General features: G+C 47.0%; 184 protein-coding genes, 1 tRNA gene and 1 riboswitch (2 of these 186 only partly in view). Of the genes, 82 read left to right on the forward strand and 103 right to left on the reverse strand.

Features of this window, described 5'->3' with window-relative positions; translation table 11 throughout:
• On the reverse strand, positions 1 to 2,267 hold the 5' end (the start) of the coding sequence (locus P2W83_RS05140) for a LamG-like jellyroll fold domain-containing protein (protein WP_276132626.1). It extends 4,483 nt beyond the left edge of the window; 2,267 of the gene's 6,750 nt are visible here — the first part of the coding sequence; it begins with the start codon at positions 2,265 to 2,267; the stop codon falls past the left edge of the window.
• A 432-nt stretch (positions 2,268 to 2,699) separates the two neighbouring features.
• The gene (locus tag P2W83_RS05145) at positions 2,700 to 3,122 is read right to left on the reverse strand and encodes a YybH family protein (protein ID WP_276132627.1); all 423 of its coding nucleotides are present in this window, start codon (positions 3,120 to 3,122) and stop codon (positions 2,700 to 2,702) included.
• A 229-nt stretch (positions 3,123 to 3,351) separates the two neighbouring features.
• Between P2W83_RS05145 and P2W83_RS05150 the strand changes: the two genes are divergently transcribed.
• The 3 genes from P2W83_RS05150 (at position 3,352) to P2W83_RS05160 (ending at position 6,302) form a co-directional block, all read left to right on the forward strand.
• Entirely contained in the window at positions 3,352 to 4,809 is a 1,458-nt protein-coding gene (locus tag P2W83_RS05150) for a glycine--tRNA ligase (RefSeq protein ID WP_276132628.1), read from the forward strand.
• A 62-nt stretch (positions 4,810 to 4,871) separates the two neighbouring features.
• Positions 4,872 to 5,171 (forward strand): hypothetical protein, encoded by a 300-nt coding sequence (locus P2W83_RS05155; RefSeq protein WP_276132629.1) that lies wholly within the window; start codon positions 4,872 to 4,874, stop codon positions 5,169 to 5,171.
• An 84-nt stretch (positions 5,172 to 5,255) separates the two neighbouring features.
• Entirely contained in the window at positions 5,256 to 6,302 is a 1,047-nt protein-coding gene (locus tag P2W83_RS05160) for a cytochrome-c peroxidase (protein ID WP_276132630.1), read from the forward strand.
• 14 nt (positions 6,303 to 6,316) lie between these two features.
• Here the strand turns inward: P2W83_RS05160 and P2W83_RS05165 are convergent, their stop codons facing one another.
• Entirely contained in the window at positions 6,317 to 6,628 is a 312-nt protein-coding gene (locus tag P2W83_RS05165; protein WP_276132631.1) for a hypothetical protein, read from the reverse strand.
• A 61-nt stretch (positions 6,629 to 6,689) separates the two neighbouring features.
• A complete protein-coding gene (locus tag P2W83_RS05170) occupies positions 6,690 to 7,400 on the reverse strand; it encodes a response regulator transcription factor (protein WP_276132632.1) in 711 nt (236 codons plus the stop codon).
• Positions 7,401 to 7,586: 186 nt separating this feature from the next.
• Between P2W83_RS05170 and P2W83_RS05175 the strand changes: the two genes are divergently transcribed.
• Together P2W83_RS05175 and P2W83_RS05180 are read left to right on the forward strand one after the other, a co-directional pair.
• Positions 7,587 to 7,671 (forward strand) — tRNA-Leu (locus P2W83_RS05175).
• A 60-nt stretch (positions 7,672 to 7,731) separates the two neighbouring features.
• Positions 7,732 to 9,117 (forward strand): trigger factor, encoded by a 1,386-nt coding sequence (locus P2W83_RS05180; protein ID WP_276132633.1) that lies wholly within the window; start codon positions 7,732 to 7,734, stop codon positions 9,115 to 9,117.
• A 49-nt stretch (positions 9,118 to 9,166) separates the two neighbouring features.
• Here the strand turns inward: P2W83_RS05180 and P2W83_RS05185 are convergent, their stop codons facing one another.
• Positions 9,167 to 9,679 carry a DUF6265 family protein gene (locus P2W83_RS05185; protein WP_276132634.1) on the reverse strand — a complete coding sequence of 171 codons (513 nt, stop codon included), beginning with the start codon at positions 9,677 to 9,679 and terminating at the stop codon, positions 9,167 to 9,169.
• Between the two features lie 118 nt (positions 9,680 to 9,797).
• On the opposite strand from P2W83_RS05185, the gene P2W83_RS05190 reads away from it, so the two are divergent.
• Positions 9,798 to 10,061 carry a GlsB/YeaQ/YmgE family stress response membrane protein gene (locus P2W83_RS05190; protein ID WP_276132635.1) on the forward strand — a complete coding sequence of 88 codons (264 nt, stop codon included), beginning with the start codon at positions 9,798 to 9,800 and terminating at the stop codon, positions 10,059 to 10,061.
• Positions 10,062 to 10,167: 106 nt separating this feature from the next.
• Positions 10,168 to 10,434 carry a hypothetical protein gene (locus P2W83_RS05195; protein ID WP_276132636.1) on the forward strand — a complete coding sequence of 89 codons (267 nt, stop codon included), beginning with the start codon at positions 10,168 to 10,170 and terminating at the stop codon, positions 10,432 to 10,434.
• Here P2W83_RS05195 and P2W83_RS05200 read toward each other — a convergent pair whose 3' ends face one another.
• Together P2W83_RS05200 and P2W83_RS05205 are read right to left on the reverse strand one after the other, a co-directional pair.
• Positions 10,435 to 10,995: a cob(I)yrinic acid a,c-diamide adenosyltransferase gene (locus tag P2W83_RS05200; protein WP_276132637.1), complete on the reverse strand. Its 561-nt coding sequence runs from the start codon at positions 10,993 to 10,995 to the stop codon at positions 10,435 to 10,437. It abuts the gene before it with no gap.
• A gap of 10 nt (positions 10,996 to 11,005) precedes the next feature.
• Entirely contained in the window at positions 11,006 to 11,713 is a 708-nt protein-coding gene (locus P2W83_RS05205) for an ABC transporter ATP-binding protein (protein WP_276132638.1), read from the reverse strand.
• 68 nt (positions 11,714 to 11,781) lie between these two features.
• Here P2W83_RS05205 and ispE point away from each other — a divergent pair, with 68 nt between their 5' ends.
• Both ispE and P2W83_RS05215 read left to right on the forward strand, forming a co-directional pair.
• On the forward strand, positions 11,782 to 12,597 hold the full coding sequence (ispE, locus tag P2W83_RS05210) for a 4-(cytidine 5'-diphospho)-2-C-methyl-D-erythritol kinase (RefSeq protein WP_276132639.1): 816 nt from the start codon (positions 11,782 to 11,784) through the stop codon (positions 12,595 to 12,597).
• A 13-nt stretch (positions 12,598 to 12,610) separates the two neighbouring features.
• Entirely contained in the window at positions 12,611 to 13,015 is a 405-nt protein-coding gene (locus P2W83_RS05215; protein ID WP_276132640.1) for a hypothetical protein, read from the forward strand.
• A 55-nt stretch (positions 13,016 to 13,070) separates the two neighbouring features.
• Here the strand turns inward: P2W83_RS05215 and P2W83_RS05220 are convergent, their stop codons facing one another.
• From P2W83_RS05220 to rpmI, 3 genes are all read right to left on the reverse strand, one after another.
• Entirely contained in the window at positions 13,071 to 14,450 is a 1,380-nt protein-coding gene (locus tag P2W83_RS05220) for a T9SS type A sorting domain-containing protein (RefSeq protein WP_276132641.1), read from the reverse strand.
• Positions 14,451 to 14,703: 253 nt separating this feature from the next.
• Complete coding sequence (gene rplT, locus P2W83_RS05225) at positions 14,704 to 15,048, reverse strand: 50S ribosomal protein L20 (protein WP_276132642.1); 345 nt, start codon at positions 15,046 to 15,048, stop codon at positions 14,704 to 14,706.
• Positions 15,049 to 15,178: 130 nt separating this feature from the next.
• A complete protein-coding gene (rpmI, locus tag P2W83_RS05230; protein WP_276132643.1) occupies positions 15,179 to 15,379 on the reverse strand; it encodes a 50S ribosomal protein L35 in 201 nt (66 codons plus the stop codon).
• A 265-nt stretch (positions 15,380 to 15,644) separates the two neighbouring features.
• On the opposite strand from rpmI, the gene P2W83_RS05235 reads away from it, so the two are divergent.
• Positions 15,645 to 16,217 carry an IS1096 element passenger TnpR family protein gene (locus tag P2W83_RS05235; RefSeq protein ID WP_276132644.1) on the forward strand — a complete coding sequence of 191 codons (573 nt, stop codon included), beginning with the start codon at positions 15,645 to 15,647 and terminating at the stop codon, positions 16,215 to 16,217.
• Complete coding sequence (gene miaA, locus P2W83_RS05240; RefSeq protein ID WP_276132645.1) at positions 16,120 to 17,127, forward strand: tRNA (adenosine(37)-N6)-dimethylallyltransferase MiaA; 1,008 nt, start codon at positions 16,120 to 16,122, stop codon at positions 17,125 to 17,127. Before P2W83_RS05235 ends, miaA begins: the two co-directional genes overlap by 98 nt.
• 43 nt (positions 17,128 to 17,170) lie before the next feature.
• Here miaA and P2W83_RS05245 read toward each other — a convergent pair whose 3' ends face one another.
• The 4 genes from P2W83_RS05245 to P2W83_RS05260 form a co-directional block, all read right to left on the reverse strand.
• Positions 17,171 to 17,350: a hypothetical protein gene (locus P2W83_RS05245; RefSeq protein WP_276132646.1), complete on the reverse strand. Its 180-nt coding sequence runs from the start codon at positions 17,348 to 17,350 to the stop codon at positions 17,171 to 17,173.
• A gap of 82 nt (positions 17,351 to 17,432) precedes the next feature.
• Positions 17,433 to 18,086 (reverse strand): phosphatidylserine decarboxylase family protein, encoded by a 654-nt coding sequence (locus P2W83_RS05250; protein ID WP_276132647.1) that lies wholly within the window; start codon positions 18,084 to 18,086, stop codon positions 17,433 to 17,435.
• Positions 18,087 to 18,206: 120 nt separating this feature from the next.
• Entirely contained in the window at positions 18,207 to 19,031 is an 825-nt protein-coding gene (locus P2W83_RS05255; protein WP_276132648.1) for a phosphatidate cytidylyltransferase, read from the reverse strand.
• Between the two features lie 16 nt (positions 19,032 to 19,047).
• Positions 19,048 to 20,037 (reverse strand): CPBP family intramembrane glutamic endopeptidase, encoded by a 990-nt coding sequence (locus P2W83_RS05260; RefSeq protein ID WP_276132649.1) that lies wholly within the window; start codon positions 20,035 to 20,037, stop codon positions 19,048 to 19,050.
• Between the two features lie 196 nt (positions 20,038 to 20,233).
• Here P2W83_RS05260 and dxs point away from each other — a divergent pair, with 196 nt between their 5' ends.
• Positions 20,234 to 22,165, forward strand: coding sequence for a 1-deoxy-D-xylulose-5-phosphate synthase (dxs, locus tag P2W83_RS05265; protein WP_276132650.1), 1,932 nt, complete (start codon positions 20,234 to 20,236; stop codon positions 22,163 to 22,165).
• Positions 22,166 to 22,213: 48 nt separating this feature from the next.
• On the opposite strand, the gene P2W83_RS05270 is transcribed toward dxs, so the two are convergent.
• From P2W83_RS05270 to P2W83_RS05295, 6 genes are all read right to left on the reverse strand, one after another.
• Positions 22,214 to 22,852: a hypothetical protein gene (locus P2W83_RS05270; RefSeq protein WP_276132651.1), complete on the reverse strand. Its 639-nt coding sequence runs from the start codon at positions 22,850 to 22,852 to the stop codon at positions 22,214 to 22,216.
• Positions 22,853 to 23,518: a hypothetical protein gene (locus tag P2W83_RS05275; protein WP_276132652.1), complete on the reverse strand. Its 666-nt coding sequence runs from the start codon at positions 23,516 to 23,518 to the stop codon at positions 22,853 to 22,855.
• A gap of 50 nt (positions 23,519 to 23,568) precedes the next feature.
• Complete coding sequence (locus P2W83_RS05280) at positions 23,569 to 24,828, reverse strand: hypothetical protein (protein WP_276132653.1); 1,260 nt, start codon at positions 24,826 to 24,828, stop codon at positions 23,569 to 23,571.
• Positions 24,829 to 25,031: 203 nt separating this feature from the next.
• Entirely contained in the window at positions 25,032 to 25,637 is a 606-nt protein-coding gene (locus P2W83_RS05285) for a hypothetical protein (protein WP_276132654.1), read from the reverse strand.
• A gap of 214 nt (positions 25,638 to 25,851) precedes the next feature.
• Positions 25,852 to 26,526 carry a porin family protein gene (locus P2W83_RS05290; RefSeq protein ID WP_276132655.1) on the reverse strand — a complete coding sequence of 225 codons (675 nt, stop codon included), beginning with the start codon at positions 26,524 to 26,526 and terminating at the stop codon, positions 25,852 to 25,854.
• A 70-nt stretch (positions 26,527 to 26,596) separates the two neighbouring features.
• Entirely contained in the window at positions 26,597 to 27,559 is a 963-nt protein-coding gene (locus P2W83_RS05295) for a pirin family protein (RefSeq protein ID WP_276132656.1), read from the reverse strand.
• A gap of 141 nt (positions 27,560 to 27,700) precedes the next feature.
• Here P2W83_RS05295 and P2W83_RS05300 point away from each other — a divergent pair, with 141 nt between their 5' ends.
• Genes P2W83_RS05300 through porQ form a run of 3 tightly spaced genes read left to right on the forward strand, consistent with a single transcriptional unit; the run spans position 27,701 to position 31,087 of the window.
• Positions 27,701 to 29,002 carry a hypothetical protein gene (locus P2W83_RS05300; RefSeq protein ID WP_276132657.1) on the forward strand — a complete coding sequence of 434 codons (1,302 nt, stop codon included), beginning with the start codon at positions 27,701 to 27,703 and terminating at the stop codon, positions 29,000 to 29,002.
• Positions 29,003 to 29,051: 49 nt separating this feature from the next.
• Complete coding sequence (locus P2W83_RS05305) at positions 29,052 to 29,891, forward strand: enoyl-ACP reductase FabI (RefSeq protein ID WP_276132658.1); 840 nt, start codon at positions 29,052 to 29,054, stop codon at positions 29,889 to 29,891.
• A 47-nt stretch (positions 29,892 to 29,938) separates the two neighbouring features.
• Complete coding sequence (gene porQ / locus P2W83_RS05310; protein ID WP_276132659.1) at positions 29,939 to 31,087, forward strand: type IX secretion system protein PorQ; 1,149 nt, start codon at positions 29,939 to 29,941, stop codon at positions 31,085 to 31,087.
• 10 nt (positions 31,088 to 31,097) lie between these two features.
• Here the strand turns inward: porQ and P2W83_RS05315 are convergent, their stop codons facing one another.
• From P2W83_RS05315 to P2W83_RS05325, 3 genes are all read right to left on the reverse strand, one after another.
• The gene (locus P2W83_RS05315; RefSeq protein WP_276132660.1) at positions 31,098 to 31,973 is read right to left on the reverse strand and encodes a TerC family protein; all 876 of its coding nucleotides are present in this window, start codon (positions 31,971 to 31,973) and stop codon (positions 31,098 to 31,100) included.
• Positions 31,974 to 32,002: 29 nt separating this feature from the next.
• Positions 32,003 to 33,958, reverse strand: a complete 1,956-nt coding sequence (locus P2W83_RS05320) for a M1 family metallopeptidase (RefSeq protein ID WP_276132661.1) — start codon at positions 33,956 to 33,958, stop codon at positions 32,003 to 32,005.
• 92 nt (positions 33,959 to 34,050) lie between these two features.
• The gene (locus P2W83_RS05325) at positions 34,051 to 34,380 is read right to left on the reverse strand and encodes a helix-turn-helix domain-containing protein (RefSeq protein WP_276132662.1); all 330 of its coding nucleotides are present in this window, start codon (positions 34,378 to 34,380) and stop codon (positions 34,051 to 34,053) included.
• A gap of 174 nt (positions 34,381 to 34,554) precedes the next feature.
• On the opposite strand from P2W83_RS05325, the gene P2W83_RS05330 reads away from it, so the two are divergent.
• Positions 34,555 to 34,794, forward strand: coding sequence for a hypothetical protein (locus tag P2W83_RS05330; protein WP_276132663.1), 240 nt, complete (start codon positions 34,555 to 34,557; stop codon positions 34,792 to 34,794).
• A gap of 61 nt (positions 34,795 to 34,855) precedes the next feature.
• Here P2W83_RS05330 and gcvP read toward each other — a convergent pair whose 3' ends face one another.
• The 4 genes from gcvP to porX form a co-directional block, all read right to left on the reverse strand.
• Entirely contained in the window at positions 34,856 to 37,738 is a 2,883-nt protein-coding gene (gcvP, locus tag P2W83_RS05335) for an aminomethyl-transferring glycine dehydrogenase (RefSeq protein ID WP_276132664.1), read from the reverse strand.
• Between the two features lie 128 nt (positions 37,739 to 37,866).
• Entirely contained in the window at positions 37,867 to 39,840 is a 1,974-nt protein-coding gene (locus P2W83_RS05340) for a tetratricopeptide repeat protein (RefSeq protein ID WP_276132665.1), read from the reverse strand.
• Positions 39,841 to 39,905: 65 nt separating this feature from the next.
• Entirely contained in the window at positions 39,906 to 40,895 is a 990-nt protein-coding gene (locus P2W83_RS05345; RefSeq protein WP_276132666.1) for an AAA family ATPase, read from the reverse strand.
• 69 nt (positions 40,896 to 40,964) lie between these two features.
• Positions 40,965 to 42,521, reverse strand: a complete 1,557-nt coding sequence (gene porX / locus P2W83_RS05350) for a T9SS response regulator signal transducer PorX (RefSeq protein ID WP_276132667.1) — start codon at positions 42,519 to 42,521, stop codon at positions 40,965 to 40,967.
• Positions 42,522 to 42,673: 152 nt separating this feature from the next.
• Here porX and P2W83_RS05355 point away from each other — a divergent pair, with 152 nt between their 5' ends.
• Positions 42,674 to 43,138: a GNAT family N-acetyltransferase gene (locus P2W83_RS05355; RefSeq protein WP_276132668.1), complete on the forward strand. Its 465-nt coding sequence runs from the start codon at positions 42,674 to 42,676 to the stop codon at positions 43,136 to 43,138.
• On the opposite strand, the gene porG is transcribed toward P2W83_RS05355, so the two are convergent.
• The 3 genes from porG to P2W83_RS05370 are packed head-to-tail and all read right to left on the reverse strand — an operon-like array spanning position 43,139 to position 46,383.
• Positions 43,139 to 43,996, reverse strand: a complete 858-nt coding sequence (gene porG / locus P2W83_RS05360; protein ID WP_276132669.1) for a type IX secretion system protein PorG — start codon at positions 43,994 to 43,996, stop codon at positions 43,139 to 43,141.
• Between the two features lie 48 nt (positions 43,997 to 44,044).
• Positions 44,045 to 44,923 (reverse strand): NAD kinase, encoded by an 879-nt coding sequence (locus tag P2W83_RS05365; RefSeq protein WP_276132670.1) that lies wholly within the window; start codon positions 44,921 to 44,923, stop codon positions 44,045 to 44,047.
• 47 nt (positions 44,924 to 44,970) lie between these two features.
• A complete protein-coding gene (locus tag P2W83_RS05370; RefSeq protein ID WP_276132671.1) occupies positions 44,971 to 46,383 on the reverse strand; it encodes a BamA/TamA family outer membrane protein in 1,413 nt (470 codons plus the stop codon).
• A 152-nt stretch (positions 46,384 to 46,535) separates the two neighbouring features.
• On the opposite strand from P2W83_RS05370, the gene P2W83_RS05375 reads away from it, so the two are divergent.
• From P2W83_RS05375 to P2W83_RS05385, 3 genes are read left to right on the forward strand one after another with little or no spacing between them, the layout of a single operon-like run.
• The gene (locus P2W83_RS05375; protein ID WP_276132672.1) at positions 46,536 to 48,020 is read left to right on the forward strand and encodes a c-type cytochrome domain-containing protein; all 1,485 of its coding nucleotides are present in this window, start codon (positions 46,536 to 46,538) and stop codon (positions 48,018 to 48,020) included.
• 20 nt (positions 48,021 to 48,040) lie between these two features.
• The gene (locus P2W83_RS05380) at positions 48,041 to 48,379 is read left to right on the forward strand and encodes a dihydroneopterin aldolase (RefSeq protein WP_276132673.1); all 339 of its coding nucleotides are present in this window, start codon (positions 48,041 to 48,043) and stop codon (positions 48,377 to 48,379) included.
• A 3-nt stretch (positions 48,380 to 48,382) separates the two neighbouring features.
• A complete protein-coding gene (locus tag P2W83_RS05385) occupies positions 48,383 to 49,846 on the forward strand; it encodes a c-type cytochrome domain-containing protein (protein ID WP_276132674.1) in 1,464 nt (487 codons plus the stop codon).
• Positions 49,847 to 49,856: 10 nt separating this feature from the next.
• Here P2W83_RS05385 and purL read toward each other — a convergent pair whose 3' ends face one another.
• The gene (gene purL / locus P2W83_RS05390) at positions 49,857 to 52,061 is read right to left on the reverse strand and encodes a phosphoribosylformylglycinamidine synthase subunit PurL (protein ID WP_276132675.1); all 2,205 of its coding nucleotides are present in this window, start codon (positions 52,059 to 52,061) and stop codon (positions 49,857 to 49,859) included.
• A 507-nt stretch (positions 52,062 to 52,568) separates the two neighbouring features.
• Between purL and P2W83_RS05395 the strand changes: the two genes are divergently transcribed.
• Positions 52,569 to 57,659 carry a LamG-like jellyroll fold domain-containing protein gene (locus P2W83_RS05395; RefSeq protein WP_276132676.1) on the forward strand — a complete coding sequence of 1,697 codons (5,091 nt, stop codon included), beginning with the start codon at positions 52,569 to 52,571 and terminating at the stop codon, positions 57,657 to 57,659.
• 120 nt (positions 57,660 to 57,779) lie between these two features.
• Here P2W83_RS05395 and rho read toward each other — a convergent pair whose 3' ends face one another.
• The 3 genes from rho to pheS form a co-directional block, all read right to left on the reverse strand.
• A complete protein-coding gene (gene rho, locus P2W83_RS05400) occupies positions 57,780 to 59,459 on the reverse strand; it encodes a transcription termination factor Rho (protein WP_276132677.1) in 1,680 nt (559 codons plus the stop codon).
• Positions 59,460 to 59,657: 198 nt separating this feature from the next.
• Positions 59,658 to 60,641: an NAD-dependent epimerase/dehydratase family protein gene (locus tag P2W83_RS05405; RefSeq protein ID WP_276132678.1), complete on the reverse strand. Its 984-nt coding sequence runs from the start codon at positions 60,639 to 60,641 to the stop codon at positions 59,658 to 59,660.
• A gap of 78 nt (positions 60,642 to 60,719) precedes the next feature.
• The gene (gene pheS, locus P2W83_RS05410) at positions 60,720 to 61,745 is read right to left on the reverse strand and encodes a phenylalanine--tRNA ligase subunit alpha (protein ID WP_276132679.1); all 1,026 of its coding nucleotides are present in this window, start codon (positions 61,743 to 61,745) and stop codon (positions 60,720 to 60,722) included.
• A gap of 163 nt (positions 61,746 to 61,908) precedes the next feature.
• Between pheS and P2W83_RS05415 the strand changes: the two genes are divergently transcribed.
• The 5 genes from P2W83_RS05415 (at position 61,909) to P2W83_RS05435 (ending at position 70,441) form a co-directional block, all read left to right on the forward strand.
• Positions 61,909 to 64,356 carry a 3-hydroxyacyl-CoA dehydrogenase/enoyl-CoA hydratase family protein gene (locus P2W83_RS05415; protein WP_276132680.1) on the forward strand — a complete coding sequence of 816 codons (2,448 nt, stop codon included), beginning with the start codon at positions 61,909 to 61,911 and terminating at the stop codon, positions 64,354 to 64,356.
• 4 nt (positions 64,357 to 64,360) lie between these two features.
• Entirely contained in the window at positions 64,361 to 66,217 is a 1,857-nt protein-coding gene (locus tag P2W83_RS05420; RefSeq protein ID WP_276132681.1) for a tetratricopeptide repeat protein, read from the forward strand.
• 17 nt (positions 66,218 to 66,234) lie between these two features.
• Entirely contained in the window at positions 66,235 to 68,298 is a 2,064-nt protein-coding gene (locus P2W83_RS05425) for a ComEC/Rec2 family competence protein (protein ID WP_276132682.1), read from the forward strand.
• Between the two features lie 61 nt (positions 68,299 to 68,359).
• Positions 68,360 to 69,871: a bifunctional phosphoribosylaminoimidazolecarboxamide formyltransferase/IMP cyclohydrolase gene (gene purH / locus P2W83_RS05430; RefSeq protein WP_276132683.1), complete on the forward strand. Its 1,512-nt coding sequence runs from the start codon at positions 68,360 to 68,362 to the stop codon at positions 69,869 to 69,871.
• Between the two features lie 18 nt (positions 69,872 to 69,889).
• Entirely contained in the window at positions 69,890 to 70,441 is a 552-nt protein-coding gene (locus P2W83_RS05435; RefSeq protein ID WP_276132684.1) for a GNAT family N-acetyltransferase, read from the forward strand.
• On the opposite strand, the gene P2W83_RS05440 is transcribed toward P2W83_RS05435, so the two are convergent.
• Positions 70,438 to 71,391, reverse strand: coding sequence for a UDP-3-O-(3-hydroxymyristoyl)glucosamine N-acyltransferase (locus tag P2W83_RS05440; RefSeq protein WP_276132685.1), 954 nt, complete (start codon positions 71,389 to 71,391; stop codon positions 70,438 to 70,440). The two genes, P2W83_RS05435 and P2W83_RS05440, sit on opposite strands and share 4 nt — an antisense overlap.
• A gap of 71 nt (positions 71,392 to 71,462) precedes the next feature.
• Between P2W83_RS05440 and P2W83_RS05445 the strand changes: the two genes are divergently transcribed.
• The 3 genes from P2W83_RS05445 (at position 71,463) to gltX (ending at position 74,547) form a co-directional block, all read left to right on the forward strand.
• Positions 71,463 to 72,302 (forward strand): aminotransferase class IV, encoded by an 840-nt coding sequence (locus tag P2W83_RS05445; protein ID WP_276132686.1) that lies wholly within the window; start codon positions 71,463 to 71,465, stop codon positions 72,300 to 72,302.
• 78 nt (positions 72,303 to 72,380) lie between these two features.
• Positions 72,381 to 72,971, forward strand: a complete 591-nt coding sequence (locus P2W83_RS05450) for an outer membrane beta-barrel protein (protein ID WP_276132687.1) — start codon at positions 72,381 to 72,383, stop codon at positions 72,969 to 72,971.
• A 55-nt stretch (positions 72,972 to 73,026) separates the two neighbouring features.
• Positions 73,027 to 74,547 carry a glutamate--tRNA ligase gene (gene gltX, locus P2W83_RS05455; protein ID WP_276132688.1) on the forward strand — a complete coding sequence of 507 codons (1,521 nt, stop codon included), beginning with the start codon at positions 73,027 to 73,029 and terminating at the stop codon, positions 74,545 to 74,547.
• 66 nt (positions 74,548 to 74,613) lie between these two features.
• On the opposite strand, the gene P2W83_RS05460 is transcribed toward gltX, so the two are convergent.
• Positions 74,614 to 75,777 (reverse strand): Omp28-related outer membrane protein, encoded by a 1,164-nt coding sequence (locus tag P2W83_RS05460; RefSeq protein ID WP_276132689.1) that lies wholly within the window; start codon positions 75,775 to 75,777, stop codon positions 74,614 to 74,616.
• A gap of 154 nt (positions 75,778 to 75,931) precedes the next feature.
• Here P2W83_RS05460 and P2W83_RS05465 point away from each other — a divergent pair, with 154 nt between their 5' ends.
• Positions 75,932 to 76,678, forward strand: a complete 747-nt coding sequence (locus tag P2W83_RS05465; RefSeq protein WP_276132690.1) for an MbnP family protein — start codon at positions 75,932 to 75,934, stop codon at positions 76,676 to 76,678.
• A 132-nt stretch (positions 76,679 to 76,810) separates the two neighbouring features.
• On the opposite strand, the gene P2W83_RS05470 is transcribed toward P2W83_RS05465, so the two are convergent.
• The 14 genes from P2W83_RS05470 to P2W83_RS05535 form a co-directional block, all read right to left on the reverse strand.
• Entirely contained in the window at positions 76,811 to 78,628 is a 1,818-nt protein-coding gene (locus tag P2W83_RS05470) for a cytochrome c oxidase subunit I (protein WP_276132691.1), read from the reverse strand.
• A 36-nt stretch (positions 78,629 to 78,664) separates the two neighbouring features.
• Positions 78,665 to 79,741: a cytochrome c oxidase subunit II gene (locus P2W83_RS05475; RefSeq protein WP_276132692.1), complete on the reverse strand. Its 1,077-nt coding sequence runs from the start codon at positions 79,739 to 79,741 to the stop codon at positions 78,665 to 78,667.
• An 82-nt stretch (positions 79,742 to 79,823) separates the two neighbouring features.
• On the reverse strand, positions 79,824 to 81,035 hold the full coding sequence (locus P2W83_RS05480) for a quinol:cytochrome C oxidoreductase (RefSeq protein WP_276132693.1): 1,212 nt from the start codon (positions 81,033 to 81,035) through the stop codon (positions 79,824 to 79,826).
• Between the two features lie 44 nt (positions 81,036 to 81,079).
• Positions 81,080 to 81,760, reverse strand: coding sequence for a c-type cytochrome (locus P2W83_RS05485; RefSeq protein WP_276132694.1), 681 nt, complete (start codon positions 81,758 to 81,760; stop codon positions 81,080 to 81,082).
• Positions 81,761 to 81,801: 41 nt separating this feature from the next.
• Positions 81,802 to 82,377 carry a DUF3341 domain-containing protein gene (locus P2W83_RS05490; RefSeq protein WP_276132695.1) on the reverse strand — a complete coding sequence of 192 codons (576 nt, stop codon included), beginning with the start codon at positions 82,375 to 82,377 and terminating at the stop codon, positions 81,802 to 81,804.
• Between the two features lie 40 nt (positions 82,378 to 82,417).
• Positions 82,418 to 83,857 carry an NrfD/PsrC family molybdoenzyme membrane anchor subunit gene (nrfD, locus tag P2W83_RS05495; RefSeq protein ID WP_276132696.1) on the reverse strand — a complete coding sequence of 480 codons (1,440 nt, stop codon included), beginning with the start codon at positions 83,855 to 83,857 and terminating at the stop codon, positions 82,418 to 82,420.
• A gap of 59 nt (positions 83,858 to 83,916) precedes the next feature.
• The gene (locus tag P2W83_RS05500) at positions 83,917 to 87,105 is read right to left on the reverse strand and encodes a TAT-variant-translocated molybdopterin oxidoreductase (RefSeq protein WP_276132697.1); all 3,189 of its coding nucleotides are present in this window, start codon (positions 87,103 to 87,105) and stop codon (positions 83,917 to 83,919) included.
• Between the two features lie 72 nt (positions 87,106 to 87,177).
• Positions 87,178 to 88,440, reverse strand: coding sequence for a c-type cytochrome (locus tag P2W83_RS05505; RefSeq protein WP_276132698.1), 1,263 nt, complete (start codon positions 88,438 to 88,440; stop codon positions 87,178 to 87,180).
• A 254-nt stretch (positions 88,441 to 88,694) separates the two neighbouring features.
• Positions 88,695 to 89,483 carry an SDR family oxidoreductase gene (locus tag P2W83_RS05510; RefSeq protein ID WP_276132699.1) on the reverse strand — a complete coding sequence of 263 codons (789 nt, stop codon included), beginning with the start codon at positions 89,481 to 89,483 and terminating at the stop codon, positions 88,695 to 88,697.
• Positions 89,484 to 89,527: 44 nt separating this feature from the next.
• Positions 89,528 to 90,061, reverse strand: coding sequence for a dihydrofolate reductase family protein (locus tag P2W83_RS05515; RefSeq protein WP_276132700.1), 534 nt, complete (start codon positions 90,059 to 90,061; stop codon positions 89,528 to 89,530).
• Positions 90,062 to 90,133: 72 nt separating this feature from the next.
• Positions 90,134 to 90,439, reverse strand: coding sequence for a hypothetical protein (locus P2W83_RS05520; RefSeq protein WP_276132701.1), 306 nt, complete (start codon positions 90,437 to 90,439; stop codon positions 90,134 to 90,136).
• A 114-nt stretch (positions 90,440 to 90,553) separates the two neighbouring features.
• Positions 90,554 to 90,784 carry a hypothetical protein gene (locus P2W83_RS05525; protein WP_276132702.1) on the reverse strand — a complete coding sequence of 77 codons (231 nt, stop codon included), beginning with the start codon at positions 90,782 to 90,784 and terminating at the stop codon, positions 90,554 to 90,556.
• Between the two features lie 139 nt (positions 90,785 to 90,923).
• Positions 90,924 to 91,574, reverse strand: a complete 651-nt coding sequence (locus P2W83_RS05530; RefSeq protein WP_276132703.1) for a hypothetical protein — start codon at positions 91,572 to 91,574, stop codon at positions 90,924 to 90,926.
• Between the two features lie 50 nt (positions 91,575 to 91,624).
• Complete coding sequence (locus P2W83_RS05535; RefSeq protein WP_276132704.1) at positions 91,625 to 93,808, reverse strand: TonB-dependent receptor; 2,184 nt, start codon at positions 93,806 to 93,808, stop codon at positions 91,625 to 91,627.
• A 651-nt stretch (positions 93,809 to 94,459) separates the two neighbouring features.
• Here P2W83_RS05535 and P2W83_RS05540 point away from each other — a divergent pair.
• The 4 genes from P2W83_RS05540 to P2W83_RS05555 are packed head-to-tail and all read left to right on the forward strand — an operon-like array spanning position 94,460 to position 96,886.
• On the forward strand, positions 94,460 to 94,822 hold the full coding sequence (locus P2W83_RS05540; RefSeq protein WP_276132705.1) for a hypothetical protein: 363 nt from the start codon (positions 94,460 to 94,462) through the stop codon (positions 94,820 to 94,822).
• Entirely contained in the window at positions 94,822 to 95,466 is a 645-nt protein-coding gene (locus P2W83_RS05545; protein ID WP_276132706.1) for a hypothetical protein, read from the forward strand. The genes P2W83_RS05540 and P2W83_RS05545 overlap by 1 nt, the downstream gene beginning before the upstream one ends.
• Complete coding sequence (locus tag P2W83_RS05550) at positions 95,463 to 96,245, forward strand: sensor histidine kinase (RefSeq protein WP_276132707.1); 783 nt, start codon at positions 95,463 to 95,465, stop codon at positions 96,243 to 96,245. The genes P2W83_RS05545 and P2W83_RS05550 overlap by 4 nt, the downstream gene beginning before the upstream one ends.
• The gene (locus tag P2W83_RS05555) at positions 96,242 to 96,886 is read left to right on the forward strand and encodes a response regulator transcription factor (RefSeq protein WP_276132708.1); all 645 of its coding nucleotides are present in this window, start codon (positions 96,242 to 96,244) and stop codon (positions 96,884 to 96,886) included. The genes P2W83_RS05550 and P2W83_RS05555 overlap by 4 nt, the downstream gene beginning before the upstream one ends.
• Positions 96,887 to 96,889: 3 nt before the next feature.
• Here P2W83_RS05555 and ychF read toward each other — a convergent pair whose 3' ends face one another.
• The 5 genes from ychF to P2W83_RS05580 form a co-directional block, all read right to left on the reverse strand.
• Complete coding sequence (gene ychF / locus P2W83_RS05560) at positions 96,890 to 97,987, reverse strand: redox-regulated ATPase YchF (protein WP_276132709.1); 1,098 nt, start codon at positions 97,985 to 97,987, stop codon at positions 96,890 to 96,892.
• Positions 97,988 to 98,052: 65 nt separating this feature from the next.
• Entirely contained in the window at positions 98,053 to 98,802 is a 750-nt protein-coding gene (locus tag P2W83_RS05565) for a lysophospholipid acyltransferase family protein (protein WP_276132710.1), read from the reverse strand.
• 2 nt (positions 98,803 to 98,804) lie between these two features.
• Complete coding sequence (locus P2W83_RS05570; RefSeq protein ID WP_276132711.1) at positions 98,805 to 99,269, reverse strand: hypothetical protein; 465 nt, start codon at positions 99,267 to 99,269, stop codon at positions 98,805 to 98,807.
• Between the two features lie 28 nt (positions 99,270 to 99,297).
• Positions 99,298 to 101,286, reverse strand: a complete 1,989-nt coding sequence (locus P2W83_RS05575; protein ID WP_276132712.1) for an LTA synthase family protein — start codon at positions 101,284 to 101,286, stop codon at positions 99,298 to 99,300.
• Positions 101,226 to 101,765: a YfiT family bacillithiol transferase gene (locus tag P2W83_RS05580; RefSeq protein WP_276132713.1), complete on the reverse strand. Its 540-nt coding sequence runs from the start codon at positions 101,763 to 101,765 to the stop codon at positions 101,226 to 101,228. The genes P2W83_RS05575 and P2W83_RS05580 overlap by 61 nt, the downstream gene beginning before the upstream one ends.
• 94 nt (positions 101,766 to 101,859) lie before the next feature.
• Between P2W83_RS05580 and P2W83_RS05585 the strand changes: the two genes are divergently transcribed.
• Positions 101,860 to 102,831 carry a DUF3667 domain-containing protein gene (locus P2W83_RS05585; protein WP_276132714.1) on the forward strand — a complete coding sequence of 324 codons (972 nt, stop codon included), beginning with the start codon at positions 101,860 to 101,862 and terminating at the stop codon, positions 102,829 to 102,831.
• Positions 102,832 to 102,901: 70 nt separating this feature from the next.
• On the opposite strand, the gene P2W83_RS05590 is transcribed toward P2W83_RS05585, so the two are convergent.
• Together P2W83_RS05590 and P2W83_RS05595 are read right to left on the reverse strand one after the other, a co-directional pair.
• On the reverse strand, positions 102,902 to 103,348 hold the full coding sequence (locus P2W83_RS05590; RefSeq protein WP_276132715.1) for a hypothetical protein: 447 nt from the start codon (positions 103,346 to 103,348) through the stop codon (positions 102,902 to 102,904).
• 159 nt (positions 103,349 to 103,507) lie between these two features.
• Positions 103,508 to 103,984 (reverse strand): hypothetical protein, encoded by a 477-nt coding sequence (locus P2W83_RS05595; RefSeq protein ID WP_276132716.1) that lies wholly within the window; start codon positions 103,982 to 103,984, stop codon positions 103,508 to 103,510.
• Between the two features lie 268 nt (positions 103,985 to 104,252).
• Here P2W83_RS05595 and P2W83_RS05600 point away from each other — a divergent pair, with 268 nt between their 5' ends.
• On the forward strand, positions 104,253 to 104,834 hold the full coding sequence (locus P2W83_RS05600) for an HD domain-containing protein (protein WP_276132717.1): 582 nt from the start codon (positions 104,253 to 104,255) through the stop codon (positions 104,832 to 104,834).
• 12 nt (positions 104,835 to 104,846) lie between these two features.
• Here the strand turns inward: P2W83_RS05600 and P2W83_RS05605 are convergent, their stop codons facing one another.
• Entirely contained in the window at positions 104,847 to 105,311 is a 465-nt protein-coding gene (locus P2W83_RS05605; protein ID WP_276132718.1) for a hypothetical protein, read from the reverse strand.
• 98 nt (positions 105,312 to 105,409) lie between these two features.
• Positions 105,410 to 106,459, reverse strand: a complete 1,050-nt coding sequence (locus P2W83_RS05610; RefSeq protein WP_276132719.1) for a WD40/YVTN/BNR-like repeat-containing protein — start codon at positions 106,457 to 106,459, stop codon at positions 105,410 to 105,412.
• Between the two features lie 156 nt (positions 106,460 to 106,615).
• Here P2W83_RS05610 and P2W83_RS05615 point away from each other — a divergent pair, with 156 nt between their 5' ends.
• The 3 genes from P2W83_RS05615 (at position 106,616) to P2W83_RS05625 (ending at position 111,552) form a co-directional block, all read left to right on the forward strand.
• A complete protein-coding gene (locus tag P2W83_RS05615; protein WP_276132720.1) occupies positions 106,616 to 110,287 on the forward strand; it encodes a T9SS type A sorting domain-containing protein in 3,672 nt (1,223 codons plus the stop codon).
• Between the two features lie 182 nt (positions 110,288 to 110,469).
• A complete protein-coding gene (locus P2W83_RS05620) occupies positions 110,470 to 111,045 on the forward strand; it encodes a dihydrofolate reductase family protein (protein ID WP_276132721.1) in 576 nt (191 codons plus the stop codon).
• Positions 111,046 to 111,552, forward strand: a complete 507-nt coding sequence (locus P2W83_RS05625; protein ID WP_276132722.1) for a hypothetical protein — start codon at positions 111,046 to 111,048, stop codon at positions 111,550 to 111,552.
• 26 nt (positions 111,553 to 111,578) lie between these two features.
• On the opposite strand, the gene P2W83_RS05630 is transcribed toward P2W83_RS05625, so the two are convergent.
• Positions 111,579 to 111,875: a hypothetical protein gene (locus tag P2W83_RS05630; RefSeq protein WP_276132723.1), complete on the reverse strand. Its 297-nt coding sequence runs from the start codon at positions 111,873 to 111,875 to the stop codon at positions 111,579 to 111,581.
• A 37-nt stretch (positions 111,876 to 111,912) separates the two neighbouring features.
• Here P2W83_RS05630 and P2W83_RS05635 point away from each other — a divergent pair, with 37 nt between their 5' ends.
• The 3 genes from P2W83_RS05635 to P2W83_RS05645 all read left to right on the forward strand — a co-directional run bounded on the left by P2W83_RS05635 (position 111,913) and on the right by P2W83_RS05645 (position 114,315).
• Entirely contained in the window at positions 111,913 to 112,875 is a 963-nt protein-coding gene (locus tag P2W83_RS05635) for an RDD family protein (protein WP_276132724.1), read from the forward strand.
• Positions 112,876 to 113,102: 227 nt separating this feature from the next.
• On the forward strand, positions 113,103 to 113,531 hold the full coding sequence (locus tag P2W83_RS05640) for a VOC family protein (protein ID WP_276132725.1): 429 nt from the start codon (positions 113,103 to 113,105) through the stop codon (positions 113,529 to 113,531).
• A 121-nt stretch (positions 113,532 to 113,652) separates the two neighbouring features.
• Entirely contained in the window at positions 113,653 to 114,315 is a 663-nt protein-coding gene (locus P2W83_RS05645) for a DUF6966 domain-containing protein (RefSeq protein WP_276132726.1), read from the forward strand.
• Positions 114,316 to 114,412: 97 nt separating this feature from the next.
• Here the strand turns inward: P2W83_RS05645 and P2W83_RS05650 are convergent, their stop codons facing one another.
• From P2W83_RS05650 to P2W83_RS05690, 9 genes are all read right to left on the reverse strand, one after another.
• Positions 114,413 to 116,371, reverse strand: a complete 1,959-nt coding sequence (locus tag P2W83_RS05650) for an autotransporter outer membrane beta-barrel domain-containing protein (protein ID WP_276132727.1) — start codon at positions 116,369 to 116,371, stop codon at positions 114,413 to 114,415.
• A 35-nt stretch (positions 116,372 to 116,406) separates the two neighbouring features.
• Positions 116,407 to 116,916 (reverse strand): T9SS type A sorting domain-containing protein, encoded by a 510-nt coding sequence (locus P2W83_RS05655; RefSeq protein ID WP_276132728.1) that lies wholly within the window; start codon positions 116,914 to 116,916, stop codon positions 116,407 to 116,409.
• Positions 116,917 to 117,220: 304 nt separating this feature from the next.
• Positions 117,221 to 120,550 (reverse strand): vitamin B12-dependent ribonucleotide reductase, encoded by a 3,330-nt coding sequence (locus P2W83_RS05660; protein ID WP_276132729.1) that lies wholly within the window; start codon positions 120,548 to 120,550, stop codon positions 117,221 to 117,223.
• 301 nt (positions 120,551 to 120,851) lie between these two features.
• A complete protein-coding gene (locus P2W83_RS05665; RefSeq protein ID WP_276132730.1) occupies positions 120,852 to 123,224 on the reverse strand; it encodes a T9SS type A sorting domain-containing protein in 2,373 nt (790 codons plus the stop codon).
• A 147-nt stretch (positions 123,225 to 123,371) separates the two neighbouring features.
• Positions 123,372 to 125,987: a GEVED domain-containing protein gene (locus P2W83_RS05670; RefSeq protein ID WP_276132731.1), complete on the reverse strand. Its 2,616-nt coding sequence runs from the start codon at positions 125,985 to 125,987 to the stop codon at positions 123,372 to 123,374.
• Positions 125,988 to 126,175: 188 nt separating this feature from the next.
• Positions 126,176 to 128,629, reverse strand: a complete 2,454-nt coding sequence (locus P2W83_RS05675; RefSeq protein WP_276132732.1) for a T9SS type A sorting domain-containing protein — start codon at positions 128,627 to 128,629, stop codon at positions 126,176 to 126,178.
• A gap of 179 nt (positions 128,630 to 128,808) precedes the next feature.
• On the reverse strand, positions 128,809 to 131,415 hold the full coding sequence (locus P2W83_RS05680; protein WP_276132733.1) for a T9SS type A sorting domain-containing protein: 2,607 nt from the start codon (positions 131,413 to 131,415) through the stop codon (positions 128,809 to 128,811).
• 187 nt (positions 131,416 to 131,602) lie between these two features.
• Positions 131,603 to 134,206: a T9SS type A sorting domain-containing protein gene (locus tag P2W83_RS05685; protein WP_276132734.1), complete on the reverse strand. Its 2,604-nt coding sequence runs from the start codon at positions 134,204 to 134,206 to the stop codon at positions 131,603 to 131,605.
• 222 nt (positions 134,207 to 134,428) lie between these two features.
• On the reverse strand, positions 134,429 to 137,038 hold the full coding sequence (locus tag P2W83_RS05690; protein WP_276132735.1) for a T9SS type A sorting domain-containing protein: 2,610 nt from the start codon (positions 137,036 to 137,038) through the stop codon (positions 134,429 to 134,431).
• Positions 137,039 to 137,293: 255 nt separating this feature from the next.
• Between P2W83_RS05690 and gcvH the strand changes: the two genes are divergently transcribed.
• The 8 genes from gcvH (at position 137,294) to P2W83_RS05730 (ending at position 144,336) form a co-directional block, all read left to right on the forward strand.
• On the forward strand, positions 137,294 to 137,674 hold the full coding sequence (gene gcvH / locus P2W83_RS05695; RefSeq protein WP_276132736.1) for a glycine cleavage system protein GcvH: 381 nt from the start codon (positions 137,294 to 137,296) through the stop codon (positions 137,672 to 137,674).
• 3 nt (positions 137,675 to 137,677) lie between these two features.
• Positions 137,678 to 138,070, forward strand: coding sequence for a VanZ family protein (locus P2W83_RS05700; protein WP_276132737.1), 393 nt, complete (start codon positions 137,678 to 137,680; stop codon positions 138,068 to 138,070).
• 42 nt (positions 138,071 to 138,112) lie between these two features.
• Positions 138,113 to 139,135 carry a GHMP family kinase ATP-binding protein gene (locus P2W83_RS05705; protein WP_276132738.1) on the forward strand — a complete coding sequence of 341 codons (1,023 nt, stop codon included), beginning with the start codon at positions 138,113 to 138,115 and terminating at the stop codon, positions 139,133 to 139,135.
• A 1-nt stretch (position 139,136) separates the two neighbouring features.
• Positions 139,137 to 139,835 (forward strand): nucleotidyltransferase family protein, encoded by a 699-nt coding sequence (locus P2W83_RS05710; RefSeq protein ID WP_276132739.1) that lies wholly within the window; start codon positions 139,137 to 139,139, stop codon positions 139,833 to 139,835.
• Positions 139,832 to 140,959 (forward strand): glycosyltransferase, encoded by a 1,128-nt coding sequence (locus P2W83_RS05715; protein WP_276132740.1) that lies wholly within the window; start codon positions 139,832 to 139,834, stop codon positions 140,957 to 140,959. Before P2W83_RS05710 ends, P2W83_RS05715 begins: the two co-directional genes overlap by 4 nt.
• A gap of 23 nt (positions 140,960 to 140,982) precedes the next feature.
• On the forward strand, positions 140,983 to 142,005 hold the full coding sequence (gene ruvB / locus P2W83_RS05720; RefSeq protein WP_276132741.1) for a Holliday junction branch migration DNA helicase RuvB: 1,023 nt from the start codon (positions 140,983 to 140,985) through the stop codon (positions 142,003 to 142,005).
• Between the two features lie 75 nt (positions 142,006 to 142,080).
• Positions 142,081 to 143,160: an NAD-dependent epimerase/dehydratase family protein gene (locus P2W83_RS05725; RefSeq protein ID WP_276132742.1), complete on the forward strand. Its 1,080-nt coding sequence runs from the start codon at positions 142,081 to 142,083 to the stop codon at positions 143,158 to 143,160.
• Positions 143,161 to 143,181: 21 nt separating this feature from the next.
• The gene (locus P2W83_RS05730) at positions 143,182 to 144,336 is read left to right on the forward strand and encodes a cystathionine gamma-synthase (protein WP_276132743.1); all 1,155 of its coding nucleotides are present in this window, start codon (positions 143,182 to 143,184) and stop codon (positions 144,334 to 144,336) included.
• A gap of 33 nt (positions 144,337 to 144,369) precedes the next feature.
• Here P2W83_RS05730 and P2W83_RS05735 read toward each other — a convergent pair whose 3' ends face one another.
• The 3 genes from P2W83_RS05735 to P2W83_RS05745 all read right to left on the reverse strand — a co-directional run bounded on the left by P2W83_RS05735 (position 144,370) and on the right by P2W83_RS05745 (position 151,062).
• A complete protein-coding gene (locus P2W83_RS05735; RefSeq protein WP_276132744.1) occupies positions 144,370 to 145,107 on the reverse strand; it encodes a GLPGLI family protein in 738 nt (245 codons plus the stop codon).
• Between the two features lie 9 nt (positions 145,108 to 145,116).
• Entirely contained in the window at positions 145,117 to 147,930 is a 2,814-nt protein-coding gene (locus tag P2W83_RS05740) for a TonB-dependent receptor (protein WP_276132745.1), read from the reverse strand.
• Positions 147,931 to 148,059: 129 nt separating this feature from the next.
• Entirely contained in the window at positions 148,060 to 151,062 is a 3,003-nt protein-coding gene (locus P2W83_RS05745; protein ID WP_276132746.1) for a serine hydrolase domain-containing protein, read from the reverse strand.
• A 317-nt stretch (positions 151,063 to 151,379) separates the two neighbouring features.
• On the opposite strand from P2W83_RS05745, the gene mutL reads away from it, so the two are divergent.
• Entirely contained in the window at positions 151,380 to 153,215 is a 1,836-nt protein-coding gene (gene mutL / locus P2W83_RS05750; protein WP_276132747.1) for a DNA mismatch repair endonuclease MutL, read from the forward strand.
• A 36-nt stretch (positions 153,216 to 153,251) separates the two neighbouring features.
• A complete protein-coding gene (gene paaE, locus P2W83_RS05755; RefSeq protein ID WP_276132748.1) occupies positions 153,252 to 154,340 on the forward strand; it encodes a 1,2-phenylacetyl-CoA epoxidase subunit PaaE in 1,089 nt (362 codons plus the stop codon).
• 51 nt (positions 154,341 to 154,391) lie between these two features.
• Here the strand turns inward: paaE and P2W83_RS05760 are convergent, their stop codons facing one another.
• The 5 genes from P2W83_RS05760 to P2W83_RS05780 form a co-directional block, all read right to left on the reverse strand.
• Entirely contained in the window at positions 154,392 to 155,372 is a 981-nt protein-coding gene (locus P2W83_RS05760; protein ID WP_276132749.1) for a hypothetical protein, read from the reverse strand.
• A 123-nt stretch (positions 155,373 to 155,495) separates the two neighbouring features.
• A complete protein-coding gene (locus P2W83_RS05765; protein ID WP_276132750.1) occupies positions 155,496 to 156,899 on the reverse strand; it encodes an MBL fold metallo-hydrolase in 1,404 nt (467 codons plus the stop codon).
• A 15-nt stretch (positions 156,900 to 156,914) separates the two neighbouring features.
• Positions 156,915 to 157,613, reverse strand: coding sequence for a zinc metallopeptidase (locus P2W83_RS05770; protein WP_276132751.1), 699 nt, complete (start codon positions 157,611 to 157,613; stop codon positions 156,915 to 156,917).
• A 179-nt stretch (positions 157,614 to 157,792) separates the two neighbouring features.
• Positions 157,793 to 160,012 carry a TonB-dependent receptor gene (locus P2W83_RS05775; protein ID WP_276132752.1) on the reverse strand — a complete coding sequence of 740 codons (2,220 nt, stop codon included), beginning with the start codon at positions 160,010 to 160,012 and terminating at the stop codon, positions 157,793 to 157,795.
• A gap of 120 nt (positions 160,013 to 160,132) precedes the next feature.
• A riboswitch (TPP riboswitch) is annotated at positions 160,133 to 160,227 on the reverse strand.
• Positions 160,228 to 160,413: 186 nt separating this feature from the next.
• Positions 160,414 to 161,595 carry an RsiV family protein gene (locus tag P2W83_RS05780; RefSeq protein ID WP_276132753.1) on the reverse strand — a complete coding sequence of 394 codons (1,182 nt, stop codon included), beginning with the start codon at positions 161,593 to 161,595 and terminating at the stop codon, positions 160,414 to 160,416.
• Between the two features lie 123 nt (positions 161,596 to 161,718).
• On the opposite strand from P2W83_RS05780, the gene P2W83_RS05785 reads away from it, so the two are divergent.
• Positions 161,719 to 163,644, forward strand: coding sequence for a T9SS-dependent choice-of-anchor J family protein (locus P2W83_RS05785; RefSeq protein WP_276132754.1), 1,926 nt, complete (start codon positions 161,719 to 161,721; stop codon positions 163,642 to 163,644).
• 74 nt (positions 163,645 to 163,718) lie between these two features.
• On the opposite strand, the gene P2W83_RS05790 is transcribed toward P2W83_RS05785, so the two are convergent.
• Positions 163,719 to 164,048 (reverse strand): hypothetical protein, encoded by a 330-nt coding sequence (locus P2W83_RS05790; protein WP_276132755.1) that lies wholly within the window; start codon positions 164,046 to 164,048, stop codon positions 163,719 to 163,721.
• A gap of 115 nt (positions 164,049 to 164,163) precedes the next feature.
• Here P2W83_RS05790 and P2W83_RS05795 point away from each other — a divergent pair, with 115 nt between their 5' ends.
• A complete protein-coding gene (locus P2W83_RS05795; RefSeq protein ID WP_276132756.1) occupies positions 164,164 to 165,171 on the forward strand; it encodes an AAA family ATPase in 1,008 nt (335 codons plus the stop codon).
• A gap of 358 nt (positions 165,172 to 165,529) precedes the next feature.
• Here P2W83_RS05795 and P2W83_RS05800 read toward each other — a convergent pair whose 3' ends face one another.
• Positions 165,530 to 166,324, reverse strand: coding sequence for a thymidylate synthase (locus P2W83_RS05800; protein WP_276132757.1), 795 nt, complete (start codon positions 166,322 to 166,324; stop codon positions 165,530 to 165,532).
• Between the two features lie 187 nt (positions 166,325 to 166,511).
• On the opposite strand from P2W83_RS05800, the gene P2W83_RS05805 reads away from it, so the two are divergent.
• The 7 genes from P2W83_RS05805 (at position 166,512) to P2W83_RS05835 (ending at position 180,990) form a co-directional block, all read left to right on the forward strand.
• Positions 166,512 to 167,231: a glycosyltransferase family 2 protein gene (locus tag P2W83_RS05805; protein ID WP_276132758.1), complete on the forward strand. Its 720-nt coding sequence runs from the start codon at positions 166,512 to 166,514 to the stop codon at positions 167,229 to 167,231.
• Positions 167,231 to 167,743: a gamma carbonic anhydrase family protein gene (locus tag P2W83_RS05810; protein WP_276132759.1), complete on the forward strand. Its 513-nt coding sequence runs from the start codon at positions 167,231 to 167,233 to the stop codon at positions 167,741 to 167,743. The genes P2W83_RS05805 and P2W83_RS05810 overlap by 1 nt, the downstream gene beginning before the upstream one ends.
• Positions 167,744 to 167,841: 98 nt before the next feature.
• On the forward strand, positions 167,842 to 168,585 hold the full coding sequence (locus P2W83_RS05815; RefSeq protein WP_276132760.1) for an outer membrane beta-barrel protein: 744 nt from the start codon (positions 167,842 to 167,844) through the stop codon (positions 168,583 to 168,585).
• A gap of 140 nt (positions 168,586 to 168,725) precedes the next feature.
• Complete coding sequence (locus P2W83_RS05820) at positions 168,726 to 172,127, forward strand: methylmalonyl-CoA mutase family protein (RefSeq protein ID WP_276132761.1); 3,402 nt, start codon at positions 168,726 to 168,728, stop codon at positions 172,125 to 172,127.
• A gap of 97 nt (positions 172,128 to 172,224) precedes the next feature.
• Positions 172,225 to 177,273, forward strand: a complete 5,049-nt coding sequence (locus tag P2W83_RS05825) for a translocation/assembly module TamB domain-containing protein (RefSeq protein ID WP_276132762.1) — start codon at positions 172,225 to 172,227, stop codon at positions 177,271 to 177,273.
• A gap of 2 nt (positions 177,274 to 177,275) precedes the next feature.
• Entirely contained in the window at positions 177,276 to 179,585 is a 2,310-nt protein-coding gene (gene tamL, locus P2W83_RS05830) for a translocation and assembly module lipoprotein TamL (RefSeq protein WP_276132763.1), read from the forward strand.
• A 109-nt stretch (positions 179,586 to 179,694) separates the two neighbouring features.
• Complete coding sequence (locus P2W83_RS05835) at positions 179,695 to 180,990, forward strand: aminopeptidase P N-terminal domain-containing protein (protein ID WP_276132764.1); 1,296 nt, start codon at positions 179,695 to 179,697, stop codon at positions 180,988 to 180,990.
• Positions 180,991 to 181,034: 44 nt separating this feature from the next.
• Here P2W83_RS05835 and P2W83_RS05840 read toward each other — a convergent pair whose 3' ends face one another.
• Both P2W83_RS05840 and serS read right to left on the reverse strand, forming a co-directional pair.
• Positions 181,035 to 181,475, reverse strand: coding sequence for a DUF4293 domain-containing protein (locus tag P2W83_RS05840; protein ID WP_276132765.1), 441 nt, complete (start codon positions 181,473 to 181,475; stop codon positions 181,035 to 181,037).
• Positions 181,476 to 181,498: 23 nt separating this feature from the next.
• A complete protein-coding gene (serS, locus tag P2W83_RS05845; RefSeq protein WP_276132766.1) occupies positions 181,499 to 182,770 on the reverse strand; it encodes a serine--tRNA ligase in 1,272 nt (423 codons plus the stop codon).
• Positions 182,771 to 182,952: 182 nt separating this feature from the next.
• Here serS and P2W83_RS05850 point away from each other — a divergent pair, with 182 nt between their 5' ends.
• The 4 genes from P2W83_RS05850 to P2W83_RS05865 all read left to right on the forward strand — a co-directional run bounded on the left by P2W83_RS05850 (position 182,953) and on the right by P2W83_RS05865 (position 184,780).
• Positions 182,953 to 183,348 carry a hypothetical protein gene (locus tag P2W83_RS05850; protein WP_276132767.1) on the forward strand — a complete coding sequence of 132 codons (396 nt, stop codon included), beginning with the start codon at positions 182,953 to 182,955 and terminating at the stop codon, positions 183,346 to 183,348.
• A 101-nt stretch (positions 183,349 to 183,449) separates the two neighbouring features.
• On the forward strand, positions 183,450 to 183,842 hold the full coding sequence (locus P2W83_RS05855) for a hypothetical protein (RefSeq protein WP_276132768.1): 393 nt from the start codon (positions 183,450 to 183,452) through the stop codon (positions 183,840 to 183,842).
• Positions 183,843 to 183,869: 27 nt separating this feature from the next.
• Positions 183,870 to 184,376, forward strand: a complete 507-nt coding sequence (locus tag P2W83_RS05860; protein WP_276132769.1) for a dihydrofolate reductase — start codon at positions 183,870 to 183,872, stop codon at positions 184,374 to 184,376.
• Entirely contained in the window at positions 184,373 to 184,780 is a 408-nt protein-coding gene (locus tag P2W83_RS05865; protein WP_276132770.1) for a hypothetical protein, read from the forward strand. The genes P2W83_RS05860 and P2W83_RS05865 overlap by 4 nt, the downstream gene beginning before the upstream one ends.
• A 184-nt stretch (positions 184,781 to 184,964) precedes the next feature.
• Here P2W83_RS05865 and P2W83_RS05870 read toward each other — a convergent pair whose 3' ends face one another.
• The 3 genes from P2W83_RS05870 to clpX all read right to left on the reverse strand — a co-directional run bounded on the left by P2W83_RS05870 (position 184,965) and on the right by clpX (position 187,238).
• On the reverse strand, positions 184,965 to 185,672 hold the full coding sequence (locus tag P2W83_RS05870) for a hypothetical protein (protein ID WP_276132771.1): 708 nt from the start codon (positions 185,670 to 185,672) through the stop codon (positions 184,965 to 184,967).
• A gap of 104 nt (positions 185,673 to 185,776) precedes the next feature.
• Entirely contained in the window at positions 185,777 to 185,968 is a 192-nt protein-coding gene (locus P2W83_RS05875) for a hypothetical protein (RefSeq protein WP_276132772.1), read from the reverse strand.
• A 19-nt stretch (positions 185,969 to 185,987) separates the two neighbouring features.
• Positions 185,988 to 187,238, reverse strand: a complete 1,251-nt coding sequence (gene clpX / locus P2W83_RS05880; RefSeq protein WP_276132773.1) for an ATP-dependent Clp protease ATP-binding subunit ClpX — start codon at positions 187,236 to 187,238, stop codon at positions 185,988 to 185,990.
• Positions 187,239 to 187,328: 90 nt separating this feature from the next.
• Between clpX and priA the strand changes: the two genes are divergently transcribed.
• Entirely contained in the window at positions 187,329 to 189,845 is a 2,517-nt protein-coding gene (gene priA, locus P2W83_RS05885; RefSeq protein ID WP_276132774.1) for a replication restart helicase PriA, read from the forward strand.
• A 49-nt stretch (positions 189,846 to 189,894) separates the two neighbouring features.
• On the opposite strand, the gene P2W83_RS05890 is transcribed toward priA, so the two are convergent.
• The 3 genes from P2W83_RS05890 to P2W83_RS05900 form a co-directional block, all read right to left on the reverse strand.
• Positions 189,895 to 190,719, reverse strand: coding sequence for a ferritin-like domain-containing protein (locus P2W83_RS05890; RefSeq protein WP_276132775.1), 825 nt, complete (start codon positions 190,717 to 190,719; stop codon positions 189,895 to 189,897).
• Between the two features lie 15 nt (positions 190,720 to 190,734).
• Positions 190,735 to 191,421 carry a ferritin-like domain-containing protein gene (locus tag P2W83_RS05895; RefSeq protein ID WP_276132776.1) on the reverse strand — a complete coding sequence of 229 codons (687 nt, stop codon included), beginning with the start codon at positions 191,419 to 191,421 and terminating at the stop codon, positions 190,735 to 190,737.
• 158 nt (positions 191,422 to 191,579) lie between these two features.
• Positions 191,580 to 191,825, reverse strand: coding sequence for a hypothetical protein (locus P2W83_RS05900; RefSeq protein ID WP_276132777.1), 246 nt, complete (start codon positions 191,823 to 191,825; stop codon positions 191,580 to 191,582).
• A 185-nt stretch (positions 191,826 to 192,010) separates the two neighbouring features.
• Here P2W83_RS05900 and P2W83_RS05905 point away from each other — a divergent pair, with 185 nt between their 5' ends.
• Positions 192,011 to 193,108 (forward strand): glycosyltransferase, encoded by a 1,098-nt coding sequence (locus P2W83_RS05905; protein WP_276132778.1) that lies wholly within the window; start codon positions 192,011 to 192,013, stop codon positions 193,106 to 193,108.
• A 31-nt stretch (positions 193,109 to 193,139) separates the two neighbouring features.
• Here the strand turns inward: P2W83_RS05905 and P2W83_RS05910 are convergent, their stop codons facing one another.
• From P2W83_RS05910 to P2W83_RS05920, 3 genes are all read right to left on the reverse strand, one after another.
• Complete coding sequence (locus P2W83_RS05910) at positions 193,140 to 193,589, reverse strand: hypothetical protein (RefSeq protein WP_276132779.1); 450 nt, start codon at positions 193,587 to 193,589, stop codon at positions 193,140 to 193,142.
• Positions 193,590 to 193,693: 104 nt separating this feature from the next.
• Positions 193,694 to 194,086, reverse strand: a complete 393-nt coding sequence (locus P2W83_RS05915; protein ID WP_276132780.1) for a VOC family protein — start codon at positions 194,084 to 194,086, stop codon at positions 193,694 to 193,696.
• A gap of 319 nt (positions 194,087 to 194,405) precedes the next feature.
• Positions 194,406 to 194,861: a hypothetical protein gene (locus P2W83_RS05920; RefSeq protein WP_276132781.1), complete on the reverse strand. Its 456-nt coding sequence runs from the start codon at positions 194,859 to 194,861 to the stop codon at positions 194,406 to 194,408.
• 158 nt (positions 194,862 to 195,019) lie between these two features.
• Between P2W83_RS05920 and P2W83_RS05925 the strand changes: the two genes are divergently transcribed.
• Positions 195,020 to 196,174, forward strand: a complete 1,155-nt coding sequence (locus tag P2W83_RS05925; protein ID WP_276132782.1) for a hypothetical protein — start codon at positions 195,020 to 195,022, stop codon at positions 196,172 to 196,174.
• Positions 196,175 to 196,229: 55 nt separating this feature from the next.
• Positions 196,230 to 198,935 (forward strand): alanine--tRNA ligase, encoded by a 2,706-nt coding sequence (gene alaS, locus P2W83_RS05930; protein ID WP_276132783.1) that lies wholly within the window; start codon positions 196,230 to 196,232, stop codon positions 198,933 to 198,935.
• Between the two features lie 43 nt (positions 198,936 to 198,978).
• Here alaS and P2W83_RS05935 read toward each other — a convergent pair whose 3' ends face one another.
• Positions 198,979 to 200,085 carry a trypsin-like peptidase domain-containing protein gene (locus P2W83_RS05935; protein ID WP_276132784.1) on the reverse strand — a complete coding sequence of 369 codons (1,107 nt, stop codon included), beginning with the start codon at positions 200,083 to 200,085 and terminating at the stop codon, positions 198,979 to 198,981.
• Positions 200,082 to 201,473 carry a hypothetical protein gene (locus P2W83_RS05940; RefSeq protein WP_276132785.1) on the reverse strand — a complete coding sequence of 464 codons (1,392 nt, stop codon included), beginning with the start codon at positions 201,471 to 201,473 and terminating at the stop codon, positions 200,082 to 200,084. Before P2W83_RS05940 ends, P2W83_RS05935 begins: the two co-directional genes overlap by 4 nt.
• Before the next feature lie 198 nt (positions 201,474 to 201,671).
• Between P2W83_RS05940 and dnaN the strand changes: the two genes are divergently transcribed.
• On the forward strand, positions 201,672 to 202,793 hold the full coding sequence (dnaN, locus tag P2W83_RS05945; RefSeq protein WP_276132786.1) for a DNA polymerase III subunit beta: 1,122 nt from the start codon (positions 201,672 to 201,674) through the stop codon (positions 202,791 to 202,793).
• A 45-nt stretch (positions 202,794 to 202,838) separates the two neighbouring features.
• Here the strand turns inward: dnaN and P2W83_RS05950 are convergent, their stop codons facing one another.
• Both P2W83_RS05950 and P2W83_RS05955 read right to left on the reverse strand, forming a co-directional pair.
• Complete coding sequence (locus P2W83_RS05950) at positions 202,839 to 203,999, reverse strand: sigma-54-dependent transcriptional regulator (protein ID WP_276132787.1); 1,161 nt, start codon at positions 203,997 to 203,999, stop codon at positions 202,839 to 202,841.
• 2 nt (positions 204,000 to 204,001) lie between these two features.
• Entirely contained in the window at positions 204,002 to 204,757 is a 756-nt protein-coding gene (locus P2W83_RS05955; RefSeq protein WP_276132788.1) for a toxin-antitoxin system YwqK family antitoxin, read from the reverse strand.
• A 163-nt stretch (positions 204,758 to 204,920) separates the two neighbouring features.
• On the opposite strand from P2W83_RS05955, the gene P2W83_RS05960 reads away from it, so the two are divergent.
• Complete coding sequence (locus tag P2W83_RS05960) at positions 204,921 to 205,640, forward strand: pirin family protein (RefSeq protein WP_276132789.1); 720 nt, start codon at positions 204,921 to 204,923, stop codon at positions 205,638 to 205,640.
• A gap of 21 nt (positions 205,641 to 205,661) precedes the next feature.
• Positions 205,662 to 206,303: an NUDIX hydrolase gene (locus tag P2W83_RS05965; RefSeq protein WP_276132790.1), complete on the forward strand. Its 642-nt coding sequence runs from the start codon at positions 205,662 to 205,664 to the stop codon at positions 206,301 to 206,303.
• Here P2W83_RS05965 and P2W83_RS05970 read toward each other — a convergent pair.
• The 4 genes from P2W83_RS05970 to P2W83_RS05985 all read right to left on the reverse strand — a co-directional run bounded on the left by P2W83_RS05970 (position 206,300) and on the right by P2W83_RS05985 (position 211,816).
• Positions 206,300 to 206,911: a sterol desaturase family protein gene (locus tag P2W83_RS05970; protein ID WP_276132791.1), complete on the reverse strand. Its 612-nt coding sequence runs from the start codon at positions 206,909 to 206,911 to the stop codon at positions 206,300 to 206,302. The genes P2W83_RS05965 and P2W83_RS05970 overlap by 4 nt on opposite strands.
• Before the next feature lie 51 nt (positions 206,912 to 206,962).
• Positions 206,963 to 209,317 carry an efflux RND transporter permease subunit gene (locus P2W83_RS05975; RefSeq protein WP_276132792.1) on the reverse strand — a complete coding sequence of 785 codons (2,355 nt, stop codon included), beginning with the start codon at positions 209,315 to 209,317 and terminating at the stop codon, positions 206,963 to 206,965.
• Positions 209,318 to 209,391: 74 nt separating this feature from the next.
• Positions 209,392 to 210,177, reverse strand: a complete 786-nt coding sequence (locus P2W83_RS05980) for an amidohydrolase (protein WP_276132793.1) — start codon at positions 210,175 to 210,177, stop codon at positions 209,392 to 209,394.
• 1 nt (position 210,178) lies between these two features.
• Positions 210,179 to 211,816, reverse strand: coding sequence for a glycosyltransferase family 39 protein (locus tag P2W83_RS05985; RefSeq protein WP_276132794.1), 1,638 nt, complete (start codon positions 211,814 to 211,816; stop codon positions 210,179 to 210,181).
• A 43-nt stretch (positions 211,817 to 211,859) separates the two neighbouring features.
• Here P2W83_RS05985 and P2W83_RS05990 point away from each other — a divergent pair, with 43 nt between their 5' ends.
• Together P2W83_RS05990 and murB are read left to right on the forward strand one after the other, a co-directional pair.
• Positions 211,860 to 212,894, forward strand: coding sequence for a dipeptide epimerase (locus tag P2W83_RS05990; RefSeq protein WP_276132795.1), 1,035 nt, complete (start codon positions 211,860 to 211,862; stop codon positions 212,892 to 212,894).
• 20 nt (positions 212,895 to 212,914) lie between these two features.
• Positions 212,915 to 213,928 carry a UDP-N-acetylmuramate dehydrogenase gene (gene murB / locus P2W83_RS05995; RefSeq protein ID WP_276132796.1) on the forward strand — a complete coding sequence of 338 codons (1,014 nt, stop codon included), beginning with the start codon at positions 212,915 to 212,917 and terminating at the stop codon, positions 213,926 to 213,928.
• Here murB and P2W83_RS06000 read toward each other — a convergent pair whose 3' ends face one another.
• From P2W83_RS06000 to P2W83_RS06010, 3 genes are read right to left on the reverse strand one after another with little or no spacing between them, the layout of a single operon-like run.
• Positions 213,929 to 217,633, reverse strand: a complete 3,705-nt coding sequence (locus P2W83_RS06000) for a sensor histidine kinase (RefSeq protein ID WP_276132797.1) — start codon at positions 217,631 to 217,633, stop codon at positions 213,929 to 213,931.
• A gap of 5 nt (positions 217,634 to 217,638) precedes the next feature.
• Positions 217,639 to 218,403 (reverse strand): nucleoside triphosphate pyrophosphohydrolase, encoded by a 765-nt coding sequence (gene mazG, locus P2W83_RS06005; protein WP_276132798.1) that lies wholly within the window; start codon positions 218,401 to 218,403, stop codon positions 217,639 to 217,641.
• Positions 218,404 to 218,414: 11 nt separating this feature from the next.
• Positions 218,415 to 218,975 carry a UbiX family flavin prenyltransferase gene (locus P2W83_RS06010; protein ID WP_276132799.1) on the reverse strand — a complete coding sequence of 187 codons (561 nt, stop codon included), beginning with the start codon at positions 218,973 to 218,975 and terminating at the stop codon, positions 218,415 to 218,417.
• Between the two features lie 81 nt (positions 218,976 to 219,056).
• Here P2W83_RS06010 and P2W83_RS06015 point away from each other — a divergent pair, with 81 nt between their 5' ends.
• Positions 219,057 to 219,641: a thioredoxin family protein gene (locus P2W83_RS06015; protein WP_276132800.1), complete on the forward strand. Its 585-nt coding sequence runs from the start codon at positions 219,057 to 219,059 to the stop codon at positions 219,639 to 219,641.
• Here the strand turns inward: P2W83_RS06015 and nth are convergent.
• Complete coding sequence (gene nth / locus P2W83_RS06020) at positions 219,638 to 220,297, reverse strand: endonuclease III (RefSeq protein WP_276132801.1); 660 nt, start codon at positions 220,295 to 220,297, stop codon at positions 219,638 to 219,640. The two genes, P2W83_RS06015 and nth, sit on opposite strands and share 4 nt — an antisense overlap.
• 50 nt (positions 220,298 to 220,347) lie before the next feature.
• Positions 220,348 to 220,872, reverse strand: a complete 525-nt coding sequence (msrB, locus tag P2W83_RS06025; protein WP_276132802.1) for a peptide-methionine (R)-S-oxide reductase MsrB — start codon at positions 220,870 to 220,872, stop codon at positions 220,348 to 220,350.
• 123 nt (positions 220,873 to 220,995) lie between these two features.
• On the opposite strand from msrB, the gene P2W83_RS06030 reads away from it, so the two are divergent.
• The 7 genes from P2W83_RS06030 to P2W83_RS06060 all read left to right on the forward strand — a co-directional run.
• Positions 220,996 to 222,438, forward strand: a complete 1,443-nt coding sequence (locus P2W83_RS06030; protein WP_276132803.1) for an ArnT family glycosyltransferase — start codon at positions 220,996 to 220,998, stop codon at positions 222,436 to 222,438.
• A 76-nt stretch (positions 222,439 to 222,514) separates the two neighbouring features.
• Complete coding sequence (locus tag P2W83_RS06035) at positions 222,515 to 223,663, forward strand: glycoside hydrolase family 3 protein (protein ID WP_276132804.1); 1,149 nt, start codon at positions 222,515 to 222,517, stop codon at positions 223,661 to 223,663.
• A gap of 69 nt (positions 223,664 to 223,732) precedes the next feature.
• On the forward strand, positions 223,733 to 225,772 hold the full coding sequence (locus P2W83_RS06040) for a vWA domain-containing protein (protein ID WP_276132805.1): 2,040 nt from the start codon (positions 223,733 to 223,735) through the stop codon (positions 225,770 to 225,772).
• Positions 225,773 to 225,777: 5 nt separating this feature from the next.
• Positions 225,778 to 227,040 carry a dihydroorotase gene (locus tag P2W83_RS06045; protein ID WP_276132806.1) on the forward strand — a complete coding sequence of 421 codons (1,263 nt, stop codon included), beginning with the start codon at positions 225,778 to 225,780 and terminating at the stop codon, positions 227,038 to 227,040.
• A 2-nt stretch (positions 227,041 to 227,042) separates the two neighbouring features.
• Positions 227,043 to 227,546 carry a DUF4199 domain-containing protein gene (locus P2W83_RS06050; protein WP_276132807.1) on the forward strand — a complete coding sequence of 168 codons (504 nt, stop codon included), beginning with the start codon at positions 227,043 to 227,045 and terminating at the stop codon, positions 227,544 to 227,546.
• Between the two features lie 21 nt (positions 227,547 to 227,567).
• A complete protein-coding gene (locus P2W83_RS06055; RefSeq protein ID WP_276132808.1) occupies positions 227,568 to 228,527 on the forward strand; it encodes a glycosyltransferase family 2 protein in 960 nt (319 codons plus the stop codon).
• 93 nt (positions 228,528 to 228,620) lie between these two features.
• On the forward strand, positions 228,621 to 230,686 hold the 5' portion of the coding sequence (locus P2W83_RS06060; protein ID WP_276132809.1) for a TonB-dependent receptor domain-containing protein. The gene runs 397 nt beyond the window's last position; the window shows 2,066 of its 2,463 coding nt (coding positions 1-2,066); the start codon lies at positions 228,621 to 228,623; the stop codon falls past the right edge of the window.

Here is a 230,686-nt window from a genome sequence, read left to right on the forward strand (position 1 = left end):
TACGCTGCGCATGCTCCACTTACATTGCCGGTCATCCAGTTAGAGGTTGTGCCGTTTAATGCAAAGTTTTGCAGCGTGCCATTATTATTACCTGTTTCGTCAACAAGGGTAGATACGCCGGTATTTGCAACACCAACAAAACCTTGGTTAAATTTATAATAAGCCAGCAAGCCTGTTTGACCTGCAGGTAATTCACAGTTTTTGTTGTTGCTGATCTCAGCCGCGCAAAGTGCACGGTTCCAGATACGAACTTCGTCCATATCGCCTATATACTTCAAAGATGGGTTCTGGTTGTTACACACATTGCTACCCAGTTGCAGTACGCTGGTATTTGTCAGGTTGAACAAAGACACTGTACCTGTTATGTTCAGAGCACCATCAATATATATTGACATCGTAGTTCCTTTCCTGGTAATTGCAAGGTGGTGCCATTGACCATTGTTGATCGCTATGGTGCTGTTCAGACTACCGCCTGAAACGCCATTATTGATCTCCATGCCAGGCTTACCACCACCAACGCCGATATTCCAAAAGTTGCTTGCGTCGCAGATAGCACGTTTGCCTATCAGGTAGAAGTTCGACGTTTGCGTGGTGCGCACGTTCATTTCAACAGTAAAGTCTCCTGTGCCGAAGTTGCCAAGCGTGTTATTGATGTTAACGTAATCGTCAACACCATCAAAGTTCAGCGCAGTAGCAGCAGGAGCTACAAGAACCGTGGTTGATGCAGTATTCTTACAGTTGTTGCCATCAGTTCCTTCTACCGTATACACACCGGCATTGATCGCTTGTGCATTATTGATAGAAAAACCAGAACCTGCGGCTATATAATTATTTGGACCGCTCCATGTGTAGTTGGTAGCACCTGTAGCACTTGCGGTAATTGTTCCACCTTGGTTTACCGGGCTATTGCTGGTTGCAACAACATTTGGAAGCTGGTTTACCGTTACGGTACCGGTGGCCGATGTAGAACATGCCAAAGCACCATCAGAAACCGTTACTGTATAAATAGTGGTAGAACCCGGGGAAACCGTTATAGACTGAGTGTTTGCACCACCGGGACTCCACAAGTAGGTTGGATTGTTCGCATTGGTTGCAGCAGTAAGTGTTGTCGACTGACCCACGCAGATAGTTTTGTTGGCAACGGTAGCCGTTGGAGACGACACGTTGATGATCATCGACTGCTGGGTTTGTTGACCCGTGTTATCTGTAACTGTAAAGTTGACAACAAAAGAACCTGTCTGGCTTGCCGTAGGGGTCCAGCTAAAGTTAGAGCTCAGCCCCGTGCTACCTGTAGCAGGCAGCGAAGGCGACATGCTAGCGCCTGCAGGCATACCTGCAGCTGCGAGAGTAACCGTTGCACCGGCATCAGGATCTGTGGCGGTCACGGTAAAGTTCACAGAACTATTACAAACGCTTATTGGGCTTGATTGGTTGATAGCAACTGAAGGAGCCACACCAACCACCGGAACGATCTTCATCAGGAAGTCGATCGGCGTTTTGGTTTTTACGTTGCCATTGCCATCCAGATCTTCGATCATCACCTGGACAGTCCACAGGTTGGCCTGGTTAAGCGTAGACGTATTCCACGTTACAACACCGGTATTGGCATTAATCGTCAAACCAGCCGGCGCAGGCACTCCACTTTCTGTAGACGTAGCAAGGCGGTAACGTAAGTTGTCACCGTTAGGATCTGAACCCACTACTGTAAAACTGGCTGAAGTAGATGCAGGCAGCGTTACGATGGGGGGCTGAGATGTAACCGGGGAGCTGTTTGTTCCGAAAGGTGTTACCGAGGTTTCCATCCTATACCCACCGTTGGCACCGTTATTCAGGGTAGCCACCCTGGCGCTGCCGGCTACTGCCGCTACGTAAGGGCCGTTACCTGCATATGCGTGGGGAATACCTGCATTGTTGGTATTCGGCTCCAACGCCTCACCCAGTATCCAATCTTCAGCAACACTATAAGACGTTACAACAAATCGCAGTGTGCCGGTGTTCGTGTTATCACCAAAGTTCAGGGCCGTAGCACCTGTAGTTTCGGTGATGATGTCACCAACTATGGGGCGGCTATCCGTACCAGTACCAGAATAACTGGTGCGCCGGAAGGCGGCTTTAAAGCTGAATTTCACGGTACCGTTAGTGGCCGTCTTCGACCAACTCAACGATCCGTAACGGAAGTGCGAGGCCTCCGCTCTGACGAACGAAAGCAAGAGAACGGGAAGCAGTAAAATGGCGAGACGCCATGCCCGTTGCAACTGGTGTTTCATAGATGTTGACATTTTTTTATTCGTACTGGGGTCAAAAAAATAGGGAGAACCGGCCGCCTTTATGACGCGCTAATTCTCCCTAATGCATTAACCACTTTCTAATTGATCAGTTATAAATAGCTGATCCTGAAAATGGGACACAAATATTATCAGACTAATATTTAATGTCAACAGTTACAGCGTTACATGTTCGTTACAAGTTATTTCATATTGATTATCAGTACAAAACGAATAACACTATAATACTCTATTAATTGATTGAAAACACCTTGTAACGACCTTCCAGCCACCCAAATGTTGCCCATTACGGTGCAGATCAAAGAAAAAGCTCCCGTTCCCGGGAGCGCATTGACAATATATTCCAGCAAAAGTCCTGAGTCTGTTTCGTCATGTAACAGACAAATCGACATACCATATATAATAATAGTGCTGCTACGAACTATGATCGGCAACGATGACCCATACGTCATCAATCTTCTTTAATAGTAATGTATACGACCCCTCCAGGTTGCCTACAGTTCGCTCAAGGTGCCATTTGCCTACCACGAAGTAGTATTTGTCTGACAGCTTTGACAAGCTCACAATGGTGGAAGTCAGCTTGCCCATCTTCTCAGCATCGGGGTAAGACTTTTTATAGCGGTTGAGGGTGGGCGTATAACCATAGGTTGGTCCGCTCTTGCCGATGAACAGCAGGCTGTCGTCTTCCCAGTATCCTTTCATATAGCCTTCTATATTGCCCTTGTTCCACTCGGTCACTTGTTTCATCAGCATGGTGCGGATGGCCTGTTCATCTTTATTGCCGGCAAATGCCGCCACGGACAGTGCCATGGCAAGCAAGGTTATGTATAGTTTCATTGGGTTAAAATAAAAAAAGGTAATCAAAATGGCCTCTGATTACCTAAGACATAGGATGGTTTTAAAGGGGCGGGTATACGAAAGATTTTCAGGTTAGGGTTTACAGGTGGCTTTATAGGTAGCTCAAAGGTGCTGATAATCTGCGGTTCAGCTTTGTCACGTTTTGTGAAATGGCGGTTTCATCCATCGAAACGCAGGTTTGGTTTAATGAATTAAAACTCCGGCTTTTATGGTTTTACCTATTTTTGCCACCGTTATGGCAAACGAGAATACCCTGCAGAATATAATTGCACATTGTAAAGAATACGGATTCATTTTCCAGTCGAGCGAGATATATGATGGCCTGGCGGCTGTTTACGACTACGGTCAGTACGGCTCCGAGCTGAAGAAGAACATACGCGACTACTGGTGGAAAAGCATGACCCAGATGCACGAGAACATTGTGGGTATCGATGCGGCCATCTTTATGCACCCCACAGTATGGAAGGCGAGCGGGCACGTTGACAACTTCAGCGACCCGATGATAGATAATAAGGACAGCAACAAACGCTATCGCGTAGACCACCTGATAGAAGGCTATGTGGAAACGCTGGATAAAGAAAAGGGTGACGCCCTGCTGGCCCAAATGGATCAACTGTTGGCTGCAAACGATTTCGCGGGACTGAAAACACTGATAGAAGACAATAAAATAAAATGCGCCATCAGCGGTACTGTTAACTGGACGGACATACGCCAGTTCAACCTGATGTTTGCTACCGAAATGGGTTCTGTGGCTGATGATGCTAACTTAGTTTACCTGCGTCCTGAAACGGCACAAGGTATCTTCGTCAACTTCCTGAATGTGCAGAAGACCGGCCGTATGAAAATACCTTTCGGTATCGCGCAAACAGGTAAGGCTTTCCGTAACGAGATCGTAGCACGCCAGTTCATCTTCCGCATGCGCGAATTCGAGCAGATGGAAATGCAGTTTTTCGTGCGCCCGGGCGACCAGATGAAATGGTACGAGTATTGGAAAGAAACACGCATGAAATGGCACCTGAGCCTGGGCATTCCGCAGGAACGCTACCGCTTCCACGACCACGTGAAGCTGGCCCACTATGCTGATGCAGCCTGCGATATTGAGTACGATTTCCCAATGGGCTTTAAAGAGGTAGAAGGTATCCACAGCCGCACCGATTTCGACCTGAAACAACACCAGCAGTATAGCGGTAAAAAACTTACTTATTTCGATACTGAACTGAACCAGCACTATGTGCCTTATGTTGTAGAAACATCTATAGGTCTTGACCGTTGTTTCATGATGGTGCTAAGCCAGGCTTATAAAGAAGAAGACCTAAGCGCCGATGGTAAAGAAGATAGCCGCGTAGTATTGAGCCTGCCCGCTATGCTGGCGCCCATAAAACTCGCAGTATTGCCACTGACCAAAAAAGACGGCCTACCAGAAATTGCACGTGAATTAATAGATCAGTGCAAACCATATTTCAAATGCTTCTTCGAAGAAAAAGACAGCATTGGTAAACGTTACCGCAGGCAGGATGCCATCGGTACTCCTTTCTGTGTAACGATAGACCACCAAACTAAAGAAGACCAGACAGTAACAGTGCGCCACCGCGACAGTATGACGCAGGAACGCATACCGCTGGCTTCTGTAAGAGACATGGTGATGAAAGCCATACAAGCTTTTTAGTTTAAATTGCCGGTTAATAGCCGGCAATTTTATTTATGTCAGGTCACCGCTTCCCAAACGAAATGTCCGCGGTTCTGAAAGAAGAACTGGGACTTGCACTACCCGAAACAATTTCGCAAGACGAGATCGTGCAGCACCTGGCTAAAAAGATCGCTACACTACTAAAGGGCAACCAGGAAACTCTTTTCCAGATCATGTACCGGCTGGACGTATCGGAGAAGAAGCTAAACGCTGTGATAAGGGAACCAGACGCAGCCTTCAAAATAGCCTGGCTGGTGTACGAGCGCCAGCTGGAAAAATACCGCAGCCGCCAGCAGCACAAAGCCACAAAAAAAGACCCCGACAAAGACCTGGAATGGTGATGGATAAAGGGTTTTATAGATACTTTTTAGTAATTTCGTCTACTTCTGTTTACTAATCGTTTACCCCATATTGGCATTTTTCAAATGAAGCGGATCATTATAGCAGGTTGCTCTCTATTCTTTATTACTGCAACGGCATTAACCGCCTGCAAGCCTGATCCTTCGCTCGGACCTGACCATAGTGGCGACATCGGTTTCGAAGTGCCTAAGGGCTGGCCGGCACCGGTTTACAATTTCCAGGGCAATACACTGACCAAAGAAGGTTTTGAGCTGGGTAAAAAGATATTTTTCGATCAAAGGCTTTCGCGAGATAATTCTACTGCATGCGGGAGCTGTCACCAGCCGTTTGCAGCGTTTGCGCACCTCGATCACGACCTGAGCCACGGTATTAACAACCAGCTTGGCAACCGTAACTCTCCGCCTATTTTCAACATGAACTGGCATACCAGCTTCTTTTGGGATGGCGGCGTGAACCACCTTGAAGTGCAACCCATTGGCCCTATACAGAACCCTGTGGAAATGGGTGAGCAGCTGGAACACGTAGTGGCAAAGCTGGCCGCAGATGCTGAATACAAAACAATGTTCAAGGCAGCATTTGGCGATGAGACCATCAACTCGCAGCGCATGCTGAAAGCACTGGCGCAGTTCATGGGATCAATGGTTTCCAGCAATTCAAAGTTTGATAAATACAGGCGAGGCGAAGCCGGCGGTGCTATGAACGAGAGTGAACTGAATGGCCTTGCTGTTTACCAGGATAAATGTGCGGGTTGTCATAAAGAACCGTTGTTCTCAGATTTCGAGTTCCGCAACAATGGGCTGGAGCCAAACGCACTCAACGACAGTGGCCGTGCACGTATCACGCACCTGCCGGGCGATATGCGCAAGTTCAAAACACCATCGCTGCGCAACCTGAAATACACACCGCCATATATGCACGATGGCAGATTCACGACGCTTGAGCAGGTGCTCGACCACTATGCAAGTGGCGTAAAACAATCGCCTACGCTTGACCCGATGCTGCAAAACGGCATACAGCTGACTACGCAGCAACGCACAGACTTGTTAGCGTTCCTAAATACCCTCAATGATGAGGAGTTCGTAAAAGATAAAAGATTCCAGGAACTGAAATAAAATTGAAAAAGACCTTAATCAAGGTCTTTTTCAATTTTAGCTATTTCCACCACTTCAAACGTGGTGTTCACAGGATGTGTGTGACAAATTTCTTCCTGCCCGTTAGTATTGTATTTCACCTTTACATGCATACCATTGCTCTGGAAAGCAGAAGGAATATATGCAGGACGCACCAGCTTTCCGTTCTCCAGCTTCAGCACGTACCCGCAACCATCTTGTGCGATATCGCCGGTATCTACAACCGTAGCTTTCACAAGATCTTTATCAGGATTACATGAAACCGCAAGTAACAGAATAAGCGCCGCGCCCGGTAAATATTTACGCATGATCGGATGTTGAGATAAGTAAATTCAGGAATGAAAATACTAAAAACTTTTAAAGATGCAATTATGCCGTGAACTTATATCCAATACCCCTTACCGAGTGAAAGTGCTTCGGATTGCGGCTATCGTGCTCAAAATGCTTCCGGAAGTTGAGTATGAAGTTGTCTATTGTACGCGTGGTTGGATATACGTTGTACCCCCATACCACCTGTAAAATATGCTCGCGGCTCACCACTTCCCCTTCGTGTTCTACCAGTAATTTCAGCAGGGCAGCCTCTTTTTTGCTCAACTCCTGTGTCTTTCCGTTCACATCTATGCACTCGTGGGCGGCAAAATCTATCGTGCACCCGTCAAACTTATATACGTCGGGTACCGCATGCGGGTCTTTGATCTTTTTATTCTTCACTATCAGCTTCTCTACCCGCAACAGCAGCTCTTCCAGGTTAAAAGGCTTGGTCATGTAGTCGTCGCCGCCTTTTTTCAGGCCTTCTACCCTGTCGGCGCCGGTATTGCGGGCAGAAAGGAACATAATAGGAACATCGTTGTGCTGCATCCTGATGGTCTCGCATACCGTGATTCCGTCCATGTCGGGCAGCATGATGTCGAGGATAATAAGGTCAAAGTACTCGTTCTTGACCATTTTGATGACTGATGGGCCGTTGTCTGCAGTGGTTATCTCATAACCTTCCAGTTCCAGGTTTAGTTTCAGGGCTTCACGAAGGCTTTCTTCATCTTCTACCACTAACAGTGAGGCTTTCTTAGCTTTTGTCGTCATAAGTTTCGTGTTTTGGTTTCTAAACATAAAAATAATGACAATTGATTATTGCCTCCAAGCTAGACTGTAGATATGGTTTTCGCATGACAATTAGGGCATTCCTTAATATGAATTATCACTAATGCGTAAATATTCTGCAGGCTTTTTGGTCATTGCTTAATAATACATACCTTTGCCGTCCTTTATGCGGGTGTGGTGAAATTGGTAGACACGCTAGACTTAGGATCTAGTGCCGCGAGGCTTGGGGGTTCGAGTCCCTCCACCCGCACCACAAATAACAACAACAGCCGGTCGATGATCGGCTTTTTTTAAACTTTAAAAAGCTATATAAATGGCTACGGTAACACGTGAAAATATCGGCAACCTGCACGAAAAGATCACCGTAAAACTTGCTAAGGAAGATTACCTCCCCTCTTTCGAAAAATCTCTGAAACAATACGCCAAAACTGCTAACGTACCGGGTTTCCGTAAGGGTATGGTGCCTGCAGGCATGGTAAAGAAAATGTACGGCCAGTCTATCTTCAGCGATGAAGTACTGCGTACTGCCGGCAGCAAGCTGGAAGATTACCTGAAGAACGAAAAGGTAGCCATCTTCGCTCAGCCAATGGTAATGCCTAGCGAAACGCCAATACGCCTGGATATGAATGCTCCAAGCGATGTTGACTTCACTTTCGAGATCGGTCTGAAGCCTGACTTCGAGATCGCTCCGCTGAAAGGCAAACCAGCGCTGACCAAATACAAAGTAGCTGTATCAGACAAAATGCTGGAAGATGAGATCGAGCGCGTAAAACGTCGCTACGGTAAAGCCGAAGACCAGGAGTCTGTAACAAACAAAGACAACATCATCTACTGCAAATACGAAGCTTGCGATGCTGATGGCAACGTACTGCCTGAGGCCAACATGGTAGAAGACACTGCACTGCTGGAAAAATACCCTGCTAAACTGCAAGATATGCTGATGGGCAAAAAAGCTGAGGACACCCTGGTTATCCAGCCTGCAAGCGTTTGCACTGAAGAAGAACTGGCTGGCTTCATGAAAGACCCGCTGAAACAAGGTGTAGAAGCTGCCAACAACTACTACAAACTGACGCTGACCAAAGTAGCACAGCTGATACCTGCTGAACTAGGTGAAGCACTGTACTCACAGTTGTTCCCTAACGACGAGATCAAAGACGAAGCTGCTTTCAAAGAGCGCATCCGCACTGAGCTGAGCCGCGAATACGACCGCATCAGCAACGAGCGTCTGCACAACGAAATATACGAACTGCTGGTACACCAGACTCCGCTGCAACTGCCTGTTGACTTCCTGAAACGTTGGATGCGTGAAGGTGGCGACAAGCCAAAGAGCGAAGCTGATGTAGAAAAAGAATTCGGCGGCTTTGATCACCAGCTGCGCTGGACGCTGATATCAGACAAACTGATCCAGGACAACGACATCAACGTTACCCGCGAAGAAGTACTGGAAGATCTCAAAGGTCGCGTACTGGCTTACTTCGGTATGAGCGTTGAAGATGCAGCTGATGCACCATGGCTGGACGGCTATATGCAGAAAGTGCTGAAAGACGACAAAACAATGGATGAGACTTACCGTCGTATCCTGTTCGACAGGTTGTTCAAACACCTGGAAGGACAATTCAGCCTGGCTGAGCAAGAAATATCAGAAGAAGAGTTCTTCAAACTTCCTGATGCACACGCTGCTCACCACCATCATCACTAGTAGGTTCACTCCTAAACATACAAAAGCCCCGCATTGCGGGGCTTTTCTTTTATCGGTTCTTCTTCTTAAAGTTGAATTCTTCTTTCGCGTCCTGCCCGCCCTGCTTGCCTTCTATTCGTGCATACAGCGTGCTATCCGATGTTCGTTTATAAATGATGCGTTGCGGGAAGTCGTGTTCGGGATTTTCGAAAACCGCTTCATTGTCTACGATCTTCGTTTCTTTAAACAACACCGGTTGAGCGTTGTTCTGATTAGCTACTGTTGGAATATACCACAGTTCATCACCACGTTGCTCCAGCCGAAGCTTTTCCGAAAACATCACATCCCCATTGTTAGTTGTAAACGTGCCTTCTCCTATATAGGATGTGTCTGTTTCTTCCTGCCACTTCTCAACGAAAACGCCGTTGGGCATTTCCTTTACCCATTCCCCGAGCATCCAGCGCACATTATTGATGCGGCGATCTATAACATGCTCCTCAGTTCCCGAAGCGGTTTGTGCGATCTCATCAGAACAGGCTGTAAGCAGCAATACCGGTAACAACAGGGGTAGTAGTCGTTTCATGATTTTTTGATTTCAAGGATAATAATAAACAGTCTCGGCTTTAACGCTAAAATTAACACATACCACTTACCGCTGGTATAGTTTTTACTCCCTCTCTCGCAGTGAAATTTGGATGATCATGGGCGTGTTAGCGTGGATAATTTTCGGACTTATAGCAGGACTTATTGCCAAAGCAATTCATCCAGGCAAAGATCCGGGTGGTTGGATCCTGACGATCATTATCGGTATCATAGGTGCGGTAATAGGTGGATGGATCGGTATGGCGCTGGGTTGGGGAGATGTGAATGGATTTTCTTTCCGCAGCTTTCTGCTGGCCATAGGTGGTTCTATACTCCTGCTGGTGATTCTGAGAATGATCAGAGGAAAAGACGTAGTGCATTAAGACATTGGATAGTTGACCGCTATGAATAATAGCGTTTGTTTGATGGGGCAACATGGTTAGTTGCCCCTATCGCTTTATAGCAGCACAACGATGGCATACATTTTTGATGAGTCAGCTTATGCATATCGACAGACTTATAGAACAGACGCGCGACATAGTAAAAACACAATACGAAGGCATGGAACGACTCTCGATGGAAGAAAGCGACCCTGCCATACTCAAAGACGACTTGTTTGAAAAACTACAGGCTTTTATTCCCGGCATGACCAAAGACGACATGACGATATTGTACCGCGAGCTGCAGATGAGCGGCGATATCACACTCGTCTCCAATGATACGGTTACGTTCTCAAAAAAATTTATCGGGAAATAATTACACCCTTGCGCGCCACGGCAGATCTTCCACACCATTGATGTGGGCGATATAACGTGCCAGCACAAACAGGAAATCCGACAGACGGTTCAGGTATTGTATGATCAGTTCTGGTATTACTTCCTCATCTTGCTGCATGTGGACGCAAATACGCTCTGCCCTGCGGCATATACAACGCGCCACGTGGCAAGTAGAAGCTGCAAATTGTCCACTTGGTATAATGAACGAACGCATTTCTGGCAGCACTTCATTCATCTCGTCTATACGCTGCTCCAGCCAGCTCACGTCTTCTGCATGCACATCCGGCAATTTCATCTTTACTTCCTTATCAGGATTGGTAGCCAGCACAGAACCAACAGTAAATAGCCTGTCCTGTATCTCGCGCAGCCAGCCGCTTATTTTTTCGTTGGCCGCAGTATCATTCACCATACCAAGGTAGGAGTTCAGTTCATCAACCGTACCGTATGCTTCTATGCGTATGTGACTCTTAGGCACACGCACGCCGCCTATAAGACTGGTGCTGCCCTTATCGCCTGTTTTAGTGTATATCTTGAATGCCATCGAATGTTGTTTAAGTAAGTTTTTCTTTCGTCATTTCATGCCGCTTATCACTCTCCACCACACCGTCTCTTATCCTCACTATGCGGTGGGTATAGTTCGCTATATCTTCTTCGTGCGTTACCAACACTACTGTGTTACCACTCGATTGTATCTGGCTGAACAACTCCATGATCTCTACCGATGTTTTGGTATCGAGGTTACCCGTAGGTTCATCGGCCAATATCAACGATGGATTATTGATGAGCGCTCTTGCAATGGCCACACGCTGGCTTTGTCCACCAGATAGTTCATTGGGTTTGTGGTGCGCGCGCTCTGCCAGTCCTACTTTGTTCAGCATCTCCCTCGCCCTGTCTTCACGTTCTTTCTTGCCCACTCCTGCATATATCAGTGGTAGTGCTACATTCTCCCATGCCGTCAGCCTGGGCAGCAGGTTGAACTGCTGGAACACGAAACCGATCTCATTGTTGCGGGCATCTGCCAGCTCATCGTCATCCATCCTGCTCACGTCCTTGCCATTCAGTACATATTGCCCGGCGGTTGGTGTATCCAGGCATCCTATGATGTTCATCAGGGTCGACTTGCCCGAACCCGAGGGCCCCATCAGTGCCACATATTCGTTCTGGGAGATGAGCAGGTCGATGCCTTTCAGTACCGGCAATTCCTGCCGACCGAGAAAATAACTCTTCCTGATATCGGCCAGGCGGATGATCTCTTTCATTTCGGATTTAAGGTACAATTACAGCACCGTTTTCAAAAATACAGATAATTTTACCGCCACTGTTTTATATGGTTCGCTTCCCCAATTGCAAGATCAATCTTGGCCTCTACATCACCAACCGCCATGCCGATGGTTACCACGACCTCGAAACGGTATTCTACCCTGTTCCTTTCCGCGATGCATTAGAAATAGTGCCTGCGAAGGACAAAGCATCTATCCACCTGAGTGGGCGCACGGTGGCGGGAGACAGCACAGACAATCTTGTCTGGAAAGCGTACCAGATGCTGAAGGAAAAATTTCCACAGCAGGTTGGCGAGCTGGACATCTACCTGCACAAAGCAATACCCATGGGTGCGGGACTCGGTGGCGGTTCTGCCGATGGCGCTTTCATGCTGCAACTGCTCAGCGATCATTTCAAAATCGGATTGACCGATGCTCAACTGGTGGATACCGCCCTGCAGCTTGGCAGCGATTGCCCTTTCTTCATCTACAACACACCGCAGTTTGCCAAAGGCCGTGGTGAGCAGATGACACCCATCAATTTGGATCTGTCGGGCTTTAGCTTATTGCTTATTTGCCCCTCGGTTCACGTATCAACAGGCAAGGCATTCCAGATGATCACACCTCGCCCTGCTCCTTTCGACTTACGGGAACTGGATAAGCTCCCTGTTATTGAATGGAAGGATAACATCACCAACGATTTTGAAGCGCCGATTTTTGAGCAGCACCCCGAACTGGCAGCTATCAAACAACAATTATACACGGGCGGCGCTGTTTATGCCTCTATGAGTGGCAGTGGCAGCACTATCTTTGGTCTGTTTCCTAAAGGGAGGAAGACCGGGATCATTACTTCGCTGGATTACGAAAGCTTTTATGTGGAATAGGATATACCCAAGCATGAGATATTTTCTTTTGATCGCACTCGCATTTTACTTTAATGCTGCTTCAGGGCAAGAAATAAAAGGCAGCTTTAAACTTCAGAGAATCGACTCATCGCTTTTGGATAATGATGGCTATTACCTGTTAGAGTTTAAGAAAAGGTCTGCCCGCTATTATTTCCTTTCAAAGAAAAGCAGCTCTGTGAACGGTGAGCTCATCCAAATAGGTAAGAAGTATAAACTTACAGCCGCAGAAATGATAGACTATGTTAATGCTGGAGGACTGCATGTAACTATCGCTGGAAGATGGTTTGTAATATTTGGTGAAAATAGCAGACCGATACTAGATCTAAAAGCTGGAGAGTACCTTTACTCTACGAATTGCATTAGCGGATTATATTTCGTCTGCGAAAAGAATAAATAAAATAAAGAAGCCGCTGTCAAAAGACAGCGGCTTCTTTATTCATCTCTCTAACGCATTACTGTTGTTGTATAAACACCTTCGACCGGTACACTCCTTTGCCATCCACTACCTGTATCATGTACAAGCCTTTTATCGCGTTGTCGATGTGCAGGTTCAGGAATTGTGAACCATTGGCCGGCTGACTGATAATGACCTTTCCGTTCATATCCGTCACGTTTAGTGTTGCCGAACTTGTCACCTCTTCAGGCACTGCTACCACAAAATCACCGGTGCTTGGATTAGGATAAATGTCAAGCGCTTTCCCTGACATTCCCGGGCTCATCTTTGGTCCAAGGATATCACATTCGCCCAGCGAGCATCCATGCGCCAGGTGAGCCGACACTGCATTGGTGTCTATGCAAATAGTCTTGCCTTTGTGACAGACCTTAACCTTGTGCGAACCACAGCTGATATCCAGCACATCTATGGTCACCGTGTCACTGACATAGCAGTTATTAAGCGTGTCCGTTATCGTCACCACATAAGTCGTGGTAGTATCAGGCGACACTATAATGAGCGGTGATGTTGAATCTATCAGCACAGCATCAGCAAACCAGTTGATGACATAGCCGCTGTTACTGTCCAGGTCAATAGACAGGGTGGCGCTCTGCGGACCATAGCCCGTATACAATGTCGGCACACCGTTGATAATGATCGACGCAGGGCTGACCAAAATGGTCGGATCTAGCGTGTCAACTACAAATGTGTCGGTAGCCACGCAATTGTTGGTATCTGTAACGGTCACCCAATAAGTACCAGCTGGAAGAGTATCGATGTCTTCCGTTGTATCGCCGGTGCTCCACATAATGGTAAATGGCGTGTCTACGCTGTTCAGGATGGTCAGGTTGATCATACCGCTGTCGCAGATGATCGGCGTTACTATACCCGTTACAGCCAGACTGCAGGGGTTAGGTGGAGGCGGGACAGTGGTGGTATCTCTTACCAGTATGTACAGGGTTCTGGAGTCGTTCAAAAAGCCCGGACTGTTGTCGGTAAGCGTATAGGTGATACCGTGCAAACCGGTGTCAGCTATCAGCGGTGTCCAGTTGAACGTGGACCCGATGGTGCTGCCACCGCCTGACATGTGCACTTTAAAAGGCAGGGCCGGCGTCATGGTGGATAAGCCCGGCAGCAGGGTAGACATCATAGTAACGGAGTCTCCCGGCTGGGGTTTGCTCCCGTTTGGCTGTTTCACGTCCACATCTTTTCCCAATACCTGGAAACTAAGGTGTTGGCCCACGTCCACCTTGAGGGTGTCATTAGCGGGCGGTGTAGGCCCGAGAAATTGAGGTGCGTGCTGGTTTTTGGCGGTAACGTTTTGCGTCGATAATAAGTTGACGCCCACTGCGGCGACCAGTAGTAAGGCCGCCTTGAAAATTGGTGAAAGTTCTCTCATGTTCCCTTATATTTTGGCGTTAATAATCCCTCAATTTAACCCGGAATTAATGGAGCAACCTCATTCATAACACTATATTTTATGATATAATGTATAACATTATGGATTTTCAAGGTGTAACGAACGCATTGATTTTCACCGCATACGTAAAAATACAACAGGGTGTTGTGAGACTGTCATGACAAAACAGAAATAGCCGCTGTCATCAGACAGCGGCTATTTCTGTTATTTAGAACCCTTTCGGGTGGATAACCTATTTTACTGAAGCAACCAGGGCTTTGAAAGCTGCTGGCTCGTTCATAGCCATATCAGCTAGTACTTTACGGTTCAGGTCGATGCTTTTAGCGCTCAGTTTGCCCATGAACTGTGAGTAGCTGATACCTTCTTCGCGGCATGCAGCGTTGATACGTGCGATCCACAGTGCGCGGTAGTCGCGTTTCTTGATCTTACGACCAACATATTTGTAACCAAGACCTTTCTCAAGGACGTTCTTGGCAACGGTATAGACATTTTTACGTTTTCCGTAGAAGCCTTTAGCTTGCTTCAGGATTTTCTTTCTTCTTGCGCGTGATGCAACGGCATTTACCGAACGTGGCATAGTACTCTTTGTTTTTTTGACCCCGACTCACCTTATTGGGAGTTTGAGGTGGTATAATTTACACTTTGTTTTTCCTTCCCATTCGGGACAGGATTATATCCCTTTATTAACCCAGGGACTAATGGGTATCTTAACCTCTCAGACCCAGCATGCGTTTAACCAGGTTCATGTTCGCAGTGTGTACGAACGCAGCCTGACGCAGGTGGCGCTTACGAGTTTTTGATTTCTTTGTCAGCAGGTGGCTTTTGAAAGCCTTGTACCTGCGGATCTTGCCCGTACCTGTTACTTTAAATGTTTTTTTAGCACGGGAGTGAGTCTTCACCTTTGGCATGGTCTCAATTTTGGGATGGCAAAGGTAACATTATTTTAAATTTCTCCAAAATAATATTACTGTTATATCTGCAACGAGACTGAAAACTAAGAATTTGTGTGTTGCATATAGAAAAACGCCATGATTATCAGGTCCTTTTCCCGTTCGGCAGGCAAATTTCGGCCTAAAAGCCGGATAATTGGCATAGCCTCTTATAAATCATACCTCATAAAACTCAAATTCGCCTGCTATTCTCTATTTTTACACCAACGACGACGAATACTATATGCCACTACTCAGATTCAGGGTTTATTGGGAGGAAGACGACCAGGTTTACCGCGACATTGAAGTAAAGAACGGCCAGACTTTCCTGGAATTTCATAAAGCTATTTTACAGGCCTACGAGTTCGACGGCAAGCACACGGCCTCGTTTTTCGAGAGCAATGACCGCTGGACTCGCGGACGCGAGATCAACTCTGAGGTACTGGTCAATAAAAAAGACGCCCCTGCGCTGTCCATGATGCGCACACCGGTGTCTGCACTCATAGCAAAGCCGGACCAGAAGTTCCTCTACGAATACGATCCCGCCAAAAAATGGAGTTTTCTCGTAGAGCTGATAGGTGTGGTAAAAGAGGAAGATCCCAAACGCACTTATCCCTTCGTGCTGCGCAAAGAAGGCATTGGCCCTGCGCAATATGGCATTAAAGGCGTAAACCCGGACAAGCTAACGGAAGTAGAAGAAAAATACGACCTCAGCGCCGATGAAATGGCCGAAGGCTTCGGCAACGAAGGCGAAGACGGCACTACCAGCTTCGGTTTCGATAACTCGGGCGGCGGCGGTGATAGCTACGAAGAATAATACTTTGAGCAGCTCATCCAAAACGGTTTATATCATAGCAGGCCCTACCGCAGTAGGTAAAACTGGTCTCGCTATACAGCTAGCCAAACGTCTTGACACATCCATAATCTCTGCCGACAGCCGCCAATGCTATGAAGAAATGAGCATCGGTACAGCCAAACCTACGCCTGGAGAACTTAGCGAGGTAAAGCACTATTTCATAGGCGGCTACCCGGTATCAGAGGCGCTTACTGCAGCCAATTACGAAACGATAGCGTTAGACTATCTCAACAAAATATTCGAACATCGCAACACTGCCGTAGTTGTTGGCGGTACAGGCTTATACATCAAAGCCCTTACCGAAGGACTCGACAACATGCCTGAGGTTAATCCCGAGATTGCCGCACAGGTAAACGAAGACTATACCATACAGGGCCTATCGTGGCTGCAGCAAACGGTTCGCAACGAAGACCCGGAATTCTACGCCCACGGCGAAGTGAAAAACCCGGCCCGCCTGTTGCGCGCGCTCATCTTCAAACGCTCTACCGGCGCCAGCATCATTCACTTCCGTACAGGAGAAAAGAAAGAACGCCCCTTCGAGGTGGTTAAGATAGCGCTCGAACTGCCCCGTGAGGTCTTATACGATCGCATCAACCGACGGGTAGATATCATGATGGAGGAAGGCCAGCTGGAAGAAGCAAAAGCACTGTACCCGCAACGGCATTTAAAGAACCTGCAAACGGTTGGTTACACCGAGCTGTTCGACTACTTGGACGGGAAGATGACCCTGGAAGAAGCCGTAGACAAGATCAAGCAAAATACCCGCAACTACGCCAAGCGCCAGCTCACCTGGTTCCGCAAAGACAAAGACTTTCATTGGTTCAGTACCGATGACCCAACTGCCATCGATAAGATACTGGCCATAAAATAATAAAGCCCCGTAGTACGGGGCTTTATTATGACTATCGTTGCTATTAAGCTTTCTTCGTGTTGGTAGCAGCTTTTTCTTTGCTAGCTTCTTTGCCACCTTTTTTGCAGCATTCTTTCTTTGCTTCACCTTTTTTGCAGCAAGCTTTTTTGCCTTTATCGCCATCGCAAGCAAAAGTTACACCTGCTATCAGAAGGGCGCTTAAAAGAAGAGTAAGTTTTTTCATACGGATTGTTTTAGGACACTAAAGTTAGGTATTTCCTGCTAACGAAGCTGTTACGCAGGAGGTTTTGGAACATTTTAACATTTTAGATATGCGCGATCACGCTCAGGCCACCCTGTACCACCTGACCTATCTGCACATCTACCTTGGTACCGATGGGCAGGAACAGGTCAACACGTGATCCGAAGCGGATGAAGCCAAACTCTTCGTGCTGTTTCACCTGGTCGCCTTTCTTTACATAAAAGCAAATGCGGCGGGCCAGCGCACCAGCTATCTGGCGCATCAGTATCTCCATCTTGTCGTTCCCGATAACGATAGTGGTACGTTCGTTCTCGGTAGATGATTTAGGATGCCACGCTACGAGGTATTTACCTGGGTGGTATTTCATGTAGTTGATAACGCCACTGATGGGGTTACGGTTTACGTGCACGTTGAGCGGCGACATGAAGATCGACACCTGCAGGCGCTTGTCTTTGAAATACTCCGGCTCGAAGGTCTCTTCTATCACTACTACCTTGCCGTCGGCTGGAGCATAAATGGTGTTCTCCCCGTGCACGAAATTCCTGTTAGGCAGGCGGAAGAACCAGATAACCCAGAACCACAGCAGGAAGCAAACGAACTGGATCGGCCACATCAGCCATGGCCAGTCCATCAAAAATTCGGTGCTCACATAAAAGATGATAGCCCACAGTAAAGATGCTATCAGGATGTACTTATACCCTTCGCGGTGCAATTTCATGGCGGCAAAACTAACTCTTTTTGACTATCCTAAAAATGAAGGAAATGTGACTATGACTCTCTAACTGCGACACCAATCAGCCCTAATCAGTCAAATCACGGTTGATCTGAGGTTCAGAGATCAGACCATCAAATACACCAGCAAACACGCAAACGGCGCGGCAAACAGCAGCGAGTCGAACCTATCGAGCGCGCCGCCGTGGCCCGGCATCATAGTTCCTGAGTCCTTTACATTGGCTGTGCGTTTCAGCTTCGATTCAAACAGGTCGCCGATAGTACCAAGTACAGCAGCGCACAAGGCTAGTGCCATCCATACTCCCATACCATAAGGAAGGTTGGTATAATAACCGAAAATGCCTGCACCAACAACAGTGAGCAACGCACCGCCTATGGTTCCTTCCCAGGTTTTCTTAGGCGATATTTTAGAGAAAGGTGTCTTGCCAATGAACGAACCTACGAGATAGGCCATGGTATCATTGGTCCATATCATCAATATCAGCGCTAGTGGAAATACCGGTGGCATCATATGTTTTTGTCCCAGCAGCAGCAGCGCTTCCAACGGCATTGCTATGTATAACATACCAGCCAGCGCCTGCAGCCTGCCATCGGCAGCAAACTTGTTTTTTTGCAACAGTAATGGTACAGCAGCCACCAAAGGCCAGAAACACAGCATCACCGGTGCTGCCGACATTTCATAATATACCTGCAGTAGCATCAATATTATTAGCGACATTGTCTGCACAACGGCAGGAAGCGCCTTGGGCCACTTAGCAGCTGGGTATATCTTCTGTATCAGCCGGAAATAATCGCGCAGGCACAGCGCCTGTATTAGCGCCACCAGCGCCAGGAAACCCCAGCGATGCAGCAGCAAACCCGCCATCATCACGATGCAGAAAACTACTGCGCTACCCAGACGGGTAAAGAATGTAGGCCAGTGTAAAGCCATGGATCAGTTAATTCAGTTAAAAGAGTTGTTCTGGTTCGTCGCCATCGGCGCGTTCTTCATTTCCTGCTTTATGCTCTGGTCTTTCCTCCCCTTTAAAGTCGTCCGACCAGTCATCAGGCAAGGGCGTGCTGTTTTTCCATAGCAGGTAGAACGATCCGGCAAACAAGGCGGCTCCCGCGCCTATCAGCCACAGCGGTATGCTGTCACCGTCTACAAACGCTTTTATCGCGGCGTTCTTCGTACCCAGGTACATCATCACTATCTGCAAGCCATTGTTCAGGAAGTGCGCCAGTATGCTCAGCCACAGCGAACCGGTAAGGTAATAGATACCACCCAGCAGCACGGCTGCAAAAAATATCGCAAACAGGCCAACCGGGTTATAGTGCACTACAGCAAACGTTAGCGCCGATACCGCAATAGCCACACCGGTTCTTTTATTACGGGAGTGTATAATGCGCATCACAGCCCCACGAAACAGGAATTCTTCGCTAATGGCAGGTATTATCGACATCACGATAAAACTCTTCACAAAATCGGCAGGCGAGTGCATCGTCAGCAACGCCTTCATAGCAGTATCTGTGGTGTTCTGCATTTCTTTTGCCTTGCCAGCCAGGTTTATCTCGCGCATCAGCGATTCCAACCCCAGCAGCAGGGGCATAGCACCCAGCATCACCAGCGGTACCAGCACCCAGTGTATCGCCTTTCCGGGCTTACGCAGCCCAAGGTATTCGCCCGGGCGCGGGTGCGCCAGGTAGGCAAACAATAAGGCAGGCGCCAAAAACACGCCGATAGACGAAATGCCTTGCAGCAGCAGGAAGGCATCTTTTATACGGCCGCTGCTCTGCTCGTTCAGCCCCGCGACCTCGGCAATGGGCACTCCTGTGAAAAAAGGGACCACCAGGTAGGCCACCACGGTGAAGAAGGAGGTCAACGTAAAGATCATCAACACGAACAACAGGAACTGCATCCCCCACGGATACTCTCGCCAATATCGGTTCTTGAACATTAAGATTTTTTTCGCAGGCAAAGGTAGCACCCTATCTAAATATTGGCAGAATAATTGCTTTGGATTTACAAACCGATGATAATACTAAGACAGGAACTATATATAGCCCGGGAACTCAACATTAATTCGAATTTTAATATAACTCCGTTAACCTCGTTTCTTTTATCTATTTTTGTACGTTTTTACAACCGCGTGAATGGAAGAAATAGCCGCTGGGCCACTACTTAGCAAGATCAACTCACCAGCTGATCTTAAAAAATTAAGTAAAGCCGACCTTCAACAAGCCTGCAACGAACTCAGGCAATTCATCATCGACTGTGTAAGCGTACACGGGGGCCACTTCGGCGCCAGTCTTGGCGTGGTAGAGCTTACCGTTGCCCTGCATTATGTGCTGAATACACCCGATGACCAATTGGTTTGGGACGTAGGCCACCAGGCTTATGGACATAAGATACTGACAGGTCGCAGGCAGATATTTCATACCAACCGCAAATATGGCGGACTGAGCGGTTTCCCTAAGCGCAGCGAGAGCGAGTACGATGCTTTTGGTGTCGGCCACTCTTCTACTTCTATCTCTGCGGCATTAGGCATGGCCATTGCCAGTAAATACAAAGGCGAGACCGACCGCCAGCACGTAGCCGTGATCGGCGACGGTGCTATGACCGCTGGTCTTCCTTTCGAGGCGCTGAACCACGCAGGGGTGAGCAACAGCAATGTGCTCATCATCCTCAACGATAACAACATGTCGATAGACCCGAACGTGGGTGCGCTGAAGGAATACCTGACCGACATTACTACTTCTCATACCTACAATAAGTTCCGCGACGATGTTTGGAAACTGCTGGGCAAACTGCCTTATGGCGAAATGCAGCAGGGCATGGCATCGAAGCTGGAAGCCAGCCTGAAGGGTCTTGTATCTAAATCGAGCAATATGTTCGAAGCGATGAAGATGCGCTACTTCGGCCCGATAGACGGACACAATGTGCTGAAGCTGGTAGAGATACTGGAACACCTGAAAGACATACCCGGACCAAAACTGCTGCACATAAAAACAGTAAAGGGCAAGGGCTATGACCTGGCCGAGAAAGACCAGACGTTGTGGCACGCACCGGGTACGTTCGATAAGATCACCGGTAAGATCAATAAGAAAGTAGTTGCCGTTCCCGAGCCACCTAAATACCAGGATGTATTCGGGCACACCATAATAGAGCTGGCAGAAAAGAACCCTGCTATCATGGGTATCACTCCTGCTATGCCTTCAGGCTGTTCGCTCAAGTTCATGATGGACAAGATGCCTGACCGTGCTTTTGACGTAGGCATTGCCGAGCAGCACGCCGTAACGGTGAGCGCCGGTATGGCTACTCGTGGCCTGCGTGTGTTTTGCAATATCTACAGCTCGTTCATGCAGCGTGCTTACGATATGGTGATACACGACGTAGCTATCCAGAAGCTGCCTGTCGTCTTCTGCCTCGACCGTGCCGGTCTTGTAGGCGAAGATGGACCAACGCACCACGGTGCCTACGATATTCCGTTCATGCGCTGCATACCTAACCTTATTGTCAGCGCACCGATGAACGAACAGGAACTGCGCAACCTGATGTACACATCGCAGCTGGAAGAAACCAAGCTGCCATTTGTGATACGTTACCCGCGCGGACAAGGTGTGATGCCTGAATGGCGCACTCCGTTTGAGAAAATTGAAATAGGTAAAGGCCGCATCGTTAAAGAAGGTGAAGAGATCGCGATACTCACGATCGGCCACCCGGGTAATTTTGCAGTAACGGCATGCGCAGGTTTAGCCATCGACGGATTGAACCCTGCACACTACGATATGCGTTTTGCCAAGCCGCTGGATGAAGAATTGCTGCACGAGATAGCGCAGAAGTTCCACAAGATCATCACCGTTGAAGATGGTACTGTAGTAGGTGGCTTTGGTAGTGCAGTGCTCGAGTTCATGGCAGCCAATGGTTATACACCAGAAGTAAAAATACTCGGCATACCAGACCGCATAGTAGAACACGGCAAACCAGAAGAACTGCACCGCGAATGCGGCTACGACGCCCGCGCTATAGCCGAGGCTGTGAAAGAAATGGTAGGTGATAATGTGAAAGAAGCAGTGACTGTATAAGACAACAACGAACTATAATAATAAAGGCTGCCGGATGGCAGCCTTTATTTATTTGAATTTAACTGTCATACCTGCATTATACTTCAATGAATATTCCGCAACCAAGCCCGATGTACTAATAAAGGATGGAACATTAAAAATAAGATTGGTTCCAATACCAAAATTGCTTGTGAAATACACGCCTCTAAACATTCTCGCCCGCAAACCTACGCCAACGATATTATCGAATGCCCAAAGATTGTTGAGTTCCGTGTAATCACGCCGCACTATTTCATAAAGCCCATTATTTAGTGTATCAAATACATACTCTACATGAGTGCGTTTAAAGCTGCTCGCACCACTGGTGCGAGCTGTTAGCTCATAAAATGCGTAAGTATTTACATTCTCGGATTTAAAAATTTGTAGATCGCGTTGTATGTTTCCGGTCAAACCAATATACTGATGTAATTCTCGGCCGTAAAACCGTTGGTGCAAGTACAGGTCAGGGTTTCGATCCGGCACTTTCCGATTATTAAAGTGTACAGTGACTCCTCCGTTGACCGTATATAACGGACTAATTTTCCCCCCATAAGTAATGCCGCAATACCAGCCCAAATCTGACATGTTATAAGGCAGAATACTCAAATATTTTTGACCTTTTGCTGTCAAAATGCAGACAGTGAGCAGAAATGTAGAAACTAATCTCATCTATTTGAATTTATATCGAACTCCCACTTGATAATGGCCTATGATGTGATCGAATGTATTGGAGTAAATCCGTAAAAATGGCGTTGAGTAATAATAAGAACGAGTAAATGACTCCCCAACGCCCACCCGACTCGTTAACGACAAACGGTCGGTCATTTTTATTTTTGCGCCTAATCCGAATGTCAGCTGAGCATATTTTGCAAAATAGTATGGTCCAAACCCATTTACTAACGTATACTCCAAAAGATTTCCTGCATTGTCGTATCCTGTAGGTATGTAAAAATAATTCAATAGCTTAATACTTCCGCCATTGGCATCTACAAAAAAGTACGGTTCAAAATGTTCATTCCATTTGTAGAACCGTTCGTACCCAACATTAAAATGGATATGGTCATACCAATCTCGCGCAAACCCGTTTGTTCGGTACACATCATTGGTTATCGAATAACGTTGCTTGGTAAAATTCATATGCGTCGCGATACCAACATACCATGCGTGTTTTTTTGATTGTAAATGATAGGATAACCTCATGTCGCGTCCCATTACGTAATTAGAAATAGGCGCTAGTTCAAGCCAATGGCTCATCGAACGGTTAGCAGTATCTTGTGCGGTACCTTCCGTTATTGAGGCGTATATCAAAAGGATTGTAAAAAATATTCTTTTCATGTAATGATAGCTAAAGCCGGTTTCCCGGCTCTAGCAAAATAGATAAAAGGTTACTGTTTTTTATAAAAATTCATTTCTGATTCATATTGGCCTGTCGCAAATACGTCACTGCCATTAGCATTCCATATTGCAGTCGACATACTGCCGTCCAAAAACCACGAGGAATTATCATTACAGTCGGCTGCCTTATAGAAATAAGTGTCCTCGCTTTCAAACATTCTGCCTTGTATTGTTCGGGCCTCATTATTAATCTTCGCAGATCCGATGTTACGCTTGCCTTCCAGCCAATCTCTTTCATAGGTGTTCCATAACATACACATGCGGCTATCTGAGGAGATTGCTCCGCTTATAGCTACATCCATAAAGTAGGCAAATGTAAAGTTTACGGTATGCCATGTTCCATTGGCGGAACTTTTACTGATCTCTTTAATTAGCTTAAAATCATCGCCAACAAACGCAACGCCGCCAGCGGCAGTATAAGGACTTTCCGTCAAATAGCTCCAGCCTGGTGCATTAGTGGAATATCGAATCGCCGCTGTGTAGCATACTTCTGATGTGTTATCCAAGTTCTCGTGAGCCTTATACACGTTAAAACTTTTAATGCCAATCCGGTTGCTTGCATCCCAAGTAAAATTACCTGTTATTTTTGACGCAGATCCTAGGGTCGGCGTCTGCTTGTCACTAGTAAAGTAAACACCGATATTAAGGATAAACATACCGGTCCCGGTTCCTTCAGTTTCCGAAACTTTGACGAGAGTAAAATTAGGCTCTGCTGCATCCTGCTCTATATCCCAACCTAAATATTGGTCGTGATAGCCAGTTTCATCTGGCATTTCGACACCAAACGTCAGTATGGGTTGTTCTGTGCCATCTGAATTGACTAATGTTGGTACATTCACTTCCAGATGTGCTGCATCATCTGACTTGCTCAGAGCTGTCTCTATTTTTTCGACGCTGGTAAAGTCGTATTCTACACCTGTAGGCAGATTGTTAGCCAAATAGTCATCAACATCGTCTTCAAGTCCAGAAAACTCCGAAAATACATCTGTTACAGGGATGCTTTCATAATCAGACGCACTACATGCATTGTGAATGAAGCTAGCTATTTCTGGCGTCAAAAAATGTCGGAAAGCATTTGCAAAGCAATAACGCGCGATCAATTTTTTCTCCATGTCTGCATCATTGTAATCAGAAATAATTTCCATTGGCGTCTGCGAAACGGTACGCAGGGAAATGCTTCGTGCAACCGTGTGCGGATTTGGTTGGGGTGCTTTCTCCAGTTGTGATTTCTTACAGGACAGCACTGACATAAACATTTACATATAAAAGGTTTTAGTGAAACAATGCGCAGAAATTAAGCTCTGCCGTTAAACGCCAATACCGTTAAAACACGGTATTTTTTTAGCGGTGAACGTAAGCTGTTGATTGTCAAAAAAGATTTTTCCCAAGTACGATGGTAAAGCAAAAAAATAAAGGCTGCCGGATGGCAGCCTTTTCTATTTATTTAAAGTCATTAAAAACTATACCGCACACCCACCGATACCGGGAAATAAACATCCGAATAACCCACTACTTCTGTAGTTGTGAACGTGCCAGTACCTGTGCCATTCTCATGTATAACTGTAACAGTTCCCGACATATGTTTGAACCGCACGCCAGCTTCTAGGTTAAGGCCAAAACGTTTGCCGAGATTATACACACCACCAACCTGCGCACCACTTACAAAACCATTCATGCTCGGTCCGTATAACCAGCTAGCACTTTGCTCACGCACGTAACCCGCTACACCGCCACTGTATGCATAAAACTTCCGGAACGCAACTTTGTAATTGACAACCGCCTGCGGCGACAGCCACCAGCCATCTATAGCTAGCACGCCGCCTTCTACAATAAGACCTGCCTGTACAGTTTTGAAATTGCGATAAACACTTACCGAATTTCTGCCCAAGACAAACATGTCGTCATAGAAAACCAAATTGTCATCAGTACTAAACGCAATAGAATTATTCAATCCAACTTCCCACTTCAACGGTTTCTGTGCAGCCGATGAATCCGGTGCCACCTCTTGTGCAAAAACACCAAACGGCAACAACAACAGGGGTAATAGTATCTTCTTCATTTGTTTGAGCTTATAGTTAATAAGACGGAAATTAAGGGAAAACAGTTTGTACAACAGAGTTACCCCCTATCCCCCTAAAGGGGGAACTCAATATTACCGAAGTCCGCCCATGGCGGACATGTGCAAAATGGCTTCCTCCTTTAGGGGGATAGGGGGTGTAAAAAGCCCGCGTATTTTTTAATACGCGGGCTCAACCATTCTCACCTTATCACCCTCACCTTATCATATAGCCGACGGTTATACCCATTCCGGCATGTTTCATTGTATTAGCAGTCGGGTCTACATCAACAAACCCGTACGATGCATGTACACGTGTATAGAATCCTTTCAAGAGCTCGTAGCCTGCCTGAACGCCTACACCTGCATCCAGCGGCGTAAAATCATCTCCTGGCTGATAACCAACCCAGGCCGGCAGCAATACCTGTGTGGTAGTCTGACCATTGGGTCTCGTTGTTACACGATTAAAACCTATCAAACCTCCCCAGGCCATGGCCACATACGGACCGCCACCAAAGAACCACCTGTTGGCATTAGCCGTTTGAATGTTGTATAAGATATGGATCGGCACTTCTACATAATCCAGGCGTACATATCCATCGGTTGTTTGTGTTATGAGAGCACCATTATCACCCGATGTCTTTGTATATTTTATGTTGCCGCCACGCGCACTATAAAACGCACCTGTCATGATCGAAATCTTATCGCTTAACCCTTCATCTATTACTACACCACCGCGAAAACCAACACGCAACGGAGACTCTGTATTGACGCCACTCATGGTAGCGCGCAACGTATTCAGGTTAACACCTGCTTCAAAACCTATCCCCTGCGCCAGCATCTGTATAGCCGGTAGTAGCATCACCAAAACAAAAAGTATCCGTTTCTTCATCACCCTGTCTTTACACCGATGATGAACGGATAAAACCCTTGCCCTAAAATGTTGGAATTGTGTTAAAGCACTAATTCACCTTGTCGGGGTCACCCATCTTACCCGACTGGTAATCGTTGATACACTGCATGATCTGCTGCTCGTTATTCATCACAAAAGGTCCGTATGAATACACTGGTTCGTTCATGGGCTGGCCACCCAGCAGGAACACCTCAGCGCCTTCCTCAGCGTAGAGGTTGATGTTGCTTTGTCCACGTTCGTATAGCGCGAGCTGGTTGGGCTTCAGCGCATGTTGTCCTTCTAATTCCACACCGCCGCTTACTGCATAGATAAAAGCGTTGTGCGCAGGATCGGTGGGAATGTTGAGCCTGGCTTGTTTGTTGAGCTTCAGGTAATAATAAAATGTAGGCGTGAATGTCTTGATGTTGGACTTATAACCGAACAGCTCACCTAACACTACGCGACCAGTAAAATCTTTTTTGATGATGGTGGGCATGTGGTCGTCGCGAAATACTGTAGTGGTTGGATCATCAAGTTTATAAGCAGCTGGCATGTTCAGCCATATCTGGAAGCCGTGGATCTTACCACCTTCTTCTTTCAATCGCTGCCCGCTTTCTTCCATATGTATCGCACCACGGCCTGAGCTGAACATCATGTACTCGCCAGTCTGTATCTGGAAGTCGTAGTTCAAACTGTCTTTATGATGTCCGCTACCTGAAAGAAAATAAGTGGTAGGTATCACACCTGCATGCGGATGCGCATTCACGCGCAGGGCATCGCTTCCGGGTTTGATGTCTACAGGGCCAAACTCGTCGAACAACACAAAAGGCGAAACATGATCGAGATGATCTCCGGCAAAGGCGCGCATTACAGGCAGCGTACCCACTTTGGTGTGGTCAGCATTCAGCACACGATACACCTTGCGGTTACCCTTCGACGAATACATGCCCGACTGCCCCAACAGCAGCGACGGTGCAGCCACCGATACACCCAGTATGGCAGAGCCCCTTAGAAATTTGCGCCTCGACATCATAGTGGCCTAAAGTTAGACTATTTGTAGGCAATAAATTCTTCAACTATTGTTGATACATGTATAAGCAGCAACTATAGTCAATATACAGAAACAATTAAATGATATTTTACGTATATTTGCTATAATAAAACCTATCCTATCATGAAACAACAACATGAAAAATTCGTGGAAGCCATGGCCGAACATGGCGACCCTGTCAAAGCCTACCTCGCAGCTTATCCCAATGCAAAAGAATCTTCAGCACGCTCGGCGACTTACCGCCTGCTGCAAGACCCCGAGATCGCCCAAGCAGTAACCTTTGATGCAAAGCGCATGCACAAAAAAGCAAAAGCAGCAGCTATTAAAAAAGGCACCAAACGCGTCACCCAGCAACTGGCCGACATCCAAAGTCGTCGCGAGGTGCTTGCGCAGATGATCTTCGGGACTGTAAAGCGCAAACGTTTCTTCAAAATCGATGGCGAGGTCATTTGGGTCGAAGATGATATTCCTTCACAATCGGTATTGCGAGCCATAGAGCTCGATTGTAAACTGGAAGCCGGCTTCGACTGGACAGGTCGCAGAACTACTACCGAAAAAAAGGAAAAACAGGAGCCTGCAAAACCCGGACCCGACAACCCAATAGAACCGGACCTGAAAGACATAACAGGTGTCGTCATATTAATAGGTGACACCCTTTTTGAGAAAAAGGATGCTGAATGGATAGAACGCTACACTGCCTGGAAAAACGCCAATCCTGAAAAAGTGAAAGAATGGACGGTAGAAACAAAGGAACGCTCAGACCACTATATAGCATTGGACGAGGACTATGGGGGACTGCAAAAGAACTGGAAGCATAATGGCAATCACAGCCTTATCATGATAATGCGCTTTGCCAATGGTCTGCCCCGCGGCCCATTCATCCCCGGCCAAAGCCGCTACTTCACCTCCTACGACGACCAGCACGCCGCCTACGGCACCAAACCCTACAACTACCACGAGCTAAAACAGAAGGAAAAAGCTGACAGCACCCCCAACTCCCCCTTGGAACTTAGCGACAGCGATCTCATGAGCGCAGCGAATAACTCCGGGGGACATTTTGTCGAAGGCAAAATCCCTATTTCCCCCTTGGAAGGGGGACATTTTGTCGAAGACAAAATGGGGGGATGTCCGCACAATGCCGGACAGACAACACAAGAAAACCTACAATCCAATCAACAAAATGCAACAATCCAACTACCCCCAAACCCGCCACAGTCCGCAAATATTTTAGAAAACCGGAAACTGTACCACACCAGCGATGAGCTTTGGGAAGCCTATCGCGCCGCCCTGCCCGCATGGCCCCACATGGCCGAAAAAACTAAGCGCAGTGTCGAACAAATGTTCCGGAATTCCTCTATGTCTCAGCAACGCCGGCTGTTATGGCTTAAACTGGGCGCCCGGGATGACAAAAACAGCGCGGCCTAACCCCCGCTTGGCAGTTTTTTAATACATTTACCCCCAAATTAAACAGTTCATGTCTCATCAACTACTTAAAGGAAAGAAAGGAATCATTTTCGGAGCACTCGACGAACGCTCGATCGCATGGAAAACTGCGCTGCGCGTGGTAGAAGAAGGCGGTGAGATCATCCTGTCGAACGCACCGATAGCGCTGCGCATGGGCAAGATCAACGAGCTGGCCAAAATGTGCAACAATGCACCTGTAATAGGCGCAGACGCTACCTCGATAGCCGACCTGGAAAACCTGATGCAGAAGAGCATGGAACACTTCGGTGGTAAGATGGACTTCGTCCTGCACTCAATAGGCATGTCGCCAAACGTGCGCAAGAACATTGGCTACACCGATACCAACTACGATAACTTCCTGAAAACACTGGATATATCTGCACTGTCGCTGCACAAAGTGCTGCAGACCGCTATGAAGACCGACGCCCTCAACGAGTGGTCATCGGTGGTAGCGCTGTCTTACATCGCTGCACAACGCACCTTCCCAGGCTATAATGACATGGCTGAGGCTAAAGCGCTGCTCGAAAGCATTGGCCGCAGCTTCGGTTACCACTACGGCTTTGCCCGCAAAGTGCGCGTGAATACTGTATCGCAGTCGCCAACGGTTACTACCGCAGGTTCGGGCGTATCAGGCTTCGATGTATTCTACGACTATGCTGATAAAATGTCACCACTGGGCAACGCCCCTGCAGATGACTGCGCTAATTTCTGCGTAGCCCTCTTCAGCGATATGACCAAGTACATAACCATGCAGAACCTGTTCCACGATGGCGGCTTCTCTAACACAGGTGTTAGCCAGCCAATCGTTGAAAAGATGCAGGCTACTATGCAGGCAGAGTCAGCAGGCTAAGGAACGGGAACAGCAATATTTTGAACCTATAACACGTTTTAAGCATTATGAACAGACTACAGGCACTGACATTATTGCTGTTATGTTTCTTTGCGCAGGGTGCGCAGGCACAGGTAACCGGCGGACAATTCGCTATGGAATACCTGCGATTACCCAACGCTCCGCGCATATCTGCGCTGGGTGGTATCAGCATCGCCAATCCCGATGATGATATATCGTTTGCCATGCAAAATCCGGCATTGATACGTCCCGCACTGCATACAGACCTTGGCCTGTCGTACAATAATTTCTATTCAGGCATTAGCATTGCCAACTTACAATATGCACACCATGTGTCGAACATCAATACATCGTTCGCACTTGGTGTGCAATATTTGAACTACGGCAGCTTTACTGCTACCGATCCTATCGGCAACCAGTACGGCACCTTCCGCGCCAACGATTTTGCGCTGACGCTGGGTGCAGGCCGCCAATACCAGAAGCACTGGCGCTATGGTGCTGCTATCAAGTTCGCGCACTCGTCGCTGTTCGATAAATCGGCAACGGCTTTCCTGGCCGATGTTGGTGTGAACTATTACGATACTGCAACACTTTGGGACATCGGTGTAGTAGCCAAGAACATGGGTTTTATGGCTAAGAAGTACAACCCGAATAACCCCGCAGAACCGCTGCCTTTCGATCTGCAGATAGGCGTTTCAAAACGTTTTGCACACATACCACTCAGGCTGATGGCCAACATCCACCACCTGTACGAATGGGACGTTCGCTACTCAGACCCTAACGATGTTGGCACGATCACGATCTTCAATGTGAACGATAGCGTAAACGCCACCAAGACACCTTCACACTTCGCCGACAAACTGTTCCGCCATTTCATCTTCGGCGCCGAACTGACATTGGGCAAACGTGTAACATTAAGTGCAGGCTACAACCACCTTCGTCGCGGCGAGCTGGTGATCAAAGACAAGACCGGCATGGCAGGCTTTGCATTTGGTGTGGGCGTCAACCTTAATAAATTCCAGGTGCAATATGCACGCTCTTACTACCACATAGCCGGCGCCTACAACGAATTTGGTCTCCGCATGACGCTGAACCAGATAACGGGTATCGGCAAATTCGGCAAGCGGGTACAATGGTCAGAAACATATCCCGACTGGATGTACGAAGGCAACCAGCCTGCCCCTGCTGCTAACTAGCAGGAATAGGTTAGTTATTCGCCGAATGCGTATGGTCTTTGTCCTCGTAGTGATGCTTCGGAAAGTTGAATAAAATCGAACTCAATACCGGCAGGAAGAAAACCGCCATACTCAGTATCGAGGTAATGATATCGCCCAACACGGTAGGATGATGACCAACAGGCAAGTGTTTACCTTGTGACTCCAGGCAAGACTGCGGTCCTTCAAGGAACAAAGCAAATTGAGAGCAGGGACTGAAATGAGTAAATAACGACAGGGTAAGCTTCAGGCCGAGTATCGCGATGACAAGGTAAGCACAAGTATCAAGGAAAGGATATTTCTCCATCAGCCTCACAAAGCCTTGTGCTACGAACCGCATCGCAAGTATCCCGATAAATACGCCGATCCATATGAGGATGATGTTTCGGGTATAAGCATTGGCGGCAATAACATTGTCGATAGAGAAGGCAAGGTCCATCAGCTCCACTAGTATCACGGTAGCCCAGAAAGGACCGAAGGCACCAAGCGTTTTACGATAGAGCCAGCTTTCCTTTTTGTGTTCCAATTCAACCTCCAGCGTCTCGTCGCCGGTAGGTTTCTTGGTGGTCATGAAGTGTTTGATGGCAAGTATCAACAGGTAGATGCCACCCACCGGCTTGAACCACCAGATCTTTATAAGCAGGGAAGCAAACAGCAGACAGATACCGCGGAAGACATAGGCACCGATGATACCGTACTTCAGGGCCTTGCGTCGCTGGTCTTTCGGCAGGTCGAGCACCATGGTGGCCAGCACGGCGGCATTATCTACCGACAGCAGGCTTTCGATCAGTATCAGGTTGACGATGACAATAAGGGAAGGTACAGGATGGTCAATTATCTGCTGAAAGAGTAACTCCAGGTGTTCCATGCCTACCAAAGGTAAGCGAAAGCACAGAGTTATTTAACCAGCTTGTAGTTCTTTGACATATTGCCTTTGCTAATAGTAAGCATATACATGCCTGAAGCCAGGTGAGCAGCAGGAATGTTCTGCTGGTTGGTTACGGCTATGCCATTCCAAACAATGCGTCCATCAACCGACCGCAGCTCAAGGTTTGAACCGACAGGTATCCGCTCTACCAGCCATTGGTCAATAGCCGGGTTAGGATATATCTGGGAGGCCTCGGGCAGCAGAGTGACGATACCGGCAGTTGGGTCTTTCTTGATAATGCCCGTCTTATTGACGATGTGATTATCCGGATCTATTTCCAGTCCATTCATTGTCTTTGTCCATGGGATCTGGTATCCCTGCCATGGGCTGTTGTTGTACACTGTTACCGTCATATCGCCATCGGCCGATTTCAGCTTCAGCTCTAACGGCATCGCAAATACAGAGACTGATGAAGGCTTGGATGTAGCCTGCTCAACAACAACGTATACCGTATTGCCTACCTGGTCCCATTTCGCCGAGTAGATCGGATAACCTTCTTTGTAGATCCATTGATTGAAGAAAGTGTCTAGGTCTTTACCGTATTTCAGCTCGGCAATTGATTGGAGATCTTGTGTTTTGGCTAGCCCATGTTTGAATTGCTGCTGGTATTCGCGCAGCACATCGAAGTAGAGTTCATCAGTCGGCGCCATGTAGCGCAGCATGTGTGCAACAGATGCGCCCTTGTCATACGTAAGCCTGCTACTGAAGATGCGGTTCACATCGGTAGTATCGTCACAAAGCACGGTACCGTCGGGCTGCTGCAACACACGGTTGAATACACCCGTACGGTAAGCTTGAGCAGCTGATACACTACGGAAGTGCTCTACGTACAGTTGTTCACAATAAGCTGCGAAGCCTTCGCTCAGCCAGATATCGGCCCAACTGTTGTAGGTAACACTGTTGCCCCACCACTGATGGCCCAGCTCGTGCGCAATGAGTGTTGTAGCCAGGCTACCACCCAATGTTGTCATCGTCTGATGCTCCATACCGCCAGGCAAAGGCTCAGCAACGCAGTGACCATACTTCTCCTTGTCAAACGGGTAGCGGCCGAAGATCTTGGAGAAGTGATCGACGATGAGACCTGTGGTATCAAAGTTGGCTTTGCGCGATGGCGTCATGAAAGTCAGCGAATCGTACACATAGTTCTGTATCAGCATTGAGTCACCACTACCATCGGTATAATGCATGTAGTACGAGTAGTCAGAATACGGCGCCACAACCACTGCGATCAGGTAGTAGTCGATTGGGTACCTGGTTTTCCATTCGTATCGCTCCTTATTGCCCGGAAGCGGAGTGACATTCTTTAGCAACCCATTGCTGCCCGCTTTTAATGTGTCATCAACGGTTACCCAGATATCGGCTGAGTCTATTTTATCAGTGATGTCTTGCTTTGACGGCCACCATTCCTTAGCAGTGTACGGGTCACTGAAGGTGTACATTAGTTTGGTACCTGAAGGTGCCGCAACTGCGTTCAAACCCTTATCGAAGAACCCAGAACCAGAAGGTGGCTGACCATGATAAAACACCTGAGCCGTGAATATTGCATTTTGTGAGAGAGGCGATGGTAAAGTAAACCTTCTCACTGAACCATTGGTCTGTATACTACCAACGGGGTGAAGTTGACTATTAAACTTAAATGAATCAATGGTAAGTGTGGGATCCAGCTCAAAGGCGTACACCGACATAGTAGATGCAACAACCTTTGCGGTTGTGATCACATTACCTGCAATTGCTGTTGTAGTATTGCTCAGGCTGATGTCGAAGCCTACATGCTGTACATCATACCATGCCTCTTCGGGTGCTGCCAGCGTTGTCTTTGCCATCGGCAGGTTCTTGCCCGCGCGTGAGCAGAGATGCTCAGCTTTATCAAAAGCCTGAGCAGACAAAACAGAACAGGCAGTAGCCAGTAAAAACAGGATCCTCATTGGTTGAGCTTGTTCTACAAATTTAATGATAATTCACGGGGCATAAAAAAGCCCCTTTTCAGGGGCAATAAGAATGAAAGTGCGGTGACAAATTATACAGCTATCTCGTAGTTCTCAACCAGCTGCCGGTGCTCAGAGCTCACGATCTGCAGCGCCATACTTTTTATAGAGGGGAAAAGCATGTCGTATACGCTCTTGCGGCTCACCGGCACATCTGTTTCCTGCATGCCTAGTATGTATATTACAGATTCTGGTATTTCGAGTACCTCACAAACTTTTTTAATGGTCCTGTTGCTTGGTCTTTTAATTCCGTTTTCGATCTGGGAAAGCGAAGTCTGGGAGATATTACATTTTTCCGCCAACTCGTACTGCGTAATGCCTAATTGTCTTCTGATAGACCTGATTGCAATGCCAATGTTCATAGTTTCTTACTTTTAATGTTGTTTTCGTCGGGGTAACTAATTCAGATCTGCCTTAATAGACGAGCCGATAGTTGAAACGGTTGGTAAAAAAAGGGGTGAAAAAAGTTAAAAACTCTTAAGCACTGTCACAGAAAAATCATGTAATTCAAGTAGTTAGATCAATAATAAGCAGTAATGAAGCAGAATTTTACGAAACGAATATCTTTTGAGGGAAAAATTGTACTTGCGGTTATAATTCCGGAACACCGCCAGGACGGGATGTATTATGAGGTGAACGTTAAGAATTACCCACGCTTTTACGTGACCATGTCTTCCTTGGGCAGATACGATATAGTTTCTGAACCTGGGCTCAAAATTCCTTACGAACTGATCCTGGCTGTCAGCGATGCGATAGAAGAACACGGCAAAAAATAAATGCCCAAAAAAGAAAGAACCGCTCGTATGAGCGGTTCTTATCAAAAATCAATTCAAAATATTACGCAGTTGCTTCCATATACGATTCAACTGGTTCGCAGGTACATACCAGGTTGCGGTCACCATACGTATTATTAACGCGGGCAACGCTAGGCCAGAATTTGTTTGCCTTAACCCATTCCAGCGGGAAGGCAGCTTGCGTACGCGTGTATTTATGGTTCCACTCTTCCGTGATGATGGCAAACTGAGTGTGTGGGGCCATTTTCATTACGTTGTCTTGCCTGTCAGCGCGCCCCTCTTCAATAGCGCGGATCTCTTCACGGATGCTTAGCAGCGCGTCGCAGAAACGATCAAGTTCTGCTTTGTCCTCGCTTTCAGTAGGCTCGATCATGATCGTACCCGGTACAGGGAAGCTCATGGTAGGTGCGTGGAAACCATAATCCATCAAACGCTTAGCCACGTCTTCAGCTTCGATCTCTGCAGTCTTTTTGAATGGGCGAAGATCAACGATGAATTCGTGAGCGCAAGTACCACCGCTACCAGTGTAAAGAATGTCAAAATCATTCTTCAGCCTTGCACGCATGTAGTTAGCATTAAGAATAGCATTCTCAGTAGCAAGGCGAACACCATCAGGGCCCAGCATGCGGATGTATGCATAAGAGATCAGCAGGATGCTCGCAGAACCATAAGGAGCTGCAGATACTGCATTCGCCTGATCACCGTTAGTTTCGCTAACGTGCGATGGCAGGAATGGAGCCAGGTGTTTCTTTACACAGATGGGGCCCATGCCAGGACCGCCACCGCCGTGAGGAATAGCGAATGTCTTGTGCAAGTTCAGGTGACAAACGTCAGCGCCGATGAGGCCCGGAGCAGTCAATCCCACTTGGGCGTTCATGTTAGCCCCGTCCATATAAACCTGGCCGCCGTGCTGGTGAACGATATTGGTGATGTCTTTAATTGTTTCTTCGTAAACGCCGTAGGTAGAAGGATAAGTCACCATGATACCTGCGAGATTGGCAGCATGTTGTTCTGCTTTTGCTTTCAGGTCGGCGATATCGATATAACCATTCTCCAATGCTTTTACCACTACCACTTTGTAACCAACCATTACAGCGGATGCTGGGTTGGTACCGTGTGCAGAGATCGGTATCAGCATCACGTTACGGTGTGCCTCGTTACGGCTTTCATGGTATCCACGGATTGCCAGCAAACCAGCGTATTCGCCTTGCGCACCACTGTTAGGTTGCAGGCTGCAGGCATCGAATGCTGTGATCTCGCAGAGGTATTGAGAAAGCTCTTTTACTACTTGCAAATAACCACCTGCCTGGTCTTTAGGAACGAATGGGTGCATTTTGCTCCAGTGTGCCCAACTCAGTGGCATCATCTCGCTAGCCGCGTTCAGCTTCATTGTGCACGAGCCGAGGGAGATCATGCTGGTATTCAGACTAAGATCTTTGTTTTCCAGCATTTTTATGTAGCGCATCATTTGCGTTTCGCTGTGATGGCTATTGAATACCTGCTGCTCCAGGAAACGTGATGTACGTGTCAGCGCAGTGCCAATGTTGCTCAGCACCTGGTTGTCCTGTATGCTCAGTACTACAGGTTCATTATTATCTGCAAATACGTTGATGATATCAGCAATGTCAGATATAGTAGTTGTCTCATCAAGAGCGATACCGATCAGTGAGTTGTCTTCGAAGTATCTGAAGTTGATCTGAGATGCCTCTGCTTTCACTTTGATCGCTACAGCATCTTTTACCTTTACAACTATAGTGTCGAAGAATGAATCAGACACCAGTGAGTAACCATGCTCCGCCAGCTTTTCAGACAATGTTTGCGCCAGCAATGCAACACGTTTACCAATGTTCTTCAATCCATCAGGACCATGGAATACTGCATACATTGCTGCCATGTTGGCCAGCAGTGCTTGTGCAGTACAGATATTTGAAGTTGCTTTTTCGCGTTTGATGTGTTGCTCACGTGTTTGCAGCGCCATACGCAGTGCGCGGTTCCCATTAGCATCTATGCTGATACCAATAATACGACCAGGAATGCTGCGTTTGAAATCATCTTTAGTTGCAAGGAACGCAGCGTGCGGACCACCATAACCCAGAGGTACACCAAAACGTTGCGCAGAACCAAAGGCAACATCAGCACCCAGTTCGCCTGGAGGTGTCAGCAGGGTAAGCGCCAGAAGATCTGTTGCCATAGCAACGTATGCACCTACTGCATGTACTTTCTCAATAAAGCCGCGGTAATCTTCTACTGAACCTTTGTCATTAGGATATTGTACTACAGCACCGAAGTACGTATCATCGATGGTTGCAGTTTTATAATCACCATAAACTACTTCGATACCCAGTGGTGTTGCGCGGGTTACGATAACATCTTTAGTTTGCGGGAATACTTCTTCATCTACAAAGAACTTCGGACGGCTCAGATGATCGTGGTCTTTGTTGAGTGCGCTAAAGAACATAGCCATTGCTTCAGCAGCAGCAGTCGCTTCATCCAGCAATGATGCGTTAGCTATTGGCAGAGCAGTAAGATCACTTACCATTGTTTGGAAGTTCAACAGGCTTTCCAAACGCCCTTGCGAGATCTCAGCCTGGTAAGGGGTGTATTGTGTATACCATCCTGGATTCTCGAAGATGTTACGCAGTATCACACTTGGTGTGTGCATGTCGTAATATCCCTGGCCTATATAGTTCTTGTAAACTTTATTCTTGAGAGATATATCTTTTATCAGTTTCAGGTATTCCGCTTCGCTGATGGCTTCTGGCAGTTCCAACCTATGATCCATGCGAATGGCAGCTGGTACAGTACGGGATATCAACTCCTCCATATCCGATACACCGATAGTCTGAAGCATCTGTTCTGTCTGTTGTTCATCGGGGCCGATATGGCGGTGGATGAATTCCTCGCTCTGAAGGGAAAACAAATTCATATTAAATAAAACTAATAATTGTTAGATAAAAGAATACGCAAAGTTAGCGTATATAAGGGAATTGCAAAAGATGAAGGCCGTACAGCCAGTCCCATACAGGCTTTTCATAATACGGCTATAAATTGACCTTATATTGAGCGTTCTTCTTCCTGGGTTTCATCGGTTTTGAGAACTCCACCAATATTAAAAAGACGATAGGCAAGAGATACACCAATGGTATCAGATTTTTCGTAGTCAATCGACTGTTTTTCAACTATGTACTTGCCTTCGCGATCTAATACATAGAACTCTACCCGCTTCTTATCGCCAGAACCTGAAAATATAAGGTAAACTGACGGAGCTGGAATAGAACTACTATTCACCCACTCAATGTTGCAATCCTTTATACGATCAAGAACGATTTCATCTGGCCGACCGCTCACATTGAGACGCATATTCATTTTTAATTCTACATCTGGCACAAGCTGAGGATAGGCCTGATACATACGGTATATATATTCATTATATGCAGCATTATCTTTTCTCTTTAGCGCACATTCAGCCTGGGCCTGGTAAACACGTGCAAGAAACAGTTTTTCGTAATCCGGGTCGATGTTTGGATCTCGCAGCACTTCGTTTAATAATGTCTGGGCTTCCCTATTATCACCTTGTTCCATTTTCAGGCGCGCGACGAAGAGTTTGAAATACTTGCGAACAAACTTGCGTTCGTCGGTTTGCATTTCCTTTTGAAATCGCCCGACAAAAAACTTAGTACTAAAGTCTTTTACCAGGTACCAAACTTCGTCCCAGGTTACCGTACTTTCTGTAGAGAATAACTTGTAGATCACGCGATCGCGCTCCGGGTTTTGTGCAAACTGGTTGATGATAAGAAATTGCTGCATGTACTTTTCACCCAACAAGCGAGACATACGACCGATGATGCGCGGATTATACCACCAATTCTTGTTCTCGAATTTTTGTCGGTTTAGCAAGCTCTGTTTATTCATCAGTCGTACAAGCTGCACGCTAAAGTCATAATGTGCCTGGCTGAGTGTTGTGCCGATGTGCACCTCTTTAAACTCCGCCGCTTTGTTGGCATACTGGTCAGAACTATAGATAAGCCCGTTGTAGTACTCTGTACGAGCCAAGGCAATGTTATACCAGCCAAATCCAGGTGTTGAACCATTGGCCTTGATCATATCACGCATTAACTCCGAGCCTCTATCGGGACGAGCCTTGTAGATATCTATGATAGAAGTGTAATAGGCCCATTCTTTCAGGCGCTTATCGCCTGCATCTTGCATAACTGCCTGCTGGTATTCACTTTCTGCTTCCCGAAAATCGCCACAGATGGCACGGAAAGTTGCATAGTTGTTGTGCGGAAAGATAGGGCTGTTACGCAAGAGGTTATAATACATCGCCGCCGAATCTATCTTCAATGCATAACTATAAAGGATAGATTTATAGTGATACACTGACTGCTTTTCGAACTCCTCATATCCTGGTTGGAATATCTGTGCATTCAACCGTTTGTTGATGGCTACCCGACGTAATCCAGAATCGAGCAGCTTATTTGCGTAACGCTCGTTCTCATCTATCGAATTCTTCAGGAAGCTATATTTCGAACTTGTATAATACCTATTCCTATGCACTGTCCACGCCAGCAGGTTGTATACATCCATCTGGTAGTCACGTTGAAAATTCCATTTCAATACGCGCCTTAGCAATGCATATACCTTATCCGGTTCTTCCATGTTGCTATAACAGTTCATTAGGTAGTAGGCAATGAGCGTATAATCGATATGGAACTTATACACCGGAAAATATTGCATTATGTCGGAAGTACGGGTAGCCAACTCTCGGCGGTAGTCCCGCTCCATTAATGTCAACGCACGTTCGAGCGGAACCGTCGCATTCTTAAAACCCAGAAAGTCTGCTGCATGGTTGAACTTATATGCTCCTTCGTACATCCAGCCAACATAGTAGGTGCTGTCAATGCGCTTGAACTCACGTGAACGTGGAAGCGCATCTTCACTGTTCATGTCAGTGCCTGTGCGTTTGGCATCTACTTCATAACGCAACGCGGCATTGCGCTGCGCTTGTACTTTGGTACTGAGCAGCACGCAAAAAAAATATGCGATACTATAGATGAGATGCCGCGAGAACTTCATTCCGGTAATCTTAGAAACTAAGCATACAGCTTCAGTTTTGCCAACCTGTCTACTTCTTTATTGATAATCCCATCCAGTGCTTTCAACCGGCCGTCTTTGTTTCTATACATCAAACGATGATCCAACACCCAACGGGCTATGTCTTTTACATCATCTTCTATCACAAAGGTTCTACCCTTTACAAGCGCATATGCGCGCAGGCATTTCAGAAAAGCTATACCGCTACGTGTGGATGCACCCAATGCAATATCCTGGTGTTCGCGTGTATCGCGAACAATATGGCTAACCGAACGGACAATCTCATCATGCACAAATACCTGCGATGATTGCTGTTGCAATGACAGTATATCATTCATGCTCAGGTTCTGTTTGAGTTCAATAAGATTCTGCGCTATATCGAGGTATTCACGATAGATGTTCATCTCCACCTCTTCATCCACATAACCAAAGTATATCTTCATAAAGAAGCGATCGAGCTGTGCAGCAGGCAGTGGGTAGGTACCCTCCATCTCTATAGGGTTTTGCGTAGCTATGGTGAAGAACATCTTTTCCAGCTTGAGCGTGGTATCCCCAACCGTTACCTGGTGTTCCGCCATAGCTTCCAGCAATGCGCTTTGCACTTTTGGCGAGGCCCGGTTGATCTCGTCAGCCAGCAACACGTTACAGAACAAGGGCCCTTTCTTAAACACAAACTCCTTTGTTCTATCGTCGAAGATGTGTGTACCGATCAGGTCCATCGGCAAAAGATCGGGTGTGAACTGGATGCGTTTGAAGACAACATGATCCAGTCCCATCTCGCCGCTGATACATTGGGCAAGTGTTTTGGCCAATACTGTTTTACCGGTACCTGGATTGTCTTCTATCAGAATATGGCCACCGGCCAGCAGGCAGGTCACTACCATTTCTATCTGCCTGCGCTTACCGCGGATAACGGTTTCTATCTGGTCTATCAGATGCTGAATGGCATCCGTAGTGTTCGAGGTAATTGGTTCTGAAACAGGTTCCATAAGTCGTGAAATATAACTTACAATGTTACTGATATTCTATCCTGGCGAATTTTAAACTTTTGTGAAAAGCTACTTGCTCTGCAGCCGTATAACGGGTACTACCATTTCCTCTAGCGATATGCCGCCGTGCTGGAATGTGTTCCGGTAGTAGTTCACGTAATAGTTATAGTTATTCGGATAACAGAGAAAGACATCTTCCTTTGCGAAAATAAATGCCGAGCTCACATTAGGCCTCGGCAATCCTGCAACCTTTGGATCGCGGAACGCTAATACATCACGTTCTTCATATTGCAGGTTACGGCCGTGTTTATACCGGAGGTTCGTTGTTGTCTGCCTGTCACCAACACACTTACTTGGCGTCTTTACCCTTACTGTTCCATGATCGGTGGTAATGATCACCTGTATGTTCTTGTCAGCGATCTTGCGCAGCGCCCTGTGCAGCGGCGAGTGTTCGAACCAACTCACAGTTAGCGAGCGATATGATACCTCATCGCTTGCAAGCTCTTTCAACACTTCCATTTCCGTACGCGCATGCGATAGCATATCGACGAAGTTGTACACGATGACGGTAAGATCATTGTTAAGGAAGTTGTGTATATCATCTTCCATTTGTTTACCGTTCTCGTTATTGGTGATCTTGATGTATTGAGTTTTGAGATGGTCTAGCTTGAGTTGCTTAAGCTGATAACGCAGGAAGGTTTCCTCGAACAGGTTCTTGCCTCCTTCTTCATCATCATTCTTCCATTCATTAGGGAACTTCGTCTCTATCTCTGCAGGTAACATACCAGCAAACAGCGCATTACGCGCGTATTGCGTCGCAGTTGGAAGTATACTGTAGAACATATCCTCTTCCAATATTCGGAAAGAATCGTTCACTATTGGCTGAAATGCTTTCCATTGATCGTAACGAAGATTATCTATAACGACCAAGAATGTGGGCTTGCCTTGCTGAAGATGAGGAGCAACTTTGGCTTTAAACAACTCATGCGACAATATTGGGGCATTCTTACCTTTGATCCATCCCTCGTAATTTTTAGACACAAACTTAAAGAATTCGGTATTGGCTTCCGCTTTCTGGTTTTGTAATACTTCCATCATTTCAGCGCTATCGCTACGACTCATTTCAAGCTCCCAGTATACCAGCTTCCGGTACAGCTCTTTCCATTCCTCATGATTAGGATTGGAACTCAGCGCCATGAACAGGTTACGAAAATCTTGTTGGTAGGCTATAGTTGTTCTTTCAGAAACCAGGCGGCGCGAATCCATGATCTTCTTTAGAGACATCAATACCTGGTTGGGATTCACTGGCTTGATCAGGTAGTCGCTTATCTGTCCGCCGATAGCTTCTTCCATGATGTTTTCAGCTTCGTTCTTTGTTACCATCACCACCGGCATATTCGGATCCATTTCTTTGATCTTGGCCAGTGTTTCTATACCTGTAAGACCCGGCATGCTTTCATCTAGCAATACAACGTCAATATTTTTTTCTTTCAGCAGCTCAAGAGCGTCATAACCATTGGTGAGAGGAGTAACCTCGTAACCTTTATTTTTCAGAAATAATATTTGCGATTTCAATGAATCTATCTCATCATCTACCCACAAAATCTCACCTTGTGTTGTACTCATGTTTATCTTTTGCTTGTTAAGTTTACAATCTTATGAACTAAAATTACACTACTCCCACATCAATACCTATTGTTTTAACCGAACTTTTACAAGTAGCTCATTTGCAATAACGTTGATAAGCAAGTAGTATTGCATATCCATTTATAAATACTATGCCTTTAGATAGTCCCTCTGTCGTTGTTCGTCCTGCAGCAAAAGCCGACTGCGCCCGCATCATGGAATTGGTACACGAACTGGCTGTTTACGAAAAAGCGCCCGAGATGGTGACGGTTGATCTCGAACATTTTGAGGAAAGCGGCTTTGGACCCAACCCGGTATGGTGGGCTTATGTTGCTGAAGCTAACGGACAGATCGTCGGCTTTGCCCTGTACTATATCCGTTATTCTACCTGGCAGGGACAAAAGATGTACCTTGAAGATATACTGGTAACAGAAGAATGGCGTCGCAAAGGCATTGGGGGATTGCTGATGGATCAGCTATTGAAAACTGCAGCCGAACGAAAATTCAAAGGTATAAGCTGGCAGGTACTGGACTGGAATACTCCGGCTATCGATTTCTACAAAAAGTACAACGCCACGTTCGATGGCGAATGGGTGAACGTTATGGTCAATTTCTAACTACATAAATTGCCATTCGCGTATGTACGCAGGGCATTTGTAGGTCTTCAGCTGAAAAGAAAGATTGAATTGCAGGAACATGTACTGATCGCGCGATTGGGTGTTGCCCCGTTGTTTGCCAGGACGGCCTAGTGGTATATCCGACACTTCAACGGACCTGTCCTGCAACGCGGCAGCCGGACTTGGATTCTGGGGATCGGTTGGGAATTTGTCCACACCCACATATGTTTTGCTTACATCATCAATGTAGTCGGTAAGGGTAAGCCTGTTGGCGATCTCTACACCGAAGTTTAAACCAGGACGGATCCAGTATTTGATACCTGCACCCATTGGGAAACACACGCTGAAGCTATTGTACTGACGGTCGCCAAACCCTGCATTTTGTCCTTCAGTGCCCAACGGACGAAGATGATATTTTATGCCCTGGTAGGTGGTATATGGGTTGTAATAGAATACACCAACGCCACCTGTAAGATATGGGGTAAAGCGACTGTGCTGCTCACCAGTAAAAAACCGGAAGAAGTTAAACTCAGATTGAGCTGTAAGCTCAACTATATCGCTTTTGAAATTGAGATTACGGGTTTTGTTGTAGAAGTTGGTAGAGTATTTATCGTCGTAGCCGACCCTCGTTGCTTGTGCTGCAAAACGCACTGCTATGAACGGGTTTACATGTATACGCGCAAATGCACCAAAGGCTGGCATCACTTCCTGTAGACCGTAATGATCATTCAGATCGCCGAAGTAATGCGAAGCACCAAGGGAGACACCAAATTCCTTATTCTGATAAAAGGTCTGGGCACGCACATTGTTCGCGGTCGCGGCGAGAAAGAACGATATGATCAAAGCTAGCCTTTGCATAATTGTCTGCAGGTATAACTACAAATGTAATTTTTTATTGCATTCTTTTTAGTTGCGTCGGTCGATACCCCAATATAACTTCTGTCGAATCGTCTTCAGGAAGTTGTGTTCATCAGGGCGAACAAGAGATATGGTAAAATTCTCTTTCTTAACGGCCAGTTGCACCGAACTGGTGATGGTCTCAGTTCTCGCATCCAACGTGCATAGGAATTGTTCGGTGCGACCTTCTACCTCAAAGGATATCACGTTGTCATCTGGAACGACAATAGAACGTGTATTCAGGTTGTGTGGCGCAACGGGCGTTATTACAAAGCTGGATGTTTGCGGGAATACAACCGGACCACCGCAGCTCAGTGAATAACCGGTAGAACCAGTTGGGGTAGCAACTATTAATCCGTCAGCCCAATAAGTATTCAGGAATTCGCCATTGAGATAGGTATGTATTTTGATCATCGACGATGAATCCTTCCGGTGTAGTGTGAACTCGTTGAGTGCATAAGGAGAACCATCAAATAAGGGAATACTGGCGTCCAAATGCAAAAGAGTACGTTTTTCCAGTGTATAGGACCCCCGTACAAGTGATAATATCGCCGCTTCTACTTCTTCCTCAGGTATCGCAGCCAGGAATCCCAACCTGCCGAGGTTGATTCCGATCAGTGGAATGTTTGAATTGCCTACAAAAGATACCGTATCCAGCATGGTGCCGTCACCACCAAGACTAAACAGCATATCCACATGCGGCGGCAGGTCGAATTTGCCGGTAAACAAAGCCGGCTTCACCTTCAGCTGAACATGAGGGGCAATACGCTCGTAAAAGCCTTTATAGAATACCATCTGCAAACCATGACTTTCCAGCATTTGCAGAATGTGTTGTATTGTCGGTATGTCTTGTTCTTCGAACGTACGGTTGTACAGCGCTACGAGCATATATTGTGTATTAACTGCAACTTCATCCCTTCGTCGCCAGTCTTCAGCTATTCGGTATTGAGGTGTAAAAATAGTCCTTTTTCGCCCAAATGGTTCCAGGTGTACTCCAGTCGTAGCTTGAAATCATATGCCGAAATGATATCCAGTCCAAACCCGGCAGCATACAGCAAGCGGTTGTTCAGAAAGCTATTGCCAGGAAACTTGTTGACTACATACCCAACATCGGCGAATATTTTCGGATAGAGCCTGATGGGCAATACGGGCAGGTATTTGAATGGGATGCTGCGTATGCTGGTATTAAGCAGTTCATACTTCAGGCTGTTGCGCAGTACACCAAACTGAGAACCATCCACTACATAATATTCGTAACCGCGAACATAATCTGGCTCTACCCCCAATGCCGATCTGAAGGCATACGGCTGTCTTTGAGGCGCCATTACGCGCGCGCGGACAATATTAGAAGAATACCATTTATGCCCCAGGTGATAAAACTTTGCAGCTTCTACATAAGCAGTATTCTGGAAGCCAATGCCCTTAAAACCTACCCGACTGATGAAATTACCTACCAGCTTTAAACCAACTAACGGATAGTTCCAATTGTCAACTTTATTCAGGTCAAAACGGTAAGAAAGCTCCATTGAATTCAGCTCAGAGCTGCCATTGTCGTAATACTCTGGATTGAGCTTGATCACCGTATCGTCCACGCGATAATCACGGTAGCGGAGTTCTATAAGGTGTCTCGTGGCATACCCCGGACGATATACGTAAACCGCTGCGGCCTCAAACCGGCTGATCACATAATTGCGGGGCGTTTTGACAAACTGCAGCTTGTTCAGGTTAGTAGTAAAGAACATCTCCTCGTTTTTCGAAAAGAAGAATGATGCCCCAAGTCCGTGTTGCTGCCTACGATCTACATAAGGCTTAAAATACTCTAATCCGAATTTCTGGGTATAGCCGATCTGGGCAGTAGCGCTCAACTGCTCCAGGTTACCCCTGAAGTTGCGATGCTTTAAAGTGACCCCGATGTTAGCCCTCCGTATGTCGCGCTCCTGCTCCTTCCACCAGACATTAAAATTCCTGTCTGCGAGCTGGAAGGATATTTCGGGTATAATATACCACTGTTCGGTCACCTTGATGTGCCAATCGATCGTCGAATCGTCCACTTTCAAGACCGCAATTGTAGCTTCAGTAAAGATCGAAAGGTTGAATATCCTTTTCTGATTAAGGTCGAGGACTAGGTTTAGCGAGTCTGAAGGGATCAAGGCTCCTTCTTTAACACTCATCTCCCTGTGAATCACCCTATCGCGCGTATGTTTATTACCTGTGATAAAGATGCTACGCAGATGATAGCTTTTACCGGGCACAGCATTCACCGAGTCGGGAATAGACACAAAGCGGTTTTCCTGTCCTGACACAGCACATGCAAACAAAAAAACAAATAGGAACAGGAAATACTTCATCAGGATGCCTAAAATAGCTAGCGCGCGGTATTAATAAAAATAAATCTTCACCAACATTTCCGTGACAGTTATATGTCTATGATACAGGGAGTGAACAGGTTGCGAAGCGCAGATACCAACTATTTCTTAACTTTAGTAAATAACGCTCGTAAATGATCCAACGTATACTGACCGCTATTTGTTGCCTTAGCCTCACCGTAATTTCCTGCAAACACGAACCGCTAATACCTAAACAGCCCAACGGTTCCGGTTATCCCGACGAGGTAGCAAAAATATTTGTGAACAAATGCGCAACGGCGGGATGCCATAACGCAGCCAGCTACGAAGGCGCCGGCGGCTTGCGAATGGACACTTGGGAACAACTGTTCAATGGTGGCAACAATGGATCCGCTATCGTGCCATACAGCATAGAATTTAGTCCATTGCTTTATTATATCAATACGGACTTCAACCTTGGAATTGTTGCACAACCCACTATGCCCAAAGACAATCCGCCCTTGTCAAAGGAAGAATATATCACCATCAGGGATTGGGTAGCCAAAGGTGCTCCCGACAAATCGGGCAATATCCCATTTGCTTCCGATCCTGCAACCCGTCAGAAGATCTATATCACTATGCAGGCCTGCGACCAGGTAGCCGTTATCGACGCCCAAAAGAAGGTAGTAATGCGATATATACCTGTAGGCACAAGTGCCATAGCTGAGGTACCTCACTACCTGAGATCTACCACCGACGGCAAATACGCTTTTGTGAGTTTCGTGGCTGGTACAACCCTTCAAAAGATCGAAACATCTACAGATAAGGTGGTCGAAGACATTCAGTTGCCCACCAACCCATCGGGCTCCTGGAATGTTTTTGCCCTTTCGCCCGATGCTTCTAAAGTACTGGTAAGCGACTGGCGAGCATCAGGCAGGCTGGTATACATTGACCTGCTGACAATGAAGATGAAGGTATACCCCGGGTTCACCTACCCGCATGGCATAGCCTCCAACCCATCGTTCGATACATTTTATGTAACCTCGCAGTATGGCAACGCCATGTATAAGCTGAGCCTGGATGGCTTTGTCAACAAGCAGATATCTCTTGATGGCAAAACGCCGGTTGTTACTCCAGACACTTCTTCATCCATGCTGAACCCACATGAGATCCTGATGGCGCCCGATTATTCCAAATACTTCATTACCTGCGAACGCTCTAATGAAGTGCGCGTTTTGAACCGTAGTAGGGATTCAGTGATCAAGGTTATCCCGGTGGGAGCAAAACCACAGGAATTTGCCATATCACGCAAGAAGCCGTACTTGTTTGTTACCTGTATGGACGACCAGCCTACTAAACTGGGCGATGTCACATTCGTAGGGTCAGTGTATGTCATCGACTACAATACACTCAGTGTTGTCAATGTCATCAGGGGTAACTTCTCCAGTCCACATGGTATAACAGTGGATGATGTAAACAACACAGTCTGCTTTGCTAGCCGCAATGTAAACCCAACAGGACCTAAACCGCATCACACGTCAAGTTGTACAGGCGCCAACGGGTCTTATCATGTTTATGACATGACTACCTTCCAGCCGGCTGACAAACGCAGGTTTGAAGTATTGCCAGATCCTTATTCGGCAGATGCACGGTTTAAATAGCAGCCTTCGTATTTTTGGATATGCTAACTGTCTCGCTACATGGTATCCGCATTTCAGCTCCGTATGGTCTTTACGCTGAAGAACCGGTATTGGGCAATGATTTTGAAGTAGACCTTGATGTATTTTTTGCAGTTGCTGACAATGAACAATGGCCGTTCGCGGACTATACAAAGCTGAACGAAATAGCACGTAACTGCTTCACGCAACAAGGTCAGTTGCTGGAAGTCCTGGTAAAGGATATCCATTCCTCCATTAAATCCTCGTTCCCAAATACTGCTAAAATAAAAGTAGCGGTGCGTAAGCTTCACCCACCCATGCCGGGTGATGTTCAATATTCACAGGTCTGCTACGAGGGATAAACTATGCGTATTGCAGGTGCATTCATACTGTTTCTTACCCTTTGGTGCTTCTGTGCCTGCAAGCATGAAACACTAAAACCAAAAACAGCAACGAATCCCACCACATTATCGGATAATTACCCGGACGACATTAGCAAGATCGTTATCAACAGGTGTGCAACGGCGGGTTGTCACAATTCAGCGAGTTATGAAAATGCCGGAGGACTATTGATGGATAGCTGGGATCATTTGTTCGATGGTGGGAAGAATGGCGCGGTGGTTATTCCATACGATATAGAGAACAGCTCACTATTATACTTTATCAATACGTTCGCTGATCTTGGCCCAACTGCCCTACCCCTCATGCCCCTCGACCAACCTGCATTAAGCCGCGAGGAGTATATTCAAGTACGCGACTGGATAGCAAAGGGTGCGCCAGATAAAAATGGGAATATCCCATTTGCCAGCAATGCCGCAACACGTCAGAAAATATACGTCACCCACCAGGGCTGTGATCTAATCGGCGTTATCGACGGAGAGAAGAAAGTAGTGATGCGGTACATAAAGGTCGGCGGTACACTTAATAATGAGATATCCGATTACGTCAAGATATCGACCGATGGTCAATACGCCTACGCCTGTTTCTGGAATGGGAATACCATTCAAAAGATAGATCTGTCAACCGATAGCGTAGTGGCAGAAGCTAAGCTTCCTGAAGCTTACTGGAAGAATATATTTATAACCCCCGACGGACAGCGCCTGCTGGCAACTACCTGGCAATCGGCGACGATAGTTGCTATTAACACTGGCAACATGCAGGTAGAACAAACCTATACAGGCTTTCAGTATCCGGAGAGCATGGCCGGCAATACAATGGGCACATATTACGTGACAGAACGCTTCGGCAACACACTTTGTAAACTGTCCGCCAATGGCAATATTCAGAAGATCAGCCTTGATGGTAAACCGTTAACTACAATTCCTGCTGCCAACACCCCTAACCCTTACCGCATTCTAATGTCGGCGGACAATACGAAGTACTTTGTGACTTGTGAGAATACCAATGAGCTAAGAGTCTTTGATGCACAAACCGACAACTTGATAAAAGTGATCCCAACCGGTCGGATGCCGCAGGAGATGGCGCAATCGCGAACACACCCTTACCTGTTTGTCACCTGCACCAACGACACCATCGCGACAGGAGTTGTTGGGTCAGTATACGCTATCAACTATAACACCTGGGATACAAAACGACTGGAAGGCAAACTCTTTCAGCCGCATGGTATTGCGGTAGACGATCGCAACGGATTGCTCTACGTATTCAGCCGCAACCAGGATAAGTCAGGTCCTCAGCCGCACCACATCTCTCCTTGCAATGGTCGCAATGGTTTCTACAACCTTTTTAGCACGTCCACGCTGCTACCATATAACAACAGCCGATACGAGATCCTGGTAGACCCGTATTCGGCTGATGTACGTTTTAAGTAGATTATAAAGATTACGCGTTCAGCAAATTCTCAATCGCTGTATCGTAGGCATTTTTCCAGTCGCTGATGTGACCCCAGCTTTCACCGTCAATGGTGATGTGACCACCCGTCTGAACAGTACCGATCTTAACGAAAGGTATCCCAGCCAGCGCAGCTTCGATCTCAGGCTGTTTTGCCCATGTGCCGGTAACTACTACGCGGCTCTGCGCTTCACCAAACAGGAATGCGTCTTTACGCATATTCTTGTCAGTAGTGATCTCGAAACCAAGGTTCTCTTTCATCGCGCTTTCTATCAGCGTTATGAAAAGACCACCTTCCGAAATATCGTGCGCTGAATGCACTTGCTTATTGCGAACGATCTGCAATAGTTTATCCTGCAGTGTAGCTTCTTCATCAAGGTTGAAGTACGGAGCAGGACTGTGCGTTACGCCACAGATGTGATGCAGGTATTCAGAACAGTTGAGGTCTTCAGGGTTGTGACCGATAAGGTAGATAATGTCTCCATCGTGTTTGAAGTTCATTGTCATCTTCTGATCAAGATTATCGAGCGTACCCACCATACCAATAGTTGGAGTTGGGTAAACCGGGCCATCTTCAGATTGGTTGTAGAAGCTAACATTACCACCGGTTACAGGCGTACCCAGCTTACGGCACGCGTCGCCCATACCCTTAATAGCATTTACGAACTGGTAGTATACTTCAGGATTGTAAGGGTTACCGAAGTTCAGACAGTTTGTAATAGCTACCGGCAAACCACCGCTACATACAATGTTACGGGCGGCTTCGCTCACCGCAACCATACCACCTACGTAAGGATCCGCAAATACATAACGGCTATTGCAGTCAGTTGTTACAGCCAACGCTTTTTGCGTACCGTGTACACGAACTACAGCAGCATCGCTCGGCTCGTTTGTTTGGGTATTACCTGTACCCACCATTGAATCGTACTGATCGTAGATCCAACGCTTAGAAGCGATTGTCGGTAATTTGATAAGCTGGTATGCAGCATCGATCATGTCAGCTGGAACAGCAACTGAGCTGGCATTGAATTTCTTGATCTCTGCAAAATATTTCGGCTCGCTGTATTCACGCTCATAAACAGGAGCGCCGCCACCAAGTACCAGGCTTTCGGCAGGTACATCAGCGATCAGTTCGCCGTTCATGTAATATTTCAGGTTCTTGTCGGCAGTTACTTCGCCTATCTGCACACAGTGAATATCCCACTTGTCGAAAATGCGCTGCACTTCAGCTTCGCGGCCTTTCTTCACCACTATCAGCATGCGCTCCTGGCTTTCGCTCAGCAGCATTTCCCATGCCTTCATGTTCTGTTGGCGGGTCGGCACTTTATCCAGGTGGATGATCATACCATGTTCGCCTTTAGCGCTCATCTCGCTGGTAGAGCAAGTGATACCTGCAGCACCCATATCCTGCATACCTATCAAAGTACCTGTCGGGATCATTTCCAGGCAGGCTTCGAGCAGTTTCTTTTCTTCGAATGGATCGCCTACTTGTACTGAAGGCAGTTGTTCTGCACTTTCTTCAGTGATATCGGCAGAAGCAAAAGACGCACCGCCGATACCGTCTTTACCTGTGGAAGCGCCCACAATAAACACCGGGTTGCCTTCACCATGCGAAGTGGCTGATACTGTTTGACCTACTTTCACCACACCAACGCTCATTGCGTTAACGAGCGGGTTGGTTTGGTAGCAGCTTTCGAAATAGATCTCACCGGCTACAGTTGGTACGCCAAAGCAGTTACCGTAGTGGCTAATGCCTTTAACCACACCTTTCAGCAGCCATTTGGTTTTGTGGTTATCCAGTTTACCAAAGCGCAGCGAGTTAAGTGAAGCTATCGGACGCGCACCCATAGTGAAGATATCGCGGTGGATACCACCTACGCCGGTTGCCGCTCCCTGGAAAGGTTCGATAGCCGAAGGGTGGTTGTGCGATTCGATCTTGAACACGCAGCCCCAGCCATCGCCAATATCTACAAGACCTGCATTCTCCTCGCCGGCTTTTACCAGCAGGCGCTCACCATCACGGGGAAGGGTCTTGAGCCATTTGATGGAGTTCTTGTAGCTACAGTGCTCACTCCACATTACGGAGTACATGGCTACTTCGTTGAAATTGGGGGTACGACCCAGTATCTGTTTTATCTGTTCGAATTCTTCTTCGCGAAGTCCCAGTTTTACGGCTTGCTCGAGTGTTGCCTGCATGATATGCGAGATAATTTTTATTTGTAGGCTTAAATGAGGGTACAAAGCTAAGGGAATTGCCAAAATCTAAAAGGCAAATCGTGAAAAGCTTGCCCATCCGGCCTTTCAGGTCGAAACTATTACAGTTTGATGCAGTTTTTTATTCAACAACTAATTTCCGACAATCATATAAATATCGAATTTTACAATTCGTCTACGCCTAACGGTTCTTCCATATTAATAGCAAATATACAAATTATCGAGGTACAATAAAAATTAATAAGACGTTATTAAATTCTGATTAATTTCCGACTGAAAAACTGAAAACAACTGATAATGAGCAAGATACAGGCACGAAGCTGGACGCGGGCCTTAACGAGTTCTTAACCGCGAGTTAACGATTGGTTAATCGCTTGTTTTTCAGGTGCGATAGCTCATCTATATTATAATTTCGCCCCCTGCTTGATTATTCACAATTAGATGTAATAGGGGTTAAGTAGAGGATCAAAAACAACAACTGATTCTCTCATGAAAAAAAGCTTCGTCAAAATCGCTTTTTTTATTGCAATCGCACTTTTAAGTGTTTTGGGTGTCCGTGCGCAGGCCACCATTACCATAAACGGTTCCTCAACAATTTGCCCCGGCGATTCGGTCTTGTTAACCGCCAGTCCCGGTAACAGCTACCAGTGGCTCAATTTCGGTTTCCCGATCTTTGGCGCCACTCAGCAGAGCTATGCCGCTAAACAAACCGGTCAGTACACTGTGGTGGTAACCAGTGCGATGATACAGTACACTTCGGCAACTACTGTTATCACTGCCAGTCCTGCGCCTACTGTATTTATCAATACTAGCAACAATGTTGTCTGCCCCGGCACTCCAATATCAGTTTCTATAACTGGTTCAAATAATTCGGGACAAGCCGCCCAGTTCAATACGTTCCTCGCTTCTAATGCACATGTGGCCATTCCACACCAGTCGCAACTGAACTCCAACAATATAACAGTAGAGATATGGGCTCGTCCGCAGCTAAACAATACGGTACAGGGTCTTGTGTCTAAACTGCCTATCGCCACCAGCTTTGAAACTGGCTATGCGATCCGCCAGATAAACAACAGGTTCCAGTTTTGCATAGGCAAAGAAGGAAACGAGGTTGTTGTACAGTCCAATACATTCAATTTAGGCCCCTGGTTCCATATCACCGGCACCTACGATGGTACTTCACTCAAGATATATGTGAATGGCATACTGCATGCTACCACTTCTGCACCCGGTTATAACATCAACTCCACCACGGATGTAGTGGTTGGTAACTATGTGTCATTAAATGCGCCCTTTAAAGGCTTGATGGACGAACTGCGTATCTGGAACTATGCAGCCGGCGCTTCAGACATACAATGTAACTATCGTGTTTCTTCCCATCCAACAGCAACAGGACTTGTTGGATACTGGCCCATGAACGAGGTGGTTAATGGTACGACGACTCCAGATCTTACTTCTTATAATAATTCCGGCAACGTTGTGAACGGAACTGCACTGGTATCATCAGGCGCCGGTCTTACGCACATGTTTACCTGGGATGCGGGTCCCGGTCTTACCAACCTGGGTGCTACGTGCCTCACGCTTACCCCCAGTGTTAGCCATATTTACAAAGTAACCGCTATGAGCAATGCCGGTTGTACGGCGTTTGATACTGCGGAGATCACCGTTTTACCAGTTGCTGCGATTCAGAACATGACTGGCGGCGGTGTATACTGCACCGGCAGGCCGGGATTGCCTATAGGATTATCTAATTCGCAAGCTGGTGTTAGCTATCAACTGAAACGCAACAATGTGAACTTTGGCGCGCCAATAACTGGCACAGGCAGTCCGCTGACATTGGCCGCGGTAATCCAGGCTGGTACTTATACTGTAACTGCTAAACTGGGGACCTGTAGCAATGAGATGAACGGAAGCGCTACAGTGCAGGTATTCTCTTCTCCCGAGATCATCAGTTATGCGATAAATGATCCTCTTTGTAACGGAGGCACGGGCTCTATCAATATCACGATCAATGCAGGCAACCCTCCATTCACTTACAACTGGAGCTCTGGTGACAATACTGAAGACGTAAGCAATAAGCTGGCTGGCATCTACTCATTTGAAGTATCTGACACAAAAGGCTGTAACGCTGCAGACACATTCACCATCAATGAGCCAACACCTGCGCTGATCTCTGGAAGCGCCTACAACATAACCTGCTTTGGAGCGAATAACGGCACCATCAACCTGGTGGCTGGTGGAACCGCTCCGCATACTTTTGCATGGAGCAACAGTGCCATCTCACAAAACCTCATCAACCTTGCACCGGGCACTTATTCAGTTACCGTAACCGATGCGCTGAATTGCAGCAAGTCAGGTACGTATACTATTACGCAACCAACATTGCTTACCGTAAATGGCATGGCAACTGATGTTACCTGTAATGGAGTTGCAAACGGCACTATCAATATTACAGCTGCCGGCGGAACTGCGCCATACACGTACTCGTGGAATAATAACGCTACTTCTGAAGATCTGCAATCACTTGCACCGGGCAGCTACACAGTTACCGTTACAGACGCCAACGGTTGTACTGCAACTGCTGGTTTTACTATTAGCGAACCGTTATTATTAGGTGCTACAATCGACGTTACTAATGTAAGCTGCTACAATGCAGGTAATGGTCACATTGACCTTTCAGTAATGGGCGGCACTGCACCGTATAACTACACCTGGAGTAACAATGCCACTACTGAGGACATCAGCAACCTGGCACCTGGCAACTATTCTGTTAACATAACAGATGCGAATGGTTGTACTGCTACTACAGCTGCGATGGTTACACAACCAACTTCACTGTCGGTTAGCGGAACCACCGCTAACGCAAACTGCTTTGCAGCAAACACGGGCGCTATTGATGTAACCGTATCAGGCGGTACTGCTCCTTACAGCTACAGCTGGAGCAATAATACATCTACACAAGACCTGTCAGGTATCACCGCGGGTAGCTACAGCGTTGCTGTGAGCGACGCAAAAGGTTGCTCTGCCAATGCATCATTTACCATCTCTCAGCCAACGGCATTCGTTCTAACTAAGAATGTCACAAATGTTTCGTGTAACGGCGGTGCGAATGGTGCAATCAATATCACAGCATCAGGTGGCGTTGGCCCATATAGCTATAGCTGGAACAACAGCGCAACCACAGAAGACATTAGCGGAATCGCTGCAGGCAACTACACAGTAGTCGTTTCTTATGGCAGCGGTTGCTCTTATTCAGAAACTATAGCAGTAATAGCGCCTACCACGCTTACAGCCATAGCCACCACAACCAGCACTTCCTGCACAGGTAACAATACCGATGGCACTGCAAGCGTAATAACAACTGGTGGCACCACTCCTTATTCTTACTCGTGGAGCAACAATGCTACTACTCCTGCCATATCAGGTTTAACGCCCGGCAACTACAGCGTTAACGTTAGTGATGCGAACGGTTGTACAACTGCGGCGTCTGCCACTGTAACAGCACCGGTAGCTGTGTCGCTGGGCGGTGTTGCCAGCAATGCATCATGCTATCAAACGGCAACCGGCAGCATCAACCTAACGGTAAACAGCGGCACTGCTCCTTACAACTACCAATGGAGCAACAACAGCACTACTGAAGATGTAAACAGTTTGTCGGCCGGCGCTTATTCAGTCCTTGTTACAGATGCTAATAACTGTACTGCTACAGCTGGTTTCACTATCGCTCAACCTATATCTGCAGTTTCGGTCTCTGGTATCGTGACAGATGTAACTACCAATGGTGGCGCCAACGGCAGTATCAATATCACTGCCATAGGCGGTACGTCACCTTACACCTACCAGTGGAGCAATAACACAACAGCTGAAGATCCAGCCAACCTGTCGGCCGGCAATTACACCGTAACTGTAACCGATGCTAAAGGCTGCTCTACTACGGCCAGTTACACAGTTTCCCAGCCTGCGCTGTTCGTTGTTACAGGTAGTGTTACCAATACTACTTGTGGCAGCAACAATGGCGCCATCTATATTTCTATCAATGGTGGCGTTGCACCATTCAATTATAGCTGGAGCAACAATGCGACTACGCAAAATGTAAGCGCACTGGCATCTGGCAATTACACAGTAACTGTTACCGATGCTGCCAACACCGTTGTTAGCCAGAGTTTCACAGTAGGTGGCAGCGCACAGGTAGTAAGCGCAACTGCTTCTGTTACTAACGTAACCGGATGCAATGGCCAAAACAATGGCGCCATCACGCTGACTCCATCAGGTGGTACTGCACCTTACTCATTCAACTGGGGTAACAACATCACTGCACAAAACAGGACCGGCCTTGCAGCTGGTACTTATACCGTGACCATAACAGATGCTACTGACTGCAGCGCTACACTGAGCTTTAACGTCAGTGGCGCAGCAGCACCGATAAGCGTCGCAGGCAATGTAACCAATGTAACCTGCTTCGGTAATAACGACGGTGCTATAGATGTAACAGTAACAGGCGGCACCGCACCTTATACATACAACTGGCTGCTGAGCAACGCGACAACTGAAGATAGGACAGGCTTGTATGCTGGGCTGTACTACCTGAATGTAACAGACGCTAACAATTGCAGCGATAACAAACTGTTTGTGGTAACGACTCCGGCATTCATCTCCGCCAATGGCACTACTACAAATGTAAGCTGCCGTGACGGCAACAACGGCGCTATCGACCTGACCGTATCTGGTGGCACTGCTCCATACACTTATAACTGGAGCAACAATGCGACAACACAAGACGTTACCAACCTGGCTGCTGGCAACTACTCCGTAACTATTACTGATTCGAAGGGCTGTCAGAAAGCCTTGAATTTCACAATTACTCAACCAACAGCTATAAGTGCCAGCATTGGAGTTAGTCCCACGGTAACTGTTACTAATGGACAACCGTATACTATCTACCTCGGTTTTGGTCCGCAATCGGTTACATTGTCTGCATCAGCAACAGGTGGCACAGCAGCTTACAGCTATAACTGGACCGGCGCAACAAGTACAATATCCAGCGCAAGCGTTAATCCAACAACTACCAAGACGTATACGCTGACAGTTACCGACGCAAAAGGTTGCATCCAAACAACGACAAAGACTATTGAAGTTATTGATATCCGTTCGGGCGATAAGATCAAGGTTTGTCATAACGGCAGCACTAAGACCATCAGCGCCAATGCAGTGCAATCACACCTGAATCATGGCGACTATCCTGGCGATTGCATTACTGCAAATAAAGCGGGCGAACCACAAGAAGAACATGACGAGAATGAGATCGCCGAAACAAGTGCAGAAGTGACGCCATTTGAAACAGTGAAAGAGATTAGTGTATATCCTAACCCGAGCGAAGGTAGCTTCATCCTTCAATTACCAAACGGCGATAACCAGGCGCAGATACTCATCACCGATGTACTGGGTAAAGTGATAGAAAGACGCCACGTGGTAGGGATGAACACGATAGTATTTGAACTGGGTCATGTTGCCAAAGGCACCTACAATATCCACGTGACAATAGCCAAGGACATTTATAGCTCCCGGGTTGTATTGAAATAACTTAAGAGGGACTCACAAAACAAAAAAGGCAGCCACGGCAGGCTGCCTTTTTTGTTTGTATATACGCATAAATAAAGCAGCCTGAAAAGGCTGCTTTATTTATATAAAATTCCAGATCTACTATTTATTCATTGTTGCCAGGAACTCTTCGTTGCTCTTAGTTCCGCGCATTTGCTGCATCAGGAAGTTCATTGCTTCGTCAGTATGCATGTCGGCAATATGATTGCGGAGCACCCACATTTTGTTTAACACATCTTTATCCAACAGCAGGTCGTCGCGACGTGTAGAAGATGAAGTGATATCGATAGCAGGGAAGATACGCTTGTTAGCCAGGCGGCGGTCAAGCTGCAACTCCATGTTACCTGTACCTTTAAATTCTTCAAAGATCACCTCGTCCATTTTAGAACCTGTATCGATCAGCGCTGTTGCCAAAATGGTGAGTGAACCACCATTCTCGATCTTACGTGCAGCACCGAAGAACTGTTTTGGCTTTTGCATCGCGTTAGCTTCCACACCACCACTCAACACTTTACCAGATGCTGGCGCAACAGTATTGTGTGCACGTGCAAGACGCGTGATCGAGTCGAGCAGGATCACCACATCGTGACCAACTTCAACAAGACGTTTTGCTTTTTGCAGCGCTATAGTTGAAACTTTTACGTGTTTGTCAGCCGGTTCATCGAAAGTAGAAGCGATCACCTCTGCACGTACGCTACGTTGCATATCAGTAACTTCTTCGGGACGCTCATCCACCAGTACGATCATCAGGTAGCATTCAGGGTGGTTGGCAGCTATCGCGTTGGCCACATCCTTCAGCAGCATTGTCTTACCCGTTTTAGGCTGCGCTACTATCAGTCCACGCTGGCCTTTACCTATTGGAGTGAACAGGTCCATGATACGAGTACCATAGTTGTTGGCAAGCTTTGGAGTAAGGTTCAGCTTCTCATATGGAAACAGCGGTGTCAAGTAATCAAACGGTACGCGGTCGCGTATATCATCCGGGTGTTTGCCATTAATACTATCTACCTTCAGGAGAGCGAAATATTTTTCACCTTCTTTCGGTGGACGAACTGTACCGCGTACGGTATCGCCGGTCTTCAGACCGAACAGTTTTATTTGCGACGGAGATACATAGATATCATCCGGTGAGCTTAAGTAGTTGTAATCACTGCTACGCAGGAAGCCATAACCATCAGGCATCATTTCCAATACGCCTTCGCTGAACACTTGTCCGTCGAATTCGATATTGAAATTGCTTTGCTTCTCTTCGCGGCGTTGATGCTGGTGCTGATGACGACCACCTTGATGTTGCTGCGGACGTTGCTGCTGTTGCTCAGCAACAGGTTGCTGCGGTGCCTGTACGGCGCCTTCTGCTTCAGCCGCAGGCATTACGATACCAGAAGCCTCCTCAGCTGCAGGAGCTTTTGCTTCCGTATGCTTCTTTGCAGGCGTTTCACCTATCTCGTTCATCAGTTCAGACCAACCTGCAGGTACTGATTCGTTTGGTTCTTCAACAGTTGCTTCTGTCTTAGGCTTTCGTGCCTTTACAGGTCTTTTAGGTTCTTCTGCGGGTTCGGCAGTTTTAGCAGGAGCGGCTTCAGCTTTGGGTTTTCTTGCACGAGGTTTTTTTGCCTCGTCCGTTGCCGTGGTTTTGTCGTTGTTTAATGCTTGCTGATCCAATATTTTATAAATAAGAGTTTGTTTATCGAGAGAGCGTGGATTTTTGATCTTCATATTGTCCGCTACATCCACTAGTTCAGGAACGAGCATGTCGTTCAATTGTGCAATATCGTAAGGCATGCTAATCTCTTTTCAGAAAAAAGTTTGATATGATTCCTATAAAAGCCAAATGTGTTAAATACTTGATCTCCTTGTACGCCCAGGTTTAATCCGTAAAAAGAAAAAGGGAAAAAATTCAGGTCACTGAACGAAAAGATGGGAACTCATATTCCACTGATGCAAGATTACAAATGTTTTGGTGAAAAAACCAAAATATTTTTATTTTCTGCTATTGAGGTAAGCCGCTGCCATACGGGCTATCGTCGTTTTTACGGGCTGGTATTCAAACCCCGGCAAAAACTCCATTAACTTCCGGTTATTATAGAACACCTTACGGCCTGCTGCCCTGGCTGTCTCTTTCGTTACGGTGATCTTTGATCCCCACAATGTATTACGAAATTCATTCCAGCGCCAAACCAGCCCGGAAAGCAGCCTACCGGCCCTGATATGGGGTGCTTTTCTCCCCATTTCCCGGGCCATAGTGGTAAATATCTCCTTATATGCATGGTTTCCCGCGCTGATAATGAAGCGTTCATCGCGGATCTCGGATTGCATGAGCATGTACGACGCTTTCACTACGTCCTGTACATCTACCCAGCCGGTAATACCCTCGGTATAAAAAGGGAATTCACTGTACACCACTTTGATCAGCCTCGCCGAGCCCTGGTCCCAGTTGGACCCTTCGCCCAGTATAGTAGCGGGGTTGATGATCACTGCATTTAACCCTTCAGCCATACCGCGCCATACCTCTATCTCTGCCATGTATTTACTGAGGCCATAACTGGAATAGTGCCCGGACTCTTCCCACTGCACGTCTTCAGAGATCGGCTCTCCGGGTTTTGCAGCCCGACCGAGTGCCGCCACTGAACTCACATAGAGCAGCTTGTCGACATTTTGCAGCAGGGCTTCATTAACGATATTGGCAGTGCTTTCAACATTGAAATGCAGCAACTCTTCTTTTCGCTGGCGCTCAAAGGAAACGATGCCGGCACAGTGGTAAACCTGTGTTATTCCCTCCATCACCTCTTCTACTGCAAAAACATCGAGCAGATCGCATTGCTGCCAGCTGACGTTCTTGAGCGACGATAACTCCTCGTCAGGTTGGCACCGGAAATACAGCGCACGCACAGCATGGCCCTGCTCCGAAAGGTAGCGTACCAGGTGCTGGCCTAAAAAACCGCTTGCTCCGGTTACGAGGATCATGCTTGCAATGTAAAGGGTAAAATGAAAAAGGTAAAATGAGAGTTCATATTTTTCATTTTACCTTTTACCATTTTCAATCTATTGGGATTGGAACTGTTTCAAAAATCTGACGTCGTTTTGCGAATACAACCGCAGGTCGTTCACCTGGTATTTTATCTGCGTGATACGCTCGATACCCATACCAAATGCATAACCGGTGTACACCTCGGGATCGATACCAAAGTTGCGCAACATGTTCGGGTGCACCATACCACAACCCAATATTTCTACCCAGCCGGTGTGTTTACATAGGTTGCAGCCACTGCCGCCACACACGGTGCACGAGATGTCCATTTCCGCACTTGGCTCAGTGAACGGGAAGTAAGACGGGCGGAAGCGCACTTTCGTATCCGGTCCGAACATTTCAGTCACGAAGTAGTATAGCGCTTGCTTCAGGTCAGCGAACGAAACACCTTTATCAATATACAGACCTTCGCACTGATGGAAGAAGCAGTGCGCGCGCGCCGAGATGGTCTCGTTGCGGTACACACGGCCCGGACACAATACCCTTACCGGCAGCTTGCCCTGCTCCATAATGCGCGCCTGTACCGATGAGGTGTGCGTACGCAGCACCCAATCCGGGTTTTGCGACACGTAGAACGTATCCTGCATATCGCGGGCCGGGTGGTGCTCCGGCATATTCAGCGAAGTAAAGTTGTGCCAGTCATCCTCTATTTCAGGACCGGTGGCTACACTAAAGCCTATCTTCTCGAATATCGAAACTATCTGGTTTTCTACCATGCGCAGCGGGTGACGCGTGCCCAAAGGCAGCTCAGTACCCGGCATAGTAATATCTATAGCCGGACCTTTTTGCGAAGCGCCATCCTGCAGGTGTTTGAACTCTTCGTACTTGCCCTCGGCCAATTGCTTGAACGCGTTCAGCACCTGTCCGGCTTCTTTCTTCTGCTCAACCGGCACGTTTTTCATCTCACCGAATATCTGCTTCACGATACCCTTGGTACCGAGGTATTTTATACGGTATTCTTCCAGCTCTTTTGCATCGGCCGGAGTGAAACTATTGATATCCTGTTCGTGGGCTTTTATCTGTTCCTGTAAGGATTGCATACGCACAAAGATATGGATTAGAGCGAAATCGGCTCCCGTGGTAAGGTTATTGCTGTTTGGTTAACATACAAGTATCACAAAAGCTGACATTGTTAATATTTATATAACTAAATCATGCACCACCCCATTTTTGATTAAATTGTGGTGGTATTAAAAAGACTTCATGAACAGAGCTATCCGTAGAGTGGCGGTAGTAGGCAGCGGGGTTATGGGGAGTAGGATCGCGGCGCATTTCGCAGGTATTGGTGTACAGGTATTATTGCTGGACATTGTGCCCAACGAACTGAACGACGCAGAGAAGGCCAAAAGCCTCACACTTGAAAACAAACAGGTAAGAAACAGGATCGTAAACGACGCACTGCAGGCAACACTGAAGGGCAAACCTTCGGCAGTTTATTCCAAAGCAGTAGCCAGCAAGATACAGACCGGGAATATTGAAGATGATCTGCCAAAGATCGCCGAGTGCGATTGGGTGATAGAAGTGGTGATAGAACGACTGGACATCAAGCAAAAGATATTTGAGCGCATAGAGCAGTACCGCAAGCCCGGTACGCTGATCACCTCCAATACATCGGGGATTCCGATACGGATGATGGCGGAAGGCCGGAGCGAGGACTTCCGGAAGCATTTCTGCGGGACGCACTTTTTCAATCCACCGCGCTACCTGCGGTTACTAGAGATCATACCGGCGCCGGATACCAAACCGGAAGTCATCAGTTTCCTGATGGATTACGGCAGCAGGTTCCTGGGTAAAACCACGGTATTGTGCAAAGACACCCCAGCGTTTATTGCCAACCGTGTAGGTGTATTTGGCTTTATGGCTGTGTTTAAGGTCATGCATCAGCTTGGACTGAATATCGATGACGTAGATACCCTCACTGGTCCGGTAATGGGCCGACCCAAATCCGCAACTTTCCGTACCGGCGACGTGGTAGGTCTTGACACGCTGGTGCATGTGGCTAAAGCTCTGCCACAAAACGTGCCCAACGATGAGATGAAGGAGCTATTCAACTTGCCTCCTTTCATCGAAAAAATGATAGAAAATAAATGGTTTGGCGATAAAACAGGGCAGGGTTTTTATAAGAAAGTAAAGGCACCATTCACTGCATCACCCGAAGCAAGAGGCGATGAAAAACAGGTAGTAATGCCTAAGAGTGAAATATTTACGCTAAACCTGGAGACCATGGAATATGGCCCAAAGCAGAAGTCAAAGTTTGCCACCCTGGAAACTGCGAAGCCAATAGAAGAGCTTCCTGCCAGGTTGAAAGCTTTGTATGCCGGACAGGATAAAGCAGGTGAATTCTACCGCCTGTTTCACCACCTGATATTCGCCTATGCCAGCAACCGTGTTCCCGAAATTGCCGATGAGGTCTACAAAATAGACGATGCGCTTAAAGCCGGTTTCGGCTGGGAATTAGGTGCGTTTGAAAGCTGGGATGTGCTGGGTGTAGAGAAAGTGCTGGAGCACATGAAAGCAGGCAACGTAAAACCTGCGGCATGGGTGGAAGAGATGGTCGCCAAAGGCAACAAGACCTTTTACAAAAATGAAGATGGCAAAAAGAAATACTACGATATCCATACTCAGTCTTACGAGGCAATTCCAGGCACAGATACATTTATCCTGCTGGAAAATCTTAGCGATAAAGTTGTTTGGAGTAATAGCGCCTGCAAGCTGGTAGATATTGGTGACGATGTAGTAGCTCTGCAATGGAGCACCAAGATGAACAGCATAGGCGGGGAAGTATTGGCTGGCGTGAATAAAGCTGTTGCAATAGCTGAAGAGAAATACAAAGGTCTGGTCATAGCCAACAGCGGCCCCAACTTCAGTGCAGGCGCCAATGTGGGCCTTATCTTCATGTTTGCAGCCGAGCAGGAATACGATGAGCTGGATATGGCCATCAGGCAATTTCAGAACAGCACTATGCGTTTGCGTTATAGTAGCGTTCCTGTAGTAGTAGCACCACACGGGCTGACACTGGGTGGTGGCTGTGAAATGTGCCTACATGCTGATGCTGTACAAGCAGCCGCCGAAAGCTATATCGGGTTAGTGGAACTAGGCGTAGGCCTGATACCCGGCGGTGGCGGTACGAAGGAAATGGCCGTGCGCGCCGGCGACCGTATCATAAAAGAAGATATAGAGGTTAACTACCTGCAGCAATTGTTCATCAACGTAGGCACGGCCAAAGTATCAACGTCGGCACATGAAGCGTTCGACAATTTCGTGCTTCGCAAAGGCACTGATAGTATATCGATGAACCAGGATAGGCGCATAGCAGATGCCAAGCGAAAAGTGCTGGCAATGTATGAGCTGGGATATACACAGCCCTCTATGCGCGCAGACATTAAGGTTCAGGGCCGTGGCGGTATGGGTGGTTTGTTGAGCGGCCTGCATGCTATGCGGTTAGGCAACTACATCAGCGATTACGATCAATTCCTTGCTCAGAAACTGGCCTATGTGATATGCGGTGGCGATCTGTCGGCAGCTACAACAGTGACCGAGCAATACCTGCTCGACCTGGAGCGGGAAACCTTCCTGAGCCTGTGCGGACAAAAGAAAACATTGGAACGATTGCAAAGTATTTTACAAACCGGTAAACCCTTAAGAAACTAAGACAATGACTAACGTGAGAAAAGGAGTGTGGAGAATGAAACGTGAATTATATAAACTACTGCTGATGGTGTTACTGGCAATCTTGCCTGCACTATCATTCGCGCAGGGCGATCCTATTACACAGGCTCGCATATTCGTAGAACAGAAGCAGTACGAAAAAGCAATAGACATCTACAAAAAACTGTACGACCAAAACCCGACCAATGCCGACGTGTACACGGAGTACCTGAATGTGTTGATACAATCGAAAGATCTGAAGGGTGCTGAAAAGCTGGTTGGCGAACAGCAAAAAATGCGACAGCATCATCCGCTGAGTTATGTGGATATGGGTCGTGTGTATTTAGCAGCTGGTAAAGACAAAAAAGCTGAGGAGCAGTTTGACGAAGCTATTAAGTTCATTAACGGCGACGATCTGATGACGCAGCAAATAGCTAATGCATTTAGTACACTTGGTCGTGATGACTACACGCTGAAGACCTACGAACGCGCACGTGATATTCTCAAGAACCCTTACTTCTATAGCGGCCCAATGTCAAGGTTATATGCCAAGAGCGGCCAGATAGAGAAAGCAATCAACACGCTGTTAGAAGCAGGTCCGGGTCAGCAGGGCATGCTGGAAGATACCAAAGCTACATTGCTGGAATTTTTAGGCACCGATAAAAAGAATCTGCAACAGGCGCAGAAAACGCTGGTGAAAAAAATAAACGAGCAACCAGAGAATCCATACTACGCCGAGCTGTTGACATGGCTGTATACACAACGCGATGATTGGGATGGTGCCTTATTGCAGATAGAAGCATTGGACGAGCGCAACAAGGAGAATGGAGACCGACTGCTAGAGTTTGCACGCTATGCAGCGAAGGAGGATAAATATGAATATGCTATAAAAGGCTACGATGCCATAATAGCTAAGGGCGCCAAATTGCCTTACTATAGTCTGGCCAAAAGTGAAAAACTTGGTGTATTGTTCGCCCAACTGCAGGCCAATTATGCATACAAGCCTTCGGACGTAGCCACTGTACAAAAAGAATACGAAGCCTTCTTTGCAGAATTCCCGCAGTATTATACTTCAGAATCCATTAGGGACTATGCCAGGCTGGAAGCACGTTACGCCAACAACCCGCAAAAGGCTGTAGACCTTTTGACGAAAGCCTTGGAGCAACCGGCGTTGCGCAAGGATATCGCCGGCAGGGTAAAACTCGACCTGGGCGATTACTATATCCTTACAGGAAAGGTATGGGAAGCATCACTATTATATAGCCAGGTGGATAAAGATTTTCGCGAAGACCTGCTGGGCGAAGAAGCTCGTTTCAGAAACGCCAAGCTCGCATATTACCGCGGCGACTTTCAATGGGCTGAAGGACAGCTTTCGGTATTGAAAGCCTCAACCTCTGAACTGATCGCTAACGACGCTCTGTACCTATCGGTATTGATACTGGAGAATATTACGCCTGACAGCAACTTCGTACCCATACGCCGGTTCGCCTATGCCGACCTGCTGACGTTCCAAAACAAGGATAAAGAAGCGGAGACACTGCTGGATAGCCTGCTTACAGCCTTCCCGGAACATCCGTTGAAAGATGATATCCTGATGCAGAAAGCCGAACTTGCCGAGAAGCATCGTGAATACGCAAGAGCGCTCACCTTCCTGAAAGAGATACATGACAAACATGCAGAGGACGTATTGGGCGATGACGCTGTGTTCAAAATAGCTGACATTAATGAACGCTACCTGAAGCAGAATGACGAAGCCAAAAAATACTATGAGCTGCTAATAGTGAATTATCCTGGAAGCACGTATGTGCAGGTCGCACGCAATAGACTAGCGGCACTACAAACGGGCACACCCGCTATACCTTAATTACTATCTTTACCGGTATGAAGCAATGGCCGGTAAATAAAGCTGACTTCTGGGAGCAGGCGCCTTTTACAAGGCTACTGTTGCCGCTGATAGCAGGCATTGCTGTTTATAACGACATCAACTTAACTTTCAATACTATTATAACAGGCATAACAATATGCCTGTTGCTATTTATAGTAGTTGCTTTGGCCCGCAAGCAACACACAGCCGTTCGCATTGTGCATTTTGTATTGCTGCATGCTGTGGTCATTCTTTCAGCTTGGGCTCTGTGCTTTTTAAATGATGTTCGCAACAATAAAGACTGGTTTGGCAAACAGGTATCAACCGCGGATGCGTTCGTCGCAACCATTGCAGAGCCGCCGGCTGAAAAAGAGAAAACATGGAAACTGGAAGTGAATGTTCTGGGTAGCATCAAAGGAACCATGCTTTCGAAAACTTCTGGCAGTGCATTCGTGTACGTCTTCAAATACGGCGATCATTTTCCTTTCAAACAAGGCGACACCGTATTCCTGCCCAACAATTGGCAGCCGATAAAAAACGCGGGCAATCCTTTCGAGTTTGACTATGCACGCTACACGGCACAGCATAACTTGTATTTCCAGCAGTTTCTTGCACAGAGTGATATAAGGTTATTCAACCGAAGCACTAGTCTTGCATGGACAGATGAAGTACACAACTGGTGCATGGCGCGCCTTCAAACATTTATCTCTGATAAACAAACGCTGGGCCTGATACAGGCAATGCTGATAGGTGACGAAGCAAATCTTGACAGCGAACTAAGGCAGGCTTATTCCGAAACAGGCATTATTCATGTTATTGTTATCTCCGGTTCGCACATTGCGTTTTTCTTTTTCATTATCACCTTTTGTCTTGGCTGGATCAGGAGTAAAAAATATCGTTGGATAAAATACGCGTTGGCCTTGCCGCTAATCTGGGCGTATGTATTAATATCCGGAGCACCGCCGTCTGCTGTGCGTGCAGCCATCATGTTCTCCATTCTGGGTGTCGGCTTTATCTTCCAGAAACAACCCAATAGTTTGAATCAATTATTTGCGGCAGCTTTCGTTCTATTGTGTGTGCAGCCAATGTGGTTGTATTCTGTGGGCTTTCAGCTGTCGTTTATCGCAGTGCTGTCACTGATAGTTTTCTACAAACCTATCTACAACCTATGGCAACCTTCCCATGCCATAACGCGCGGGCTCTGGGGAACGATCGTTGCGAGTATTGCTGCCGAAATTTTAGTTGCACCGTTAGTGGTTTACTATTTCCATTTGTTCCCGCTAATGTTCATTATAGCCAACGTCGCAGCCTTCCTTTTTATGGGTATTGTGTTGGTAGCCGGCATGCTGATCATCGCATTCAGCTCTATGGCACCAGTAGCACATTTGCTGGCTATCGTGACAACATGGCTGACTTCAGTGTTTCACACATTCGTATTCAACATACAGCAATTCAATCCAGCTTCACTGCTGCATCTAAATATCACAACCATCGAAATGGTATTGCTGTATGGCACCATTACCCTTGCTGCTATTTACTTTTTCAAAAAGAAAAGACCTGTCTTATTTGTAGCACTAGCAACGTTCTGTGTTTTAGTGATATCATTGGGCGTCAGTCGCTGGCAGGCATTGCACCAGCAAAGACTAATCGTCTATAATATTAACCACATCAATCACATCGAACTTATAGAAGGCTGGAAGTACTCAGTGCTCAATTCGGATACCAGCCTTACCGAAAAGCAGCGCACCTATGCATTAAAACCAGCACAGGTCGGCTGGTATGCATGGGAAGGAACGACATCGCTGAACACCAGGTCTTTTGAAATAGTTGGCAAAAAAGTTTTGATATTAGACTCTGCGACTGCCATGGCGTCCGTGCCCTCAGATTATATTATTGTCAATTTCAAGCCCAAACCCCGTCAGCTGGCTGAGATCAACGCGCTGTACCACCCACAAAAGATAATCCTGGGCAGCCATGTATCGCGCAGCCAATCAATAAAATGCAAGCAGGTCTGCGATAGCCTGCACATACCCATGCACGCCACCCAGACGGATGGCGCCTTTATACTGCCAGGCTTATAACGGCTATGTCGCCTAACCTTCCTATCTTCGCGGCTCAAAACATAGATTAAAGTTTCTTTTTATGAACCGCCGTATTCAATCTGCACTGATATCTGTTTTCTATAAAGATGGCCTGGAACCGATCGTTCGCAAGCTGAACGAACTGGGAGTAACTATTTACTCTACGGGTGGAACGCAGACCTTTATCGAGCAACTGGGCATTCCGTGCACGGCGGTTGAAACTGTTACCAGCTATCCTTCTATCCTGGGTGGCCGCGTAAAAACCCTGCATCCTAAAGTATTCGGTGGTATCCTGGCTCGTCGCGATTTCGAAGACGATCAGAAACACGTAGCTGAATACGAGATTCCCCTGCTCGACCTGGTGATCGTTGACCTGTATCCGTTCGAGGAAACAGTAAAAAGCACCAACGACGAGAAAACTATCATCGAGAAAATCGACATCGGTGGTGTATCGCTGATACGTGCTGCCGGTAAGAATTATAAAGACGTTTGCATCGTAGCATCACGCAACCAATACGGCTCGCTGTTGGAGCTGCTGCAATCACAAAACGGTGAAACAACTATTGAAAACCGTCGTGCTTTTGCTGCTGCAGCTTTTGCTGAGTGCGCACACTACGATGTAGCTATCGCTTCTTATTTCAACCAGGAGCATAGCAGTTCATTCCAAATGTCTGTCGGTAATGAAAAATCACTTCGCTACGGCGAAAACCCACACCAGTCGGCGGCGTTCTATGGTGATATTGATGCTATCTTCGACAAGCTGAATGGTAAAGAACTTTCTTACAACAACCTTGTTGATACAGATGCTGCCTGCCAGATCATTTCAGAATTCAGCAAGCCAGCGTTTGCCATCATCAAACACACCAACGTGTGTGGCGTTGCAGAACGTGGTGATGTAGTGAGCGCATGGGAAGCTGCACTTGCCGGCGATCCTGAAAGTGCTTTCGGTGGTGTGCTCATCACCAACCAGCCGATCACATTGGAAGTAGCACAAAAGATCAACGAACTCTTCTTCGAAATACTGGTAGCGCCTTCATTCAATGAAGATGCGTTAGCATTGCTGAAAGGCAAGAAGAACCGTATACTGCTACTGCAAAAAGAATCATTCTTCCCTCAACGCGAATACAAGCGTATACTGAACGGTGTGCTGGTGCAGGAAGCCGATAAGACCAACTATGCAGAATGGATGGAAGCCGGCGCGCAGGATACCACTGACGAGCAGAAACAAGACCTGGTATTTGCCAACATCGTGTGCAAGCACCTCAAGTCGAACGCTATCGCACTGGTAAAAGACAAGCAACTGATCGGTAAAGGTTGCGGCCAAACCAGCCGCATCGATGCGCTTCGCCAGGCTTTGGACAAGTCGAAACAATTCGGCTTCAAGCTGGAAGGTGCAGTATTGGCATCAGACGCGTTCTTCCCGTTCGATGATTGCGCGAGGATGGCTCACGAGGCAGGTATCAAAGCGATCATTCAGCCGGGTGGCTCTATGCGCGACAACGACACTATCCAGTACTGCAAAGAGCAGGGGATGGCGCTCGTGCTGACACAAACTCGTCACTTTAAGCACTAATTACTATTTTCACGGTCTATGGTTTCTATACTCATAGACAATGAGTTATTGCTCCGTTCGTTTCAACCGGACGATGCCCCTGCTTTGTTCAAAGCGGTAGATGAATCGCGTATGCACCTGAGGTCGTGGCTGCGTTGGGTAGATGCTACCACCAAACAGGAGCATATCCTGCAGTTCATACAACGCACCCAACAGCAGCTGCATAACCAGCAAGCGTTGGAGCTAGGCATCTTCCATAACCGCGACATCATTGGCGGCATTGGCATGCACGACTGGGACCATCTGTTGAAGAAAGCGCAGCTGGGTTACTGGATCAAGAAAGAATACGAAGGTCAGGGCATTATCAATAAATGCCTTGTTCGCTTTATAGATTTCCTGTTCGAGAAACCGGGCCTCAATAAGATAGAGATCCACTTTATGCCTGCTAACAAACGTAGCGCCAAAGTAGCCGAAAGGCTTGGCTGCAAAGTAGAGGGTGTCATCCGCCAGAGCTATTTCATGAACGGCAGGTTAGAAGACCTGGTTATCACAGGCCTGCTAAAAACTGAGTGGAAGAGCCCTAATAATTAGATATTCTTTGGGTTGGTGATCTTATCCCAGATCTCAGGAATACGTTTGATCCAGTTGAACTCACGCATTTTGGAGCGCGCGTCTTCGACGGGACTACCAAAGTAAACTTTGCCGCCTTCGATGCTCTGAGCAACGCCGCTTTGCGCATACACTATAGCACCCTGGCCGATGGTCAGATCTTTACTTACACCTACCTGTCCCCAGAGTATTACTTCGTCTTGTATGATGGCTTTGCCGCCAACGCCCACCTGCGCGGCAAACAGGCAATTGCGGCCTATTACCGCACCATGGCCAATGTGGATATGGTTATCAAGCTTGGTGCCGAGACCAATGATGGTATCGCCGCTTACACCTTTGTCGATAGTACAGCACGCGCCTATTTCTACATCATTCTCTATGATGACACGACCACAGCTTTCCAGTTTATCGTATTGTGACTTCAGTTCTTTCCGGCGCTTGAAATAGAAAGCATCTGCGCCAATAACAGAACCGGCGTGGATGATCACATTGTCGCCAATAATAACGTGGTCGTAAATGGTTACGTTAGGATGTATCAGACAGTTTTTACCGATCTGCACATGGTTGCCTATGAACACGCCGGGCTGTATATGTGTATCGTCACCGATGATAGCTGTATCGCTGATCATCTTATTGGCAGGCTCGAACGGGCGGAAGTGCTTTACAATTTTCACGTATGCACTGAACGGATCAGGGTGTACCAGCAGGGTTTTGCCTTGTGGACATTCAACTTTTTTGTTGATGATAATAATCGTCGCAGCCGAAAGCAGGCATTTATTGTAATACTTCTCAAAGTCAACAAACGAAATATCACCCGGAATCACTTTGTGTATCTCATTGATACCCGTAGCCATCTGTTCTGTATCGCCTACCAATTCCGCTCCAGTAAATTCTGCCAGCCATTGTACAGACACCGCCTGCTCAAACCTCATACGTAAAAAAGTTTCCGCAAAAGTACTATAACGGCGGCAACCAAGGCAGTATATATTTGCAATAACAGCTAATGTTTGCACACTTGAACTACGTCAATCTTTCCGGCCAATTAATACCAGCAACTAGTGCCTCTGTCTCCCACGACAACAGGGCATTCCGTTACGGATATGGCCTGTTTGAGACTATGCTTGTGAGGAAAGGCGTGATCGAGCTATGGCATTACCATGCGGAGCGGCTGTTTGACGGACTGAAACAACTGCGCTTCGACCTCCCTACCCTGTTCAATTCCGATAGATTGCAGGAAGAAGTACTGCATACCGTGCGCAAAAACCAGCTCGACGAACTGTGCCGCGTGCGTCTACAGGTTTCGGCAGGCAGTGGCGGCTTATACGATTCGGCGGGTAAGGCGGAATACTGCATAGAATGTTTCCCCCTCGAAAAACACATTACCGAACTAAATGAAGCAGGATTGGTTACTGGCCTTGCCCAAGACCTTGTTAAGAGTTCAGATAGCCTGTCCAACCTGAAATCTTGCAGCGCGCTGATCTATGCAACAGCAGCCCAACAGGCAAAAGCCAACAAGTGGAACGACGCGCTCATACTGAATACATCCGGGAATATTATTGAGAGCACAATAGCCAATCTCTTCTGGATAAAGGACAGCAAAGTCTTTACTCCACCGCTTTCTGAAGGCTGTATTGCCGGTGTAATGCGAAGGCATCTTATTACCATCCTTCCCCAACGCGGCTATATAGTACAAGAACAAGCAGCTACCAAGTCTATGCTACAGGCGGCAGATGCGGTTTTCCTCACTAACGCTATCCGGAAGATAAAATGGATATGTAGAATTGATGAGACTGAGTATGCTATGCATATGATTCCCGACATCTATAACACTGCCTTTAAATAATTCTGGTTTAACGTTTTATAAACAGCTGTGCCGCTTCATTTGGCACATTTGTTTTTCGCCCGTTAAAAAGCGACTGGCATGAGGTGTTTTTTACTGGCAATAATAATGATAGCAGGCATAATGGGAACGAAGGCCCAGCGCGTGAACTTTGGTGCTGAAGCTGGCCTTTCTCTCAGTAGCATGGCTATCCGTCACCAGGGCGAACAGGTTAAAGCCGGTATGACCCCGGGATTGAAAGCGGGGGTTATCGGCGATGTCCGGTTCAATGATATGTTCTCCGTACAGCCCGGGTTGTATTTCAACCAGAAAGGCTACACTGATAACGGAATAAAAACCACACTGCCTTATGCAGAACTGCCAGTCAATTTCCAGTTCCGCTTCCCCGCATGGCACGGGCATTTCTTTACCGGAGGTGGGCCCTACGCCGCCTATTTGCTCAACGACAAGAATATAGCTTTCGAAAACCAGCATATCGAAAACACGATCAGCAATGTCAAGCCTTTCGATATGGGCATCAATATAAACGGTGGCTACCTGCTGCGTGGCAGCGCTTTTATTCGCGCCAATGCGGGTTTTGGGTTCATGAACCTGAACGGCAATGGCAACACCGAAAATGCCCTCCGCAACTGCTCGCTGAGCTTTACGCTGGGCTACATGCTTTCCCAATAGCCTTTAGGCACATCTAAGTTTGAGAGTAGCGGGCTTTCCTGCTAACTTTGCGCGCATGAGTAATAAAGTTCGCGTTCGTTTTGCACCGAGCCCTACTGGTGGCCTGCACCTGGGTGGCGTGCGTACTGTTTTATACAATTACCTTTTTGCCCGTCATCACGGTGGCGATTTTGTTTTGCGCATAGAAGACACCGACCAGAACCGCTACGTGGAAGGCGCTGAAGAATATATCTACAAATGCCTGGAATGGTGCGGCCTGGAGCCGGATGAAAGTCCACTGAAAGGCGGCCCGCATGCACCATACCGCCAAAGCGAACGTAAACACCTGTACTACCAATATGCGCAGCAGCTGATAGATTCGGGACATGCGTATTATGCATTCGATACGCCGGGTGATCTGGAGCGTATGCGCCAGGAGTTTAAAACTGATAGCCATACCAACCCGCAATACGATCATATGACGCGTATGCAGATGAAAAACTCGCTGTCGCTGGCGCCTGAGGAAGTGATCGAATTGCTGAACAATGGCACTCCGTATGTTATCCGCATCAAAATGCCGTTGGGTGAAAAGGTGAAGTTTACCGATATGATCCGTGGCGAAATGGAGTTCGATACATCGCTTGTAGATGACAAAGTATTACTGAAAGCTGATGGTATGCCCACTTACCACCTCGCTGTGGTGGTAGACGATTACCTGATGAAGATCACTCACGCCTTCCGTGGCGAAGAATGGCTGCCCAGTGCACCCGTTCACCTGTTGCTTTGGAAGTATTTGGGCTGGGAAGCATCTATGCCACAATGGGCGCACCTACCATTAATATTGAAACCAGACGGTCACGGCAAACTTAGCAAACGCGATGGTGAGCGTCTTGGATTCCCGGTATTTGCCATGAACTGGATGGACCCGCGCACCGGCGACAAAACCGAAGGTTTCAGAGAAAAAGGATTTCTGCCAGAGGCTTTTGTCAACTTGCTGGCCATGCTGGGTTGGAATGCAGGTACCGAGCAGGAAATATTCTCGCTGCAGGAGTTGGTTGAGAAATTTTCTATTGACCGTGTGCACAAAGGCGGCGCTAAGTTCGATTACGAAAAAGCCAAATGGTACAACCACCAATATATACAGCGCCTCAGCGATGAGCAGCTTGCAACGCTGGCGGAGCCATACGTGGAAGCACACGGAGGCAGCGATAACAGGGAAATGCTTGTGAAAGTAGCGGGCCTGATAAAAGAAAGACTGACCCTTGTTGGCGACTTCTGGGAGCAAGGTCACTTCTTCTTCCAAACACCCGAGATGGATGCGAGCCAGATCAAAGACAAATGGAATGACACTAAAAAGGCATTCTTCGAGGCCTGGGCTACCGAAATAAGCGGAATGAGCACCTGGGAGCACACTGCACTCGAACAAAGCTTTAATGCCCAAATGGAAAAGCACGGCCTCAAAAAAGGCGACGTGTTATTACCGCTGCGCATAATGCTGGTAGGTGGCAAATACGGCCCCGGCGTATTTATGATAGCAGAAGTAATAGGCAAAGAGGAAACTGTGAAACGAATTCACAATGCAATAGCAGCGCTTTAAGACGAAATCTAATAAAAATAAAAAGGGTGGCAATTGCCACCCTTTTTAAATATGTCCTGCTACACCTTATTGGATAGTCAGTTTAGAAACTTGTGTTTCCATACCGTTGCTCAGGTGCAGGAAGTAAGTACCTGCAGCTACACCGTGTGCTGATGGCTGGAATTGGATAGTGTGCAGACCTGCAACTTCCTCACTTGTGTAAGGAGCAGCTACCAACTGGCCTACAGTGTTGTACACTTTCAGTGTTACAGTTGCAGAAGTGGCTGTGTTGTACTCCAGTTTAATAACATCGTTAGCTGTAGCTGGGTTAGGATATGCATTCAACATTTGTACATTCTTAACCTCGGCAACTGCAGTAGGATGTTTGAACTGGAAGTGGCTGATCTCTTCGCCATTCAGAATTTCTTTCTGATCCTGGGCTGCATCGCCATCCATAGCTACGAAAGCAACGACGTGCATATTTTTGTTGTTCCAACCAGTAGGCGCAGCACCTTTTTTAGTAGTAAAGGCGATATGTTTAGTATATACTGTGTTTACTACAGGACCACTTGTAGGCCATGCATCAGAATAACCCCAGTTACCACCAAGAGCTTTGCGCAGTACGCGATTGTGGAACCAGCCTGTCAGAGGATCAGAACCTATAGAAGAAAGATAGTTGGTCTGACGCAGATCGTTCTGAGTACCTCCGCCATAGTTTTTCGCTTCAATGCTGTCTTCAATTACATATACCTGCAGTTTTACAGGAATACCTGCTGTTGGTGCAGTAGTGAATTTTACGTTCACATCAGCTTCATAAGCTGTATCATTCAACCTTACCATGTTAGTGAAGCTGATCGATACAGGAGCTGTCAGCGCTTTGCGAACATTAAATGCGTTTGGCCAGGCACCCCTGTTCATAGAAATACCAGTCCAGTCTGCGTCTTGCGCTGGCGGGTACATTTTCCTGTCAACTGCACCAGCAGGATAACCGTATGGTTTCACCATTGTATTAATAGCGTCACCAGCTGCTGTCCTCAACGGGCTTGATGCATTGGTATAGCTACCAGTATGAATAGCAATGGGAATTGTGTTTTCGGGATTAGCCGATTCAATGCCTTCAATTTTCACTGCACCGTCGGGGCAATAGCCGCATTTAACGCCGGTATAGTCTTCGATTACAACTTTCTTAACAGTCTGTGCATTAACTGCCATAGCAGGCAGTACAGCTAACGCAAGTAATAGTTTTTTCATAATTGTAAAGTGTTTTGTTTGTAGTGTAAATTTTACAGTAGACTAAATTAATTTTTTTTATTTTAATTTCAAAATTTTTTAACAGTTTAATTACATTTCGTCTATTCTATATTTTGCAATGTATTAATAATGAACTAATAACTTAAGTCCATTTATGTCAAAAAGAAGGTTCTGTTTCCTCGGTGCTGCAATTATTATGGCAATAAGTTGTCGTAAAAGGCCCGATCCCATCGGCCCTCCTATCACATCTTCGCTGACACTACAGTTTGAAAACATGGTCGGGGACCGAGTGCTTAGGCTGGACTCAACTGTATATACCAATGCAAATAACGACTCGTTCATAGTGAACAAATACAGGTATTATATTTCCAATATCATACTGATAACAGCCGAGGGAAAGAATTTTGTAGAGCCTGAAAGCTATCACCTCATTAAAGAAGATTTGCCTTCTTCAAAAAAATTTTCAATTAGCAATGTCCCTGCTGGCCAATACACCAAAATTCAATTTCTGATCGGTGTGGACAGCCTGCGCAATGTAAGTGGTGCTCAAACCGGTGCACTTGATCCGTCGCATACTATGTTTTGGGATTGGGAAACAGGTTATATCATGGCAATGTTTGAAGGCAAACGCGTTGGAACAGAGGATCTCCTTATCATGCACATCTCAGGTTTTAAGCCGCCTTATAATTCTATTCGCCAGATAACGTTGAGCTTGCCTTCACCTGTGCAGGTTAAAGAGGGAATTCAGCCCAATATTCACATTACATCAGACTTGGCCGAATGGTTCAAGACACCCAACTTGATTGACTTTGACGAAATACAGATAACGGCGGGTGGCTCTATAGGACTACAAATTGCAGACAACTACGCCGACATGTTTAAGATTGACCATGTAGATTAAATATACTCTGAACTGCAAATAAGGACTACTAATAAAACGCCTTTACTCCTGCAAAAAAGCCACGTAGATGCTAAGTGATCATAAAAATAGCCGGCTAATAGCCGGCTATTTTTTATTCAAAGTTATTTTGTTCTAGTGAGCTTCTTCTCCAGGTCTCAGTGGTGTTGTCTGAGAGATGAAATCACCACCGTTTCCGTCGTCTTTATAATCGTAAGCCCAACGATGAACTTCAGGTATTTCACCAGGCCAGTTACCGTGACCGGCATGGATTGGTGTAGTCCACTCAAGTGAAGTAGCACCCCATGGGTTTTGTGTAGTCACCTTACGTCCGCGCCAGATGCTGGCAAAGAAGTTAACAACGAATATCAGCTGACCGAAGAATACGATGATAGCTACAATACTGATGAAAGCATTCAAGTCGTTAAATTGTTTGAAAGACTCCCATGCACTGTAATCATAGTAACGACGCGGCATACCAGCGATACCTTCGTAGTGCATTGGCCAGAAGATCAGGTAAGCACCCGCAAACGTGATGAAGAAGTGGATGTAACCCAGCGTGTTGTTCATGAAACGACCATACATTTTGGGGAACCAGTGGTAGATACCAGCGAACATACCGAAGAACGCTGCCACACCCATTACTATGTGGAAGTGCGCGATCACGAAGTAAGTATCGTGCAGGTGGATATCAAGCGAAGAGTTACCCAGGTGGATACCTGTCAGACCACCAGATATGAACATCGACACAAAGCCGAGGGCAAACATCATTGGTACTGTAAAACGTATACGACCGCGCCAGATTGTAGTCAGCCAGTTGAACACTTTAACAGCCGAAGGTACAGCAATAAGCAGCGTCAGCAGTACGAAGATAGAACCAAGGAACGGGCTCATACCGGTAACGAACATGTGGTGCGCCCATACCAGGAAGGCCAGCACGGTGATACCGATCAGGGAGATGATCATCGCGAAGTAACCAAAGATAGGCTTACGACTGTGGATAGACAGAATTTCTGATGCCATACCCATGGTTGGGAGGATGATGATATACACCTCAGGGTGACCCAGGAACCAGAACAAGTGCTGGTACAGGATTGGAGAACCACCGATGTGCGGCAGCGCTTTACCACCAATAAATATTTCAGAAAGGTAGAAGCTGGTACCGAAGTTACGATCGAAGATCAGCAGCACTAAACCTGATAGCAGTACAGGGAAAGAAAGCACACCCAGTACAGCAGTGAAGAACAGCGCCCAGATAGTCAGCGGCAGGCGGGTCATCGTCATGCCTTTAGTACGCATGTTCAGGATAGTAGAGATGTAGTTAAGACCACCCAGCAGTGATGACACTACGAACAGCGCCATAGCTACAAGCCAAAGATCCATACCGATACCAGAACCCAGTGACGCTTCTTTAAGCGCACTCAGCGGAGGGTAAGTTGTCCAACCACCCGATGCAGGACCTGTTTGCACAAACAGTGAGCAGAACATGAAAACACTGGCAATAAAGAAGAACCAGTAAGACAGCATGTTCATGAAAGGCGAAGCCATATCACGCGCACCTATTTGCAGAGGAATAAGCAGGTTCGCAAATGTACCGCTCAGACCAGCTGTAAGTACGAAGAATACGAGGATGGTACCGTGCATGGTAACCAGGCCGTAATAAAATTCAGGAGACAGTTTGCCACCTTTAGCCCATTGGCCAAGGAAGGTTTCCATGATCGGGAATGTTTGATCAGGAAAGCCCAACTGCAGGCGGAAGAATACCGAAAACAGCGCGCCAATGATTGCCCATATGATACCGGTGATCAGGAACTGCTTACCGATAACCTTGTGGTCCTGGCTGAAAATGTACTTCGTAATGAAGTGCTGCTCATGATGCTCATGATGATGGCCGGTATCTTCGTGATGGCCATGCGCTACATTAGGTCCGTCTATAACAACTGTATTGCTCATTTTTATTGCACTATTTGTGTCACGCTGGCGTGACGATTACTTCATCGTTATTGCTTTAACACTATCAGTTTTGATCTCTTGCTGCTGGTTTGCAGGAGCAGCTTCTGTGCCTGCCGGCGCTGCTGGTGCAACGGCAGGGTTGTTAGCCGCAGAGTAAGAACCCTGAGCAGCCAGCCATGCATCGTGTTCGCCTTGCGTTTCTACGATGATGGTACCGCGCATAGCGTAGTGGCCTTTACCGCACATCTGGTCGCAAGATATTTCGTAAACGAAATTCGGGTTACCAGTGATCTCTTTCATTTGTTTGGTAGTGTATTTCGGCGTGAACCACAGTGTGGTCACAATACCCGGTACAGCGTCCATCTTCAGACGGAAGTGAGCCAGACCTACGTCGTGGATCACGTCGCGTGAACCGATAACGAGTTTGACAGGTTTATTTACCACCAGGTGCAGCTCACCGCTCTGAGAAATAACATCATCCATATTGGCTTTGTCATTCCAGTCGAGACCCAGCACGTTGTTAGCATCGTTTATCTTGCGGAAATCCCTTTTGCCAAGAGCATTGTCTTTACCAGGATAACGAACGATCCAGTTAAATTGTTTACCAACCACCTCAACAACAGCAGCATCTTTCGGAGCTTCAGATGTAATAGCAACCCAGTTACGCAGACCCACCGCTACCAGCGATGCCATCGCGATAGCTGGAATAGTCGTCCATATCAGCTCCAGCTTGTTGTTGTGAGCATAGTAGAAAGAAGCCTTGTTCTTTTCAGATGCCTGGTAGCGGAAGCAAAACCAGAACAGCAGCGTCTGAGTGATCAGGAATACAACGCCTGTAATAAGCGTAGTAATGTTAAACATCAGATCATAAGACTCGCCTTGCACAGAAGCAGACACTGGCAGCATTTTATCACGTAGTAACACGTGGCACTCCCAGATACCCCATAAACCCAGCACGAAGACGATAACCAACAACCAGGCCATAGTTCTGTTGACCCTTGCGTTGATCTTTTCTTCGCCACGCAGTATGGCAGCATATTCACTTGCTTTTGCAATCTGGTATATGATCATGAATACCAGAAATATCAATGCTATTGTTATAAGTCCCGACATGGTCAGTTCAGCTTGTATTTACTTAATTAGGTTAATCCGGTTATTAAAACTCAAATTAAATTTTTCTGTTCTTATCCTCTTATTAGCTCTGGTGCAGGATCGCCTCTTTCAACAACGGGTGGTTGTTTGGAACCAGCGATGCAGAAGCCAGTGTACGTGATACAGTGAAGATCAGTATACCTACGAAGCCTGCGAAAATTCCTATCTCGTACCAGCTCAGGTGCCAGTGCTCGCCCAGAGGGCCAGGCATGGTCATGATATAGAAGTCCAGCCAGTGACCGAAGATGATAGCCAGGGCCATGAAGCAAACTGTGAAATAGTTACGTTTGCTTGGGCGTGACATCAGGATCAGGATCGGCATCACAAAGTTGATGATGAATACAGAGTACCATATCATACCGTAAGGACCTTGCTGACGTATTTTGAAGTAAGTAGTTTCTTCAGGAATGTTACCGTACCAGATCAGCATGTACTGAGCAAACCAAACGTATGTCCAGAAGATGCTGAATGCAAACATCAACTTACCCAGATCGTGTACGTGCTCTTTGTTTACCAGCTGCAGATTACCCTGATTCTTCAGCGCAATAACAAACAGCAGGATAACAGACAAACCGCTCACGAATGCACTTGCGAAAGTGTACCAGCTGAACATAGTTGAATACCAGTGAGCATCGATGCTCATGATCCACAACCAAGGAGCAATACTCATTTGAGTAAGCGCATATACCAGGAGGAACAATGCACCCCATACTGCTGTAGCCCAGTAGATCTTAGTGCTGTTTTTCGGCGCGCCTTCCTGCTGCAGAGACAGCGAACGGAACTTAAAACCGAAGAAAGACCAAAGAGCTACCGTAACAACAGTAAAGCCTACGAACATTCCGGCATTCAGGAATGAAGACTTGCCTTGCAATATCTTGTCATCACCAGGATGTACCCAGTGGTAGATCGGATTGTGCCCATCAATGTTCACACCAAATGCAATGATGAACATAACGATCATAGCGATCAGACCGAATACCCAAACGTTGGCGCCGATTGCTTCAGGCACCCTTTTGTAGGCAACGATCCATGCACCTTGTGCAAGTGATGCAGCAGCCTGGATAAATATGCTGGCAACTGTTACCAACAGGAAGAATACGCTGTTGTGCAGCAGCACGATCCAGAAACGGGTTTTGTCGCTGTGGTCGCCACCGAGAAGAGTGAAAGCACCGATGATCAGTACCAGCAGGCCAAACAGCATCAGCCCAAGGCCTGTGTTCCTCATTCGCGCCGGTATCTCAAAACGTTCGTTCATTTGTAATCTTTATTAGAAGTACGTTTATAATTTCTTTAGTTCAATTAGTGTTGTTGTGGTTGTGCTGCAGCCTCGCCGTGTGCTTTGGTTGTATCAGCAGCCATTGCAGTTGGCCTCGCAGCAGTGCTATCAGCGCTCATACCCATCGTGAAAGCAGCACCACCATTAGCAGCTTGTGTTTTCTTGATATAGGCGATCACCTGCCAGCGCTGTTTAACATCCAGCTGGCTTGCATAAGAGCCCATCGCATTTTTACCAAACTTGATAGCTGCGTACATATTACCAACAGGCATGTGCAGATACTTAGCATCTTTCAGGTTAGCAGGCATAGCGGCAAATTTACCACTTGCATACAGCGGCCCGTTACCGTCCATGGCACTACCGTGGCAGATACCGCAGTAGATATTGAACAGGCGTCCACCTTCAGCAAGTTCAGCATCGTTGAAACGCATGTTGGTCGTAAATGCTTTGTAAGCATTCGTATCGCCCTCCATCAGGTGATCAGGCAACTGATGACCGCGGGCAACTGTACCCATTACAGGCAGACGGCTTGTTTGGCTATCTGCAAAGTTGGGGTTCGATGTATAAGCGTCGTAAGCACGAGAGTAGGTCATGTCAGGTGCATAGGTTCTACCGGGGTTACGGCGCATGTTACCACTGTTACACGCTGCCAGGCCCAGTCCTATCATCAGGCTTGCCACTACTAGGCTTTTGGTCTTATTCATAAATATTCTAAAATTCAAAAGTCAATTGAAAATGTGCGTGCTTACGCAAGTTTCTCGTAATGCTCTGCTATATCCCAGCGTCCGTACCACCAGTCAGATTCAGCGATCTGCACTGAAGTTTCAACAGCACCAGTTGTTTTCAAATAGTCTATTACTTCCTGGTCGGTCACGTGATCATTCAGCTCAATAGCAACAACAAACAGATCGTCTGTTTGACGTGGGTGGAAGACGTGCTTCTTAACGCCTGGCATGATCTGGTTGAGGTAGCAGAAAGTAAGTACCATACCTACAGCCGCAAACAATACAGTAAGCTCGAAAGTAATAGGTATGAATGCTGGCAGAGACCAGTGTGGTTTACCACCAAAATTGATAGGCCAGTCGGCAGTAAATATCCACGACATAAAACCTACTGCAGTGCTGGTACCTGTGATACCATAGATAAAACCTGCAACGTGCAGATCGGTATCTTTCAGACCCAGGGCGTGATCAAGGCCGTGTACCGGGAACGGTGTGTACACATCGTGCAGTTTATAACCGCTGTTGCGTACAGACTTTACCGCAGGGAACAACACTTCCTCGTCAGTGTAACAACCTACTGCAAATTTTTTTATAGCCATTTTATTTCAACAATTCTAAAGTTAAAATTCAAATACTCAATTAGTGGTGATGAGCAGCCAGCTGTTCTGTTGCAAACTCCTGGGTGTCTTTCGCATCAATAGCCGCCATTCTTTTCTTCTGCGCTTCGCCCGATGTTTTCAGAACGAACTTGATCTCAGCAATCGCAATAACCGGGAAGTACTTAGCGAACAGGAAGAAGCAGGTAAAGAACAGGCCGAATGTACCGAGGTAGAAACCAACCTCAGGCCATGTAGGCGAGTAGTAGGTCCAGCCACCAGGAATGTAGTCGCGATACAGAGACGTAACGATGATAACGAAACGCTCGAACCACATACCGATGTTCACCACGATCGACATAATGAACGTGAACGGAATGTTACGGCGCAGTTTTTTGAACCAGAACAACTGCGGAGATACCACGTTGCAGGTCATCATCGCCCAGTAGCTCCACCAGTATGGGCCAAGGATACGCCATTTGAATGCGTCTTGCTCATAAACAACCTGGCTGTACCATGCCATGAAAAGCTCAGTCAGATACGCAACGCCCACGATAGAACCGGTAAGAACGATTACTTTGTTCATCGCCTCGATGTGGCCAAGTGTTACGTAGTCTTCAAGTCCGAATATTTTACGAACCAGTATCAGCAGGGTTTGTACCATCGCGAAACCAGAGAAGATCGCACCCGCAACGAAGTATGGCGGGAAGATGGTAGTGTGCCAACCAGGTATTACCGAGGTAGCAAAGTCCATAGATACTATGGTGTGTACCGAAAGTACCAGTGGTGTCGACAGACCTGCAAGTACCAGTGACAGTGCCTCGTGACGCTGCCAGTTCTTAGCAGTACCTGTCCAGCCAAACGATGCCAGACCATATAAGCGCTTGCGCAGTTTTGTTTTAGCGCGGTCGCGGATGGTGGCGAAGTCAGGAATAAGACCAGAGTACCAGAACAATAATGATACAGTGAAGTAAGTAGAGATCGCAAACACGTCCCAAAGCAGGGCCGAGTTGAAGTTAGGCCACAACGGACCGCGCGAGTTAGGATAAGGCAGTACGAAGAAACCATCCCATACACGACCCATGTGGAAGATCGGGAACTGGCCCGCGCACATTACCGCGAAGATGGTCATCGCCTCAGCTGCACGGTTCACGCCCGTACGCCAGCCCTGGCGGAAAAGTAAAAGGATCGCAGAGATAAGTGTTCCGGCGTGACCGATACCTACCCACCATACGAAGTTGGTGATGTCCCAACCCCAACCTACGGTGCGGTTGATACCCCACACACCAATACCCCAATATACTTCCCAGAATACTGAGAAAACACCCAACATCAGCAGGCTTATCGAGAAGAAGAAGCCGATGTACCACATGCGGGATGGCTTCTGTTCAATTGGCCTGACGATATCTTCCGTCACCTGATGGTAGTCTTTGTCGCCATCTACCAGCGGTTCCCTTACAAACGATTCGTACTTAAGATGCATAGCACGTAATTAGTATAACGTATAAATATTATTACTGGCTTTCGCCGTTAACTCCTCAATTAGATGTGTGCTTTCAGCAAGCCATCTTTTGTCTCGTCACCTGCAAGAATCACCTCAGTGTTGCGGATGTTTGACAGATAGTTTACGTTAGGCAGCGTGTGTATTTGTTCCAGTACGTAGTAAGTACGCTCTTTCTGGTCTTCATTACGCAGTTTGTAGATCGCACTTGCCTTATCGTTCACGTTACCGAACAGAATAGCCTCTGTAGGACAAGCCTGCTGGCAAGCTGTGCGCGCTTCACCGTCTTTCATCGGACGACCTTCTTTCTTAGCTGTCAGTTTGGCATCCTGGAGACGTTGTACGCAGAACGTACATTTTTCCATCACACCACGGCTACGAACTGTTACGTCTGGGTTCAGCACCATGCGTGTCAGATCATCGTTGATATCATCGCGACGGTAGTCTTCGTACAGGTTGTCGTCGAAGCAGTCTGCACCGTTCCAATCCATCCAGTTAAAGTGACGTACTTTATAAGGACAGTTGTTCGCGCAATATTTAGTACCGATACAACGGTTATAAGCCATTTGGTTCAAACCTTCGCTGCTGTGGTTGGTAGCAGATACCGGGCATACGTTTTCGCAAGGTGCGTTATCGCAGTGCTGGCACATCATCGGCTGGAATACGGTCTGGATAGTATCCGGATCGTCTGGCATACCGCTGAAGTAACGGTCGATACGCAGCCAGTGCATTTCTTGCGACTTGATCACGTGTTTTTTACCTACAACCGATACGTTGTTCTCGGCCTGGCAGCCTATAACGCAGGCGCCGCAACCGATACAGCTATTCAGGTCGATTGACATACCCCAGTGGATGCCAACGTGCTCGTAGTTAGGATACAGTGTACCATTCTCACGGAAGCCTTGTTCGTCGAGGCCTCCAGCATGAGCACCGTGCTCTGCAGAAGCGACTTCACCATGAGGTGCAGCTTCGCCGTGGCCGGCTTCAGCACCGTGACCTTCCGGAGTTACCCAAGCCAGGTGAGAGTAGTGACCGATCTCGTTCTTACGCTCTTCCAGCAGCTGACCAGGGTTCTTCTTGAATTCGTCGAAAGTGTATTCGCGAATGATCGGACGACCTTCGTAGCTGTGGTGGGTCTGCGTGATGGCTACATCGTATGTACCTGCAGATTTTTCTATAGTAGCTGGTGAGCTGTAGCTGAATGTCTGACCGTTGAAAGCGATGAAAGGATATGCATTCTTACCGGTGTTGGCAGCTGCACGACCTACTTTCTCGTTACGGCCATAACCTACAGCGATGGCTACAACGTCGTTGTGCATACCTGGTACTACTACCATTGGCAGCTCCATTTCAACGTTGTTAGCTTTTACTTTCAGCAGGCGCTTAGCAGGCACAACTTCAGTAATGCTGGTCAGTTCTTCGCCCAGTTCTTTTGCTTTCTTAGGAGATACGCAAGCGTAGTTGTCCCAGGTAGCTTTTGTTATCGGATCAGGCATTTCCTGCAGCCATGGGTTGTTACTCCATGAGCCACCGTGGCCTATTGATATTTTTTGGTAGATAGCCAGCTCCATTCCTGATGCTGGTTTCTGTGCAGCGATAGCCGAGATAGCACCTGCAACGTTGCCCGCTGCTGCACCACCGCCTATTGCCATTTCGCCTGCTGGTTCGATCACGCCGTCCTGGAGTGCCTGGTCAAATGTTTGCTGGCCACCCAGTTTACCCATCCAGTACTGTTTCCAGAAGTCTGCATAAGTAGTAGTGTTACCTGCCCATGTCAGCAGGCTGTCCTGGAACGCACGTGTTTTGAACAGTGGCGCGATACCCGGCTGCATCAGGCTGTAATAACCTGGCTTAGGTTCTGCATCACCCCAGCTTTCCAGGAAGTGATGATCAGGAACTGCGTATGTGCAAAGCTGTGCGGTCTCATCCATCCTGTCGGCGAATGATACAGTCACGGGAACTTTCTTCATTGCTGCTGCAAACTTCTGACCGAAGGCGAAGTCGTAAGCAGGGTTAACACCGTGTATCAGCAGGGTACCTACCTGGCCAGCTTCCATTGCGTTCATTACAGCAACGAGGTCAGCTTCTACACCTTGCTTGGTGTTGTTGGTCAATGCCCAGTTTACAGTAGTGCCGTTAGCGCCGATAGCAGCGTTGATAGCATTTACTACAGTCTGAACATTTACATCGTTCGAACCGCATACTACCAAGCCGTTACCAGCTTTCAGGTCGTTTGCAGCTTTTACGATGAGGTTATTAAGATTTTTGCTTGCGAAGGCAGGAGCTGTACCGTTGATAGCGTTGTAAAGAGCAACAACTACCGCACCTGTTTCAGATGGCTTGATGGTAGCACGGTGGTCAGCTTTTGCACCGGTGATAGTGTGCATCGATTCAACCTGGTAATGCTTAGACATTACCGGATTTTTCACGCTCACTTTACGGCCTACACTGTATTGTTTTGCAAATTCTATTGGAGACAACCATGTACCGAGGAAGTCTGCACCAATGCTCACGATGGTCTTAGCCTTGTCGAAATGGAACGAAGGCAGCGCACGTTTGCCGGTAGCAGCTTCAGCGGCCAGCAGCATACCAGAGTACGACATCGGGTCGTAAACCACGTGTTTTACGTTAGGGTATTTTGCTATAAACTGGCTGATGATCTCTTTTGTGGTCGGGCTGATGATTGTAGAAGTCAGCAGGTAAGCCTGGCCCTGTGCAGAAGCAAGACCTTCCATTACTTTACGGTCGATAGCCTCAAACGTAGCTTCCTGACCGGCAGCCAGCGGCTGGCGCAGACGGGTCTTGTCATACAGGTTCAGTACAGAAGCCTGCACACGGGCTGAAGTACCGCCGCGTGTGATAGACGACTTTTCGTTACCTTCTATCTTGATAGGACGACCATCGCGCGTTTTGATAACGATAGCGCAGTAGTCGCCGCCATCTACGTATGTAGAAGCGTAATAGTTAGGAACACCTGGTGTAATATCCTCTGGTTTGATAGCGTATGGGATAGCCCTGCGAACAGGCATCTCACAGCTTGCAGCCAGGGTTGCAGCCACGGTGCTGAAACCTAAGAATTTCAAAAAGTCGCGGCGGGGAGTGGCAGCATCCAGGAATTTGTCGCTCACGTCAAACGGCAGCGATTCCTTGAATTCGTTGTCAACCACCTCTTTGTGAGCTGTACTATCGTTCAGCTCTTCAAGCCCCTTCCAATATTGTTTTTGACTCATACGGTTTGATCCGGTATAAATGTGTTTCCGAATAATTTTAAACTATGTTGTTTCCCTGGTGAATGGCCACTACTAGTAGTGACATTTCTGACATTCCAATCCGCCGATGTCCTCCACAGTTACGCCATCACGTTTACCGGCTTTGATCTCGTTGTGATATTTCTCGAAAATGCTGTAGTAGTTGTTTTCAGCAAACTGCACCTGTGTTTGACGGTGGCAGTTGATACACCAGCCCATTGAAAGCGGAGCAGCCTGGTAAACTTCATCCATTTCTTCAATGCTACCATGGCAACGCTGGCACTGGATCTTACCTACTGCTACGTGCTGTGAGTGGTTGAAGTAAACGTGGTCTGGCAGGTTGTGGATCTTCACCCATTTAACAGGTGTAGCTTTGATATTGCCATTCGCGTCGCGGATGTAGTCCTTCTTTGCAGGATCCCAGCCAGCATATTTGTACAGCTTCTGGATCTCTTTGGTACCATCTACCCTTTCACCTTCAGCTGTGTACAGCGGATGATCTGCATCGCCAGTGTATTCGCTGATCGATTTGTGACAGTTCATACACATGTTAGGAGAAGGGATCATAGCCTGGCGGCTCTTCTCAGCACCTGCGTGGCAATACAAACAGTTGATCTGGTTGATACCTGCGTGCACTTTGTGCGAGTAGAATACCGGTTGTTCAGGCTGGTAGTTTTGTTGACGACCCATTTCAATGGCGCCGTTCACTATCCAGTAACCAGCTGCGATGAATGCAATGATAACAGCCATAGCGATGAATACCTTGTTGCGATACAAAGGAATTTCTTCGCTGCTTGCCTGGCCTTCTTTTTGCTCAGCCACCTTACGCAGGCCGCTGTTAACGCGCCACAGGATGATAGCAAGTACTAATAATATAAGTGTGATAACTGTATACAGCCATCCGTTGCTTTCCTTAGCTTCGGTAGTTGCAGTAGCACCTGCAGCAGGACCAGCAGCTGAAGGCGGCTCAACTGAGTTTACATAAGTAACGATAGCATCGATCTCATCGTTGGTCAACGAAGGGAACGGGGTCATTGGAATTTTACCCCATTTGTTGTAGATATCGTTGGCATACTTATCGCCAGCTTGTACCAGCTTCTGCGATCCGTGTACCCAATCGTGCAACCACTCTTTGCTAGGCACACGCGAATCGACACCTTTCAGGGCAGGGCCTGTGGCATCCTTCAGCGGGTTGTGACAGCTGGCGCAGTTCGATTGGAACAAAGCCTTCCCATCTGGGGCGGCAAAAGAAGAGACGTGGAAAACGACCAGGGCAATTACGGTAGCAAATATGCTCTGGGCGATCCTCCGGAACATTGGCTTATTTGATTCTGACACAGGAATAAATTTGAAAATTAACGTTCCTTTTTGACAAAGCGTGGGCAAAACTACAACACAATGACGAAAGTTTATACACATTTGTTAAAAAATGTTTTTCAATACTGGCGCGGGTTTCAGAGGATATTTTGTTCATGACAATGTATCAATGTCATTCTATTGTCAGCAAAAAACCCCTTTTGTTTTCCCCACATTTTGATGCTTTTAGCTTCACTGATTTAACGCAAACTTCATTAGATAGAGCCCGTACGGCCGCCATCAACAGGTATGCTGGTTCCATTAATATAGCCAGCAGCGCCCGATGCGAGGAACGCGATCAGCGACGCGATCTCCTCCGGCTGACCAAATCGTTTGGCAGGTATCTCCTCCAACATCTCCTTTTCAACTTCTTCTTGCCCCATCCCGGTTTTAGAGGCTTTATTATTAATAATAGCGTCAAGCCGGCCTGTAGCTGTGGCTCCAGGCAGCACGTTATTTACGGTAATACCGAATTGCCCCAACTCATTGGCCATGGTCTTAGCCCACGATGCCACCGCCCCTCGAATGGTATTGGAAACACCCAATCCCTTTAGTGGTATCTTAACAGAAGTAGAGATAACGTTGATGATACGGCCATAACCCGCCTGTTTCATACCACTCATCACTGCGGTAGTCAAAATATGATTGCACACCAGGTGCTGGTTGAACGCCGCCAGGAAAGCCTCGGGCTTTGCATCCACTATAGGTCCGGCAGCAGGGCCACCGCTATTGTTTACCAATATGTGCACTGTAGTTTGCTGCACCAGTTTGCCCACTTGCTCGCCTACCTGTTGCGGCTGCGAAAAATCGGCCACGAGGTAGCTGTGTTTTTGACCCTTAGAGCTATCTAGTTCCGCAACTGCTTTTTTCAGCGCTTCTTCGTTGCGGGCAATGAGCACACAGTTGGCGCCGAGGCTGGCCAGCGATTGCGCCGAAGCGAAACCTATACCCTGGGTACTGCCGGCTATCAGCGCGGTTTTACCCTCAAGGCTTAGTGATAACATAATTGAGATTTGGCGCGAATTTAGCAATTCCGCTAATTGGGTAGCTATTTTTCTGCTTTGGGCTTTAGCGCATACTTGACGGAGACCAACCCGGTATCATAGGTTTTCGACTCCAGCAACTCCAGTTGCACGCGGCCGTTTATGTTCTGAAACAAAGGTTTACCTGCACCCAGCAATATAGGGTGTATCGATAACCACAGTTCATCAACCAGTCCGACATTCATCAGAGAAGTAGTAAGCGCCGCACCACCAAATAGCCAGATGTCTTTACCCTCCTGATTTTTGATGCCTTTCACTGCAGATTCAAAATCACCGGATATCACAGTGATCCCTTCATCGAGCCCGACAACAGTATTGGAAAAAACATACTCTTTGACCTTTGGCATCCAGTCTGGTTCTGCATCTTTATTAGCCAGCAACACTTCATGGCTCTTTCTGCCAATGAATGCAGTATCTATTCGTTTGAAGAATTCCGACAAACCATAATCCTGGTCTGTAAAACACCAATCGTATTCACCATTAGGACCTTCAATAAAACCGTCGAGGCTGACTGCGAGGCCGAGGATAACTTTGCGCATAGTTGTAGAATTTGCTTCGCGAAAATAGGAATTGCAGTAACGAAAAAGCCACTCCTTCGAGTGGCTTTTATATCAATAAACTTCTCCGTTGGTTTTGTAACGCGCCAGCCTTTTGTCTGATCGTACCAACTTATCGTGAATGGCGTTTTTTTCTTTCGATGTAAGTACTCCGTCCAGTTCGTATTTCTCCAGCGTATTCTTAATTGTTTGCTGTTCCATCATCAGCTTCTCATACTCGCGGTCGGTGATCTTTTTGCTTTTGAGCGCCGCCTTGATCGTTTTCTCCTGCGATTTCAATTTGCCTTTAAAATCCTGCGCGTTCGCCTGCATTGTAACTGCTGCAGCAAACACTAAGAGTGTGTATACCTTTCTGTACATATCGTTCTGAGTTTTTGGGGATGCTAAAATAATACAGAAAGGTTTGTTTTAATAGTTGCGAAAACGCGCAAGGGCGGCGCCTTAGCACCGCCCCTACACAAATATCTTTATCGTCTACTTTAACTCACAACTCGTAGGCGTACATACTTCCTCATCTTTCTTTGCATCTTTACCGCTACCCGGAAGTGTCGCATCCACCTTCTCAACTTTCACCGATTCTTCTTCTTTAACACTTCCGGGCTTGCACGAATACAGGGTTAACACCAAACCCAGTATCGCTGTTACTATAGCCGTTACTATCAAACCTTTCCACTTCATCGCACGTATGAACGCCAACAATCTCATTACTCATCTATTTAGTCTAACACACAAATCCGTTACATGAGTATAAAAGAGCGTGCCAGCCCATCAGGAAGGCGTTAACGAAAACAAAAAAAGCGCGCAGATACTTGCGCGCTTCTATTTAACAGTAAAAAACGAGTAGTTAGTCGTCGCCCTTGCTTTGCTCAAACATATAGGTATTGGTGGTCTTGCCCCAATACGGTTTTGTAATGTCCTCGCTTGATTCTTTTGCAAACAGGCCATCAGCTTTTTCAAAATAAGGAAGGGCTGCTTTCTTGCCACCGCCAAACATTTTTGGTGTGAAGAATTTGCTCATGCCGCGCAGGTGGTAGATACGTGGATTGTTCGGATTAACCTCTTTTGCTTTGTCGAGATTCTCGTCAAACACCTTACCGTATTTCTGCCAGCGGGCTTGTGGTTTTACGGCCATGCGTGCGTTGGCCAGCATGCCGCGCAATACATACGTTTCATCATTGTCTTTGCCCAACAGGCTCACGGTTTCATCCAGCTCTTTGTCAGCTTCGTCCAGGTATGCATCGCGCTTGCTTTCTTCTTTCTCCATATAAGAGAGTATGCCTTTGCTGTATGCATTGTAATAGTGCGTCGACCATTCGCTACCCCATTTTTTCGAGATCATGGCAAACTTGTTGCTGGCGTCTACTTTCTTTTGAAAATCCTGCGTAGTATCAAAAGCGATAAATGTTTTTTGCAGTGCATCCTGGAAAGTTGCCTGCGCTTTGCAATTAACTAGGCCCAATGCTATCAGGGCTGTGAGTAAAATGTAACGTGTCATGTTATTTGTGATTTACGATTTTTGATTTGTTATCGATGATTGTGAATTCACTACAGTTCGTCTTTGTCAAACTCCGTGAGTGAGAAGTTTACACCTACGAATACAGAACGGTACAGAGCCGGACGCGTCGGAATAGCCTGTCCACCGCTGTACCTGTAGCCAAATACATTCTTGGCATTCGTCACATTGTCAACACCACCATAGATCACAGTAAACCATTTTTTTATCGAAGTCAGGTAGTTGATAGCGATAGAGAGGTTATGGTATTCCGGTGTGCGACCACTCATAAATGCTACTTCGGGGTCTGGGTTGAAATAAGGCCTTCCGCTCGAATAGCTATAGGTAGTATTGATCTGCGTCTGCCATTTAGGTATAAAGTATTTGGTTACGATATTCAGATTATGAGTGGCAATAAAGTCTGGTTGAACTTCTTCCAGGTAGTTCCGATAGATGCGGCGGGTATCTATATAGCTATATGAGATCCAGTAATCAGCATTTTTGATGCTCTTTTTGTCGCGCCAGAAAAGCTCAGCACCGGTAGCATAGCCATCACCTGTATTGCTGACCGGGCCCGCTATCGTCCTTTGAGCAAGTGCTGCGGGATTGAACGGCATGTTGCCAAGTTCGCGTACCAGCTGGTCATAATCTTTATAGTAACCCTCTATGCGCAATATGCGGTCGTTCTTCATCAGCTGGTAGTTAGCTATGTAGTGGATAGAACGTTGCAATCCAGGTTTATAATCCTGCAGGAAATATTGGGGATCTGCTATCTGGTAGAAGATGCCACTGGCTACTGAGAACTGTCCGTTCTTGCCAGCTTTAATAGCTAATGCCAGGCGTGGCGACACTGAATTTTGCTCCAGCAGGCCACTATGCTCATAACGTACTCCTGGCTTAAATGCCAGCCAATAAATAGGTGTCCAGTCAGCTTCTGCATATCCCGCAACTTGCGTTTCAGTAAACTCAGTTTTGAAAGTATCGAATGCCTGGTGGTACGTAAAGTTTTGAACCTCGGTACCGGCCAATATACTCAGCCTGCTGTTCACATACCTTTTTGCTTCTGCGCGAAATTGTGCACGGTCATCCTTGTTCAATATGTTCAAAGTATTTGCCTTAATATCATCCTGGTTTTTAGTGTACGAACCCGCAACATACAGGTTCCATTTTTCCTTCAGCATCTGCCTGTACGACACAATACCGTATCCATATTGGTTCTTCACCCCAAAGTCCAGGGTCTCAGTCTCTTTACCTTGCGCAGGATTGGGCACACGTGTTCCACTGCTGAAGGTGGTATAATTCACCAAAGCTTTGATGATACCATCCTTGTTTGGTTTGTGAACATATCTCGCTGAACCGCCACCGCCTTTAGGCACATCATAAAAATCCATGTTGGTTTTCGCTATGCCGTAAAAAGGTGAGAGGTTATTGTAATAGGCCGAACCTTCTAGGCTGGTATTCTTCAACAACTTGGCACCGGAGAAATAGACACCGGCCATATTGATACCGGTATTGATCGTGCTTTTATCGGGCATGTCGTTGCTATTCAATTCCAGTACTGACGACAGAGCCTGTCCGTAACGTGCACTGTAACCGCCGCTGCTGAATGCAACGCCTTTAAACTGAAAGGGACCGAAACGACTGCGCGCCGCAACACCCGGCGCAGTACTAAAGAAAGCGTTTTGCGCTATCAGCCCGTCTACCACGAAAGCAGCCTCGCTGGCATCACCACCGCGCACAAACAGGCCTGTCTGCGTGCCTTGCTGTTGCGTACCCGGTAACGTCTGGATAGCTTTTACCACATCGGCCTGTGAACCTGCAGTAGTCACAATGTCCAGCGAACTGAGTACTGTTTTACCTTTATCCGATGCTTCAAAAGAGCCTGCTGTCACCACTACTTCATCCAGCTTCTTAGGCGCTTCCTTCATTTTCAGCACAATATCCTTTACATCACCATTGACCGTGATGGGCAATCCCGCGTTTTCATGCCCCACTTCTGAAGCAACGAGGGTTTGGGCACCTTTTTCCTCGGTAGTAAAACTGAAAGCCCCTGTGCTGTCGCTGGTAGCCCCATCTATGGTATTATCCAGGTAAATGCTGGCATTGCGCACCGGTACATTCTTCTGGTCTACAACACGCCCGCTGATAACAGATTGGGCATTTGTGGCTGTTACAGATAACACCACAAAGCCAAGCGCTTTGAGTGTGATAAGTTTATTGCGTAAAGCTTGTTTCATAAAAACATTCAATTCTTTCTAAATATGGTGCAAATCTACACATGACGTAGCCATGACAGAAAAGAGTTTCGGCAAAACGGGGCGGTTTGTCGGTAAACGAGGGAAAATAAGCGGTGAAACAGCCAAAAATGTTAAGGTTCTGTTGGCACACGGTACTTCCCACGGATGTGGCACGACCTTTTTTACTTCTAATACGAAGACGGATTTGAACTGTCAGACCGCTTCGAAAGACATTATCAAGATCTTTTAAATTTTCCCTCCTGTCATGTCGGGCGGTAGCCTGGATTGTAGTTTTCTTCTCTTGTGTTAGCTGCCACCCGACATGACATACTCTCCTTTCTATTGTTGTATTTTTATTGTATATTTGTAGTAAATATGATCTGGTGAACCTTTTCGTTATGGTCATGCTACTTATCCCGGAAATATCTCCACTTCCGCACCACCATCCGGAAAAAACTAACTTGTCACCTAACAATCTGCAACATTTTTATTGCGACAAACGTTTGACAATCAATTCATAGAAATAAAAATCATTATACCAAACCCGTTATTTCAAACTCCAAATACCGTGTTTTCACGGTGGCCAGACCGCTGATACTCAATATCTTTAGGTCGATCAACATTATTCACACAACAAACAAACACTTGATTATGAGCACTACAACCGGTACGACAATTGGCGCCCCCGTTTCCATTGAGGAAGCGAACCAGTACATTACAAACCACATCGACGGATATTTTAATCCTGGTCATTACCCTGTTAAGTCCTTCAGCTACGATGCAGGATTACTGCGCGATTATCTGAATGCCAATCCAAACATTGAGAACGTGAAGATCGTACTCGGCGTTAGACCAGACGAAGGCGGGACAAATGCTCCAACGTTAGTACTAGTTGGATATGACGTACATGGCAATTACATAAAAACAGCTGACAACATGGTACTTGACCAGGCTATTTCATGTCCTCACGCTTGTCCAACGGTTGGCCCAGCTTCACAAGATCTTATTAGCTAATGACTCAGCTCATACTAACGGTTTATATCGCAATTCTATTTTTTGCAACCCTGGTAGGTTTGTTCAGGTACTCTTCGCTGGACAAAGCTACCAGGCTGTTAGTATGGTATATTTGCTTCACTTTCCTTACCGAAACAGCCGGTATGATCATAGCTGTTTTTTATAAACACCACAACGCGTTTCTCTATCATTTTTATTCCGTCCTGCAGTTTTCTTTAATAACCCTTTATTTCAACTTCTCTGAGGAGCGTAAAACTGTAAATAAAGCTGGCTGGATCATTGCTATCGCCGGTGTCGTTGCCTGCATCCTTAATACCGTTTTTCTCCAGCCTCTAAGCGAATTGAATACTTACTTTATCGTGCTGGAATCATTTCTTATTATAGGCATGGCGCTGATCGCATTTTATCGTCTGCTGATAAGTGATGAATTGGCAATTTTCAGCCAGCCCCGGTTTTGGTTCAGCGCAATCTTTCTTGTGTTCTGGAGCTTTACATTCTTTTACTGGTTGGTTGGTGCTGCTATTTATAAGGCAATGCCGGAAAAAGCGCCCTGGCTGAATTTGATGATCTGGCTTATCAATATAGTCACCTATGCCGCCGTCGGTGGCGTATTTCTATCACATAAAAAAATGAGACCCGCGTGAACCCGGAAACAACATTATTGGTATTTATTCTTGGCAGCTTGCTGCTGACACTTTTTGCTTTCTTCCTGATCATCTATGTTACCATTCAGAAACGGAAGCAGTATCGTCATTCGCTCGAAAAACAGCGCATGGAACACAAGTACGCCAGCCAGCTACTGCAAAGCCAGATAGAGGTGCAGGAACAGGCGCTGAAGAATTTCTCAGAAGAGATACACGATAACGTTGGCCAGGTGCTCAGCCTCACAAAAATGCAGCTCTATCGCATTGCCGAAACAGCTACCGACGAACTGATACGCAACAATGCGCAAAAAAGCACAGAGCTTCTTACCAAAGCAATTTCCGACTTGAGGAGTCTAAGTCATACAGCAAATGGTGGCCTTATCTCCAATATCGGATTGGTAGAGAGCATTCGAAAAGAGATGGGTTATATATCGTCGGCAAAAAATATTAATTGTACCTTCGACGTGAAGGGCGACCCTTATCCGTTGGGTAGTGAAAAAGACCTGCTTGTCTTCCGCATTATCCAGGAATCGATAGCCAATGCGCTCAAACATGCGAATCCCCGCAGCATGAATATTAGACTGGTATACGAACCGGATTCATTTCATGTATCGGTGATCGATGATGGCAAAGGCTTTGATACTACTGCGGTAACAAACAACGGTCTTGGTTTGAATAATATCAAATTGCGCACCGACCTGCTGAAAGGGAAGCTCGATATACTGTCATCAAAAGAGGCAGGCACCACTGTCAGCCTTGAAATGCCCGTTTTGGTATGAGCGAAGACGAAAAACAAACTATACACCTGGCGCTTGCCGACGATCACGCGCTATTCCGCAAAGGCCTTTCTGAACTGGTAACCGGTTTCGAGGGCATGCACATACTTTTCGACGCTGCCAATGGCAGCGAACTCATCGAAAAACTGCGTAGCGCAAAAAAACTCCCTGATATCTGCATCCTGGATATCAACATGCCAGTAATGAATGGCTACGAAACTGCAGAAAAGATAAAAGCAGAGTGGCCGAACATGAAGATACTCGCCTTGTCAATGCTCGACACCGAGTTTAACATCATTAAAATGCTGAAGGCCGGCGCTGGTGGCTACATTCTAAAAGACGCCGAGCCTAAAGAATTGCAAAAAGCGTTACTGGCTATTTACAGTGATGGTTTTTACCATTCTGAACTGGTAACAAGCCGCCTTCGCGTGAAAGAAGGACCACTCAGTCTTACAGACAAAGAGGAAACATTCCTGGGATACTGCTGTACGGAGCTCACCTACCGCGACATTGCTGAACGTATGAACGTCAGTCCACGCACGGTAGACGGTTACAGGGATATCCTGTTTGCTAAGCTGGATGTGAAAAGCCGTACCGGCCTTGCAATGTATGCGATCAAGTCGGGCCTGGTTACCCTTACCTGACTGTTATACGTTAAAGCGGAAGTGAAGTACATCACCGTCTTGCACGATGTACTCTTTACCTTCTATACGTAGCTTACCATTGTCACGGCAAGACGCTTCACTGCCAAACTGCACGTAATCTTTGTAGGCTATAGTTTCAGCTTTGATAAAGCCCTTCTCGAAATCGGTATGAATAACGCTGGCAGCCTGTGGTGCTTTCCAGCCCTGGTGTATTGTCCATGCACGTACTTCCTGTACGCCTGCCGTGAAGTAGGTAATGAGATTCAGCAGTTGGTATGCAGCGCGAATCAGGCGGTTTAGACCCGGTTCAGTTAAGCCGTATTCACCTAAGAACAGTGCCTTGTCTTCCTCGCTTTCCATCTCAGATATCTGCGCTTCGATGGAATTATTCATTACGATAACGCCAGCGCCTTCTTCTGTAGCTACTTTCACCAGTGCCTCTGAGTATTTGTTGCCGGTATGAATAGACGCCTCGTCTATGTTGGCTACGTACAGAACCGGCTTTTGAGTAAGCAGGAACAAGTCTGCAATTGCTTCCAGGTCTTCACCTTCCAGCTGCAAACCGCGGATGTTCTTACCTTGAGAAAGATGGTCTTTGCAACGAGCCAACACATCATATATACGCTTGGCTTTGGGATCATTCTTAGCGATCTTCTCATAGCGTTGCATCTTCTTCTCTACGCTCTCCATGTCTTTCAGCTGCAGTTCGGTATCGATGATCTCCTTGTCACTCACGGGGTGAATCTCACCTTCCTCGCGCAGGATGTTCTCATCTTCGAAGCAACGGATCACATGCACAATAGCATCCACTTCACGGATATTAGCCAGGAACTTATTCCCGAGTCCTTCACCTTTGCTGGCGCCTTTTACCAGGCCCGCGATATCCACAAACTCGATGGTAGTTGGGACAATGCGTTGTGGTTGCACGAGGTCGGCAAGTTTAGCCAGCCTTTCATCGGGCACGTCAACCTGTCCTACGTTTGGTTCTATAGTACAGAACCTGTAGTTGGAAGCCTGCGCTTTGGCGCTGTTGCTAACCGCGTTGAACAATGTTGATTTACCTACGTTGGGCAGACCTACTATACCTACTTGCAAAGCCATGGGTGCTTAAAAATTTGCGCAAAGGTACGTCCAAATTGCCATTTTAACGCAGAAACGGCCCTGTTTTAACTTGATTTATAGGGATATCCGTGCTTTTTGAGCTCAGCGCCCATCAAGTCGTGGAGTTGCTGCTTGAGCGCCGGCAGGTCCGATACGGCAAGGCCTTCCACCGAAACAGGGTCGAGGAAGACCACCCGGTTCCTGCCCGGCCATAGCTTCCACCAGCCCCCAAAGTGCCAGCGGTTAACGGTATCAAGGAAGAGGACAGGCAAAATAGGCGTTTGCGAGGTTATTGCCAGCTTAAAAGCACCATTATGGAAGGGTGCCATTGGCTCGGCAGTCTCGTTGAAGGTTCCTTCGGGAAAGATCGCAATGCTGGACTCGTTCCTGATGGCCCGCCACATGAGGCGCATGCTCTTGGCACGATGGTCGGCGCTACTGCGGTCTACGAGGATGGTGAGCTGTTTATAAATGAAACCGAATAACGGTATCTGGGCCATCTCCTTTTTAGCCAACGTCCTGAAATAGCATGGAAGTGCGGCATATATCGCAACCGTATCCATATAAGAAATATGGTTGGCCACAACCACATACTTCCGGTTATCAGGTCTTTTCCCTATCCGCCTGATAGGCATTCCAATTATTGCTAGCCACCCGATAGCCCAATAGTGCACTATATACCATATGGCTTCGCGGGCATTAGGATGGTCCCTGCTGCCGATCAATAGAAAGAATGGGAATGCAGCCAAGATACTCACCACAAATGTGGTGAGTACAAAGACAGTATAAAAAGGCTGAAGAACCTTCCTGATCATGATTAGTGCATGCCCGGGAACAATGGCCTGCCTATCAGCTCACGGAACGGCCAGGGGATGGTCGCAATAATGACGAGCAAAGCAATCAGTGTGAACCAAAACAGTTTCTTGTGCTTCGCGCTGTCAGCGATATTTTTCTTGGCGGCAGAATAGCCGATATGGATAAGTACGATCGCAATGAGCATACCGGTCAGGTGCTCTACTGCAAAGAAGCGATTGTACTTATTTGACATAAGGTCGGAACTGCTGGTGAGTACGGTGAACCAACCTTTCATGTAATACAAGGCGAGGCCCAACAACAGCTGGATGTCGGCGCTTATCATCAGGAACAGAGCAGCCTTCTTATCACCCTTGGTAAAAGCGCTATTGCTGGACATACCCATCATAGAACGGATGATGGTGAGCAGCGCAAAAAACAATACTACCCAACGCATGAAATTGTGTAAGTGAAGAAGTCCTTGTTCCATGTATTTCTATTTTGCGGTTAAAGTTAGTTCAATCCACAATACCCTGATACTTATCCGCATGCATTTTGTTGTTGATAAGCGCAGAGTGGTACAATTGAATATATGCTTTAAGGTACGGTTCGAATTGCGCCTGCAGTTTTTTGCCTTCAGGATAGTTCAACAAGTTGTTCGTGCAAAAGCTGTCCGCTTTCAGGTTGTAAATATCTGTAGTCGTCTCGGCTTTCATCTTGTAAAGAAAACTATCGATAGCCATCTGGTAGGCGCCTATATGCTCTGTCGCAACAAAACGCTTCTCTTCATTCCTGAATATGGACCGGCCAAATGTGAAGAACGGTTTATCGTATCCAAGGTAATCGAGAACAGAGGGTAATATATCTACCTGTTGCGTTAGTTCGTCCGTACCCCCTTTCATTGTGCTATCGCCTGCTGCGTAGAAAAAGATAGGGATTCGATAAAAGCCCATATTACCATGGTCATGATCATCTATGGTCTGCAAAGAGCAATGGTCGGCCGTGAACACAAATAGCGTATTGCTGAAATAAGGTTGTCTCGACGCGATCTCAAAGAACTTGCGCAAAGCCATATCGGTATAGGCTACGCTTTGTTGTGCAGGGATATCTCCTTTCGGTAAGACATTCTTGTATTCATCAGGCACTTTATAGGGATCGTGCGAACTAAGTGTAAACACTGAGGCGAGGAAAGGCTGCTTAAGCTGATTCAGGCTAGTTGCAAAGTATTTTAGATACGGCTCGTCCCAGATGCCCCAGCTACCATCGTAGTCTTTCTCGTTGTTGTATTCAGTGCGACCAAAATACTTATCAAAACCGGCATTGTACGAGAAAGCATCAAAGTTCATCGTACCATTGGTGGCGCCATGATAGAACGCGCTGCTATATCCTTTCTCTTTTAGCACAGCAGGCAATGCTGTTATCTTATTGGTGCTATAGATAGACGACGTGATCGGTTCGTTCATTAGCGAAGGAATGCCTGCAACTATGGCCGGTATGCCTTCTGCCGAGTGTAGCGCGTTGGCGTATGCATTGCGGCATACAAACGAGTGTTGCATCAGGCTGTCGAGGAAGGGCGTAAAGCTTTGATGGCCACCAAGACCGGTAAAGTTCTTCGAAAAGCTTTCCAGTATGACAATGACCACGTTGGTAGGCCTGAACGGTTTGCCGCCATACTGTTTTACAGGTTTGAAATAGCGCTCTAGTTCCGCTTCGCTATAGTAGTTGACCTCGGGCAACTTCTTATTCGAAAGTGTATTGAGTATGCTGAACGGCGTGTTCAGCACAATGGGCACGTGGTCGCTATCGGCCGCCTCCAGTGCGAAACCAATATTGATCGGGGCATTCTGCCAACCGCCTCTTATACCGAGTACAGTCACACCAATTACCAACAGAAACAATCCGAGTTTCGGGACAAACTTTTCAATCCCTGGTGGCATGCCAGCAACAGGGTACCGCTTACGAATACAGTAATTCACCCAGATAAATCCAATAGATGCAGCGATGAACACAATGAAGATGTACCAATAGTCAACTGCAAAGTGTGGCAATAGCACAAGAAAGTCCCCTTTACGACTCACCATATCCAGCACGTCCGCTGTGGCGCGTTTGCTGGTAAATGCGAAATAAGCCCAATCGCTAACTTCGAAAGCAAGTGCCAGCAGATTGACTGTAATAAACAAAACATTGAGCAGGTTGCGCCACCAGCGATATCGCAGCAAACCAAACGGCAGGAATACCAAAACCAGGTACGCCGCATTCAGCATGAAAATGGCTGAGAGATCGAAGCGCAGACCGTGCAGTGCGGCACTTGCGAACTCCGCACCAGACAACTCACCAAACCTGTCAAGATTCATGCAGGTGAATGCGACCCTGGAGATGGTGTATACCACGAGCAGCAGCAGCAGTTGGAGCGATACTCTTTTTACCAGCGGAGACAATGTACGCATTACCAGTTCATTCTTTGACGCAGCTGCCTGATCTGCTCCATATGGTGACGGCCGTGCCATGAATACAGGTCGGTCATCTCCCACAATGGCACATAGCGCTCATGCTCGGGATGGTAGTAGCAACGCTCCCAGTCTTCGGGCTGCATGTTGCGTAGCACCTGGCCCCACCGGCGATGCAGCGCATGCAACAGGGTGATGGAAACATTCACAGGCACTGTGTGTACATCTGGCAATTCAGCCCACAGCTTTTCGTCATATGGTTTGATAACAGGGTTCTCTTCAGTAAGCGCCAGCTTCAGCCTGATATAAGCATTCATATGGCTGTCGGCTACGTGGTGGATCACCTGATTGACCGTCCAGCCGCCGGGGCGGTAAGGAGTTTCGAGTTGGTGTTCGTCAAGATTTTCGATGCAGAGGTCGAACCATTTGGGAAGTGCTTCGATGGAGGCTATCCATTCTCCCTGCATCTCGGTGGGATGTGTTTCCGGTTGCTCGTAACGGCCAATAGGGAAACGCCACTGTTCATGACTGTCGTCCATAGAAATAACTAATTGGTAATATGGCTGCAAAATTAATTTATCGCGTTTTAAAAACTATCAGCTTTATCTATATTTATTTCAAATAAGCTATCCCTTGTCGCACGCACATATACGTAAAGAAGCCGACTGCCTGAACTGCGGCGTCCTTGTTGCCGAACGCTATTGCCCGCACTGTGGGCAGGAGAACCTGGAACCCAAACAAAGCGCCGGGCACCTTGTCGCCCACTTCTTCAACGATGTTACCCACTTCGATGGCAAGTTCTTCAGCTCCATCAAACTCCTCATCACTAAACCGGGTTTCCTGACCGAGGAGTATTTGAAAGGACGCAGGGCCAGCTACCTCGATCCCATCAGGATGTACCTGTTCATCTCGGCGGTCTTCTTCCTCCTGCTGATGAGTGTATTCAAAACGCCTGCTGACATCATTAGCGACAGCAGCAAAGCCAATGCTGAGATCAGCGGTATCACAAGAGAACATAATGCGACCGTGTTCTCCAGTGGCACCGGTGACCGCCTGACCATAAACGACCGGAGCTATACAACCGTTCATGAATACGACTCCGTTCAAAAAGCCTTGCCTGCAGCAAAAAGGGATGGCTTCATTAACCACTATTTCAGCAGGAAACTTGTGGCTATCAACGAACGCTATAAGGACCGGCCCGAAGGCATATGGCCAATGATGAAAGCTAACTATTTCCACTCGCTGCCCTACATGCTCTTTATCTCGCTACCGATCATCGCGTTATTATTTCAGCTATTCTACATCCGGCGCAAGCAGTTCTATTATGTCTCGCACGGCATCTTTACCATACACCTCTATTGCTTTGTCTTCATTGCGCTGATAGCCATTAACAGCTTTGCAATGGTGGGCAGCTGGGGGAAGCTCGTTAACCTCGTCCTGAAAGTATGGGCCATTGTTTATCTGTTCCTGGCTATGAAGCGGTTTTACAAACAGGGTGGCTTCAAGACCTTTGCCAAGTTTGTGATAATCTTTTTCATCGGCTCCACACTGGTGGGTGTGCTGGCGCTTATCTTCCTGATCAAGTCATTCCTTAACGTGGCATAACAACGAACAGATATTTATCTACTTCCCTGTTTTCGCGGTTTAGCGCTGAAAAAAATGTTACAAATTGATACTATTTTCTTCGCCCTTTCACGGTGTCCAATTCTGTGGTACTGGTATGCTGTTCTTTCCACGCATGAAATATGCTGTCGCCGCCTATAAAACCGCCATAATTTGTCAAATTCGGGCTGGGAGCTACGAATAATTTCCCGCTTTCATCAACACCAACCAACATCGAATCGTGATCATATCGGAACATCAATGCCGGCCGTGTCAAAAGATGAGAGGGATCACTTTTATCTATTATAATGTCAGATAGCTTATAACTCACAGTTAGCGTTTCATGCGTGATCGTATCGATAGTACTGGTTGAGCCACCACTAGGGTGTAGTTGCTGTGTTTGTTTACGGGCCACATTGTAGGTGCCCCTGTATTTTTCACGGAAGTCTGTCTTGGTTGTATCTTTCTTACATGCTGCGAGAGCAACCGTCAGCAATAGAATTAGTTGTATAGATCTCATATGTTCGTCTTTACAGTTCAAGTCCAAAATACGGTATCTAAAATGAATGGCTGCCGCTGCTACGGAAATGCCCTAATACCGAATACAATTTTATATACTTCCCTATCTGCGTCAGTTTCAGCCGAAAAAAATGTTACAATTTGTTGGCTGGAGTCGCGATTATTTTATTCGCCTACCATATAAAGTGTCGTCCGATCTTGAATTGCCTATATAGGTGGAAGTGTGAAATATACTGTCTGCAGTTACAAAACCGCCCTGATTCGGGTGTGCCGGATTTATACTTCGGTATAACCGGCCAAACGTATCTACACCGCACCGCTCTTTCAAGCCATTACCGTATATGAATGTCAGTGCTGGCTGATTGAAAAAGTCGCCACCGCTACCCAGTCTTGAGGAAGAATCTTTGATATTATAGCTGATTTGCAAGATTCCCGTGAAAGTATCGCTGCTTCTATAGAAGAAGGTGCCTCCAGAATAACTCCAATTCGAATGCAGCTTTGTAATGTTAAACGTCCCGGTATATTTCTCCCGGAAATCCTTGGTAGGCGGCGGCGGGGTTGCCGGGGTGAGCCTCTCGTGTTTCTTACAGGCTGCCGCGGTTAAAATAGCCACAAGCAGCAGATAGTATAGTTTCATAGGCCGGGTTGAGAATTAAAGATGAGCAAATACGCTGCCACTTTACAGAAGCTGTGCCACGAAAATGTAAAACTAAAATATATACTTCCCTTCCTACGTGACTTTCACCCGAAAAAAATGTTGCAAAATGTTTGGTGCAACGTTCTTTTTTTCGGCCCGGCTAATCTCGGTAACTTCAAATTAAGGGCTTACAGCTGGTTAAAGAACTTCAATAAAGGACCAATACAAATATACAACTTTTCATTGATTTTATTAATAGAATGATCGTATGACAATTGAAGACGAACTGCAGCAGATACTGGACAGGTACAAGATAAATGCTCATGTGCAGCAGCTCATTGCCATGTGGGACGATGGTACGCGCCATTACCACAATACTACCCACCTCGAAGACCTCGTTAGGATGATAAAAGAAGATAAAGGCAAGGAGGCCGCAAAAGACACTGTGCAATACGACCAGCTGATGCTGGCAGCCCTGTTTCACGATATTGTTTACAGCCCGGGACGGAAGGATAACGAAGAACTAAGCGCTGCGATGTTCCATAGAGCGTGCAGCAACCCCGACGACCCCATTTTGCAGGAAGTACACCAGGCTATTCTCGATACCAAATTGCATGTGGCCACTATCCCCCTGTCTGCCAAGTTCAACCGTTACGATATGAACATAGTAGAGCGCGACTTTGACGAACTACTGGCCTGGGAGAAAGGCATTTACGAAGAATTTAAAGGTGCAGGCAAACACGCCTATAAACTAGGCAGGCTTGCTTTCCTTAAATCGCTGCTGGAGCAATACCCTCACAACCGGGAGAACCTCGAAAGGTTGACAGAGTATGTAGAGAATGGGTATTGATCTTCAGTGTACTCATTGCACCCGCGTCCCCTTCATCATGTCAGTTATTATCGGGCGGGCAGTTATAATAACCGAAACATGGCTAAGGCTGTCCGTCCCAATAAATCCACCTGTATTCTCGCTGTCATGATCAACAGGATCACGGTAAATGCGCCCGCTTTCATCGACACCAAGCTTTTCATATTGACTGGTGTCTTGTGCTCTTCTGAATCGCATTGCCGGCAAGTTGTGACCGCCGTTTTTTTCCCGCGGCAAAAGATACCAAATGGAATCGCTAACTACATAATCTACTATCACCTGGTAATAGTAAGTAGTATCCCTATCGTCGTAGTACTTTTGAATGTTCCGATGAGTAATGTTAAATACCCCCTTGTATTTTTCCCTGAAGTCAGACGTAGGAAGGGGTTGATCTTTTTTGTTGCAGGAAATGATGCAGCAAACAGATACCGCCAGTAAGGCTGTGGTTAGTTTTATCATAGTAGTAGTGAGGTTGAAAGTAAAGAGGTTATTTCAAATGGTATGCCATACTCCCAAATTTATTCATGGCAATGTCAAAAATACTCCGATAACGAAAATCATGGTGTTGTCTTCATGATAGCCAGCTTGCCATTGCCGCCGGCAAGGAACATGAGGTTATGATCCCAACTTGGTTTAATGACGTGGAAACCTTTTTCATCGGATAGTGGTTTCCAGTTCACTCCATCGTCAGTAGAAATATCTATGCCCGACGGACCTAAAGCAAACATGGTCAGGGTTTGACATTTTTTTGCGGGGCGTTGATCACATATCTGTGCCAGGCATTCGCGGTAGCCACGTGTGGTAGATGCGGGTGCCAGCCATTTCTTCCCTTTATTCCAGGTATAAAAGAAGTTAGCCGTCGATAAAGTATCGCGGCGGTAATCACCACCTGCTATCAGCCAGTGCGATATGGTGTAGCCCTTCATAACCGAATATATGCCTGTGCTTTCAGTACCTGCCAGCATAGGTGTGGGTATGCTGTGCCAGCTTCTGCCCCGGTTGAGTGACAGGAATAGTCTAGATGTTTTGCCGCCCGTGGCTATGACTACTGCCCTATCCCAGACGCAGCTAATACTGGTGCCACTTGCAGCAAACGAGGCTTCACCTTTGTTCATCTTAGGACTATTCCGCTCCTTCCATGACCTGCCGCCGTCTTTTGTGTAGAGCAGCAACATACGGCCGCCGATAGGATCGCCATGAATGATACCACGCTTCTTATCCCAGAAGTCCATGCCATCAAAAAAGGCCGCGCTATCGGTATTTTCATATACCCGCTGCCAACTGGCACCACCATCTCCCGTGCGGAGGATGTAGGCAGGGCTGCCCGCATTAGCAATGATGGCATTGCTGGAGTCGAATGCATACAGGGTACGGAAGTCGCAGTTTTCATAGCCTTGTACCTGGCTGAAGCTCCAGTCCACGCCTCCATTCACGCTACGGCCCACCCAGCCTTTGCTGCCGCTCACCCATATGGCGTGTTCATCGGCTACAGAAAGGCCGCGAAAAGAAGCATCGGTCTTGGTGTCTACAAACCGTAATGAATACTGCTGGCTATAAGCAGTGGCAGATGTAAGCAGAAGAAAAAGTAGGAAAGCAGGGAAGCGCATCAGGCAATTTAAGGAATATACAGCGGCCCCACTATATGTCTATTTTACAGCATCACCTGCATAGTATGCAATAGCAGAAAATCTACATTAAACATTTATCACTTATTTTATTCATTTCAAATAATCTTCTACTTTTGCTTTTCCCAAACCTAATCTATGATAAGAAAAACCCTTTTTCTCGCGCTCGCATTACTAATACGGTTTTGCAGCCAATCCTTTGCGCAATGTGATACCAGCGCCTTTGCGCCCGACTCTATTCAGATCATAACATACGGTACCGTAAAGACAATGAAAAAGCACCAGGATACGCTGTACGTTGGTGGCGCTTTCAGTATGATCGGCAAATTCACAGGTAGTTTTATTGGTATGGATACCGTTACAGGTAAGCCTGCCAACCAGCCTACCTGGCCTAAATCCAACGGCACTGTTTTAGACGCCGTATCGGATGGTAACGGCGGCTGGGTATTGGTCGGCAATTTTACGGTGGTAGATGGTCTCAACCGCACCAATGTTGCCCATATCAACTCCGCTGGCCAGGTAACAACACTCAACGTCTCGGTAAATGGTATCGTTAATGTTGCATTGGTAAACAGCAGTGTGCTGTACATAGGAGGTGCATTTTCTTCCGTCAACAGCACTACACGTAACAGGGCTGCGGCGATCGACCTATCGACGGGGTTACTGACCTCGTGGGATCCCAACTGCAACGGTGATGTAAATGCCCTGGCCGTTGATGGCAGCACCATCTATATAGGCGGTGCATTTACCAATGTGGGCGGAAACGCACGCTCCCGCATAGCCGCAGTCAGCGCTTCAACAGGCATAGCTACCAGCTGGGCTCCCACCGGCATAGCCAACAACTCGGTACTCAGCATCGTGGTAAAAAACAATAAAGTTTACGCCGGCGGCAGCTTCACCACCCCATACAACAGGCTCGCAGCGCTCGACAAAAGCACCGGCAGCACCATTACGTGGAATCCAAACAGTAGTGGTATTGTACGCGACCTGCTGTTAATACGGAATCTGCTGTATGTAGCCGGCGATTTTTCAACGATCAATTCAGTTACAAGGGCCAACATCGCGGCTGTTGATACTTTATCGGGCATACCTAGCTCGTGGTACCCCACCCTGGCGGCTACAACGCTTAGCGACATACACTGCATCGCGTCAAACGGCAGCAATATATATGCCGGAGGCGACAAACGCATAGTGATCATTGACACCACCTCTGCAACCGTAAAGGCCATATCACCAAATGTTGGCGGTACTGTTTATACCCTTGTAAGCGGAACAGACAAAGTGTTCGCTGGCGGCAACTTCGCTGGCCTTGGCCTTACTAAGCGGTCAAATATTGCAGGCATTAACTTGATCGACTGGAGTATTATTCCATTTAGCCTGGACGTATCAACAGCCATTAATGATATAGAGATCGACAATGGGAAGATGTATATAGCGGGCGATTTCTATATTGTGAATAGTACTTCGCGCAACAGGCTGGCCTGCCTGAATATGACCAGCAACTACACACTGCTGCCGTTCGATCCTTTTTCCGCCACTTCGATAGGCGATGTCAATGACATGGTGATAAGTGGCGCTAACATGTATGTCGTGGGTAAGTATAATACTCCGCCAAGAAAACTGGATAAAATATCCGGCGCTATAGATGCAAGCTGGTCGCTCAACCCATTCTATGCATATTCCGAAGTATATAAAATCAGGCAGGTAGGCAATGATCTCTTTTTAGGGGGTTTTTTACAAAACAGTACAACCGCTCACGGTTTCGTGAAACATAATCTGACTACCGGCACTACTACAGGCTTTCAGTTTGGCAACCCTGTAAGAACGTTTGCGGCAGACGCGAACAAGGTCTACTGTACCGGCACATTCTATGGCCAGCCGCTGGCCTCACCGATGTTCCTCGAGTCGCTTAATATCAATCCATTTGATGATAATTCATGGCATCCTAATCCGAATTTTGAGCTGACCGGAATGGAGGTCGACAAAGGCAGGGTATATCTTGGAGGAGGAAGCCTTACCAACTTTGGCGCCATCCCCCGCAAAGGCGTGGCTATCGCCGATACAGTAACTGGCAAGATCGCCAGTGGCTGGCACCCTGCGGTTAGCGGGGACATATTTGGTTTCTTGCCTTTGGGCGACACACTATATGCTTATGGCAATCATAGCGAAGTTTCAGGAAAAAGGATCGCTGGCATTACGCGCTTCCATCTCAACTACAGCAAGCCTGTGGTTACGGTAGCGCCCACCAATGGTTTTGTTTGTGCAAGTACCAATACTGGCTTTACGGCCACCGTTTCGCCTTCAATAGCCGGCATTAGTTATCAGTGGAAAAAGAACGGGGCGAACGTAGGTACTAACAGCGCCAATTACTCGTATACACCAGTAACCGGCGACGTGCTTACCTGTATCATCACCTTACCACCAACCAATAACCTTTGTTATATAGATAACCAGATAGCGAGCGCGCCGTATAACGTAACTACGACACCTAATGCATCGCTTTCTGTAAGCATCACTGCGTCTACTCCGTCTACCGTTTGTACAGGCACTTCTGTTACTTATACCGCAACATCCAATGTCAGCGGCGTAAGCTACCAGTGGTACAAATTTCCGAACCCCATAAGCGGCGCAACCAACAGCACCTATACGTATACCCCGCAAAATGGCGATAATATACACTGCCGGGTAACTGCTGCGGGTTGCTATACACCACTACCAGCGATAAGCAATTCAATATCCATGACCGTGAACAACTACATAACCGGCACGTCTGTTACTTCTGTAGCAAACAACCCGATATGCCAGGGTGCTAACGCCTCATTCAACGTACTTTCCACTATGAACCTAAACGGCAACCCTAATTTTCAGTGGAAGGTGAACGGGCTAAATGCCGGACCTAACAGCAATAGCTTCTCTTATCCCGCTGTAAACAATGATGTAGTAACATGCGAAGTGACAGCTACCACCGGTTGCTACAACCCAAATCCTGCTACCAGCACGCCTATTACTATGAGTGTTACTCCAAACGTTACGCCGACTATCAGCATATCGGGAAATACTCAGCCAGAGTGTGAAGGCAATATGATAACCTACACGGCGACGGCCAATCCGTCAGGCACGTATTTATGGAAGGTGAATGGTACCCCTGTAGGGTTCAGCACTACTATGCATGCATATGTACCTGCTATGGGCGACCAGATAAGCTGTGAGCTTGCGGTACCAGCCGGCTGCTTTACTGCACCAACTGCTACCAGCAATACCCTTACAGCCAACCTGGTTGCCAAAACAACACCAACTATCAGCCTTAATAGTGTGCCTATGGCCAGCCTGGGTACAACGGTTACCGTAAATGCTACTGTTGCTAACGCCGGCAGTAACTACGTTATCGATTGGAAGAATAATGGCACCGGGTTTGCTACTACCAACACCCCATCCGCTACGTATGTAAAAGGCGCAGGTAAGGACAATATTACAGCCGAGATAACGCCGCAGGGTTGCTATACAAAAGCGACCTCGGCCGCTATTATAGTAAATGTGTCTACGTATGTTCAGGATTTGCTTGAAGCGCGCGGCATCTCGGTGTTCCCCAATCCATTTACGGGGCACGTCATTGTAAAAGGCCTGAAGAAAGACGACAAGCTATCTTTGTACGATGTGTTGGGCCGTAACGTGGGCAGCTATACCATCAGCGAAACCGGCATAGAACAGAAACTGCAGGTAAATGATATGGCTCCCGGCACATATCTGCTGTACATAACCGATGGCAGTACTAGTGAGTCGGTGGGTGCAATCAAACTGCAAAAGCAGTAAAGCAGCAAATCATAGGATAACAGTGAATACCGCTAAAACGAAATCCCCTGCTGTTGCGGGGGATTTCGTTTTAGTCACCGGCAATCTCTCGCAAAGCGAAAGCTGATGAGGAAAATATAGTTTAAATTGCCTAAAGCTTATCATTTACTGCATTGCCACATCAATCAAAACCAAAAAATCAAATGAGAAAAGTAATTTCATTCATGCACATATCGCTGGACGGTTTTGTTGCAGGACCTAATGGCGAAATGGACTGGATAAAAGCTGATGAAGAGATCTTCGATCATGTAGGTAAGCGGATAGGCGAAACTGACACTGCATTGTACGGACGGAAAACTTATGAAATGATGGAAGGCTACTGGCCTACCGCAGCAGACAAACCGAACGCCACCAAACACGACATGGAACATTCAAAATGGTATAAGAACGTTCACAAAGTTGTTCTGTCAAAAACAATGAAAGGCGCGGAGTTGCCCAACACAACAATCATCAGCGACAACCTTGCGGACAGAATAAATGAAATAAAGCAAAAGCCGGGTACAGAGATCCTGCTTTTTGGTAGCCCGACGGCAACGCATTCACTTATTCAACTGGGCTTGATTGACGGCTACTGGCTGTTTGTCAATCCAATTGTTCTTGGACAAGGCATCCCCTTGTTCACAGACATCAAAGACAAAATAAAACTCAACCTCGTGACTACCCGGCCATTTACCTGTGGGGTGACGGAACTGAATTATACAGTGGACAAACAACCCTAGATGTCTCTCAAACTGAAATTCGATCCTGAATACGATTACGGCCAAACAGACTTGTCTGTTGAAGAAAACCTGGCCTGTTGGAAGTTTGCTCAACTGATAACAACATTAATAACGCTTTCCAGCAGTTCGGATAGACAAGCCGAAATCATTGGGATAGGTGCGACATGTGACGAAATGGGTGAAGATTTTCATTCTTACTTCACATTATCTTCTCGTTCCTATCACAGGGCGGGGTTGCTGTCCGAAAAAGAAATACTAGAACTCGAAAAACTTGACGCCTATTTTGAAGAAAGGAGTGGCAATAATTCTCCAGACTTCTGGGATGACTTTTTGCTAGACACAAATCCGGAATGGGATGTAGTAAGAACAAAAGCGACCAATATTCTACAGTTACTAGGATTCCAAGATTTGACAATCGACTTTGACAGAAAAGAAGATTATGAAATTACCGATAAGGGGAAACGAGTAGTCGGTCAGTGGACTAAGACACGGTTAGTAAAAAAGTAGTTTCTAAGGGCATTAAGCTGTCATTATTATTTCATCGCCTGAATTATCCGATCATACCCGGTATAAGGGTGTAACTCCATAATTTCAAACGTGATCAGGTTTTGTTCTACCAAAGGCAATTCCCCCAACAATGCCTGTGCATGTGTCTTAGTCTCACACTCCAATACAAGTACAGCGCAGTTCTCTTCGTTGAAATAGTGTTCACGAAGTTGCTCTGCGAGGTACATTCTATACACCGCAAGAGCTTCTTGTGCCATCAGTTCCTTGCTTATGGTACTCCAGTCCGCTCCAGGAACTTCTTTTTCAATTGCCAGTATTTTCATAGTTTCAGATCGTTAAATGCAGTTAATAATTAAAGTAATGGAAAATAACTTATACCTATCTAGATTTTGGACAAGAGGCTGGGCATTACTAATCGACGTAATTATTCTTGGAATTTTTGGATTCATACTAGGGCTGACGTTTAAAAGCTTTTTTATCTCGCTTGGTGAAAATGCGAAAATAATCGGGTGGTTAATTTCACTCGCTTATTTCACAATGTTGAACTCCAAAATAAATAACGGCCAGACTTTCGGCAAGAAAGTAATGAACATTCAGGTTGTTGATATTTATGGAAACGCTGTAAGCTTGAAAGCTTCTTTTGTCAGAGCGTTTATTTTAACAACGCCATTTTTTCTTAATGGCTATAGTATACCTGGGGCTGCTCTATTTTCCGTAATTACAACTATTCAATCTACAGTGGTTTTCACTTTCAGCATCGGAATAATTTTGTTTTACATTATTAACAAAGAAACCAGGCAGTCAATTCACGACATAATCGCTAAAACTTATGTTGCCCAAGTTTACAGGAATGATGAAGTGACACTAATGCCGAAAATCAGGAAACTGTCATTTTATGCTTTGACAGTGCTGTTTTTGATCGGCTCGGCTTTTACGATCTATGATTTTGAAACCGATCCTAAAATTTCAAAATTGATCCCAGTCTATGAAAATATTTTAAAGCAAGGCAATGTTTCTGAGGTGAGTGTTTTTATGAATTTTGAACCGTCAACAGACAGTACAAGAACCAATCGATACGCTTACACTGTAACAATTAAACCGACCAAATACATAGAAAAAAGCTCCCGGGCTGAGGAGTATATAAGTCGTCCCGAGTTTAAGCAAACGGTTGAAACCTTTATTAATAGTAAAGTTTATGAAACCGATAATGACATGTTAAGCGTCGTGGTGGATTCTGGATTTGACATCGGTATTGCCAGCCAAACCAGCTCGTTCGGTATTGGCAAATCCATATATGAATGGAAAAAAATTTACAGCCTCTAGCTACCTCTTTTGTCTCCGCGGAGCCTCTTGCAATGACTCGCCAGCATCAGGGTGAAGACACCGAGTCGTTATTCAAGAAACTTAGCAAGGACGGAACCACTTACTGCCCTGAGACTTGCATAGCCGCGTAAACGATTGACGCAAATAACCCCTTTTTTGACGCATTCATGCCCTATTTAGTTTGTGGGTAAGCGGTACTTTTGGATAACAACAAAAAAATAAAACTAATGGCACTTATCAATCCTCACATCAACTTCAACGGCAACGCCGAAGAAGCATTTACGTTTTACAAATCAGTATTTGGCGGAGAGTTTGCAAAAATTATTCGTTTCAAAGACATTGCAAGCGCTGAATTTCCCATACCTGAAAAAGAGGAAAATAAGATCATGCACATTGAATTGCCTATAGGTAAAAATGTGTTGATGGCAAATGATGTCCCCGAAGTCTTAGGAAAGGTAAACGAGAATGAGAACAGAAGTAAGATCTCGATCAGTACAGAAAGCAAAGAAGAAGCTGATAAACTATTCAATGGTCTCTCGGCAGGTGGAACAGTAGAAATGCCCATTGCAGACAGCCCCTGGGGTTCCTATTTTGGTATGTTCAGAGACAAATATGGCATTGAATGGATGGTAGAATTTGCCTCGAAAAATAATTAGGGAACAGCTTACCTTCCTCTGCTAGTCTCTTGCAGATGGCTCGCCTGCATCAAGGTGAAAGTGCCGAGGTCCTATCCGGAAGAACTATTGGAATTAGGCTATATTGGTGAAGTTTAGTAGAATGGACACTTATCGCAAAGCTTTAGTCATTTTAGAATCGCTTTTCCGCCAGTCAGGCAATAGCCATTGGGCAAAGTGGATGATGAGAGATATTTATGAGTGGGACACGCATCGAAGTACTACCCATCATAGGAGCGCGTTCGGCGGAATGGGATCAATAAATGATCAGCCACTTGGTAAGATTAGCGAGGAAGGATGCTGGAAAGACACATTATTTGACTATATAAAAACTATTAGCTGGACATACGCTACTAAAGGTGAAAACGAGATATTAGTTTCCCCACCGCCTACATTTCAAATCACGCTCTGCAACAACTGTGGCTATTTGGAAATTACTGATTTGGAAATCGAGCGTTTTTTAGCAAAAAGACATCTACCTGCATTAATCAATACTTACTTGCAGCAGGAAAACTTCGAAGATCTGCTTGATGTTAGGCAAGTATTGCACAGCGAAGAGGTGGAAGAAGAACGCGTTGCGCTTAAACAGAATTATAGCAAGAATAAAATTGCAGTTACAAATAGGTTAGACAGAATTAAAACATGTCCCAATTGTAACACCACGCATTTTACAATTTCAACTTGGCACGTCACCAAAAATCAGCCCTTAGAAATAACCATGAAAAAGACATGGTGGAGGCAATTGGTTGACATTTTCAAAGGGTAAGACAGGAAATCAAACGATTAGTACAAAAAAAATCCCCCGCTAGTGCGGGGGATTTCGTTTATATGGCCGCTAATATATGCTTAGCTGCACCGTTGCGCTATTTCGTATTTGACGCACCTGTATTTGCAACTTTCGTACTTGGATCGGCAGTTGCAGGCACCGGAGTCGATAACGGTGTTATCGCACTAGTAGACGCTACATTTTCTCCATGCGGACGTGTAGCATCGTCAATACTCTTACTCTCTGACTTGCCCCACTCTGCTGCGTGCAGGTAACGTCCTTTAAACTCTGGTTCTTTTTCCACTTCAGGTACTACACGGTGTGCATCGGCAAATTTATCATGGCGCACACCCGTTATCTGCCAGCTCACTTCAATATTAGGTTTATCTGTTTTGATCTTAAACTGGTTGTTATTTATTTTTTCATAAATAATAGCCTGGGCGAAGCTACCTATTACAGTAAGCTGGTAGCGAAAATCCCTGTTCAATGCTTCAAAATAATCAGGAAGCGTAACGATAGCATCGCCGGCAGCATCTGTAACAATGTTACCATTGTAAATATTCATCATGTCGGGACTTTCAACAAAAGAATGGTAGAGGTATTTATTTTCGGGATCAAGCGGATGGTCTATTTTGAAAGTACCGCCACCTTTTGACATGGTACCTGTTACACTTACATTACCGGCAAAATATCCTGCATAGGGTGTGCCACCTGTTGCAGTACCGTAAATACCGTAGTTAGTAGCGCCATTAGCCGCAGAACCGTACACGCCGTAACTATTGCCGGTTGAAGTGGTAGCTGCTGTTGCCGATGAAAAAACACCTACGTTGAAAGAAGCACCACCCGGACCACGTACAAATGCGTGAACCCCATGGTTCTCAAAAGAAGAGTTGCCCGCAAATCCAACAAGAGCGCTGCTTACGTTTGTAGTGGTAGTGGCACTTGTTTGTGCAAGCAAAGCCTGGTGGTTGAAGTTAATACCACCTAAAGTTACTGTTACATCTTTTGAACCTGAAGTATGCAACATGGCAGCCGGCGCTGTAACACCAAAACCGGAAAGCCCTGCTGTTACTATCACACCATACCCACTTGCCCCTCCCGTGAATCTACCGCCGGCACTACCCGCCGCATCACCACTTCCCAGTACACCCGCACCATTGGCTGCAGAATTAAAGCCTTCAACGCCCGCAGCCGTTCCCGATAAACTATAACCGAAAACACCATCGTTAGCCTGGCCAACACCCGCAACTCCGATGCCGGTACTGGATTCGCCATAAAGGGCCGAGTTAATGGTGATGGAACCGCTTGCCGCTGCACCCGAAATACCATGAACGGCATGCTGGCTTGGGGTACTTGCAGCATTGACAACCTGTAATTTATTAGATGCTGTAGGTGAAGTTGTACCAATGCCTACTGATGTACCATTATCGAATAACTGCGAGTTACCTATTGCTGTAGTACTTGTAAATTTTGGAATATAATTTAAGGTACCTGATACACCCGTATTAAGCGGTATCCAGCTACTTGTTCCTGCATCCCATGTTAGTGCCTGCCCCGCTGTTGGTGCCGTTGCACTTACATTCCTGCCCTGTATTTTCGTAACGTTTGCAGCTGTGCTTATTCCCGTTACATCCCCACCCATTGTTGCTGTACCTGCATTGTTGGCATACACTGCATACGGCGCGCTGATCAATTGGCTGGTACCAAGATTAGCATATGTAGTACCTCCAGTTGGGTCTGCTTCTACCTGTATGTATTTATTGCCGTTTGCCCAGTCAATGGTGTTGAAAGTACCTGATACCACAGTACCATCACCAACCTGTACATTATACAAACCATAAGCGTTAGTGGTAACTGTAAATGTTTCCTGGTATACGGTAGTACCCGATGGGGAGCCATCTATAATAGTTAACCGGAGTCCTAAAGCCTGGCTGGCCAAAGGAGCGCCGCTTGCGTTACGGGCTATGCCCTGGTAATTGAATTTTTGCGGTGCTTGTGCCCAGGCACCGATGGTCGTAATGGTAAGCGTTAAAGCCAGCAGTATGATTCTTTTCATAAACAGTGTTTTTAAGGAGATTGAGATTGGTTTAACTACAGTTTTACTACTTTAAAAGATCTTTTTTCAACCGCATTACCTGCGGTTTGAATAGTTACCTCAAGCATATAAGACGCATTGGGTAGTGACGCAATGTTTATTTGCTCCGTGTTTTTCCCTTTACTGGTATTAAAGGTTTTGCTCGTTAATAATTTGCCGTTGATATCAGTAAGATGGTAAGTGAGCGAGTGGGAGCTTGTAGCTGAATACTCCATGTTTACTACCGATGTAGCAGGGTTTGGCCATATACACAGCTGGTTTTGCAGCGCAATATCATTAACGCCTAACGGGGGTTCATTGGGCTGCAGCACGCCCTGAGTAACAATAATGCTTCCGGACGCAAAGGTGCTGACAAGCGTCATTTCACCGACTGACCAGTCGTGGGAGTTGCCACCAATAGTAGCAGAGCCTCCGCTTGCATTCAATGTTGACGGGCCAATGCTTTGTGCACTGGCATACATTGTGATTCCCCAACAGACAAGAAGGGCGAACAATAGTCTTTTCATAAGTGTATTGTTTTTAACCGGTGAAAAATGATGATAGACGAGATGACTTTCCAAACGATGAGAATAAAGGCCAGTCTAAGTTTAGACAATATAAGCTTTAATATTTGAATATATCATTAAATGAGCTATATATCTTTTTACTTCCATGCACATCATGGTGCAGTGCACTATATACACACGATGAAAGCCGCTTAATGAGCGGCTTTCATATTCCGTGAACCGGATTGGACTCGAACCCAGGTAATAAAACAAAAAATCCCCCGCATTAGCGGGGGATTCCGTTTATATGGTAGTTGATCTATGCTTAGCTGCAACCGGTAGTAGTACCGCAGTTAGGACACATATAGCAGGTACCGTTGCGCAGGGTAATGTTACCGCAGTTGCGACATACGGGCGCATCGGCGCTGGTTCCCATCATCTTTTTGATATCGGCAGTGTTCTGTGCAGTAGCTGCTACGGCTTTAGGCACCGGTGCGACGTTCTTCTGCTTTTGTGTTTGCTGCGGGGCAGTTACACGCACCTGCGACAGTTCCTGTTGCGGGCTGCTTTCATCCTCGTCGTTCGATAGCCTGTTCTGATCTGGTACGTGTACCAGGTCTGTACGATCCAGGTATTCGTAAGCCAGCAGGCGGAACATAAAGTCTAGCACCGAAGTAGCTTGCTTGATATTCGGGTGTTCTACAACGCCCGCCGGTTCAAAACGGGTGAAGGTGAACTTGTCAACGTATTCATCCAGCGGCACACCGTACTGCAGACCAACCGATACTGCTATCGCGAAGCTGTTCATCAGGCTACGCATAGTAGCACCTTCTTTCGCCATGTCCACGAATACTTCACCCAGCGTACCATCCGTGTATTCACCCGTACGAACGAACAACGGCTGGCCACCAACTTTTGCCTTGAAAGTATAACCGCGGCGTTTTGCAGGCAGCTGCTTGCGCTCTACGATGCGGCTCAGTTCGCGTTTCAGTTGTGTATCAGGGCTTGCCTGTACGCGTTTGTTCACTTCTTCCAGCAGCTCTTCGATGGTGAGCTGACCCATATCTACTATCTGTGCTACAGGAGTTTCTTCCTGTGCTGCAGTAGTTGTATCTGTTTCTTTCTTTTTCTTGTCGCTCTTGTTGCTCAGCGGCTGGCTCAGTTTAGACCCATCGCGGTACAGGGCGCAGGCTTTAATACCCAGCTGCCAGCTCAGTTGGTAGCAATCTTTGATCTCTTCAACCGTTGCCTCGTTTGGCAGGTTAATGGTTTTAGAGATAGCACCGCTGATGAACGGCTGCGTAGCACCCATCATACGGATGTGACCGTGAGCGTGGATGTAGCGTTCGCCTTTCTTACCGCATTTGTTAGCACAGTCGAATACAGGCAGGTGCTCTTCTTTCAGGAATGGTGCACCTTCTACCATCATCGTACCGCAAACGTAGTCGTTGGCTGCATCGATCTCTTCGTCGCTGAAGCCCAGTTCTTCCAGCAGGCTGAAGTCAGGAGCAAAGTATTGCTCTGGAGTAAAGCCAAGGCGTTTCAGGCATTCTTCGCCCAGCGTATATACGTTGAACACGAAGCCGATCTCGAATGAGCTTTCTACAGCTGCATCCAGTTTCTTCAGCTCTTCGCCGATGAAGCCTTTTTCGCTCAGGCTCTGGTGGTTGATGTAAGGAGCACCGGCAAACGTACCGTGACCTTTTGCGTATTTAACGATCGCATCAACTTCTTCTTCAGAATATTTCAGGTTGCGCAGAGCCGCAGGTATAGACTGGTTGATGATCTTGAAATAACCACCACCAGACAGTTTCTTGAATTTCACCAGCGCGAAGTCAGGCTCGATACCGGTAGTATCGCAATCCATCACCAGGCCAATAGTACCTGTAGGAGCGATAACGGTAGCCTGCGCGTTGCGGTAGCCGTGTTGCTCACCCAGCTGTACTGCTTCGTCCCATGCTCTGGTAGCAGCTTTCAGCAGGTAGTCAGGGCAATACTTGGCGTTGATACCCATTGGTTTTGTTTCCAGGCCTTCGTAAGCTTCAGCAGCATCGTAAGCAGCAGCACGGTGGTTGCGCATTACACGCATCATGTGCTTGCGGTTTTCCTGGTAGCGAGGGAAAGCACCCAGCGCAGCAGCCATCTCAGCCGATGTGCGGTAAGACACACCGTTCATGATAGCGGTGATAGCACCGGCGATAGCACGGGCTTCTTCGCTGTCGTAAGGGATACCGCTTACCATCAGCATAGAACCAAGGTTAGCATAACCAAGGCCCAGCGTACGGTAGTCATAGCTCAGTTGTGCCACTTCAGGAGAAGGGAACTGTGCCATCAGTACTGAAATTTCCAGTACTACTGTCCACAGGCGGGTCATGTATTCAAAACCTGCTACGTCAAAGCTGTTGTCTTCTTCGTTGAAGAAACGACGCAGGTTGAGCGAAGCGAGGTTACAAGCCGTGTTGTCGAGGAACATATACTCCGAGCATGGGTTAGAGGCACGGATCGGACCACCTTCAGGGCAAGTATGCCATTCGTTGATGGTAGTATCGTATTGTGTACCGGGGTCAGCGCAGCGCCATGCAGCGTACGATATTTTATCGAACAATGCTTTGGCAGGCATTTTCTTCATCACCTTACCATCGCTACGTCCGGTCATTTCCCATTCTTCGTTGTTTGCCAGGCGGCGGAAGAATTCGTTCGGGATACGAACAGAGTTGTTAGAGTTCTGTCCAGATACTGTTTTATATGCTTCGCCTTCGTAGTCTGATGCATAACCTGCAGCTATGAGGGCAGCTACTTTCTTTTCTTCTTCTACTTTCCAGTCGATGAAATCTACAACCTCTGGGTGATCGAGGTCGAGGCACACCATTTTAGCAGCACGGCGGGTAGTACCACCGCTTTTGATAGCACCCGCAGCACGGTCGCCGATCTTCAGGAAGCTCATAAGACCGCTTGAAGTACCACCGCCGCTCAGTTTCTCACCTTCCGCGCGGATGTTAGAATAGTTGGTACCAACACCAGAACCGTATTTGAAGATACGAGCCTCGCGAACCCACAGGTCCATGATACCACCATCATTAACCAGGTCATCTTCTACGCTCAGGATAAAGCAGGCGTGTGGCTGAGGACGCTCGTAGGCATTCTTAGATTTTTCCAGTTTGCCGGTTGTAGGATCTACATAATAGTGACCTTGTGCTTTACCATCGATACCGTAGCTGCTGAACAGGCCGGTATTGAACCACTGCGGAGAGTTGGGTGCACAGCTCTGTTGCAGTATGCTATAAGTAAGTTCGTCGTAAAATACCTGTGCGTCTTTTTCAGAGGCGAAATAACCGTATTTCTCGCCCCAGCCGCGCCAGCAATCTGCCAGGCGGTGCGCCACTTGTTTAACAGAAGTTTCCCTGCCAAGCGTACCGTCTGGTTGCGGAACACCTGCCTTACGGAAGTATTTCTGCGCCAGGATATCGGTAGCTATCTGCGACCAATGCTTAGGCACCTCCACGTTCGTCATTTCAAATACTTTTTCACCGTTCGGGTTACGTATTACCGATGTACGGTAATCATACTCGAACAGATCGAACGAACTAACGCCCTCTTTTGTGTACTGGCGCTGGAAGGAAAGGCCTTCGGCTTTGGTTTTTGTCTTTGCACCCATGGTTAAATTATATTATCGGTTAATGATGTTTGAACTGAGTTGAATAGCGAAAATATCAAAAGGGGGATTTCTAGAAAGAAATAGAAATCAACTGCCTGTGGATAAACTGACTGGATAACTTTTTCTCCTTGACCTGTCGCTACTTAGGCTCAAATTCCAACATATGAACCGTTCCCGTATCTTGATTTTTTGAAGGATGTTTTTATATTACAAAGATACGAAATTTCGACGTGCTACAGGCATGTAACAACGAAAACGGGTGGCAATTGCCACCCGTTGAAAGCCTTATCCAGTAAGGTTTTTATTGTAATATGAGCTTTTGCGTAGACTTCAGTCCGCCAGCGTTGATCTCGATGAAATAAACGCCTTTTGCCTGCCCCGAAAGGTCTATTTGCTGCAGGAAACGGCCACCGTCGTGACGGTAGGAATAGCTCTTTACAAGCTGGCCGGTAACCGACAGTAATTTTACTTCTACGTTATCATTCACGGCCGCTGCATTGAACATAACGGTTACCTTATCGTTGGCAGGGTTCGGGTAGATGCGCACATGCGACAACCCGTTCACATCGTCAACACGCACATTGAACGGACGGCGGAAAATCACCATATAATCCTCGGTCTCGCCCGACAGGTAAGTACCGCAGGCCTCGTCAGATGGTGTATTAGGACCTACGTTGTTATTTACAATAACGCGCAGGCCGGTAGGCACGTCAACAATAGCAGCATTAGGAATGATCACCTGGCCCAGCAGGGTATGGTAACCCACACTGGTGAAGCCGGTATAGATCCTTTCTTCCGGTATATCGTACTGGTGGTTATTATCGAAATCGACAAAGACGGTCACCTTAGCATCGCTATGCAGCTCTGTAGGCATTGTATGGAACACATGGAAATTGTATACACTGTCTACCCACATTTCTATAGGCTGTATATCGGTATAGTCCTGGCGTTTGTGTTTAGCGCGTGGGTTGCCCAGGTGGGCACCACCGTCGGTTACCTCGAAGTTGTAGATCTTGAAACCGCCAACATCGCTGGTGTCATTTAAGCCACCTATCGCCTGGCTGTAGCAATAGCATTTATAGCTTGGTTTCAGATTCACTTTGTGTACCGCCGTATACGATGTATCGTTAGTATGCGTGCAGATGGCTTCCATCTTATAGAAAAGAGGTTGACCGTTCATGAAATCGCGCATCAGCGTGTCTTTGCTTGCGCTGCCGGTAATAGGCGTCCAGAATACATTATCTGCCGATACATACCATGATCTATTAATGCCGTGTTTATCTTTTTCATACGTAGTATCGGTTACTAAATAATCATAGCCCACGCACATAGACGTGTCGCCTTTGATAACACCTGCATTGGGTTTGCCGGTGCAAGGGATGTGCCTGATATCAATGAGGTAATCCTCAGTTTCACCATCGGTATAAGAGGCACAGGTATCTGGTGCTGTAGTACCGCTGCGCATGATCACACGCATACCTGTCAGGCCAAATTGCGCTGTATCAGGCATCTTGAACGTGTCACGCACCAGGCCGATAGTTGAAGGATTCTGGTTCGTGGTTTCAAGCAGTACGCGCTCCCACAGATCGAATGTACCGTTGCGGTTGTAGTCTATATACACCGCAGCAGTGCCTGCAGTAAAGGTTGCCGCCGATGTTATTTGTGAAACGGAGATCAGGTAATTGCTGTCGCGGTACATAGGCACAGGCGGCACCGTATAGCGCAGGTCTGTGTATGTATTGGTGGCAGTTGTATTGCTGAAGAAAGGCGTTGCCGTTCCGTTGGTCAGCAAAGTGCTGTTGTTGGAAATCGAAGTAACTGTGACGTTGCCGATATCTGAACCTGCCCCAGCGGTTGCTTTAGAGCCATCGCAATAGCAGTAGTAAAAAGGAGCCATGTTTACTTTGAATGGCGCAGTAGTATAGGTTTGACTAGTTGCCAGGCAGGTGAGCTTACAACGGTACCATGTAGGCACTACGATCTGGTCGGTGAAGGTACCAACCTGGTTTACTGTTCCGGTGTATGTTTTCCAGGTAGTACCATTTGTTGAATACTCCCACTGGAAGGTAGTACCAGTATAAGGCACCGACAGCTTTACCTCGAATGGCTTGTTCGGGCAAACCTCGAAAGGCGCCGTTACGTTTGCCGTAGGCACGCCGTTACATGGTATGCCGAAAAAGAATTCAAGTGTCATGGTTTGCGATATCGTGGTATTGCAGGTAATGGAGTTTACCCCACCCCAGTTACCGTTGGATATACAAGGACGAATGATGTACCCCGGATTAGGGCAGTTCGAGCCATTACACTGTGTGCCGGGATTCAACCACAATTCCATATACGACCCCCTGTTACATACAGACCATACGTTACCATTGCAAATGGGTGACGTGTAGCTCGTGCTTGTTTTCAGTGCGTTTGCTACTGCATTGGCAATAACCGGGTCCTGGCAAATGATACCCGTGGGATCGTAAGTACCAGATATTTTCACCGATAGGTAAATGCCCGGATTCAGGCCCGCGGAGAATGTATTAAACGCTGTGCACTGCGCAGTAGCGGTGGCACCGCCTGTAAACGCCTGCGAATAAATGGCAGATTGCGCATGCGCTATAGTTACGGCAAGCAGGATCTGCACCATACAGAAGATGGCTGTAAGAACCGATTTTTTTGCATTCATTTACGTCTATGTTTTAATAGTGTATACGCCTAAATCCAGAGGCGGCGTACTATAGTTGACACCCAAATTGGCTAAAAAAGTTTGAAAAAAAAAGCGGATTGCCACTTATTTATGTAACAATCCGCTATATTAATTTTCAGTTAGGCGCTATTGTATCACGATCCGCTTTTTTGCTTTCACGCCATCCGCATTCACTTCCACCAGGTATACACCCTTTGCCTGGCCGCTAAGGTCGACCTCTTTCATAAACCTGCCACCTTGGTGTGTGTATGCTTCACTCAATACCTGCTGTCCCGTTACGGTTGAAACTGAAACAGTTACCGATTTGGCCGCGGCGCTATTGAAACGCAAATTGAATCGTCCCGTGGTAGGGTTAGGGAACAGGACGATGTCTTCCAGCCCTTTCAACTCCTCTACTTTCACATTGAATGCACGTTTGAACCAAATAATGTAATCCTCTGTTTCGCCGGAAACATACGAGCCGCATGCATCATCTGAGGGAACATTGGGCGACACATCGTTGTTGATGATCACTCGCAGGCCTGTTGGCACATCTACGATCGCAGCATTTGGAATGATCACCTGGTCGATGAGCGTATGATAGCCCACATTGGTAAAGCCTGTGAACACACGCTCTTCAGGAATGTTATATTGGTGATCGTTGTTGAAATCCATGAACACCGTGATCTTGCCATCAGCATGATGCTGTCTAGGCATGGTGTGGAAGATGTAAAAACTGTAAACGCTGTCTACCCACATTACGATAGGCGTAAGATCAGTACGGTCGGTACGGGTTTTTACCGCCTTTTCATTGCCCAGGTGCGCGCCACCGTCTGCTATACTGAAATTATAGATCTGGAATGCACCAATATCACTGCTGTCGTTTTCGTTGCCACCTGTCGACTGGCTGTGGCAATAACATTTGTATCCTGGCTTAAGACCTATGCGGAACTCATTTGAATAAGTAGTATCCTCTGTTGTGAGACATACCATTCTTACACGATAGTAGAGACTTTGAATTTTGAAATCGCGCACCAAAGAGTCCTTATCAGCTGAATTGGGCACGTTAGACCATGTGATATCGTCGGCTGAATGCTGCCATATCCGCGCTTGCCGGCTCTTTTCCTTTTCATAGGTGGTATCTGTCACAACATAAGCATAGCCGGGACACATCGAAGTGTCTTCACCAACCACCACACCGGCTTTAGAAGGACCATTGCAAGGTGGGTGACTAATGTTTACCAGGTAGTCCTCTGTTTCGCCATCGCCATAAGCATTGCACGAATCAGGCAGGGCTGTACCGGTCTTCAGTATCACGCGCATACGGGTAATACCCACCCTCGCGGTATCTGGTACCGTAAATGTATCGGCCACCTGTCCGGGTGTAGGCTGTGCGTTCTTAGCTACATTGAACATGATCCGCTCATACGAGTCGAATATCGAGTTGTGGTTGTAGTCGATATAGGCCGATACGGCACCATCGACAAACGTTGTCCAGTTAATAACGTTGGCAATGACGATATAAGAAGAATCGCGATATAGCTGCACAGGTGGTGTAAACTCTTGCGTAAAATCTGAATAAGCTTTTACAGCATATAGATTACTTGACAACGCAAGGCTGGCATCGTAGTTGTTAAGTATAGTATCCTTCGGGAACGACACCAGGTTGACCTTGCCGATATCCATTGCCGAGGTTGAGTTGGTTATTGTTGCCGAAGAATTGCAATAACACTTATAATGCGGCGATACATCTACCTTTTTTGGGATTGTTGTTATGGTGGTAGAGCCACAGCTAATTGTTGCCTTGTACCATCTTGTTTTCGTGATAACATCAGAAACTGTACCCGAGCCGCCAGACATTGACGTGTAAGTGGTGCCGTTATCTGAATATGACCAGCTACAGCTTGTGCTGGTGCCAATCGTAGGTCTTGCTACAGCTGCAAGCGTAAATGGTTGTCCGGGACATACATCATCCGGACCTTCGATCCTGGCCGACTGCATGTCAGTGCAAGGGGCCAGCCACATGTAGCTTTGTTCGCTAAAAGGTCTTGCTTCAATATTACCTTTAATGGTGCTGGTACTTGGCGTTGAGAACATAGTACTGCCATTCAGGAACTGAAAATCTGTTGTGCTTTTAGCAATGCCTATAGAGGCGCCGAACCAGCCTGACGTAATCGCCAGCTGTGAACCCATCGCGCCTGTTTCCCTTTTATATAAAAACTGTATGGAGCCGTTCTCATACAATTTCATTTGCATGGTGAGCGATCCTTTGGGTAATGAAAAGTCCCATACCCAGTTTTTCCATTCAAAGGTGAACACGCGGTTAGGCGCGGTACCAGTTGTCAGATAGCTGGCTACGCCACCAAAGGCCCATCCAAAATCATCCCAGAAAGGCATGATCACCGGCAGAGAATTGTTGCCGCTGAACTGGTTGAAGTTGCTGTTGTCGTTGTTTACGCCAGTGCCTATGGCCGAAGACGTACTAAGCGAGAACCAGACATTTGACGACACAGTACCGGTGGTATAACTAGTACCACAGAATGGAAAGCTGAAACCAATAGGAATGTTGGTTTGCTGCGCATCATCTGTATGTATGCTACTTACCACTGTGCCGCCCGACAAATACTGAAAGTTCTCTGTCGTGGCTACGAAGGGGTATTGATTGGCTGAAGCATATTGAGCAGTAGCGCTGCCGGCTGCTAAGACAGGAATAGCTAAAAAAAGACATGCTTTTTTTAGCACTGGTTTAATAGAGCTGTTCATAGTACAAAATTTTGGGGTCAGGGACAGTCATTCCACTGCCTTGTTTTGTATTATAGACAGAGGAATAATGGTTTTCGATAGTAAGTTATTATTTTTTTTAATGATTTCATAATAATGTTATATAAAAAAGGCGATGCTGGTGCATCGCCTTTAAAATGTATAATGGTATACCCCTAATGTGGCAGCTGTTATCGCAGCACGATTCGCTGTTGCGCCTTAATTCCATCAGCATCGATCTCAACAAAGTAAACTCCTTTGGCCTGGCTTTCCATATTCAGCTCTTTGCTGAAACGACCGCCGTTGTGGCTGTATACTTCATTCAGCACCTGCTGGCCCGTAACTGTCAAAATACGCACCTTCACTTCTTTAATGGTATTATCACTATAGAAGTCTATGCTGAACCTGCCGTTGCTTGGGTTAGGATATACATGCAGTGTGCGAAGATCTGCGGTGGTGTTGTTTACACCAACATTGAACGGGCGGCGGAAGATCACCATATAGTCTTCTGTTTCACCTGACTTATAGGTACCGCACGCTTCATCTGAGGCAGTATTAGGTCCAACATTATTATTGACGATAACGCGGAGGCCGGTTGGTACATCTGCTATTGCCGCATTGGGTATCACTACGTTACCAAGAAGTGTATGATAACCTACGCTGGTAAAACCTGTGAATATGCGTTCAGTAGGTATGTCATACTGGTGGTTATTATTGAAGTCGGCAAACACGGTGATCTTCGCGTCGCTGTGGATCTCGCTTGGCATAGTATGGAATACATGGAACTGGTAAATGCTGTCCACCCACATTTCAACCGGCTGCATATCAGTAAAATCCTGCCGTTTGCGCACTGCGCGCAGGTTACCCAGGTGGGCACCGCCATCGTTTGTAGCAAACTGGTAAATGCCGAAACCACCGACATCGCTGCTGTCGCCTGCTCCACCGAGCGATTGACTGAAGCAGTAACATTTATAAGTCGGTTTCAGATTCACTTTGTGAACTACAGAGTATGCAGTATCCTCGGTGTGTGAGCAGGTCATACGCAACCTGTAATATAAAGGCTGGCCGTTGGTGAAAAGGCGCATCAGCGTGTCTTTGCCCGCCGATCCCGCTATATCTACCCAATTAATGGCATCAGCCGAGTGCTGCCATAAGCGCGAAAGACCATGTTTTTTAGTTTGATAGGTAGTATCTGTAAGAATATAGTCATAGCCTACACACATCGAAGTGTCACCTTCTATCTTGCCGGTAACAGGTTTGCCGTCGCAAGGGCGGTAGCGAATGTCCACAAGGTAATCCTCTGTTTCGCCTTCAGCATATGATGCGCAGGTATCAGGCACCGTTGTGCCCTGGCGCAATATCACACGCATGCCGGTCAGACCATAACCCGCTGTGTCAGGTACAGTAAATGTATCTATTACCATACCGGGATAAGGTAGCGACTGGCTTGTATTTTCCTGCAGCACGCGCTCCCACGAATCGAATGTTCCGTTGCGGTTGTAGTCTATAAATATAGCAGCGGAAGCAGCGCTGAATGTCGTTGCAGAACTCGTCTGCTGTATTTGCAGGAAGTATGAGCTATCATGATACATCGGGATAGCTGGCACTGTATCGCGGAAGTTTGAGTAGGATTTGCTTGCATTCGCATTACTCAGGAAAGGGTTAGGGTTGCCGCTACTTATTAATGTCTGGTTTGTTGGATATGTGGTCACCGTTACGTTGCCGACATCAATACCTGTGCCGCCTGTAGCTTTAGAACCGTCGCAATAGCAAAAGTAGAATGCCGCGATATCAACAAATTTAGGCGCAGTAGTAAACGTTTGGGATGTCGCCGTGCAGGTAATGATGCAACGATACCATGTAGGCACCGTGATGGCATCTGACAAAAAGCCCGTTACCGGGTTAACGGTACCAGTAAAATTGGTCCATGTGGTACCGTTGGTCGACGTCTGCCATTGACGGGTCACACCTGTATAAAACGAAGTAAAGTTTACGGAGAATGGTTTGGTAGGACATACCTGGCTGGGTGCAGTCAAATTTGTAGTAGGTACACCGTTGCAAGGGAAGCCGGGCGTAATATCAAAACCGAAATCGTAGCGCGTTGCACTTGAACCGCCCGGAGCGCCTGCCGCGGAAGCCGCGTATTGCCTGCGGGTTCCAGTTGCGCTCGAGGTGTATATGGCGTAACCACCAGTGGTAGCTGGTTGTTTGGTATCAACAATAAGGGTCAAAGTCGGGTCAAAGAAAAACGGTGTTTGTAACGGATACTCTACCCATGTACCGGCAACGGTTGCAGGAGTAACATAGCTTGCAGAATTGAACACATTCGTCATGCCTGGCACCCATGTAGTACCCGGTAACGACGTTAAGGTATTCTGTCCCAGGTCTATGCTAAGATTGGTATACGTACTGCTTGGGTAGGAGCCCGAAGCGCGGAAATATACCTTCGTTATAAATCCTATTGGCGGTGCACCAAACTCACCGGCTGTGTACAGGAACTGGCACCTTTGATCGGCCCAGGTACCACCACCAAAAGGAATGGAGTTTCCTCCCGTGCCGGCATTATTAAAATATTGTGGCGTTTGAGCCAGCGCCATTGTTGACAATATCAGTAACGGCAGAAAACTAAGTAGCAGTTTCTTCATCGTTGAATACACATGTTTTGATTGACAAGGAAGTAAATTTAATTTTTTGTTAATGGTTAATAAACAGTTAGAGGCCGCCAGAGGCCTGTTTTAATGGGAATTTAATTTTTCCATTAAAATCAAAAACGGGAACCCGTATTCGGGTTCCCGTTAAGTGTATCGTTATTAACTGTCGGTTATTATTTAATGACCATCCGTTTGGTTTCTTTAATGCCGTCAGCATTGATCTCCACGAAGTAGACACCTTTTGCCCGCCCTTCAATATCCAGTTCTCTGGTGAATCTGCCGCTATTATGACTATACACTTCGCTGAACACTTGTTGACCGGTCATAGTCAGAACACGAACACTCACTTCTTTGATCGTATTTCCACTATAGAAGTCAATAGTAAACTTGCCGCTGCTTGGGTTTGGATACACCTGCACAGTGCGCAGATCGGCAGTAGTGTTGTTCACACTGACATTGAATGGACGACGGAAGATCACCATGAAGTCTTCCGTTTCACCAGATATATACGTACCGCAACCGTCATCTGACTGCGTATTCGGCCCTACATTATTGTTGACGATAACACGCATACCCGTTGGCATGTCAACTATTGCCGCATTGGGTATTACTACATTGCTGATCAGGGTATGGTAACCTACGTTAGTGAATCCTGTAAAAATGCGCTCGCCTGGTATGTCATATTGATGGTTGTTATTGAAATCGGCAAACACAGTGATCTTAGCATCGCTGTGGATCTCGCTTGGCATGGTATGAAATACATGAAACTGGTAAATGCTATCCACCCACATTTCTATCGGCTGCAGGTCAGTAAAATCCTGGCGTTTGCGTACGGCCCGCGTATTGCCCAAATGCGCTCCGCCATCGTTTACCGAGAAGTTGTAGATAGAAAAACCACCCACATCGCTGGTATCATTGATGCCACCAAGCGATTGGCTGAAGCAATAACATTTGTACGTTGGCTTCAGGTTCACTTTATGTACCGGGCTATAACCGGTATCATTGGTATGCGAACAAACCATGCGCATGCGGTAGAACAGTGGCTGCCCATTGTTGAAAAGGCGCATTAGCGTATCCTTATCAACCGAGCTATTTATATCCACCCAGTTGATGGCATCTGCCGAATGCTGCCAAAGTCGCAACAAGCCGTGCCTTTTGGTTTGATAAGTAGAGTCGGTAAGTATGTAGTCGTAGCCAACGCACATCGATGTGTCGCCTTCAATTACACCGGTTTTTGGTATACTGTCGCACGGGCGGTAACGAAGATCTACAAGGTAGTCTTCAGTCTCGCCGTCAGAATACGATGAACAAGTATCAGGCACCGTAGTACCCTGCCTTAATATTACCCGCATACCGGTGATACCATATCCTGCTGTGTCTGGTACAAGGAATGTATCCCGAACCAATCCGGGATTGGGCAATGACTGGCTAGTAGTTTCCTGCAGTACACGCTCCCACGGATCGAAAGTACCGTTTCGGTTGTAGTCAATAAATATGGCAGCAGAACCAGCACTGAATGCAGACACTGAACTGATCTGCTGTATAAGGAGATAATAAGCACTATCATGATACATTGGTACCGGTGCCAGGGTTTTCCTGAAGTCAGTATAGGACTTGTTGGCATTAGCATTGCTCTGTAGTGGAGTAGCATTGCCATTATCCAGCATCACCTGGCCAGATGCAAAGCTTACCACTTTTATGTTACCGATGTCGATGCCTGAACCCGATGTTGCTGTTGAACCTGCGCAGTAACAATAATAAAACGGCGAGATGCCGATATGGAACGGCTGTGTCTGGAACGACTGGCTGGAGTTGGTGCAGGTAACCGAGCAACGGTACCATTTGGGAGCAGAGATGATATCTGTAATATCACCGGCCGAACCTACCGGACCAGTCCAGTTGGTCCATGTGGTGCCGTTAACAGACGTCTGCCATTGGAAGGTAAAGCCCGAGTAAATGGCTAAACCATTCAATGCGACACTAAACGGCTTGTTAGGACAAACTTCGGATGGAGCAGAAACAGATGTTGTTGGCGTGCCTGTGCAGGGCACCTGTCCCCACAGATAGCTTTGACCAGTGGCAGGTTTGCCGGTAAGGCTCACATTAAATGTAGATGTAGTCGGCGTTGGCGACGCGCTGAAATTGTTCAACGATTGATAGTCGGTTGACGATTTTGCTATACCGGCCGCTGTGTTATACGAGTTACTTCCGAAGTGCGAGCTCCCACTTTCTTGTTTATATACCAATTCAAGTGGCCCGCTTTCATACAGGATATATTGATAAGAAATAAACCCAGGATAAGTTGCATAAGACCACAGTCCCCAGTTTTTGAATTCCAATGTAAAAACGCGGTTAGGAGCGGTGCCGGTGGTTTTATAGGTTACAGCACTGGCACTCGGATCTCCTTCGCAATCGTCCCAACCACCCATCATGCATGGTACAGTAGGCGCACTGTATGGCGGCCATGTCATAGCCGTCGTGTTCCCAAAAACCATGTAGCCATTTGTTTGGGGTGTAACTGTAGTATATGCAGTTCCTGCAAAAGTGAAAGTGAAGCCAATAGGAACATTGTAATAGTTGTCGTCCCAGTTAAGGGTATTGACTGTACTAAAATTGATCGCGGTTCCCCCTGTTACGTAGTTAAAGGTTTTTTGCGAGGCTGTAAACGGATATGCTGCCGCAGTAGGGAACTGCGCTCTTGCCACAGGTAAACCCAAAAACATACTAAACAACAGGGTTAAGACTAAACCGATACCGGGACCAAATTTGTAATGACGCATGTCTGTAATAATTGATTGTAAACTGCAGTTAATTTTCGGGGGCGATCTTTTACGCTGCAGTAAATTATAGCAAGCAAAAGCAATCACATAAAACATTTAATCTATTTAACTGACTTTTAATTAGTATTAAAAAGTCAATAAAAAAAGGAGCTCGTTTGAGCTCCTTTTATCTTTACTAAACAGGTTGTTATTTCAGTATTAATCTCTTTGTTTCTTTGATTCCATCAGCGTCGATCTCTACGAAGTAGACACCTTTAGCCTGGCTTTCCAGGTTCAGCTCTTTGGTGAACCTGCCACCATTGTGGCTGTACACGTCGTTAAACACTTGTTGCCCGGTCACAGTCATAACACGAAATTTCACTTCTTTGATGGTGTTGCCGCTGTAGAAGTCGACAGTAAACTTGCCGTTGCTTGGGTTTGGATATACCTGCACCGTGCGCAGATCTGCTGTTGTGTTGTTTACACTCACGTTGAATGGACGACGGAAGATCAACATGTAGTCTTCTGTTTCGCCTGATATATAAGTGCCGCAACCTTCATCTGACGCTGTGTTTGGTCCTACGTTATTGTTGACGATAACGCGAAGACCAGTGGGTGCATCTACTATGGCAGCGTTAGGTATCACCACATTGCTGATCAGTGTATGATAACCTACGTTAGTGAACCCTGTAAAGATGCGCTCGTCAGGTATATCGTATTGGTGGTTGTTATTAAAGTCGGCAAACACCGTGATCTTAGCATCGCTATGGATCTCAGTTGGCATAGTATGGAATACATGGAACTGGTAGATACTGTCCACCCACATTTCGATAGGTTGCAGGTCGGTAAGGTCCTGGCGTTTGTGTACTGCACGAGGGTTGCCCAAGTGAGCACCGCCATCGTTGTTTGCAAAATTGTAAATAGCAAAACCGCCCACATCGCTGGTATCATTCACACCTCCAAGCGACTGGCTGAAGCAGTAGCATTTATACGTTGGCTTCAGGTTCACTTTATGTACGGGAGTATAGCCAGTATCATTGGTATGCGAGCAGACCATGCGCATGCGGTAGAATAATGGCTGACCGGTAAAGATGCGCATCAGTGTATCCTGGTCGGCCGAGGTAGGTATATTCACCCAGCCTATTGCATCGGCCGAACGCTGCCATAAGCGCGACAGACCGTTTCTTTCCTTTTGGTATGTTGTATCGGTAAGTACATAATCATAACCTATACACATAGAGGTATCGCCCTGGATCGTACCAACCACAGATGCTCCATCGCAAGGGCGATGACGAATATCGACAAGGTAATCTTCGGTTTCACCTTCAGTATAAGAGGCACAGGTATCCGGATTAACATTGCCGAGACGCAGCACTACGCGCATACCGGTGATACCAAATCCCGCAGTATCGGGTACCGTAAACGTATCTCTTACAAGACCAGGGTTTGGTAATGACTGGCTTGTAAGCTCTTGCAGCACGCGTTCCCACGGGTCGAATACGCCGTTGCGGTTGTAATCTATAAATATAGCCGCAGAACCCTGGCTGAAGGAACTTGCCGAGCTTATTTGCTGCACAAACAAATGGTAAGTGCTATCGTGGTACATTGGCACCGGTGGCAGCGCAGACCTGAAATCAGTATATGTTTTATTAGCGTTTGCGTTACTTAAGAATGGCGTTCCCGAACCATTGTTTAAAATAGTTTGGTTGCCCGGGTCGGTTATCACTTTCACATTGCCAATGTCCAAACCCGATGCAGTAGTGGCTTTAGAGCCTTCGCAATAACAGAAGTAAAATGGTGCGATGGTTACATGCTTAGGCGCTGTGGTAAATGACTGACCTGATGCGATACAGGTAACTGTGGCGCGATACCATTTAGGCGATGAAATAACATCGGTGATATCGCCGGTTGGGCTGACTGTACCTGTCCAGTTGGTCCACGTTGTGCCATTGACAGATGTCTGCCACTGGAAAGAGAAACCGGAATAAATGGCCAGACCTGCCAGGCTTTGTCCGAATGGTTTGTTCGGACAAACTTCATTAGGTCCGGCTACAGATGTAGTGGGCGTGCCTGTACAAGGTATTTGTCCCCACAAATAGCTTTGACCGGTAGCTGGTGTTGCCGAAAGACTGGCAGTAAATGTTGAACTGGAAGGTACAGGCGAGGCGCTTGTATTAGGCAATGACTGATAGTCTGTTGAGTTGCGTCCAATACCGATCGCAGCACTAAAAAATTGGCCACTTGCCTCTTGCTTATACATCAACTCCAACGGTCCACCTTCGTACAGAATATACTGGTAGGTAATGTATAATGGCGACTGTGCAGAGAAAGAAGCCCAGTTTTTAAACTCCAAGGTAAACACGCGGTTTGGAGCTGTTCCTGTTGTTTTGTAGGTAATGGCGCTTGAGCTGACATTTCCCCAGGCATCGTGCCAACCGGCCATCATGCAAGGACCTATGGTGCTTAAGCTACTTGCACTGGGACTGAGCACCACAGAATTATTAGTTCCGAAGCTCATGTAGCCGTTGGTATGGCCGACTACGGTAGTATACGGCACATTGCAAAAGGTAAATGTAAATCCGATGGGTATAGCCGGGCTGGTGTAGGTATCATCCCAGCTCGAAGTATTTGCTGTTGTAGCAGGTGTGCCGCCAACCAGGTAGTTGAATGGTTTTTGCGATGCCGTAAACGGATACGCAGCAGCGGTAGCAAATTGAGCATATGCCCGGTAAGTGTTAAACGCACACACAAACCCTAAAACCAGGAAAGGCACAACAACCTTCATCCTGTAAACAATAGATCGGGTATTCATCTTATCTATATTATTACTATTTAGAAGTACTGGATTCTGGCAGTTAAATAACTGCGAACAGTTTTTAACCGGATAGTAAATTTAGGTATATAGATAGCGCGAACAGTTTTGAAACCCGCTCCAGACAACGATTTAACTCCAATTTAATTGTAAGATTAATAAAATATTAAAGGGAGCCCATCGGGGCTCCCTTCACCATATCTGTTTATTAACCGCTGGTTATTATTTGATCACCAATCGTTTAGTTTCTCTTATACCATCAGCATCGATCTCAACAAAGTATACACCCTTGGCCTGGCTTTCGAGGCTGAGCTCTTTAGTAAACCTGCCGCCGTTATGATTGTATACTTCACTCAGCACTTGCTGACCAGTAACGGTCATGATACGAACCTTAACTTCTTTGATGGTGTTGCCACTGTAGAAGTCGACAGTAAATTTGCCGCTGCTAGGGTTCGGATAAACCTGCACCGTACGCAGATCCGCAGTAGTATTGTTTACACTTACGTTGAACGGACGACGGAAGATCACCATGTAGTCTTCTGTTTCACCTGAGATATAAGTACCGCAAGCATCGTCAGACTGAGGATTAGGACCTACGTTGTTATTTATGATCACACGCAAACCTGTTGGCGCATCAACGATCGCTGCATTAGGTATTACTACGTTGCCCAGAAGTGTATGATAACCTACGTTGGTAAAACCTGTAAAGATGCGCTCGTCAGGCATATCGTATTGATGGTTGCCGTTGAAATCAGCAAACACCGTGATCTTAGCATCGCTGTGGAACTCGTTCGGCATAGTATGGTACACATGGAACTGGTACATGCTGTCTACCCATAACTCAACAGGTTGACGATCTGTAAAGTCCTGGCGTTTGCGCACTGCACGAGGGTTGTCCAGGTGAGCGCCACCGTCGGTAGTTGCAAAGTTGTAGATACCAAAACCACCAATATCACTTGAGTCGTTAACACCACCCAGCGACTGGCTGAAGCAGTAACATTTGTATGTTGGTTTCAGGTTCACTTTATGAACTACGGTATAAGCAGTATCGTTGGTATGAGAACAGATCATGCGCACGCGGTAGAACAATGGTTGACCGGTGAATATGCGCATCAAAGTATCCTTATCAACTGAGTTAGGTATATCCACCCAACCGATACCATCGGCTGAGCGTTGCCACAGGCGCGACAGGCCATGCTTTTTGGTTTGATAAGTAGTATCGGTCAATATATAGTCATATCCAACGCACATAGACGTGTCACCTTCAATGGTGCCCGGAGTAGGCTTGCTGTCGCAAGGACGGTAACGAAGATCTACCAGGTAATCTTCTGTTTCGCCTTCAGGATAAGAGGCACAGGTATCGGGAGATATATTGCCGGCGCGGAACACCACGCGCATACCGGTGAAACCATATTCAGCGGTGTCCGGAACGGTGAACGTATCTTTTACAACACCGGGATTAGGCAACGCCTGGCTGGTTTTTTCCTCCATTACCCGTTCCCACGGATCGAACCTGCCGTTGCGGTTATAATCGACAAATATGGCAGCAATACCTTCGGTGAAGGTGGCCGCAGACGATATTTGCGACACTTGCAGCACATAAGAACTATCGTGGTACATTGGCACAGGCGGAATACTAATCCTGAAATCAGTGTACATTTTATTTGCACTGGCGTTGCTCAACATAGGTATAGCGCTGCCGTTATTAAGTATAGTCTGATTGGAAGGGTACGTGATCACGCTCATATTACCAATATCGTTGCCAGAAGCTGTAGTAGCTGTTGAGCCACCGCAATAGCAATAGTAGAACGGAGCAATGGTTACCAGCTTCGGAGCAGTAGTATACGACTGACCGGAGGCGATACATGTAACGGTACAACGATACCATTTTGGTGTATTAATGACATCAGAGATATCACCAGTTGAGCTCACGGTACCTGTCCAGTTCGTCCATGCCGTACCGTTGGCAGAAGTTTGCCATTGGAAAGTAAAACCTGAATAGATCGCCAGCCCTGCAAGGCTTTGTCCGAAAGATTTATTAGGACAAACCTGGTCAGGTCCAGCAACAGATGTTGTAGGTGTACCTGTACAAGGCACCTGGCCCCACAAATAGCTTTGACCTGTAGCAGGTTTACCGTTAATGCTTGATGTAAAAGTCGTGCTGGAAGAAACCGGGGTGGCGCTTACATTATTAAGTGTCTGCCAGTCGCTGCTGGAGTTGGCGATTCCAATCGCCGTTGCCGAGCCTGATGAACCAAAGCCGCTGGTACCAGCCTCCTGCTTGTACATGATCTCAATAGGACCGCCTTCGTACAAGATGTACTGATAAGTAATGTAGCCCGGATAAGACGTGTATGAAAACGTACCCCAGTTTTTGAATTCGACTGTGAGTATGCGATTAGGCGCCGTACCCGTCATCAGGTAAGTTACAGGGCTCGCTGCACCACTACCTGATACGTCGCCTGATGCGTCGTGCCAGCCTGCCATTACGCAAGGAGCAATACTAGACAAACTACTTTGGCTGGCAGGATAGGTATAACCTGTATTATTGCCAAAGCGCAAAAAACCGTTCGTGTGCGCGGTAACCTGCGTATATGGCGTGTTGCAAAAATTAAAAGTAAAACCAATAGGAATAGGAGTGCCGCTATCATCCCAGCTTGAGAAGGTAATACTGGTGCCACCAACAAGGTAGTTAAATGGTTTTTGCGAAGCGGTAAACGGGTAAGCAGCGGCGGTAGCAAACTGAGCGCGAACTCCGATTGGATTTAATACCCCAAGAATCCAAAGCAAAAGGACAGCCTTGATCCTATGAGTAAAGTTAAGCGTATTCATCACTTCAATAATTAAACAGTTAGGATTGTGTCGTTTAGTTAAAAAGAAAAAACTCTTCTTTAACAGCCAGTAAATCTATGGAAATTAAATTAAAGTTAAAAAAAAATTAAACTCGAATTAAAACGAAACAAGATAATTATATTGAAAAATCAAAATATGTAAATTCTCGCGACTTTTGCAGTTTCCACGACTGCATAACGGGTAATTTTTACTCCCGATATTTTCTTCTATTTTTACGCCCACAAAAAAACCATTATGCAATTCCCGGATACACTGAAATACACCAAAGACCACGAATGGATCAAGCTCGAAGGCAATACTGCAACTGTAGGCATTACTGAGTTTGCACAGCGTGAGCTGGGTGATATCGTTTTCGTTGACATTAACTCAACTGGCAAAAGCCTGGGCGCCAACGATATATTTGGTACTGTAGAAGCCGTAAAAACCGTATCAGACCTGTACCTGCCTATAGCTGGCTCAGTTGACGAGGTGAACCCGGAACTGGAAGGCAATCCTGAGTTTGTAAATCAGGACCCATATGGTAAAGGCTGGATGATCAAAATGACCGTGAGCAACCTGGCTGACGTTGAAGGCCTGATGGATGCTGCTGCTTATCGCCAGCTTATTGGCGAATAAGCTATGAGTAAAATATTCTCGCAAGACTCTCCATATAAGAATAGAGCAAGGTGGCTGGCAATAGCCTGGACCTTGCTCATTTTTATTTTATGCTTTTTACCGGGGCGCGACCTGCCGGATGTGGACATACCATTTATAGATAAGTGGGTACACCTTGTGCTGTTTGGAGCGTTCAGTTTCTTATGGCTGTGCTCGACGCCTACACGCAATATACATTTCCTGATCCCGTTATTTACCATTACCGTTTTTCTGGGCTGGCTGGTGGAATACATACAAGGCCATTATGTAGTGGGTCGCACGCAGGATAATATGGACACGTTTGCTGATAGCATAGGTGGACTAATTGGTATTCTCATTTTCGCTTTGCTATTTTATATAAATGAGCGGCGAAGCTGAAAAGCGATAATAACTTGTATTTTAGCTACCTATTTTGCAGAAATGATCTACAGGAGTAAAGCCCCGTTACGCCTCGGACTAGCTGGCGGCGGCACCGACGTTAGTCCGTATTGTGACCTTTACGGTGGCGCGATATTGAATGCTACGATTTCTTTATATGCATATGCCACTATTGAATTGCTGAACGAACCAGTCGTTCAGCTCGAAGCAATAGACAGACAGGAAACAGTACAATATGACCTTACCGATACGCTGCCTATTGACGGTAAGCTTGATCTGGCAACCGGCGTTTACAACAGTATTGTAAAAACCTATGGCAAACTCCCATCAGGCTTTAAGCTGACGACATTTGTAGATGCCCCGGCTGGTTCCGGCCTCGGCACTTCTTCTACTTTGATGGTAGCAATTATCGGCGCATTTGCAGAATGGCTAAAATTGCCGCTGGGTGAATACGATATTGCGCATCTAAGCTACCAGGTAGAACGCGTTGACCTTGCAATGGCAGGGGGAAAGCAAGATCAATACGCCGCTACTTTTGGCGGTGTGAACTTTATGGAGTTTTACGACGGAGACAAGGTAATTGTAAATCCATTGCGTATCAAGCCACAATACCTGTATGAGCTCGAAAACAACCTGCTGCTCTATTTTACAGCTACCAGCCGACTTTCTTCTACTATTATCGAAACGCAGAGCAAGAACGTTAAAGAAAAAAACCAGCAATCTATCGAAGCGATGCACCATCTTAAAGAACAGGCCCAGATGATGAAAGAGGCTTTGTTGAAAGGTAAGGTTCATGACATTGGTGCCATTCTCGACTATGGCTTCCGTTATAAAAAGCAAATGGCCCAGGGCATATCTAATACCAAAATGGACGATATATACGAGGTGGCACTTAAGGCAGGAGCAACTGGTGGTAAGATATCCGGAGCGGGCGGTGGTGGATTTATGATGTTTTATTGTCCCGCCAACACACGTTACTCGGTACAGCAGGCGCTAAACAATTTTGGTGGAGATTTCCGCGCTTACCAGTTCACACAACACGGGCTGTCAACCTGGAGCATATAATATGGAATGTATCGTACTGGCGGGAGGATTGGGTACAAGGCTACGCAACACCATTGGCGACTACCCTAAGTGCATGGCAGAAGTAAACGGGAAACCTTTTCTCAGGTATATACTCGACTACCTGACATTGCAAAATTGCACCCGGTTGATATTATCACTCGGTTATAAGCACGAAGTGATCAATGAATGGCTGAAGAGCCAGCAGTATAGTTTCGAGATCGTACCTGTGATAGAAAACGAACCACTGGGTACAGGTGGTGGCATACAACTAGCATTGAAGGCTGCAGCAGACGATAATGTCGCGGTCTTGAACGGCGACACTATGTTCAATGTAGAGATCGTACAACAATTAGAACTACACAAGAAATTGGGTGCTGAAACAACACTGGCATTAAAACCAATGAGCGATGCAGGGCGTTATGGATTAGTAAACTGCGATGACAATAACATCATCACTTCGTTCGAAGAAAAACGTGCCGGCGCACAAGGATTGATCAATGGTGGTGTATATATCATTAACCGTAAAGCCTTCCTGGAACATCGCTTGCCAGAAAAGTTTTCGTTTGAAACTGATTACCTCGCGAAGTTTGTATCGGAAGGCAAGTTCTCCGGTTTCATTAGCGACAGCTATTTTATTGACATAGGCATACCAGAAGACTATAATAGAGCGCAGATAGATTTTAAGGAGAAAACATTATGAAGATCGCGATAGTTGGCCCAGCTTATCCGTTACGTGGCGGTGGTATCTCAACTTTTAATGAGCGGCTTGCTGAAGTATTGCAGGAGCTAGGGCACGATGTAATCATCTACTCGTTCTCGCTGCAGTATCCTTCATTCCTGTTTCCCGGCAAATCACAATTTACCGACGAGCCTGCGCCTGCTCACCTAAAGATCAGGACGATCATTAATTCTATCAATCCGTTCAACTGGCTAACATCAGGTAACGAGATAAAAAAAGCCCGTCCAGATCTTTTGATCGTTCGCTACTGGCTACCTTTTATGGGGCCATGTCTCGGTACTATTTTACGCATTGTGCGTGGCAATAAACACACACGCATACTGTGCATTGCCGACAATGTGATACCACATGAAAAAAGGCCGGGCGATTTGGCGTTCACTAAATATTTCCTGAAGCCGGTAGACAGCTTTGTGACCATGAGTAAAGAGGTACTCAAGGATCTGAAAAACCTGACCAATAAACCAGCTAGTTACCAGCCGCACCCTTTGTATGATAATTACGGCCCGGGAGTATCGAGAGAAGAAGCGCTGACCAAACTAAAGCTTCCGGAAGGCAAGTATCTTTTGTTCTTTGGTTTTATCAGAAAATACAAAGGCCTTGACTTGTTGTTGGAGGCTATGGCCGATGAGCGAATTAAAGCAGCAGGCACACAGCTGATAGTAGCCGGTGAATTTTACGGTGACCGTGAACTGTATGAGCAAATAATTGATAAAAACGATCTACGTGACCAGGTACAACTCTTTACCGAGTTCATTCCTAACGACGAAGTAAAATACTATTTCAGTGCAGCTGATCTTGTTGTACAGCCCTACCGGAGCGCTACACAAAGCGGTATCTCGCAGGTAGCCTACCATTTTGAAAAACCAATGGTAGTGACCAATGTTGGCGGACTGGCTGAACTGATACCCGACGGCAAAGTGGGCTATGTAACCGGCTCGGAACCGAAGGCAATTGCCGACGCCATTGTAAAATTTTTTCAGCAGGACCCGGCTGTTTTTGCTGCCTACCTGAAAGAAGAAAAGAAAAAATATACCTGGGATCATTTTACCAAAACACTGCTGGCAACGGCATTCGGCAAGCAGTGACGATATATTCATAATTTAGCGGCATGGAAGGATCGCACATAAGGCCGACAGATAAATTGAGTTCCCAGGAACGGGAATATGAGAACAGTATCCGTCCCCAAACCATAGAAGAGTTTTCCGGTCAGCCCCAGCTGATCGAGAACCTCCGCATATTCATCAAAGCAGCCAACCTGAGAGGTGAGGCGTTAGATCACGTTTTATTTCACGGTCCTCCAGGCCTGGGAAAGACAACGCTTTCGCGCATTGTTGCCAATGAATTGGGCGTAGCGATCAAAGAAACCAGCGGACCAGTGATCGAAAAACCCGCCGACTTGGCAGGCTTGCTCACCAGCCTTGAGCCACGCGATGTATTGTTTATCGATGAAATACACCGACTAAGTACAGTTGTAGAGGAATACCTCTATGCAGCCATGGAGGATTTCAAGATAGATATAATGATAGATAGCGGCCCGGCCGCACGCTCCATTCAGCTCACCTTGAATCCATTCACACTGGTCGGTGCTACTACCCGCTCAGGTTTGCTGACAGCCCCGCTTCTCAGCCGTTTCGGTATCAAATCGAGGCTGGAATACTATAATGCTGAGGTGTTGCAGCGCATCATCATACGCGCAGCTGCCTTATTAAATGTAAAGGTAACCTCAGACGCGGCCATGCAAATAGCAGACCGTAGCCGGGGTACGCCGCGTATTGCCAATGGGTTATTAAGGCGCATGCGCGATTTTGCGCAGGTACTTGGCAATGGCGTCATCGATATGAATATTGTTGAGTATGGTCTGAAAGCGCTGAATGTAGACGAGAGCGGGCTGGATGACATGGACAACAAGATACTATCTACGCTCATCGATAAATTCAAAGGCGGACCCGCAGGTATCAATAATATCGCTACTGCAGTAGGTGAAGAGGCCGGCACTATTGAAGAGGTTTATGAGCCGTTCCTCATCCAGGAAGGCTATATCATGCGCACGCCTCGCGGTCGGGAAGCTACCGAAAAAGCGTACCGCCACCTGGGAAAAGACTGGCGCGCCAGCAATAACAGTTTATTCTAATGCAACAGTAATATCAGGGCTTTCTGCATATTATAGCCTAATTTCGCTTCTATATCACAGTTAAACTTACCCCTTATGCCCAGTGTTTGTATAGTAACAGGTTCATCAGGCCTAATAGGCAGCGAATCTGTCGAATTTTTCTCCAAGAAGTTCGATAAAGTGGTCGGTATCGACAACAACATGCGCATGCGCTTTTTTGGTGCGGACGCGTCAACCGAATGGAATACTACAAGGTTGCTTTCGAAAGTGGACAATTTCGAACACCACGCCGCAGACATCCGCGACATCGAAGCAATCGATAAAATATTTGAACAGTACGGCACCGATATAAAAATGATCGTACACACGGCTGCGCAACCTAGCCACGACTGGGCTGCAAACGAGCCGCTCACCGACTTTACAGTAAACGCCAACGGCACTATCAACCTGCTGGAGACAACACGCAAGCATTGTAAAGACGCTACATTCATCTTTACCTCTACTAACAAAGTATACGGCGATACGCCTAACTACTTGCCACTTGTAGAACTGGACAAGCGTTGGGAGATAGCTGAAGACCATCCATATTTCAAACACGGCATCGATGAACAAATGAGCATCGATCATACCAAACACTCACTGTTCGGTGCATCAAAAGTAGCTGCTGATGTCGTGGCTCAGGAATATGGCAGGTATTTCGGCATGAACGTCGGCATCTTCCGTGGTGGTTGCCTCACAGGGCCTAACCACAGCGGTACACAGCTACACGGCTTCCTTTCATACCTGATGAAGTGTGCTATAACTGGCGACAAGTACACCGTATTCGGTTACAAAGGCAAACAAGTGCGCGACAACATACATGCATGGGACCTCGTGAACATGTTCTGGCATTTCCACCAGGCACCACGCCATGGTGAAGTATATAACGCAGGCGGCGGCAGGTTCTCTAACTGTTCTATGGCTGAAGCCATCGAGATATGTGAGCGCATCACCGGCAAGCCTATGAATTACCAATACTCCGAAACAAACAGGATAGGCGACCATATCTGGTGGATCAGCGATACCTCAAAATTCGAATCGCATTTCCCGGGCTGGAAGCATCATTATAACATAGAAGACATACTCACACAGATATACGCTGCATTCTCTCAAAGAGTTCATGCAGAGCACGCATAACTATTTTGATCAACGGTAACGATGGATAATAAGAAATACAAATTAGGCACTAAGCTGATTCACGCAGGTGTTGAACCAGACCCTACAACCGGGGCTATCATGACACCGATTTATCAAACCTCCACTTATGTACAGGCCGCACCCGGCGACCATAAGGGATATGAATACGCACGTACGCAAAACCCAACGCGTACAGTATTGCAAAATGCACTGGCTGCTATCGAGAATGGCAAATACGGCCTTTGCTTTGGCAGCGGTATGGCTGCAACTGATGCAGTAGCTAAGCTCCTGATGCCGGGCGACGAGGTAATAGTAGCCAACGACCTGTATGGTGGTACTTACCGCATCTTCACTAAAGTGTTTGCATGCTACGGCATCAAGTTCCACTTTATTGACATGAGCAACGCGGAGAATATTCGCCAGCACGTCAACGACAAAACGAAGATGATATGGGCTGAAACACCTACCAATCCACTGCTGAATATCATCGACATAGAAGCCTGTGCTAAAATAGCAAAGGAGAAAAACCTGCTATTGGTTGTAGACAATACATTTGCATCGCCATACCTGCAGAACCCGCTCGATTGGGGTGCAGATATCGTGTTGCACTCAGCAACAAAATATCTTGGTGGCCACTCGGATGTAGTGCATGGTGCTCTGATCATGAACGATCAAAGCCTGGAAGAACGTCTGCGTTTTATCCAGAATAGCTGCGGTGCCGTACCCGGCCCTCACGATTGCTGGCTGGTGCTTCGTGGTATCAAAACACTGCACGTGCGCATGGATCGTCACTGCCAGAATGGTGAAGCTATTGCTAACTACCTGCGCTCGCACGAGAAAGTGGGTAAAGTATACTGGTGCGGTTTTGAAGATCATCCGAACCACGCAATCGCGAAAAAACAAATGCGCGGCTTCGGCGGTATGATATCTTTCGTGCTGAAAGACGACAACATTGAAGCTGCCAACGCAGTGCTGAAGAAAACAAAACTCTTCTCGCTTGCTGAATCGCTGGGCGGTGTTGAATCACTAATTGGCCACCCGGCTACGATGACGCACGGCTCTATTCCGCGCGAGCAACGCATTGCTAACGGACTTGCTGATTCGCTGATACGCCTGAGCGTTGGTATCGAAGACATCGACGACCTGATAGAAGACCTGAAACAAGCAATTGGATAAATGAAAACGCCCGGTTCATCCGGGCGTTTTCATTTATAAGGTTGTCCACCAAATATTGCGTGGGCCATGACTCTTCCAGTCCTCCATGCTTTTGTTCATCTGGTCGAACAGTTCTTTTTGATTCACCTTCTTCCCCTTTTGCGATATTTTGAAATCCTCCTCTTTCGGTTGTACTACGTCTACTTTAGTGGCTATCCATGTAGAGTAGAGGCGGGGAACTGCGAGCTCCAATATCAATCCCGGCAAACCTGAGAACATCTCTGGGCCACCGCTCACCATGATATCATCAGTATAGAAAGCCACTACGTATACTGAGTCGCATATTTTGCCTACAGCCTTTCTGCATTTGTAGTTGGCTATGGTTCGTATCTCGTCTGTGATCCGCCATTTTATCTCGCGCATACTGTCTTGCACCAGGTACTTCTCTTCGAAAATTATCTTCTGTGCGGTTACACTGTCCTTCTTAAAATCAGAGTACACAACATTTTCCGGGGCTGGTGTGCTCAGCCATCTCGACACATTCTCCGTTTCACGACCGGGTTTATAAATGGCTTTACTAGTAGTGAAGTAAAGGTCGAAATAAGAGAGATGGTATTTTGCCAGCTGTGATTTTATCTTATCGTAAAATCTTCTTTGGTCCTCGCCCAGCTCTTCTATGCGGCGATGAATGTTGATCTTGCGTTCGTATTCTACCTTTCCATAGGTAGTGTATTGCGCGGCAGCAGGCAGCGATAACAACACGAGTATGAGTATGTGATATAGCTTATTCATAGGGTAAGATCATTTGACTGTTTCAGCAGGAGCAGTTAATGGTGACTTGGTAAAATTCCAGATCAGGCTGATGAGACCGTAACGGCGTACAGTGTTGTACCGGTCTTCAGTGATATAGTTATTGTTGGCGGTACGATTGAAGCCGATGTTCTGATTCAGGATATCAAATACAGAAGCTCTCAACTCCAACTGGTCATTCTTCAGGAATTTCTTGCTGACATATGCATTCCACTTGAACACATTGTTGTTGCTGGTGAACACTTCTGTCTTTTCCCTGATGAACCAGTTTATATCTGAAGCGACTTCAAACTTCAACGGAAATTCATACTTGATATTGAACTCGTGCTCCATGGACCAATAACTGGCATTAGCTGTATTGATCGTAGAACGGAAATCGTTGTAGGCAACACTTGGCCCAATACTGGCAGAGAACTTCTCGTCCTTGGTTTCGTACTGAAGTTCAGTACCGACTGAATAGCGATTGTTATCGCTCTCGTTACGTTGGTTATTTACATAGCTGATATTGTGGTTGATGCTGTTGTTTACATAAACATGCCAGTACAGGTGGTATTTCTTGATACTGGAGCCAAACCAGAGATTTTGCCAGGCTGAATAGTTGCCATCCACGTTCACATATTGATAAGTACGCACGCCGCGGTCGTTAACGCTATCTGTGCGGCTGATCGCGTTATCGGTGAGCATTAGATTGACACTACCGCCAATATAGCGTCCTGTAAGGGGTTTATAGTTGTTATATCTGGCGGAGACATTGTGCTTGAATTCCTGTGTCAGGTTAGGATTACCTATAGAAATATTAAGCGGATCATTATTATCTGCCAGGGGCTGTAGCTGCTCCAGTGTTGGCTGGCGGGTAGAGCCGTTATAGTTCAGGCTTGCCTGCGCTTGCTTGTTAAACTTGTATGTAAAGTTGGCGCGGGGAAACAAGTTGACGAAATTGTATACGTACGTCGTGTCCTTGTTCAGATCATTTTGCTTGAAGTTGGACGCCGCAACAGACGAACCAATATTGGCATTGATCTTTTTGTTGACGAATTTCAAGCTAGCACCACCAGTATTGGTCAACACTTCGAATTCGTAGTTGCTGCTAAGAAATTGGTTCACGTCGATATAATCAGCCGTTCCTTTATTCTTGTCTGTAGTGATACGGTCTGCTTTACTATTATCCAGTTTGAAAGAATAATTCACTTCCGCAAACAATACTTTCGATAGCGGCTCAGTATAGACCGCTCTTGATGACAGCGCCAGGTTCTCGTTAGCATTCTGCTTTCTCTGGTCTATTGTGTCTATAGATGTCAACTCACCCAGCGTGTCGAAAAACTTGTTGACCGTTTTTAAGAAACCATCATTCTGCTGCTGCCGGTAGTTCTCCGTGATGTTCAGTGAAAAACTACGGCCTTTCTTCATGAATTTCTTCTTCCAGTCCAGCGTGCTGTTGAGTGTTTTTGTAAAGCCATCTGTTGTCTGAGTGCGAAGACTTTCGTTCAGGCTTTCTCCCTCGTTGTTTTTTGTTTCGCTATTGTAGGCTGAGCTGTTGTCTATTTCATTGTAGCCAACTACGGTTGTTATCTTAACAGAACTGAGACTGTCTGTTTTGATATCGTACTGGAAATCTGCCCGGTGTCTCCTGCCTATGTTTAGTTGATCGCTTTTTTGTGATGTAGTATTGTACTTGTCACCAGGCAGGATATACTGGGTCGTCGTACTGTTGTCTATATCTATCTCTTGTTGCGCAAAGCGATAGTTGCCACTGAAGTGGTGTTTATCTTCTGCCCATTTATTGGAATAGTGAGTACCACCTGTATATGCCATGGGAATACCTTTACCATTATAATCGCCATTCCAGCTCGTCATATCATCATCGTTGCCGGAATAATACATCATCACATTGCCCTCATCATCCACTTCTGTATTTCCACCGCTGCCGCCACCAAACTTGTCTCGGTCATCCCAGCCCAGCCCCATCTTGCCTGTGTTTGACATGATACCAAACGCAGATATTTTGCGGTTGCCTTTAAATGCATTCACCATGGCCTGGTTCTCATAATAGGCGCGTTCATCACCCGCACCACCTGCACCTGTTACCCTTCCAAAGTATCCTTTCTTCTGGTCTTCTTTCAGCTGCAGGTTGATGGTCTTTGTCTTTTCACCATCATCAATACCGGTAAACTCAGCCTGGTCGCTTTTCTTATCAAACACCTGTACTTTGTCTACAACTTTTGCCTGCAGGCTTTTGGTTACCATGGCAGGATCGTCAGAAAAGAATTCCTCACCATCCACCAACACCTTTTGCACTTTCTCGCCTTGTGCGATGATCTCACCATCTTTATTCACCTGCAGTCCCGGCAGCTTTTTCAACAAAGCGTCTACGGTTGCATTGTCTTTCACTTTAAAACTATCAGCGACATACTCCACGGTATCGCCCTTTACTTTTATGGCTGCGTACTGCTGTGTAAATACGAATTCCTTCAGCAGGTGTGCTTTAGTCACCATCGGTATCGCGCCCATGTCCACAGGCGTTCCATCTTTTACGTTGGCTACATCCACATAATCGGCAAACCCCGGAAAAGTGATCATGAGAATATACTTACCCGGAGTCTTAGGATGCAGCGTGAAGACGCCGTCGTTATTCGTTCGGGTAAAAGTTTCCATCATGGAGTCTGCTTCATGAATGAGCACGACAGAAGCGCTGGGCAGACCGTTGCTGTTGAGTGTATCCATCACCGAACCGGTGATCGTGTAAGATTGTCCTTTGGCGCAGAACACAGCCAGGGACAGTAAGAGTGTGACGATGGGGCGTAACATAGGGAGCGATGGTTTGAAGTAGTGTGAAGACAAAATTGTCAGGAATAAGTCATAACAGGAAATTTTAAATGTTAAAAAAACTAAAAAGCCGGGACGAGCCCGGCAAATAGTTATCAGCAATAAAATTGATTATCTATGGGTGACCAATTGTGATCGTTGAGTTTCAGCACGGTTGCGTATCACCGGCAATCCCAGTGATTCGTAAATATAGTCCTGCGCCATAGTGCGGATGTTTAGCTTATTGATCAGGTTATTGTTTGCCGATGGCGCTACCCTGTTAGACAGGAATACGAACACAACGCCAGTACCTGGATCAGCCCAGGCAACAGTGCCAGTAAAACCCTGGTGACCGAAGGCCAAACCTGTAGTACGATTGCCCGCGGGTCCGCCATCTTCGCTGTCTGTCGATGGTTTATCAAAACCAAGCGCTCTCCTGCTCACACTCGAACTGTACGCAGTAAACATATCCACCGTTTCTTTTTTGAAGAAGCGTTTGCCGCCATAAGTACCACCGTTCAGCAGCATCTGGAATATTGCAGCAACATCTTGCGCCGATGCGAATACACCAGCGTGACCGGCTACACCGCCCAGTAGAGCCGCGCCCTGGTCATGAACATACCCTTGTATCTGCTGGTGCCTGAATACCATATCATTTTCTGTTGGTGCAATTTCAGACAGCTTGAATCTATCCAGTGGATTGTACCCCGTCCTCTGCAAACCAAGTGGCTTGTAGAAATTAGATTCAACATAAGCATCGATACGCTTGCCGCTTATCTGCTGAACAATAGCCGCAAGGAAGAAATAATCGAGATCGCTGTAAACGTACTTGCCCTTGGTCTCTATAGGAGATGCCAGGATCTTTGCCCATATCGAATCAGGATAATCCTTGCGGAGATAAAGATCTTTCGCCACCTGGATGGTGAAGTTAGCATCAGGTGCTGTCTTGTATAGATCACTACGCAGGTTGCCGCTTGCATCCAGTGTTTCAGTATAGAACGGTATCCATGCTTTCAGTCCCGCCTGGTGCATCAGAAGATCGCGCACTTTAATGCCGGATTTGTTGCTGGTTCTCGTCCACGGCAGGTAATCGCCCACTGTTCTATCCAACTGCAAAGCACCTGTTTCGTACAGGCGCATTACAGCAAGTGTTGTAGACAGCACTTTGGTAAGCGAAGCCACATCGTATATCGTATTCGGGTTTACCCTGTCCACCTTATCCGGCGTACAGAAACCAAAACATTCATTATAGAATATTTTACCGTCTTTAGCAGCCAGCACGCGCGCACCGGGAAAAGCTCCAGCGGCAACTGCACGCTGCATGAACAAGTTCAGTTTATCAAGCGCGTCCGGATTTACCACACCCGCTTTTTCTACGAAGTCAACGGTTGTCAGCGTACCCGCCACCGGTTTCGTAGCCGTGGCATATACTGGCAGCCCTTCCATCTTCATGTTGAAGTATGGCGTTACAGGCAGGTAACCTCTGGCAGGCATTTCTTTCGCCAGCAGTCTTGCTACTGCATTCTCTGTAGCTACATCGTCTTCGTATGCCACAGTTATCGACGAAGCTTCATTGATATTCTTAAGAATATATGGATTACCCATGATCACCAACATCACGTTGGTCTTTTTCTGTACTTGCTTCAGGAAAGCAAGTTGCTTTGCTGTGAGTCCATAATCGCCACCCGATGGATAGAAGCTCATGTTGTGAACTGCCACTATCGAGATACCGCTTTTATCGATCGACTTCAATATTTCATCTCCTTTGTTGTCAGCTGCATTAGCAGGCAGCCATTGCGCATTTACATTACCGTAGGTCTGGCTCAGCTGGTTGAACAAGGTTGTATTGCCCATTGAGTTTACTCCTACATATTGTATCTGCATACCTGTACGTGAGATATCAGTAAGTATGTTGTTCCTGTCGCGGACCACTGTTACTGCGTTCTCTGCAACACGCGTGCGCAACGAGGCAGTATACTTGTTCAGGTCATTAGCAAGATTGTTTACGTCAACAGGCTTCCAATTGTTCAGTCCTGCGTCATACTTCGCCGCCAATATCTTTCTTACCCGCTGTTCCAGGTCCGATTTTTCGATCACACCTTCATTCGTAGCATTTTCGATCTTAGTGATCGCTGTAGGAACGTCTTGTGAGAACAGTAATACATCGTTACCTGCTACAAATGCGCGCAGATCTACTTCACCTGGCGAATAGTATTTAGCAACACCATGCATATTCAATGCATCGGTAAACACCAGTCCTTTGAAACCCATTTTTGTTTTCAGCAGGTTGGCTACCGTATTCTTCGAAAGCGTGGTTGGCGTACGCGGGTCTTTCTCAAGTGCAGGTACCTGCAGGTGCGCCACCATCATACTCTTCACACCGGCTTTTATCAGTTCATTGAACGGGTACAGCTCTAGCGATTGTAATTGTTCCAATGATTTATTAATAGTAGGAAGGTCTTTATGCGAATCTATATCTGTATCACCATGACCGGGGAAGTGTTTCGCAGATGCCATCACCCCATTATCCTGCAGGCCGCGCATATAGGCGATACCCAGTTTGGCCACCCATTTCTTATCCTCACCGAAAGAACGCGCATTGATGATCGGGTTCTTCGGGTTGTTATTTATGTCAACCACAGGACCGAAATTGATGTGCACGCCCAGCCTTTTACACTGCAGGGCGATCACCTTACCTACTTCGTATGCCAATGCGGTATCACGGGTGGCGCCTATAATCATAGCCTTTGGCAGGTCGTCCACACCACTCAGGCGCATACCAAGCCCCCACTCAGCGTCCATACCTACCAATAGCGGCACCTGGGCCATGCGCTGGTACTGGTTATTCAACTGGGCCTGTGCTTCAGGAGTACCGCCCATGAAAATAACCCCGCCTATCTGGCGACTATCCAACATTTGTTTTATCTGATTTTCGTTGTAGTCCTTACCGCCCGAATATGCGGCAACCATGAAAAGCTGGCCTATACGCTCACGGTCGGTTAGTTTATTGTACACGCTATCTACCCACTTCCTCTTTACGGGATCCATAGCTACATCTTTTCTCTGCTGAGCGTTTGCAAAGATCATGTAGAACACTATGAAGAACACCGTAAGCACACTAAATAATCTACCCATAACAACAAAGTTACTCCCGAGAGTTGGGATGGTTATTAAATGTAAACCTTATTTAACTTAATTAAAAACAAATGCCGCGGCCTCTTGAAAGAAGCTGCGGCTTACCCTTTGTACCATTACGAAAACGTTATTACTCTCTTATCCCTCTGGTGCTAAAATATGTGTTCTTTATCCTGCATGTAACGATGTAAAAGTCGTGTTATATTATTCGCCTGCTGATGACCTCAGTCATTCTCAAATGGTGATCCTCATCATATCTTTGGCGGCACTCGGGGATTGAGGGTTAAAGAGTTAACTTTGCGCAACAATTTTGAACCGTGCCGGACGTAATCCAACTTCTATCAGATCATATAGCAAACCAGATAGCCGCAGGTGAGGTTATCCAGCGACCTGCGTCTGCTGTTAAGGAACTGTTAGAAAATGCAGTGGATGCTGGTTCTACCGAGATACAGCTGGTGATCAAAGATGCAGGGAAAGAACTGCTACAGGTGATAGACAACGGATGTGGAATGAGTCCCACAGATGCGCGTATGAGTTTTGAACGGCATGCCACTTCCAAGATCCGCGACATAAACGATCTTTTCTCTATACGAACCATGGGGTTCCGCGGCGAAGCGCTTGCTTCGGTAGCGGCGGTGGCACAAGTGGAGTTGAAGACCAAAAAACAAGACAGCGACGTTGGCACAAGGATAGCAGTAGAAGCTACAGAAGTAAAAGCACAGGAACCCTGCGCGACAGCACAGGGCACCAATATCATGGTGAAAAACCTGTTTTACAACGTACCTGCCCGTCGTCACTTCCTGAAAAGTAATACAACGGAGTTCCGACATATAGTAGATGAATTCACACGTGTAGCATTGGCGCATCCAGCCATTGGCTTCCGCCTTTGGAACAATAACGCCGAACAGTTTCACCTGGAAGGCGGTAATCTGAAAACACGCATCGTAGGACTACTTGGTAACTCTTACGAGAAGAACCTCGTACCTGTAGAAGAGAAAACCGACATACTGAATATTTCAGGTTTTATCGGCAAACCAGAAGCTGCTACCCGCACACGCGGCATGCAGTTCTTCTTCATCAACAACAGGTTTATCCGTAACCCTTACCTGCATCACGCAGTAGTACAGGCATACGAAGGACTGATAGAAAAAGATGCTTTCCCGTTCTATGTTCTGTTCCTCGAAGTTGATCCTGCTCGTGTAGATGTGAACGTGCATCCCACCAAGCAGGAAGTAAAATTTGAGGATGACAGGTTAATGTACACCTACCTGAACGCGGCAGTAAAACATGCGCTCGCACGGTACAACATCGCCCCTTCACTCGATTTTACTCTGAACCCAGAGATACAACAACTTTCGTCGGTACAGTTGCCGAGCACACACGAGCACCGCACTAATACTGAGAAAGGATACTTGTTCAATACTTTCACAGGTAAGAACCAGGCGCACTTTATAGAGAAAAAAGACAGCTTGCAGCAATGGAAAGAACTGTATTCCATCGCGCAGTCGCCTGAAGTATCACAGGCATCGCAACATATAGAGCATACACAGCAGCAGCTGCATGTGCAAAAAGAAACCGACAGCGCCGGAGCAGGTCATAATATTCTGCTGGTACAAGGCTCTATGCTGGTGACCACCGTGAAGTCGGGAATGATGGTGATCCACATCCGCCGCGCACAGGAGCGTATCTGGTACGAACGCCTGCTACAGGAATGGAACGACGGAAGCACACCATCGCAGCAACTGCTGTTCCCTATTTCGTATGAACTGTCACCTCAGGATGCGATATTGCTCAACGAAGCCTTGCCGGATCTGGCCAGGATCGGTTTTGATATTGCCCCTTTCGGTCAAAACACTTTTGCCGTACAGGGTGTGCCGACAGAGCTTCCGGCAGGTGAAGAGAAAAACGTACTGGACGAAGTGGTTGAGCAGCTGAAACACGAGTCGCCTGATGCCGTAGGTAAACGTGCCGATACCTTGCTGATAAATATGGCTCGCCGACTGTCGCGCAGTAGGTATACCTTACAACAACCCGAAAGCCAGCAGGCACTGATCGATGAACTGTTTGCTTGCACACAACCTGAATACACACCGGACGGTAAGAAGGTGTTCACTATGATAAAAAAAGAACAACTGGACGATATGCTGGGATAAGCATACCGTTATTGAATAATTGTTAAGTTTGAAATCATGTCTGCACCAAGATTTTATGAGTTGAAGGTAAAAGAGGTAAGACCCGAAACAGCAGATTGCGTTTCGGTAGCGTTGGAGGTACCGGGTGACCTGCGGGATATATTCCGCTTTGCACCGGGACAGTACCTCACGTTTCGCAAGCATATGGAAAATGCTGAAGTACGCAGGTCGTATTCTATCTGCGTAAGTCCGAGAGACGGTGAGCTGCGCGTTGCGATCAAAAAGGTGGACGAGGGTAAATTCTCTACCCATGCCAACGAGGTTTTGAGGGCAGGCGATGTGCTGGACGTAATGCCGCCACTTGGAAAGTTCTCGCCGCGTAAATCGGAAAAGATACATAAGAACTACCTGGCCATAGCAGCCGGTAGCGGCATCACCCCTATCATGAGTATCATGAAGACGGTGTTGGAAGATGAGCCTAATAGCAACTTCACACTCATATACGGAAACCGCAGCCGCAATACGATCATCTTTCGCGAGGGTATAGAAGCGCTGAAGAACCAGCATATGCAAAGGCTGCGTGTATACCACGTACTTAGCCGTGAGCATATGGAGTTTCCGCTGTTCAATGGTAGGATAACCGCTGATAAGGTTGCCGAGTTCGCTGATACACTGATCGATCTGAACTCTATCGACGAAGTATTTATTTGCGGCCCCGAAGACATGATCCTGTCTACCCGCGAACGTTTGGTAAACATGGGCATGCCTTCTGCAAACGTGCATATAGAACTGTTCACTTCTCCTGACCAGCCCAAACGTTCACACGAGAAATGGGCATCGGAGCATTCAGAGGACAAAGGACCAATGAGCAAAGTGAGCATCATACTCGATGGTACTACCTTCGATATGGATCTTGCTTACAATAGCGATAACATCCTGGATGCTGCACTGAAGCATGGCGCAGATCTACCTTATGCCTGCAAAGGCGGCGTATGCGCTACCTGCCGTGCGCGCGTAACAGAAGGAGAAGTGGAAATGGAAGTGAACTATTCTCTGGAGCCGGATGAAATCGCCAAAGGCTTTGTGCTGACCTGCCAGGCGCACCCCAAATCAGAAAGAGTAGTTGTCGATTTCGACGCACGATAAAAAAGAAAAGGGCCGGTGAATCACCGGCCCTTTTTATGTTTCGTTCATTTGTTATTCAAACAATAAAGCATCCTGTCCGAAGAAGTAAGAGATATTCGGCATTATCAACCACTGGCGGCTTGTACCATCGGGATAGAAGTCGCGCTCTGCTATAGGCACAGCACCATACACACCAACTTTCCACTGACCATAACGGCCCATGCGGTAAAACGCAGAACCAGCGAGGTTCATGGTGAAACCTTTTGAATCGAACGACTCGCGGTAGTTGTTGTTGATATCTAGGTATAGATCATTCCTCAGATGATAGAACACTAACGGACCAGCAGAGATGCCGGCGCGCGTGCCTGTCAGGTGACCTTCTACGCGCAGCATCAGGTCGCCATTGCGGTACAGCTGGCGCGACAATGGATAGTCGGCATTGCTATAGCCCAGTTCGTTGATGGGTGAAGAGCGCAGATAGTCATTGCCGTTGTAGCGTATGATAGGTTGTTGGTAACCTACAGCAAAGCTCACGAAGTCTTTGTACTGGCCGCTAGCACCCAGTATCAGGTCTGTGCTACCTTGTCCCGGTTGATACACCATAGGCAAACCACGGCCTTTACCATCTGTAAGGCTGGCGTTTGTCAGTCCCAGTTCAACACCACCGGTAAACTGCCAGCTAAAACCATCGGCATAAGGCAGGAAGTGCGTATAAGCTACCGTCAGGTCGCCAATGCCGCCGATCTTCGCCAGTTCACCGCGCGTAGCGTAGAAAGGAAGACGCGTGTCGAGGTATCCATGCTCGTGCAGCGGTATTCTTACTGCAGCATGAGGCATATTGATCACCACATCCCTTTCGCCTTTGGCCATAGTGTGGCCAAGGTTAAGTTCTACGCGGTCGTTCTCATAAGTTTCTTCGTCGAAAGCCAAAGCAGCACCCGAACGCAGGCCACCGATTGCAGAAAGACCGGGGTCACCACTGCCCTGTGCACCAGCGCTCAATGCGCCCAACGACATGGCTATAGACAAACAAAAAGTGGAAATATGTTTCATATTCAAAACAATAGTCTCTCAAATATAGTTTTATAAACTTGAATTTTATAGGCCTTGCCGGTTTTTTAGAAATGAAAAAGCCACCTTGCGGTGGCTCTCTCTAGCGTTTATCATAAAGTATGACTATACATTCTGCTCCTGCGGAGTAACGATAGGGATGTTCTTTATGGTCTTGATCTTAGCGAAACCTCCCAATACATTCCTCAGATTATGGTAACCCTGGCGCTTCAGCAGCGAGGCTGCTATCACCGAGCGGTAGCCCCCCGCACACTGTATATACAGGTTGTTGTCTTCATTGATCATAGCCATATTCACAGGATCAATCAATGAATCCAGCGGAACGTTTTGCGCACCTTTAATGTGTGCTGTAGCAAATTCACCGGGCTTGCGTACGTCGATGATCTCCAGTTTGCTGTCGTGTGGTATATCCATCGCCAGTTCATCCGGCTCTATGTCGATGACCATATCCAGCTTTTCACCGGCAGCAACCCACGCAGCGATACCGCCATCCAGTACACCTTCCACGTTGTCGATACCAACACGGGCGAGGCGAACCACGCTTTCTTTTTCTTTACCGGGTTCGGTTACCAGCACTAGCTTTTGCGTGAACGGTAGCAGGCTACCAGCCCACTCTGCAAAACGGCCGTCGAGGCCTATGCTGATAGCATCCGGCACAAAACCTTCAGTAAATACTGTGGCTGCACGTGTATCAAGGATCCAGGCGCCTTCCTGTACACGCAGCTTGAACTGGTCTACAGACAATGGTGTAAGACCTTTATTCATCACGTCTTCCAGGCTTTCATAACCTTCACGGTTGATCTTCGCATTGATCGGGAAGTAAGCCGGAGGCGTAGAAAGACCTTCGGTAACTACCTTAACGAATTCCTCTTTGGTCATATCCTGCAGCGCATAGTTGCTGGCTTTTTGCTCGCCAATAGTGCTGTACGTTTGCGGACCGAGGTTTTTACCGCAAGAAGAACCAGGACCATGCGCAGGATATACGATGATATCATCATTCAGGGTCTTGATCTTGGTGTGCAGTGAATCGTACATCATACCCGCCAGCTCTTCTTTGCTCAGGTTGCCGCTGAACAGGTCAGGACGGCCAACATCGCCTACGAACAGGGTATCACCTGTAAACACGCAGTATGGTTTACCGCTTTCGTCGTTCAACAGGTAGCTGGTGCTTTCCAGCGTATGGCCGGGGGTATGCAGCACTTTCAACTTTACATTACCGATAGCGAACTCATCGCCGTCGTTGGCCACCTGTACTTGAAAATTGGTCTTGGTGTTTGGACCGTATATGATCGGCGCACCGGTCTTCCTCGACAGCTCGAGGTGACCGCTCACGAAATCGGCATGAAAATGCGTTTCGAAGATGTACTTGATCTGCACACCTTTTTCTTCTGCCATTTTGATATAGGCATCCACGTCACGAAGCGGATCGATCACGGCGGCTTCGCCATCGCTATCGATAAAGTAAGCAGCTTCGCTAAGGCAGTTGGTATATAATTGTTGTACGTTCATATTCCAGATTTAAGTTTAGTCTCTACGGTTCATGAAAATTAGTATGTAGTATACGAGCGTCGCCACTGCGCTTATCGCTGCTACTACGTAAGTACGAGCTGCCCATTTCAAGGCGTCTTTCGCTTTGTCATGCTCTTCCCTGGTGGTCAGCCCCGAAGCTTCCATCCAGCGCAATGCTCGATGGCTGGCATCATACTCTACAGGCAAGGTAACCAAAGAAAATATTGTAGAGAAGGAAAATAAGATGATTCCAATCAGCAGCAGTGTCTGGTTGCCATGGCCAAAGCCCATAAAACCAATACCCGCCAGTATGATCCATTGTGAAAGCGTAGTGCTGATCTGTGTAATGGGCACCAACTTGCTACGCAGCTGCAGCATGCTATAGGCCGTAGCGTGTTGAACTGCGTGGCCGCACTCGTGGGCCGCCACCGCTGTAGAAGCGATGCTGGTGCCGGCATATACATCCGGACTTAGGTTAACAGTTTTGTCTGCGGGATTGTAGTGGTCTGACAAAAAGCCTTGCGAAGAGGTAACGGTCACGTCATAAATGCCGTTCTCCCGAAGCATGCGTTCAGCCACTTCTTTACCGCTGAGACCTTCGCGCAGGGGTATCTCAGAATACTCCTTGAATTTTGATTTCAGCCTGCTGCTTACCACCATACCCACCAAAAACAGGATACCGGCAAGCAGATAATAACCCATGTAAGCTCCCATGATCTATTCTATTGTTTCTCTACTCTCTATCAAATTGCCTACCAATGTAAAAATGGCAGACATACAAAGTTACTTTATCTGCATGATATTGGTTGTTAACACCATCTATATACTTGCAATAAAAAACTAACGCCGGGCAGGTGCCCGGCGTTGCTTCCACGGTGATACGCGCCCCTATTTTACCATTTAAGAGTCAATCCTGCCAGCCAGTTGAAACCAGCCTGGGGGAAGTAATAGTTCTCAGTGGTTACTACGCCGCCGTATTTGTAGCTGAACGTATAACCATTGCTTTCATACATTTTGTTAAATATGTTGTTAAGTGCCAAACTGGCGGCTACCTCGCGGAATGGACGAATTTGCACCGTATACCTGATGCGTACATCGCACAGGGTGTAGGCACTGATCTTACGATCTTCGTTCGATGTATTGTCGAGGTATTGTTTGCCTACGTGCTTGCCCAACAGGTCGAACTCGAGGCTGTTGCCTTCTGCCATATTAGTAAATGGAGTGAAGGTCAAACCACCGGCGGCAATTACATTAGGAGAAAATGCGATGTCTGTCTTCGCGTGATTGATCACGATCTGTTCACCAGTGGCGTTGTCGTAGTCATCCTGGTACTCGGTAAAGTTGTCGATCTTGTTCTCTGAGAAGGTTGCATTAGCAAAAGCCCTCATCCAGTCGAAAGGCACCACGCCGGCCTGCAACTCAATGCCGCGCCTGTAGCTGTTACCCACGTTGGTACGTGCGTACGCGCCTACATCGTTGATCTGCCCTGTCAGTACCAGCTGATTTTTGTACGACATAGCGTATACATTGGCAGCAGCACTCCATTTTTTTGTATTCATTTCATAGCCGATCTCAATGTCTGTCAATTTCTCCGGTTTCGGCAGATTGGTAACCGATGCTTCGAAATCGTCCCTGTTCGGCTCTTTGTTGGCTATGGCAACTGACCCATATAGTTTCTGGCGCTTGCGGAAGCTGTTCTCAATGAAATAGGTCAGACCCGCTTTAGGATTGAAGAAGTTATAGTCAACCGACGGCATAACGGTCGGGTTCTTCCTGAAGCCATTGATGTTGTAGCCTACACGGCGGTACTGCGCATCGCCATAAACAATAAGCTTTTCGGTGATCTTATGTTGGGCTTTCAGGTAGACGTTCAGGTCATTCTTCTGTGAGGTCAGGTTATACCAGCGGTAGTCGACAGGTATGTTGAACTCCGCCCATTTCACGAAACCGTAATGGTTGCCGTCATATTGGTTCCAGCCACCACCAAGCGTAAGCTGGGTCTTATCCTTTTCATAGATAAGTGAGAACACCGAGCCGTAGAAATAGTTGTCGAGCCACAGCTGACGGGTAAGGTCAGTAGTAGTGATCGTATCCGTACCGCTGATAAAATCAGGCAAACCGTAGTCAGCATAGGCATCGCCCATGCGGTATTCCTGGTAGTAGCCATGGCCCCTCGTCAGGAACAAGCCAAGGTGACCAGTCAGGTATTTACCAAACTTGTGGTCAACAAAACCCTGGTAATAATCCTGCTGGTAGTTATCGGTCTGGTCGTTGTAATAGTAGCCATCCGATTTCAGTCCAAGGCCATTGAAGGTTCGGTTGGTGAGCAGTGAGTCCTGCGGAACACCGTTCCATGCCTGGCCGGTTTTTTCCTGCCCCGTCATCATCATGAAGCGAACATGGGTATTCTTGTTTGCCTGCCAGCCTGCTATGAACTGCAGTGATTTCAGGTCGCTGGCAGAACGTTGCATATAGCCATCGGAGCTGATCTTCGACAGGCGCACATCGAACTGCAGGCCGTTCTTCAGAAGACCTGTACCAGCACGCAGTGTGTGCCTCCAGGTATTGAACGAGCCATAGCCTTCGCTGATCTCGGCACCAGCTTTTTCAAACTGCAGCAGGTTGCTGATGCTCATTGTAGCGCCAAATGCAGCACCGCCATTGGTAGAAGAACCTACACCGCGCTGTAGCTGAATAGAACCGGTAGAAGAGGCAAGGTCTGGCGTGTTGACGAAGAAAACGCCTTGTGATTCCCCATCATTCACCGGGATGCCATTGAGGGTGACGTTGATACGCTGTCCGTCTGTACCGCGAACACGCAGACCTGTATAACCTACACCGGCGCCCGCGTCTGATGTTGACACTGCCGACGGTGTGTACTGCAGCAGGTAAGGAATGTCCTGGCCAAGGTTTTGCTTTTCGATGTCCTTGCGCGAAAGCTCAGTTTTAGCAAAAGGAGCATCCTGCGTGGCCCTTAAACCGCGCACCTCGATGGGCTGCAGCATTTGTTGTTTCTGCCTTACGGAGTCGATGGTCTCGGCTTCCTGGGCAATGACGGTGGAACTGCCTGCGCAAAGCATGGTTGCGAGGACAAGTGTGTGTTTTGGATGCATGACTTTAGATTTCATGTTTGGCAAAATGTGAGGCGCCATGCATTGTCCTTCGTCTACGACTACAACCACCCATACACGCATGCGACTGCGATAGTGTACAAATGGATGCAACAGTATACGAGCTGATTTTTCACTCTTCCCTAACCGGCATTACCCGGTCCAGGTTCAGCGGGTATGATCTCAGCCTGAACTATTAGGCACCCCGATATCCTTTTTTGGATCGTGAGGCAAAGATAATAGGTCTGAACCTCAGATTAAACTGATTAATCGAGATTTTGCCCGCCTGAGATGGGAATTCGAATAGAGATAATCTTATATAATTCAGGTTTTACAGGTGTTTCCGCGGAATAAATTGTTACATATTGTTAGCTCGCGAGTTAGTTTTTTTCCGTTTTGCGGCTTCATTTCTTATTCATCCGGGCCGAAAATTCGGGCGTCAGCAGGCCATAAAGCCTTCCGTAGGGAACAAAAAGGGTGATCATACCCGCCGAATATGGAGTGATCTCGTAGGGGTTGTACACAAAGGTCAGTCCCGTAGGAGTGATGTAAAAATTATCGGTAACAGTAGGTTCTTCCAGGTCCAACAGTACTCCGCCTAGTTTTTCCTGCGGTTTGAGTTTAAAATACTTACGGGCAGCTTCAACCAGCAACGGCCTCAGCCTGGCAGTATCCCCTTCTATCACATCGCCCAGCTTCCAGAGTTTGCCGCGCTGAAGGTCTATATTCAAAAAGCTGCTACCAAATATGCCATGGGCACCGCCAGTATAGTCGTAACCAAAACATTCCACCACCAGCCAGCCATCTCTATTTAAAAGCACCCACATCCGCAGTTGTTCATCATAGCTGGAAACATGCTCCGCGGTATCAAGTCCGTCCATGTCTTCGCGGTAGCTGAGAAAGAAACTATCAGCCATGGAGCGCATACACCGCTCCAGCTCGCCAACCTTGCAGCCCAACGGACCATGCAGGACGGAATCGACAAAAACTTTATGATCGTACGCTGCATTCTTTGCCGGAACTAAAAACTGGTAGGAGGCAAATACCGTGTAGTCCTTCCTCCGTTCGCTCAGCTTTGCCGAATCTTTTAACCACGGAATCGCCAATTTAATACTACCGGAAGGATTCACTTCTTTCAAGCGGATGGGTTGCATTTTTTTGCCCTTTGAATCCGTCCACACCCCGGTTATCGAGTCGCCTTTTATAACGCTGTGCCATTCACCACCGTTTTCCCAGCCGCCCATCTCCGTGGTAGGATTCTCCGATAATACCAGGCTATCGTGGGTTGCCGGGTCAGGAAGCAGGTTTATTACCTGGCCCCTTGCAATGTAATAATAGGAACCATGAAGCTCATCGCCGTATTTCTGCAATTGTACATGTACAGGTTGCCCCGCTACAGTTCCGGAATATTGTTTATGCCAATCACGTTCCTCAACCGGGGTATTTGTGCTCTGCTTGTTGTCCGTGCTCTGTACCTGCTCCCCGTGCTTTGCGGATGAGTTGCAACTTATACAACCCCAAACCAGAAACAGTAGCAGGAACGCATAGTTCTCTTTTATAGAACAAAAATACAACAATCGTACCATTTATGATATGGCCGGGATGGGTTGACGGATGAAAAACCAGTCACACATAAAGGAGAATCAATATCTGTTGCGCCTTGTGAATTTAATATTCCCTTAACTTCGTCAGCATAAAACTTAAATGAAGTGAAAGGAAAATTACTCATTGCAGCGCTTGCTGCTCTGGCAGCCGGCAATAGCGCTAATGCTCAGGCCTGGTCTGAAAACTTCAACAGCGGTTTCCCCTCAGGTTGGAAACTGTACAATGTTGATGGTAAAACCCCTAGTTCAACGACCTCGTTCGTGACTGATGCATGGGTGCTGCGCGTAAAGTCGGATAGCCAGGGTAATCCCATTGTTGGCGACTCTACGATCGTATCTACTTCATGGTACAGTCCTAGTGGTACTGCTAACGATTATGTGGTAACACATTCGTTCACCGTTAGCGCCAATATGGCCATCAAATGGGATGAGAAAGCTTCTAACGCAAATTTTCCTGATGGTTACGAAGTGCTTGTGTCAACTACCGGTGACCAGGTAGCCGATTTCACCAACGTTATCTATACTACTTCAGGTGCTGCAGCAAATGCGTTCACTACACGCTATGCAAGCCTCGCCGCTTTTAACGGTCAAACCGTTTACGTTGCCTTCCGCAACAACTCTAACGATAAAGAATTGCTGTATATCGACAATATTGCCACATACACTCCGCCTGCTAACGACCTGGGACTGACAACGGTAACGCCGTCTGCGACTTCTCAGCAGCACTACGGCCTGGGCAATTCGAACATCAACCTTGGCGGTACTGTATTCAACTTCGGTAGCTCCGCTGTTACTGCTTACACTGTAAAGTACCAGCAAGGTGCTAACCCTGTTGTTTCTACAACCATTTCGTCTGTAAACATCCCGGCTTTTGGATCGGCTAACTTCAGCGTAAGCACACCATTTACCCTGCCATCGGCTTCTGGCGACTATCCCATCACTATGTGGGTAGAACTGGGCGGCGATGTTAATGCAACCAACGATACAAACGGTACTGTTGTTACATCGGTTGCATTCATGCCTACTAAAAAGATCTTTATTGAAGAAGGTACGGGTACCTGGTGTGGCTGGTGTCCAAGGGGTGCTGTATATATGGACTCGCTGTGGAACAACTACCAACAGGATGTGAGCCTGGTGGCAGTGCACAATGGCGACCCAATGGTGCTGTCTGGTTATGATGCATTTATGAGCACAAAGATCGGCGGTTACCCTTCTGTACTTGTTGACCGTGTGGAAGAGATGGATCCTTCGGCGCTGATCACCGCTTATAATAACTATAAAGGCAACTTCGCATACGCCGATATCTCCCTGCAGTATGTGCCAAGCGCTGGCTTTAGCTTTGGTGTAAAAGCTAGTGTAAAGCCTGCTGCTGATCTTTCTGGCGACTATCGTCTTGCACTGGTGCTTACCGAGGACGATGTACACGGCACAAGCACAACGTGGGCACAAGCCAACTACTATAGCGGCTATGCTCCTCTTTCAGGCGCTGGTCACGATTGGTATAGCGAGCCTAGTAAAGTACCTGCAGCAAAAATGGAATATGATTTCGTAGCCCGCCAGATCGTACCTTCTACCGACGGCGCTGCAGGCAGCCTGCCGGCAACTATGACTGCGAACACGGTTTACGATTATACTTTCAATACTACTATCAGGGCAGATTACCATCGCGAAAAAATGCGTGCTATCGTAATCCTGATCCGCAACTCAGATGGCGTAGTTCTGAACAGCAACGTAATGAGCGTGCCAGTAGGTATTACAGATGTTGCTGCCGGTATCGAAGCATTCAGCATCTTCCCTAACCCTGCTGCTAACAACAGTACACTGAGGTTTGGCCTGTCTGCAAGCGGTAAAGTAACTGTAGCTGTAACAGATGCTATGGGCCGCCTGGTAAAAACCATTGCTGACGAAACTATGTCTGCAGGTTCTCAAACCATCGACATCAACACAACTGATTTCGCTCCGGGCATTTACAACGTATCTGTTCAGACCGAAAAAGGTATGATGACGAAAAAACTGTCGGTTATCAAATAATCTAAGTTTCCGAATAACGTAAAAGCCCCCCGCTGATAGCGGGGGGCTTTTTATTTGATGCTTGTCAGAAGTGGCTATAGTTCAAAATATTCTATCACGCATTCTTTCAATACCTGTTCCTGTGCGGCGAGGCCTGTAGCTTCGACCGACTGCACTGGTGCGTAGTGCGGCCAGCCGTCTTCGTCGCGGCCGGTATATTCAAAATACCCGCGGCGGCTCAGCAGGCTGCACACTGCAACGTGCATCAGGTCCTGCTTCTGCTCTTTGGAGAATTTACGGCGCGGCAGGTTGCCGAATTCATTCACGCCTATCAGGAATAAGATACCTTCCATATCGGGCAGCTTGCCAAAGCGTTCCAGCATCAGTTCTTCCACCTTGGCCCAGCGTTGTTCAAAATTTTCCATACCGCTGCAAAACTACCTGAAATACACGGAGTTTGGTTTAACTCATTTTTAACAGCGGTTAAAAAACCATCTGCAATATTTTTGAGAAGTAATATATTGCTTTGTAATACTGTTTATGGAACCTGTAACATCGAACGTTGACATCCGCGAACTGAATGAACGCATCCACCAGCAAAGCGCTTTTATAGATCTGCTGACCATGGAGTTGAACAAGGCTGTGGTAGGCCAGAAACACATGGTAGAAAGGCTGATGATAGGCCTGCTGGCCAATGGCCACGTACTGCTGGAAGGTGTGCCCGGTCTTGCAAAGACCCTGGCCATCAAATCGCTGGCATCAGCTATTCACGCGCGTTTTGCCCGTATACAATTTACCCCCGACCTGCTACCGGCCGACGTGCTGGGTACAATGGTATATAACCCGCAGGCACACGAGTTTGCTGTTCGCAAAGGGCCCATCTTCGCCAACTTTATTTTGGCCGATGAGATCAACCGTGCCCCTGCAAAAGTGCAAAGCGCCCTGCTGGAAGCCATGCAGGAACGCCAGGTAACCATTGGTGATTCTACTTACAAACTGGAAGAACCTTTCCTGGTGCTGGCTACGCAAAACCCGATAGAGCAAGAAGGTACTTATGAACTGCCCGAAGCACAGGTGGACCGTTTTATGCTGAAGGTGGTGATCTCTTATCCTAAAAAAGAAGAAGAGCGCCACATCATCCGCTACAACCTGAACCCGCAGGGCATGAGCAAGATCAACCCCGTAGTGAGCCCGGAAGATATTATGAAAGCACGTACGCTGGTACGCGAGGTGTATATGGACGAGAAGATCGAACAATACATTCTCGACATCGTATTTGCTACACGTTTCCCTGAAGAATACAAACTGAATAAACTGAAACCGCTCATTAGCTACGGTGCTTCACCACGTGCCAGCATCAACCTGGCGTTGGCTGCAAAAGCATACGCCTTCATGAAACGCCGCGGTTATGTAATACCTGAAGACGTACGCGCAATATGCCACGATGTAATGCGCCACCGTATCGGCATCACTTACGAGGCCGAAGCAGAGAACATCACCAGCGAACAAATACTGAACGAGATCCTTAATGTAGTGGAAGTTCCATAGAGAACTTCGACGATTGATAAAGTAAAAGCCCGGTGTTTGCCGGGCTTTTTTAGCGTTATCTGGACACACCCCGCTCAAGAGGGGAAGAGAAAAGCTTCCGTCGGGATTATGCCAAAGAGTTAATAAATAAGATTAGGATCTGCCGCCCAAGCAATAAATAGCCAAGCCCAAAGAGCGACAACAATTAGAATAATACTGGAAAGGATTGTTACTACGCTACGCCGTCTTTTTCGTGACTCTATTCGAAATAAGCAAACGATAATAGCGACAATGAGGATAGCTACTACAAGAGCGCTAAAAAGAAACAATATCCACAGAGCCATCATTACCATTGCTCTTTTATTTTTAGATGCTGTCTTTACACCGCCACCGGCGCTTTAATAGCAGGGTGGTGCTGGTAATTCTCCAGTGTAAAATCTTCGAACTTGAAAGAGAAGATATCTTTTACATCCGGGTTGATCTTCATGGTTGGCAGCTCGTATGGCGTGCGCGTGAGTTGCAGTTTTGCCTGATCGATGTGGTTGCTATACAGGTGTACATCACCAAAGGTGTGGATGAACTCACCGTATTGCAGTCCGCACACCTGCGCTATCATCATCGTGAGCAGTGCGTAAGATGCGATGTTGAACGGAACGCCTAAGAAAACATCAGCGCTGCGTTGGTACAGCTGGCAAGACAGTTTGCCATCGGCCACATAAAACTGGAACAGTGCATGGCAGGGCATCAGCTTCATCTTCGGCAGGTCAGCCACGTTCCATGCGCTAACGATCATACGGCGGCTGTCAGGATTCGTCTTTATTTGTTTGATGACATCGCTTATCTGGTCGTAAGTAGTACCATCAGCACCCGTCCAGCTCCTCCACTGGTGGCCATATACAGGACCTAAATCGCCGTTAGCGTCTGCCCATTCATCCCATATGCTCACGCCATTTTCTTTCAAGTAAGCGATGTTGGTATCGCCCTGCAAAAACCAAAGCAGTTCGTGGATGATAGACTTCAGATGCAGCTTTTTGGTAGTAACCAGCGGGAAACCTTTTTGCAGGTCGAAACGCATCTGGTAGCCAAAACAGCTGATAGTACCTGTACCCGTGCGATCGCTTTTGGTAGCGCCGGTATCTAATATATGTTGGAGAAGGTCGAGATATGCTTGCATTACTAGTTCAGAAAGTGTGAAGCCTTATTATATTTTGAGACTAGCGTATCCCGCCCCGGTTCAAAATGACTAAACAAAAGTAATCAAAGCATTGCTTTTTGCAGTCGTAACCAATATTGTTGGGGATAAAGCGTTAACAGTTTGGAAAATCAGTCGTAATTTGCGCCCTTATATTTATAAAAACCCAATGAGCACTAAACTTTCTATCGTTATCCCGGCATATAATGAAGGCCGCACTATCCACTTCATCCTCGACAAGGTGAAGGCGGTGAAGCTGATCAACGGGATGGAAAAAGAGGTGATCATTGTAAACGACTGCTCGAAAGACAATACTGAAGAAGCTATCATGGCTTACAAGGCTGCTAACCCCGAGCTACCTATTACTTATTTTAAACATGAAGTAAACCAGGGTAAAGGCGCCGCGCTGCATACCGGTATCAGGATTGCCACCGGCGATTTTGTGATCATACAAGACGCCGACCTGGAATACGACCCGGAAGAGTACAACCTGCTGCTGAAACCGCTGCTGGATGGCTTTGCCGACGTAGTATACGGCTCACGCTTTATGGGCGGCAACCCGCACCGCATCCTGTTCTTCTGGCACTCTATAGGAAACAAGTGGCTCACTACCTTGTCTAACATGTTCACCAACCTGAACCTGACAGACATGGAAACATGTTATAAAGTATTCAAGCGTGAAATCGTTCAAAGCCTGAAGCTGGAAGAAAAACGTTTCGGTTTTGAACCTGAGGTAACAGCTAAGATATCAAGGATACCAAAGATCAGGATATACGAGATAGGCATCTCTTATTATGGCCGTACGTACGAAGAAGGGAAAAAAATTGGAGCTAAGGATGGTTTCAGGGCTATTTACTGTATCTTGAAGTATAACCTGTTCAAGAAATAATGCCGGTCATCCTACCTGTAAAAGGCGTTTCGCCCCAGATACCTGAAGATTGTTTCGTGGCCCCCAACGCAACTATCGTTGGCGATGTGATCATGGGTAACGAATGCAGCGTATGGTTCAACGCCGTTGTTCGTGGCGACGTGAACAGCATCCAGATGGGCAATAAGGTAAATATCCAGGATGGCGCCTGTATACACTGTACCTACCAAAAAACAAGGGTAGTGATCGGTGACAATGTTTCCATTGGCCATAATGCTATTGTACACGGCTGCACGGTGGAAGACAACGTACTGATCGGCATGGGTTCCATCGTGATGGATAACGTGCATATTGGCGCCAACAGTATCATTGCTGCGGGTGCAGTAGTGCTGGAAGGAACGCAGGTACCTGCAGGCAGCATCTTTGCAGGTGTTCCAGCCAAAAAAGTGAAGGATATCAGCCCTGAGCTACTAAAGGGCGAAGTGGAGCGCATAGCCAACAACTATGTGATGTACAGCTCCTGGTTCAAATAACCTCCTTCTCATCTCCGTTTGACACAATTTTACCCCCCTATTGCATATAAGAAATAGGAAATATAGATTTGTCCCGACTAATCAAACACACGATCAATATGAAAAAACTTTTCCTGGCTTTATTAGCTGTTGCATCTATCACTGCAGCTAACGCACAGAAGGGCTCTATACTGGTATTTGGTACCGCATCTGTTGAAAACCGTAACGAGGAGCTTGCCGGCGATGAAACCGAATTCCGGTCCTGGCACATCCAGCCAGGTATCGGTTACCAGTTCCACGACAATATGACCGCCGGTCTTGAGGGAGGGTACTCATATAGCGCCCGTGAAAGAGAATTTGGACCAGCTTCTGCGCTACCACTTTCACTCCTTGATGATCAAATGGAATGGAACATCGGCGCTTTCTACCGCTACACACATTATTTTAATCAAACATTCTCTGTATGGGGCCAGTTTGGTGTTGGTTACCTCAATGGCGATATAACCCGAGACAGGATCGATACGGTTGGAAACATTGCCCGCGTTGCAACAACTGTGAACGACTACCATGGCTTCCGCGCTTATATTACACCTGCCTTCGCGATCAACGTGCACAATGGCTGGGCACTGAATTTCGGCTTCGGTGGTATCGAATATAGGAATGTTAATTTTGACGATTTCGCTGCCGGCGACATCATACCTGAGTCGGAAAGCAGGTTCAACCTGACCTTCGGCCAACAGTTGAATGTAGGTATCTCAAAAAACATAGGCTGTGGTTTCTGGAGCAAGAAAAAAGCTCCTAAAGAGCCGGGCATGGATACACGCGGCATGAAACAAGATCAGGAAGACGACGACGACGAATAGTCTTCTCTACAAATAGTTGAAAAGCGGGGTTTTACCCCGCTTTTTTATTGCCCTGACATGGGTGCAAGCTTACCTGCCATTTTGTACCTTTGCAGCCCGGAAAGCACTTATTCAGCTTTCTCTATTTTAAAAGATCTTATATGTCTTATTCTCCCAAGCATAAAGTGCGCATTGTAACTGCGGCCTCCCTGTTCGACGGCCACGATGCTGCCATCAACATCATGCGTCGTATGATGCAGGCAAGCGGTGCTGAAGTGATACACCTGGGCCACGACCGTAGCGTGCAGGAAGTAGTGGATTGCGCCATACAGGAAGATGCCAATGCTATTGCCATCACCTCTTACCAGGGCGGCCACGTTGAGTACTTTAAATACATGTACGACCTACTGAAGGAGCGCAACTGCGGACACATAAAGATCTTTGGCGGTGGTGGTGGTGTGATATTGCCTACTGAGATAGAGGAACTGCACAATTATGGCATCACCCGCATCTACTCTCCCGACGATGGCCGCGCTATGGGCCTGCAGGGCATGATCGACGACCTGATACAAAGGAGCGACTTCCCGACCGGCAACCAGCTGAACGGCGAAGTAGGCCACCTGGTTGATAAAGAACCCAAATCAATAGCACGCCTGATATCCGCAGTGGAGAATTACCACGACCTGCCGGAAACGCAGGCCATGCTGAAGAAGATAACCGAGCAAGCTGCTAAGTCTAAAACACCCATACTGGGTATCACAGGTACCGGTGGTGCAGGTAAGAGCTCGCTGGTAGATGAGATAGTGCGCAGGTTCCTCCTTGACTTTAAGGACAAGAACATTGGTCTTATCTCTGTCGACCCGTCGAAACGTAAAACAGGCGGTGCGCTGCTGGGCGACCGTATCCGTATGAATGCCATCCGCAACAGCAGGGTGTACATGCGTTCTATGGCTACCCGCCAAAGCAACCTCGCGGTTTCAAAATACATTTTGGATGCAGTTAACATTCTGAAGGCTGCCAACTACGACCTGATCATCCTCGAAACGTCAGGTATCGGTCAGAGCGATACGCAGATCACTGACTACTGCGACATGAGCATGTATGTGATGACTCCGGAATACGGTGCTGCCACACAGCTCGAGAAGATCGACATGCTGGACTTTGCTGATATCGTTGTCATCAACAAATTCGACAAACGCGGCGCTATGGATGCCCTGCGCGACGTGAAGAAACAATTCCAGCGCAACCACAAACTGTTTGATAAGAACCCGGATGATATGCCGGTGTTCGGCACCATCGCTTCACAGTTCAACGACCCCGGTACCAACACGATGTACAAATCGCTGATGGACCTCGTGGTATCAAAAACAGGTGCTGCGCTGAATTCGAACTTCCACATCAGCAACGAGATGAGCGAGAAGATCTATATCATTCCGCCGGCTCGTACCCGTTACCTCAGCGAGATATCGGAGAACAACCGCAAGTACGACAAATGGGCTAAGGACCAGAGTGCCGTTGCTCAAAAGCTGTTTGGTATCAAGAAAACCATTGAAACCATTCAGGATACTAACGCTGACGATAAAGACAGGCTGGTAAAGACCCTGCAAGAAGTCTACAGCAAAACAGAAATGGAGCTGGACCCTAAGAACAAACACCTGCTGGAAAACTGGGATAAAAAGAAACACCTCTTTACAGACGAGTACTATGTTTTCAAAGTGCGCGATAAAGAGCTGAAGATAAAAACGCACACGGAATCACTCTCGCATACACAGATACCTAAAGTTGCTGTACCTAAGTTTGAAGCATGGGGCGAAATACTGTACTGGGCACTGAGCGAGAACTTCCCCGGCGAATTCCCTTATGCTGCGGGTATCTATCCATTCAAGCGCGAGGGCGAAGACCCGACGCGTATGTTTGCCGGTGAGGGTGGACCAGAGCGTACCAACAAACGCTTCCACTACGTATCGCTGGGTATGCCGGCTAAACGTTTGAGTACTGCGTTTGATAGCGTTACTCTTTACGGACAGGATCCTGACCACCGCCCGGATATTTATGGTAAAGTGGGCAACTCGGGCGTAAGCATTTGCTGCCTCGACGATGCCAAGAAACTGTATAGCGGTTTCCACCTCGCAGATCCGAAAACATCGGTATCGATGACCATCAACGGTCCTGCACCTACCATTACTGCCTTCTTCATGAACGCAGCCATCGACCAGCAGTGCGAACTGTACATCAAAGCAAACGGACTGGAAGATGAAGTGAACAAAAAGATCGACGCGATATACAAAGAGAAAGGTTTGCCTCGTCCTACGTACAACCCATCAACGTTTGGTGGTGGCGCTATAGGCTCGCTGCCTGAAGGTAACGATGGACTGGGTCTGATGCTGCTGGGTGTTACCGGCGACCAGGTGCTGCCTGCTGATGTGTACGCTAAGATCAAAGTTGATACACTGAAAGCCGTGCGCGGTACCGTGCAGGCCGATATCCTGAAAGAAGACCAGGCGCAAAACACCTGCATCTTCTCTACAGAATTCTCGCTGCGTGTGATGGGTGATGTACAACAGTACTTTATCAACAACGGCGTGCGCAACTTCTATTCAGTATCTATCAGCGGTTACCACATTGCAGAAGCAGGTGCTAACCCGATATCACAGCTGGCATTCACGCTGTCTAACGGTTTCACGTTTGTAGAGTACTACCTGAGCCGCGGCATGAACATCGACGATTTTGCGCCGAACCTGTCGTTCTTCTTCAGCAATGGTGTAGATCCTGAGTACAGTGTGATCGGTCGCGTAGCCCGCCGCATCTGGGCCAAGGCCATGAAAAATAAATATGGCGGTAACGAGCGCTCGCAGATGTTGAAATACCACATCCAGACATCAGGCCGCTCACTGCACGCGCAGGAGATCGACTTCAACGATATACGTACTACGCTGCAGGCACTGTATGCGATATACGACAACTGTAACTCGCTGCACACAAACGCTTACGATGAAGCGATCACTACGCCAACGGAAGAAAGCGTTCGTCGCGCGATGGCTATACAGCTCATCATCAATAGGGAGCTGGGTCTCGCCAAGAACGAGAACCCGCTGCAAGGTTCCTTCATCATCGAAGAGCTGACCGACCTGGTAGAAGAAGCTGTATTGTCAGAATTCGACCGCATAACAGAACGTGGTGGCGTGCTGGGCGCGATGGAGACCATGTACCAACGTAGTAAGATACAGGAAGAAAGCCTGTATTACGAAACACTGAAACACACGGGTGAGTTCCCCATTATCGGCGTGAATACATTCTTGAGCAGTAAAGGTTCACCGACGGTGATACCACAAGAAGTGATACGTTCTACTACCGAAGAAAAAGAATTCCAGATACAGACGGCACAAAACCTGTGGAAACGCAGCGGCGACCTGGGCCAGGAAAGACTGCACACCCTGCAGCAGGCTGCTATTCACAACCAGAACATCTTTGAAGAACTGATGGAAACAGCGAAGTATTGCTCGCTGGGCCAGATCACCAAAGCCCTGTTTGAAGTAGGTGGCCAGTACCGCAGGAACATGTAACCTGTTTCTAACTAATAGTTTATTGAAACGCGCATCTCCACGATGCGCGTTTTTTGTTTTTAATGAGGGTACAGTTTTTATAAGCTTTCCTTAACAGATGAGAAAAGCTTTAAGGATCAGTGCTATTGTGGTAACCGGCTTACTGTTGCTTGTTACTATCATAATGCTATGGCTGACAACCAACTCCGGTAAGAATTTTCTGCGCTTGCGCATCATCTCGTACATGGAAAAAAGGTTGCACACCGATGTGCAGATAGGCAAGCTTGATTATAAATTACCAGAACGGGTAGAGTTATTCGACGTGTATTTTGGCGACCAGCGGAAGGATACTTTGCTGTCAGCCAGGCACATGCGTGTGAACATCGATATGGTGCGGCTATTGACCAACCAGGTACAGATAGAAGAGATACAAATAGACAACGCCGTTTCCCATCTTTACCGCAAAGTTCCCGATACCGCATTCAACTTCGATTATGTGGTCAAAGCTTTTGTGGCACCACCCAATCCGCAGGCACAAGATGCGCCAACTGATTCTACCGGCAGGATACAACTTGATATCAGGCGGTTGATACTCAACAAGGTATATGTAAGTTACGACGACTACACCGGCGGCGACAGGTTTGCTATAGGTATTGATACACTACAAACCACAGTAAATAAAGTTGACCCTTACAATCATGACTACCGCATTGATGCTTTGTATATCAACGGTATGAAATCCAGCTTTAATATGGATACCTCTTACCTGGTGAAGAAACCAAAGAAAGGTGGACTGCTCCCTAATGTTACCTTCCGCGAAATAAACCTGAAAAACATCATATTCAATTTCAAGAACAACAACGACCAGATCGCATTCGACCTGAACATTGGGTTGCTATTTACCCATCCGGAAATGGTAAACCTGAGAACACAGGACATAATGGTAAACGATCTGCGGCTTGATTCGTCCAACATCGTTTTGCAAATGGGACGAAAAGCAGCAGCACGGGCCGAGAAACTGGTAAAAACAAATCCCGTCCAGTCAAAAAAATGGCGCTTCATCGCAAAGACGGTGAAGATGAACGGAATCGACTACAAAATGGACAATGCCGCCATGCAGCCGCTTAGCTATGGCTTGGATTATGCGCACCTTAACCTGCACAATATAGTAGTAGATGCACAGGACCTCAGGTACACCACCGATACCATCAGCGCCAATGTTCGCCACCTGGCAGCCGCCGATAAAAGCGGCCTGGATGTAAAAGACCTGCGTACCGTATTCATGTACCATCCTGAAGGCATGTACTTCCGTAACCTGTACCTGCAAACCTCGCGCAGTATATTGCACGACTATGCAGCGGTATCCTTCCCATCTATCAAGGCTCTGAAGGAACGACCACAGTTGGCCAAAGTACAAGCTAACCTGGAGAACAGCACGCTGGGCGTACAGGACGTGCTGCTGTTTGCGCCGCAATTAAGAAAACTCCCGTTCTTCAATAAGTACCAGAATGAGATTGTAAAAATCACACTTGTTGGTGACGGCCAGGTGAGTGCACTCAACATCAAACGTTTCCAGCTGCAGGGATTCGATAATAGTTATGTAGACGTAAGTGGTATTGTAACCGGTGCACCGGATCCTCGGTCAATAAGATATTCATTCAACATCAGGCAGCTGCAGTCCAAAGAATCAGTGGCCGCGCCTTGGGTACCCAGGGCTACGTTGAAGACGATGGACCTGCCTTCTGCCTTTAGCGTGAATGGTAAAATAAGCGGCACGGTATCGAGTGCTAATATGGACCTTATTGCAACCACTACTGATGGCAATGTAACGGTAAAAGGCCCGGTGGCTTTTGGCAGACGGGGACGCGAAACATATGACCTGTACGTGAAGGCAGACAGGTTGAACATCGGCAAGATCATCATGCAGCCCAAAACTGTTGGCAAAGTAACCGGAACGTTCTATGCCAGGGGTCAGGGTTTTGACATCAATTATATGAATGCGGTAGTACGTGGAGATGTTGCTTCCGCTACAGTACTTGGTTATACTTATCGCAATGCCCACGTTAACGCTACCATCGATCGCAAAACTGCCGATATAGATATCAACTCAAAAGACCCGAATGCAAACCTGAGCTTTAAAGGCAGTATTGATTTTGGTAAAAAATACCCTGCTATATACGGCAAGCTGGTTTCCGTAAACCTCGACCTGCAAAAACTGGGTTTCACGCCAAACCCATTGCGTATAGCCGGGACCTTTGAGGCAGATATCAGTTCACTGAATCCTGATTATCCGGTTGGCAGTGTCTATGCTGACAAACCTGTTGTTTGGGTCAATGGCGAACGCTTCCAGCTCGACAGTGTTTATGTCAGTTCAACACCCAGCGACGATAGCGGCAACTATATAGTGATAAACACAGGAGATATACAGGCGATCATATCAGGGCATACACCGCTCACCCAGATCGGCAATATCGTCCAGAGCCATATTAATCGGCATTATGCTATTAGCGCAATAGATAGTGTCAGGGCCATACGTTCAGCGCCTGCACACTACGACCTTGCTGTAAATGCTTTCGTTAAAGACGGCGCTATGATACGCGCGCTTGTTCCGGGCTTGCAAAGCATGGATACAGCCCGCCTCGTCGCCGGCCTTACACCGAATACGATATTCCTTGACGCATCGGCGCCGCGTGTACAGTACAACAATATGACCATACTGAATACGCAGGCCAATGTAAAGGGTGATAATGCCGGACTTAACTATAGTGTTACAGTAGATAGGTTCACTGGCGGCGGTATGGATTTCTGGTATGCTTCTGCAACAGGCACAGTTGCCAACAAGGAAATCACGTCAAAGATCAGTATAGCCGACCAGGAAAAACGCGAGCGCTTTGGTACGAGCTTTGTTTTCCACCAGCATCCTGATAAGCAGGAGATTCATATACGCGATGGCCTGGTGTTGAATTACAAACACTGGGATGTAACGCAGCCTAATGCCATCGTATTCTCGCCAACAGGCTTTTATGTCCAGAACTTCCGCATCAGCAACGGACCAGAATCCATTTCACTCAACAGCGCAGCCGCCGACTATTCCGCACCGCTGAATGTTGCTATCAACAACTTCCTGATGTCTAACATCACGGAGATAGTGAGCAAGGACACGGCGATAGCTAACGGCCTGATCAATGGCACGCTTACCCTACGCGACTGGAAGACTGCACCTAAGTTAAACGGCAATGTGCAGGTTGCTAATCTGTCGGTGATGGGTGACACCATAGGCGATGTGGATGCACAACTAAATAGCGCAACTATTAACAAAGTAGACGCGCGCATAGCCATCAATGGCCGCGGCAATGATGTGATCGTTACTGGCTTTTATTACCCGCAGGCCGTTAACGGCAACAACTTCGATCTGAATATGAAGATCAACACCATCAACGTACAGACGATCGAAGGACTGGCGCAATACCAGATTAAGAATAGCGTTGGTAATGTGCGCGGTGATCTGCACATAACCGGTACCCTCAGCAGACCTATTGTTCGTGGCGACCTTTATACCGACAGCCTGTCAACAACAATAGCCCTTGTAGGTGCACGGTACATGATGCCTAACGAGCATATCATATTTACACCGACCGGTATCGAGTTTGAAAATTTCAGGTTGATAGATGAAAGCGGCAATGCAGCCCTCGTAGAGGGTAAAGTATTTACACAAGACATGAGCAATCTTGGACTGGCTATGCGCCTGCAGGCAAATCGTTTCTGGCTGCTGAATACCACGGCAAAGGATAATGAGTACTTCTACGGCAAACTGCTGGTGAGCACCAACCTGAAGGCCAGCGGTAATATATGGGCGCCAGACATTACAGGAACCGTTACCGTACACGACAGTACTAAGATGACCGTAGTTGTACCTGAAAAAGAAGTAACCTTCCAGGAACGAGAAGGTATAGTTGAGTTCGTAGACATGCACGATACAGGCATGCACATCCTTCCTACTCCGCACGACACTGTAAAACGATTGGCGTTCAGGTCTGGTGCTTACATGAACGTAAACCTCGCAGTTGAAAAGAACGCAGAATTTACTGTGATAGTAGACCAGGGTACCGGTGACTTCCTGCGCATGCGCGGCGAAGCGAATTTGAATACTGTATTGAATCCTGACAGAACTGTGGGTGTTACCGGTGTCTACACCATCAACGAAGGAGCTTATGAACTGAACTATAGTTTTATTAAGCGCAGGTTTACTATACAACCGGGCAGCACCGTAACTTTTGCGGGAGATCCGTTTGAAGCACAACTAGACCTGAAGGCAATATATACAGCTAACGTACCACCATACGAGCTGGTAGAAAAACAGGTAACTGACCCCGCACAACTGGTGTATTATAACACAAGGCTGCCTTTCCAGATAGAGTTGAACCTACGTGGACAGGCTATGAAACCGGAGATCGGGTTTGACATAGTACTGCCTGATAACCGTAGCTATGGTCTGTCGGGAGACGTTACAGGATTGGTACAAGCTAAACTGGCTTTGCTGAGAAACAGTCCATCGGATATGAACAAGCAGGTGTTTGCCGTACTGCTGCTGAACCGTTTTGTATCTGACAACCCGTTTGAATCGGGCACCGGTATCGATCCGGGATTTGTGGCACGCCAGAGCGTGACACGTCTTATCAGCGAGCAGCTGAACCAGTTTGTTGGCGAGCTGATACAAGGCATAGACCTGACGCTGGATCTGCAGGCTACGGAAGACTACACCACAGGCGCACGCCGTAGCCGTACCGATCTCAACGTGGCAGCATCTAAACGCCTGCTGAATGACAGGCTTACAATAACCGTTGGCAACAACTTTGAGCTGGAAGGACAAAATAGCAACCGCAACCAGAACAGCGCTATCATACCCGGTAATATAGCAGCCGACTATGAACTATCGCGCACGGGCAGGTATAAGGTAAGGCTATATCGCAAAACTGAGAACGATGATATCATACGCGGTTATGTGAGTTCGACAGGTGCCAGCTTCATACTCGCCGCCGATTATAACCGTTTACGCAACCTGTTCATCAGCCGTCGCAAGCAATTGAGGAGAATGGAGGAAAGGGAAAAGGCAAGGCAGGAACAAGTACCTCCAAATCCACCAGTAAGATCTACCGCACGCAAGTAAATATGTCAACCAACTACCATCGCATACAACTCCTTTTACTCGCCTGCCTGCTGCTGTCATCATGCAGTGGCATCAGGTGTTTGCCTGAAGGAGACACGCTATATACGGGATCGAGGGTCAACATCAAAGACCCCAATAACAGTCCGCGTCGTTTAAGGAAGGTTGTTCAAGCCGACCTTGATAAAGCAGTTCGTCCCAAACCCAACGGAACGCTACTAGGCTGGCGTGTAAAACTCGCTATGTATGGCTTGTCCGGTTGTGATTCAAACGTCGGCAAAGGCATTCGTGGATTTATTAGAAGATTTGGCGAACCGCCTGTACCTGCCAGCGCTTTCGACTCTACCAAGAATCGCAAGCTGCTTGAAAATGTGTTACAAAATCGCGGCTTCTTTTATCCAAGCATCAACGTTACCACCAACACACGGCGCCGAAAAACACATGCGACTTTTGATGTGAACACTGGCCCGCTTTATACCATCCGCAATGTGTACTTCCCAGGCGACAGCAGCAAGCTCTCGTTAGATATTGCCGCGCAACAACCCAAAACGCTGCTGGAAAAAGACGCGCCTTTCAACCTCGACCTGATAAAAGGCGAGCGTGAGCGCATAGACAAACACCTGAAAGAGATCGGCTATTATTATTTTACACCGGACTATCTGATTGTTCGCACAGACAGCTCTGTTGGCGACCATAAAGTAGATATGTATGTACAGGTAAAGGACGACATACCAGACGACGCGGATGAAGTCTACAGCATCAACCAGGTATATATCTATCCCAACTTCCGGCTGGGCCAGCGCGACAGGAGAAGACGTGACACTACGCTACAGGCCAGGAAAGAAGACACCACCTTCTATGAACGTTATTACATTATAGGTGGCAGGAACCGTTACAAACCGCAGCTGTTCACACAAGCCATGCAGTTCTACCCCGGCGACCTGTGGAATCGTACCGACCAGAACATGGCACTTAACAGGCTGGTGAACATGGGTACATTCAAATTTGTGCGTAATGAGTTTGATGATATCGGCGACAACCTGCTGAATACATTCTACTACCTCACGCCTATGCCAAAAATGTCGTTGCGGGCGGAGGTGAATGGTTATACCAAGAGCGACAGCCGCACCGGTTCTAATCTCACCTTTGGCTGGCGGAACCGCAATACGCTACGCGGTGCAGAGTTGCTTGCCATCACGGCTAATGTAGGCTCAGAGATTCAGCGTGGCGGACAAAATCTGAACGTGAACACTTTCCAGTTTGGACTGGAACCGAGTCTCACCGTGCCGCGCTTCGTCGTTCCTTTCTGGGATCCGAAATCGTCCAGCATCTTTGTTCCGAAAACCGTGATAAAGGTCGGTTACGACGCTATTCTGCGGCCACCATTATACCTGCTGCACTCCTTCAGGGGCAACTACGGTTATGAGTGGAAAGAGAATATCAACTCAGAGCACCTATTGTATCCGATCAACATCAACTATGTTACCATCGATACACTAAACGAAGACACAACTATTTTCATCAATTACAACAACCTGCTGTTTGATGGGTTGATCATAGGGCCTACCTATGAATGGACCTACTCAACACGTGTAACGGAGCAGCCGCATCTGCATGACTTCTATTTCAATGGGCTGGCCGATCTTTCGGGCAATATACTGGGACTTGCTCAGCGATCAAGCCTCGACGAGCCACCGAAAGAGCTGTTCGGCCAACCGTATGCGCAGTACATGAAGTTTGCAGTGGACTTCCGACACTATATGAACTATGACTATGGGCCGTTTGCAATTTGGGCCAACCGCATCATCATTGGCTTCGGTTATCCCTATGGGAACTCACAGATATTGCCCAACATCAAACAATTCTTCAGTGGTGGTAACAGTAGCTTGCGCGGCTTCCGATCGAGACTGGTAGGCCCCGGCACCTTCCATGAAGACCCGGACAACCAGACCTTGGTGGAAACCCTTGGTGATATCAAACTGGAGATAAACACGGAGATACGCAGGCAACTATACAGCTTTGTGCACGGTGCCGTATTTATGGATGCGGGTAACATCTGGACCTACCGACCTAACCCCGTGTATAATAACCTGGGCGCCTTCAGCAGCAAGTTCCTCAGCGAATTAGCCATGGACGTCGGTGTCGGTCTCAGGCTCAACTTCCAGATACTGGTGCTCCGTATAGACGTTGGCGTACCTATACGCAAGCCGTGGCTGTCTGAACAAAACCGTTTTGTTACCTCGTTCGATCCCGCAAGCGCGAACTGGCGTAAAGACAACGTAATCCTCAATTTCGCGATCGGTTATCCGTTCTAACTCCGAAAGATAATTGGCAAATACCCTGTACCGCCGTACGGGGTATTTTCATTTTGTGCAAATAAGCCTTTGGCATTAGTGCTTATCTTGCATCACTATCTATAATGCGATGAAATATCTACCGATAACACCTAAGTTATATACTCAAAACCGCCAGCGGTTTGCGAAGATGATGAAGCCGAACTCGATCGCCATCTTCCCGGGTAACCCTGTGCTGCAAACCAATGCCGATGCTATTTACACGTACCGCCCTAATTCAGATGTATTGTGGCTGTCGGGCATAGTGCAGGAAAAATCGATGGTTGTACTCTACCCCGACAATCCCGACAAGAACGCCCGCGAGATATTGGTCCTGCTGCGTCCTAACGAACACCTCGAAAAATGGGAAGGCCACAAACTGCGTAAGGATGAGGCTACTGCGATTTCAGGCATCAAGAATGTGCAGTGGCTGGATAGCTTTGATGCAATGCTGCATGCCATGGTGCACAATGCAGACAATATATACCTGAACAGTAACGAGAACGACAGACTGGATACGTCACTTATCCGTCCCGACTTGTTTTATGTGCACGAGTTCATGAAACGCTATCCGCTGCACAACTATGAGCGCGCTGCAAAGATCACAAAAGAGTTACGCGCGGTAAAGACAAAAGAAGAAGTAGATGTAACGAAACACGCGATCGATATCACCAGCAAGGCTTTTACCCGCGTGCTGCAATTCGTTCGTCCCGGTGTATACGAGCACGAGATAGAGGCCGAGATCACACACGAGTTCCTACGCAACCGTGCAACCAGACATGCTTACGACTGCATTATCGCATCGGGAGACAGGGCGCGCGTGCTGCACTACGTTGAGAACAACCAGGAATGTAAGGATGGCGAGCTCATTCTTATGGACTTTGGCGCTGAGTACGGCAACTATGCTGCCGACCTGACACGTACCATTCCTGTGAATGGCAAATTCACCAAGCGCCAGAAAGAAGTATATAACGCAGTACTTGCCGTGCACGACTTTGCGAAGACGCTATTGAAACCCGGCATCTCTATTCTCGACTATACAGCCAAGGTGAACCAGGAAACAGAGAAGCAGTGTTTAAAACTTGGACTGATCACGAAGACGGACATTAAGAACCAGGATCCGGAAAATCCTGCATACCGCAAATACTTCTATCACGGTGTATCTCACCACCTGGGAATAGATGTGCACGACATCGGTCCACGCATCACACCGTTGAAAGAAGGCATGTTGCTCACAGTAGAACCCGGCCTCTACATTGAAGAAGAACAAATGGGCATCCGCATAGAGAACAATATCTGGATCACGAAAACGGGCAACATAGACCTGTTCAAAGGCATACCGATAACGGTGGAAGAAATAGAAGCCGCGATGAAAAGAAGGAAATAAAAAAAAGCCCCGTTACCACGGGGCTTTTTCTATTGTTATATCGTTTAGCGCAGTCTGTCCAGCGACTTTACCAGCTTTTGATCTTTCCTGATACCACGCAATGCAAGTATATGGAAGATGAACGACAACACCGGCAGCACAAAACCTGCGCGGTAAGTGCCGTTAGTTGGTGCAGAACTACCTGTATTTGTAATGTTGCCAATCGACATCAGCGTAGCAGCAACAAACCCAATGGTTAGCACCATACTGAGCCACACCAAAGTTTTCTGGCTTGAGCGGTTTTTAAATAAGAAGATGGCAAGGAAGGGCAGTGCAGTGATAGCCACAGCCAGCACCATCAGCAACGGATTACTCATTGCTTCGAAATTCACTGTCTTTGCAGCACCACCTACTGTAGTATCATAGCGGTATAGATCCAGCATGAATAACCCGGCATTTGCCAGCGCTGCCAGCAGCAACCAAATTGTTTGTACGCGTTGTATCATAGGTCCAATTTACTAATTCTGTTTTACTTGATCATATCTGCGCCGAAATAAGGGCGCAATACTTCAGGTAGTGTTATTCCTTCGGGTGTTTGATTATTCTCCAGCAGGCAGGCCATGATGCGTGGCAATGCCAGGGAGCTGCCGTTGAGCGTATGCACCAGCTGCGTTTTATTATCTCCGCCTTTGAAACGGATCTTCATCCTGTTGGCCTGGAACACTTCAAAGTTTGAAACAGAGCTAACTTCCAGCCAACGCTCCTGCGCGGCACTGTACACTTCAAAATCGTAAGTAAGTGCAGAAGTAAAGCTCATATCTCCACCACACAAACGCAGTATACGGTATTGCAGCCCCAGGTTTTGCAACAGCTTCTCGATATGGTCCACCATTTCCTGGTGCGCTTCGTAGCTTTTCTCTGGGTGCACCAGTTGCACCACCTCTACTTTATCGAACTGGTGAACACGGTTGAGGCCACGTACGTCTTTGCCATAAGAACCGGCCTCGCGACGGAAGCATGGTGTGTAGGCAGTCATTTTTATTGGCAGTGATGATTCAGCAACGATCTCGTCGCGGTACACATTGGTAACAGGAACTTCCGCTGTTGGTATCAGGTAGAAACCATCAACTGTCACATGGTACATCTGTCCTTCTTTATCGGGCAGCTGACCGGTACCATACGCGGTTGCTTCGTTCACCATATAAGGCGGATAATACTCTTTATAACCCGCGTCTATATTATAGTTGAGGAAGTAGTTGATGAGCGAGCGTTGCAGCTTAGCACCTTGTCCAATATACACAGGGAAACCACTGCCGGTTATTTTATTACCCAGCTCAAAGTCCACCAGTTTGTATTTGTCCATCAGGTCCCAGTGGGCCAGCTTTTGCGTACTCAGATCTGGCGTACTGCCGCCTTGCTTCACTACTTCATTTTCTTCCGGTGTTTTACCAAAGGGAACACTACTGTGTGGCATGTTTGGCAATTTCACCAGTGTATCGTGCAGTTCTTCTTCCAGCTCAGCCAGTTTAACCGACAGTTCTTTGGTTTTGTCTTTATTCAGCGATACCTGCGCTTTCAGGGTTTCAGCTTCTGCTTTCTCGCCTTTGGCCATCAGCTGGCCGATGTTTTTGGATGCCGAATTGATCGCTGCCAGAAGGGTATCGTTCTCAGCCTGCAAGTGCCTGCGGCGTTCATCCATTTCTATGATCTGGTCTACCAGCTCCGGTTCTTTGAAGTTCTTCTTCTTCAAACCGTCCAGTATCAGCTCCTTGTTTTGCCTGAATAATTGTATGGGCAGCATATCGGTTAATTATGCGGCAAATATAATGTTTAGCATCGTTTGCCCCTAAATCCACTGGCTCTGTTCAGGAAGCTTGCCCGCTATCCCGTTCTAACACGGAATGTTAAAATCATTTATTGGTACCCGGACGAGGTGCTTTGGGGTACTATTTTTCTACCAACCGATGGTTAGAGTTTCCTGCTATGAAGAACCTCATCCTGATATGCTTACTGTTGCCGGCGGTCGCCGCAGCACAATCGCAGGATGACTGTGAACAGGCCATGGTACGGTTCAGCCAGTACTACAACGAGCAGAATTCAAAAAAGATAATCGAACTGTTCGCTCCGCAAACACAGCAATTCGTTGAGACCGCCTTTGATAAAGAGAACATAGGCGATCTTATCAAACGCTACGGACCGATCCAATCCTTCAAATATATTGGAGTAACCAGGGAAGGTGGTATGATCATCTTCAAAACGCAATTTGAAAACCAGACACTGCCCACGGGCTTCACGTTAGAAGAGAGCAATAAGTTTGGTACGTTTCGCTTCAATGCCAGGTCCGATGAGATAGACGAAATGATGCTCAATTCACAATAGCATAGTAGTCAACTCCCAGTTAAATTGAGCCATTGTGTTCCTTTGCAACATTGCTGGTAACAGGGGTTGCAAAGGCAAAACTAATGTCTTATATTTCTGATATGAAGAACCTCATCCTTATATCCTTTCTCGTTCCGGCCATGGCAATGGCTCAGTCAAAAGAAGATTATGAGCGGGCCATGAGCAGGTTTAAACACTATTACAACAAAAGCAAGACCGAAAAGCTGGCAGATCTTTTTTTGCCTGACGCTAAAGAATTTGTCGAAAAAACGTTTGGAGGAGAAGGACCTGGAAATGCAATGAAAGAGTATGGTCGCATAAAATCGTTCAGCTACCTTGGTGTAGCCAAAGAAGATGGCGTTACGATATTCAAAACTGAGTTTGAAAAACAAACAGTTGCAACCAGCTTTACACTGGAAGAGGGAAACAAGTTCGGTACGTTCCGTTTTCATACCAATACCGACGAGATAGAAGCGATGCTGCGCGATTCATAGCCAGCGCTAAATCGTTACATTTGCTGTATGATCCTTTCAGCAATAGTAGCCACCGATGAACATAATGCCATTGGTAAGAACAACCAGTTGCCATGGCGCCTGCCCGAAGACCTGAAATTCTTCAAGAAAACAACCATGGGCAAGCCTGTGCTGATGGGCAGAAAGACCTGGGATTCGCTGGGTGGCAAACCTTTGCCGGGAAGGCTCAACATCGTTTTATCACGTCAAACAGACCTGAGCCTACCCGAAGGCGTAGAACTGGCAAACGACCTGCAGACTGCTATTAAAAAGCTGGAAACCGAGACAACGGAAGAAGCCTTTGTAATTGGCGGCGGACATGTGTTTACAGAAGCGCTGCCACTTCTCGACCGCATGTACATTACAGAAGTGAAAACTGTCGTACAGGACGCAGATGCCTTCTTCCCGCATGTGGACCATAGTCACTGGAAGCTGGTTTGGGAAGAAGCACACAACAAAGACGAGAAGCACGCTTTCGATTACACCTTCAAGCAGTACGAACACATCAACCTGTGACGCTGCACGCACTCGTTCAATACTTATTGTACAAACGGAAAGCCAAAGGCCGCCACGGTACGCATTCGCCGTTTGTGTATGCATTTATAGAGGACGGCATTCAAAAGATAAAGGCCAAATCTTTAAAGGAATTGCTGCGCACTTACTTCACTGATAAGAAGCTTGTATTTGTAGAAGAACAACAGGCCACACGGCAGGTGAAGAATCTATTTGACAGCACAAGGCCCGATACGATCATTGCGATAAAAGACATTCATGCTACGCAGGAAGCAACCGACGAATGGGATAAACTAAGTAGCAGCTCCCGGGTAACGCTCAGTGTCGACCTGTATCAATATGGCCTGCTCTTCTTCGATCCTGCATTTAAACAAAAGCAGCATTTTATTGTAAAATATCCCGCATAAAAAAGCAACGGCATACAACTCCCCTCCTTAGTTAAGGAGGGGCGACTGGCAGAGGGCGCAAGCCCGTTGTCAGTCGGGGTGGTTGAAAAGCTGAAGATTGGGTGGACAGCTTATGTATCGAGACACAACCCGCTCACGCACGAGGCCGGCGCACGCCCCTCTCAAGAGGAAGAAGAATAATCCTCTATAAATTCACTTTGCTGAAATATTCCTGCCATTTTGAAATGGAGTTGTCCCTCTTGTCTTCCACCGCAATTTCTACCTTTTGCAGTATGCCATCTTCATACTTAAAGCTTCTGGTCAATGTATAATACTGAAGGTAAAATGTATCGCTTCTGATCGTGTTGTCACTTATACGGAAGCTGAACGAGTACAGCAGCTCATTGTATGGTATGCCATAACTCACAAAAAATAATGGAATAATGCCATCTCTAAAACTGAACGTATCACCCTTGCGATCAGGATCACTTTCGAGAAGAAATGACAGATCTTTTAAGTAAGGTTTAGACAAATCATATCTATCGTGAATAGCCCAAAGAAGTGGATTCAAAGTATCTTCCTGCCCGCAAACTCTCCTGGCAAACTTGTATCGCGTAATTATCCTGCTATCGAAATTGTATTCAGGATGAAACTCTACGATACAGCGTTCGTTGCCTTTATGTTCAAACACGGCTGAATCGTACACCTGCCAGTTGTTTATCGCATATGTTAGTCTAGCAGTAGGTTCTTCTCCGTTAAAATACATTTTCTCGCAAATGTAGTTCTCGGAAGAAAAATGATTGTTCCCTTCAAAATTGCATCGCTTAATGATCATTACTTGTTGCTGGGCATCAGCAGCTAAGCAACAAAGCAGGTAGGAAATCAGATTTATGTATCTGATGACTTTAGACATGAAACTAAGATATTTAATGTGGTGTCAGGTGTTTCCCCCTGACACCTTAATATCATACAAAATAAAAAAGCCCCGCGATGAGCGGGGCTTTTTTTCTACTAAGATTAATTACCTCTTGGCTCGGTATAATCGGCGCTGTCGCTGCCTGCGCTGCTGCCCATGAAATTGTCTACCATGCCCTGCATCATTGGAGGCAGTTGAGATTGTATAAATTCTTTGATCGTTTGAATCGATTTTACGGCTTGCTCCTGTGTAAGACCTGCACGTTCCATCAATAACTTTTCCAGTTGTTCCATTCGATAGTTGTTTTAGAGATTATGCTGCTTTAAGATAATCAAGTTTTGAATGCTCAAGCATCTGCCTTGCATAGTCCAGCGTCAGTTTGAACGTGCCATCGTGTTTTTCAGAAGGCAGGTCGAACATCGCATCTGTCAGTATCATTTCGCAGATAGCCCTCAGGCCACGGCCACCCAGCTTGTATTCAATGGCTTTTTCTACCATATACTCCAGCGCGGCGTCTTCTACTTCCAGCTTGATGCCCTCGTATTCGAACAGCTTGCCGTATTGTTTGATGAGCGCATTCTTCGGCTCGGTCAGGATACGTTTGAGTGCGTCCTTATCCAGCGGATTCAGGTACGTAACTATCGGCAGGCGGCCAAGCAACTCAGGTATCAAACCAAAACTGCGCAGATCCTGTGAGTTCACGTATTGCAGCAGGTTGGCCCTGTCTACTTCTTTCGCTGCGCGGATGGCGTTGTAACCGATAGACGAAGCCTGCACCCTGCGGGCGATCATCTTGTCGATACCTTCGAAAGCGCCGCCACAAATGAACAGGATGTTCTGTGTATTCACTTTTACCATCTTTTGCTCAGGGTGCTTGCGTCCGCCCTGTGGTGGCACCAGCACTTCCGAACCTTCCAGCAGTTTCAGCATAGCCTGCTGAACGCCTTCGCCGCTCACATCGCGGGTAATGGATGGGTTATCGCCTTTACGGCCAATTTTATCTATCTCATCGATATATACGATACCACGCTCAGCAGCAGCCACGTCAAAATTGCAGCTTTGCAACAAGCGGCTCAGGATGCTTTCCACGTCCTCGCCAACATAACCTGCTTCTGTAAACACCGTAGCGTCTACAATAGCGAACGGCACCTGCAACAGGCGGGCGATGCTTTTAGCCAGCAGGGTCTTACCCGTACCGGTCTCGCCTACCATAACGATGTTCGATTTTTCGATCTCAACATCGTCTACCACAGGCAACATCAGCCTTTTGTAGTGGTTGTATATAGCTACCGATAATATCTTTTTAGCGTCGTCCTGTCCTATTACATACTGGTCGAGGAATTCTTTTACTTCGCGGGGCTTGTAGACCTTGTGTTGCTTCAGGGTGTCCTGGTGGCTTTCTTTCTTCTTCTTATTGTCGTCACCTGTGGCCTCCTGCAACAGATGATGAGCGTTCTCTATGCATTGATCGCAGATATTACCCTTCATACCGGTAAACAAGATGTTTACATCACTCTCTGCACGATCACAAAAAGAACATTTTCTCTCTGTTTGTTTTGCCATAAATTTTCCAAAAAACGTTGAACTGCAAAGGTACGAAGACTGCCGGGATTATAACCTATGTGAAAATGTGAAAATATATTACGCAGCCGCTTGTCACACGCGATTGTCTATCTTGCAGCAGTTATGCAGCCCCTGCTTTCCACAAACGGTACCGGCGCCCTTTTTGCAGATATTATACTTCCGCTAAATCTTTCTCGCACACTTACTTATGGTGTGCCTGTAGATATGCAGGGGGCTATCCGCACGGGTATGCGCGTAGAAGTATCGCTGGGGAAGAACAAGGTCTATTCCGGCATTGTTGACAGGCTGCACCACGAAAAACCCGAGTTATACGAGGTTAAACCCATCCGCCAGCTGATAGACGAGGAGCCGGTGGTAAATGACACACAGCTCCAGTTCTGGAAATGGATAGGTGATTACTATATGGCCGAGCCCGGCGAAGTAATGCAGGCAGCACTGCCTGCCCACCTTAAGCTGCAGGGCGAAACCCGGCTGCAATGGGCTCCTCAGGATATAGATGTGGTGTACGAGTGGAGCGACGCAGCCTATCCCGCTGCCGAATCGCTCGAAAACCGCGGTGAGCTCACCATGACCGAGTTGCGCAGCATCACGGGCGCCAGGCATTTCAATGGAGTGCTGCAGGAGCTGATCGAGAACCAGGTGGTGATCATTAAAGATGCGCTGGAGCCGGAATACCGTCCCAAGAAGGAGCGGGTGGTAACGCTGGCCGAAGAGTTTACGGGCGACGAAGCACTGCATGCTTTGTTCGACGAGCTGTCGCGCGCGCCTAAGCAACTGGAACTGCTGATGGCCTACATCGAACTGTCGATGAAGAATGGCACGGTGCGGCAGGCAGATATCATTGAGCGGACCAGCGCCACGGCTGCGCAGGTAAAGGCACTGGCCGACAAAGGCATTTTCAAAGTAAAAGAAGTTGAAGTAGACCGGCTGGTGTTTGGCAAAAAGCAGGAGGAAAAAGAGATAGTATTCACCCTCGCACAGCAAAAAGCTTACGATGAACTGCTGCAAAGCATGGACGAAAAAGATGTGGTGCTGCTGGAAGGTGTAACCGGTAGCGGTAAAACGCTACTGTATGTAGATAGAGTGAAGGCTGCTATTGCTGAAGGCAAACAGGCCATACTGCTACTCCCGGAGATAGGATTGACCACGCAACTCGTTAGTCGCTTATATGCATACTTCGGCGACGACCTCGGTGTATACCATTCACGTTTCAGCAACAATGAGCGTGTAGAGATATGGGAAAAGGTGCGGACGGGCAAGTATAAAGTAGTTGCAGGCCCGCGCTCTGCGTTATGGCTTCCTTATAACAACATCGGCATCATCGTTGCCGACGAAGAGCACGATGCTTCTTACAAACAAAAAGACCCGGCTCCGCGCTTTCACGCGCGCGATGCTGCTATATACCTTGCCTCTCTACACAAAGCAAAAGTGATACTCGGTTCTGCCACACCAAGCGTGGAAAGCCTGTACAATGCACAACAAGGCAAGTATGGCTATGTGCAGTTAAAAGAGCGCTACCAGGGCGTGCGCATGCCGGGTATCGAACTGGTGAATGCGAAATCGCTGGAGGCTGTACGGCAGTTGGGATATAAACTGTTGACACCGGAATTGCAGCAGGCAATGGGCGAAGCGCTGCAGAACAAAAAGCAGGTCATACTGTTCCAGAACCGCAGGGGTTATGCACCTTTCCAGCTGTGCATGGTATGCGGCTGGGTGCCTCAGTGTAAAAACTGCGCGGTGGCGCTCACCTATCACAAAAGCACCGATAAACTGCATTGCCACTATTGCGGACAGAAATCCGCGGTTATTCATAGCTGCCCTTCATGCGGCAGCAATCGCCTGCAGAGCAAAACCTTCGGCACGGAGAAGATAGAAGAAGAAGTACAGCAATTATTCCCTAAGGCACGCGTAGCGCGCATGGACGTTGACAGCATGCGCGGCAAGCAAACGCTGTCACAACTGCTGGACCAACTGGCCAAACAAAAAGTAGACATATTGGTGGGCACCCAGATGGTAGTAAAGGGACTGGACTTCGCACCTGTGTCTTTAGTAGGTATCCTTAGCGCCGACAGCCTGTTAAGCTATCCCGATTTTCGCGTTAATGAACGCGCATTCCAGCTGATGGAGCAGGTGAGCGGCCGCGCAGGTCGCGCCGATGGTGCCGGCCGTGTGATCATACAGGTGCACAACCTGCAACACCCGGTTTTGAAATGGGTGCAGGAACACGATGTGCGCGCTTACTACGATCACGAGATAAAATACCGCGAGTACTTTGCCTATCCTCCGTTCTCAAGGCTTATCAAGGTAATATTCAAACACAAAGACGAACCCAAAACCATCGAAGCTGCCAACGTCATGGCTCAGGCAGTGTCCAAGATCGAGGGCATTATCATACAAGGGCCGGGTCCCGCTGTGGTTTCGCGCGTGCGTAATCTTTATGTACAGGAGATCTGGATAAAATGTCCCCGCGACCGCCGTGTCATCAACGAAGTAAAATCCGTGATCCGCACCCAGCGACAAGCCATCACTACGACAAAGGGTAACAATGCCTTGCAGGTACTCCCTGATGTAGATCCCGTATCATAAAAAAAGCGGGCACCAATGGTACCCGCCCTGTATCAATGTGTTGATGTTTTTAAACGTCAATAAAAGAATCGAGGATTTCAGCGGCGCGCTCTTTCGTCATCGGCTCATCGAATGCCTGTGTTACAGCATCGAATTTCAGATCCTGTGCGTTCAGCCCGATCATGTCGATACCTGATTGTACGGTGATCGATTCACCGTGGTAATAAGATTGCAGGTAAGAATTCTCTGTATCGCTGTTGCTGCCTGTAACCCATGGACGAATTCCAACAACGCCCGCATCCTTGCGCATCTTACGCACTTTAGCTGCATACCTGCCAGTTGCGGTGTGTATACTCAGCACGGCAGCCAGGAAAGTATCATTTACCATCAGCTTGGTTACCGTTCCCTTTTGGACACGTATGGTAGTATCCTCAATGGTTTGCGCTAGTTCCAGCATTTTTATGAAATTCACCAGCGACTCTGCAAACGGACCAGTGCCCGAGCCACTTCCGCCTGTAATGTCGAATGTTGGTGCTGTAGCTGGCACACCACCGCCATCGTGTATTACTGCGCTTAGATAAGCTATGTGTTTTTGTTTTTGTGCCAGGAGTAATTCGAATGCTGTTCGCGCACCTACCGAACCAAAAACAGGGCCCTCATTCAACACCTTGGTGTAAAATGCTTCGCCAAACTGTTCCCAGGTCAACACAAGGTTCAATGCTTCTATCAGTTCACCAGCTGTTTGTGCCTTAGCGGTCCTGAACAATGAACCCGCTGCCAACGGCAGTGATGCCAGCATCACCTTCGACCCGAAACTTTTAAAAAGGCCCCTCCGGCTGTCAACCTTATCAGTTCCTTCTTCCTGTATCGCTTTGAGTATAGTATTAAGCTTCATAAACTGTCGTCGGTTTTATTGTTTAGGTATATGCTTGGTCGATATCTCCTTGGGATAATATTTACTCAGCGATGCAAGCACCTGCTCGGGTGTTTTGGCCACATCCATTTGCTCAGCGTTCAAGCCATGAGCAAAGTCGTTAGGAGCCAGCCCATCATTTACATAACCGAGGTGCCTGCCGTTCACAGACATCATCTTGGCAATCTGCTCCAGGTATTGAGCTGATGCGAAACGACCTGCAATGCCGAGGAATCCCGAGATCAATGCCTGTTCAATATCCCTGGCTGCACCCAAAGCAGCTTCACGATTGGTAAATTCAACTTTATTATCGAGGAAGAACTGGAAATCTTCGATCACCTTTGTACCCAGCATATCGCGCAGCAGTTCGCGGTGTGCGATCTCATGGTCGCGCATTTCAGGTATTTGTTGCGATTCAGCTATCGGGCCGTCAGGATTAAGTCTTGCCGCGAAGCCTGTATAAAATGCAGCACTCAGTTGTTTGAGGGCAAACATATAGTTGAGCAGACCCCAATCTTCCGAACCCAGGTCTACTGAGCCGTCAGCCGGTTCCGGACCATCGTCATCTTTATTGCACGAGGCTATCACCAGTCCCGCACCTGCGAGACCTGCATAGCTGAGGAACTGCCTGCGCGACAGGTCTTTTTGCGCAATGGCAGAAGTTTCCTTCAATTCTTCTTTCATAACGAAGCAAATGTTTTGTACGCTTTTGAACTAATACCAGCACTCGCAGCAGGGAATAGTTAACCCCTTGCCATGCAAGTGCGTAGGTAAATCTAATATTTGTTATCCGCTTTTCATAGCCACAGCCTGAAAAACGCCCGAAAATTGAGGGAATCCGCCTAGTTTTTGGCGGCTATGAATACAAAAGGAAGCTGTATCCGGCTCTGGAAGGCATTATGGATCTTGCCGGGATGTTTGATGATCTTGTATTGCTGCAAGTCTATCACTTCTACTGTAGAAAGAAACAATCGCTGGAGCGTCACCTGGTGCAGGTATTTTACCAGGACGGCGGCATCTATCGCATCTGCTGCCATCACATTGTGGGTATAATGAGCCCAAACCTTATTCCCCCTGCCGCTCCACATAGTTTCATCATTTAAAGCGCTTGGAATGGTACATCCTGTTCAGGTCCGTTCCGCAGCCGCATTTCTTACTACTACTACAACTTTGTGCCAGCACCAGCACTGCTCCCAGCAGCACTACGTAAATTATACTTTTCTTAAACACCATACTCTTTGCTAAACGCTACTTTTGGTAAAAATACGGATAATTGGAAAGCAATAATCCTAAGCAAATATTAATAGTTCCACTCGACTGGGGCCTTGGTCACACCACCCGGTGCGTGCCGCTCATCCGCTACCTGCAGCAGCTGGGGCATCATATAACCGTTGGCGGCAATGAGTGGCAGCGCAAGTATATAACTGAAACTTTCCCCGGCATAGAAACTATCCACCTGGACGGCTACAACGTGAGCTATAGCAAACACGGCAAAGGGTTCATGTTCGCCATATTGCAGCAAATACCCAAACTGCTGCGCAATGTGCGCAAGGAACATGAATGGCTGATCGAATTGTCAGAGAAGCGCAAGTTCGATGGTATTATTTCTGATAACCGGTATGGATTGTTTCATCCAACTATCCCTTCGGTCATCATGACGCACCAGGTGCTGGCACAAACCGGCATGGGTAATACCGCTGACAGCCTGCTGCGCCGACTGCATTATCGTTTCCTCACTCGTTTCGGGCAATGCTGGGTGGTCGATGTACCGGGCATACCCAACCTGAGTGGCAAACTGGGCCATCCCAGTCCCATGCCACGAAACGCAAAATTTGCCGGGCTGCTCTCGCAGATCATTCCAAATGCGCACATAGCCGAGGACCATTTGCTGGTATTACTTTCCGGCCCTGAACCACAGCGCACCATGTTGTCGCATATACTTTGGGAACAACTAAAAGACCATAAAGGCAAAGTAGTTTTTGTAGAGGGTTCCGACAAAGCTCCGCGACAAGCTAACAATTCCACCTTCGGACAGAACGGAAGATATTTTCTCCGCATCACGAAAGACTCACTGCAACCGTTGATAGAAGATGCCTCAATCGTCATTTGCCGTAGCGGCTACTCAACCTTAATGGATCTGGCAGTGCTGTACAAGAAAGCCATCCTCATACCCACACCTGGACAAACCGAACAGGAATACCTCGGCAAACACCTGCACAAAGAAGGCGTATTTTTTCATGCTCCACAAAAGAACTTTGACCTGCAACATGCACTGACCGATGCACAATTATTCCCTTTCAAGAAGTTAGAGCTGCATGGCGCGCATGAGTTGTATAAGGGTGTAGTGGAAGAGTGGGTGAAGAGTTTGTAAAATGCCGGTTTCCACCTGACACGACAAATATTTACTGCTCCAACTCGTTGACTGCTTCATTTACAGCCTGACCAAAATCGCGAAAATATTTGGGCAGAGCCTCGACATCATCCGTGATATACCAGCGGTAAGTTTTGCCACTTACGGTCGCGGTTATTGTGCTTCCGCCGGCGTCGGGATACTTCGAGTGGTATTCCTTGCCGTTTTTATCGAGCATGCCACGCGTTATTTTAGTCAAGAGTTCCTTAGCACGGACAGATTTTTCGGCAGGTACCGGCGTATCAAAAACGTCTTCGTTATTCATCACCACCAAGGTATCCTCCATCACGCCATCGCCGGTTATTTTATAATATGTCGTAGGCTTGAGGCTATAGCCGTGATTTGCCAAAAGCAATATACTCTCCGCTGTAACAGTTTCCTTTTTATTGCAGCCTGCAAGCAATAAGACTACGGCTGCTGCATTAATTGCCAGTTTTTTCATAGGGTTTCGTTTATCAGAATAACGTCGATATCAAACAATATACCAAGGCTCGCCCAATTTTTATTTAATATGACGCCAGGTGTTTACACCTGACGCCATATATTCTAAGGTTTCCATTCAGTAGCCTGCATCAAACCAAAACGATTACCCTCGGTATCCTCGCAGCCTGCAAAAAAACCAACACCAGGTATCTCGGCTTTCTCCACGCGTATCTTACCACCATTCTTCTTCACGTCTTCCATTGCTTTGTCTACGTCATCTACCATGATGGTGCAGTCGTAAGTATATAGCTTATCGCTGCCACGTTTGTAGAGGCCGCCGTTGATGCCGGGAGTTCCATCAGGACCGGTCACCAGTCCCCAGTAATCCATCATGCCGCCTTCCGATTCCTTCATCATCTGCGGCACCTGCCAGCCAAATGTATTCTCGTAAAACTTCTTGGCCCTTTCGATATCATCGGCCTGTATCTCAAAATGAACGACGCGGTTGTTTGCCATGTTGCTTTGGTTTAAATGTGAGAAATAAATTTAGCACTATTACCGGGTCGTTTCGTCCCGATATTTTTAAATGTAGATTAAGTATTGAGGCTCATCGAAGTGGGAACAAAAAAGTTTTCTTTCCATCTTGAGAGGGTAGGAAAGACCAAAGGCCTTTCGGGTTCTATGCGATGGATATGATAGCTTGCGCCAGTGGGCTCCCTTCCTCTCTTGAGAGCCATGTCAATGAAAAAATAATCAATAGGGAGCAGGGAGGGGCGCAGCCCTATGCGCATCAGCGGGCCTGTGACACTGCCAACGCACTCGTAGGATAGAAATTCTACAGATCTATAACAACAGGAGGCACGACAGCACTCAAGGACGACATGCTGCCCACTTTCTTCTCTTTACCATTCAGCGTGTAATAAGTAATGTCTCTGCAACCCTCTTCACGGTCCGGACCAGCTTCCACATTTTCAAAACGTATCCCGGTTATTGTATACTCCCCGACTCCGGGCCGAAATGTGAACTTCCAATCAAATTGCTCCCTGATCTCATAATATCCATAATGGACTTGCACTGAATCGAGCGTATCATTCTCTACGAGTTGCGAGAAATTACTCCCCTTCTGGTATTTACCTGCTACCACGACAAGTCCGCTGTCATTAAACACATGGAATTTTACGGATAATCGCGGAGTATCGCAACCACGTTTCGGGAGCGTACATGAAGCAAGGAAGGATAAGCAGCCAAGAATAATTGCTACAGGTAACAGGGTATTGATTGAATTTTTCATAAGAAATATATTACTGTCAGCTCCAATTTTTATGCCAAAATACTTTATGAAACGGCGACAATATACTTAATAATTGTAGTTTTTTTGCTATCTTTGTAATGGAACTGTCAGAAATTTTCTGCAGCATTTTTTGTCCGTCACCCTATCAACCACCTATCATGAACGACGAGAAAATAACCCGCATTCCCGCACAGCACCTTATTTATGTAAAAGAATACATCCGCACCGGCGATAAGGAACGCGCCTATGGCAAAGCCTATCCCAATGCACAGCCACAAAGCCGCAAGCCTGCAGCATGGCGACTCTCACGTCGACCGGAGATTCAGGAGCTGATAGATGAGAAACAGAAAGCATCGATAGAAAAAGGCTTTGCAGCCGCGGAGGCTGAAGCTGCCGAAAGGCATAAAAAAGACTTCCTTTCTTTGCATGAACGCCGTGTCGAACTGGCCCGCATCGTGCGCCGGCAGGCGAGGATGAACAAATACTACAAGTTCAAAGAAGAAGTAAAGACAATGGAAGTGACGGTCGACAACCCCGCCGCCATACTACGCGCCATAGAACTGGACACAAAGCTGGAAGCAGAGTACTTCGCTAAAAAGCCGGCAGTTGAAAAGGCGAAGGAGACCAGGACAGATGAAGAAAAGTTCAGGCTGCTTATTTACATCGACAAAAAGGCATTCGGAGGCGAAGAAGAGGACCTGACCGACGAAGAATATGACTACGCTATCAAACAATCGCTTACCAATGACGGTTTTAGGATCTGCCCTCCAAAGCTCCGGCCAGATTGGGAGGAACTTGGATGTGTAATACACCGCGACATGGAAACGGGCAAATACGAATACCACTGCCCGGCCGATAAGGTGAAAACGAGACAGGAAAATGGAAAAACGATCTACTATTACGAGCAGGAGGAAAAAGACAAAGAACAGGTAACATCCGGTAACATCGACAGCCGCCAAACCACTGGCACAGAGCACGAAGCAGAAAAATCACTCATGCGACATGCTGAACCGGAAAAGTTACCGCCGCAACCGCCGGTGCGACAGTATATCTATCCCACCGACCGGGCAGCCACCAAACGTGACGAATGGGCACCGATAGAACGGGTGTTGGACGACTACTGGGAATACTATCTGAAAAATCAAAACATGACAAATATGCGCGGGCATGAGGCCATCGTACGCCTATCGCGCAGCCGCAACCTGCCACCCGAAAAACGCCGGGAGCTGGAACTGGAAACAGGCTGGGAGTTTCATCCCGACCGGCCGGGGTTGGTGAGACGGGTAAATCACGGGCATGCCCAAAAACCCTGACAAGGCCTCGCCAGCACACCCCTGATTCATTATCTTTGCACACTATTTTAGATATATGCTTACAGCCAACGAGATACGCAGTCAATTCCTGGATTTTTTCAAGAGCAAGGGCCATGTCATTGTCGCATCAGCGCCGGTAGTGGTGAAGAACGATCCTACGCTGCTGTTCACCAATTCGGGTATGAACCAGTTCAAGGATTATTTCCTGGGCAACAAACAGGCACCAGACCCGCGTGTGGCCGATACCCAGAAATGCCTGCGTGTAAGTGGTAAGCATAATGACCTGGAAGAAGTGGGCGTGGATACCTATCACCATACCATGTTCGAGATGCTGGGCAACTGGAGCTTTGGCGACTACTTCAAGAAAGAAGCTATTGAATGGAGCTGGGAGTTGCTGACCGAAGTGTACAAGATACCGAAAGACCGCCTCTACGTCACCGTATTTGAAGGCGATGCCAACGAAAACCTGCCTAAAGACGAGGAAGCATACAACGAGTGGAAAAAATACATAGCCGAAGACCGCATCCTGATGGGCAATAAGAAGGATAACTTCTGGGAAATGGGTGATACCGGTCCCTGCGGTCCCTGCTCAGAAATACATGTGGACTGCCGTAGCGAAGAAGAGCGCAATCAAGAAGATGGCGCGAAGCTGGTAAATGCAGACCATCCGCAGGTGATCGAAATATGGAACAACGTGTTCATGCAGTTTAACCGCGTGTGGACCGACAAAGCAAAATTTGATAAGTGGTCTGAGCAGAATGCAGGTGCAGAAAAATCTGAGCGTGCCAAATTGATCATAGCCTGCACTGAACTGGTCCCGCTGCCTGCGAGGCATGTGGATACCGGCATGGGCCTGGAAAGGCTGGTGCGTGTGCTGCAAGGTAAACAAAGCAACTACGATACCGACCTGTTTACGGGTACGATAGCTGAAATAGAAAAGATCACCGGTAAAAAATACGGCTATACAGACAGCAAGCAGGATGTAGCCTTCCGCGTGCTGGCCGATCACATACGTGCAATTGGTTTTACCATTGCCGATGGTCAGCTGCCATCGAACACAGGGGCGGGTTATGTGATACGCCGCATCCTTCGCAGGGCTGCACGTTATTACTATTCTTACCTCGACTACAAACAGCCCCTGCTGGTACAGCTAATGCCGGTGCTGGCAGAGCAGTTCAAAGGTGTGTTTGATGAACTGCGCAAGCAATTAGACCTGGTGTGCAAAGTGGTGAAGGAAGAAGAGGAAGCTTTTCTGCGCACGCTGGATAAAGGTTTGAAGAAAATTGATGAGATCATTACTGATACAAGAAAGCAGAATACAGCTGTCATCAATGGCAAGGCTGCTTTCGAATTGTACGATACCTACGGTTTCCCGATAGACCTAACACGTTTGATAGGACACGAGAACAACCTGGAAGTGGATGAGTCGGCGTTTAAAGCGGAAATGAAACAGCAGAAAGAACGTAGCCGCGCTGCTACTACGCTGGATACTGAAGACTGGGTAGTGCTGAAAGAAGGCGCTACTAAGTTTGTAGGTTATGATAGCATTGAGGCCAAAGCTAATGTGCTGAAGTATCGCAAGGTAAAAGCTAAAGGCAAAGAGTCTTACCAGCTGGTATTAGACACTACACCCTTCTATGCAGAAAGCGGTGGCCAGGTAGGTGATACTGGCGAGCTGATCTTCCCGAACGAAACCATCCAGATCATCGATACGAAGAAAGAGAACGACCTGATCATACACTTCTCTGAAGTGTTGCCTAAAGACCCTTCAGGTGCAGTGCTGGCGAAGATAGACACCATCAAACGTAAATCGACAGAGAAACACCACAGTGCTACGCACCTACTGCACGCAGCCCTGCGCGAAGTGCTGGGCACACACGTAGCGCAGAAAGGCTCACTGGTGAATGAAGAGCACCTGCGTTTCGACTTCTCGCACTTTGCAAAAGTGACTGAGGAAGAGGTGGCGAAAATAGAAGCACTCGTGAACGCGAAGATCCGCGAGAACGCGCCGGTGGTGATCAAAGAAATGCCTAAAGAAGAAGCGATAGCCATGGGTGCTATGGCCCTGTTTGGCGAGAAATATGCTGACTGTGTGCGCGTAGTAGTGATGGATCCTTCATATTCGATAGAGCTATGTGGTGGTACGCACGTGGGTTACACCGGCGAGATCGGTATGCTGAAAATAAAACACGAGAGTGCCGTAGCTGCCGGTGTACGCCGTATCGAAGCGGTAAGTGGTAAGGCGGCTGAAGACTATATCAACGAGCACCTGCACACGCTGCACAGTGCTAACGCTATACTCAAAAATCCAAAAGACCTGCTGAAGGCGATAGAGAAACTGCAGGAAGAAAAAGCGCAGCTGGAGAAACGCGTGGAAAGCCTGGAAGCCCGTCAGCTGGTAGCCATCCGCAACGAAGTGCTTACCAAAGACGAGATCATCAACCAGGTAACCTTTGTAGGTGATATCGTAGAAGTAGGCTCGGCCGATGCACTGAAAAAACTTTGCTTTGATGTGAAGCACCACCTGAACGATCACGTAGTAGTACTGGGTGCCAATATCGATGGCAAACCATTCATTGCAGTGGGCGTTGCAGACAGCATTGTTGCTGCCAAAGGTCTCGATGCCGGTAAGATCATCAAAGAACACGTGGCTCCGCTCATCAAAGGCGGCGGCGGCGGACAAAAAACATTAGCAACGGCCGGCGGCCAGGATGTAAGCGGACTGAAAGCTGTGATTGAAAAAGTAAAAGGCTTGTTGTAAGCTGATATTAATTGCGGTGACAGGTTATCATCTGTCACTGCAATTATTGTTCTTCAAGTATAGGCTGGCAGTGGTATTTATTGGCCAGCACATTATCGTAGTAGTCGGCCTTACGGAAAAGCCGCCTGAACATCGACTCGCCACTCTCGGTGGTCATGTCCAGATCATAAATGAGACTACTCAGCACAATGGTATCCCCATGCAGGCTGAAGAACTTACCACGACTGAGGTAGTTTTCGGTCAGCAAGTATTGATATACCTCCTTGATGCCCTGCTTGGGCAACCGGCACAGGAAGGCATCGCAGATGATGAAGTAGTTGTCGGGATTGTAAGAGATACGGATCTTGGCCGTGCCTTCTTCCACCTCCCAGCGGTTGTTACCGGTCCGCGAAAGTTCTTTACTATAGCCCAGCTTTTCCAAAATGTCTTCTATCGTTTTGGCAATGCCGGACACTGGCGCATCCTCATCTTCAGGCTTCTTCGGAAACTCGATCTTGGTACCGCAGTTGGGACAGTACTTACCAGCATCCAGGTTTTGTTCCGTCACCATAGTGCTGCACGACGGGCACCGGATAGACACCTCGCCGTAAATGGGCATGTATTGGTCCAGCGCTTCCCTCAGGTAGCTGACAGGAAGGGCGAAACCGAGGTTGTCGCCACCTTTGATGATGAAGGTGTTCACACCGATCACTTCGCCATCTTCGTCCACCAATGGGCCACCACTGTTACCGGGGTTGATGGCAGCATCGATCTGAATGTACTTAAGTCCCTGCTGCACCCGCTCCACCCGCGATACCACACCCTGTGTCGCAGTGTAGTTAAGACCATAAGGGTGACCGATAGCGATGACCATATCGCCATCCTTGAGCGATATATAGTCGCCCATTTTTATAGGCGGTAGGTCTTTCATATTGATGGGAGGTTGCAGAAAAGCCAGGTCGTACTTCTCGTCGGCAAACAGCACCTGGGCCAGCCGCTTCTGCATTGTTTTCGACTTCACGGTCACAAAGCGGTTGCCTTTCACCACGTGGTTGTTGGTGACGATGAGATCGTAATCCTGCAGGTAGAAACCAGTACCGGTACCGGATTTGGTAGCTATCTGCACGATCGCACTTTGATATTTTTCTATGGTCTCCTGTACGCTGATCATGTTCTTCTGGTTTCCAGGTTCAGCCGCGACATCTGTTCGCCAAAGCTGGTGCCAAATTCAAACAGGTTGGTGTACGAGATCCTGTCGTGGTCCCAGTGCATTTCTTTGTACTTGTCTTTGAATTTATCCAAAGCACGGTCGATGGCAGATTTGATTAGTTCTTCGTCAAAAGTATTTTTCTCATAGTCGTACAGGCGTTCGGTCATTCCAAGCTCTTCAAAATAATCACCATGTACAGCAGCCATATATATAGCCGTAAGATCGGTCAGTACTTTGGGCATACTATACACAAACTGGCTATAGAGGATTCCGTATTCAGTTATCCGTCTCGCCACGTCCGGATATTTGTTCTCAACATACCATTGTCCATCGCGGTTGGCATTTACGATGTACTCACGCACTTTCTCTTGTTTGTGCGGTGTAGATATCGCAAATGTTCCGCTCGACCAGTAAACATTATTAGCAAATTCTTCCTTAGTGTACAATAACAATTTTTTTATGGCATCCTTCATCATCTTGTTCCGCTCTACTAACGGCACTTCGTCTTTTTTCTCCCAGTACAGGCTGTGCACATTCTCCAGGTCAGACAACAGGCGCGACTCAGGACTAATCAAAAAGTCAATTCGATATACCAATCCCAACAGTACGTATGCTATAGCTCCGGAAAACGAATCCTGGTTCAGTTCATTTACCCTTGTCAGTGTTTCTTCTATCCACTTACGGAAAAAGTTATACTTAGTATCCAACTCATGCTGACCCAGCGGTTTATAATGTACCTGGTCCGCCAGCTTCAAGGTGTCAAAATCGGCCAGCAGCAGGTCATCCTGCCGGTCGCCTTTAGTAGCCAGCTCGCGAAGGCCATAATACATTTTATTAGGGCTAGCAGTATGCACCTCAGAATCAAACACCATATACAATGTGTTGTCTTCAGACATAGCCGTGCGGCTGTAATACAGTGCATAGTTCATGTCCAGCAGCCGGCGCATGATTGCTGTTTGAGGTGTATTCATAACCGCTAGTGGCACTCGGGCTACGATGGTCGTTCCATCACATTCGCCATAAACCTTTCGGGAGCCCTGAACCAAGTCAAAAGTGAACTTATCCCCATTTTGATAAAAATGGACATTGTCTTCATCATCATCCCTCAGATAGTCAAACAGCTCTGCAAATGCTTCATTATATTTCTTTTCCTTGTATAGGTCTTCTGCTTTATACCAGCACTGTGTTTTTTTCAACGTTTTGTTGTTGTCGCTGTATCTGCCAAAGCGGATATATTTTATTGGGGCAAACGGATCTTCCCTGTTTACTGGCGTTTTCGGGGAACCATCTTTCTTTTGAGGCTCGGTTTCCTCCTTTTGACCTAAAAACTTATTTAACCAGTTCGGCATGAGAAGATATATGCGGGTCTTACCTATTTTAAAAATACGCAACAAAGCAATGCCATCCCCGAATGTTCTCATCCAACCCGGCAATGGCATCTCCGTCAACATATATCCCCTCAAAAAAAATGTGCCTGATTTTCATTTATCCACACCCTATCCGTAATTTGCCCAAACAACTATCTTTGTCCTAAACCATCATTTACAATGCGTTTCATTGTTACATCCACCGCATTACTGAAAAACCTGCAGCAAATAAGCGGCGTTATCAGCGCCAATACTGTGCTTTCAGTTCTGGAAGATTTTCTTTTTGAATTGAAAGGCAATACGTTAACACTTACAGCTACAGACCTGGAGACAATGATGCGTGTGCAGATGGATGTAAGCGATGCCCAGGGCGACGGACGTATTTGTATCCCTTCAAAAATACTGACCGAGTACCTGAAAAACCTACCGGAACAGCCTATTACATTCAATATCAACGAGCAAGATCTTTCAATCGAAATGTCGAGCGATGTGGGTAAATATAAAATAGGTGGCGAAAAAGCTGACGATTTCCCCAAAGAGCCAGCTCCGGTAGATACCACAACTTTCAACATGCCGTCTATTGCATTGATAGAAAGCATCAACAAGACTTTGTTTGCGGTAAGCAATGATACACTCAGGCCACAAATGACCGGTGTATTTTTTGAACTGGGTAAAGACGGTATCACATTTGTTTCTACAGATGCCCATAGGCTGGTACAGTTTAAACGCACCGATGCCACCAGCGGCGGACAAAAAGGATTTATCGTTCCGAAGAAACCATTGCAACAACTGAAAGGTACTTTGCCTGCAGATGAAACTCAGCTGCAGCTGGCTTACAACAACAGCCACTTGTTCATTAGCAGTGCTAAAATGAGCATGAGCTGCCGCCTGATTGATGCAACCTTCCCACCGTACAAATCAGTTATTCCAGCTGACAATCCATATAAACTGACGATCAACCGCACAGATTTCATCAGCGCGCTGCGTCGTATCAGCATATTCGCTAACAAAACTACCAACCAGGTGGTACTGGAGATCAATGGCAACTCGTTGCAACTGAGCGCGCAGGATATCGACTTCTCTTACGAAGGACGCGAAATGCTGACCTGCCAATATAATGGTGAGGATATGAAGATCGCTTTCAACGCCAAGCTAATGATCGAACTGCTGAACAACCTGGACGGTGCAGAGATACAAGTAGAACTCAGCACACCAACACGAGCAGGCATTTTCCGCCCACTTGAAAAAGGCGATAATGAAGATGTTCTGATGCTGCTGATGCCTTTGATGGTTGGTGTTTAAGATCAAGATATTAAAAGCAAAGGCCCGGTTTAACCGGGCCTTTTTTTATTTCGTGATGTACATCTCTACATCTTTCTTTGTGATCTTTTTGTCGGAAAGAATGATGAGCCTCTCCACTACATTGCGCAACTCGCGGATATTGCCAGTCCAGTTGTATTGCTTCAACGCCTCGATAGCGTTGTCATCAATCTGTTTTACAGGTTGTTTGTACTCTTCGCTGATATCTTTGAGGAAGTGATCAACCAACATAGGGATGTCATCTCTCCGGTCATTCAGCGACGGCACATGGATGAGTATAACACTCAAGCGATGATAGAGGTCGAGACGGAAGTTTTTTGCTTCGACCTCTTTCATGAGGTCCTTATTGGTAGCAGCAATCACCCGCACATCAACCTTGATCTCTTTGTCGCCGCCCACACGAGTTATCTTGCCTTCCTGCAGTGCACGCAACATTTTGGCCTGTGCATCATGACTCATATCGCCGATCTCGTCAAGAAATAGAGTACCACCGCTCGCCTGCTCAAATTTGCCTATGCGTTGTTTTATTGCCGAGGTAAACGAACCTTTTTCGTGTCCAAACAGTTCACTTTCAATTAGTTCAGAAGGTATTGCAGCACAGTTCACTTCTATTAGTGGCGCGTTTGCACGGTTACTTAATTCGTGTATGCGCCTGGCCACCAGCTCTTTACCCACGCCGTTCTCACCGGTTATTAAAACACGGGCATCAGTAGGGGCTACTTTTTCGATGGTTTCGCGCACCCTCCGCATTCCTTCAGATTCCCCAACCATGTCAGCGCTACGGGAGATCTTGCGACGCAGCTGTTTGGTCTCGGTTACAAGGGATTTTTTATCCATCGCGTTGCGAATGGTGATCAGCAACCTGTTCAGGTCTGGTGGTTTGGAGATGTAGTCAAACGCGCCTTTTTTCACTGCATCTACAGCAGTTTCGATATTCCCGTGACCAGAGATCACTATAAAAGGAATATCTGGTTTAGACTCGCGCGTTTGTTCCAGCACTTCAATGCCATCCATCTTAGGCATCTTGATATCGCAAAGGATGCAGTCGTAATTATTATCGGTGATCTTCTTGACCGCTTCCGCACCATCTGCAGCTTCTTCTACTGTAAACCCTTCAAAACTGAGTATTTCGCTTAGCGTTTTGCGTATAGCCTTCTCATCGTCGACTATCAATATTGTTTGTGCCATGTTTATTTACGTTCGCCTTTTTTATAGTTGACAGGTTTCGGATTTTTTCCGTCAGCATCATACTCCTGCCACACACCTTCTTTCTCACCACTTACATATTTACCCTCGGCTTTCAAATTGCCATTCTCATGATACTCCTTCCAGACACCAGTTTGTTTGCCTTTGGCATATGGGCCGTTTGCGCTGACCTTACCGTTGTTGAAATAAGTTGCTGCATCCCCGTCAATTGCATCGTCGCTGTATGAATACTCAGCAGCTTTCGTGCCATCTTTAAAATACCATACTGCTTTACCGTCTCTCTTATCATTTACAAAACTGCTTTCTTCCTCCTTTTTACCATTGGGATACCACTTAGTATAAGGGCCATGTTTCTTCCCTTCAGAAAACAGCGCCTCTTCAACTAACATTCCTTCCTCATTATACAATCTAGAAGTTCCCTCTAACTTGTCATTCTTATAGTTCTCGATCTTTTCGATTTTGCCCAGCGGCGTCATAGTGATAACTGAACCATGCTTTTTTCCAAGCCTATAGCTGGTAAGCTGTTTGGGAAGCTGTGTATGCCAATAAGTAGTCCAGATGCCGTCTGGCTGGTTGTTTTGTAGGTACCCCTCATCAGTCACAATGTTATATGACCGAACCTGGATAAAATAACGCCCATCGCCGTCGCGGCGCCGCAGCGTGTCATTCTGTTGTGCAAAACTGTCAGACGCTGCCATAAGGAGTGACAACGAGATAAGGTAACGGTACCACCTCTGCATTTTAGCCTGTTTTGCGTCTAATTTACCGATTTTATTGTTTCTCATTTGTTTAACTATTGCTATCATCAATGCTAATACCGCCATAAGCCCTGCAAAGGGTTAAGGACGAAAAAAGATGTAATTTTGGATTAATTATTGTACCTACAACAGTTAAAGGAATCTTATGAGTAATACAGTTTTTCATCCGGCAAATGAACGCGGCCATGCAGACCATGGCTGGCTCGATGCACACCATTCATTCAGTTTCGCAGGATATTATGATCCTGAGAAGATACATTTCGGTGCACTCCGCGTGCTGAATGATGATATAGTAGCCGGAGCTATGGGTTTTGGCAAACATCCGCATGATAATATGGAGATCATCACCATCGTGCTGGACGGCGCGCTGGAGCACCAGGACAGCATGGGCCATAAACAAGCACTGCATCCGAACGAGGTGCAGGTGATGAGCGCTGGATCGGGCATTACGCACAGCGAATACAACCATAATAGGGACAAAAAAGTAAACCTGTTGCAGATCTGGATAATCCCCAACAAGAGGAATGTTGAGCCGCGTTATGAACAAACAGTGTTTGACGTTGCTGAAAGGGTAAACACACTGCAGCCATTGGTATCACCAATTGAGAATAGTGATGCCGGATTGAAGATCCACCAGGATGCATGGATCTACCGCACCAGCCTCGAAAATGGCAAATCGGTGAGCCATAAGCTGCACAGCGAAAAACACGGTGTTTATGTATTTGTGATCAATGGAAGCGCGACCGTGAACGGAAAAACTTTGTCGAAAAAAGACGCATTAGGTATAAGCGGAACAGATAAAGTAGAAATAACAGCAACAGCCGATAGTGATGTACTGCTGCTGGAAGTGCCCATGTACGCTTAACTTAGCGGCAAAGAAGATATATTGGATTATCTAGAAAGAATAGACTGGCTTAAGAAAAGACTAGGGCAGCCATTACCTGGACGAGCAGGACAGGAACGCATGGCTGCCCGCGTTAAGCCAATGCCAGATGTGATCCCTTCCGATGCGCGACCAAGCGCTGTAATGAGCCTATTATTCCCGGTGGAAAATGAATTGCACTTACTGTTCATTAAACGTACAGAAGACGGTCATGCACATAGTGGGCAAGTGAGTTTCCCAGGTGGTAAGCAAGACCCGGTAGACACCAACCTAAAAGCTACAGCACTACGCGAGGCCCAGGAAGAAGTAGGCATTATGCCGGCCGACGTCGACATCCTAGGCGAATTAACCCCCCTATATATACCAGTCAGTAATTTTCAGGTGCACCCTTTTGTTGCTTTCGCCAAGGAAAGACCAACGTATAACATCAATGAAGCCGAAGTACGTCACATCCTTGAAGTGCCGGTATCAGAACTATTTCATGCTGATAGAAAAGTAACAACAGGAGTTATATCGCCTGCAATGCCAGGAGTTAAAATGACTGTAAAAGCCTACCAACTTGTTGACGGCACCATCATCTGGGGGGCTACAGCAATGATCTTATCAGAGCTGGAAACAATATTGGAGGAGCTAGGGAATCCCTAATCCTGCTTGGGTACGGTGCGGAATATTACATCCCACAATACTGAGCTAACGCCAAAACCCTTATCAGGAGCTTTGTAATGATGCAGGTGATGGTTGCGCCATAAAGCTTTCAGGAATCTTGGAGGAGCGAAAGCATGGATAGCAAAGTGCATCGATCCGTACATCAAATATCCAAACAGGAAACCCGGGAAGAAAGAAAGCGCTGACCAACCCAATGCAAGGTAAAAGAGATAGAATAGTACCGCAGCAATGACCATACTAGGTACCGGTGGCATGAACAAGCGTTCTTTATCGCGTGGATACTCGTGGTGCACGCCATGCATAGTGTATACAAACTTCTTTGCACGCGGGCTTTCAACGATCATGTGGAACAGATGGCGATGCATCAGGTATTCAAAAAGGCTCCAAAACAACGCACCTGCGATAAACATTAATGCTTCAGCACCTGCACCGACTCCTTTATAGGCAGCGCCATAATAGAGCATAAATGCGATAACCGGGAAATACATGCTATAGATGACCAATGGATGAGTCTTGGTCATCGTCTCCATATAATCGCTTTTAAACAGCCTTGCCTGTCCTTTATTCTTGATCTTATCGAATTCCATAGGTGAGTATACTTAGGATGACAATACAAAAGTAATGCCTGAGCCTAAATATTATACACCCTCCTTATCATCTTCTTCTATAAGCCACTCTGGTCCTTTATTTTTACGAACCACCTTTTCCATCCACAACAAAAATGCGGGCTGCAGTGTAAGATTTGCTACCATTGCCAATAGTAGCGTTAGCGAGGTCAGATATCCGAGCGATTTGGTGCCATCGAAATCTGACAGAGCGAAAACACCAAATCCAGCTATCAGTATCAATGAAGTATATATTATACTCAAGCCGGTGTCGTGGATCGTTTTCTTTACGGTAACGGCAATATCATCGTCGTGACGGATGAGCTCTTGTTTGAAATTTACGAGGAAACGAATAGTAACGTCGATAGTGATACCCAAAGCCACGCTAAATACCAGAACTGTGGAAGGCTTGATGGGGATTCCCACCCAACCCATTATCCCCGCGGTTATCAGCAGCGGTACTATGTTGATAACGATCGATATCAGCAGAATTCTCCACGACCTGAACAGCAGTATCATACAGCCAAATATCATGATGAACGCCAGTATCAGACTGTCGCGTAAACTATTGATGATAAACCTGCTGCCTTCCAGGAACACGATGCTGGTACCTGTAAATGTTACATTGTATTTGCTGCTATCGAACAACTCATAAGTCTTAGGGCGGATGCTATCCAGAAGTACCGGCAGACGTTTAGAGCCCACATCGGCCATGCTTATCGACAGCCTGGTTTTCTGTTTAGTGCTGTCCATAAAGGCATTCAGCAGCTTATTGAAAGTGCTCTTTTTATCGCCTTTTGCACGCAGGTAGGGCTGAATGAATGCACCATCAAACATATTGGGGACTGCATAGCTGCTGCTGTCGCCGTCATAAAACGCCTGGCGGGCAAATTTGATACCTTCTACAACAGAAAGCGAATGGCCTATTTCGGGGAATTGTTTCAGGTATACGTTTAGCTCATCTACTTTTTGCAGTACCGGCAGCGATACTGCCCCGTTCTTCTTTTTGGTATCGATCACAATTTCCAGAGGCATTACACCGCGGAAGTTCTTTTCAAAGAATTTCAGGTCCTGGTACACCTTAGCGTCTTTGGGAAGATCATCAACAATATGCCCTACTGTGTTCAGGCGCATGATACCCATGACAGACAAAATGCAAATGACAATAGTGAACCCATATATCCACGCACGATGACTGAATACCCAGTTGGTAAGGATCGTCAGCAGGTTGTTCATCCACTTGCTCTCAAGATAGCTGGTATGCCTACCAGCCGGCGGTGGAAGGAAGCTGAACAAGGCAGGGATGAATACCAGCGAAATAAAAAATATCGCCATGATATTGACACCTGCAACCAAACCAAATTCCCTCAGCAACTGGCTCTTGGTAAAGAAGAACACACCAAAACCAATGGCTGCAGTAAGGTTAGTAAACAAGGTCACGATACCCATACGGTCTACCATGCGCATCAGCGCCTTCATTTTGTTCTGGTGCAGGTTGTATTCCGAATGGTATTTGTTGAGGAAGTAAACACAGTTAGGAATACCAATCACAACGATCAGCGGCGGGATCAGCGCCGTTAGCAACGTGATCTTAAATCCTAACAAAGTAATAGTACCTACCGACCAGATCACGCCAACAGCTACGACGATCATTGATGCCAAAACGGCCATGAAAGAGCGGAAGAACAAGGCCAAGATAATTGCAGTAAGCACAAACGACAATATCAGGAACATCTTCATCTCTTCCTGCACCTGTGTCGCCATCATCGAACGGATCAATGGCAGACCAGAATAGTGCATCTCGATCTGGTGTTTTTTCCCAAACTCGTCAGCAATCGCAACTATTTGTTTTACTACTACCGTACGGTTCTTGGAGTTGAGGATCTTTTTATCGATACGCAGCGCCATAAGGTAAGCGCCAGTTTCAGGGTTGTATAAGAATCCGCGATAAAATGGAAGGTTGTAAAAGGTGCTGCGGATGCTGTCTACATTATTAATGGTCTGCGGCGTAACGATCTTCTCTGGTTTGAGCTGTCCCGTTACTGTATCCTTCACCAGGTTGATGGCACCGGGAATGCTCAGCACATTTTCTACGGCGTCGATCTTTTCCAGATCGGCTACCAATTTTGCATAATCGGTAAAGAACTCTTTGTTGAAAAAATCCTTCGTCTGTACACCGATCACCATCAGGTTACCATCTTCGCCAAATTGCTTACGAAACGCCTGGTAGTCTAAATACTTCGGATTATCTGTCGGAATAGCGTTGGTGAACTCGTAGCTGAGTTCCACTTTACTGGCGTAGTAGCCCATTACAGAAGTAAGTGCCAGTAACAGTACCAGCAGGGCAACACGGAATTTAATTACGAACGCTGCTATGCGATGCCACATTATTATAAGAGGAGATGTGGGCGCAAAAGTAGCAATATTAGACTACAATGGCCTGACCACTATCGGCATATCGATTAATCTAATATTATAAACCTGTCTGCGTCTTTCAGGAAAGGCAGTTGTTCACGCGTGTTAACGATCACATCTTTTTGAAGGGTTACAGTGTGTACAGCAACCTCGTTAGACTTTTGCCATATAAGTTCACCCAATGGACCGAATACGCTGCTGTCTCCGCTATAGTTTATGTCTTTACCATCCTTGCCTACGCGATTCACACCAACCACATAACATTGATTTTCAATGGCTCTTGCTTGCAATAAAGTTTTCCAGGCAAGGTTGCGGCGTTCGGGCCAGTTGGCCACATATAACAATACGTCATAGTCGTCTCCCTGGTTTCTTGCCCAGACCGGGAACCGGAGGTCATAGCATACAAGCAGGCAAATGCGAAAACCTTTTACCTGCGCGATCACCCGTTTAGCACCCGGTTGATAATGCTCATCTTCATCTGCATACCCAAACAAGTGACGCTTGTCGTAAACACCAATATATCCATCAGGCTGCACCCACAGCATTCTATTATAATATTTACCGTCCTCTTCAATGATCAAACTACCAGTAAGTATACAACGGTGTTTTTTCGTCATATCCATCATCCATTCCACAGAAGGGCCATCCATCGTTTCAGCCAGCTTTTCAGGCTGCATGCTAAAACCTGTACTGAACATCTCGGGAAGCACAACCACCTCTTTCCTGCCTGGCACACTTTCTATCAACTGCTCGTATTGCCTCAAATTGGCATCCTTGTTCTCCCAAACAATATCAGGTTGTATCAACGTTATATTTAGTTCGGCTGCTGGCATCTTATTGCAATTTTACGAGATAATAGTTTTTCACGGCTTTATGCCTTTTTCCGGAACTCAGAAAATCCGGGGTCAGCTCACTCACTTTGAAGTAAACGCCTTCTTTTTCTACCGTACGTGGCCGGCAAACCAGGTCGCGCATTCCCTCATCTCCGGTAAGCACATAACCGCTGAGTTTATTAAGATCGTCCTCTCGTCTTATTACCTGTGACGAATAAAAATGTGCAGCATTCAGCGGGTCGTCACACTTGTAGGCCACTACATTCTGGGGATCTATACCGCGTGACTTGATGTATTTTCCTGCCTGCGAACCAAGCTGGTATTGTAGCAGGTTGTAATAAAAATGATGTGTAAGAACGACATTCGCCAGGATAATAGCCGAAGCAGACGCCCAAAACAGCTTGCCTTTTATATTCTTGCTTGTGACAACAAACAACCAAACCATAAAAGCAATCACCCATAATACGATCATCACGATATTGCCAGGGAAAACGATAACAGTGGTCAACAACGCGGCGATCAATATGAGAGCGGAAATAACAATCTGTGTTGGATTGAATATCCTGAATAGCCTGACGTAGCGTGCATCTTCAAACAAATGGTTTATAAAAACCGCCGTTATTGTAGCCGCTAAAGGAAACACGACAAATATATAATGCGGCAATTGGTAACGCGAGGAACCTAATGCCACATAAGCAAGCAAAAAGCCTCCCATAGTAACCCATTCCTGCTGGGGTTGCAGGCGAAACTTTTGTTTTACCAGGTCTATAATATTTACCACGAGGGCCGTAACGAAAAGAAGGATCCATGGCAAAAACGACCAGCCCATATTCACCAATAAAAAATCAAAACCGGCACCGTTGCTCCATGGGCTTTCGCCTGTGATGCGCCCGAAACTCTGTGACCAGTAAAAGAACCTGAGACCTGAAACACCGGTAAGACCGTTCACCGTTTTTTCAGGATGCATGTCAAACTGCTGGTAAAGACCGATGCTCATTGGCACCAGGAAAATGGCGATAAGAACTGCATCAAATAAATGATACGGACTAAACATTTGTTTCCAGTTGCGTTTTAGCACCCAATCGCTGCCGAAGCAAAACAGTGGCACCAGTAGCGCTATCGGCCCTTTGGTCATCATACCGCAGGCAATGCTGGCTGTTCCACCTAACACATAATACCAGCGCCGATGCAGTTCCGCCTCCTTTATCATCCATATGGCTGTTATCACGCAGCTCATGAGAATGAGGTCCGTACGTACATCGTTTGTCATCAGGAACATGCCCTGGCAAGTGCCTAGAATGAGTGCAGCCATGCGCCCCATGTTTTCATTATATAGCAGTCTGGCCAAGCGATACGTGGCATAAATAGCCCACAGCCCAAACAGGATCGACGGTAGCTTATAACCCAAATTATTAACACCGAAAACGCTCATGCTCAACGCACTGACCCAAAACAGGAAAGGAGGTTTATCAAGGTAATCGAAACCGCGATCGTATACCTGGAGATAGCTTCCGCTGTGCATCATTTCCCGACTTATCTCGGCATATTGCGATGCATCAATGTCCATAATATCTACGCGGATCGCAGACAGGTGAAGTATGGCTACCAGAACAAAAACCCAGAAGGGTACCTTTGGCATGAATATATTTTGCGGTAGCAAAAATAGTTGCAATTTTATCGCCATGCTCCAAGTCCGTCATTATTCTTTCGAACTGGCCTTTGAATACCCCTTCACTATATCAAAGGGAACTAAGACGCACCAACCAACATTTGTAGTGGCGTTAGGGTTAGGGAACTTGACCGGCTTTGGCGAGGCCCCGGCTATTAATTATTACAATGTTACAGTGCAGGGAATGATCGATGCCCTTGAAGCCAAAAGAGGTGTTATAGAACGATATGCACTGATGGATCCGCAACGCTTCTGGCATTTTCTACATCACCTGCTGCCTGGTAATGAATTCTTGATAGCAGCGCTGGATATGGCAGGCTGGGACCTGTTCGCTAAGATGCGCAAGCAACCTCTTTACCAGCTGCTGGGCTTCAAATGGCAAAATGTTCCACTGACAGACTATACCATCGGCCTTGGTACGGCAGAAGAAATGGTCGCCAAGCTAAAAGCGCATCCCTGGCCACTATATAAAATAAAACTCGGCCGCGTTGATGACATCGACCTGTTACGAGCGCTTCGCCAGCATACCGATGCTCCATTCAGGGTAGATGCCAATGAAGGCTGGACGTTTGATGAAGCAAAGGCCTTACTTCCAGAACTTGCAAAGCTCGGGGTGAATATGGTTGAACAACCTTTGAAACGTAGCGATAACGAAGCTATGAAAGAACTTAAAACATTGTCACCATTGCCGCTTTTTGCCGACGAAAGCTGCGTGACAGAAGAAGACGTCAAAAACTGCGTTGAAGGATTTCACGGTATCAACATTAAACTGACAAAGTGTGGTGGCATAACGCCGGCGCTGAGAATGACACAGGAAGCCCGCAAACTTGGCCTCAAGGTAATGATGGGATCGATGAACGAAAGTACCCTTGGCTCGGCTGCCATCGCGCATTTGATGCCTATACTGGATGAGGTGGATGCTGATGGACCGCTACTACTGAAAGAAGATATAGCTGAAGGACTTACCTATAACAATGGCCAGATAACTGTAAGTAACTATACTGGTCTCGGTGTAGGTTTTAAAGGAACTAAATTTGAGAAAAAGTAATTAGACACTAGTTTTGAGCGATGCAGATACGGCAAAATGTTTCACTGAAGCCTTATAATACGTTTGGTATAGACATCCCGGCAGAGTCTTTCATCGAGATCAACGATCATGATGCACTTGCAGATATTCTCACCGACAAAAGCCTACCTGCTAAAAAAAATATACTTGGCGGAGGTAGTAACGTGCTACTTACGCAACCGGTTAAAGGCCTTACCATACTCAACAAAGGCAAAGGCATCATTAAAGTAAATGAAGATGATGAGAAAGTATGGATCGATGTCAATTCAGGTGAAGTGTGGCACGATCTCGTTTTATATTCCATAAACAACGGATGGGCCGGCATTGAAAATCTTTCCCTGATACCTGGCACCGTTGGTGCATCCCCTATGCAAAATATAGGTGCTTATGGGGTGGAAGCAAAAGAGACAATAGAATCTGTTACTTTCTGGCATCTCGACGACAAGGCTTACATTACCCTAAACAACAACGATTGCCGGTTCGGCTATCGCGATAGCATTTTCAAGCACGAACTGAAAAACAAAGTATTCATTACTTCAGTTCGTTACCGGCTTAATAAAATTCCGACGTTCAACATTAGCTACGGCGCCATTGAGCAGGAATTGGAGAAAATGAATGTGACAGAGCTGTCTATAAAAGCCATTTCAGACGCTGTGATCTCCATTCGCACCAGCAAATTACCGGATCCTAAACAGATCGGCAATGCAGGCAGCTTTTTTAAAAACCCAAGTATTGCTATCACACAATATATTCAACTCAAGGAGCAATATCCCGATATGCCGTCTTATCCTGTCAACGAATCCCAGGTTAAAATACCTGCAGGCTGGCTGATAGAGCAATGTGGTTGGAAAGGTTTCCGCGACGGCAACATCGGCGTGCATCAAAAGCAGGCTTTAGTGCTGGTAAACTATGGCGGTGGCAGCGGATCAGACATCTGGGCATTATCTGAAAAAGTACTCAACTCTGTGCACGAGAAATACGGCATAGACCTGGAGCGTGAAGTACAGGTATGGTAATTAGCTGATCAACGGTAACCTGATAACGAAGGTAGTACCCTCACCCACCTTTGTCTCAAACCAGATCGATCCTCTCCAGAACTCGATGATCTTCTTTGTCATAGCCAGGCCGAGACCAGTGCCAGATGATTTTGTGGTAAAGTAAGGCTGAAATATTCGTTCCACTATGTCCTCCGGGATACCCTCACCATTATCAGCAAAGGCAATCAGCACGTGATCCTCATCCTTCGTCAGGTTCACCTGCACTTCACCGGAACGATCCTCAGGGACCGCCTGTACCGCGTTCTCCAACAGATTGGTAAATACACGCAATAACTGACTTTTGTCGGCATGCACTATAAGTTTTTCCTGAGTACCGTTCAATGACACGCGCACATTTTCTTCGTTCAGGTACAACTCAACAGCCTTATCCAACAGTTCATTCAGATCGAAGTTCTCGGGTTTTGCTTCAGGCATCTTTGCGAAGTTGGAGAACTCAGATGCGATATAAGAAAGGTTGTCTATCTGCTCGATCAGTGATTGTGATACCTTCAAGGCAAGTTCAGACACATTTGAATGGCCACTCTTTACCGCTTGCTGGAGATATTGAATGTTAAGCTTCATAGGCGTCAGCGGATTCTTGATCTCATGCGCCACCTGCCGCGCCATTTCGCGCCATGCGCTTTCGCGCTCATTCTGTGCAAGCAACACTGCATTCTCCTCCACTTTCTTCACCATCTTATTATACTCTGTCACCAGTGTACCTATTTCGTCCTCGTATGGCCAGTCGATAGGTTCATTTTGAGTAAGGCTCAATCTTTCAAACCTGTTGATAACGACACTTAGTGTTCTCGTCAACCAACGGGTAATGAATACCGTTAACACAGTTGACAACAGGAAAATGAAGGCATAAAGATTGATCAGCGCAACAAGGATATTCGAGATCTGGAAGTTCAGTTCTTTTTCAGACGAGAAGAATGGCACGTTTATGTACCCCAACGGTCTACCATCTTCATCGCGAATCGGAACATAACAGGAGAGATAGGACAATCTGCCGATCGTTTCCTGTTGTATTACGATCTGGTTGTTTCCTGCCAGTGTAAAGTAGGCATCAGGGCGTATAATACGAGCCAGCAGTATTTTATCGTAAATACTTTCCTGCGAGGCAACGTTCAAAATTCCACTTGACCCGAAAATATTAATATCGATCTTCTGTGCAGTTGCTAACGCTGTAATAAAATACTTGAATTCCGAACTTTTTGTCACTTGGGTAAAGCGATCGTTATTCGCCAATCCGTTTGCCTGTTTCAAGAACTGCAATGTAGACCGTTCAACTATCTGCATCGTCCGCGACATTTTCTTCTGGTTTGACTGCTTATACTGCATCGTGAAGTATACAATCGTGACCACACCGATTACAAGGAAGGATATCAACACGATCCCGAGCATAGAGAAGTGGATACGTTTCCGCAGTGTTAGGTTGATGAATTTATTGTATGACTTTGCCCTTGTGAAATATGCAAGACTCAATCGATACACCACTATAAACAAGACGATCAGTATCTGGATGCCGAATAAGTACGAGAACAAGGTGATACTATCCAACCACAGCTTATAGAAACGTATAACAATCACTGTTTTCGTATCATCAGCCTTATATCTTAATTCAGACGAACCATCCCATTTGGTGAAAATGTGTTCACCCTCAATATTCGCATCGCTCAAGTATACGGGAAAAGAATAATCGCCACTCTGCGTTAGTAATTTATTATTCACATACACCCCATACGCATAGTTGGCGTCACCCTGCCCAGCTTTGATACTTCCTGGTTGCAGCAATTCTGGGTATACAGTTTCTCCGCCAGATTCTTTAATAGAGAAATCAATAAAAACAGTACCTAATTTAGTAGTGCTGTCCCTATATACCGGTATTCGCGCCAGGTAATAATCGCCATCCTGGGCAAACTCCTTGTAATAAAGCGTGGAGTCTGCGGTCATTTCTGCATTCGCGGTTTCCCTATCAAGCGTCCGAAAGCTGACAGTATCACCGTTGAACAAATTATACCCTCCACGATCAAACAACAGTATTTTCGACTGGTATTTATTCAACTGCCCTCCCAGGTATAATGCATCAAACCGCTCATTGATAGACCGCCTGCGTTCAGGTGTCGGCGTTTCAAAAAACTGCTTGATCACACCGTCGCGCTGAATATTCAGTGAAATGTTCTTAAATGCATACTCAGTTACATCGTCACGTTGTCGTACCACCTCCTCCGCATAACGTTTACGTGTTTCAGCCTCATTAACATTGTAGAAATACAACAGCGTAGCCGTACAAAAGGCGCAAACTATTACAGACCAAAAGATCATTTGCGGAGAGAACAGATCTGAAATGTCCGTCAGCCTTTTAGAGTCCAGCAACATGAGAAATATTACAAGGCATCCAAGCAGGTAATAGGGCAAAAACTCGCTTCGGTTCTCATTGGTCAGTAAGATCAACAGTGTACCGGTTATCAGAACTGTCACATTTTTAACAGTTCTATTACCAACAAGAGCTAACAACTGAACATTAAAAAGATAAAAAACCAGACACGAAGCGCCTGTTATGAGTCCTATAGTTAAAAGACCAAGAATGGTATAGAATGTAATAGAATAAAAATGGCTGACATCGAACGATATCATCGAGTCTATTACCAGGCTTCGTATAATGTGTATATAGGCAGATGCGTACCAGATCAACAAACTGGTGATGGCAAATGCAGCAGCCATCCGTGCTGTTTTACTCAGCTTTACATTTCCGAAGAAATCGTAAGGCACATGGCGTAGTGTGAAGATGATTATCCACAGAAAACATAGCGTGTTAATGAGCAGATCACCCAATGAGGGCAAAAAACCGCTGGAGGCATATAGCTGCGGAGAAAATATCGGAAGATCACGCAAACCAAAAGGCATACCCCAGATATAGGTCGCTGCACGTACCAGGAGGATCGCGACTACCGTAACGGCAAAGCCAACCCACGGCGATCTCTTGCGGGTAAGGTATATAGTAATTAACTGCAGCCAAATGATGGTAGACAATAACGCGAGTGCCACCAGCCACAGCATCAGCTTACCAGGTATCCAATTAGCCTGCTCCTGCGGAAAATTGAGGTAGAACACCGGGCGACCTTCCAGGTTCTTTACTTCATAATTCCATTTAGCTTTCTTTTCCGTTACTTCAGTCGAAAGCGGGATATGCGATTCGGCCTCAAAATGCGATCGCAGGTAATTATTCTCGAACGGATACCGGTGAACTATTGCGATCAGCGCCGTAATATGCTTTGTACTATCCAGGTATTTAGGATGTAAGCATTTCTTCACGAAGCTTCCGCGATCGTTCTTCTCCAGTTTTTCATCAGTATGTAACCCGTTACAATCGGTAAGGAACTCATTCGTGTTCCAAAAAACCACAACGCCTCTATCATAACCAAACAGGTAATACGGAAGCTGTGTGATACGTTGAACGTCCTTTGCGGTCGGCACCTCGGCAAACAACCGTTTTATTAGTGTCGAGTCCTCAACAAGCTCATTCAGGCTTCGCTCTTTTTTATGAAGGTCTTCTGTAATGGCCTTCGCCATCTGGGCAGGCTTTACCTCCTGCGTCTTTACATAAAAGCGAAATATGGCTACACTCCATAGCAGTATGCTTAGCCACAGCCATCCGCGATATGGATATAACCTGAACACCTATATTATTCTGTTCCTTTTGCCTGGTTCCATAATGCGTCCATCTCCTCCAGCGTCATATTGTTGAGCGATTTGCCCTGCTCCCTGGCAAGATCCTCAATGTATTGAAAACGACGAATAAACTTTTTATTGGTACCCTCCAGGGCCAGCTCGGGGTCTACCTTAGCAAAACGCGCGTAGTTGATCAATGCAAACATCACGTCACCAAATTCATCTTCTATCTTTTGCTGGCTACCTGAGTCCACTGCCTCATACAGTTCTTTTATCTCCTCATCCACTTTCTCCTTCACCTGGTCAATATGGTCCCACTCAAAACCTACCTGTTTTGTTTTCTCCTGTAGTCTGAGTGCTTTTATCATGGCTGGCATTGAAGGAGGCACGCCGCTCAAAATAGATTTCTTTCCTTCCTTCAGCTTCAGCATCTCCCAATTTTGTTTTACCTGCTCTTCGCTTTCTACTTGTACACTTCCGTATATATGCGGATGACGCGAAACAAGTTTATTGCAAACCGCCTCGATCACATCATCAAATGTGAATTCATTCTTCTCAGCGCCAATCTTGCTGTAAAACACAATATGCAATAGCAGGTCACCCAACTCCTCTTTTAACTGTTGCCAGTTTTCCGATACAATAGCATCACCCAGCTCATACACTTCCTCTACTGTTTGCGGGCGCAGAGTTTGTATCGTTTGCTTTTTATCCCAGGGACAACGTTCCCTAAGCTCATCCATTATGGTTCTTAACCGCTCTATCGACTTTGCGTATTCCATATTTCTAACAGCTATTTATCTTCCTGCCATTTGTACCCTTTCATAGAAACACCAGCAAGTTGCAACGCACGTTCCACAACGGTATTGGCAGCCTCTTCCATATTGGCCGGCCGACTGTAGAACGATGGGGTAGCGGGACAAATGATCCCACCTGCTTCCGTTACAGCCGTCATGTTTCTTAAGTGAATCAGGTTATAAGGCGTTTCACGCACCACGCAGATCAGTTTCCTTCGTTCTTTCAGCATCACATCAGCGGCGCGGGTTATCAGGTCGTTGCTGATGCCCGCTGCTATTCTTCCCACGGTACCCATACTACACGGACAGATAATCAGTGCATGGTAAGAAGAACTGCCTGATGCAAATGGCGCCATGAAATCATTCTTCTGCCAAACTTTGAATGGGAACGACTTATAGTCTTCGTTACCAAGTTCGTATTGCCACACTGTAAACGCATTCTCACTCCACACCAGGCCTACTTCTTCCACCTGGTCGCCTAGTTTCGCGAGGCTTTCGAGCAGGAGTTTTGCATATATAGAACCGCTTGCACCGGTAACCGCCACGGCTATTTTCATATATAAATTATTATAGCAAGATATTAACAAAGCTACATGGAATTTACCGTAAATTCGTGATACTTAAATTTATTAAGACCAATGAAACGCGTACTGCTATTTGTGCTGTTGCTGCTCGCTATAAGCCCAATGACCTATGCCGGCGAAAAGAAAAAGAAAAAGAACAATAAAGAAGCGGGCATCAAATGGATGACCTGGACAGAAGCGCAGGCCAAAATGAAAAAGCAACCTAAAAAGGTATGGGTAGATGTGTATACAGACTGGTGCGGATGGTGCAAGGTCATGGACAAAAAAACCTTCAGCGACCCGCAGGTGATCAAGTACATGAACGAGAACTTTTATTCCATTAAGTTCAATTCAGAGAAGGATGATAGTATCAGTTTCATGGGCAAGCTGTATACCATTAAACCTGAAAACAAAGTAAATGACCTGGCGATTGAGCTTCTGCGTGGTCAAATGAGTTATCCGTCGTCTATTTATATGGAGGAAAATTTCCAGAATGCAGCTGCGATACCCGGCTACCAGCCAGTGCCGCAGATGGAATTGTTGCTAACTTATCTGACTTCCGGAAAATACAAAACCGTGTCCCTAGAGGATTATCAAAAAACGTTTGTCGGTACCTGGAAAGAAAATGAAGCTCCTGCCGCGCCTCCCGCAACGCACTAGTTACCTTCAACAATATATTTCATATCGGTCTTATAAAACTTGCAGGCCGGCTTTAGCCCGCACTCCTCGCATTTAGGTCTGCGGGCTACGCATATATAGCGACCATGCAGTATTAACCAGTGGTGCGCTTTATGAATAAGCTCGGTAGGTATATGCTTGATAAGCTGCATCTCAGTTTGCAGCGGCGTTTTTGCATTCACCGTTAGCCCAATGCGTGCCGATACCCGGAATACATGCGTATCCACAGCCATGTTGGGTTGATTGTAGATGACCGAGGTGATCACATTAGCCGTTTTTCGACCAACGCCGGGAAGCTTTATTAGTTCTTCAACCGTATCAGGTACCTCGTGGTAGTATTGTTCGACCAGCATCTTGCTCATGCCCATTAGGTGGCGCGTCTTGTTATTGGCAAAGCTGATGCTTCTGATGAACGGTTCGATATCCTCAAATTCAGCTTTCGACAGGCTTTCCGCATCCGGGAATTTTTCAAACAATGGCGGCGTTACCATATTCACCCGCTTGTCGGTGCATTGTGCGGAAAGTATAACCGCCACCAGCAGCTGGTACGGATCATCATAATGAAGTTCCGTTTCAGCTACAGGCATATTTTTCTGAAACCAATCTATTACAAAATCAAACCTTTCTTTCCTCGTCATATTAAAAGCCCGTTATTCGAAAGGAATAACGGGCTATAAAAATAGGCAGTTTATTTATTCTCGTCCGGCTCAAACTCCAGCACGGCCGAGTTCATACAGAAACGTTTATGTGTTGGCGGTGGCCCATCGTCGAAGATATGGCCAAGATGCGAATCACACCTGCCGCATACCACTTCTGTACGTACCATGCCGTGTGAATTATCCGGGATGTACTTTACACTATTGGGCCGGATGGCTTCATAAAAGCTGGGCCAGCCGCAACTGCTGGCAAACTTTGCATCGGAACGGAATAATGGGTTGCCACATACCGCACAATAGTACATGCCCCTTGTATCGGTCTTCCAGTACTTGCCGGTAAACGCCCATTCCGTCTCTGCCTCTCGTGCTATGGAGTACACTTCTCTCGGCAAAATTCTTTTCCATTCCTCGTTGCTCACGTTTAGGTGTGCGGTGTCCGTACGTGAATAGTACGGGTTGTTTTTATGTTCGTCACTCATAGACTGTTTGTTTTGTGCATTGGAACATTTGATGAACAGCAGGCTGCATACAGCCATTGTCAGTATCAGGTATCTCATAGCAAATTAATGATGCTTTATAAAATAACGGATAATCCGGCGGAAAGGTTTTCTAAAAAATGTTAAAGCCTTCCAAAGTCGATGAACCCGGGCTTAAGACATATTCTTTCTATCTTTCGTCCCATGAACAACCTCAGCCGCGATACCTTGCTGGGTGCCATTGCCGTATTGCTCATTGCCGCTTACCCTGTTTTCGGCAACCTGGCATACCTGCCGGTACAACTTTGGGACGAATCTCGCCTGGCAATGAATGCCTTCGAGATGAACCGTTCGGGCGAGTGGCTGGTCACAACTTTCGACGGTGAACCAGACCTCTGGAACACCAAGCCTCCCCTGATGATCTGGCTACAGGTGCTTTGCATTAAACTACATGGACTTAACGAACTGTCGCTACGCATACCTTCAGCGGCGGCTACATTACTGACACTTGGAATACTGTATTGGTTCACGGCCGTGAAGAAAAAAAGTCCACTGCTTGGCGTCATTACCTGCCTGGTGCTGATCACATCGCCCGGGTATACCGGCCTGCACCGTACACGAAGCGGCGACTACGACGCGCTGCTCGTTTTATTTACTACTGCCCATTGGATCTATATGTATCTGTACGCGGAAGAAAAAAAACGCCCTTGGTTTTATCTCAGCTTGCTGTGTTTAATAGCCGGCGCCATGACAAAGGGTGTAGCGGCTCTGATCTGCCTGCCTGCTATGTTCATCTATTTCGCAGTAACAAAACAGTTGGGTTATATATTAAAACAACGGGATGTATATATCGGTATAGCCGCATTTGTATTGAGCATTGGCGGCTACTACCTTCTGCGCGAATGGCGCATGCAGGGCTATCTTAATGCTGTTGCCTTTAATGATGTAACAGGCAGATTTGGCGACCCATCGACTGCAGAGGGAAATGATTACCTCTATTATGCGCGATATATACTAAAAGGGAATTTCTCTTACTGGGCATTAGTACTGCCCTTCACACTGATCTACCTCGTGGTCACAAAAAACAAAGAGACCAAACGACTCGGTCTGTATACGCTCCTGCTTGGTTGCTTTTACTTTATCGTAATTTCCATCAGCCGCACTAAAAATACCTGGTACGACATGGCGGTGTACCCGCTATGGTCGCTGGCGGCTGCTTTGGCCATAACCCACGCCATCGAGTGGATCGCAGACCGTTCCCGGTACCCTATTCCATCAAAAATCCTGGTGACGGCAGCAATCGTCATAGTAAGTCACGCACATATACTCAACCATATTCAAAAGATCGACAAGGAGATCTACCGGGACGACTATATTGGCTTTTTTATGAAAGACATCCTGCACCACGGCAACAAGCACGGCGATTTTGCTGTGGTGTGGAATAGCTATCACGCTAACTTGTATTGGTACCTGAAAATATTAAGGCATCAGGGCCGTGAAGTAAAGACCGCTGTTTACCAGGATCTGAAACCCGGAATGCGCATCGCTTCATTCGAGGAAGAAGTGCAGAAATATATTGAGTCTCATTACAAGTACCGTATCACCGGTCAGGTGGAAGCCGTGAGGTTCTACAAAATAATGGACTGATAAACATGCGCTTGTGCCTGCATTCAACAATAACTGAACCCAGTTACCGCAAAAAACTATTTATTTGCCGAGCGTTATGAGAAATCCTGCTTATAAAATACTTGTGTCGGCCGCAGCTTCCATGCTACTATTTGCATGTAAACCCGGCCGCGTTGTTACTGGCAAGTCAAAAAAGAAAGATACTGTTGCGACCGTAAGAAAACTGGACAGCCTGGATATTAAGATCGGACAGATGGTGATGGTGGGCATTGAAGAGCGGACCATGATAGACCCAAATGATTCTCTGCTAGCAGAACTACGCGACGGCAAAATGGGCGGGGTGGTTTTGTTCGAAAAGAACATTGCTAAAACAAACTCTGCAGATTCGTTCCGAAACATGACACGTGCCATGCAACAGGCAGCGCTCATTCCCATCTTTGTAACAATAGATGAAGAAGGTGGTAAAGTGCACAGGCTGAAAGAAAAATACGGTTTCGTGGGAATGCCTTCTGCGTCTTACCTCGGCGGTATCGACAATCCGGATTCTACCTTGTTTTACAACCGCCGCTTGGCTGCAGAGATGCATGACCTCGGTATAAATCTAAATTATGCTCCTTGTGTCGATGTCGCCGTCAATCCTGAGAACCCGGTTATTGTAAAAAATGGTCGCAGTTTTTCAGCAGATCCGGAAATAGTTACCAAACACGCACTGCTCTGCATACAGGCTCATCATGAGAATAGCCTGCGTACCATACTCAAACACTTCCCTGGGCACGGCAGTTCTGCCAATGATTCGCACCTGGGCATTGCAGACGTTACCAATACCTGGAAGTTTATAGAGCTGGAACCTTATAAAAATATTATCGAATCTGGCGAGGTAGATGCCATCATGACCGCACACATCATTAACCGTGCGTTTGATACATTGCCGGCTACCCTTTCAAAAAAGATCATTAGCGATAAACTGCGCGGGTTCCTTAGATACGATGGTGTTGTGTTCTCCGACGATATGCAGATGCACGCTATAGCTGAGAATTTCGGTTTTGAAAATGCTATTGCGTTGAGCATCAACGCCGGTGTGGATGTAGTAATGTTCGCCAATACTATACCTAACCTGCAAGGCCGTCTATCAGCTTCTAAGGTGCACGCCATCATCAAAAACCATGTTGCTAACGGTACCATAAAGAAGGAACGTATTGATGAGGCTTACCGCAGGATCATGGATTTGAAGAAAAAGAAGTTTTAGTTTCTTAAAAAAAAGATAATAAGCACACTTAACACCTGCTCATAAACGAATAGCCCCTATATTTGATATGTGAGCTTCTTATATCCCTTGTTCCTGCTTGCGGGACTAACACTTGCCATACCGGTAATCATACACCTGTTCAATCTGCGCAGATATAAGACGGTGTTGTTCCCGCATACCCGTTTCCTGAAAAACATACAGCTCCGTTCACAGAAACAATCACAGGTCCGTTATAAATTGCTGCTGGCATTGCGCATGCTATTCCTTGCTGCACTGATACTCGCTTTCGCGCAACCATTCATCAGCAGCGGCAGCAAAACAGAGGGCGGCAACAGGTTGCAGGTGATCTATGTTGATAATTCTGGCAGCATGTCACTCAAAAAATCAGCACGCAGCCTGCTCGACATAGCGAAAGACGCCGTCCGCAAGCAAGTTCGCCAGGCAGCACCCGGTACCCGCTTTGTACTCATCACCAACGACAGGCCATCTGCCTATTCACCATTGCCGGCAGATAAAGTACTCGCAGAATTGAACTCGGTTGATATATCAGCCAGCACCCGTTCTTCAGAACAGGTGCTGGCTACCGTGCAAAACCTGCTGCAAACTGAATCTGCCCACGGCGCAGACCTGTACTATTATTCAGATTTTCAGCGCAACGCTTTTTCCGCACCACGCGACAAATCGCTAGCCAGCAACATAAAGTTCTTCGGCATACCTGTACAGGCCGATGCGGCCCGTAATATTTATATAGATACGGCTTACCTTGTAAGCCCTGTCCTGCAAACGGGCATGAGCAATCAACTAATCGTTCATAGCAAAGCAATCGGGGATGTACCCGATGAAAGCCCGGTGTTGCAGTTATCTATAAATGGACAAGTGAAGAGTGCCTCCCAACTAAGCTTTAACGATAAAAAAGAAAGTGTGGATACGCTCAGCTTCCAGGTAAACGATACCCGCTGGCAGCAAATGACGTTAAGTATCAATGACGCTGCTGTTCGCTTCGACGATATTTTTAGAATTACTGCACGTAGCGCACCCAACCTGTCAGTGCTCACTTTGAATGAAGGCGCACCCAACCCTTATATACAGGCCGCCTTCCGTTCTTACCAGGGTTTTAGGTTGAATCAACTCGATGTGTCACAGGCACCGGCCGACCTGAAAGAGTATAACCTTGTCATATTAAATAATGTCACGCGGATAGACGAAGGCCTCGGTAAGATACTGGCCAATGCACTCAGCCAGGGACAAACCATTTGCATTTTCCCCGGCCGAAGCAATAGCGTTGCCGGCTTTGATGGACTGAAAATTCTGGGAGAGATTAGCTTTACGGGCATTGACACCGCTTCACAGGCAGCGGCTACGTTGCAGCAGGGCAGTCCCTTGGTGCGCGACCTGTTCGAACGTATCCCTGATAATGTTCAACTGCCGGTGGCCAACTGGCATTATATTATCAGCGCTGGCCTGTCTGCCAACCAGCAGGCCATACTCAGCTTCCGCAATGGCGATCCATTCCTGGCGCGATACACACCCTCAAAAGGACAATTATATATATCCGCTACCGCTGCAGACCTACAGTCAGGCAACTTCCCGGGTAGCTATTTCTTCGTGCCGTTCCTGTACCAGATGACGATGCAATCGCGCGGGGGCGATGTGTACGCCATCACTTCCGGCAGGCAGCAGGCAGCATTTCTGCCACTGGCCGATGCCAGCGAACGTAATATGGTGCACCTGTACGGCGAGGACCTCGATGCCATACCGCCTCAACGAACCAGCGGTTCTGGGGTTGAGATTTATGTGGACCAGGTGGTGCAGCAACCGGGTTTTTACACACTGGCTGCGCAGGGCTCAGATACCGTGATGGTGGCGCTCAACGAGGACAGGAAAGAATCGCAGCTGGATTTCTGGACCATGCGGGCGCTGAAAAACGAATGGAAAGGCGAGGGTGTTACCTGGCTGGAGCCATCTGAAATAGGCGCGGCCGGCGATGGCGCAGCACTAGGCAGCTTCCCGCTTTGGAAAGTTTGTGCTATTTTAGCGCTGTTAATGCTGCTTGCAGAAACTGTAGTTTTGGCAGGCGGCCTTCGCAAACAAAACGTAGCCACTCAATAGCGCATATGCTCGTGCTCATCCGACAGGCAAAGATCGTGGACCCACGATCTGATTTTCATGATAAAACAGTTGACCTACTTATTGAGAATGGCAAGATAAAGTCCATCGGCTCTTCTCTGAAAGACAAGGCTGACAAAGTGATAGAAGCAGAAGGTCTGCTTGTAAGCCCGGGATGGGTGGACGTGCTCGCTGACTACCGCGAGCCGGGTTACGAACAAAAAGAAACGATCAATACAGGTCTTAACGCAGCAGCTGCAGGTGGTTTCACCGATGTACTGCTGGCCCCCAATACCAATCCTGTTGTCAGCACTAAGTCGATAGTTGAGTTTGTAGCTTCACGAGCAGCCAAACATGCAGTAAGTCTACATCCGCTGGGTGCCGCTACTCAGGATATAGAAGGCAAAACCTTATCGGAAATGCTGGACATGCGCAGCACGGGGGCAGTGGCTTTTACTGATGGCTGGAAACCGATACAGAATGCCAACCTGATGCTGAAAGCATTGGAATATATAAAAGCATTTGATGGTGTGTTGCTCCAGGTACCGGTAGAGATTTCATTATCCGCCGGAGGGTTGATGCACGAAGGACCGATATCAACCCGCTTAGGCATGGCAGGCATTCCTGAGATGGCTGAGACTCTGATGGTGCACCGCGATATTGAATTACTTCGTTACACCAACTCGCGCCTGCATATCACTGGTGTATCCAGCGCTACTTCGGTAGAAATGATACGCAAGGCTAAGGCTGAAGGATTAAATATTACCTGTTCGGTTACCCCTTACCATCTTGCACTGAACGATGAGGCTCTGACCACGTATAGCAGCATGTATAAAGTATCGCCGCCATTGCGTAGCGAGGCAGATCGCAAAGCATTGGTAGCCGGACTTAAAGACGGTACCATAGACTGTGTTGCCACTCACCACAGGCCGCAAGAATGGGATGCTAAAACCAAAGAATTTGAATATGCCGCCGATGGTATGAATATCCAGGAATGGGCGTTCAACATAATCTGGAAGGCTGCAGGTATAGAGGTAGGCCTGGACAGGCTGATCGAAGCCTTGTCGATAGCACCAGCAAAGATATTTGGCCTGGAGCGCACACCGGTGGCAGAAGGCGCAACAGCAACATTTACACTGTTCACCCTAAACGGCACACAAGCCACCGATAAAATGAAATCGGCATCACGCAACAATCCATTCATCGGCGCAGAGCTCCCTTGCAAAGTAATAGGCATCGTTAACCGCAATAATCACAGCTTAAATTCATAACTATGGAACTGCAACAAACACACAAAATGTACGGGCTATTCACAGGTATAGCACTGATCATATTAGGACTTGTTTTGCATTTTGCGGGCCTGTCTTACGAGAGCTGGGCTAAGTGGCTGCAGTTTGGTATTTTCCTGGTCGCTATTTTGCTTAATGCAATGGCTTTTTCAAAAGCTAACAATCATAATATTACCTTCGGTAATGCATTTAGCAGCGGCTTCAAAATGACATCTATTGTTACGCTGATCCTGATCGCCTGGACATTGATTTCACTTCAAATATTCCCGGAGATAAAAGAGAAAGCCTTGGAAATTGCGATGACTGAAATGGAAAAGCAAAACCTCTCGGAAGAGCAGGCAGAAAAGGGTCTTTCTATGTGGCGCGACAACTTCACAGTACTTAGCATCGGAGCAGTGTTATTAGCCTACATGTTCTGGGGCCTTGTATTTTCCCTGCTCGCTGCTGCTATCGCGAAGAAAAAGCCGCAGCAGCCAACTACAATGTAATTCTCCTATCTTAGCAAATCCATGCACACGCCTGATATTTCGATCGTAGTACCTCTGTTCAATGAAGAAGAATCTTTACCGGAACTTGTAGACTGGATAGAGAAGGTATGCGGTGAACATGGCTATGTGCACGAGATCATTATGATAGATGACGGCAGTACCGACGATAGTTGGAAAGTGATCACAGAGCTGTCACAACAATATTCCGCTGTAAAAGGCATTAAATTTCAACGTAATTACGGTAAAAGCGCGGCTCTCAACGAGGGTTTCAAAGCTGCAGCCGGGAACGTCATCATCACTATGGATGCCGACCTGCAAGACAGCCCCGACGAGATACCGGAACTCTACCGAATGATCACCGCCGATGGTTTTGACCTGGTGAGCGGCTGGAAAAAAGTTCGCTACGATAACGCCATAACAAAAAATCTTCCATCTAAACTATACAACGCTGTCAACCGCAGCATATCGGGCATCAAGCTGCACGATATGAACTGCGGGTTGAAATCATACCGCCGCAACGTGGTAAAAAGCATAGAAGTGTACGGCGAAATGCACCGTTTCATCCCTGTTCTGGCCAAAGCTGCGGGTTTCCGCAAAATAGGGGAGAAAGTAGTGGTACACCGCCCGCGGAAATATGGCCATTCCAAATTTGGCTGGGAGCGCTTCATCAATGGTTTCCTCGACCTCCTGTCTATCCAGTTTGTAAGCCGTTTTGGCAAAAAACCCATGCACTTCTTTGGACTTTGGGGGGTGCTGATGTTCCTCGTCGGCTTTATCATGACGGCGTGGCTGGTGGTAGAAAGACTGATGGTGGGCGTGAATTATGGCCTTACCAATAAGCCTCCATTCTACATAGCCCTTGCGGCAATGATCATGGGTACCCAATTCTTCCTGGCGGGTTTTACGGCAGAACTGATCTCACGTAGCGCCGCCGACAGGAACCATTACCTGATCGAGGCCAAGCTTGGATTAGAAAAATAACCCCTCTTTTGCGGTTTTTTAACAGTATTTGAGAGAGGCATTTTAATCCTTTCTCATTTATTTCCGTCAAATTTGCGTTTTCTATTAAGTTTTATGTACGCCATTCGTTCTATTGTAGCGGCGCTGGTTTTAATATGCCCGCTCCTCGCCTTTGCCCAAACACAGGAAAAGCCCGGAAAAATATCAGGTAAGATCATCAACGAGCTAAAGAAACCCGTAGAATATGCAACCGTTACCCTGTTACGCAAAGATTCTACTGTTGCTAACGGCGGCCTGACGGATGAATCTGGCAGCTTTTCGATCGAGCAAACAGGTACCGGAGATTTCTTGCTGCGCGTGAGCGGTATAGGCTTTACGACACGTACCGTAAATAATATCAGCATTACCCCGGCGGCCCTCGAAAAGAAGATGGGTACTATAGAAGTAGCTTCCAGCTCCCGCTCGCTGAAACAGGTAGAGGTAACCGCCGAGCGCGCCATGATAGAAATGACGGCTGAGAAAAAGGTATTCAACGTAGAGAAGAATATCACGTCCTCTGGCGGTAGCGCTGCCGACGTGCTGCAGAATGTACCATCTTTGACAATAGACGCGGACGGCGATGTACTGCTGCGCGGCAAAGAGACTACACTATTGATAGATGGCAAACCAGCCACCTTGCTTGCCGGTGATATTGCTACTGCCCTGCAATCCCTGCCCGGCGCCAGCATTCAAAGTGTCGAGGTCATCACCAACCCGTCTGCCAAATATGATGCACAGGGTATGAGCGGTATCATCAACATCATCACTAAGAAGGATAAAAAAATGGGCTTCAATGGCTCGGTGACGGCAGGTGCGGGTACACATGATAAATACAATGGCGGTATCAACCTGAATCTTAAAAACGACAAGTGGAACATTTTCCTGAACAGCAACTTCCGCAGCAATCGTAACTACCAGCGTAACACTACAAACCGTATCAACATTGACAGCACTTACTTCAATACGTTTGAAGACAATATCCGCGAGTTCGGTGGCTTCTTCAACACAATTGGCGCTGAATACTCTATAGATCAAAAGAACACGGTAACGCTTACACAAAACCTGAACCGCATGCGTTGGGGTGGCCACGGCACCTCGGAGTTCAACAAGTTTGAGCAACCCATCCAGATCCGCAGCTTCGAACAGGTAGGCGGACCTTTCTCCACTTCTACCTCACTTGATTACAAACATAAATTTGCTAAACCTGCGCAGGAGCTGACCACTAACGTAACCTACGCGCAAATGTGGGTGACAAGGACGCAAACATATCACACCACGAGCTTCGACAGTAACGGTTCTGAGCTACCAACAGTATTTCAGAATGCTCCTGGTCAGGGTGGCAACAGGAGCCTTAATGCGCAAGCTGATTTTACCACTCCTTTCCTCACTAAAACAGGCAGACTAGATGCCGGCTTAAAAACACAACTGTTCTGGTTCTACAGCGATAATGATCCAAAAATTGATACGTTGGATGATGGTAAGGACCAACAAACTGACTCGCTGCTGCTGAATAATTACGATTATACCCAACATGTACATGCCGCTTACGGCAGCTTCAGCGACCAGCACAAAAATTGGTCGTACAATGCCGGCCTGCGGTTGGAATATGCGACCTATGAGGGTACGTCGCTGGCATTAAAAGGAAACAAGTTCACCAACGATTACCTGGGCTTGTTCCCTTCAGCATTTGTGTCTTACAAATTACCGAAGGAACAAGCTGTTAACCTGAGCTACACCCGCCGTACCAACCGTCCCGGTTTTATGCAGCTGATGCCTTATGTCGATATCTCGAACCCACAGGATACCAGCATGGGCAATCCCGAACTGATACCGGAGTTCATACACAACACCGAGCTTAGCTACAACAGGCAAATAAAAGGCGGTCATAGCCTGATGGCTAGTGTTTACTACCAGTACACACAAAACCTGATAGAGCGTGTGCGCACTTTCTACGAAGACAATGGTACCAGCTTCTCACAACCGCAAAACCTGAACCACGGCACTACATATGGCTTGGAGCTAACCGGCCGTACACAGATCCTGCCTATCTGGGACCTGACGGCGAATGCTAATTTTTTCAGAAACGAAGTATCAGGCACGAATGTTGACAATAGCGGTTATAGTTGGTTCGCCAAGATGAA

Source organism: Polluticoccus soli (genome assembly GCF_029269745.1).
Classification (GTDB): Bacteria; Bacteroidota; Bacteroidia; order Chitinophagales; family Chitinophagaceae; genus Polluticoccus; species Polluticoccus soli.

Bases quoted from the DNA above. Each gene is read 5' to 3' on its own strand.
- P2W83_RS05145 (WP_276132627.1), bottom strand. From the start codon at position 3,122: ATGAAACTATACATAACCTTGCTTGCCATGGCACTGTCCGTGGCGGCA.
- P2W83_RS05150 (WP_276132628.1), top strand. From the start codon at position 3,352: ATGGTTTTACCTATTTTTGCCACCGTTATGGCAAACGAGAATACCCTG.
- P2W83_RS05155 (WP_276132629.1), top strand. From the start codon at position 4,872: ATGTCCGCGGTTCTGAAAGAAGAACTGGGACTTGCACTACCCGAAACA.
- P2W83_RS05160 (WP_276132630.1), top strand. From the start codon at position 5,256: ATGAAGCGGATCATTATAGCAGGTTGCTCTCTATTCTTTATTACTGCA.
- P2W83_RS05165 (WP_276132631.1), bottom strand. From the start codon at position 6,628: ATGCGTAAATATTTACCGGGCGCGGCGCTTATTCTGTTACTTGCGGTT.
- P2W83_RS05170 (WP_276132632.1), bottom strand. From the start codon at position 7,400: ATGACGACAAAAGCTAAGAAAGCCTCACTGTTAGTGGTAGAAGATGAA.
- P2W83_RS05180 (WP_276132633.1), top strand. From the start codon at position 7,732: ATGGCTACGGTAACACGTGAAAATATCGGCAACCTGCACGAAAAGATC.
- P2W83_RS05185 (WP_276132634.1), bottom strand. From the start codon at position 9,679: ATGAAACGACTACTACCCCTGTTGTTACCGGTATTGCTGCTTACAGCC.
- P2W83_RS05190 (WP_276132635.1), top strand. From the start codon at position 9,798: ATGGGCGTGTTAGCGTGGATAATTTTCGGACTTATAGCAGGACTTATT.
- P2W83_RS05195 (WP_276132636.1), top strand. From the start codon at position 10,168: ATGAGTCAGCTTATGCATATCGACAGACTTATAGAACAGACGCGCGAC.
- P2W83_RS05200 (WP_276132637.1), bottom strand. From the start codon at position 10,995: ATGGCATTCAAGATATACACTAAAACAGGCGATAAGGGCAGCACCAGT.
- P2W83_RS05205 (WP_276132638.1), bottom strand. From the start codon at position 11,713: ATGAAAGAGATCATCCGCCTGGCCGATATCAGGAAGAGTTATTTTCTC.
- ispE (WP_276132639.1), top strand. From the start codon at position 11,782: ATGGTTCGCTTCCCCAATTGCAAGATCAATCTTGGCCTCTACATCACC.
- P2W83_RS05215 (WP_276132640.1), top strand. From the start codon at position 12,611: ATGAGATATTTTCTTTTGATCGCACTCGCATTTTACTTTAATGCTGCT.
- P2W83_RS05220 (WP_276132641.1), bottom strand. From the start codon at position 14,450: ATGAGAGAACTTTCACCAATTTTCAAGGCGGCCTTACTACTGGTCGCC.
- rplT (WP_276132642.1), bottom strand. From the start codon at position 15,048: ATGCCACGTTCGGTAAATGCCGTTGCATCACGCGCAAGAAGAAAGAAA.
- rpmI (WP_276132643.1), bottom strand. From the start codon at position 15,379: ATGCCAAAGGTGAAGACTCACTCCCGTGCTAAAAAAACATTTAAAGTA.
- P2W83_RS05235 (WP_276132644.1), top strand. From the start codon at position 15,645: ATGCCACTACTCAGATTCAGGGTTTATTGGGAGGAAGACGACCAGGTT.
- miaA (WP_276132645.1), top strand. From the start codon at position 16,120: ATGAAATGGCCGAAGGCTTCGGCAACGAAGGCGAAGACGGCACTACCA.
- P2W83_RS05245 (WP_276132646.1), bottom strand. From the start codon at position 17,350: ATGAAAAAACTTACTCTTCTTTTAAGCGCCCTTCTGATAGCAGGTGTA.
- P2W83_RS05250 (WP_276132647.1), bottom strand. From the start codon at position 18,086: ATGAAATTGCACCGCGAAGGGTATAAGTACATCCTGATAGCATCTTTA.
- P2W83_RS05255 (WP_276132648.1), bottom strand. From the start codon at position 19,031: ATGGCTTTACACTGGCCTACATTCTTTACCCGTCTGGGTAGCGCAGTA.
- P2W83_RS05260 (WP_276132649.1), bottom strand. From the start codon at position 20,037: ATGTTCAAGAACCGATATTGGCGAGAGTATCCGTGGGGGATGCAGTTC.
- dxs (WP_276132650.1), top strand. From the start codon at position 20,234: ATGGAAGAAATAGCCGCTGGGCCACTACTTAGCAAGATCAACTCACCA.
- P2W83_RS05270 (WP_276132651.1), bottom strand. From the start codon at position 22,852: ATGAGATTAGTTTCTACATTTCTGCTCACTGTCTGCATTTTGACAGCA.
- P2W83_RS05275 (WP_276132652.1), bottom strand. From the start codon at position 23,518: ATGAAAAGAATATTTTTTACAATCCTTTTGATATACGCCTCAATAACG.
- P2W83_RS05280 (WP_276132653.1), bottom strand. From the start codon at position 24,828: ATGTCAGTGCTGTCCTGTAAGAAATCACAACTGGAGAAAGCACCCCAA.
- P2W83_RS05285 (WP_276132654.1), bottom strand. From the start codon at position 25,637: ATGAAGAAGATACTATTACCCCTGTTGTTGTTGCCGTTTGGTGTTTTT.
- P2W83_RS05290 (WP_276132655.1), bottom strand. From the start codon at position 26,526: ATGAAGAAACGGATACTTTTTGTTTTGGTGATGCTACTACCGGCTATA.
- P2W83_RS05295 (WP_276132656.1), bottom strand. From the start codon at position 27,559: ATGATGTCGAGGCGCAAATTTCTAAGGGGCTCTGCCATACTGGGTGTA.
- P2W83_RS05300 (WP_276132657.1), top strand. From the start codon at position 27,701: ATGAAACAACAACATGAAAAATTCGTGGAAGCCATGGCCGAACATGGC.
- P2W83_RS05305 (WP_276132658.1), top strand. From the start codon at position 29,052: ATGTCTCATCAACTACTTAAAGGAAAGAAAGGAATCATTTTCGGAGCA.
- porQ (WP_276132659.1), top strand. From the start codon at position 29,939: ATGAACAGACTACAGGCACTGACATTATTGCTGTTATGTTTCTTTGCG.
- P2W83_RS05315 (WP_276132660.1), bottom strand. From the start codon at position 31,973: ATGGAACACCTGGAGTTACTCTTTCAGCAGATAATTGACCATCCTGTA.
- P2W83_RS05320 (WP_276132661.1), bottom strand. From the start codon at position 33,958: ATGAGGATCCTGTTTTTACTGGCTACTGCCTGTTCTGTTTTGTCTGCT.
- P2W83_RS05325 (WP_276132662.1), bottom strand. From the start codon at position 34,380: ATGAACATTGGCATTGCAATCAGGTCTATCAGAAGACAATTAGGCATT.
- P2W83_RS05330 (WP_276132663.1), top strand. From the start codon at position 34,555: ATGAAGCAGAATTTTACGAAACGAATATCTTTTGAGGGAAAAATTGTA.
- gcvP (WP_276132664.1), bottom strand. From the start codon at position 37,738: ATGAATTTGTTTTCCCTTCAGAGCGAGGAATTCATCCACCGCCATATC.
- P2W83_RS05345 (WP_276132666.1), bottom strand. From the start codon at position 40,895: ATGGAACCTGTTTCAGAACCAATTACCTCGAACACTACGGATGCCATT.
- porX (WP_276132667.1), bottom strand. From the start codon at position 42,521: ATGAGTACAACACAAGGTGAGATTTTGTGGGTAGATGATGAGATAGAT.
- P2W83_RS05355 (WP_276132668.1), top strand. From the start codon at position 42,674: ATGCCTTTAGATAGTCCCTCTGTCGTTGTTCGTCCTGCAGCAAAAGCC.
- porG (WP_276132669.1), bottom strand. From the start codon at position 43,996: ATGCAAAGGCTAGCTTTGATCATATCGTTCTTTCTCGCCGCGACCGCG.
- P2W83_RS05365 (WP_276132670.1), bottom strand. From the start codon at position 44,923: ATGCTCGTAGCGCTGTACAACCGTACGTTCGAAGAACAAGACATACCG.
- P2W83_RS05370 (WP_276132671.1), bottom strand. From the start codon at position 46,383: ATGAAGTATTTCCTGTTCCTATTTGTTTTTTTGTTTGCATGTGCTGTG.
- P2W83_RS05375 (WP_276132672.1), top strand. From the start codon at position 46,536: ATGATCCAACGTATACTGACCGCTATTTGTTGCCTTAGCCTCACCGTA.
- P2W83_RS05380 (WP_276132673.1), top strand. From the start codon at position 48,041: ATGCTAACTGTCTCGCTACATGGTATCCGCATTTCAGCTCCGTATGGT.
- P2W83_RS05385 (WP_276132674.1), top strand. From the start codon at position 48,383: ATGCGTATTGCAGGTGCATTCATACTGTTTCTTACCCTTTGGTGCTTC.
- purL (WP_276132675.1), bottom strand. From the start codon at position 52,061: ATGCAGGCAACACTCGAGCAAGCCGTAAAACTGGGACTTCGCGAAGAA.
- P2W83_RS05395 (WP_276132676.1), top strand. From the start codon at position 52,569: ATGAAAAAAAGCTTCGTCAAAATCGCTTTTTTTATTGCAATCGCACTT.
- rho (WP_276132677.1), bottom strand. From the start codon at position 59,459: ATGCCTTACGATATTGCACAATTGAACGACATGCTCGTTCCTGAACTA.
- P2W83_RS05405 (WP_276132678.1), bottom strand. From the start codon at position 60,641: ATGATCCTCGTAACCGGAGCAAGCGGTTTTTTAGGCCAGCACCTGGTA.
- pheS (WP_276132679.1), bottom strand. From the start codon at position 61,745: ATGCAATCCTTACAGGAACAGATAAAAGCCCACGAACAGGATATCAAT.
- P2W83_RS05415 (WP_276132680.1), top strand. From the start codon at position 61,909: ATGAACAGAGCTATCCGTAGAGTGGCGGTAGTAGGCAGCGGGGTTATG.
- P2W83_RS05420 (WP_276132681.1), top strand. From the start codon at position 64,361: ATGACTAACGTGAGAAAAGGAGTGTGGAGAATGAAACGTGAATTATAT.
- P2W83_RS05425 (WP_276132682.1), top strand. From the start codon at position 66,235: ATGAAGCAATGGCCGGTAAATAAAGCTGACTTCTGGGAGCAGGCGCCT.
- purH (WP_276132683.1), top strand. From the start codon at position 68,360: ATGAACCGCCGTATTCAATCTGCACTGATATCTGTTTTCTATAAAGAT.
- P2W83_RS05435 (WP_276132684.1), top strand. From the start codon at position 69,890: ATGGTTTCTATACTCATAGACAATGAGTTATTGCTCCGTTCGTTTCAA.
- P2W83_RS05440 (WP_276132685.1), bottom strand. From the start codon at position 71,391: ATGAGGTTTGAGCAGGCGGTGTCTGTACAATGGCTGGCAGAATTTACT.
- P2W83_RS05445 (WP_276132686.1), top strand. From the start codon at position 71,463: ATGTTTGCACACTTGAACTACGTCAATCTTTCCGGCCAATTAATACCA.
- P2W83_RS05450 (WP_276132687.1), top strand. From the start codon at position 72,381: ATGAGGTGTTTTTTACTGGCAATAATAATGATAGCAGGCATAATGGGA.
- gltX (WP_276132688.1), top strand. From the start codon at position 73,027: ATGAGTAATAAAGTTCGCGTTCGTTTTGCACCGAGCCCTACTGGTGGC.
- P2W83_RS05460 (WP_276132689.1), bottom strand. From the start codon at position 75,777: ATGAAAAAACTATTACTTGCGTTAGCTGTACTGCCTGCTATGGCAGTT.
- P2W83_RS05465 (WP_276132690.1), top strand. From the start codon at position 75,932: ATGTCAAAAAGAAGGTTCTGTTTCCTCGGTGCTGCAATTATTATGGCA.
- P2W83_RS05470 (WP_276132691.1), bottom strand. From the start codon at position 78,628: ATGAGCAATACAGTTGTTATAGACGGACCTAATGTAGCGCATGGCCAT.
- P2W83_RS05475 (WP_276132692.1), bottom strand. From the start codon at position 79,741: ATGTCGGGACTTATAACAATAGCATTGATATTTCTGGTATTCATGATC.
- P2W83_RS05480 (WP_276132693.1), bottom strand. From the start codon at position 81,035: ATGAACGAACGTTTTGAGATACCGGCGCGAATGAGGAACACAGGCCTT.
- P2W83_RS05485 (WP_276132694.1), bottom strand. From the start codon at position 81,760: ATGAATAAGACCAAAAGCCTAGTAGTGGCAAGCCTGATGATAGGACTG.
- P2W83_RS05490 (WP_276132695.1), bottom strand. From the start codon at position 82,377: ATGGCTATAAAAAAATTTGCAGTAGGTTGTTACACTGACGAGGAAGTG.
- nrfD (WP_276132696.1), bottom strand. From the start codon at position 83,857: ATGCATCTTAAGTACGAATCGTTTGTAAGGGAACCGCTGGTAGATGGC.
- P2W83_RS05500 (WP_276132697.1), bottom strand. From the start codon at position 87,105: ATGAGTCAAAAACAATATTGGAAGGGGCTTGAAGAGCTGAACGATAGT.
- P2W83_RS05505 (WP_276132698.1), bottom strand. From the start codon at position 88,440: ATGTTCCGGAGGATCGCCCAGAGCATATTTGCTACCGTAATTGCCCTG.
- P2W83_RS05510 (WP_276132699.1), bottom strand. From the start codon at position 89,483: ATGTTATCACTAAGCCTTGAGGGTAAAACCGCGCTGATAGCCGGCAGT.
- P2W83_RS05515 (WP_276132700.1), bottom strand. From the start codon at position 90,061: ATGCGCAAAGTTATCCTCGGCCTCGCAGTCAGCCTCGACGGTTTTATT.
- P2W83_RS05520 (WP_276132701.1), bottom strand. From the start codon at position 90,439: ATGTACAGAAAGGTATACACACTCTTAGTGTTTGCTGCAGCAGTTACA.
- P2W83_RS05525 (WP_276132702.1), bottom strand. From the start codon at position 90,784: ATGAGATTGTTGGCGTTCATACGTGCGATGAAGTGGAAAGGTTTGATA.
- P2W83_RS05530 (WP_276132703.1), bottom strand. From the start codon at position 91,574: ATGACACGTTACATTTTACTCACAGCCCTGATAGCATTGGGCCTAGTT.
- P2W83_RS05535 (WP_276132704.1), bottom strand. From the start codon at position 93,808: ATGAAACAAGCTTTACGCAATAAACTTATCACACTCAAAGCGCTTGGC.
- P2W83_RS05540 (WP_276132705.1), top strand. From the start codon at position 94,460: ATGAGCACTACAACCGGTACGACAATTGGCGCCCCCGTTTCCATTGAG.
- P2W83_RS05545 (WP_276132706.1), top strand. From the start codon at position 94,822: ATGACTCAGCTCATACTAACGGTTTATATCGCAATTCTATTTTTTGCA.
- P2W83_RS05555 (WP_276132708.1), top strand. From the start codon at position 96,242: ATGAGCGAAGACGAAAAACAAACTATACACCTGGCGCTTGCCGACGAT.
- ychF (WP_276132709.1), bottom strand. From the start codon at position 97,987: ATGGCTTTGCAAGTAGGTATAGTAGGTCTGCCCAACGTAGGTAAATCA.
- P2W83_RS05565 (WP_276132710.1), bottom strand. From the start codon at position 98,802: ATGATCAGGAAGGTTCTTCAGCCTTTTTATACTGTCTTTGTACTCACC.
- P2W83_RS05570 (WP_276132711.1), bottom strand. From the start codon at position 99,269: ATGGAACAAGGACTTCTTCACTTACACAATTTCATGCGTTGGGTAGTA.
- P2W83_RS05575 (WP_276132712.1), bottom strand. From the start codon at position 101,286: ATGGCACGGCCGTCACCATATGGAGCAGATCAGGCAGCTGCGTCAAAG.
- P2W83_RS05580 (WP_276132713.1), bottom strand. From the start codon at position 101,765: ATGGACGACAGTCATGAACAGTGGCGTTTCCCTATTGGCCGTTACGAG.
- P2W83_RS05590 (WP_276132715.1), bottom strand. From the start codon at position 103,348: ATGAGATCTATACAACTAATTCTATTGCTGACGGTTGCTCTCGCAGCA.
- P2W83_RS05595 (WP_276132716.1), bottom strand. From the start codon at position 103,984: ATGAAACTATACTATCTGCTGCTTGTGGCTATTTTAACCGCGGCAGCC.
- P2W83_RS05600 (WP_276132717.1), top strand. From the start codon at position 104,253: ATGACAATTGAAGACGAACTGCAGCAGATACTGGACAGGTACAAGATA.
- P2W83_RS05605 (WP_276132718.1), bottom strand. From the start codon at position 105,311: ATGATAAAACTAACCACAGCCTTACTGGCGGTATCTGTTTGCTGCATC.
- P2W83_RS05610 (WP_276132719.1), bottom strand. From the start codon at position 106,459: ATGCGCTTCCCTGCTTTCCTACTTTTTCTTCTGCTTACATCTGCCACT.
- P2W83_RS05615 (WP_276132720.1), top strand. From the start codon at position 106,616: ATGATAAGAAAAACCCTTTTTCTCGCGCTCGCATTACTAATACGGTTT.
- P2W83_RS05620 (WP_276132721.1), top strand. From the start codon at position 110,470: ATGAGAAAAGTAATTTCATTCATGCACATATCGCTGGACGGTTTTGTT.
- P2W83_RS05625 (WP_276132722.1), top strand. From the start codon at position 111,046: ATGTCTCTCAAACTGAAATTCGATCCTGAATACGATTACGGCCAAACA.
- P2W83_RS05630 (WP_276132723.1), bottom strand. From the start codon at position 111,875: ATGAAAATACTGGCAATTGAAAAAGAAGTTCCTGGAGCGGACTGGAGT.
- P2W83_RS05635 (WP_276132724.1), top strand. From the start codon at position 111,913: ATGGAAAATAACTTATACCTATCTAGATTTTGGACAAGAGGCTGGGCA.
- P2W83_RS05640 (WP_276132725.1), top strand. From the start codon at position 113,103: ATGGCACTTATCAATCCTCACATCAACTTCAACGGCAACGCCGAAGAA.
- P2W83_RS05645 (WP_276132726.1), top strand. From the start codon at position 113,653: ATGGACACTTATCGCAAAGCTTTAGTCATTTTAGAATCGCTTTTCCGC.
- P2W83_RS05650 (WP_276132727.1), bottom strand. From the start codon at position 116,371: ATGAAAAGAATCATACTGCTGGCTTTAACGCTTACCATTACGACCATC.
- P2W83_RS05655 (WP_276132728.1), bottom strand. From the start codon at position 116,916: ATGAAAAGACTATTGTTCGCCCTTCTTGTCTGTTGGGGAATCACAATG.
- P2W83_RS05660 (WP_276132729.1), bottom strand. From the start codon at position 120,550: ATGGGTGCAAAGACAAAAACCAAAGCCGAAGGCCTTTCCTTCCAGCGC.
- P2W83_RS05665 (WP_276132730.1), bottom strand. From the start codon at position 123,224: ATGAATGCAAAAAAATCGGTTCTTACAGCCATCTTCTGTATGGTGCAG.
- P2W83_RS05670 (WP_276132731.1), bottom strand. From the start codon at position 125,987: ATGAACAGCTCTATTAAACCAGTGCTAAAAAAAGCATGTCTTTTTTTA.
- P2W83_RS05675 (WP_276132732.1), bottom strand. From the start codon at position 128,629: ATGAAGAAACTGCTACTTAGTTTTCTGCCGTTACTGATATTGTCAACA.
- P2W83_RS05680 (WP_276132733.1), bottom strand. From the start codon at position 131,415: ATGCGTCATTACAAATTTGGTCCCGGTATCGGTTTAGTCTTAACCCTG.
- P2W83_RS05685 (WP_276132734.1), bottom strand. From the start codon at position 134,206: ATGAATACCCGATCTATTGTTTACAGGATGAAGGTTGTTGTGCCTTTC.
- P2W83_RS05690 (WP_276132735.1), bottom strand. From the start codon at position 137,038: ATGAATACGCTTAACTTTACTCATAGGATCAAGGCTGTCCTTTTGCTT.
- gcvH (WP_276132736.1), top strand. From the start codon at position 137,294: ATGCAATTCCCGGATACACTGAAATACACCAAAGACCACGAATGGATC.
- P2W83_RS05700 (WP_276132737.1), top strand. From the start codon at position 137,678: ATGAGTAAAATATTCTCGCAAGACTCTCCATATAAGAATAGAGCAAGG.
- P2W83_RS05705 (WP_276132738.1), top strand. From the start codon at position 138,113: ATGATCTACAGGAGTAAAGCCCCGTTACGCCTCGGACTAGCTGGCGGC.
- P2W83_RS05710 (WP_276132739.1), top strand. From the start codon at position 139,137: ATGGAATGTATCGTACTGGCGGGAGGATTGGGTACAAGGCTACGCAAC.
- P2W83_RS05715 (WP_276132740.1), top strand. From the start codon at position 139,832: ATGAAGATCGCGATAGTTGGCCCAGCTTATCCGTTACGTGGCGGTGGT.
- ruvB (WP_276132741.1), top strand. From the start codon at position 140,983: ATGGAAGGATCGCACATAAGGCCGACAGATAAATTGAGTTCCCAGGAA.
- P2W83_RS05725 (WP_276132742.1), top strand. From the start codon at position 142,081: ATGCCCAGTGTTTGTATAGTAACAGGTTCATCAGGCCTAATAGGCAGC.
- P2W83_RS05730 (WP_276132743.1), top strand. From the start codon at position 143,182: ATGGATAATAAGAAATACAAATTAGGCACTAAGCTGATTCACGCAGGT.
- P2W83_RS05735 (WP_276132744.1), bottom strand. From the start codon at position 145,107: ATGAATAAGCTATATCACATACTCATACTCGTGTTGTTATCGCTGCCT.
- P2W83_RS05740 (WP_276132745.1), bottom strand. From the start codon at position 147,930: ATGTTACGCCCCATCGTCACACTCTTACTGTCCCTGGCTGTGTTCTGC.
- P2W83_RS05745 (WP_276132746.1), bottom strand. From the start codon at position 151,062: ATGGGTAGATTATTTAGTGTGCTTACGGTGTTCTTCATAGTGTTCTAC.
- paaE (WP_276132748.1), top strand. From the start codon at position 153,252: ATGTCTGCACCAAGATTTTATGAGTTGAAGGTAAAAGAGGTAAGACCC.
- P2W83_RS05760 (WP_276132749.1), bottom strand. From the start codon at position 155,372: ATGAAACATATTTCCACTTTTTGTTTGTCTATAGCCATGTCGTTGGGC.
- P2W83_RS05765 (WP_276132750.1), bottom strand. From the start codon at position 156,899: ATGAACGTACAACAATTATATACCAACTGCCTTAGCGAAGCTGCTTAC.
- P2W83_RS05770 (WP_276132751.1), bottom strand. From the start codon at position 157,613: ATGGGAGCTTACATGGGTTATTATCTGCTTGCCGGTATCCTGTTTTTG.
- P2W83_RS05775 (WP_276132752.1), bottom strand. From the start codon at position 160,012: ATGCATCCAAAACACACACTTGTCCTCGCAACCATGCTTTGCGCAGGC.
- P2W83_RS05780 (WP_276132753.1), bottom strand. From the start codon at position 161,595: ATGGTACGATTGTTGTATTTTTGTTCTATAAAAGAGAACTATGCGTTC.
- P2W83_RS05790 (WP_276132755.1), bottom strand. From the start codon at position 164,048: ATGGAAAATTTTGAACAACGCTGGGCCAAGGTGGAAGAACTGATGCTG.
- P2W83_RS05795 (WP_276132756.1), top strand. From the start codon at position 164,164: ATGGAACCTGTAACATCGAACGTTGACATCCGCGAACTGAATGAACGC.
- P2W83_RS05800 (WP_276132757.1), bottom strand. From the start codon at position 166,324: ATGCAAGCATATCTCGACCTTCTCCAACATATATTAGATACCGGCGCT.
- P2W83_RS05805 (WP_276132758.1), top strand. From the start codon at position 166,512: ATGAGCACTAAACTTTCTATCGTTATCCCGGCATATAATGAAGGCCGC.
- P2W83_RS05810 (WP_276132759.1), top strand. From the start codon at position 167,231: ATGCCGGTCATCCTACCTGTAAAAGGCGTTTCGCCCCAGATACCTGAA.
- P2W83_RS05815 (WP_276132760.1), top strand. From the start codon at position 167,842: ATGAAAAAACTTTTCCTGGCTTTATTAGCTGTTGCATCTATCACTGCA.
- P2W83_RS05820 (WP_276132761.1), top strand. From the start codon at position 168,726: ATGTCTTATTCTCCCAAGCATAAAGTGCGCATTGTAACTGCGGCCTCC.
- P2W83_RS05825 (WP_276132762.1), top strand. From the start codon at position 172,225: ATGAGAAAAGCTTTAAGGATCAGTGCTATTGTGGTAACCGGCTTACTG.
- tamL (WP_276132763.1), top strand. From the start codon at position 177,276: ATGTCAACCAACTACCATCGCATACAACTCCTTTTACTCGCCTGCCTG.
- P2W83_RS05835 (WP_276132764.1), top strand. From the start codon at position 179,695: ATGAAATATCTACCGATAACACCTAAGTTATATACTCAAAACCGCCAG.
- P2W83_RS05840 (WP_276132765.1), bottom strand. From the start codon at position 181,475: ATGATACAACGCGTACAAACAATTTGGTTGCTGCTGGCAGCGCTGGCA.
- serS (WP_276132766.1), bottom strand. From the start codon at position 182,770: ATGCTGCCCATACAATTATTCAGGCAAAACAAGGAGCTGATACTGGAC.
- P2W83_RS05850 (WP_276132767.1), top strand. From the start codon at position 182,953: ATGAAGAACCTCATCCTGATATGCTTACTGTTGCCGGCGGTCGCCGCA.
- P2W83_RS05855 (WP_276132768.1), top strand. From the start codon at position 183,450: ATGAAGAACCTCATCCTTATATCCTTTCTCGTTCCGGCCATGGCAATG.
- P2W83_RS05860 (WP_276132769.1), top strand. From the start codon at position 183,870: ATGATCCTTTCAGCAATAGTAGCCACCGATGAACATAATGCCATTGGT.
- P2W83_RS05870 (WP_276132771.1), bottom strand. From the start codon at position 185,672: ATGTCTAAAGTCATCAGATACATAAATCTGATTTCCTACCTGCTTTGT.
- P2W83_RS05875 (WP_276132772.1), bottom strand. From the start codon at position 185,968: ATGGAACAACTGGAAAAGTTATTGATGGAACGTGCAGGTCTTACACAG.
- clpX (WP_276132773.1), bottom strand. From the start codon at position 187,238: ATGGCAAAACAAACAGAGAGAAAATGTTCTTTTTGTGATCGTGCAGAG.
- P2W83_RS05890 (WP_276132775.1), bottom strand. From the start codon at position 190,719: ATGAAGCTTAATACTATACTCAAAGCGATACAGGAAGAAGGAACTGAT.
- P2W83_RS05895 (WP_276132776.1), bottom strand. From the start codon at position 191,421: ATGAAAGAAGAATTGAAGGAAACTTCTGCCATTGCGCAAAAAGACCTG.
- P2W83_RS05900 (WP_276132777.1), bottom strand. From the start codon at position 191,825: ATGTGGAGCGGCAGGGGGAATAAGGTTTGGGCTCATTATACCCACAAT.
- P2W83_RS05910 (WP_276132779.1), bottom strand. From the start codon at position 193,589: ATGAAAAAACTGGCAATTAATGCAGCAGCCGTAGTCTTATTGCTTGCA.
- P2W83_RS05915 (WP_276132780.1), bottom strand. From the start codon at position 194,086: ATGGCAAACAACCGCGTCGTTCATTTTGAGATACAGGCCGATGATATC.
- P2W83_RS05920 (WP_276132781.1), bottom strand. From the start codon at position 194,861: ATGAAAAATTCAATCAATACCCTGTTACCTGTAGCAATTATTCTTGGC.
- P2W83_RS05925 (WP_276132782.1), top strand. From the start codon at position 195,020: ATGAACGACGAGAAAATAACCCGCATTCCCGCACAGCACCTTATTTAT.
- alaS (WP_276132783.1), top strand. From the start codon at position 196,230: ATGCTTACAGCCAACGAGATACGCAGTCAATTCCTGGATTTTTTCAAG.
- P2W83_RS05935 (WP_276132784.1), bottom strand. From the start codon at position 200,085: ATGATCAGCGTACAGGAGACCATAGAAAAATATCAAAGTGCGATCGTG.
- P2W83_RS05940 (WP_276132785.1), bottom strand. From the start codon at position 201,473: ATGCCGAACTGGTTAAATAAGTTTTTAGGTCAAAAGGAGGAAACCGAG.
- dnaN (WP_276132786.1), top strand. From the start codon at position 201,672: ATGCGTTTCATTGTTACATCCACCGCATTACTGAAAAACCTGCAGCAA.
- P2W83_RS05950 (WP_276132787.1), bottom strand. From the start codon at position 203,999: ATGGCACAAACAATATTGATAGTCGACGATGAGAAGGCTATACGCAAA.
- P2W83_RS05955 (WP_276132788.1), bottom strand. From the start codon at position 204,757: ATGCAGAGGTGGTACCGTTACCTTATCTCGTTGTCACTCCTTATGGCA.
- P2W83_RS05960 (WP_276132789.1), top strand. From the start codon at position 204,921: ATGAGTAATACAGTTTTTCATCCGGCAAATGAACGCGGCCATGCAGAC.
- P2W83_RS05970 (WP_276132791.1), bottom strand. From the start codon at position 206,911: ATGGAATTCGATAAGATCAAGAATAAAGGACAGGCAAGGCTGTTTAAA.
- P2W83_RS05975 (WP_276132792.1), bottom strand. From the start codon at position 209,317: ATGTGGCATCGCATAGCAGCGTTCGTAATTAAATTCCGTGTTGCCCTG.
- P2W83_RS05980 (WP_276132793.1), bottom strand. From the start codon at position 210,177: ATGCCAGCAGCCGAACTAAATATAACGTTGATACAACCTGATATTGTT.
- P2W83_RS05985 (WP_276132794.1), bottom strand. From the start codon at position 211,816: ATGCCAAAGGTACCCTTCTGGGTTTTTGTTCTGGTAGCCATACTTCAC.
- P2W83_RS05990 (WP_276132795.1), top strand. From the start codon at position 211,860: ATGCTCCAAGTCCGTCATTATTCTTTCGAACTGGCCTTTGAATACCCC.
- murB (WP_276132796.1), top strand. From the start codon at position 212,915: ATGCAGATACGGCAAAATGTTTCACTGAAGCCTTATAATACGTTTGGT.
- mazG (WP_276132798.1), bottom strand. From the start codon at position 218,403: ATGGAATACGCAAAGTCGATAGAGCGGTTAAGAACCATAATGGATGAG.
- P2W83_RS06010 (WP_276132799.1), bottom strand. From the start codon at position 218,975: ATGAAAATAGCCGTGGCGGTTACCGGTGCAAGCGGTTCTATATATGCA.
- P2W83_RS06015 (WP_276132800.1), top strand. From the start codon at position 219,057: ATGAAACGCGTACTGCTATTTGTGCTGTTGCTGCTCGCTATAAGCCCA.
- nth (WP_276132801.1), bottom strand. From the start codon at position 220,297: ATGACGAGGAAAGAAAGGTTTGATTTTGTAATAGATTGGTTTCAGAAA.
- msrB (WP_276132802.1), bottom strand. From the start codon at position 220,872: ATGAGATACCTGATACTGACAATGGCTGTATGCAGCCTGCTGTTCATC.
- P2W83_RS06030 (WP_276132803.1), top strand. From the start codon at position 220,996: ATGAACAACCTCAGCCGCGATACCTTGCTGGGTGCCATTGCCGTATTG.
- P2W83_RS06035 (WP_276132804.1), top strand. From the start codon at position 222,515: ATGAGAAATCCTGCTTATAAAATACTTGTGTCGGCCGCAGCTTCCATG.
- P2W83_RS06045 (WP_276132806.1), top strand. From the start codon at position 225,778: ATGCTCGTGCTCATCCGACAGGCAAAGATCGTGGACCCACGATCTGAT.
- P2W83_RS06050 (WP_276132807.1), top strand. From the start codon at position 227,043: ATGGAACTGCAACAAACACACAAAATGTACGGGCTATTCACAGGTATA.
- P2W83_RS06055 (WP_276132808.1), top strand. From the start codon at position 227,568: ATGCACACGCCTGATATTTCGATCGTAGTACCTCTGTTCAATGAAGAA.